This is a genomic window from Vibrio sp. PBL-C16 (assembly GCF_034321865.1).
GTDB classification, from domain to species: domain Bacteria; phylum Pseudomonadota; class Gammaproteobacteria; order Enterobacterales; family Vibrionaceae; genus Vibrio; species Vibrio alginolyticus.
Genome location: NZ_JAXLNY010000002.1, coordinates 576,498 through 807,183, shown reverse-complemented (window position 1 = coordinate 807,183; position 230,686 = coordinate 576,498). Strand labels below are relative to the sequence as shown.

Annotated in this window: 221 protein-coding genes, 1 pseudogene and 1 riboswitch (2 of these 223 only partly in view); of the genes and pseudogenes, 78 read left to right on the top strand and 144 right to left on the bottom strand. The window is 45.1% G+C overall.

Annotated features, from left to right (window positions below; all coding sequences use genetic code 11):
* From UQW94_RS12045 to UQW94_RS12025, 5 genes are all read left to right on the top strand, one after another.
* Positions 1–336, top strand: the 3' portion of a protein-coding gene (locus tag UQW94_RS12045) for a sigma-70 family RNA polymerase sigma factor (protein ID WP_033907378.1). Its footprint begins 240 nt before the window's first position; only the last 336 of its 576 coding nucleotides appear in the window; its start codon lies beyond the left edge, outside the window; its stop codon occupies positions 334–336.
* Positions 329–1,060 (top strand): DUF3379 domain-containing protein, encoded by a 732-nt coding sequence (locus UQW94_RS12040; RefSeq protein ID WP_025767180.1) that lies wholly within the window; start codon positions 329–331, stop codon positions 1,058–1,060. Before UQW94_RS12045 ends, UQW94_RS12040 begins: the two co-directional genes overlap by 8 nt.
* Before the next feature lie 297 nt (positions 1,061–1,357).
* Positions 1,358–2,635 carry an outer membrane protein transport protein gene (locus UQW94_RS12035; RefSeq protein ID WP_149192451.1) on the top strand — a complete coding sequence of 426 codons (1,278 nt, stop codon included), beginning with the start codon at positions 1,358–1,360 and terminating at the stop codon, positions 2,633–2,635.
* Positions 2,636–2,944: 309 nt separating this feature from the next.
* On the top strand, positions 2,945–4,261 hold the full coding sequence (locus tag UQW94_RS12030) for an outer membrane protein transport protein (RefSeq protein WP_005380525.1): 1,317 nt from the start codon (positions 2,945–2,947) through the stop codon (positions 4,259–4,261).
* A gap of 109 nt (positions 4,262–4,370) precedes the next feature.
* A protein-coding gene (locus UQW94_RS12025) for an IS3 family transposase (RefSeq protein WP_172563519.1) occupies positions 4,371–5,575 on the top strand; the annotation gives its coding sequence in 2 pieces (ribosomal slippage) (positions 4,371–4,722 and positions 4,722–5,575; 1,206 coding nt in all).
* Positions 5,576–5,629: 54 nt separating this feature from the next.
* Here UQW94_RS12025 and UQW94_RS12020 read toward each other — a convergent pair.
* From UQW94_RS12020 to UQW94_RS11870, 31 genes are all read right to left on the bottom strand, one after another.
* Complete coding sequence (locus UQW94_RS12020; protein WP_005380523.1) at positions 5,630–6,403, bottom strand: VacJ family lipoprotein; 774 nt, start codon at positions 6,401–6,403, stop codon at positions 5,630–5,632.
* A 216-nt stretch (positions 6,404–6,619) separates the two neighbouring features.
* Entirely contained in the window at positions 6,620–7,834 is a 1,215-nt protein-coding gene (gene ccmI / locus UQW94_RS12015; RefSeq protein ID WP_054575506.1) for a c-type cytochrome biogenesis protein CcmI, read from the bottom strand.
* Positions 7,834–8,319: a cytochrome c-type biogenesis protein gene (locus UQW94_RS12010; protein WP_005380519.1), complete on the bottom strand. Its 486-nt coding sequence runs from the start codon at positions 8,317–8,319 to the stop codon at positions 7,834–7,836. The genes ccmI and UQW94_RS12010 overlap by 1 nt, the downstream gene beginning before the upstream one ends.
* On the bottom strand, positions 8,316–8,870 hold the full coding sequence (locus UQW94_RS12005; protein WP_005380518.1) for a DsbE family thiol:disulfide interchange protein: 555 nt from the start codon (positions 8,868–8,870) through the stop codon (positions 8,316–8,318). Before UQW94_RS12005 ends, UQW94_RS12010 begins: the two co-directional genes overlap by 4 nt.
* Position 8,871: 1 nt before the next feature.
* Positions 8,872–10,848 carry a heme lyase CcmF/NrfE family subunit gene (locus tag UQW94_RS12000; RefSeq protein WP_053349548.1) on the bottom strand — a complete coding sequence of 659 codons (1,977 nt, stop codon included), beginning with the start codon at positions 10,846–10,848 and terminating at the stop codon, positions 8,872–8,874.
* Positions 10,845–11,330 carry a cytochrome c maturation protein CcmE gene (ccmE, locus tag UQW94_RS11995; protein ID WP_005380516.1) on the bottom strand — a complete coding sequence of 162 codons (486 nt, stop codon included), beginning with the start codon at positions 11,328–11,330 and terminating at the stop codon, positions 10,845–10,847. The genes UQW94_RS12000 and ccmE overlap by 4 nt, the downstream gene beginning before the upstream one ends.
* Positions 11,327–11,533, bottom strand: a complete 207-nt coding sequence (gene ccmD / locus UQW94_RS11990; protein ID WP_005380515.1) for a heme exporter protein CcmD — start codon at positions 11,531–11,533, stop codon at positions 11,327–11,329. The genes ccmE and ccmD overlap by 4 nt, the downstream gene beginning before the upstream one ends.
* 11 nt (positions 11,534–11,544) lie before the next feature.
* The gene (locus UQW94_RS11985) at positions 11,545–12,288 is read right to left on the bottom strand and encodes a heme ABC transporter permease (protein WP_005380513.1); all 744 of its coding nucleotides are present in this window, start codon (positions 12,286–12,288) and stop codon (positions 11,545–11,547) included.
* Between the two features lie 109 nt (positions 12,289–12,397).
* Positions 12,398–13,066: a heme exporter protein CcmB gene (gene ccmB / locus UQW94_RS11980; protein WP_005380512.1), complete on the bottom strand. Its 669-nt coding sequence runs from the start codon at positions 13,064–13,066 to the stop codon at positions 12,398–12,400.
* Between the two features lies 1 nt (position 13,067).
* On the bottom strand, positions 13,068–13,685 hold the full coding sequence (ccmA, locus tag UQW94_RS11975) for a cytochrome c biogenesis heme-transporting ATPase CcmA (protein WP_005380511.1): 618 nt from the start codon (positions 13,683–13,685) through the stop codon (positions 13,068–13,070).
* Between the two features lie 290 nt (positions 13,686–13,975).
* A complete protein-coding gene (locus tag UQW94_RS11970) occupies positions 13,976–14,470 on the bottom strand; it encodes a DUF2802 domain-containing protein (protein ID WP_025998721.1) in 495 nt (164 codons plus the stop codon).
* Between the two features lie 13 nt (positions 14,471–14,483).
* Positions 14,484–14,978 (bottom strand): chemotaxis protein CheW, encoded by a 495-nt coding sequence (locus UQW94_RS11965; RefSeq protein ID WP_005380507.1) that lies wholly within the window; start codon positions 14,976–14,978, stop codon positions 14,484–14,486.
* Between the two features lie 35 nt (positions 14,979–15,013).
* Positions 15,014–16,120, bottom strand: a complete 1,107-nt coding sequence (locus UQW94_RS11960; RefSeq protein WP_322142245.1) for a chemotaxis protein CheW — start codon at positions 16,118–16,120, stop codon at positions 15,014–15,016.
* Positions 16,110–16,889, bottom strand: a complete 780-nt coding sequence (locus tag UQW94_RS11955; protein ID WP_176311123.1) for a ParA family protein — start codon at positions 16,887–16,889, stop codon at positions 16,110–16,112. Before UQW94_RS11955 ends, UQW94_RS11960 begins: the two co-directional genes overlap by 11 nt.
* A gap of 8 nt (positions 16,890–16,897) precedes the next feature.
* A complete protein-coding gene (locus UQW94_RS11950) occupies positions 16,898–18,010 on the bottom strand; it encodes a protein-glutamate methylesterase/protein-glutamine glutaminase (protein ID WP_025767174.1) in 1,113 nt (370 codons plus the stop codon).
* Between the two features lie 29 nt (positions 18,011–18,039).
* A complete protein-coding gene (locus UQW94_RS11945) occupies positions 18,040–20,280 on the bottom strand; it encodes a chemotaxis protein CheA (RefSeq protein ID WP_017635948.1) in 2,241 nt (746 codons plus the stop codon).
* 9 nt (positions 20,281–20,289) lie between these two features.
* Positions 20,290–21,030, bottom strand: coding sequence for a protein phosphatase CheZ (locus UQW94_RS11940; RefSeq protein ID WP_005380502.1), 741 nt, complete (start codon positions 21,028–21,030; stop codon positions 20,290–20,292).
* 118 nt (positions 21,031–21,148) lie between these two features.
* Complete coding sequence (gene cheY / locus UQW94_RS11935) at positions 21,149–21,517, bottom strand: chemotaxis response regulator CheY (RefSeq protein WP_017635949.1); 369 nt, start codon at positions 21,515–21,517, stop codon at positions 21,149–21,151.
* 45 nt (positions 21,518–21,562) lie between these two features.
* Positions 21,563–22,297, bottom strand: coding sequence for an RNA polymerase sigma factor FliA (locus UQW94_RS11930; RefSeq protein ID WP_005380499.1), 735 nt, complete (start codon positions 22,295–22,297; stop codon positions 21,563–21,565).
* Positions 22,290–23,177: a MinD/ParA family protein gene (locus UQW94_RS11925; RefSeq protein WP_005380498.1), complete on the bottom strand. Its 888-nt coding sequence runs from the start codon at positions 23,175–23,177 to the stop codon at positions 22,290–22,292. The genes UQW94_RS11930 and UQW94_RS11925 overlap by 8 nt, the downstream gene beginning before the upstream one ends.
* A gap of 14 nt (positions 23,178–23,191) precedes the next feature.
* Entirely contained in the window at positions 23,192–24,709 is a 1,518-nt protein-coding gene (gene flhF / locus UQW94_RS11920) for a flagellar biosynthesis protein FlhF (RefSeq protein WP_017635950.1), read from the bottom strand.
* 28 nt (positions 24,710–24,737) lie between these two features.
* Positions 24,738–26,837, bottom strand: a complete 2,100-nt coding sequence (gene flhA, locus UQW94_RS11915; RefSeq protein WP_025998722.1) for a flagellar biosynthesis protein FlhA — start codon at positions 26,835–26,837, stop codon at positions 24,738–24,740.
* 210 nt (positions 26,838–27,047) lie between these two features.
* Positions 27,048–28,178 carry a flagellar biosynthesis protein FlhB gene (gene flhB, locus UQW94_RS11910; protein WP_005380490.1) on the bottom strand — a complete coding sequence of 377 codons (1,131 nt, stop codon included), beginning with the start codon at positions 28,176–28,178 and terminating at the stop codon, positions 27,048–27,050.
* A 3-nt stretch (positions 28,179–28,181) separates the two neighbouring features.
* Positions 28,182–28,964, bottom strand: coding sequence for a flagellar biosynthetic protein FliR (fliR, locus tag UQW94_RS11905; RefSeq protein ID WP_005384463.1), 783 nt, complete (start codon positions 28,962–28,964; stop codon positions 28,182–28,184).
* Positions 28,965–28,972: 8 nt separating this feature from the next.
* Complete coding sequence (gene fliQ / locus UQW94_RS11900) at positions 28,973–29,242, bottom strand: flagellar biosynthesis protein FliQ (RefSeq protein WP_005380488.1); 270 nt, start codon at positions 29,240–29,242, stop codon at positions 28,973–28,975.
* Positions 29,243–29,266: 24 nt separating this feature from the next.
* Positions 29,267–30,136 carry a flagellar type III secretion system pore protein FliP gene (gene fliP, locus UQW94_RS11895; protein ID WP_104979599.1) on the bottom strand — a complete coding sequence of 290 codons (870 nt, stop codon included), beginning with the start codon at positions 30,134–30,136 and terminating at the stop codon, positions 29,267–29,269.
* Positions 30,123–30,536 carry a flagellar biosynthetic protein FliO gene (gene fliO / locus UQW94_RS11890; protein ID WP_005380480.1) on the bottom strand — a complete coding sequence of 138 codons (414 nt, stop codon included), beginning with the start codon at positions 30,534–30,536 and terminating at the stop codon, positions 30,123–30,125. The genes fliP and fliO overlap by 14 nt, the downstream gene beginning before the upstream one ends.
* A 1-nt stretch (position 30,537) precedes the next feature.
* The gene (fliN, locus tag UQW94_RS11885; RefSeq protein WP_005380479.1) at positions 30,538–30,948 is read right to left on the bottom strand and encodes a flagellar motor switch protein FliN; all 411 of its coding nucleotides are present in this window, start codon (positions 30,946–30,948) and stop codon (positions 30,538–30,540) included.
* 58 nt (positions 30,949–31,006) lie between these two features.
* On the bottom strand, positions 31,007–32,053 hold the full coding sequence (gene fliM / locus UQW94_RS11880; protein WP_005380478.1) for a flagellar motor switch protein FliM: 1,047 nt from the start codon (positions 32,051–32,053) through the stop codon (positions 31,007–31,009).
* A gap of 7 nt (positions 32,054–32,060) precedes the next feature.
* Positions 32,061–32,564: a flagellar basal body-associated protein FliL gene (gene fliL, locus UQW94_RS11875; protein WP_005380477.1), complete on the bottom strand. Its 504-nt coding sequence runs from the start codon at positions 32,562–32,564 to the stop codon at positions 32,061–32,063.
* Between the two features lie 85 nt (positions 32,565–32,649).
* Positions 32,650–34,503, bottom strand: coding sequence for a flagellar hook-length control protein FliK (locus UQW94_RS11870; protein ID WP_322142244.1), 1,854 nt, complete (start codon positions 34,501–34,503; stop codon positions 32,650–32,652).
* Between the two features lie 280 nt (positions 34,504–34,783).
* On the opposite strand from UQW94_RS11870, the gene UQW94_RS11865 reads away from it, so the two are divergent.
* On the top strand, positions 34,784–35,098 hold the full coding sequence (locus UQW94_RS11865; RefSeq protein WP_033907108.1) for an NIPSNAP family protein: 315 nt from the start codon (positions 34,784–34,786) through the stop codon (positions 35,096–35,098).
* A 40-nt stretch (positions 35,099–35,138) separates the two neighbouring features.
* Here the strand turns inward: UQW94_RS11865 and fliJ are convergent, their stop codons facing one another.
* From fliJ to UQW94_RS11775, 18 genes are all read right to left on the bottom strand, one after another.
* Positions 35,139–35,582, bottom strand: coding sequence for a flagellar export protein FliJ (gene fliJ / locus UQW94_RS11860; RefSeq protein ID WP_005380474.1), 444 nt, complete (start codon positions 35,580–35,582; stop codon positions 35,139–35,141).
* Positions 35,583–35,588: 6 nt separating this feature from the next.
* A complete protein-coding gene (gene fliI / locus UQW94_RS11855) occupies positions 35,589–36,908 on the bottom strand; it encodes a flagellar protein export ATPase FliI (protein ID WP_033907107.1) in 1,320 nt (439 codons plus the stop codon).
* Positions 36,909–36,911: 3 nt separating this feature from the next.
* Positions 36,912–37,712 (bottom strand): flagellar assembly protein FliH, encoded by an 801-nt coding sequence (gene fliH, locus UQW94_RS11850; protein ID WP_005380472.1) that lies wholly within the window; start codon positions 37,710–37,712, stop codon positions 36,912–36,914.
* Between the two features lie 71 nt (positions 37,713–37,783).
* Positions 37,784–38,839 (bottom strand): flagellar motor switch protein FliG, encoded by a 1,056-nt coding sequence (gene fliG / locus UQW94_RS11845; RefSeq protein WP_005380470.1) that lies wholly within the window; start codon positions 38,837–38,839, stop codon positions 37,784–37,786.
* A complete protein-coding gene (gene fliF, locus UQW94_RS11840) occupies positions 38,832–40,574 on the bottom strand; it encodes a flagellar basal-body MS-ring/collar protein FliF (protein WP_005380462.1) in 1,743 nt (580 codons plus the stop codon). The genes fliG and fliF overlap by 8 nt, the downstream gene beginning before the upstream one ends.
* A 14-nt stretch (positions 40,575–40,588) precedes the next feature.
* On the bottom strand, positions 40,589–40,900 hold the full coding sequence (gene fliE / locus UQW94_RS11835; RefSeq protein WP_005384482.1) for a flagellar hook-basal body complex protein FliE: 312 nt from the start codon (positions 40,898–40,900) through the stop codon (positions 40,589–40,591).
* A 122-nt stretch (positions 40,901–41,022) separates the two neighbouring features.
* Complete coding sequence (locus UQW94_RS11830) at positions 41,023–42,432, bottom strand: sigma-54-dependent transcriptional regulator (protein WP_005380460.1); 1,410 nt, start codon at positions 42,430–42,432, stop codon at positions 41,023–41,025.
* Positions 42,433–42,468: 36 nt separating this feature from the next.
* Positions 42,469–43,500 carry a sensor histidine kinase gene (locus UQW94_RS11825; protein WP_005380459.1) on the bottom strand — a complete coding sequence of 344 codons (1,032 nt, stop codon included), beginning with the start codon at positions 43,498–43,500 and terminating at the stop codon, positions 42,469–42,471.
* Between the two features lie 200 nt (positions 43,501–43,700).
* Positions 43,701–45,167 carry a sigma-54 dependent transcriptional regulator gene (locus UQW94_RS11820; protein WP_005384490.1) on the bottom strand — a complete coding sequence of 489 codons (1,467 nt, stop codon included), beginning with the start codon at positions 45,165–45,167 and terminating at the stop codon, positions 43,701–43,703.
* A 287-nt stretch (positions 45,168–45,454) separates the two neighbouring features.
* Positions 45,455–45,865 carry a flagellar export chaperone FliS gene (gene fliS, locus UQW94_RS11815; protein ID WP_005380457.1) on the bottom strand — a complete coding sequence of 137 codons (411 nt, stop codon included), beginning with the start codon at positions 45,863–45,865 and terminating at the stop codon, positions 45,455–45,457.
* Positions 45,866–45,877: 12 nt separating this feature from the next.
* On the bottom strand, positions 45,878–46,183 hold the full coding sequence (locus UQW94_RS11810) for a flagellar protein FliT (RefSeq protein ID WP_258481782.1): 306 nt from the start codon (positions 46,181–46,183) through the stop codon (positions 45,878–45,880).
* 3 nt (positions 46,184–46,186) lie between these two features.
* Positions 46,187–48,181 (bottom strand): flagellar filament capping protein FliD, encoded by a 1,995-nt coding sequence (gene fliD, locus UQW94_RS11805; RefSeq protein WP_154205107.1) that lies wholly within the window; start codon positions 48,179–48,181, stop codon positions 46,187–46,189.
* Between the two features lie 21 nt (positions 48,182–48,202).
* On the bottom strand, positions 48,203–48,637 hold the full coding sequence (gene flaG / locus UQW94_RS11800) for a flagellar protein FlaG (RefSeq protein WP_213880839.1): 435 nt from the start codon (positions 48,635–48,637) through the stop codon (positions 48,203–48,205).
* 92 nt (positions 48,638–48,729) lie between these two features.
* Positions 48,730–49,860 (bottom strand): flagellin, encoded by a 1,131-nt coding sequence (locus UQW94_RS11795; protein ID WP_005380449.1) that lies wholly within the window; start codon positions 49,858–49,860, stop codon positions 48,730–48,732.
* A gap of 288 nt (positions 49,861–50,148) precedes the next feature.
* A complete protein-coding gene (locus tag UQW94_RS11790) occupies positions 50,149–51,282 on the bottom strand; it encodes a flagellin (RefSeq protein ID WP_005380447.1) in 1,134 nt (377 codons plus the stop codon).
* A 263-nt stretch (positions 51,283–51,545) separates the two neighbouring features.
* A complete protein-coding gene (locus tag UQW94_RS11785) occupies positions 51,546–52,685 on the bottom strand; it encodes a flagellin (RefSeq protein ID WP_042521439.1) in 1,140 nt (379 codons plus the stop codon).
* A 143-nt stretch (positions 52,686–52,828) separates the two neighbouring features.
* Positions 52,829–53,731, bottom strand: a complete 903-nt coding sequence (locus UQW94_RS11780; RefSeq protein WP_213964451.1) for a Dyp-type peroxidase — start codon at positions 53,729–53,731, stop codon at positions 52,829–52,831.
* Positions 53,732–53,777: 46 nt separating this feature from the next.
* On the bottom strand, positions 53,778–54,263 hold the full coding sequence (locus tag UQW94_RS11775) for a DUF2919 domain-containing protein (RefSeq protein ID WP_025768263.1): 486 nt from the start codon (positions 54,261–54,263) through the stop codon (positions 53,778–53,780).
* 144 nt (positions 54,264–54,407) lie between these two features.
* On the opposite strand from UQW94_RS11775, the gene UQW94_RS11770 reads away from it, so the two are divergent.
* Both UQW94_RS11770 and UQW94_RS11765 read left to right on the top strand, forming a co-directional pair.
* Positions 54,408–54,761 carry a DUF2956 domain-containing protein gene (locus tag UQW94_RS11770; RefSeq protein WP_005380437.1) on the top strand — a complete coding sequence of 118 codons (354 nt, stop codon included), beginning with the start codon at positions 54,408–54,410 and terminating at the stop codon, positions 54,759–54,761.
* Between the two features lie 3 nt (positions 54,762–54,764).
* Positions 54,765–55,097 carry a DUF4156 domain-containing protein gene (locus tag UQW94_RS11765; protein ID WP_025768262.1) on the top strand — a complete coding sequence of 111 codons (333 nt, stop codon included), beginning with the start codon at positions 54,765–54,767 and terminating at the stop codon, positions 55,095–55,097.
* Positions 55,098–55,131: 34 nt separating this feature from the next.
* On the opposite strand, the gene UQW94_RS11760 is transcribed toward UQW94_RS11765, so the two are convergent.
* The gene (locus tag UQW94_RS11760) at positions 55,132–55,419 is read right to left on the bottom strand and encodes a winged helix-turn-helix domain-containing protein (protein ID WP_005380433.1); all 288 of its coding nucleotides are present in this window, start codon (positions 55,417–55,419) and stop codon (positions 55,132–55,134) included.
* Between the two features lie 291 nt (positions 55,420–55,710).
* Between UQW94_RS11760 and UQW94_RS11755 the strand changes: the two genes are divergently transcribed.
* The 4 genes from UQW94_RS11755 to UQW94_RS11740 are packed head-to-tail and all read left to right on the top strand — an operon-like array spanning position 55,711 to position 58,129.
* On the top strand, positions 55,711–56,061 hold the full coding sequence (locus UQW94_RS11755; protein ID WP_005380431.1) for an ArsC family reductase: 351 nt from the start codon (positions 55,711–55,713) through the stop codon (positions 56,059–56,061).
* 18 nt (positions 56,062–56,079) lie between these two features.
* Positions 56,080–57,216, top strand: coding sequence for a succinyl-diaminopimelate desuccinylase (gene dapE, locus UQW94_RS11750; protein ID WP_005380429.1), 1,137 nt, complete (start codon positions 56,080–56,082; stop codon positions 57,214–57,216).
* A gap of 14 nt (positions 57,217–57,230) precedes the next feature.
* Complete coding sequence (locus tag UQW94_RS11745; protein WP_137282301.1) at positions 57,231–57,929, top strand: M15 family metallopeptidase; 699 nt, start codon at positions 57,231–57,233, stop codon at positions 57,927–57,929.
* Positions 57,926–58,129 (top strand): DUF2897 family protein, encoded by a 204-nt coding sequence (locus UQW94_RS11740; protein WP_005380425.1) that lies wholly within the window; start codon positions 57,926–57,928, stop codon positions 58,127–58,129. Before UQW94_RS11745 ends, UQW94_RS11740 begins: the two co-directional genes overlap by 4 nt.
* A gap of 106 nt (positions 58,130–58,235) precedes the next feature.
* Here the strand turns inward: UQW94_RS11740 and bamC are convergent, their stop codons facing one another.
* Both bamC and dapA read right to left on the bottom strand, forming a co-directional pair.
* Positions 58,236–59,255 carry an outer membrane protein assembly factor BamC gene (bamC, locus tag UQW94_RS11735; protein ID WP_005380424.1) on the bottom strand — a complete coding sequence of 340 codons (1,020 nt, stop codon included), beginning with the start codon at positions 59,253–59,255 and terminating at the stop codon, positions 58,236–58,238.
* 80 nt (positions 59,256–59,335) lie between these two features.
* Positions 59,336–60,214, bottom strand: coding sequence for a 4-hydroxy-tetrahydrodipicolinate synthase (dapA, locus tag UQW94_RS11730; protein ID WP_005380422.1), 879 nt, complete (start codon positions 60,212–60,214; stop codon positions 59,336–59,338).
* 475 nt (positions 60,215–60,689) lie between these two features.
* On the opposite strand from dapA, the gene UQW94_RS11725 reads away from it, so the two are divergent.
* Entirely contained in the window at positions 60,690–61,232 is a 543-nt protein-coding gene (locus tag UQW94_RS11725; protein ID WP_005380420.1) for a glycine cleavage system protein R, read from the top strand.
* 16 nt (positions 61,233–61,248) lie between these two features.
* Positions 61,249–61,719: a thioredoxin-dependent thiol peroxidase gene (gene bcp / locus UQW94_RS11720; RefSeq protein WP_238843873.1), complete on the top strand. Its 471-nt coding sequence runs from the start codon at positions 61,249–61,251 to the stop codon at positions 61,717–61,719.
* Positions 61,720–61,796: 77 nt separating this feature from the next.
* On the opposite strand, the gene UQW94_RS11715 is transcribed toward bcp, so the two are convergent.
* Positions 61,797–62,870: an AI-2E family transporter gene (locus tag UQW94_RS11715; protein ID WP_005389843.1), complete on the bottom strand. Its 1,074-nt coding sequence runs from the start codon at positions 62,868–62,870 to the stop codon at positions 61,797–61,799.
* Position 62,871: 1 nt separating this feature from the next.
* Positions 62,872–63,108: a sulfurtransferase TusA family protein gene (locus tag UQW94_RS11710; RefSeq protein ID WP_005380414.1), complete on the bottom strand. Its 237-nt coding sequence runs from the start codon at positions 63,106–63,108 to the stop codon at positions 62,872–62,874.
* 257 nt (positions 63,109–63,365) lie between these two features.
* Here UQW94_RS11710 and UQW94_RS11705 point away from each other — a divergent pair, with 257 nt between their 5' ends.
* Genes UQW94_RS11705 through UQW94_RS11690 form a run of 4 tightly spaced genes read left to right on the top strand, consistent with a single transcriptional unit; the run spans position 63,366 to position 66,217 of the window.
* On the top strand, positions 63,366–64,817 hold the full coding sequence (locus tag UQW94_RS11705) for a tetratricopeptide repeat protein (RefSeq protein ID WP_005394337.1): 1,452 nt from the start codon (positions 63,366–63,368) through the stop codon (positions 64,815–64,817).
* A 16-nt stretch (positions 64,818–64,833) separates the two neighbouring features.
* Positions 64,834–65,184 (top strand): arsenate reductase (glutaredoxin), encoded by a 351-nt coding sequence (gene arsC / locus UQW94_RS11700; RefSeq protein ID WP_005380410.1) that lies wholly within the window; start codon positions 64,834–64,836, stop codon positions 65,182–65,184.
* Positions 65,185–65,754 carry an NAD(P)H:quinone oxidoreductase gene (gene wrbA, locus UQW94_RS11695; RefSeq protein ID WP_025768258.1) on the top strand — a complete coding sequence of 190 codons (570 nt, stop codon included), beginning with the start codon at positions 65,185–65,187 and terminating at the stop codon, positions 65,752–65,754.
* Positions 65,755–65,776: 22 nt separating this feature from the next.
* Positions 65,777–66,217, top strand: coding sequence for a DUF2069 domain-containing protein (locus UQW94_RS11690; protein ID WP_005380407.1), 441 nt, complete (start codon positions 65,777–65,779; stop codon positions 66,215–66,217).
* 140 nt (positions 66,218–66,357) lie between these two features.
* Here UQW94_RS11690 and UQW94_RS11685 read toward each other — a convergent pair whose 3' ends face one another.
* Positions 66,358–67,566 (bottom strand): DUF2066 domain-containing protein, encoded by a 1,209-nt coding sequence (locus tag UQW94_RS11685; protein WP_154205103.1) that lies wholly within the window; start codon positions 67,564–67,566, stop codon positions 66,358–66,360.
* A 365-nt stretch (positions 67,567–67,931) separates the two neighbouring features.
* On the opposite strand from UQW94_RS11685, the gene UQW94_RS11680 reads away from it, so the two are divergent.
* Positions 67,932–69,185, top strand: coding sequence for a uracil-xanthine permease family protein (locus UQW94_RS11680; protein WP_005389855.1), 1,254 nt, complete (start codon positions 67,932–67,934; stop codon positions 69,183–69,185).
* Between the two features lie 116 nt (positions 69,186–69,301).
* Here the strand turns inward: UQW94_RS11680 and upp are convergent, their stop codons facing one another.
* The gene (gene upp / locus UQW94_RS11675) at positions 69,302–69,928 is read right to left on the bottom strand and encodes a uracil phosphoribosyltransferase (RefSeq protein WP_005380401.1); all 627 of its coding nucleotides are present in this window, start codon (positions 69,926–69,928) and stop codon (positions 69,302–69,304) included.
* A gap of 179 nt (positions 69,929–70,107) precedes the next feature.
* Between upp and purM the strand changes: the two genes are divergently transcribed.
* Together purM and purN are read left to right on the top strand one after the other, a co-directional pair.
* Positions 70,108–71,148 (top strand): phosphoribosylformylglycinamidine cyclo-ligase, encoded by a 1,041-nt coding sequence (gene purM / locus UQW94_RS11670; protein ID WP_005389861.1) that lies wholly within the window; start codon positions 70,108–70,110, stop codon positions 71,146–71,148.
* 151 nt (positions 71,149–71,299) lie between these two features.
* Entirely contained in the window at positions 71,300–71,956 is a 657-nt protein-coding gene (purN, locus tag UQW94_RS11665) for a phosphoribosylglycinamide formyltransferase (RefSeq protein ID WP_005394347.1), read from the top strand.
* A 389-nt stretch (positions 71,957–72,345) separates the two neighbouring features.
* Here purN and UQW94_RS11660 read toward each other — a convergent pair whose 3' ends face one another.
* Both UQW94_RS11660 and lpcA read right to left on the bottom strand, forming a co-directional pair.
* Positions 72,346–73,191: a class II glutamine amidotransferase gene (locus UQW94_RS11660; protein ID WP_005385395.1), complete on the bottom strand. Its 846-nt coding sequence runs from the start codon at positions 73,189–73,191 to the stop codon at positions 72,346–72,348.
* A 51-nt stretch (positions 73,192–73,242) separates the two neighbouring features.
* Positions 73,243–73,818, bottom strand: coding sequence for a D-sedoheptulose 7-phosphate isomerase (gene lpcA, locus UQW94_RS11655; protein ID WP_033905501.1), 576 nt, complete (start codon positions 73,816–73,818; stop codon positions 73,243–73,245).
* Between the two features lie 376 nt (positions 73,819–74,194).
* Here lpcA and fadE point away from each other — a divergent pair, with 376 nt between their 5' ends.
* Together fadE and UQW94_RS11645 are read left to right on the top strand one after the other, a co-directional pair.
* Complete coding sequence (gene fadE / locus UQW94_RS11650) at positions 74,195–76,639, top strand: acyl-CoA dehydrogenase FadE (protein ID WP_005385392.1); 2,445 nt, start codon at positions 74,195–74,197, stop codon at positions 76,637–76,639.
* 202 nt (positions 76,640–76,841) lie between these two features.
* Positions 76,842–78,617, top strand: coding sequence for a SulP family inorganic anion transporter (locus UQW94_RS11645; RefSeq protein WP_225474162.1), 1,776 nt, complete (start codon positions 76,842–76,844; stop codon positions 78,615–78,617).
* Positions 78,618–78,690: 73 nt separating this feature from the next.
* Here UQW94_RS11645 and UQW94_RS11640 read toward each other — a convergent pair whose 3' ends face one another.
* From UQW94_RS11640 to dnaQ, 5 genes are all read right to left on the bottom strand, one after another.
* Positions 78,691–79,101, bottom strand: coding sequence for a GNAT family N-acetyltransferase (locus tag UQW94_RS11640; protein ID WP_017633770.1), 411 nt, complete (start codon positions 79,099–79,101; stop codon positions 78,691–78,693).
* A gap of 84 nt (positions 79,102–79,185) precedes the next feature.
* A complete protein-coding gene (locus tag UQW94_RS11635; RefSeq protein WP_017633769.1) occupies positions 79,186–79,578 on the bottom strand; it encodes a DUF1353 domain-containing protein in 393 nt (130 codons plus the stop codon).
* Between the two features lie 51 nt (positions 79,579–79,629).
* Positions 79,630–80,187, bottom strand: coding sequence for a nucleotidyltransferase domain-containing protein (locus UQW94_RS11630; protein ID WP_053304069.1), 558 nt, complete (start codon positions 80,185–80,187; stop codon positions 79,630–79,632).
* Between the two features lie 203 nt (positions 80,188–80,390).
* A complete protein-coding gene (locus UQW94_RS11625) occupies positions 80,391–81,641 on the bottom strand; it encodes a TIGR03503 family protein (protein WP_176311132.1) in 1,251 nt (416 codons plus the stop codon).
* Between the two features lie 8 nt (positions 81,642–81,649).
* Positions 81,650–82,372, bottom strand: coding sequence for a DNA polymerase III subunit epsilon (gene dnaQ / locus UQW94_RS11620; protein WP_005380385.1), 723 nt, complete (start codon positions 82,370–82,372; stop codon positions 81,650–81,652).
* A gap of 59 nt (positions 82,373–82,431) precedes the next feature.
* Here dnaQ and rnhA point away from each other — a divergent pair, with 59 nt between their 5' ends.
* Complete coding sequence (gene rnhA, locus UQW94_RS11615) at positions 82,432–82,896, top strand: ribonuclease HI (protein ID WP_005380384.1); 465 nt, start codon at positions 82,432–82,434, stop codon at positions 82,894–82,896.
* Here rnhA and UQW94_RS11610 read toward each other — a convergent pair.
* Positions 82,893–83,639 (bottom strand): class I SAM-dependent methyltransferase, encoded by a 747-nt coding sequence (locus UQW94_RS11610; protein WP_017636046.1) that lies wholly within the window; start codon positions 83,637–83,639, stop codon positions 82,893–82,895. The genes rnhA and UQW94_RS11610 overlap by 4 nt on opposite strands.
* Before the next feature lie 37 nt (positions 83,640–83,676).
* Between UQW94_RS11610 and gloB the strand changes: the two genes are divergently transcribed.
* The 3 genes from gloB (at position 83,677) to UQW94_RS11595 (ending at position 86,956) form a co-directional block, all read left to right on the top strand.
* Positions 83,677–84,435 (top strand): hydroxyacylglutathione hydrolase, encoded by a 759-nt coding sequence (gloB, locus tag UQW94_RS11605; RefSeq protein ID WP_213960699.1) that lies wholly within the window; start codon positions 83,677–83,679, stop codon positions 84,433–84,435.
* Positions 84,436–84,689: 254 nt separating this feature from the next.
* The gene (locus tag UQW94_RS11600) at positions 84,690–86,273 is read left to right on the top strand and encodes a lytic transglycosylase (protein WP_017820746.1); all 1,584 of its coding nucleotides are present in this window, start codon (positions 84,690–84,692) and stop codon (positions 86,271–86,273) included.
* On the top strand, positions 86,270–86,956 hold the full coding sequence (locus tag UQW94_RS11595; RefSeq protein ID WP_005380375.1) for a YIP1 family protein: 687 nt from the start codon (positions 86,270–86,272) through the stop codon (positions 86,954–86,956). The genes UQW94_RS11600 and UQW94_RS11595 overlap by 4 nt, the downstream gene beginning before the upstream one ends.
* A 1-nt stretch (position 86,957) precedes the next feature.
* On the opposite strand, the gene UQW94_RS11590 is transcribed toward UQW94_RS11595, so the two are convergent.
* The 21 genes from UQW94_RS11590 to rpsB all read right to left on the bottom strand — a co-directional run bounded on the left by UQW94_RS11590 (position 86,958) and on the right by rpsB (position 109,797).
* Positions 86,958–87,803 carry an endonuclease/exonuclease/phosphatase family protein gene (locus UQW94_RS11590; protein ID WP_025768251.1) on the bottom strand — a complete coding sequence of 282 codons (846 nt, stop codon included), beginning with the start codon at positions 87,801–87,803 and terminating at the stop codon, positions 86,958–86,960.
* 140 nt (positions 87,804–87,943) lie between these two features.
* The gene (gene glnB, locus UQW94_RS11585) at positions 87,944–88,282 is read right to left on the bottom strand and encodes a nitrogen regulatory protein P-II (protein WP_005380372.1); all 339 of its coding nucleotides are present in this window, start codon (positions 88,280–88,282) and stop codon (positions 87,944–87,946) included.
* Positions 88,283–88,469: 187 nt separating this feature from the next.
* Entirely contained in the window at positions 88,470–88,784 is a 315-nt protein-coding gene (locus UQW94_RS11580) for a c-type cytochrome (RefSeq protein WP_017636043.1), read from the bottom strand.
* A 70-nt stretch (positions 88,785–88,854) separates the two neighbouring features.
* A complete protein-coding gene (gene tilS, locus UQW94_RS11575; protein ID WP_322142243.1) occupies positions 88,855–90,165 on the bottom strand; it encodes a tRNA lysidine(34) synthetase TilS in 1,311 nt (436 codons plus the stop codon).
* A 107-nt stretch (positions 90,166–90,272) separates the two neighbouring features.
* The gene (accA, locus tag UQW94_RS11570; RefSeq protein ID WP_005380365.1) at positions 90,273–91,232 is read right to left on the bottom strand and encodes an acetyl-CoA carboxylase carboxyl transferase subunit alpha; all 960 of its coding nucleotides are present in this window, start codon (positions 91,230–91,232) and stop codon (positions 90,273–90,275) included.
* A 46-nt stretch (positions 91,233–91,278) separates the two neighbouring features.
* Positions 91,279–94,758 carry a DNA polymerase III subunit alpha gene (dnaE, locus tag UQW94_RS11565; RefSeq protein ID WP_005385364.1) on the bottom strand — a complete coding sequence of 1,160 codons (3,480 nt, stop codon included), beginning with the start codon at positions 94,756–94,758 and terminating at the stop codon, positions 91,279–91,281.
* Between the two features lie 81 nt (positions 94,759–94,839).
* Complete coding sequence (gene rnhB, locus UQW94_RS11560) at positions 94,840–95,475, bottom strand: ribonuclease HII (RefSeq protein ID WP_005380361.1); 636 nt, start codon at positions 95,473–95,475, stop codon at positions 94,840–94,842.
* Between the two features lie 9 nt (positions 95,476–95,484).
* A complete protein-coding gene (lpxB, locus tag UQW94_RS11555; protein WP_213967820.1) occupies positions 95,485–96,624 on the bottom strand; it encodes a lipid-A-disaccharide synthase in 1,140 nt (379 codons plus the stop codon).
* Positions 96,625–96,743: 119 nt separating this feature from the next.
* Complete coding sequence (gene lpxA, locus UQW94_RS11550) at positions 96,744–97,532, bottom strand: acyl-ACP--UDP-N-acetylglucosamine O-acyltransferase (protein WP_005380357.1); 789 nt, start codon at positions 97,530–97,532, stop codon at positions 96,744–96,746.
* 1 nt (position 97,533) lies between these two features.
* Positions 97,534–97,986, bottom strand: a complete 453-nt coding sequence (gene fabZ, locus UQW94_RS11545) for a 3-hydroxyacyl-ACP dehydratase FabZ (RefSeq protein ID WP_005380349.1) — start codon at positions 97,984–97,986, stop codon at positions 97,534–97,536.
* A gap of 232 nt (positions 97,987–98,218) precedes the next feature.
* On the bottom strand, positions 98,219–99,250 hold the full coding sequence (lpxD, locus tag UQW94_RS11540; RefSeq protein WP_005380347.1) for a UDP-3-O-(3-hydroxymyristoyl)glucosamine N-acyltransferase: 1,032 nt from the start codon (positions 99,248–99,250) through the stop codon (positions 98,219–98,221).
* 6 nt (positions 99,251–99,256) lie between these two features.
* Complete coding sequence (locus UQW94_RS11535) at positions 99,257–99,766, bottom strand: OmpH family outer membrane protein (RefSeq protein ID WP_005391804.1); 510 nt, start codon at positions 99,764–99,766, stop codon at positions 99,257–99,259.
* A gap of 13 nt (positions 99,767–99,779) precedes the next feature.
* Complete coding sequence (bamA, locus tag UQW94_RS11530; RefSeq protein ID WP_005391802.1) at positions 99,780–102,194, bottom strand: outer membrane protein assembly factor BamA; 2,415 nt, start codon at positions 102,192–102,194, stop codon at positions 99,780–99,782.
* Between the two features lie 44 nt (positions 102,195–102,238).
* A complete protein-coding gene (gene rseP, locus UQW94_RS11525; RefSeq protein WP_005380334.1) occupies positions 102,239–103,597 on the bottom strand; it encodes a sigma E protease regulator RseP in 1,359 nt (452 codons plus the stop codon).
* On the bottom strand, positions 103,597–104,802 hold the full coding sequence (gene ispC / locus UQW94_RS11520) for a 1-deoxy-D-xylulose-5-phosphate reductoisomerase (protein WP_238843869.1): 1,206 nt from the start codon (positions 104,800–104,802) through the stop codon (positions 103,597–103,599). The genes rseP and ispC overlap by 1 nt, the downstream gene beginning before the upstream one ends.
* A 50-nt stretch (positions 104,803–104,852) precedes the next feature.
* Positions 104,853–105,695, bottom strand: coding sequence for a phosphatidate cytidylyltransferase (locus UQW94_RS11515; RefSeq protein WP_322142242.1), 843 nt, complete (start codon positions 105,693–105,695; stop codon positions 104,853–104,855).
* Positions 105,696–105,707: 12 nt separating this feature from the next.
* Entirely contained in the window at positions 105,708–106,463 is a 756-nt protein-coding gene (locus tag UQW94_RS11510; protein WP_005380331.1) for an isoprenyl transferase, read from the bottom strand.
* A gap of 96 nt (positions 106,464–106,559) precedes the next feature.
* On the bottom strand, positions 106,560–107,117 hold the full coding sequence (gene frr / locus UQW94_RS11505; protein ID WP_005380330.1) for a ribosome recycling factor: 558 nt from the start codon (positions 107,115–107,117) through the stop codon (positions 106,560–106,562).
* A 100-nt stretch (positions 107,118–107,217) separates the two neighbouring features.
* On the bottom strand, positions 107,218–107,943 hold the full coding sequence (gene pyrH / locus UQW94_RS11500; RefSeq protein WP_005380329.1) for a UMP kinase: 726 nt from the start codon (positions 107,941–107,943) through the stop codon (positions 107,218–107,220).
* Positions 107,944–108,090: 147 nt separating this feature from the next.
* On the bottom strand, positions 108,091–108,936 hold the full coding sequence (tsf, locus tag UQW94_RS11495; RefSeq protein ID WP_005380328.1) for a translation elongation factor Ts: 846 nt from the start codon (positions 108,934–108,936) through the stop codon (positions 108,091–108,093).
* Positions 108,937–109,068: 132 nt separating this feature from the next.
* Positions 109,069–109,797: a 30S ribosomal protein S2 gene (gene rpsB / locus UQW94_RS11490; protein ID WP_005380327.1), complete on the bottom strand. Its 729-nt coding sequence runs from the start codon at positions 109,795–109,797 to the stop codon at positions 109,069–109,071.
* Positions 109,798–110,181: 384 nt separating this feature from the next.
* Here rpsB and map point away from each other — a divergent pair, with 384 nt between their 5' ends.
* From map to UQW94_RS11475, 3 genes are all read left to right on the top strand, one after another.
* Positions 110,182–111,060 carry a type I methionyl aminopeptidase gene (gene map, locus UQW94_RS11485; protein ID WP_005380326.1) on the top strand — a complete coding sequence of 293 codons (879 nt, stop codon included), beginning with the start codon at positions 110,182–110,184 and terminating at the stop codon, positions 111,058–111,060.
* A 108-nt stretch (positions 111,061–111,168) separates the two neighbouring features.
* Complete coding sequence (glnD, locus tag UQW94_RS11480; RefSeq protein ID WP_238843868.1) at positions 111,169–113,793, top strand: bifunctional uridylyltransferase/uridylyl-removing protein GlnD; 2,625 nt, start codon at positions 111,169–111,171, stop codon at positions 113,791–113,793.
* A 142-nt stretch (positions 113,794–113,935) separates the two neighbouring features.
* Positions 113,936–114,319: a DUF3461 family protein gene (locus UQW94_RS11475; RefSeq protein WP_171344492.1), complete on the top strand. Its 384-nt coding sequence runs from the start codon at positions 113,936–113,938 to the stop codon at positions 114,317–114,319.
* Between the two features lie 91 nt (positions 114,320–114,410).
* On the opposite strand, the gene truC is transcribed toward UQW94_RS11475, so the two are convergent.
* On the bottom strand, positions 114,411–115,181 hold the full coding sequence (gene truC, locus UQW94_RS11470) for a tRNA pseudouridine(65) synthase TruC (RefSeq protein WP_171344493.1): 771 nt from the start codon (positions 115,179–115,181) through the stop codon (positions 114,411–114,413).
* A 4-nt stretch (positions 115,182–115,185) separates the two neighbouring features.
* Complete coding sequence (locus UQW94_RS11465) at positions 115,186–115,500, bottom strand: YqcC family protein (protein WP_042521408.1); 315 nt, start codon at positions 115,498–115,500, stop codon at positions 115,186–115,188.
* A 76-nt stretch (positions 115,501–115,576) separates the two neighbouring features.
* Here UQW94_RS11465 and UQW94_RS11460 point away from each other — a divergent pair, with 76 nt between their 5' ends.
* The gene (locus UQW94_RS11460) at positions 115,577–116,614 is read left to right on the top strand and encodes a DUF3549 family protein (protein WP_005380317.1); all 1,038 of its coding nucleotides are present in this window, start codon (positions 115,577–115,579) and stop codon (positions 116,612–116,614) included.
* A gap of 13 nt (positions 116,615–116,627) precedes the next feature.
* Positions 116,628–116,927 (top strand): DUF3301 domain-containing protein, encoded by a 300-nt coding sequence (locus UQW94_RS11455; protein WP_005380315.1) that lies wholly within the window; start codon positions 116,628–116,630, stop codon positions 116,925–116,927.
* On the opposite strand, the gene UQW94_RS11450 is transcribed toward UQW94_RS11455, so the two are convergent.
* The gene (locus UQW94_RS11450) at positions 116,887–117,372 is read right to left on the bottom strand and encodes a GNAT family N-acetyltransferase (protein ID WP_213868692.1); all 486 of its coding nucleotides are present in this window, start codon (positions 117,370–117,372) and stop codon (positions 116,887–116,889) included. The genes UQW94_RS11455 and UQW94_RS11450 overlap by 41 nt on opposite strands.
* A 932-nt stretch (positions 117,373–118,304) precedes the next feature.
* Here UQW94_RS11450 and UQW94_RS11445 point away from each other — a divergent pair.
* The 8 genes from UQW94_RS11445 (at position 118,305) to UQW94_RS11410 (ending at position 125,469) form a co-directional block, all read left to right on the top strand.
* Positions 118,305–118,598, top strand: coding sequence for a hypothetical protein (locus UQW94_RS11445; protein ID WP_033905520.1), 294 nt, complete (start codon positions 118,305–118,307; stop codon positions 118,596–118,598).
* Positions 118,595–119,044 carry a YaiI/YqxD family protein gene (locus tag UQW94_RS11440; RefSeq protein WP_005380310.1) on the top strand — a complete coding sequence of 150 codons (450 nt, stop codon included), beginning with the start codon at positions 118,595–118,597 and terminating at the stop codon, positions 119,042–119,044. The genes UQW94_RS11445 and UQW94_RS11440 overlap by 4 nt, the downstream gene beginning before the upstream one ends.
* A gap of 194 nt (positions 119,045–119,238) precedes the next feature.
* Complete coding sequence (locus tag UQW94_RS11435; protein ID WP_172797315.1) at positions 119,239–120,228, top strand: ketoacyl-ACP synthase III; 990 nt, start codon at positions 119,239–119,241, stop codon at positions 120,226–120,228.
* The gene (locus tag UQW94_RS11430) at positions 120,225–121,211 is read left to right on the top strand and encodes an NAD-dependent epimerase/dehydratase family protein (RefSeq protein ID WP_053349821.1); all 987 of its coding nucleotides are present in this window, start codon (positions 120,225–120,227) and stop codon (positions 121,209–121,211) included. The genes UQW94_RS11435 and UQW94_RS11430 overlap by 4 nt, the downstream gene beginning before the upstream one ends.
* The gene (locus tag UQW94_RS11425) at positions 121,180–122,043 is read left to right on the top strand and encodes an MBL fold metallo-hydrolase (RefSeq protein WP_064368720.1); all 864 of its coding nucleotides are present in this window, start codon (positions 121,180–121,182) and stop codon (positions 122,041–122,043) included. Before UQW94_RS11430 ends, UQW94_RS11425 begins: the two co-directional genes overlap by 32 nt.
* Complete coding sequence (locus tag UQW94_RS11420) at positions 122,031–123,299, top strand: F390 synthetase-related protein (protein ID WP_373921009.1); 1,269 nt, start codon at positions 122,031–122,033, stop codon at positions 123,297–123,299. Before UQW94_RS11425 ends, UQW94_RS11420 begins: the two co-directional genes overlap by 13 nt.
* Positions 123,287–124,399 carry an ATP-grasp domain-containing protein gene (locus tag UQW94_RS11415; protein WP_064368721.1) on the top strand — a complete coding sequence of 371 codons (1,113 nt, stop codon included), beginning with the start codon at positions 123,287–123,289 and terminating at the stop codon, positions 124,397–124,399. Before UQW94_RS11420 ends, UQW94_RS11415 begins: the two co-directional genes overlap by 13 nt.
* A complete protein-coding gene (locus UQW94_RS11410) occupies positions 124,396–125,469 on the top strand; it encodes a hypothetical protein (RefSeq protein ID WP_064368722.1) in 1,074 nt (357 codons plus the stop codon). The genes UQW94_RS11415 and UQW94_RS11410 overlap by 4 nt, the downstream gene beginning before the upstream one ends.
* A 106-nt stretch (positions 125,470–125,575) precedes the next feature.
* Here UQW94_RS11410 and UQW94_RS11405 read toward each other — a convergent pair whose 3' ends face one another.
* The 3 genes from UQW94_RS11405 to UQW94_RS11395 form a co-directional block, all read right to left on the bottom strand.
* A complete protein-coding gene (locus UQW94_RS11405) occupies positions 125,576–127,162 on the bottom strand; it encodes an AbgT family transporter (RefSeq protein ID WP_005380301.1) in 1,587 nt (528 codons plus the stop codon).
* 229 nt (positions 127,163–127,391) lie between these two features.
* On the bottom strand, positions 127,392–127,517 hold the full coding sequence (gene ykgO, locus UQW94_RS11400) for a type B 50S ribosomal protein L36 (protein WP_137282317.1): 126 nt from the start codon (positions 127,515–127,517) through the stop codon (positions 127,392–127,394).
* Between the two features lie 3 nt (positions 127,518–127,520).
* Complete coding sequence (locus UQW94_RS11395) at positions 127,521–127,781, bottom strand: type B 50S ribosomal protein L31 (RefSeq protein WP_005380295.1); 261 nt, start codon at positions 127,779–127,781, stop codon at positions 127,521–127,523.
* A 122-nt stretch (positions 127,782–127,903) separates the two neighbouring features.
* Here UQW94_RS11395 and tsaA point away from each other — a divergent pair, with 122 nt between their 5' ends.
* The 5 genes from tsaA to UQW94_RS11370 all read left to right on the top strand — a co-directional run bounded on the left by tsaA (position 127,904) and on the right by UQW94_RS11370 (position 131,783).
* The gene (gene tsaA / locus UQW94_RS11390) at positions 127,904–128,599 is read left to right on the top strand and encodes a tRNA (N6-threonylcarbamoyladenosine(37)-N6)-methyltransferase TrmO (protein WP_005380294.1); all 696 of its coding nucleotides are present in this window, start codon (positions 127,904–127,906) and stop codon (positions 128,597–128,599) included.
* Between the two features lie 111 nt (positions 128,600–128,710).
* Positions 128,711–130,426, top strand: coding sequence for a proline--tRNA ligase (locus UQW94_RS11385; RefSeq protein WP_005380292.1), 1,716 nt, complete (start codon positions 128,711–128,713; stop codon positions 130,424–130,426).
* A gap of 179 nt (positions 130,427–130,605) precedes the next feature.
* Entirely contained in the window at positions 130,606–131,274 is a 669-nt protein-coding gene (locus tag UQW94_RS11380; RefSeq protein ID WP_017820764.1) for a tellurite resistance TerB family protein, read from the top strand.
* Positions 131,275–131,385: 111 nt separating this feature from the next.
* Positions 131,386–131,592, top strand: a complete 207-nt coding sequence (locus UQW94_RS11375; protein WP_322142241.1) for a YaeP family protein — start codon at positions 131,386–131,388, stop codon at positions 131,590–131,592.
* Complete coding sequence (locus UQW94_RS11370; protein ID WP_005380289.1) at positions 131,592–131,783, top strand: DUF4250 domain-containing protein; 192 nt, start codon at positions 131,592–131,594, stop codon at positions 131,781–131,783. Before UQW94_RS11375 ends, UQW94_RS11370 begins: the two co-directional genes overlap by 1 nt.
* Positions 131,784–131,887: 104 nt before the next feature.
* Here the strand turns inward: UQW94_RS11370 and UQW94_RS11365 are convergent, their stop codons facing one another.
* Complete coding sequence (locus UQW94_RS11365) at positions 131,888–133,252, bottom strand: sodium-dependent transporter (RefSeq protein ID WP_005391763.1); 1,365 nt, start codon at positions 133,250–133,252, stop codon at positions 131,888–131,890.
* Positions 133,253–133,630: 378 nt separating this feature from the next.
* Between UQW94_RS11365 and UQW94_RS11360 the strand changes: the two genes are divergently transcribed.
* Complete coding sequence (locus UQW94_RS11360; protein WP_167415395.1) at positions 133,631–136,177, top strand: Ig-like domain-containing protein; 2,547 nt, start codon at positions 133,631–133,633, stop codon at positions 136,175–136,177.
* Between the two features lie 91 nt (positions 136,178–136,268).
* Here UQW94_RS11360 and UQW94_RS11355 read toward each other — a convergent pair whose 3' ends face one another.
* Both UQW94_RS11355 and UQW94_RS11350 read right to left on the bottom strand, forming a co-directional pair.
* Positions 136,269–137,012, bottom strand: a complete 744-nt coding sequence (locus tag UQW94_RS11355; RefSeq protein ID WP_167415396.1) for a YggN family protein — start codon at positions 137,010–137,012, stop codon at positions 136,269–136,271.
* Positions 137,013–137,073: 61 nt separating this feature from the next.
* The gene (locus UQW94_RS11350; RefSeq protein ID WP_167415397.1) at positions 137,074–137,553 is read right to left on the bottom strand and encodes a GreA/GreB family elongation factor; all 480 of its coding nucleotides are present in this window, start codon (positions 137,551–137,553) and stop codon (positions 137,074–137,076) included.
* A gap of 76 nt (positions 137,554–137,629) precedes the next feature.
* On the opposite strand from UQW94_RS11350, the gene UQW94_RS11345 reads away from it, so the two are divergent.
* The gene (locus UQW94_RS11345) at positions 137,630–139,555 is read left to right on the top strand and encodes a RecQ family ATP-dependent DNA helicase (RefSeq protein WP_258474750.1); all 1,926 of its coding nucleotides are present in this window, start codon (positions 137,630–137,632) and stop codon (positions 139,553–139,555) included.
* On the opposite strand, the gene dinB is transcribed toward UQW94_RS11345, so the two are convergent.
* Both dinB and UQW94_RS11335 read right to left on the bottom strand, forming a co-directional pair.
* Positions 139,552–140,616 (bottom strand): DNA polymerase IV, encoded by a 1,065-nt coding sequence (gene dinB / locus UQW94_RS11340; RefSeq protein ID WP_025768236.1) that lies wholly within the window; start codon positions 140,614–140,616, stop codon positions 139,552–139,554. The two genes, UQW94_RS11345 and dinB, sit on opposite strands and share 4 nt — an antisense overlap.
* 76 nt (positions 140,617–140,692) lie before the next feature.
* Complete coding sequence (locus tag UQW94_RS11335; protein WP_005380277.1) at positions 140,693–140,926, bottom strand: DUF2789 domain-containing protein; 234 nt, start codon at positions 140,924–140,926, stop codon at positions 140,693–140,695.
* 187 nt (positions 140,927–141,113) lie between these two features.
* Here UQW94_RS11335 and UQW94_RS11330 point away from each other — a divergent pair, with 187 nt between their 5' ends.
* On the top strand, positions 141,114–142,331 hold the full coding sequence (locus UQW94_RS11330; RefSeq protein ID WP_005380276.1) for a response regulator: 1,218 nt from the start codon (positions 141,114–141,116) through the stop codon (positions 142,329–142,331).
* A 158-nt stretch (positions 142,332–142,489) separates the two neighbouring features.
* Here UQW94_RS11330 and nqrM read toward each other — a convergent pair whose 3' ends face one another.
* The 9 genes from nqrM to bolA form a co-directional block, all read right to left on the bottom strand.
* Complete coding sequence (nqrM, locus tag UQW94_RS11325) at positions 142,490–142,723, bottom strand: (Na+)-NQR maturation NqrM (protein WP_005380273.1); 234 nt, start codon at positions 142,721–142,723, stop codon at positions 142,490–142,492.
* 22 nt (positions 142,724–142,745) lie between these two features.
* Positions 142,746–143,750 (bottom strand): FAD:protein FMN transferase, encoded by a 1,005-nt coding sequence (locus UQW94_RS11320; RefSeq protein WP_322142240.1) that lies wholly within the window; start codon positions 143,748–143,750, stop codon positions 142,746–142,748.
* A 157-nt stretch (positions 143,751–143,907) separates the two neighbouring features.
* On the bottom strand, positions 143,908–145,131 hold the full coding sequence (gene nqrF, locus UQW94_RS11315) for an NADH:ubiquinone reductase (Na(+)-transporting) subunit F (protein ID WP_005380271.1): 1,224 nt from the start codon (positions 145,129–145,131) through the stop codon (positions 143,908–143,910).
* A 33-nt stretch (positions 145,132–145,164) separates the two neighbouring features.
* Positions 145,165–145,761 (bottom strand): NADH:ubiquinone reductase (Na(+)-transporting) subunit E, encoded by a 597-nt coding sequence (nqrE, locus tag UQW94_RS11310; RefSeq protein ID WP_005380270.1) that lies wholly within the window; start codon positions 145,759–145,761, stop codon positions 145,165–145,167.
* Between the two features lie 7 nt (positions 145,762–145,768).
* Positions 145,769–146,401, bottom strand: coding sequence for an NADH:ubiquinone reductase (Na(+)-transporting) subunit D (locus tag UQW94_RS11305; protein ID WP_005380269.1), 633 nt, complete (start codon positions 146,399–146,401; stop codon positions 145,769–145,771).
* On the bottom strand, positions 146,401–147,171 hold the full coding sequence (locus UQW94_RS11300; protein ID WP_005380267.1) for a Na(+)-translocating NADH-quinone reductase subunit C: 771 nt from the start codon (positions 147,169–147,171) through the stop codon (positions 146,401–146,403). The genes UQW94_RS11305 and UQW94_RS11300 overlap by 1 nt, the downstream gene beginning before the upstream one ends.
* The gene (locus UQW94_RS11295; protein WP_005380265.1) at positions 147,161–148,405 is read right to left on the bottom strand and encodes an NADH:ubiquinone reductase (Na(+)-transporting) subunit B; all 1,245 of its coding nucleotides are present in this window, start codon (positions 148,403–148,405) and stop codon (positions 147,161–147,163) included. Before UQW94_RS11295 ends, UQW94_RS11300 begins: the two co-directional genes overlap by 11 nt.
* Before the next feature lie 5 nt (positions 148,406–148,410).
* Positions 148,411–149,751 carry a Na(+)-translocating NADH-quinone reductase subunit A gene (locus tag UQW94_RS11290; protein ID WP_042521444.1) on the bottom strand — a complete coding sequence of 447 codons (1,341 nt, stop codon included), beginning with the start codon at positions 149,749–149,751 and terminating at the stop codon, positions 148,411–148,413.
* Between the two features lie 473 nt (positions 149,752–150,224).
* Entirely contained in the window at positions 150,225–150,533 is a 309-nt protein-coding gene (gene bolA / locus UQW94_RS11285) for a transcriptional regulator BolA (protein ID WP_005380262.1), read from the bottom strand.
* Between the two features lie 243 nt (positions 150,534–150,776).
* Between bolA and UQW94_RS11280 the strand changes: the two genes are divergently transcribed.
* From UQW94_RS11280 to UQW94_RS11265, 4 genes are all read left to right on the top strand, one after another.
* Positions 150,777–151,931, top strand: coding sequence for a methyltransferase (locus UQW94_RS11280; RefSeq protein WP_054865671.1), 1,155 nt, complete (start codon positions 150,777–150,779; stop codon positions 151,929–151,931).
* A gap of 32 nt (positions 151,932–151,963) precedes the next feature.
* Positions 151,964–152,533 carry a YajG family lipoprotein gene (locus UQW94_RS11275; RefSeq protein WP_005380259.1) on the top strand — a complete coding sequence of 190 codons (570 nt, stop codon included), beginning with the start codon at positions 151,964–151,966 and terminating at the stop codon, positions 152,531–152,533.
* Positions 152,533–153,078, top strand: coding sequence for a peptidylprolyl isomerase (locus UQW94_RS11270; RefSeq protein WP_318133366.1), 546 nt, complete (start codon positions 152,533–152,535; stop codon positions 153,076–153,078). Before UQW94_RS11275 ends, UQW94_RS11270 begins: the two co-directional genes overlap by 1 nt.
* A 71-nt stretch (positions 153,079–153,149) precedes the next feature.
* Positions 153,150–154,502 carry an AmpG family muropeptide MFS transporter gene (locus tag UQW94_RS11265; RefSeq protein ID WP_005380257.1) on the top strand — a complete coding sequence of 451 codons (1,353 nt, stop codon included), beginning with the start codon at positions 153,150–153,152 and terminating at the stop codon, positions 154,500–154,502.
* 62 nt (positions 154,503–154,564) lie between these two features.
* On the opposite strand, the gene UQW94_RS11260 is transcribed toward UQW94_RS11265, so the two are convergent.
* Genes UQW94_RS11260 through UQW94_RS11245 form a run of 4 tightly spaced genes read right to left on the bottom strand, consistent with a single transcriptional unit; the run spans position 154,565 to position 157,801 of the window.
* A complete protein-coding gene (locus tag UQW94_RS11260; protein WP_318133368.1) occupies positions 154,565–155,224 on the bottom strand; it encodes a ChrR family anti-sigma-E factor in 660 nt (219 codons plus the stop codon).
* A complete protein-coding gene (locus UQW94_RS11255; protein WP_005380255.1) occupies positions 155,221–155,805 on the bottom strand; it encodes an RNA polymerase sigma factor in 585 nt (194 codons plus the stop codon). Before UQW94_RS11255 ends, UQW94_RS11260 begins: the two co-directional genes overlap by 4 nt.
* A gap of 44 nt (positions 155,806–155,849) precedes the next feature.
* The gene (locus UQW94_RS11250; protein ID WP_322142239.1) at positions 155,850–157,208 is read right to left on the bottom strand and encodes a DUF4397 domain-containing protein; all 1,359 of its coding nucleotides are present in this window, start codon (positions 157,206–157,208) and stop codon (positions 155,850–155,852) included.
* Complete coding sequence (locus UQW94_RS11245) at positions 157,205–157,801, bottom strand: LON peptidase substrate-binding domain-containing protein (protein WP_005380253.1); 597 nt, start codon at positions 157,799–157,801, stop codon at positions 157,205–157,207. Before UQW94_RS11245 ends, UQW94_RS11250 begins: the two co-directional genes overlap by 4 nt.
* Positions 157,802–158,124: 323 nt before the next feature.
* Between UQW94_RS11245 and UQW94_RS11240 the strand changes: the two genes are divergently transcribed.
* The 4 genes from UQW94_RS11240 (at position 158,125) to csdA (ending at position 161,728) form a co-directional block, all read left to right on the top strand.
* Positions 158,125–158,922 (top strand): outer membrane protein OmpK, encoded by a 798-nt coding sequence (locus tag UQW94_RS11240; RefSeq protein ID WP_005380251.1) that lies wholly within the window; start codon positions 158,125–158,127, stop codon positions 158,920–158,922.
* 108 nt (positions 158,923–159,030) lie between these two features.
* Positions 159,031–159,921, top strand: a complete 891-nt coding sequence (panE, locus tag UQW94_RS11235; RefSeq protein WP_206949382.1) for a 2-dehydropantoate 2-reductase — start codon at positions 159,031–159,033, stop codon at positions 159,919–159,921.
* Entirely contained in the window at positions 159,918–160,517 is a 600-nt protein-coding gene (locus tag UQW94_RS11230; RefSeq protein ID WP_213962822.1) for a DJ-1 family glyoxalase III, read from the top strand. The genes panE and UQW94_RS11230 overlap by 4 nt, the downstream gene beginning before the upstream one ends.
* The gene (gene csdA / locus UQW94_RS11225; protein WP_213962823.1) at positions 160,517–161,728 is read left to right on the top strand and encodes a cysteine desulfurase CsdA; all 1,212 of its coding nucleotides are present in this window, start codon (positions 160,517–160,519) and stop codon (positions 161,726–161,728) included. Before UQW94_RS11230 ends, csdA begins: the two co-directional genes overlap by 1 nt.
* Before the next feature lie 33 nt (positions 161,729–161,761).
* On the opposite strand, the gene UQW94_RS11220 is transcribed toward csdA, so the two are convergent.
* The 5 genes from UQW94_RS11220 to UQW94_RS11200 form a co-directional block, all read right to left on the bottom strand.
* Positions 161,762–162,682 (bottom strand): GGDEF domain-containing protein, encoded by a 921-nt coding sequence (locus tag UQW94_RS11220; RefSeq protein WP_213868643.1) that lies wholly within the window; start codon positions 162,680–162,682, stop codon positions 161,762–161,764.
* A 309-nt stretch (positions 162,683–162,991) separates the two neighbouring features.
* On the bottom strand, positions 162,992–163,420 hold the full coding sequence (gene csdE, locus UQW94_RS11215; RefSeq protein ID WP_017636016.1) for a cysteine desulfurase sulfur acceptor subunit CsdE: 429 nt from the start codon (positions 163,418–163,420) through the stop codon (positions 162,992–162,994).
* A gap of 19 nt (positions 163,421–163,439) precedes the next feature.
* Complete coding sequence (gene tcdA / locus UQW94_RS11210; RefSeq protein ID WP_005380241.1) at positions 163,440–164,249, bottom strand: tRNA cyclic N6-threonylcarbamoyladenosine(37) synthase TcdA; 810 nt, start codon at positions 164,247–164,249, stop codon at positions 163,440–163,442.
* A gap of 99 nt (positions 164,250–164,348) precedes the next feature.
* Positions 164,349–165,452 carry a murein transglycosylase A gene (mltA, locus tag UQW94_RS11205; RefSeq protein WP_318133371.1) on the bottom strand — a complete coding sequence of 368 codons (1,104 nt, stop codon included), beginning with the start codon at positions 165,450–165,452 and terminating at the stop codon, positions 164,349–164,351.
* 273 nt (positions 165,453–165,725) lie between these two features.
* Positions 165,726–166,181 (bottom strand): DUF2850 domain-containing protein, encoded by a 456-nt coding sequence (locus UQW94_RS11200; protein ID WP_054728413.1) that lies wholly within the window; start codon positions 166,179–166,181, stop codon positions 165,726–165,728.
* Between the two features lie 162 nt (positions 166,182–166,343).
* Between UQW94_RS11200 and argA the strand changes: the two genes are divergently transcribed.
* Both argA and UQW94_RS11190 read left to right on the top strand, forming a co-directional pair.
* The gene (gene argA / locus UQW94_RS11195; RefSeq protein ID WP_086047007.1) at positions 166,344–167,681 is read left to right on the top strand and encodes an amino-acid N-acetyltransferase; all 1,338 of its coding nucleotides are present in this window, start codon (positions 166,344–166,346) and stop codon (positions 167,679–167,681) included.
* Positions 167,682–168,097: 416 nt separating this feature from the next.
* A complete protein-coding gene (locus UQW94_RS11190) occupies positions 168,098–168,286 on the top strand; it encodes a hypothetical protein (RefSeq protein ID WP_005380230.1) in 189 nt (62 codons plus the stop codon).
* Positions 168,287–168,320: 34 nt separating this feature from the next.
* Here UQW94_RS11190 and recD read toward each other — a convergent pair whose 3' ends face one another.
* The 3 genes from recD to recC all read right to left on the bottom strand — a co-directional run bounded on the left by recD (position 168,321) and on the right by recC (position 177,960).
* Positions 168,321–170,468, bottom strand: a complete 2,148-nt coding sequence (gene recD / locus UQW94_RS11185; RefSeq protein ID WP_318133373.1) for an exodeoxyribonuclease V subunit alpha — start codon at positions 170,466–170,468, stop codon at positions 168,321–168,323.
* Positions 170,468–174,142, bottom strand: a complete 3,675-nt coding sequence (gene recB, locus UQW94_RS11180) for an exodeoxyribonuclease V subunit beta (RefSeq protein WP_258667094.1) — start codon at positions 174,140–174,142, stop codon at positions 170,468–170,470. The genes recD and recB overlap by 1 nt, the downstream gene beginning before the upstream one ends.
* Positions 174,143–174,468: 326 nt before the next feature.
* Entirely contained in the window at positions 174,469–177,960 is a 3,492-nt protein-coding gene (recC, locus tag UQW94_RS11175) for an exodeoxyribonuclease V subunit gamma (protein ID WP_258509685.1), read from the bottom strand.
* A 252-nt stretch (positions 177,961–178,212) separates the two neighbouring features.
* On the opposite strand from recC, the gene UQW94_RS11170 reads away from it, so the two are divergent.
* The gene (locus tag UQW94_RS11170; protein ID WP_322142238.1) at positions 178,213–180,036 is read left to right on the top strand and encodes a DUF3413 domain-containing protein; all 1,824 of its coding nucleotides are present in this window, start codon (positions 178,213–178,215) and stop codon (positions 180,034–180,036) included.
* A gap of 75 nt (positions 180,037–180,111) precedes the next feature.
* Here the strand turns inward: UQW94_RS11170 and UQW94_RS11165 are convergent, their stop codons facing one another.
* Positions 180,112–181,086 carry a TDT family transporter gene (locus tag UQW94_RS11165; protein WP_322142237.1) on the bottom strand — a complete coding sequence of 325 codons (975 nt, stop codon included), beginning with the start codon at positions 181,084–181,086 and terminating at the stop codon, positions 180,112–180,114.
* Between the two features lie 109 nt (positions 181,087–181,195).
* Here UQW94_RS11165 and UQW94_RS11160 point away from each other — a divergent pair, with 109 nt between their 5' ends.
* From UQW94_RS11160 to dapD, 5 genes are all read left to right on the top strand, one after another.
* The gene (locus tag UQW94_RS11160; RefSeq protein ID WP_322142236.1) at positions 181,196–182,122 is read left to right on the top strand and encodes a LysR substrate-binding domain-containing protein; all 927 of its coding nucleotides are present in this window, start codon (positions 181,196–181,198) and stop codon (positions 182,120–182,122) included.
* A 128-nt stretch (positions 182,123–182,250) separates the two neighbouring features.
* On the top strand, positions 182,251–182,550 hold the full coding sequence (locus tag UQW94_RS11155) for a YebG family protein (RefSeq protein WP_005386503.1): 300 nt from the start codon (positions 182,251–182,253) through the stop codon (positions 182,548–182,550).
* A 156-nt stretch (positions 182,551–182,706) separates the two neighbouring features.
* Positions 182,707–182,782, top strand: a riboswitch (Fluoride riboswitch).
* Between the two features lie 259 nt (positions 182,783–183,041).
* Positions 183,042–183,734, top strand: a complete 693-nt coding sequence (locus UQW94_RS11150) for an iron-sulfur cluster assembly scaffold protein (RefSeq protein ID WP_005386501.1) — start codon at positions 183,042–183,044, stop codon at positions 183,732–183,734.
* Positions 183,735–183,757: 23 nt separating this feature from the next.
* Positions 183,758–184,741, top strand: coding sequence for a GGGtGRT protein (locus tag UQW94_RS11145; RefSeq protein WP_005427312.1), 984 nt, complete (start codon positions 183,758–183,760; stop codon positions 184,739–184,741).
* Positions 184,742–185,065: 324 nt separating this feature from the next.
* A complete protein-coding gene (dapD, locus tag UQW94_RS11140; RefSeq protein ID WP_005391708.1) occupies positions 185,066–186,097 on the top strand; it encodes a 2,3,4,5-tetrahydropyridine-2,6-dicarboxylate N-succinyltransferase in 1,032 nt (343 codons plus the stop codon).
* A gap of 81 nt (positions 186,098–186,178) precedes the next feature.
* Here dapD and glpQ read toward each other — a convergent pair whose 3' ends face one another.
* A complete protein-coding gene (gene glpQ, locus UQW94_RS11135; protein WP_025768218.1) occupies positions 186,179–187,234 on the bottom strand; it encodes a glycerophosphodiester phosphodiesterase in 1,056 nt (351 codons plus the stop codon).
* 56 nt (positions 187,235–187,290) lie between these two features.
* Entirely contained in the window at positions 187,291–188,655 is a 1,365-nt protein-coding gene (glpT, locus tag UQW94_RS11130) for a glycerol-3-phosphate transporter (protein ID WP_005380199.1), read from the bottom strand.
* An 897-nt stretch (positions 188,656–189,552) separates the two neighbouring features.
* Between glpT and UQW94_RS11125 the strand changes: the two genes are divergently transcribed.
* From UQW94_RS11125 to UQW94_RS11105, 5 genes are all read left to right on the top strand, one after another.
* Positions 189,553–190,407, top strand: coding sequence for an MIP/aquaporin family protein (locus UQW94_RS11125; RefSeq protein WP_005380195.1), 855 nt, complete (start codon positions 189,553–189,555; stop codon positions 190,405–190,407).
* A gap of 59 nt (positions 190,408–190,466) precedes the next feature.
* Positions 190,467–191,984 (top strand): glycerol kinase GlpK, encoded by a 1,518-nt coding sequence (glpK, locus tag UQW94_RS11120; RefSeq protein ID WP_005380193.1) that lies wholly within the window; start codon positions 190,467–190,469, stop codon positions 191,982–191,984.
* 158 nt (positions 191,985–192,142) lie between these two features.
* Positions 192,143–192,934 carry a DeoR/GlpR family transcriptional regulator gene (locus UQW94_RS11115; protein ID WP_005380192.1) on the top strand — a complete coding sequence of 264 codons (792 nt, stop codon included), beginning with the start codon at positions 192,143–192,145 and terminating at the stop codon, positions 192,932–192,934.
* 176 nt (positions 192,935–193,110) lie between these two features.
* On the top strand, positions 193,111–194,670 hold the full coding sequence (gene glpD, locus UQW94_RS11110) for a glycerol-3-phosphate dehydrogenase (RefSeq protein ID WP_017636005.1): 1,560 nt from the start codon (positions 193,111–193,113) through the stop codon (positions 194,668–194,670).
* Positions 194,671–194,945: 275 nt separating this feature from the next.
* The gene (locus UQW94_RS11105; protein WP_005386489.1) at positions 194,946–195,899 is read left to right on the top strand and encodes a CorA family divalent cation transporter; all 954 of its coding nucleotides are present in this window, start codon (positions 194,946–194,948) and stop codon (positions 195,897–195,899) included.
* A 73-nt stretch (positions 195,900–195,972) separates the two neighbouring features.
* Here UQW94_RS11105 and UQW94_RS11100 read toward each other — a convergent pair whose 3' ends face one another.
* Positions 195,973–197,157: an NnrS family protein gene (locus tag UQW94_RS11100; RefSeq protein WP_005386487.1), complete on the bottom strand. Its 1,185-nt coding sequence runs from the start codon at positions 197,155–197,157 to the stop codon at positions 195,973–195,975.
* Between the two features lie 182 nt (positions 197,158–197,339).
* On the opposite strand from UQW94_RS11100, the gene UQW94_RS11095 reads away from it, so the two are divergent.
* Positions 197,340–197,891 (top strand): gamma-glutamylcyclotransferase family protein, encoded by a 552-nt coding sequence (locus UQW94_RS11095; RefSeq protein ID WP_005380184.1) that lies wholly within the window; start codon positions 197,340–197,342, stop codon positions 197,889–197,891.
* Between the two features lie 39 nt (positions 197,892–197,930).
* Here the strand turns inward: UQW94_RS11095 and UQW94_RS11090 are convergent, their stop codons facing one another.
* Positions 197,931–198,518, bottom strand: a complete 588-nt coding sequence (locus UQW94_RS11090) for an outer membrane beta-barrel protein (protein WP_005386477.1) — start codon at positions 198,516–198,518, stop codon at positions 197,931–197,933.
* A 427-nt stretch (positions 198,519–198,945) separates the two neighbouring features.
* On the opposite strand from UQW94_RS11090, the gene ebgR reads away from it, so the two are divergent.
* Positions 198,946–199,932 carry a transcriptional regulator EbgR gene (gene ebgR, locus UQW94_RS11085; RefSeq protein WP_005386475.1) on the top strand — a complete coding sequence of 329 codons (987 nt, stop codon included), beginning with the start codon at positions 198,946–198,948 and terminating at the stop codon, positions 199,930–199,932.
* 169 nt (positions 199,933–200,101) lie between these two features.
* Here ebgR and UQW94_RS11080 read toward each other — a convergent pair whose 3' ends face one another.
* A complete protein-coding gene (locus tag UQW94_RS11080) occupies positions 200,102–201,019 on the bottom strand; it encodes a LysR family transcriptional regulator (RefSeq protein ID WP_416153102.1) in 918 nt (305 codons plus the stop codon).
* A 117-nt stretch (positions 201,020–201,136) separates the two neighbouring features.
* Between UQW94_RS11080 and chrA the strand changes: the two genes are divergently transcribed.
* Together chrA and UQW94_RS11070 are read left to right on the top strand one after the other, a co-directional pair.
* Positions 201,137–202,276 (top strand): chromate efflux transporter, encoded by a 1,140-nt coding sequence (gene chrA / locus UQW94_RS11075; protein ID WP_005386469.1) that lies wholly within the window; start codon positions 201,137–201,139, stop codon positions 202,274–202,276.
* 113 nt (positions 202,277–202,389) lie between these two features.
* Positions 202,390–203,505: a phosphatase PAP2 family protein gene (locus UQW94_RS11070; RefSeq protein ID WP_154205074.1), complete on the top strand. Its 1,116-nt coding sequence runs from the start codon at positions 202,390–202,392 to the stop codon at positions 203,503–203,505.
* Between the two features lie 99 nt (positions 203,506–203,604).
* On the opposite strand, the gene UQW94_RS11065 is transcribed toward UQW94_RS11070, so the two are convergent.
* From UQW94_RS11065 to UQW94_RS11000, 14 genes are all read right to left on the bottom strand, one after another.
* Positions 203,605–204,618, bottom strand: coding sequence for a tetratricopeptide repeat protein (locus UQW94_RS11065; protein ID WP_005386465.1), 1,014 nt, complete (start codon positions 204,616–204,618; stop codon positions 203,605–203,607).
* Positions 204,619–204,638: 20 nt separating this feature from the next.
* Positions 204,639–205,580: a type II secretion system F family protein gene (locus UQW94_RS11060; protein ID WP_005386462.1), complete on the bottom strand. Its 942-nt coding sequence runs from the start codon at positions 205,578–205,580 to the stop codon at positions 204,639–204,641.
* A 2-nt stretch (positions 205,581–205,582) separates the two neighbouring features.
* On the bottom strand, positions 205,583–206,551 hold the full coding sequence (locus tag UQW94_RS11055) for a type II secretion system F family protein (RefSeq protein WP_046875024.1): 969 nt from the start codon (positions 206,549–206,551) through the stop codon (positions 205,583–205,585).
* 9 nt (positions 206,552–206,560) lie between these two features.
* A complete protein-coding gene (locus UQW94_RS11050) occupies positions 206,561–208,006 on the bottom strand; it encodes a CpaF family protein (RefSeq protein WP_046875025.1) in 1,446 nt (481 codons plus the stop codon).
* A 12-nt stretch (positions 208,007–208,018) separates the two neighbouring features.
* Entirely contained in the window at positions 208,019–209,227 is a 1,209-nt protein-coding gene (locus tag UQW94_RS11045) for an AAA family ATPase (protein ID WP_318072741.1), read from the bottom strand.
* A 4-nt stretch (positions 209,228–209,231) separates the two neighbouring features.
* Positions 209,232–209,765, bottom strand: coding sequence for a TadE/TadG family type IV pilus assembly protein (locus UQW94_RS11040; protein ID WP_005386454.1), 534 nt, complete (start codon positions 209,763–209,765; stop codon positions 209,232–209,234).
* On the bottom strand, positions 209,762–210,226 hold the full coding sequence (locus tag UQW94_RS11035) for a TadE/TadG family type IV pilus assembly protein (RefSeq protein ID WP_031781046.1): 465 nt from the start codon (positions 210,224–210,226) through the stop codon (positions 209,762–209,764). Before UQW94_RS11035 ends, UQW94_RS11040 begins: the two co-directional genes overlap by 4 nt.
* Position 210,227: 1 nt before the next feature.
* Positions 210,228–211,547, bottom strand: coding sequence for a pilus assembly protein TadG-related protein (locus tag UQW94_RS11030; protein ID WP_137282334.1), 1,320 nt, complete (start codon positions 211,545–211,547; stop codon positions 210,228–210,230).
* A gap of 25 nt (positions 211,548–211,572) precedes the next feature.
* Positions 211,573–211,797 carry a hypothetical protein gene (locus tag UQW94_RS11025; protein ID WP_031781045.1) on the bottom strand — a complete coding sequence of 75 codons (225 nt, stop codon included), beginning with the start codon at positions 211,795–211,797 and terminating at the stop codon, positions 211,573–211,575.
* Between the two features lie 13 nt (positions 211,798–211,810).
* Positions 211,811–213,274, bottom strand: a complete 1,464-nt coding sequence (locus tag UQW94_RS11020; RefSeq protein ID WP_005386449.1) for a type II and III secretion system protein family protein — start codon at positions 213,272–213,274, stop codon at positions 211,811–211,813.
* Positions 213,275–213,281: 7 nt separating this feature from the next.
* Positions 213,282–214,037, bottom strand: coding sequence for a Flp pilus assembly protein CpaB (gene cpaB / locus UQW94_RS11015; protein ID WP_005386448.1), 756 nt, complete (start codon positions 214,035–214,037; stop codon positions 213,282–213,284).
* 13 nt (positions 214,038–214,050) lie between these two features.
* Entirely contained in the window at positions 214,051–215,364 is a 1,314-nt protein-coding gene (locus UQW94_RS11010; RefSeq protein ID WP_165401630.1) for an AAA family ATPase, read from the bottom strand.
* A gap of 62 nt (positions 215,365–215,426) precedes the next feature.
* Positions 215,427–215,915 carry an A24 family peptidase gene (locus tag UQW94_RS11005; RefSeq protein WP_031781044.1) on the bottom strand — a complete coding sequence of 163 codons (489 nt, stop codon included), beginning with the start codon at positions 215,913–215,915 and terminating at the stop codon, positions 215,427–215,429.
* Positions 215,915–216,088: a Flp family type IVb pilin gene (locus UQW94_RS11000; protein ID WP_031781043.1), complete on the bottom strand. Its 174-nt coding sequence runs from the start codon at positions 216,086–216,088 to the stop codon at positions 215,915–215,917. Before UQW94_RS11000 ends, UQW94_RS11005 begins: the two co-directional genes overlap by 1 nt.
* A 336-nt stretch (positions 216,089–216,424) precedes the next feature.
* Between UQW94_RS11000 and UQW94_RS10995 the strand changes: the two genes are divergently transcribed.
* A complete protein-coding gene (locus UQW94_RS10995; protein WP_130545037.1) occupies positions 216,425–217,150 on the top strand; it encodes a helix-turn-helix domain-containing protein in 726 nt (241 codons plus the stop codon).
* A gap of 148 nt (positions 217,151–217,298) precedes the next feature.
* Positions 217,299–218,990 (top strand): AMP-binding protein, encoded by a 1,692-nt coding sequence (locus UQW94_RS10990; protein ID WP_031779037.1) that lies wholly within the window; start codon positions 217,299–217,301, stop codon positions 218,988–218,990.
* Positions 218,991–219,058: 68 nt separating this feature from the next.
* On the opposite strand, the gene UQW94_RS10985 is transcribed toward UQW94_RS10990, so the two are convergent.
* Complete coding sequence (locus UQW94_RS10985; protein WP_225496715.1) at positions 219,059–219,259, bottom strand: DUF1127 domain-containing protein; 201 nt, start codon at positions 219,257–219,259, stop codon at positions 219,059–219,061.
* Positions 219,260–219,365: 106 nt separating this feature from the next.
* Here UQW94_RS10985 and UQW94_RS10980 point away from each other — a divergent pair.
* Positions 219,366–220,314, top strand: a pseudogene (locus UQW94_RS10980) (LysR substrate-binding domain-containing protein).
* Between the two features lie 118 nt (positions 220,315–220,432).
* Here UQW94_RS10980 and fusA read toward each other — a convergent pair.
* Complete coding sequence (gene fusA / locus UQW94_RS10975; protein ID WP_005386444.1) at positions 220,433–222,523, bottom strand: elongation factor G; 2,091 nt, start codon at positions 222,521–222,523, stop codon at positions 220,433–220,435.
* 215 nt (positions 222,524–222,738) lie between these two features.
* Positions 222,739–224,118, bottom strand: coding sequence for a DNA repair protein RadA (gene radA / locus UQW94_RS10970; protein WP_322142235.1), 1,380 nt, complete (start codon positions 224,116–224,118; stop codon positions 222,739–222,741).
* Between the two features lie 136 nt (positions 224,119–224,254).
* Between radA and UQW94_RS10965 the strand changes: the two genes are divergently transcribed.
* On the top strand, positions 224,255–226,603 hold the full coding sequence (locus UQW94_RS10965; protein ID WP_322142234.1) for a PilZ domain-containing protein: 2,349 nt from the start codon (positions 224,255–224,257) through the stop codon (positions 226,601–226,603).
* Positions 226,604–226,666: 63 nt separating this feature from the next.
* Here the strand turns inward: UQW94_RS10965 and serB are convergent, their stop codons facing one another.
* A complete protein-coding gene (gene serB / locus UQW94_RS10960; RefSeq protein ID WP_005386439.1) occupies positions 226,667–227,647 on the bottom strand; it encodes a phosphoserine phosphatase in 981 nt (326 codons plus the stop codon).
* Positions 227,648–227,738: 91 nt separating this feature from the next.
* Between serB and UQW94_RS10955 the strand changes: the two genes are divergently transcribed.
* Positions 227,739–228,344: a YtjB family periplasmic protein gene (locus UQW94_RS10955; RefSeq protein ID WP_005391677.1), complete on the top strand. Its 606-nt coding sequence runs from the start codon at positions 227,739–227,741 to the stop codon at positions 228,342–228,344.
* Between the two features lie 95 nt (positions 228,345–228,439).
* On the opposite strand, the gene deoD is transcribed toward UQW94_RS10955, so the two are convergent.
* From deoD to deoA, 3 genes are all read right to left on the bottom strand, one after another.
* Complete coding sequence (gene deoD / locus UQW94_RS10950) at positions 228,440–229,159, bottom strand: purine-nucleoside phosphorylase (RefSeq protein ID WP_005380140.1); 720 nt, start codon at positions 229,157–229,159, stop codon at positions 228,440–228,442.
* A gap of 143 nt (positions 229,160–229,302) precedes the next feature.
* A complete protein-coding gene (locus UQW94_RS10945; RefSeq protein WP_005386434.1) occupies positions 229,303–230,523 on the bottom strand; it encodes a phosphopentomutase in 1,221 nt (406 codons plus the stop codon).
* A gap of 68 nt (positions 230,524–230,591) precedes the next feature.
* Positions 230,592–230,686, bottom strand: partial view of a thymidine phosphorylase gene (deoA, locus tag UQW94_RS10940; RefSeq protein ID WP_005380134.1) — the end only. It continues 1,234 nt past the right edge of the window; the window shows 95 of its 1,329 coding nt (coding positions 1,235–1,329); its start codon lies beyond the right edge, outside the window — the gene reads right to left on this strand; it ends in the stop codon at positions 230,592–230,594.

The window sequence follows — 230,686 nt, the reverse complement described above, 5'->3', positions numbered from 1 at the left end:
TCTTGGCTCATAACAATATTGAGACGAGAAAACGCGCGCCGCTTCGAACGTAAACAATTTGATTTAGTTGATATCGATGATTACGGCAATGATGCTAAAGTCAGCGATGAACCACATCATCAGCAAGAATGGCTGCAGGCACAGATCATGAAGCTCGATGTTGAATACCGTGAGCCTTTATTTCTCCAAGTTGTTGGTGGTTTCAGTGGAGAAGAAATTGGTGACATTCTTGATTTAAATAAAAACACAGTGATGACTCGACTATTTCGCGCTCGTAATCAACTTAAAGAGATGTTGGATTCTCAAGATACCAAGAGAGGACAAAAGAATGGATGATTTAGAATTTCGTCGTCGTATTTTGTCGGATCCAAAACAAAAGGATGAAGAGATTCTGCAAGCTTTAGCTGGTAGCGACGCCAACAATAAGTTTGTTGATGACGTTTTGGATCTCGATGTAAAAATTAAACAAGCCATGAATGTGGATGTACCCGAAGATCTCGCAGATAAGATTTTATTTAGCCAGACGTCGAGTGCACTTGATGAAGAGAAGGTCGTAAGACCAAACTTTGTCCGCAAAGCAATGGCACTTGCCGCTTCTATTGCGTTCACCGCAGGGTTATTAGTTGGCCAAGTAAACTGGGGAAATGTTTTGGTGTCTCCAGCACAAGCCAGTTTAGCGGATACCGCGATGAAACACGTTATTCATGAAGAACCGTTTGTTCGTCATCTTGATGAGGATGTACCGAGCTCGCAAATTAATGCGAAAATGTCGCCATTTCATTACCAGTTTAGTGAAAACTTTCCATATCACGTTTACTACCTAAACCACTGCGGTTTTGGTGAATCCAATGCGGTGCATATGGTGTTCCAAGGTCCAAAAGGTAAAGTAACGTTATTTATTACTGGTATTCCAAGCGAACAAAGTACCGACTTTAATAAGGATGGCATGACCGGAATCGTTCAGCCCGTCGGGAGTTCAAGCCTGATTTTAGTCGGGGAAGAAGGTGAAAATATTGATGCGCTCGCTACGACTCTTGCATCAATGATTAAGCCGATGTAACAACTTCGACGATTTCCAGCCTTCAAAAGGTTAAATGCCGCTAAATGATCTTATTTAGCGGCATTTTTGTATAAATAGCACGCAAAACATTCACCATCGCTATACCATTTAGAGCTTAAACTCTAAATTATGCATTTTAAGTGCAACTTCCCGTCTTTTAGACATCATTTCTGCAATTTTTATTCAATTTTATCCAATGGTCGGATTTGTCCAAACAATTATTGATACTACTATCTGCGCCACTGAGCAAAAGCTCAATTTATCGTCCAAAGAGACGAATCTAATAAGGAAAAACAAATGACTCAGAACACGCGTCTGTTTAAAAAGACTCTCCTAGCAGTAACGGTAGCTTTTGCCTCAGGTCAATCGATGGCAGCGGGTTTCCAAATCAACGCTCAATCAGCAACTGGCATCGGCCGTGCATTTGCTGGTGATGCAGTAATCGCAGATAATGCAGCAGTAATGGCTCGTAACCCAGCAGCAATGGCTCTGTTTGATAAAATGGAACTTTCGCTAGGTTTCGAAAGCATTACTTCAATGATTGAAGTGAAAGATGCGAAATATTGTGGTTCAACGTGCCAAGTAGCACCAACACTGTTCAAGCCTGTCGACTCAAACTATGACGACGCTGGCGATACTTCTATTGCACCGAACATTCATCTAATCGTTCCTGTAAATGACAAGTTTGCATGGGGCGTAAACGCATACTCTAATTTCGGTACTAAAACAGAATTCGACAATAGCTTTGCGGCAAAAGAATATGGCGGCTTAACTGATGTTAAGAGCGTAAACTTTGGCCTTGCAGGTTCTTACCGTCTCAATGAACAATGGAGCTTTGGTGCTGGTTTAGATTTAATCTACGGCCAAGGTACAATGAAGCGTGAACATGCTGCAATAGGCACACTCGTCGATGTAGACGAAGCTGATGGTTGGGCTGTAGGTTTCAATGTTGGTACTGTGTACGAGCTAGATGAAAACAATCGATTTGGTCTTGCATACCGTCATAGTCCAGAAATGGAAGCAAAAGACGATAAAGGTCAAAAAATCACACTACCTTTACCAGATATGGCCGAGTTCTCTGGCTTCCACAAAATTCAAGACACTAAGTTTGCTGTACACTACAGCATCCAATACATTGGCTGGGAAACTTTCGATCAAATTGAATTCTCTAACTTAAAAGGCTCTCCTCTTGGCTCATCGTACGATAAACAGTACCAGTGGCAAGATGGTTGGCACTACTCGATTGGTGGTACATATTACCTAAGTAATAACTGGACACTTCGTGCTGGTTACATGTACGACACGAGCGCCCAAGCTGACTTAACGTCTGTTTCCGTTCCTGACTCAGATCGCCAATGGTTCTCTACCGGCTTTACTTATCACATTGATAGTAAATCAAATGTCGACTTTGGCTTTACGTACCTAATGGGTAAAGATGTTGAGGTAAATGAATCAACACCTAACCCAATGTACAACCCAAGTGACGCTCAAAGCCCTCAAAATATCTCGAGCTTGTCAGCAACAACACGCGCTGATGCTATTCTATTCGGCTTACAATACAGCCGTAGCTTCTAAACGCTTCGCTGTTAGTTAGTAGAAAAATACTTTATATAAAAGGCTGGATTTCCAGCCTTTTTTCATATCTGCGATTTATTGCCCACTCAATTTGAGTGAACACGTGTATCTAAATCTCACAATTAGAACGCACAGCTGTTCGCTGAATTCCGTTTACAAGCCTTTCACAGTTAGATAATTAAACCACCCAATCAACACTTGAAAGCATAATATTCCAAATGACTGCTTATGCTGGATTTTCATTTCTAAAGTAAAAACTCTACCTTTAAACTTTCGTCCCACGTTATAAACAAATCAGCGAACATTCGAATGAAAACCAACAAGACTCTTCTATCAACAGCAGTGGCATTAAGCCTACTTGGCACAACGGGCATGGCTAACGCAGCAGGTTTCCAACTTGCTGAATATTCTGCAACAGGCCTAGGTCGAGCATATGCTGGTGAAGCAGCAATGGCTGACAACGCAAGTGCACAATGGCGTAACCCAGCAATGCTAACTTATTTGGAAGGCACTCAAGTGTCCGTTGGTGCAATCTATGTGAACCCAAATATTGATATTGAAGGTGATGTAAACTTCCACGGTAGCACTTCTTCTGCATCTTCAGATGACTTCGCACATGATGCAATCATTCCAAACTTCTACCTATCACACCAATATAATGAGAAATTCGCGATTGGTTTGGCATTTGGCACCAACTACGGCATGGAAACCGATTTAGGTAAAGGCTTTGGTGCCTCGCACTTCGGTAACGAAGCAAGCGTAACGACAATGGAAGCGAACTTAAACGCAGCTTACAAAGTCAATGAATCAATCAGCGTTGGTGGTGGTATCCGTTACATCATCGGCGAAGGCAGCTTTGGCGCAGCAGCTCCTAAGAATAACGTTGTAGGGTTAAACCCTGAAACTAATCAACCAATCAGTGTTCCTCAAGGTACCGCTCTAAAATACATGGAAGGTGACGATACCGCTTGGGGCTGGCAAGTTGGTACAGCATGGCAGATCAATGAAAATAACCGTATCGGCTTCGCGTACAAATCTGAAGTTGAACTAAAGCTTGAAGGCCATGCTGAAGGTCTTGGTTTTGGCTTCGGTACTTCTGAACGCGACAACGGCTACATGTATCTAAACCTGCCTGCAACGGCTGAGTTAGCAAGCTTCCACCAAGTAACAGACCAACTTGCGTTACACGCAAGCGTTAACTGGACGGATTGGAGCTCTTTCGAGAAATTGGAAGCACGTCTAAATACTGCTGGCACGCATATGGTTAAAGTAGAAAACTGGGAAGACAACTATCGCTTTGCTGTTGGTGCTACTTACCAGCTTGATCCTAAGCTAGCGCTACGCACTGGTATTGCATACGATACTTCAGCGGTAAGCGACAAAAACCGCACGATTACTATTCCAGAAACTGACCGTACTTGGCTAAGTATTGGCGCAACGTACGATTGGACGAAAGACTTCAGCCTAGACGCTGGCTTCACCTATATTTTTGCGAAAGACGCACCAATCGTTGAGTCTCGTGGTTACAAGTCAGACGACACTGCAGAACAAGTCGGCGGCCAATTTGTAGGCGAAACTACGGGTAATGTTTGGCTAATCGGTGTTCAAGCAAACTACCGTTTCTAACCAAGCTGCAAAATACAAAAAAGGCTTAGCATCAGCTAAGCCTTTTTTCATTTCTCTGTGCCGTCCTAAATAAGGTTGACACTTTCCACCCCCAAAATTGGAGAGTGTTATGAAATCAACAACTAAAAGAACTCAGCGCGATTACTCCCTCGCTTTTAAACTCACTGTAGTTGATGAGGTTGAAAAAGGAAGCCTCACTTACAAACAAGCCCAAGAGAAGTATGGCATCCAAGGTTGCTCTACGGTTTTGGTTTGGCTTCGTAAGCATGGTCGACTAGATTGGTCTAAAGGGACACCTAACTTTATGTCCAAAGGAGACTCTATGACCGAGTTCAATTCACCTCCTACACCAGAGCAACGTATTAAAGAGCTTGAAAAGCAGCTCGAAGATGCTCAACTCAAAGCCGACTTCTTTGAAGCTGTCGTGAACGTTATGGAACGTGACTATGGTGTTAGAGTGACAAAAAAGCACAAAGAAGCGTTGTCCAAGAGAAAACCATAGTAGGTTTGAGCGTTACGAAGTTTTGTCAGTTAGTACAAATCTCTCGCCAAGCTTATTATAAGCAATGCCAAACTCAATCTCGTTGTGAACATCATGAGCATACTGTCATTGGCTTTGTCCGTGAAGTCAGGCTGAAGCAGCCACGCATTGGCACGCGTAAACTGAAGTTCTTAGCAGCAACAAAGGGCATTCAAATAGGTCGCGATAAGCTCTTTGAACTTCTCAGAAAGCATCGGCTGTTAGTGAGAGCAAGACGAGCCTATCACCGAACGACTGACAGCCGTCATCGATTTTTCTGTCACCCAAACAAAGTGAAAGATGGGCTGACACCAACGAAGCCAGAACAACTGTGGGTTGCTGATATTACTTACTTGCCAACTCAAAATGGAGAGAGTTATCTCAGCTTGGTTACAGACGCTTATTCAAGGAAGATTGTTGGTTTTTATGTGGATGACAACATGAAAACTCAATCAGTTAAGCGGGCATTTATCTTAGCTCTCAGGCAACGGCAGAGTGAAGAAAAGCTAATACACCACTCAGATAGAGGCTCACAATACTGTTCGAAGGAATATCAAGATATCCATAAGAAACATAGAGTGACTTGCTCAATGACTGACGGGTATGACTGTTATCAGAATGCTTTAGCTGAGCGTGTAAATGGGATACTCAAAATGGAGCTCTTGCTGAAGAAACCGAAAGATCTGAAAGAAGCAAGGACGATGGTAGCAGAGTCCGTAGATATCTATAATCAAATGAGGCCTCATACGGCTTTAAAATACAAAACGCCCGATGAAGTACATCGAGCGTTTTAGTTAAAAAGTGTCAACCCATATCAGGACGGGTCACTCTATTGTGAAGAACAACGCTTAAAAGTCTTCTAGATATTCATCTAAATACTCTTCTTCTTCGATGTTAACTTCTTCTACCGTTTCAACTTCTGCTTTAAAGTTTTGACGCTGGATATAAACATCGCGAGTTAGAATATATGGATCCGGCGACGAGTCTAGCTGCGCTTCTTGCGGTACTAATAAAGCACGCTTCTCCATTCCTTCAAACGCCCACTTACCCAAACTCGCCCAGAAGTTGAGATAAGAGAGGGGTAAATACGTACTATCTACGGTATCTGTCACTTCACGTAAGGTATACGGACCATAACCTGGAACCATGAAGTAAGGACCATTTCCAACACCATAGTGGCCTACTGCATCACTGAACGCTTTCTCGTCGTACTTCGTAATACCCGCGGCACTTGCAATATCGAATAAACCGAAAATACCGAACGTCGAGTTAATCCAAAAACGGTTAAAGTGGTCCACGGCTTTCGTACCATTACCCATGATTAAGTTATTAACCATGCTTGCTGGCTCATCTAAGTTCGATAAGAAGTTAGCGATACCAGAACGAATAGGAACTGGCGTGTATTCTACATACGCAAGTGATACAGGACGAACCAAATACGGATCTAAATATTCGTAGTTGAGTTCCCACATGGTTCGGTTAAAGCCTTCCAACGGGTCATACACATCAGAAGTCGTTTGATTTGTTTCTTGTCCTGTTACTGCTTCATCAGGCGCACTTGAACAGCCAACCAGTCCAACGGCTAACAGCAACAAGAAGGTAGATTTACCCTTGTTATACATTTTATTTTCCATAACGACTATTAATGTACCTAAGTCACCCCGATTAACCATTGTACGTATGTTGAGCAGGATACATAGTAAAGATGACTCAGATATGGGAATAAATAAAGGCCAGCAATCGCTGGCCTTCGGTATTCTACTCGATCGTTTAGAGTCATACCACTAAAGGCAACTGACTCTACCTCGTTGTCATGTTTCAGAGACAGATGTTAACAATTAATACTGCTGATCAATGGTCACTTCTACTGGTGCGCCAAATTCAACGACGTCACTTTCTCCGTGCCAATCTTGATCACGCGTTGCTACGTTACCGTCAGAATCTACACGCACACGGACGATTAGCTTATCGAGTGTAGATAACTTTTGCCCTTGCATCATGGCATTGCCATCATCTAATACGACTGTGCGAGGGAAAGTACCTAGCGGATAACGAGCAGCAGCCACAGGCATTGGGGAGCCATCTGAACGATGTACTGACACAATCAGAACTGCGTTTGGATCCAACTGAGCATTTGGTGCCACATTAATTGTCACAGCTACACTCTTATCCGGTGAAACCGCTTCGCCCATTTGCTTACGAGCACTCTCAATACTGCGTGACAACATCTCGTAGCGGCTATCTTCTGGACCAATCATTTGCTGCATGATTCCCCAGTACTTGATGGCTGCCGGGAAGTCTTGACGCTCAAACGCATCGAACGCTAACAAAGAAAACACACGCAGATCGACATAGTCTTGCTGCATCAGCTTGCCGAGTAATGAGCGAGCCGTCGCTTGATCCATTTCCTCTTGAGACAGCATCAGAGCTTGTGCATAACCCAACATCACATCTGGGTCTTTTGGCTCTAGGCGGTACGATTTTTCCATAGCATCGATAGCTGTGGTGACATCACGATTTGCTAACGCAATACGACCTAGCAGTAACCAACCTGTCGAGTCTTCCGGCTGGTAATGTAAGCGAGTTCGAAGGGCAAGGGTCAAATCCGCCATTTCATCGTCACTCAGCGGCTCAGAAGAAGCCGACATCAGCTTTTTCGATAACTCAGGTAGATTTGCAGACACTTCTTGCCATTGAACAATATCGTCTGACGCGCCAAATTTATAATACAAACCATAGCTCAGCACCACCGTCAGAATTACCGATGGAACTAAAACCGCGATTGGAGAAACCTTGGTTTCTTTTTGCGCTTTATCACCAGGGATATCGTCAAGCAGTGATTGCTTTAGATCAGAAATCAGTTCGTCTTCACTTTCAACTAGACCTTCGTCAGTTTCTTCTGCAAGCTCAGATAGTCGGTCTTTATAAAATGCCTTGTTAAGCTCATCGCGTAACACATCATCATTGTTCGCTTTTTGTTTAAGCAGCGGCAAAGCCACCAGCGCACAAGCAATAAGCGTGAGAACAACGGTGGAAATCCAAAATAGTGTCATTACTTCTTATCTCCGTTGTTCTCTTCTTCAAGCAATGCTTTTAAACGAGCTTCTTTTTGCTCATCCCATTGCTCGTCACTGCTCGCTTTTGCCTTAACTTTAGATTTACGGCTACGCAGTACAATCAAACCAAAACCACCCAGTACTACAGCGAGTGGCCCTAGCCACAAAATCGCAGTCGCGACCGTAAATGGTGGGTTGTAAGTCACGAAGTTACCGTAACGGGCGATCATGTAATCAACAATCTCATCTTTGGACTTACCTTCTTTGGTCATTTCGTACACCTTATGGCGTAAGTCCTGAGCAAGTTCAGCGTTAGAATCCGAGATCGTGTTGTTCTGACATTTAGGGCAACGGAGCGTATGGCTTAACTCTTTGAACTGCTGTTCTTGTTCCAAATTATCAAACTCGTACACTTCAATGGCCGCATGAGCAGCAAGAGATAATGTCATCGCAGCAAAAACGGCAAGAATTAGCTTTCTCATTGCTTCGCCTCCTCAACCAATTTGTTGTAAAGCGGCTCCAGTGTTTCTGACCAATTACGTGGGTTTACATCCCCTACATGGCGATAGCGAATCACACCATTTGCATCAATAATGAATGTTTCTGGAGCACCATAAACACCAAGGTCAAGGCCAAGCATACCACTGCCATCAAATAGGCTGATCAAGTACGGGTTGCCGAGATCATTCAGCCAACCTATTGCTTTATTACGATCATCTTTGTAATTCATACCGATGATCTTAACGCCCTTACCCGCCAATTCGTTTAGGTATTTATGCTCTGCATAACACGTTGGGCACCACGTTGCCCAAACGTTCAAGAGCAACGGTTCACCTTTAAAAATTGATTGGTCGTACTGTTTTCCAGGCTCAGCCAGATCTTCTAAATGAAATTCAGGAACTGGCTTACCAACCAAAACCGACTCCAATTTAGTTGGATCATCGCCCTCTTGGTTACGCATTAATTGGGTTGCGAAAATGCCCGCTAGAATCATGAAAGCGACAAGCGGAATAAATAAGATTTTCTTATTCATGTTATGCCTCCTGCTCTTTTGACTTCGCGTTTTTCTTCGGCGATTTACGGAAGCGGTAGCGTTTATCAGAAATCGCTAGTGCGCCGCCTAATGCCATAATCAAAGAGCCAGCCCAAATCCAACGAACGAACGGTTTATAGTAAATACGAACAGCCCAAGATCGGTTGTCGTCTAAACGTTCACCCATTGCAATGTATAGGTCGCGGCTAATACCACGGTCAATGGCTGCTTCAGTCATCATAGACTTAGCCGTACGGTAGAAGCGCTTCTCTGCGTGAAGCGTATTCACGTATTTGCCATTGTGTGTGATCTCAAAGTCTGCGATGTAGCCATCGTAGTTTGGACCATCTTTATCACGCAAGCCTGAGAAGTAGAAATCATAACCTTGAATTTGGAAGTGTTCGCCAGGTGCTAAACGTACATCTCGCTCGATGCTGTAGTTCTGTACCATCGCAATACCGATAACAGATACCGCCAGACCAACATGACCCAACATCATTGCCCAGTGGCTACGTTGCAGCTTGCGAACACCTTCACTAAAGCTATGACGGTGCGTTGCTCGCTCGTACAATTCAAAGCCATGCATCGCAATAATCCAAATCGCCATCACCCAACCAATGTAAGCCATGGTTGAGAAGAAATCGGCAAACAGGTACACGCATAGCGCGGCCAAAGCGAAAGCAAGCACACCTGAAACGAGCATTGGTTTCACAAGTTTAGATAAACTGTCTCGCTTCCAGCGAATAAGAGGACCAATACCAAGCAGAAAAGCAAATGGCATCATTAACCACGCAAATAGCATGTCAAAGAATGGCGCACCGATAGAGACCGACCCCAAACCAAGCTGCTTGTGTACGAGCGGCAACAGTGTCCCCACTAACACCACAACAAGAGCGGCGATAAGTAATACGTTGTTGGCTAAGAGCGCATTTTCACGTGAGACTAAGTCGAAGTTACCTCGTACACGCACTGCTGCCCCTTTTACGGCAAACAGCAATAAAGAGCCACCGATAACGAAAACGAGGAAGCCTAGAATAAACATACCGCGCGACGGGTCAGACGCGAACGCGTGCACCGATACTAAAATACCGGAACGGACTAAGAAGGTGCCCAACAAACTCAACGAAAATGCAGAGATTGCCAATAGTACCGTCCACGCTTTAAATGTGCCGCGTTTTTCTGTCACGGCAAGAGAGTGCATTAATGCGGTACCCGCTAACCAAGGCATGAATGATGCGTTTTCTACTGGGTCCCAGAACCACCAGCCACCCCAGCCAAGTTCGTAGTAAGCCCACCAAGAACCCAGTGCGATACCAAGTGTTAAAAATACCCATGCAGCGGTTGTCCAAGGACGAGACCAACGAGCCCAAGCCGTATCAAGGCGTCCGGTCATTAGGGATGCGATCGCAAAAGAGAATGCAACCGAGAAACCAACATAGCCCATGTAAAGCATTGGCGGGTGAACAATCAAACCAGGGTCTTGAAGCAGAGGGTTCAAGTCACGTCCGTCAACCGGGAAGAACGGTAACGTACGTAGGAATGGGTTCGACGTTAGGATGATAAACAGTAGGAAACCCACTGAGATCATGCCCATAACAGCAAGTACACGTGCAACCGACTCTTGCGGCATACCACGACTAAACGTCGCTACAGCGACAGTCCAAGCAGCTTGGATTAACACCCATAGCAACAGTGAACCTTCGTGCGCACCCCATACTGCGGTTAAACGGTAGTACCAAGGAAGCTGACTATTCGAGTTGCTCGCTACATACTGTAACGTGAAGTCGTTGGTATAAAATCCCCAACATAAAATGGCGAAAGAGAACAACAGCATCAGGAACATAGACCAAGATAGCGGTCGCGCTGTGTTCATGAGCATGGTGTTATTATTCGATGCTCCCCACAATGGCAATACGCTCAACAGCACTGCCATTGCAAGCGAAAGAATGAGAGCAAAGTGACCGATTTCAGCAATCATTGGCCGCTTCCTTGTTTCTGTTCGGTGCTGTATTGAAGCGGTTCATGCGTTTTTTTCATCGCTTCTGCAATTTCTGGTGGCATGTATTCTTCATCGTGCTTCGCTAGGACCTCAAATGCCTCAACTGTCGTGGCATCTTTCAGTACACCTTGAGCAACAATACCCTGCCCTTCACGGAACAAGTCAGGAAGAATACCGTCATAGGTAATCGTCACTTTCGGACCGACATCGTGCAGGTCAAAACTCACTTTCAAAGAATTAGGATCTCGACGAACTGAGCCCACAACCACCATTCCACCGATACGCAGACGCTGGCCTACTTCTGGCTTGGTGCCATCTGGCTTACCATTAACCAATTCCGTTGGAGTATAGAAAAGGTCCATATTTTGATTAAGCGCATAAAGTATCAAACCAATGGTGGCACTAATACCGATAAAGATCGCTAGTACAATACCTAGCCTCTTTTTACGTCTCGGGTTCATAAGGTGTTCTCCATGTTCTTCGCTGCGTCGATACGAGCTTGACGGTCAATTTTTGCTTTCACTTCTTTCAATAATGCATCACCGCGGCGAAGGCTAGTGATCAGAAGAATCAGCATGGATAAGAAAGTAATACCAAACGCACTCCATACGTATGATGCGTAGCCACCCATGGCAAAAAAGTCGCTCAGAGATTCAAAATGCATAATCAGTTACCTCACTGAGTTTGTTCTGTTGCGAGTTTGCGCACCCAAGGGCGGTGACTTTCTTTACTGATGATTTCGTTACGAAAACGGACCATCGTCACGGCACCAAAGAAGAACGCAAAGCCAAAGATGTTCAGCAATAACGGCCAAAGCATGTCGGATGAAATAGAAGGTTGTTCAAATTTCGTGATCGTCGCACCTTGATGAAGCGTGTTCCACCATTCCACGGAAAAGTGAATGATAGGTAGGTTTACTACGCCTACGATCGCTAAGATACCAGCGGCTTTTGCGGCGGTTTTTTGATCGTCAAACGCATGGTAAAGCGCAATCACACCAAGGTAGAGAAATAGAAGAATCAATTCAGATGTAAGACGGGCATCCCATACCCACCAAGTGCCCCACATAGGCTTGCCCCAAACAGCACCTGTAAGTAGAGCAATAAAAGTAAATACTGCACCAATCGGAGCCATCGCAAGTGCCGCCATATCAGATAGGCGAACTTGCCATACTAGGCCAATAAATGCAGCAATCGCCATCGACATATAAACGCCCATAGACCAAATAGCTGATGGGACATGAATGTAGATAATTCGGAAACTGTCACCTTGTTGGTAATCTGAAGGCGCAAATGCAAGCCCCCAAACCGTACCAACCGATAAGCATACGAGGGCCAATACAGAAAACCAAGGCAGAAACTTACCACTCAAACGATAAGCTGCTTCTGGCTTGGCATAAGGATGTAGCCATTTCCACATGTTTTGTTCTCACTCTTACTTCAGGGACACTGTCTAAAGGGTTGAGACCGTAGCAGTGCTTTAATAATAATTCTTTGATCAAGCGCCGCTTCATTGGCACTTTATTGAGTTAGTTAACACTAACTCGCAATGCGGCACTAATGGCAAAAGGCGTTAATGTCATCGCCCCCATTAGCATCGCACCTAAAATCGCTAGTTGACCGTTATACGCCATACCGAGTGCGGCAGCATCAATTGCCGATGTTGCGAAAATCAAAATTGGGATGTAGAGCGGAAGAATAAGCAAACTCAAAAGAACGCCACCCTTTTGCAACCCAACAGTCAACGCCACACCAATGGCGCCAATAAAACTTAGTGTTGGTGTACCGATCATCAAGGTTAATACAACCGATAGCCAAGTATTGAAGTCGAGCGAAAGTAAAACCGCCAATAATGGGCTAATTAAAATCAGAGGTAACCCTGTTAACAACCAATGTGCTATGACCTTTGAAACCACGACAAGTTGCAATGGAATCGGCATTAGCATCATTTGTTCTAGTGCACCGTCTTGAAAATCATCACGAAATAGACGCTCTAATGATAATAAGGCGGACAGCAATGCGGCAACCCAAACGATGCCCGCTGCAATACGTGCTAACAAATTAGGTTCTGGTCCAATACTCAGAGGAAAGAGAGTAATGACAATAATAAAGAACCACAGCGGGTTCAGAATGTCTGCCTGACGGCGAAATGCGATTAGGAGCTCACGACGAATGATGGTGGTCATCGAGGAAATCATATCAGTCACCCAGCTTTATTTTTCTAAGTTTCGGGCTGTCCGCAAACATATCTTGATGCGTCGTCAACACAACAATACCGCCATTATCAGCATGACTTGCGAACAAAGATTCAAGCACCTTGACGCCTTGCTTATCAATGGCAGTCAACGGCTCATCTAAAATCCATAAAATTTGCTTACTGAGCCATAACCTTGCCAATGCGACTCGTCGTTGCTGACCTGCGGAAAGTTGTGCTACAGGCACATCTTCTCGACCAGCTAATCCTACTTGAGTCAAAGCGATAAAGATTTCTTCGTCTGAAGAGCGATTATTTTGAATAGATTGATAAAAACGTAAGTTTTCTAATGCGGTAAGCTCTCGTTTCACTCCTGTTTGATGTCCTAAGAAAAGCAGATCTTGATGGAAAACATCACGAGATTTTTCAACCTCTTCGCCTTTCCATTTAATGACACCTTCTTCTCTATCACCTAACCCTGTCACAATCCGTAGCAATGTAGTTTTACCAGTACCATTACGCCCTTCGATCTGGACCAATTCACCAGGCTTAATTTCAAACTGCAGGTTTTCAAACAGAACCCTTTCATCACGGATTGCTGTCAGGTTAGACACTTCTAACATAGAGCTTCAACTAAAAAATGAACGAGCCGCTATATTAGCACAGCTTAGTTATGACAAAACAGGATAAGAGGGCTAGGTTACATGTAAGTTCATGTATTTTTGTTAATTAATCATCACACTTTAATAAAATTAACTATAAGTAGTTATAAGCGCTCATTTTGAATTTGAGAGGCCAGAACTAAGAGCAAGATCGACTGAAGGTTATCTAGGGTTGTATTTAAGAAGAGCATTAGCGGCTAAAAACAAAAAAAGAGGCGTAATAACGCCTCTTTTTTATCGCTTGATAACCTTTAGCGTCGACGACGTCCACGCGCTGGATATTCTGCGTCATCTGATGGCTGACCACTTAATGGTGGAATCTTCTCTTTCCCTGCCAGTTTCTTCTGCAGTGAAAGCATCAACTCAGCTTCGGCTTTTGGTAGTTCGCACTCTTCAATCAGCTCGTTGATATCAGCGCCAAGCTGTACCATTTTAGAAGCGCGACTGTACAAGCGACCATCAGTATCAGCGTGTTCGAGTTCGCGAATTCTCTCGTTTAAGTGCTGAATAATGTCTTGTTGCTCCGTCACTTTTTGTCCAAGACCAACGACAACCGAGCGCACTTCGAGTAACTGCTTACTCAACTTTTGCACTTCTTTATCTGCGTGTCGAGATTGAGCTCGTTGTTGATCTAACTGCTTTTGTAACCCCGAGCGAATCCGCAGTTGCAAAACAACCAATACCAACACGATAAAAGCGACGCCACCCGCAAGGAATGGGGCAGATAAAAGAGTCTCTTCAGCCATCATCATTCAGCCATTAAAGGTGAGCCATCTCGTCCCACTCGTCATCTGTTAGCAGCTTGTTCAAATCCACAAGGATAAGAAGCTTGCCGTCACGGTTGCTCACACCCTGGATGAACTTCGCACTCTCGTCGGTACCAACTGAAGGCGTCGTATCAATTTCAGAAGAACGCAGATAAACGACTTCTGCCACGCTATCTACTAAGATACCGATCACTTGACGCTCAGACTCGATCACAATAATACGAGTGTTGTCGGTGACTTCGCCTTCCATCAGGCCAAAACGTGAACGTGTATCGATAACAGTAACTACATTACCGCGTAGGTTGATGATACCAAGTACATAATCTGGTGCACCTGGAACAGGGGCAATTTCAGTATAACGAAGTACTTCACGAACTTGCATTACGTTGATGCCGTACGTTTCTTCTTCTAGCTGGAACGTCACCCACTGAAGAACTTCGTCATTCGATGCATCTTTCTTCACTTCTACTTCAAAAGCTTGAGACATAGTTAATCCTCGTTAATGTCGTTCCCGACTTAAATCTAATTCAGTGATTTGACATCTAAACCGGCGTTTAGCATGTCAATGAGCGCCTGGACATGAATTAAGGCACACATTTTTTCTTTTACCATGCCCGCTAGCCAAGGGCGTTTACCCGCCTGCTCACGCCAGCGAACCTTGTCGATATTAAGCGTTTCAGTCCCCATTAATTGGTTACTGGCCAACCCCCACATGCTCTCACCAAGCATGACGACATATTGGTAGTTATCTTTATAGCTATCATCACGAAGCTTATCTGCCATCACCCATTTCGCGGTATCGATGACATCAAACTGCTGCTCGCGATTTGTTTGTAGCCCCAAATACCAGGCGGGTTTTCCTATCAAATGGTTAAGCTCGCTAATGCGATGAATACCACCTAACTCATCAAGAGGTACAGCAAACGTGACACCATTCACATCAAAGTAAAGAACTTGGAAGTCCTCACTTCGCTTCGTGCTTTCCCAGACCGTTGGTATATCGGAATCTGCTTGTGTTTCGAGTTCAGTATCGACGTTCGCTTCTATATTGATACTTTGTTCGATCACTGCGTGAGGTTCATCCACCTCTGGTTGCGCTTCCTCAAAAACTGGCTCATCAATCACCCAGTCCTGTATTTCCTCAACACCCTGAAGCTCAGGCACCTCACTAAAGGTTTGTACCTCAGGCTCAGCCGCTTTTATCTCTGCTGCAATATCAATCGTATTTTGTTCAAGAATACTATCAATATCCAACTCAGCCACTGGGTTGCTTGCTTCAAGCTGACTTAATAGCCTTTGAACATCTTCCAGGTTTGGAGCTTCCAACTCTGGCGGATATGTTTCTTGAAACTGGTACGTTTCTGGCTCCGAGTATTGTAGCTGTAATTCTGGCTCTGGCTCTGGCTCTGGCTCTGGCTCTGGCTCTGGCTCTGGCTCTGGCTCTGGCTCTGGCTCTGGCTCTGGCTCTGGCTCTGGCTCTGGCTCTGGCTCTGGCTCTGCAGATGATACCTCTTGAGCCAACAGGTCAAGGTCTTCCTCAAGAGTCGTTATTTCAGTTTCATCATCCAGTAATGCATTAAAGTAGTCATCAAGTGCTTGTTCACTGGACAGCACATCATTACTGCTCATCGAACGCCAACCTCTCCAGGTAAATCAGTAGCTGTTTATAGGCAAACACACCACGGCTACTAGATGCAAAATGCGAAGCTGGCAAGTGCTTTAAACTGGCATCGCGGAACTTGGTATCAATAGGCACCGCTGAGGTCCACACTTGATTTGGGTAATCTTTTTTCAGTTGCATCAATGTCTGCAATGACGCTTTCGTGCGCTTATCGTACATGGTTGGGACGATAGTCACTTTGAAACCGCCCGGGCGAGATTTTTGCATAATAGTTAGCGTACGCATCATGCGCTCTAGACCTTTCATCGCCAAAAACTCTGTTTGAACAGGAATCAAAATTCGGTCACTGGCTGCCAACGCGTTCACCATCATCACGCCAAGGATTGGCGGACAGTCAATCAACACATAGTCATAGTCTTGTGAGACAGTTTGCAGCGCCCGTTTTAAGATTAATCCCATACCACTGCGATTACCCATTACGCGATCAAGCGTGGCAAGGGACATATGCGCGGGAATGATATCCATTCCTTCCAGCTCTGTTTCTAAAATCAACGGCTTAACCGTCTCACGAGAAAACGTCTTCAACTGGAATAAATCAAATAGGCTCGAAGTTACTGCATCAGGATCATAACCGAGATAAGTAGTCAGTGAGGCGTGAGGATCAGTATCAACCATCAATACTCGATGGCCTTTCTGGCTCAATAAGCCCGCCAATGTCACTGTTGAGGTGGTTTTACCCACGCCTCCTTTCTGGTTAGCTACACTCCAAACAATCATGATGAATCCTAAGCTAGGCCAACTTCCACCAACATGCGTTCAGCAATGCGGTCAAGCGGTAAATCTTCTGAAGAAATGCCTGCTTTAGCAACCGCTTGGGGCATGCCATAAACAACACAACTTTCTTCATCTTGTGCCCAAATTGTTGAGCCTGCAGACTTCAACATGCGAGCGCCCTCACGACCGTCTGCACCCATGCCTGTCAACACTAAAGAGAGCACTTTGTCGCCATATACTTTTGCGGCAGAACCAAAAGTCACATCCACACATGGTTTGTAGTTCATGCGGTCGCCGCCATCAATAATGCGAAGACGAGCAGCGCCCGCTCGTCCATCCACCATCATTTGTTTCCCACCTGGTGCAAGGTATGCCACACCGGGCTGTAACACATCGCCATCTTGTGCTTCTTTCACTTGAATCTTACACAAGGTGTTCAAACGACTGGCAAACGCAGCAGTAAACGTTGCTGGCATGTGTTGAATCAATACAATCGGATGCGGATAGTTCATCGGCAAACGCGTCAGAATTTTTTGTAGAGCAACGGGGCCACCTGTTGATGTGCCAATTGCCGTCAGTTGATACTTCTTACCAGAAGCACGGTACTTTGTCGCAGCAGGTCGAGTTGGTGTTGGAGTCACAGGTGAAGCCGTTCTTGAACCTAATGATCGAGTAGTCGTGCTGGTACTCGCTGTTGGGCGAGCGATAGGTCGACGCATGAAAGCGCGCTTCGAGGCAATCTGAATCACACGCTGTTGAAGTAATGACACCGCTTCTTCACGGTTACGCGCAATGTCCTCAAACTTTTTCGGTAAGAAGTCCAATGCGCCCGCATCTAGCGCATCAAGCGTAGCTTTCGCCCCGTCGTGGGTCAGGGACGAAAACATTAGAATTGGCGTTGGAGCAGCGGCCATTATTTCACGTACAGCTGTAATGCCATCCATCACTGGCATTTCAATATCCATCGTGATGACGTCAGGTTTGAGAGATTTGGCTTTCTCAACCGCCTCTCTACCATTTACCGCAACGTCAATCACTTCTAGGCGCGATTCTGAGTTGATGATTTCGCTCACGCGACGTCGGAAAAAACTCGAATCATCAACGACTAGTACTTTAATCGCCATCTTATTCCTTTTAATAACGTCAGCTTTGCTTAAAGGCGTGAAGCCGCAGCGTATCGCTTAAGTAAATCAGGCACATCTAGAATTAATGCAATGTGGCCATCGCTAGTAATTGTCGCACCAGCCATACCTGGAGTGCCCTGTAATAGATTATCGAGTGGCTTAATAACCACTTCTTCTTGACCAATAAGCGTATCCACAACAAAACCAACGCGTTGGTTACCAATCTGTACAATCACCACGTGACCGTGACCAGTACGCTCTTGGACGTTTTGCGATTTGGATGCTAACCAGTTTTGTAAGTAAAATAGCGGGATAGATTTCTCACGTACAATGATCGTCAGCTGACCATCTACCACGTTTGTACGGCTAAGATCTAAGTGGAAAATTTCACTCACCGAAGCCAGTGGTAGAGCAAACGGATGACCGCCAACACCAACCATCAGAGTCGGTAAAATCGCTAACGTTAGTGGTACTTTGATCGTAATCTTAGTGCCCTTGCCTAGCTCAGAATCGATATCGATTGAACCGTTTAAGGTATTGATCGCCGTCTTAACCACGTCCATACCCACACCACGACCAGAGATGTCAGAAATTTTATCTTTACTTGAGAAACCAGGTGCGAAGATAAGGTTGAAGCACTCTTTATCTGTTAAACGTGCCGCCGCATCTTCATCCATCATGCCACGCTTCACCGCGATGCCACGCAGTTTGTTCGGGTCCATACCGCCACCATCATCTACGATGGATAGTTCAATATGGTCCCCTTCTTGCGATGCTGACAAAATCACTTTACCTGTGCGTGATTTGCCGGCCTTCGCGCGTGCGTCTGGCATTTCAATACCGTGATCAACCGAGTTACGTACCAAGTGAATCAACGGATCGGCCAATGCTTCTACAAGGTTCTTATCGAGATCGGTTTCTTCACCGCGCATTTCTAGCACGATGTCTTTATTTAGGTTACGAGCCAAGTCACGGACAACGCGCGGGAAACGGCCAAACACTTTCTTAATTGGCTGCATACGCGTTTTCATTACCGCGCCTTGTAGATCCGCAGTTACCACATCAAGGTTAGCGACCGCTTTGGACATCTCTTCGTTGTCGCTATTCAAACCAAGGCTTAATAGGCGGTTTCGAACCAATACGAGCTCACCCACCATGTTCATGATGGTATCAAGCGTCGAGGTATCAACACGAACGGTTGCTTCAGCCTGAGGTTTTTTAACCGCTGGTGCTTTAGCTTCTTCTTTTACGGCGACTGGTTTAGATTCTGGCTTTGGTGCTGGCGCTGTTTGAACGGGTGCTGGCTTAGCAACAGGCTCAGGTTTCGCAGGGCTTTGCTCTACGTTTGCTGAAGCAGGCTTCGTTGCCATATCCAATTCTTCTAGCGTTGGACCTTTACCTGAACCATGTAGCTCATCGAGTAACTTTTCGAACTCTTCGTCCGTCATTAAGTCACTGTCTTGATTTGATGAAGATGACACTGGAGCGGAAGGCTCTGCCGCTTTAGGTGGCTCTACTGGTACGGATGCAGATGCAGCAGCCTCTGCCGTAGAAGGGCTTTTTCCTACACCGTGCAGTTCATCGAGTAAACGTTCAAACTCATCATCAGTGATATCACCACTTTCAACTGATGGCGCACTCGATTGAGGCGGTTCAGATGGCGTTGTAGATGTCGCAGACATTGAGGCGCCTGGCGCTGAACCTTTACCATGAAGCTCATCAAGTAGCTTTTCGAATTCGTCTTGGGTAATTTCATCAACAGAGCCGACACTTGATGGTGCTGACGGCGCAGCAGGTTCTTCGATGATAGGCTCGGGAATAATAGGCTCTGGAGTAGCCACTGGTTCTTCAACTACGGTTGCCGCTACTTCATCTTCTGACTCAGGTTTGCATAGACGATGAAGTTCTTCAAGAAGCTCAGGGTCCGCAGCTTCTAACGGCTCACGATCTTGAACAGCCTGGAACTGGGTATTAACCGTATCCAAGGCTTTTAGCATCGTATCCATTAAGTTTTGCGTTACCGTGCGTTGACCGTTTCGTAAAACGTCGAACACGTTCTCCGCACCATGACAAGTATCGACTAGCTCTGCCAATGAAAGGAAGCCGGCACCGCCTTTTACGGTATGAAACCCGCGGAAAATAGCATTAAGTAAGTCTTTGTCTTCTGGGTTATTTTCCAATTCAACCAACTGCTCAGAAAGCAGCTCGAGAATTTCCCCAGCCTCAATGAGAAAGTCCTGAAGAATATCTTCGTCTAAATCGTAGCTCATACGTTACCTTTAAAATCCAAGACTGGACAACAAGTCATCGACTTCGTCCTGCGATGAAACCGCATCTTCTCTCAGTTCTGGATGAAGAATCGGGCCTTCGGCTTCGCTTGTTTGTGTATTCTTTTTATCTGCCGGTTCTGACAAAACTTGAATATGTTCTTCAAGTTTATTTCCAGAGAATACGGTTAGGATTTCCACTAAGCGGCCTTCAACTTCATTAACCAACGTAATTACGCGGCGAATGATTTGGCCAGTTAGGTCTTGGAAGTCTTGCGCCATGAGAATTTCGGTCAATTGGCCGCGCAATTCAGTGCTGTCACCTTCGACTTGCACTAATAGCCCGTCGATTCGGTGACACAGTGCTTTAAATTCGCTTAATTCTATGCGCCCGTGCATGAGTTCATTCCATTGAGGACGAACTTTTAGAAGGCAATCATGCAGGTTATCAGCGATAGGAAGGCAGCAGTCGACCGCATCCATTGTTTTGTTGGCTGCAAGCTCTGTCTTCTCGATCACATAATTGAGACGATCCCTAGCGTTAGGGATTTCGTCTTTCGCAATTTCGGTCATGCGCTGATCGAGACTGAACTGCTTGAGTGATTCGTGAAGGTCTCGAGTTAACGCTCCAATTTCTTGCAGCATTGGGTTATCGGCACCTTCGTAGATCGAGGCAACAAGCATATTGGCTTGGTCTTGTTCCCCGTTTTCTAGCATTTGAACGAGTGACTTCGCCTGCTCTAGTGAGATCATTCTGAATAGACCCTTTTACGTTTAGTTCTTCTTATCACTTTGAAAACGCTAAACGAGTCATTTAATAGGTATTTAATAATTGGTATGAATGACTCGAATAACAAAGAGAAAGAGAGAGTTATAAACGCTCGAAAATTTTATCTAATTTTTCTTTTAATGTTGCAGCAGTAAATGGCTTAACAATGTAGCCGTTTACACCTGCTTGAGCAGCTTCAATGATCTGCTCACGCTTCGCTTCAGCCGTGATCATTAGAACTGGCAGATGCTTAAGTTCTGCATCCGCGCGGATGTGTTTAAGCAAATCGATGCCTTGCATACCTGGCATGTTCCAGTCAGTTACAACAAAATCGAAGTCACCTTTTTTCAGCATTGGTAATGCGGTTAAACCATCGTCCGCTTCTTGAGTGTTATTGAAACCCAAGTCACGAAGCAGGTTTTTAACAATACGGCGCATTGTTGAGAAATCATCAACAATAAGGATCTTCATGTTTTTATTCAAAATTGCCTCCACTGAATCGTAAAATCAGTGTTTTTAGTCATTTTGTGTCCACGCACTGAGCTTGGTACGTAAACGTTGCATCGCTTGACTCAGTATTTGACTTACGCGAGATTCGCTTACGCCTAACACATCGCCAATTTCTTTCAAATTGAGTTCTTCATCATAATAAAGCGAAAGAACCAAAGCTTCACGCTCTGGAAGCTGTTTTATTGATTCAACCAGTGCTTTTCGAAATGATTCATCAACTACCCCTTTGAATGGGTTGCTGTCATCGGTTTCATCCGCCGGTGAAATCACATCATCAGAAACGCCTAAATCTTCAATACCGACTAATTTTGAGCAGTTGATATCGGTAAGAGCACTATGATATTGATCCAGTGTCATACCGAGATGCGTGGCTACTTCAGAATCAGTAGGATCTCGATTTAATTCGCCTTCCAGCTCCGCAATCGCTTGGTTAATCTCTCGATTATTTTTATGAACAGAACGCGGTACCCAATCGCCTTTACGCATGTCATCTAACATTGCGCCACGAATACGGATACCTGCATAAGTTTCAAAGCTCGCACCTTTAGAACCATCATAATTCTGCTGAGCTTCGATAAGACCGATCATGCCGGCCTGAATTAAATCCTCTACCTGAACACTCGGCGGTAAACGGCCTAGTAGGTGGTGAGCAATGCGCTTAACCAACACTGAATAACGTTCAATGAACGCCTGCTGGCTATTAAATTTGCCATGTTGGTCATAGGTTATCGCTTTATTCACCAAAAGGGTCCTCTGCGAATTCGGTACGATTTAGCAACCTTTCCACAAAAAATTCCAAGTGTCCACTTGGTGTTTTTGGTAGTGGCCACGTCAACGCTTTGTTTGCTAGTGAGCTGATAGCTAAAGCGGCAGGCGAGCGTGGGAACGCATCAACGACAATTTTTTGTCTTTTTACAGCCTGTCGTACTTTATCATCTAATGGAATACATGCTACGAGTTCAAGGCTAACATTCAAGAATCGCTCTGTGACTAGTGTCAACTTTGCAAACAATTCTCGCCCTTCACGGTAGCTTCTGACCATATTTGCTACAACTTTAAAGCGTTGAACTTGGTGTTCTTTACTCAACAGCTTGATTAATGCATAGGCATCTGTGATTGACGTCGGTTCATCACACACAACTACAACCACATCTTGAGCTGCTCGCGAAAAACTGATTACCATGTCAGAGATACCAGCAGCGGTATCAATCAGCAGGACATCCATTTCGTCTTCAAGACTACCAAATGCTCGGATGAGTCCGGCATGCTGAGCGTGAGAAAGCTCTGTCATGCTCTGTGTGCCAGAAGTTGCAGGAATTATCTTTATACCATAAGGCCCTTCGACAATCGCATCTTTTAGCTCACATTCACCCGCTAAGACATGTCCTAGATTACGTTTTGCACGAATTCCGAGCATCACGTCCACATTGGCCAGACCTAAATCAGCGTCGAGAACCATCACCTTCTTGCCTTGGCGAGCCATACAAATCGCCAGACCCAGTGTTACGTTTGATTTCCCCACACCACCTTTGCCGCCAGTAACAGCAATCACTTTGGTCAACGATGGTTGTGTTAAGCGACGGAGGCCGCTTGCTTGATCGTGTATCATATTCTCAGTCATAGTAGTCCGCCGCCTTAGAGTCCTTCACTGTCACTGTTCCAAAAGTGAGGTTCGTTCTCTGTCGACTTCTCTAACAGTTCATTTGCTTTCGCAAGCATATATTTTGGTTGCGCTATCACAATGTCTTCTGGTACGCGCTGACCATTAGCGATGTAAGCTACTGGCATTGCGTTTTGAATCACTACACTGATGAATTCGCCTAGGCTTAATGACTCATCAAGCTTCGTCATAATACAACCCGAAAGTGGTATACGTCGGAAGTGATCCAGCGTTTCTTGTAGAACACGACGTTGTGCGGTAGCCGGCAAAACAAGGTAGCTGTGGATCACTTCTCCGCTCTCTTGCATTAGAGTGTCGAGCTGCTCGGAAAGCCTCACATCTCGTTGCCCCATCCCTGCCGTATCGACCAAAATCAGTCTTCTGTTTCTTAGCTGATATATAACATCGGCTAACTCGTTAGAATCTTTAGCAACTCTTACGGGACAACCCATGATTCTTCCGTAAATTGAGAGTTGCTCATGTGCACCTATGCGATATGTATCTGTTGTCACAAGGGCCACATTGTCGGCACCGTATTCCATGGCTGCGCGTGCTGCGAGTTTCGCTACGGTTGTTGTTTTCCCAACCCCCGTCGGACCCAACAATGCGACTACGCCACCACGTTTTAAAATGTCCTGTTTAGGAATATTGATTTGATCCGCCACCAGCGACAATAACGCTTTCCATGCTCGCGCTGGCTTTGTATCTTCCGGGATATAACAGGCCATCTGGTCTGCTAACTCCGGAGAAACGCCCATTCGCTCTAAGCGCTTAATCAGCATAGCTCTTAGCGGCTCACGGCGTTCTACTTCTTGCCACATCAGGCCAGAAACTTGGTGCTCCAACAGACGACGAATTGACGTCATCTCTTCGCGCATGCTTTCTAGCTCATCGGCCGATTCGTCACGCTCATCACTTGGGCGACGTCGGTCATAGCGCGTCGGGTCCAGCTTGGGCGTCGGACGTTCAAATCGATTGTCCTGTGCGATTAGCTTCGCCAAAGGTGAATCTGGTTGATATGGCGCTGGCTTTTCTTGGTTGTAGCCGTCGCGATGCTTATTTTGGCGTTGCAGCAAAGCAGAGAGCGAATCTTCATTTTCCGCTACGTGGTCGTCAGCATCTGCTGCACCACCGCTATATTGCTTAAGCATATTAGCGAATCGCTGTGTCATTGAGCCTGTTTTTTCATTGTTACTGTTATTACTGTTCAGGCTAATTTTATCTTCATCTAAATGACGATCTTGGTAACGATCAGCAGAAGACGATGACATTTGACGATGTTCGTTATAGCGATTCGATTGAGAAGCACCGCGATTTTGCTGTGACGCTGCGCTTGCTTGAGGCGGATTAGATTCACTATCTATCGCCGCAACAATCGCTACTCCACCAGCCACTTTCTTGTTTGACATGATCACCGCTTCCGCGCCTAACTCCTCTTTCACTTGGAGCAGCGCCGTTCTCATGTCTTTGGCAAAAAATCGCTTTATTTTCAAACTATGAATCCATTAATGATGCGTGAGATCAGTTACCCACGGCTTGCACAATTCTGATCTGTTTTTCATCCGGGATTTCTTGGTAAGACAGTACCCGGAGATTAGGTATTGTGTTCTTCACAAATTTCGCCAACGTCGAGCGTAATACACCAGAAGTAAGCAGAACGGCAGGTTCGCCTTTCAGTTCTTGTTCCTGTGTCGCTTGGCTTAGTGAAGACTGCAATCGCTCAGCGAGTCCCGGTTCAATCCCCGCGGATTCGCCTCCTGATGCTTGCATAGTTTGATGCAATATTTGTTCCAGTTCAGGTATCAAAGTAATCACTGGTAACTCAGGCTCTATACCATTGATTTCTTGAACAATTAGACGTTTAAGACTAATTCGAACTGCTGCCGTCAATATGTCAGCTTCTTGACTCTTACTTGAGTACTCAGCCAAAGTTTGAACAATCGTGCGAATATCGCGGATTGGAATGGCCTCGTTTAACAAGTTTTGTAGGACTTTCACCACCACACCTAATGGTAATTGGTCAGGAACAAAGTTCTCGACTAACTTAGGCGCGCTGCGTCCCAACATTTCTAATAAATTCTCTACTTCTTCATGACCAATTAGCTGTGATGCGTTGTTGGTCAATAGCTGGCTTAGGTGCGTCGCTAATACCGTTGATGAATCAACAACCGTATAACCCAGAGCCTGCGCGTGCTCACGCTGATCTTCTCGGATCCATACGGCTTCCAGTCCAAAAGCAGGGTCAATGGTTGGCTCACCATCAATCATGCCATACACCTGACCTGGGTTAATCGCTAGCTCTTGATCCGGACGAATCTCTGCTTCGCCCACCGCAACCCCCATCAATGTAATTCGGTAACTGTTTGGGGTCAGCTCAAGATTGTCACGAATATGAACCGCAGGAATTAGGAACCCAAAATCTTGCGATAACTTTTTACGCACGCCTTTTACGCGCTCTAGCAGTTCCCCACCTTGGTCTCTGTCCACCAAAGGGATTAAGCGATAACCGACTTCCAAGCCAATAATATCGACTGGCTGGACGTCATCCCAAGACAGTTCGCGCTGTGAGGAAGGTTCTGTACCTTCGTCTGCTGTTGCTGGTAAAGCGGGCTCTTTCGCTTTCTGCTTCTGCCGTTTGTCGATGAAATATGCCGCTGCACCGGCCGCGACTGCCAGGCTCAAAAACGCAAAGTGTGGCATGCCCGGTACGATGCCCATCACACCAAGAATAGCCGCAGTAATCATCAGCGCTTTTGGGTTGTCGAACATCTGGAAGACCAGTTGTTCCCCCATGTCTTCATCGGTGTTTTGGCGCGTCACCATCATTGCCGCTGCAATCGACAGCAATAGCGATGGGATTTGTGCGACCAAACCATCACCGATTGTCAGTAAGGTATAGATTTCAATCGCTTCACCGAAACCCAATCCATACTGCGCCATACCGATCGACAAACCGCCGACGATGTTGATAAACAGAATCAAAATACCGGCAATCGCGTCACCTTTTACGAACTTCGAGGCACCATCCATCGAGCCATAGAAATCCGCTTCTTTGGTCACTTCAAAACGACGAACTCTTGCCTGCTCTTGGTCTATCAATCCGGCATTCAAGTCGGCATCAATCGCCATTTGCTTACCCGGCAACGCATCAAGCGTAAAGCGAGCACTTACCTCAGAGATACGACCCGCACCTTTGGTCACCACCATAAAGTTGATGATCATTAAGATGAGGAAAACCACTAGGCCGACCGCGTAGTTACCACCAATAACGACGTTACCGAACGCCTCAATTACGTTACCTGCCGCATTACCGCCTTCATGACCATGCAGTAAGACGACACGAGTCGAGGCAACGTTCAAAGCCAAGCGGAGCAACGTGGCGATCAGCAATACCGTTGGAAAAGCAGCGAAGTCCAAAGGGCGACGTGTGTAAACGGTCACTAACAACACCACCATCGACAGCGCGATGTTAAAGGTGAAGAACATATCCAGCAAAAATGCTGGAATCGGCAGTACCACCATCGCTAGGGTGGCCAAAACCATCACCGGAGCACCAATAGCTGGCATTTCACGTTGAGGGATTCGTGGCAATTTATCTGCAAACGGCAGGCTTAACTTCATACTGCGAGAGATCTCAATCGATTGAAGCGTCACGTAAGCTCTTACTATTAATACGCGACCGCTTTAGCCTAAAAGTTTAGGTAGGGTTGATAATTAAAGCGTTTTAAGCAATCTATGTACCATAATTAGCGCCAAAATAATGACTAAACACTCAAATAGAGCTTAGCTTTTGATCAAACGAACTTTTTTAAGGCTTTACCGCTTTTCGTATCAATGACGGTGCTCGGGCGGGATTGGCAAATCATAATCTTGAATTTTCGGGCGCTGTCCACCTCGTTTTCGGTATTGCTTCAATTGGAATACAAATGCCAAAACCTGAGCGACGGCAGTAAATAACCCATCGGGGATCTCTTGCTCGAGCTCTGTCGTGTGGTACAACGCACGAGCCAAAGGTGGTGCGGGCACAATCGTAATGTCATGTTCGCGGGCGACTTCTCGAATCTTCATCGCCATGTGGTCAGTACCTTTAGCGATCACGACTGGCGCACGGTCTGTCTTCTGTTTATAACGAAGCGCTACCGAGAAGTGCTCTGGGTTAGTAACAATAACATCAGCTTGAGGAACGTCCGCCATCATTCGACGTTGAGCCGCTTCCCTTTGCAACATACGAATACGGCCTTTCACTTCCGGCTTACCTTCAGTCTCTTTGTATTCGTCTTTGACTTCTTGCTTGGTCATTTTTAACTGATCGGCGTGCTGCCAAATTTGAAATGGAATATCGATGGCAACCACAATCAATAGCGAGCAACTGATCAGCAAAATAAAGTTCAGCAAAATATCTAAAGCATGGAAGATGTTTTGCGGATACACATCCATGCTCAATTGAATCAGATCGGCCTGTGATGCTTGGATCAAATAGATGGCGACACCAGTGACCAGAACCACTTTAAGGATTGATTTGATCAACTCTACCCAGCTTTGCATTCCAACCATTCGCTTTAAGCCGCTAAGCGGATTCATTTTCGACAGCTTGGGCATGGCCGCTTGGGCAGAAAAACTGATTCCTCCCACACCTGCTGCTCCAATCATGGCGGCGGTAAACAATGTCGCTAACACCAAAAATAGTGGGAACAACAAATCACTCATCGCGCCCAAAGCGATATCAAACAGTTTTGCAGTATCGAAAATCTCTTCTCGTTGAAGATCAAATAAACGGCTCATGATGGAAAACAATGAACGTGCTAACGCCTCGCCAAACCACATCAATGAAATGGCGCCAACGATCAGCACAGATGCTGATGCAAGCTCTTTAGATCGAGCGACCTGCCCCTTTTCTCTGGCTTGTTGTAACCGTCGGGGCGTGGCTTCTTCGGTGCGTTCCTGACCGTCTGATTCTGCCAAATCTTAGCACTCCAAGCGAATAAGCCGACAAATCTGCGCCTCACCCACTGTCCAGAACATTTCATAATGACTGTATAGACCAGCCAGTATGTACCAACAAAGTAATAGACCCACCATCAAAGCAAAAGCAAAACCAAGCGAGAAGATATTCAGCTGTGGTGCGGCACGGGTCATTACACCAAACGACAAGTTAATGGTCAGTAGCGCAATAATGCCAGATAGAGACATACTCAGTGCCGTTTGGAACATAATACCAAGCCAGCCTGCCATTTCACGGAAATCAACCGCGTTGAGCGAGCCGGAGCCAATCGGCAAAGTTTTAAAACTGAACACCACCAATTGCAGCATTTTTAAGTGTCCATCGGTGGCAAGGAAAAACATTGTCGTTAAGAACATGAATAACTGGCCAAGCAATGGCGTGTTCTGACCATTTGCGGGATCAACCATAGAAGCAAAGCCCAAACTTGATTGCATACCCAATATTTGACCAAGTAGGACAAAGGTTTGAATCATAAATTGAGTAACCATACCCATCGCTATGCCGATGATCATTTGCTCGGCAATGGTCATGAAGCCACGAAACGAGAGTAGCTCAATGTCTTGAGGTACAGCGGGGATGGCTGGCATGACAGCGAAAGTGATGGCTAAACCGAGGTAAAGGCGGATTCTTGGCGAAACAAATCGGGCCCCGGTTACTGTCATCACCATCAACATGGATGAGATACGAACATAGGGCCAGAAGTAGTTTGCGATCCAATCTAAGACAACGCTAGTGGGGTACTCCATAGGCGCCTCTAATAAAGCACCTGAGGTAAGCGTTCAATCAAGCCATAGAAATATTCCATCAACATTTGCGTCATCCAATGCCCAAACAGCATCAGGGCCAAAAGCGTGACAATCAAACGCGGTAAGAAGCTCAATGTTTGTTCGTTGATGGATGTCGCAGCTTGAAAAATCGCAACTACAAGGCCGATCAGCAAGCTTGGGATGATAATAGCGCAGACCATGATAAGCACCATCCAAAGTGCTTCACGGAAAAGCTCGACAAACATTTCTGGTGTCATGTCTTATCCTCTATCTGCGCTTATCTAAAGGGCAAAGCTGCCCGCAAGTGTCGAGAGTATCAAGTTCCAACCATCGACCAATACGAACAACATCAACTTGAACGGCAACGAAACAATCATTGGTGACAACATCATCATACCCATTGCCATCAGTACCGAAGCGACTACAAGGTCAATAATCAAAAACGGCAAGAAGAGCATAAAGCCAATTTGGAATGCAGTTTTTAGCTCTGAGGTGATAAAAGCCGGAATCAACACCGCCATCGACACATCTTCTGGATTCTCGACTTGCTCTCCTGACATGGTTACGAACGTCTCCAAATCTTTGATTCGGGTCTGCTTAAGCATAAATGCTTTCATTGGCGCTTGTGCAGCATCAAACGCTTCTCGCGCCGTAACTTGCTCGTTCAAATAAGGCTGAACAGCTTTGTCGTTGATTTCGTTCAGGACAGGAGACATAACAAAAAAGGTCAAAAACAGCGCAATACCAATAATGACCTGATTAGAAGGCGTTTGTTGCAAACCCATTGCCTGACGCAATATCGACATCACCACCACAATTCGAGTGAACGAGGTCATCAGAATCACCATGGCAGGCAAGAAGCCAAGCATGGTCATTAACGCTAAAATTTGTAGTGTAACCGAGTAGTCTTCACTGCCATCAGGGTTCGTGGTCATGGTGAATGCTGGAATACCACCGCCACTAGAAACGGACATAGCACGGCTAGCACCAGTATCACTTTGCATAGCCTGAACTGTAACACCACTTCCATCGGCTAAGTTATCTGGCAGCGCTGACTCCTCTGCTTCAGCAAAGGTAAATGAAGAAAACAGCACGCCGACAAAAAGTAACGACGTACTCAGGAGCAAACGAATTGGATTACCCTTTGTCATGTTTTTTGATCAGCTGGCTAAATTGAGTCGCAAAAGCATTGGTCGCCAACTCTTCCTCTTTCAGTGGCTTATCTAACTTGGCTAAAGTTTGGATCGATTGGCTAGTAATCCCAACCAAAAACTGTTCTTCACCCACTTGAACTACTGCGATTCTTTCTTTTGTACCCACTGGCAACTGACTCACTATACGCAAGCCCTTTTGTTGTCCCATCGCTGGCACTTGCATACGTTTCAGCAACCAAGCCAGCAAAAGAATCACGCCGATTACAAGCACAAGCGAGCCAAGTGTCGTCGCAAGATCCAGATTATTTGGTGCGGCAGCAAATGCATAAGGAGCACTTAGCATTAAGCTCAGTGCTCCAGTGATTTGCTTCAATCGCATTTTGATTGAACGACTCATCTTAACGCAGCTTCTTAATTCGTTCAGTTTGGCTGATCACATCCGTCAAACGGATACCAAACTTATCGTTGACGACCACGACTTCGCCGTGAGCAATCAAAGTACCGTTAACCAATACGTCGAGCGACTCACCGGCTAGACGATCCAACTCAACAACCGAACCTTGGTTAAGCTGCAACAGGTTCCGAATGCTAATTTGAGAACGACCGACTTCCATCGAAATCGTCACCGGGATATCCATAATAGTGTCGAGTTTACGACGCTCATCTTCGCTAATTGGGCTTGAAGTGTCTTTTAGCTCTTCCAGTGGCGCAGCCAATACTTCATCTACGTCTACAGAAGGGGCAGACGGGTCTTCGCCAAGAGCGGCTGCCCATTCGTCTGCTAGCTTTTGATCGTCACTTGGTTCCATTTTTCTATCCTGTGTTACGCCTAACTCATGCCATAGCATGTCTGTTTAATAAGGTATCTTAATGGTCTATATCGTCTTCACTCTCAAGCTCGGACATGATGTCTTTACCTAAGAAAGCTAAATCTGTTTTGACGACATGTGGGCGCTCAATTTCCTCAGAAATTTGCACCGCTAATTTGTCTTCCGATCGACCCATTTTTACGCGATAGGTCGGTAGGTCTTCCACAAACATCGTCGCATGTTCTGGCATTTCAATCGGGATGATATCGCCCGGTTGCAGCTCCATGAGATCACGCAAAGAAATGTCTTTTTCGAGCAAGTTCACGCGGAAGTTAACCGGACAATCCATGATCTCTTCACGTAGTGCTGAGCTCCAGCGAACGTCCGTTTCCATCTTGTCAGACTGAACACCTGCGTCCAATAGTTCACGGATAGGCTCAACCATGGAGTAAGGCATAACGACATGAAAATCGCCGCCACCGCCGTCAACTTCTATATGGAATGAACTCACGACAATCACTTCTGTCGGGCTGACAATGTTTGCCATGCTTGGGTTTACTTCAGAGTCGAGATATTCGAACTCTACCCCCATCACTGGCGACCACGCTTCTTTATAATCTTCAAATACAATTTTCAGTAACAACTGAATGATGCGGCGTTCCGTTGGGGTAAATTCGCGGCCTTCGATTTTGGCGTGAAATCGACCATCACCGCCAAAGAAGTTTTCTACCAGAATAAAGACTAAACGAGCCTCCATGGTGATCAACGCAGTGCCTTTTAACGGACGAAAACGCACCATGTTCAAACTGGTTGGCACGTACAATGTGTTCTGGTATTCACCAAACTTCATCATCTGCACGCCATTGATCGACACCTCTGCCGTTTTACGCAGCATATTAAACAGACTAATACGCATGTGCCGTGCGAAGCGCTCGTTGATAAGTTCGAGCGTCGGCATTCGACCACGTACGATTCTGTCTTGCGACGAGAAATCAAAATTGACGGCACCCTCAGTGTCGTTTTCTATCGGTTCATCGACGTCATCAACATCGTCAACCCCATGCAATAGCGCATCAATTTCGTCTTGGCTTAATAGATCGGTCACGTTTTACCTATTGAATAACAAAATCTGTAAACAGTACTTTTTCAATCACTGGCTTACCGACCGCAGCATTCAGCGCTGCTTTGATATCTTCGGAAGCACGATCGCGCAATTCCACTCGTCCTGTAGGAGAGCGCAATTGATCAACCGTCGCGGAAGCAAACGTTGATAGCATAGAGCTTTCAATCAGTGGCGAATGATACCGCGCCAACTCTTCATTTTCTGCACCGCGAACCATTAACTGCGCTTTAATTTGAACCAGCCTATCGCGGCTATCCCCAGTAACGTTAAATACAAATGCCTGAGGAAGATTCACATACGCGATGGGCGCAGCATCCGATGCCTTCACTTGAGCCTGTTGAGACGATTCAGCCTGAGCAGGTTCATCAGAGCCCATTAGAAAAAATGCCGCTGCCCCGCCACCAAGTAGTAATACTACAACAGCGATGATGATGATAAGTAACTTGCTTTTTCCTTTCGGCGCATCGGCCCCTTGTAACTGTTCTTCTGCCATTCTTGTCTCTTATTGTTCTTTTGAGTTACCAAGACGTTTTAGTGAGTTGCTTGGTAACCATATTCCATTGCCGTTAAACGGCCTTTTATGCGTAAAAACTAATTCCATCACGCTTTGAAGCGACATTCAAATCCAGATTGACATCAGATTCAAAACCCTCTTCGGACTGTCCAGAAAAACCGCCACTTTGCGCGCTTTGACCATGTTGTTCAGCAGTATATCTACCTTGCTGTTGTCCGCTGTTTTGTTGCTGGACGGAAGAATCAGCCAGCTGCATACCTTGTTGCGCTAGCATTTCTCTCAAACGAGGGAGCGTCTGTTCAATAATGTCACGAGCTTGCGGGTTGTTCACTGTAAAATGTACATTGGCAACGTCATTATTCATGGTCATACGAATTTGCATACGACCTAACTCTGGTGGATCAAGACGAATATCGAGATTTTTCAGATTCTTCGACATCATCATTTGCACTTTTTCCGCAACTTGCTCGTTGGCTAGCTCTTTAGTTAGTTGCAACGGAAGCTGAGCTTGTTGTGCAGCATCAATACGCGCTTGTTGCTGCACATTAATTCCTTGCTGGCCTGCCATAGCCTGAAGCTGTCCAGCGAAGCCATGTTGGAGGTCCGGCTTATCTTGTTTATCCGCAGTCGCCTTTAGCGCACCAGTCGCCAATGCTGCGTTCATTACTTTCTGGCTAATCTCTCCGTCTTTCACACCTTGAAGCGACGTCGGCACTTGCGCGGCTATCAACATATCGGGCGTTGGAGATAATGCGACTTTTTCTCCACTATGAGCAGTTTGTGGCTGGGGTACTTGAGCCGCTGTATGCTGGATTTGTTGAGACACTGCCATAGGTCCAGCCTGGCGAGTTAAATTATGTTGTACTTGTTGCTCTGCGAGAATCTGTTTAATGTCATTAGGGAGCGCAACAAATTGGGCAAGGTCTTGCTCAGGAATATCCGCCGTGATCCTTCCTTGTTTCAACCCTTCAATGATCTGAGCTTCTTGCTGAGTCAGTGGTTTTCCTTGCGCCAACTTAGTATCTATAACTTCAAGTTCATCCAAGGAGACTCGTGGAAGCGCGTCGATGTTGGAACCATCAACGTCTGTTAACAACGGCGACAGATCATTAGCTACTTCACCACTGACTGCGCTCTTAGCCGTCGGATGGCTGGCTTGTTTCGCTAGCTCTTGCCAAGCAGCAAACTCAGGCGAAAGTTTGTCGACATCGATAGGTTGACCATTCTTATCTAAAATTGGCTCTAAGTCTTGTCCTGGGATCATCTGTGCTTGTTCAAACGAATGAACTGATGGCGTTTCATTCAAAGCCAGCTCATCAAGGTGTGTCGAAACGGTTGCTTGCTCGTGGAACGAATGCACTAAATTCGCGCTCTGAGGCAAAACTTTGCCACTATCGATGGATGCATTACTCGCATTCAGGGTTTGATTCGCTTGTTCAATTCGACCAAGAAGCTGTTGTCCTTCGCCCATCGTGCTTTTTACGTCCACTGTATTTGATGGGTTGCTCGTATCGATTGATGTTGATTTCACTTTTTCAATAGCTTCAACATCATTCTCCAAAGGTGTGCTGTTACTCGCCTTTTGTAAACTTGCTTCTTCACTTAAGGTTGCATTCGGTTTGTTTGCTGATATTTCATCAAAACCATGGGTCTCGTCACTGACGGATTCTTGGCTTTCTTGCGCCAACAATTCGTCCGAGACGTTAGCAGAAGAAGTACTGCCTACATCCGCTCTTTCTTTTTCTTCAACCACTGTCGATTCTGTTGCTACTTTTTCGGGCTTTTGTTTACCAGCAAACGCATCGGTTAACGTTTCTAAAAATCCCTTGCTCTCAGTGCTCTCTGCGGACGCTTTAGCGGACACATCAGAAACTGGCGTCTTGGTAGTCGCAGATACATGGGACAAATTCACACTCATTTAGAAACTCTCGTTCTCGTGGCTCTGAGTATATCGCTGGCAGGCAGCAATACTGGCGGCAAACTAAGGTCAAAAAGACCCGACACTGACAGCTAAAATGCAAAAATCACACCACAATATTGGGCCAATTCTCGGCAAGCTAATAGATGGCATGTTTATGGAACAAACATCAACAATACTATCCGATAACCTGGTTCCTAACATGATGTACAGCTACTTGATTGACTTTGAAAAACGATAAGCGTAAACAGACACTTGGCTTAACAATTAAGGAATCACTTTGAAGATCACAGAATTACGCCAATATAGAATCAGAGCAGGCAAAACAGAACAGTGGCTAAGTTGGATGAAGGAAGAACTGTTGCCCTATCAACGCTCACAAGGCATGCGTGTACTGAATACTTACGTCCACACTGGTGATGATGGACATGACTATTTTGTTTGGCTTCGAGAGTTCGACAATGAACAAGCACGCCAGGCTCTCTACGAAAAAACATACAACGAGTGGTGGGTTCGCGAGATTCGACCGAAGGTATTTGAGCTAATTGAACAAGACTCAATCAAAGTTACCTTACTTGAAACGGTAGAGATGTAGTCAACTGCAACACCGTAATGCAACATCGAACCGATAACCTTTAGAAACGATGTGGTTTTCGACTGTAAAGTAAGGTGGAAAACTCGTCCATTTGCTTTTGTTCGCGCTTAGCTTCAGCAAGTTGTTTCTCTTTTTCGCGTTTGTCTATCATCCACTCATAGGATTTGCGTTCTTTACGCACGGTTAACCAATATTCTTTACAGTTTTCAACCTGCTCTTTGAAATGACTTTCTGCTTGCTTTTGCTTAGATAAAGTTTCATCTAGCTGGGTAAGGAATCGATTTAGGTGTCCATATTGACTTGCCGTTAGGCCCGCCTGACCACGGTCGACGAGTTGCTGGCAATAATCAAGCCGATACTTTTCAATTTGTTCAACCTGACGGTAATAATCTTCGAGTTCAGAACGCGCTTTGTTCAGTGCAAGCACAGCTTGGTCTTCACGATCCTTAGTTTGCTCAAGTAGAAACTCCATCGCATTATTCACGCGCTATCACCCACCCAAAATGTTTCTAAGCATATTGACGCACATATCGTATGGCACCGATTCTTTCATGCTCTGCTGCAAGTATTCGTCTAACTTCGGTTTCAAAGTAAATGCGCCATCAATAGCAGGATCGGTACCCGGTTTGTACGCTCCAATCGAGACCAAATCTTGATTCTTGCGACAAATAGACAAGACCTGTCGCACCGCTTTTGACATCAGAACGTGCTCTTCGGTCGTGATTTGCGGCATAACACGGCTCACCGACTTCTCGACATCAATCGCCGGATAATGGCCTGCATCCGCCATTTCACGAGAAAGTACAATATGGCCATCAAGAATGGCTCGCGATGCGTCCGCTATCGGATCTTGCAAATCATCCCCTTCGGTCAACACGGTAAAGAACGCCGTAATCGAGCCTTGTTCGGCACTTCCATTACCCGCTCGCTCAACCAGCGCTGGTAGCTTGGCAAATACAGAAGGCGGGTAGCCTTTCGTCGCTGGCGGCTCACCAACAGAAAGTGCGATTTCACGCTGTGCTTGTGCAAAACGAGTCAACGAGTCCATCAATAGCAGAACATCTAACCCTTGGTCCCGGAAGTATTCAGCAATCGTTAATGCCGTTTGGCACCCCTTTAAGCGCATTAGAGGTGAAGCATCGGCAGGCGCCGCGACCACCACTGAGCGGCGACGACCGTCCTCACCCAAGATCTCTTCGATGAACTCTTTAACTTCACGTCCACGCTCACCTATCAGGCCGACGACCACAACCTGTGCGGTGGTGCCTCGCGTCATCATGCCAAGCGTGACCGATTTACCCACACCAGAACCTGCAAACAGACCGATACGCTGACCTTTACCAACCGTCAACAAACCATTGATGGCTTTTAGGCCAACATCGAGCGGTTCAGAAATTGGCTTTCGAGCCAACGGGTTGATTGGTTCGGCATTAAAAGAGGCACGGTGATCGGTATACAAAGGGCCAAGTCCATCAAGTGGATTCCCAACCCCGTCTATCACGCGCCCAAGTAACTCCATGCCGACAGGCAAACCAGCGTCACTGGTTAAAGGGGTGACTCTCGCGCCAGGTAAAATGCCCGTAATTTGTTCGCTTGGCATTAAAAATAGGTTGTCACCTGAAAAGCCGACAACCTCGGCTTCCATCTGACCTGACATGGTTTCCACTAAGCATAAACTGCCAATTGGTGCGCGACAGCCGGTCGCTTCCAACGTTAACCCAACCACACGCACCAGTTTGCCAGAGGCGACAGGACGCGTCGTAATGCCTTCAACTTTGTAGCTTTTTAAGCGGTCAGAGAGTGCTTGCATGGATTACTCGCCCTCTTGATGACGGTTTGCGCCACAAAAGCTGTGCAATACGCTTTTGACGCGTTCTTCCATGCGATAATTAATGCTTGATTCACCGGCTTCAATCTGGACGTCACCTCGATTGAGCGATGGCTCAGCAACTAACGTCCAGTTGCGACAATCAAGGTCTTCTTCACCATAAGCTGAACGAATAATAGCGACATCTTCTGGATTCAGGTGCAAGGTAATAGGGTGGCCTGATATTGGTAGCGCCTCGACCGACTGCTTCACTGTATCTAAAATAATTTGAGGGTTGGTTTGTACTTCAACGTGCACCACTTCTTTGACTAAGCAGAGCACCATATCCACCAGCTGCTTTTCAACCTGAGCATTCATCAACTCCAAAGGTTGAGCAAACTGATTGGCCAAGTTCATAAAAGTTTCAACTTGCTGCTGAATGTATTCTTGCCCTGCAGTTACCCCTTCAGCTTTTCCGAGCTCGAGACCTTCAGCATGGCCGGCTTGCAACCCTTCTTCTTTACCTTTGTCGTAACCTTGCTTAAAGCCAGCTTCCTGACCTTGATGTAAGCCTTCTTGATAAGCACCTTGCTTAATCAGTTCAATTTGCTCTTCGGTTAGCGCAAGTGGCTGCTCTTCTTCAGGCTCATCAAAATTCGGCACCCATCCCGGGTCATAGTTGAACGCGGTTTGTTTTGCTTGTTTGGCTTTAGGCTCGCCATAATCAGGCAGCCCCCAACGTTGAGGTTCGATCATCGAATCATCTTCATCAGGACGGATAAATCCACGTTTTCTATCGCCAGCCATGGGTTACCTATTGTGTGTTCGATTAAGAAGTGAGGGTGCTCCGCAATAGGATAATTGCGAAGCAATAGAAATTATAAGAATTCGTCAGCACCGCCAGACAACATGAGCTCACCAGCATCCGCCATTCGACGGGCAATTGCTAAGATTTCTTTCTGAGCGGCTTCTACATCTGCCACTCGTACTGGCGGCATCGCTTCTATATCATCACGCATCATATCAGCAGCACGTTTAGACATGTTCTTGAAGACTTTCTCACGTAACGAGTCATCTGCACCTTTGAGTGCTTTTTGCAACACGTCTTGTGGTACGTCACGCAGCAACTTCTGAATACCTTGGTCGTCCACTTCGACTAAGTTTTCGAAGACAAACATTAGGTCTTGGATTTGCGTCGCCATGTCTTCGTCCTGATCGCGAATTTGTTCCATCAACAAACCTTCAACGTTGTTGTCTAGGTAGTTCATGATCTCCGCTGCTGCTTTCAGGCCGCCAATTTTGGCTGCTTGTGCACCCGCTTGACCCGCGAACTGTTTCTCCATGATTTCGTTCAGCTCTGCCAATGCTGATGGCTGAACTTCTTCAAGGTTGGCAATACGCATCATCAGATCCAAACGCACGCGCTCAGGGAACTGAGACAAAATCTCTGCAGATTGGTCTGCTTCTAAATAAGACAGTACGATAGTTTGAATCTGTGGGTGTTCATTGACAATAATGCTCGCCACTTGGCGTGGGTCCATCCATTTCAAAGAATCCAAACCTTTTGAGCCCGTACCAAGTAGGATCTGGTCAACTAAGTTGTTGGCTTTGTCTTCACCAAGAGCGGCAACCAGTGCATTACGCATAAAGTCTTCGCTGCCCATACCAATGTTGGTGTATTTCTGGATATCCTCCAAAAACGCACGATGAACAGCAGATACCTTGTCTTGGCTGAGATCCTTCGCGCGAGCCATCGCACTACCAACACGCTGAACCTGTTTTGGTTCTAGGTGACGGATAATGCCAGCTGCATCTTGTTCATTAAGGCTCAGTAGCAAAATTGCCGCTTTTTCTTCGCCAGTAATGGTTGAAACATCCAGCTCTACTGGCATTCCCGCGGCGTTGTCATCTTGAGGTACGATATCGTTAGCCATTGTCATTCATCCAGTTTTTCACTACTTGAGCAGCCAGTTCAGGTTCATTCGCAACCAGAGCGCGAACCGCTTTCAATACATCTTCATCTTTATGAAGGTTTGGCAAATCAATACTTGAGCCAAACTCGAACAGTTCGCTGCTTTCGATGTCACTACCAATCAAGCTAGTTTCACCATCCGCACCAATCGGCAAGCCGTCTGGTCCGTACATTTCGTCTTCATCATCGCTGGTAGGGTTAAGCAATTTCTTCATTGCTGGGCGAACCAGAACCAACACAACCACAATAATCACTAATGCACTTGCGAACCAACGAACCCAATCACTGAAGTTAGGGTGCTCCCAAATTGGTGGTTCTTCTAGCTGCTCAGCCTCTGGCTCAGCAAACTTTACACTCAATACATTCAGCAAATCGCCACGGCCTTGATCAAAGCCAACGGTACCAATTAATACTTGGCGAATGGCATTGATTTCAGATTCGGACATTGGGGTATAAGTCACTTCACCCGTATCAGGGTTAACTTGACGACGGTCTTTAATCGCAACAGAAACGGTCTGACGAGCCACCGTCCCGGTCTGCTTTCGCTCGTGGCTGATGGTGGTATCTAGCTCAAAGTTACGCGTGGACTCTTTACGAACTGACCCCTGCCCCATGACAGAACCATCTTTCATTTGAGCCACATCTTGCGGAATAGAGGCATCCGCTGGAGGCTGATTACTCAACGCACCCGGAATACCCGCTACCATGTTACCGTTATTGTAATCTTCGAGTGCGTACTCACTGCGGGTCGCAGGGGTATTTGGATCAAAGCGTTTGCGGGTTTGTTCAACCGCACTGAAGTCCATTTGGATATCAACCTGCGCCGTATAGTTGCCATAACCTAAAATGGGTAATAGTACGGAATCAATTTTTTCGCGCAGCGCTTGCTCTTGGCTGCGTTCTAATTCTTGTTCTTTGCGTCGCGCCGCAGAAGCAGGATCTTGGGAGCCTGAGCTGAGTAAGCGGCCATGCTGATCTGTGACGGTAATTCGAGAAGTTTTCATTCCCGGCACGGCACTCGCTACCATGTCGACAATAGAATCGACTTCTTGTTGCTTAAGGTTCGTGCCTGTCGACAATGTCAAAAATACCGACGCAGACGCTTCTTGGTTATGACGCACAAACACGCTGTGCTTTGGCAGTGCCAATAACACTCGTGCTTTGCGAACTTGCTTCATTTCTTCAATCGCTTGAGCCAATTGGCGCTCTCGACTGAGTTTGAGACGCTCTTGCTCGAGACGTTGTGAAACACCAAAACCCATGTCTTGCAGCAAAATATCATCGCCTGCTTCTGTAGCTTGGTTAACGCCGGAACGAACCATGCCAAGTTTGATCGAGTTGTACTCACTCGATTCAACAGAAACAGTATTGCCATCAAGCTTATAATTGATTTTCTGCTGGTCCAGATAATCCAGAACGGGGATCAATTCTTCGGTCTCGTACGCACCAAGTGGGCGCATCTCCGGTTCTTTGACCCAAAAGAACAGCATCACGATCAATGCAACACAGATGGATATCGACAGCACAAGCACAACCTGACGAAGTAAATCGAGGTCGCCCACTGCCATATCGAATTTTGACGCACTGCGCTCCTCTAGATCTGGATTTTGACTCTCCACATCCACATCGGAACTTGCTACCAGTGCACCATCTGAGCCGCCTTCAGTGACGGTTAAATCTGTAGACTTGTCTGCCACACTTATTACCTAAATTACACTGGCATGTTCATGAGGTCTTTATATGCCTCAACGAGTTTATTGCGAATTTGAACCGTCGCATCAAAAGCGACACTAGACTTGTTACGAGCGATCATAACGTCAGAAAGGGATACATCGGCATCACCACGATCAAAACGGGTTTGTAAATCACCAGATGCTTTTTGAAGTGTGTTCACGTTATTGATGGCTTTAGTTAGGAGATCGTTAAAATCTGCTCCAACTTTCGCCCCACTTGCAGTAGGAGCCGTATTGGTTGCTTCTACCATCATGGCGCGCATTTCTGCCTGAATACCATCAATTTTCATTAGCACCTCTAAGCCAAAAGATTGACTATTAACAAAACTGATTATTGACACAGCAATTAACGTGCCATAAGACATTAGTAATCAATTTACTTACACTTTTTGTCTTATGGCCGTTGTCTGTGTTAATTCGGGATATCTATACCAGCATCACGCATTTTGGCAAGCTTATAGCGCAAGGTTCGAGGGCTTATACCCAGTTTCTCCGCCATTTCTTTGCGTCGACCATTACACTCAACCAAAGTCTCCAAAATAATGGCGTATTCTTGATCGCGCAGCTCGCTGCCTAAGCCTTCTCCACCAGTTACTGGGCGGCTGACACTCTCAGCTTGAGCAACTGGCTTAACATTGGGCACGACCATATCTGCATTTTGCACCACGTGTTGCAAGCTATTGGCATCTTGCCAATCTACGCCCTCAAGCAAAATGTGCTCTGCATCGATGTCGCCATTTTCACTTAATATCAGCGCTCGTTGAACCACGTTATCCAATTCACGAACATTACCCGGCCAAGGGTATTGCAATAGTTTTTCTAACGCAACGGTCGAGAATTGAGGCACTGGCATGCCCATTTTGCTGCAATGACGCTCAGCAAGATGCTTGGCAAGCGGTGCAATATCGCCTTTACGTTCTTTAAGTGCAGGCCACGCAATTGGGAATACATTCAGGCGGTAATATAAGTCCTCTCTGAAGTTTCCTTCTGACACGTATTGCTTAAGATCACGGTTACTCGTCGCTAACACACGAACATCTAACTTGATGCTTTTGCGACTGCCAAGGCGCTCTACTTCTCGCTCTTGCAAAACACGCAACAACTTCGCTTGCAGGTTCAAATCCATTTCGCTGATTTCATCAAGCAAGATTGTGCCACCTTGCGCTTGTTCAAACTTTCCTGGGCATGCCTGAACAGCACCAGTAAATGCGCCCTTTTCATAGCCAAACAGTGTTGCTTCGAGCATATTGTCAGGAATCGCGGCACAGTTAATTGCGACAAAAGGACCATTTTTACGATTTGACGCGTTGTGAATATAACGCGACATCACTTCTTTACCTGAGCCACTCGGACCTAGCACCATAACATTCGCATCTGTACGCGCCACTTTATCGGCCAACGCGAGTAAGCTCAGACTTTTCTCATCAGCAACGATAGCGTCACCGTTGTCATCACTTTTTATCGGTGCATAACGACTGACCATATTTAGCAACACTTCTGGTGCAAATGGTTTCGCCATGTAGTCAATCGCGCCGTCTTTCATTGCCGACACGGCATCTTCAATATTGGCGTACGCCGTCATTAGCAATACTGGTAAGTTAGGCCAATTCTGCTTGATGCTTTTGAGCAGAGCTAAGCCACCCATACCCGCCATTTGCACATCAGAAACGACGATATCAACCGTATTCGATTTCAGCTTTAACAGTGCATCTTCAGCACAGTCCGCTTCCAACCACTCATACCCTGCCAGAGCCAGAGTATCGACTAGGGCTTCACGAAGACCTTCATCGTCTTCTACGATCAGCACTTTGCTTTGCGCCATTATGATTCTCCAGAAATTGTTATTACCAAAAGCCGCTTATTGCGCTTCTGTTTGCACTCGCTCTAGCGGAATGCACATGGTGAAGCAGGCTCCATCACCCTGCTCTGAAATAAGTTCCAATCGACCGTCATGGGCACGGCAAACCATTTGAACAACTGCCAACCCTAATCCAGTTCCTTGAGAACGTGTGGTAAAAAATGGCTCCATGATTTTGGCTTGCAGTTCTTCGGGCACTCCCGGTCCGCTGTCTTGCACAGAAATGCGTAACTCACCATTTACCGGGCGGAAAAAAATATCGACTTGCGATTCTTTACCAGACATTTGAATCGCATTCATGACCAGATTACTTAATGCGGATGCAATGGCGTTCGCATTGCCTAGTAGCTCAGTTTGTTCTTCTTCCACTTCTAGGCAGTAATCAATACTGTTGTTTTTTAGCGCGGTTTCGACCATCGGCTGATATTCCGCTACCAACTGGGCAATCGTGAATGGCTTAATGACTTTATTATCACCACCTTTAGCAAAAAGCAGCATATCATTAACCTGCTTTTCCAAATCGTGCAGTCGATCCATTAATTTGGTTTGGAAGCGATCTTTTGTCGCTGGAGGAAGATTTGGCGCTCCCAAATTGGATGCATATAACATAGCGCTCGACAGCGGCGTTCTTACTTGGTGAGCAAGCGACGCAACCATACGTCCTAACGACGATAAGCGCTGTAAATCACTGACACGAGCTTGAAGTAAACGGGTTTCGGTTAAATCGGTAATCAGGATCAATTGACCTGTTGTGGACGCCGAGATGGCGAGTCGAACTTTACGGCCATTCCGCAGGGAAACTTCATGGCCATCATCTTCACGTGGGTCAAACACCGCCTGGATAACGTTGAACCATTTTTCGTTAACCAGTGGAATCTCAAGAATTCGGTGCGCTTCTGGATTTGCTTCACGCACTACTCCGTACGTATCGAGCAAAATCACTCCAGCAGGCATCACATCGAGCACCTGTTTGTAGCGCTCAACCTGATTCTCTACGGAATCTAAATGGGATTGATTGGTGTTGTTATCCATTACTGCCTGTCGAAATATCGCCGCTAAAACTAAAATAGCTTGGTAAGCAATTAGCGTACCAAGCTATTTTTTTATATTTATCAGGACGTTAAGCCATCGACAATAAGTTGACACTCAGAGATAACGGTTTTGGATGCCAGAAAAGCGATGTTAACCAGCCCAAGTGATTATTCAGATATCGTCTTAAAACTTCACTTTACCTAGCGCTGTAAGTTGTACTTACGCATTTTTTCCACCAGCGTAGTACGTCGCATACCCAGCATGTCGGCCGCTCTTGCAACAACGCCACCCTGCGCTTCTAATGCTTGGCTGATCATATTAACTTCTAAATCAGCCAGCAGCTCTTTCAAATTAACCCCTTCCGGTGGCAGCGCTTGCGGGGCGTTCATGCTGTGATCAAGGTCGTCTTGATCTTCAAAGCTAAAATCTTCAGAGAAGATATCTTGGAATACATCACGCTCTTGCTCTTCCACCGAAACAAATGGATTGCTCTCTGGTTGGAACTCTGGGATGTCACTGTAGCGATATTTGGTTGGTAGATGGTTTACATCCACCAAGCTATTTGGATACAGAATAATCATTCGCTCAACAAGATTAGCCAACTCGCGTACGTTGCCCGGCCAGTTATGCTCCATCAGTGAGTTGATTGCACGAGGTGTAAAGCAGATAGGTTGTCCGCCTTCCGCCTCTAAACGTGTCATCAGTTCTTGCAGCAGCAATGGTATATCTTGTTTGCGCTCTTTCAGCGCTGGCATCTCAATTGGAAACACGTTCAGACGATAGAACAAGTCTTCTCGGAACGTGCCTTCTTCAATCATATTTTCTAGATTACGGTGTGTCGCCGCCACAACTCGAACATTTACCTTGATGGTACTATTGCCACCTACACGTTCAAAGCAGCGTTCTTGCAATACACGAAGCAACTTTACTTGCATCGACATTGGCATATCGCCAATCTCATCAAGAAAGATAGTGCCACCATCTGCGAGCTCAAATCGACCTTTACGGGCAGTTAACGCACCAGTAAACGCGCCTTTTTCGTGACCAAATAATTCGCTTTCTAGGAGCTCAGGCGGTATTGCACCACAGTTAATAGGTACAAATGCGCCATCGCGGTATGAAGAGTGATAGTGGATGTTACGCGCAACAACTTCTTTACCCGTACCGGACTCACCTAAGATCAACACGTTTGCTTCCGTGTTTGATACTTGCTCAATCAGGTGTCGAACTTCTTGAATACCTCTACTTTGACCAACTAAGCTGCGAAAAAGCGTGTTTTTGCGTGCACTAGCAACAACATTCACTCCTTTTCGCCCCAGAAAATCTTTGCAGTGGCGTAACGCTTCACTAAGCTGTGGGTAATTAAGCGGCAGCTCTAGTTCACCAACAAAATTTGGAAGATCATCAACAGGCAAAGGAAAACGGCCCATGACTAGAAGAGGGATGTGGTAAGCGCTGTTTAAATGAGAGATAACCGTACTCGCCGCTTGACCTGCTGGAATATTACCAACAATACAGCACGACCATACGCTAGACCAATCAACATCGCTGAGCTGATCAGAACTGACCGCTTCGCAATTTTCTCCAACAAATTCCAATATATTGCTTAAATTTAAACGACTTGATGCGTCATCATCAATTACAAGCAGCTTTGCCAAACCATGCATAAGTAAGAATGATTGCCTTTATTTTAGGTGCGTTGCGGCCAAACCTTGATTTGCGCAATTGGGTGCTAAAGAAGGCAGAACCACCACACTCAATTTACGATAGACAAAATAGGAAAATCAGCAACAAAAAAGCCATTAGGGCTACTAATGGCTTCTATTTTATTTGAATATAAAAATAAGGCAACCAAGCAATGGAGAGGTGTGAGCTTGATAGAAACTTTGCTACACAACTCGTTGCGCAATTGACAAATATATTCGTCTAGTATCTTAACGCATTGTTTTGACTATTAAATACCAACTTCAGCAGCGGTAAGATTATGAAACTCTGTTGGGATTTGGTCCCAAGCGGACTTGATCTCACGGATAATATCGATAACGTCGTCGATCAGCTGAGGCTCATTTTGATGGTTAGCAGCAGAAATTTGCGTGATCATAAACTCATACAGTGAATCTAAGTTTGAAGCAATATCACCACCGTCATCCATAGATAGACAGCTGCGTAGCGCGATAATGATGTCTAACGCTTTACCTAAGCGCTCACCTTTTGCTGGAATATTGCCTGCTTGCATGGCTGCTTTACCTTGAATAAGGCGCTCAATCGCACCAGCCATAAGCATTTGAATGACTTTGTGCGGAGAAGCCGCGCTAAGCTGGCTGTCGACTGATACCTTTTTGTATGCTTGCAAAGAACCGCGCATAGTAATCCTCTTTTAAATAAATTTTTTGTACTGCTGAAGTGAACGCTGGCCATAACGAAACTTATGGAGCTCTTTTCCGACCTTTGACGTTTCCGATAGCATCAGCTCGACAATTCTTTTGGTACGAGTTAGCAATGCTTGCCACTCTGCATCCTGCTTAACCAAAGGATTTTGATGAATAATTGGTAACAGGTTTTGCAATAACCGTTCCCTGATATCGACCAAGCGAAGAATTTCTTCAGCATTAAAATCAATTTTTTCTAATTCTTGCGTAATTAGTTGATCTATATCACTAATTTCCATGAGTTCTTTTTGCATTTATTAACCCAACGCACTCATCAAAGCGCCCAACTGGCCCTGCATTTTACCGGTCGCATCTTGCATCGCGGTAAACTTCGCATGAGTACGCTTCTCTAGGCTTTCCATGCGGCGATCTAATGCCGCTTGATCGTCACTCAAACGGTAATTTTGTTCTGTGAGACTTTTTTCTCGAGTACGAATACTGCCTGTAATACCTGTGATACCGTGAATCGCATCTTCTACTCGTTTAGCAAAACCTGTGTTGCCACCGAAGAACTTTTCTAACTCGTTGAAGTTATTGTTCAACTGGCGGTCTAGCATGTCATAGTTGATTTCTAGTGTGCCTTGACGTGTGGTCGTAATGCCAAATTCTGTTAAGGACTTTAGGTTTTCAGGTGCTTTATCGATTCGAGTAGAAAAAACCGATTTTAATCGTGAATCTGCACTGCGTACGGTGCTGTCACCTGACAACGGCCCTTTTTGACCAGTTACCGGATCCACACTCGCCAACGCTTGGGAGGTTTGATAAAACGAGTTATACGCTGCCACAAAGTTTTCGATATCGTTGCGTACACTTTGACGGTCGTACTCGACACCAATTTCAGCAGGCGGTTTATTCGGTTCTGATTTGCCTTTTAGTGTTAAATCAACACCTTCGATCGCATCTTCAATCACATTGTTGTGGCTAGATAGCTTTGCCACGCCATCAAGCAGAACTTCTGAATCTTGCCCTGCTTGTACTTCTGTCATCCCAAGGTATTCTTCAAAAGCAGATTGTGCCTTTGCGATTTTCGCTTCTGCTTCATCAATTTTTTCCAGACGCTCACGTTCTTGAGGATCAAGTTTAGCGCGATGAATTTGCTTAGCTTGCGCTTCGGACAGTTCACCACGTGCCACTTTTTCGTCTAACGCTTGCTTTTCACTCGCAATTTTTTGCTCGATTTCCGCTTTTTCTTGCTCGAGAAGCTGCTTAGCCTCTTTCGTCGTAACGTAAGAATCGGTTAGGGTGCCCGATGCGGCATTATTCCAGCCTGGTACATCTGGTGCCTTCTCTATTGCCTTTTCGTCGAGTTCGAGCTCTGGTTCTTCATAAGAGTCCAACAAAGTACCTGACGCAGTTTCTGTCCACCCTGGAATTCTGTCTTCAGGGCGTAAACTCGCGCGTCGGTTGGCTTCATCAATGGCTTCTTGACCAGCTTTGGCTGCTTCTGCACCCGCCGCAGAGATTGGCGCTTGCGATGCATCATCTTGTACATCGTCTGCCGCTTTTTGCTCTTCTGGAGGTAGAGGATTGCCGTTTGCATCCAGCTCTTCTGCTGGTTGTTCCGGAAATTTAAGAGGACCTAAGACATCTTCCGCCGCTGAACGAGCTTCTTCAAGCGCGTTGACGCGGTCTTCAAGTGTTTGGTATTCGAAATATTTAAGAGGGTTGCCTTTTTCTGCCTCCACACTGACTCTGATTTGATGATCCTTACCAGAGAGGTTAGAAGCAAGGATAAGGCGTGGACCTTCGACGTCGTTAATAAGAGATGCACGAACGCCAGGGTTATCTTTAGCGCCATTGATGCCACGTACGACATCGATGAGCTTAGATCGGGAACGAACATCGATATTAAAACGCTCATCACCAAGCGAAATCTGCAGCTTACCAGGGCCAAATTTTGCGTCTTCTGGCAATACGTCAGAAGCGACTTTATGGCTCTGAGCAAGCTGCAACACATCGATAGCATATTTGCCAGCGATAGCATCTGTGGTTGCCGTGGCAGATACGATATTGTCATCGGTCGTTTCGACAGTGCGAACGGCAAATGCTTTCTCCTGACGAAAGTTCGCCATGAGATTTTTCATCGTATCCAATGATTCTCTGAGTCGTCCGTAAGCACTGATACTGGCATTAATTGTCGTGCGTTCGTTGTCGATGCGTTGCTGCTTTGGTACGCGTTCGGCATCCACAATTTTGCTGACCATGGAATTAATATCCATGCCGCCAGACATCCCCAAAGGGCCTAAACTCATCAAATCACCTCTAAAAACGACTTACACTTTTTCAGTCAACAACCCGCTGTTGGCTGTGTGCTCAGCTAGGCGACGCAATACCACTAGCATTTCTTCATCAGGAATTTGACGAATCACGTCACCGGTATTGGCTTCATAAATCGTCACCACATCTCGTCCGGATTCTTCATCCACTCGAAATGCGACTCCTTTGTTTATGGACGTTACAAATTCATTCATTTGTGCGACCAATTTTTCACGTTCTTCTTTGTTCAGTTCTTGACGGCTTTCAGCCATCTCGATCGCAGCTTGAACAGAGAAGTCGTATTCGGTGTTTTTCGCTTTTTGCGGCGAAATCTCACCATTTGAATTTGCTGGGCTAGACGTGCCTATATCATTGCCATTTTTACTTGCAAACTTTGTGCCATTTGGCGTGCCGTAAGGCTGGATGTTCGATGCGTAGGAGGATATATCCATTACAATCTCCCTTCCACCTTATGGGCTAACGATAGAATCTATCGCTTTGGTGCCCCAGCACTAAGGTGTTGACCTCAGGCTGGGTTTACCACTTAGCCCAACAAGCTTAGCGCTGCAGATGGAGACTGCTTCGCTTGAGCCAGGATTGAAGTACTTGCTTGCTGAAGAATTTGCGACTTAGTCATCGCAGTGGTTTCCTTCGCGTAATCAGTATCTTTAATACGGCTTTTAGACGCGTTAACGTTCTCGTTAATGTTGTCTAGGTTGCTGATTGCGTGGTTGAAGCGGTTTTGGAAAGCACCGAGTGAAGCTCGTTGGCTGTCTACGGACTTAAGAGCACCGTCGATAACCGCTACTGCTTCTTGAGAGCCAGCTACTGTGGTTACATCGATGTCTTTCACTGTTACGTCTTTCGGGCCACCAAAGCCGATCTCGTCTGCTAGGTTGCCAGAAAACTCAACATCACCTTCAACTTTTTGAGAAGAAGCAAATACTTGTAGTTTGCCATCTTCGCCAACAGAGGCTTTTACATCATCGTTTTGACCGTTGATGTATGTCGCTAGCTGCTCAATATCATCGCCTTGCTTAGCGCTGATTGATAGCTCTTTCTCTTCACCCTGCTTGTTGGTGTAGCTCATTTTGAACTCTGTTTTCTCACCAACAGTCCAAGATGCGTCTTTACCCTCTTCTGCTGCGTAGCTCTTACCACCCATTGCTGAAGTGTCTGAGCGTAGGTTACCCATAGAAAGCATCACTGCTTCACCTGAGTCCGCACCGATTTGGAAAGATTGAGTACCGTAAGTACCGTTTAGAAGCTTGTTACCACCGAAAGAGGTAGTTTCAGCAATACGGTTTAGCTCGTCGTTTAGCGCTGTTACTTCTTCTTGGATCGCTACACGTTCTGCTTTTGAGTTAGAGCCGTTCGCCGATTGAAGCGAAAGATCACGCATACGTTGTAGGATGTTGGTAGATTCATTCATTGCACCTTCAGCAACCTGTGCAATAGAAATACCGTCGTTTGCGTTTTTCACTGCCATGTCTAGGCCACGGCTTTGTGCATTCAAACGGTTTGAAATCTGTAGACCTGCAGCATCGTCTTTCGCGCTATTGATTTTATAACCCGAAGACAAACGCTCCATTGATTTTTGTTGACCGTCAGCTGCCTGGTTTAGGTAACGCTGTGCAGTCATCGCAGAAACGTTAGTATTAACGTTAATCGCCATAATTGATCTCCTTAAGGCTTTAGTGAATGTACCGTCGTGTCTCTCACCTCACTTAGGTACATCTCATTTCTCTCAGTCCCTTTAACGGCGACCGATGAATATCCTTTAGAAGAAATTTTCAATTTTTTGCGATTATTTTCTTTGGCTTACTGAAATGTGATGAAGCTCTAATGTCGTGATTCGCAGAAATCCTGGGGCCCCAAAAGACAGAAAAAAACCCAGCCGAAGCTGGGTTTACTCGCTCATCTCTCACCACGAGCCAATGAGGTTCTCGTCTTAGGTTTGAAATTAACCTAGCAGACTTAGCGCTGAGTTTGGCGCTTGTTTCGCTTGCGCAAGGATTGAGCTTGACGCTTGCGATAGAATTTGTGACTTGGTCATTGCCGTCGTTTCTTTCGCGAAGTCAGTATCTTTGATACGGCTCTTCGACGCATTCACGTTCTCGTTAATGTTGTCCAAGTTGCTGATTGCGTGGTTGAAACGGTTCTGGAATGCACCTAGCTCTGCGCGGTGGCTGTCTACGTATTTCAGTGCTGCATCGATGATAGCAACAGATTCTTGTGCGCCACCAACTGAGGTTACGTCGATAGTATCTACCGTTACTTTTTTACCTTCGCCCAAACCTAGTTCACCAGATAGACCGCCTGAAAACTCGACCTCGCCCTCAACTTTGTTGTTGCCAGCGAAGATTTGCAGTTTACCGTCTTGGTCTACAGAGGCTTTCACTAGGTCAGTTTGGCCGTTAATGTAAGTCGCAAGCTCTTCGATATCGTCACCCGCTTTTGCGCTGATGTTGATTTCTTGCTCTTGGCCGTAGCTGTCCGTTAGGTTGATTTTTAGGTCGTTCTTACCTTCAGCAACGTTCCAGTCTTTACCTTTACCACTTTCAGCTTGGTAGCTCACACCGCCCATCATTTTGTTGTCTGAACGCATGTCTTTTAGCTCAAGCATCACTGCTTCACCGTTATCTGCACCGATTTGGAACGATTTCGCACCGTGTGTGCCGTTTAGTAGCTTGTTACCACCGAAAGAAGTGGTTTCTGCGATACGGTTTAGTTCGTCGTTTAGCGCGGTCACTTCTTCTTGAATCGCAACACGTTCTGCTTTCGAGTTTGAACCGTTTGCTGATTGTAGAGACAAATCACGCATACGTTGAAGAATGTTAGTGGTCTCATTCATTGCACCTTCAGCAGTTTGTGCAATCGAGATACCGTCGTTCGCGTTGCGAACCGCTACATCCAAACCACGGCTTTGTACGTTCAAACGGTTCGAGATTTGTAGACCCGCAGCGTCATCTTTCGCGCTGTTGATTTTAAAACCTGAAGACAAACGCTCCATAGAAGTTTGTTGAGCTGAGTTTGCGTTGTTTAGGTAACGCTGAGCGGTCATCGCTGATACGTTAGTATTTACATTCACTGCCATGGTGATTTCTCCAATTGATTTTCCGGTGTAGCGGTTTCCGACGTCTCGGAAAACCAAGTAGTTCTCTCAAAGTTACTTTTATTAACGGCGCATGCCCTGTTTTCTTTAGAGAAAATTTTGGATTTTTTTGAAAATAATTCGTTTGGAGGGGTAATCGTGACAAAGCGGATAAAAAAGCAAAAAAACTTTCATTTTTCGCTAAAGCTTCTTTTCGAATTGTCGATACAGGCAGGTTTTGCGTTAAATTCGAGCAAGGCCGTTCATCAGCCAAGCAAGGTCAATGCTAGGTTTGGCGCTTGTTTTGCTTGCGCCAGAATAGAAGTACTGACCTGTTGTAAAATCTGTTGCTTCACCATTTGCGTAGTTTCTTTGGCATAGTCAGTGTCTTGGATACGACTGTTGGAAGCGGCTAAGTTTTCGTGGATATTATCTAGATTATTGATCGCGTGATTAAAGCGGTTTTGATACGCGCCTAACTCCGCACGACTGCCATCTACCGTTTTCAAAGCATCATCTAAAATACCGACCGCCATCTGAGCGCCACCGACCGTGCTAATATCAATACTATCTACCGTTCTATTTACGGTGACATACTTGCCAAGTTCTAACTCATCAGCCAGGCCACCACTGAAGGTTGGTCCAGGGTATTTTATGGCGTCCTTGTGGGACATGAGTAACTGCAGTTGCCCCTCTTCATTAACAGACGCTTTCACTTTATCGGTTTGCCCATTAATGTAAGTCGCGAGTTCTTCTATATCATCGCCAGCTTTAGCTTCAATACGGATCTCCTGCTCTTCAAAATTGTTATCACGGTAGCTGATAACAATTTCATTATTTCCGTTTTGAACCGTCCAATCTGAACTGACTCTTTGATATGAGCTCATTGAAAAGCTACCTAAAGATTCCGGCTGCATGGTCCGCAGGCCAATTTGTACCGCTTCACCAGCCGTTGCACCGATTTGAAAAGACGATGTACCGAATGTGCCATTCAGCAATTTACGTCCGCCAAAGGAGGTCGTTTCTGCAATACGACTTAACTCATCATTTAAAGCAGAGACTTCTTCTTGCAGTGCATTGCGCTCCGCTTTGCTGTTTGAACCATTGGCTGACTGTAGCGACAAATCACGCATACGTTGCATGATATTGGTCACCTCATTCATCGCGCCTTCCGCAGTTTGCATGATGGAAATGCCGTCATTCGCGTTACGTACCGCGACATCCAAACCACGCATTTGTGATTGCAAGCGGTTGGAGATTTGCAGACCCGCAGCGTCATCCTTTGCGCTATTAATACGCTTCCCTGAAGACAAACGCTCCATGGATTGGTTCAGCATATCCGTTGCACTGGTCAAATGACGCTGTGCGACAAGTGCTGCTACATTGGTATTAACGGTGATCGCCACGAATAAAGAGTCCTAAAATTAAGGCTTTGAGTACTTATCGACCAAGTAACAGAAAAGTTTAGTGTTTTTTGAAAAGAGATTGGAATAGAAATAGAAAACAAAAGCCCTCCAATTGGAGGGCTTAAGAAATAAAGTCTGAGAACTTACTTGATGGCTAGCTCTGCGAGCATTTCTTGTGAAGGAGCGAAGAAGTACGCACCAGTTACCGCTTTTGTGAAACGAAGCATTTGGTCTGCTTTACCATCGGTCACGCCGTACATACTTTCTAGCATCACTTTAATGTTATGAAGTGTATTGCAGTAAGAAATAAACAGCAGGCCATGAGGCCCTGTTACCGTCCCGTATGGCAAGCTATGACGGACAATCTTGAGACCTTTTCCTTCTTCTTTAATATCAACGCGACCAACGTGTGATGCAGCAGGAACGTCTTCTAGCTCTATAGAGTCTGGTTTGGTACGACCAATCACTTTTTCTTGCGCTTTGACATTCAAGCGATTCCAAGCGGCAAGGTTATGTTCGAAGCGTTGAGCCATGACATAACTGCCTCCAGCAAATGGGCCCTCTTTTACTAGAGCCACATCAGCGCGAGCCTCCCCTTTCGGGTTTTCTGTCCCATCAATAAAGTCTGTCATATCACGAGCATCAAGGTAACGGTACCCATATGTTTCGTCCACAATGGTGACATCTTGTGCCGTCTCTTCTAGGAACTTACGCAACACGTAAAAATGCAAGTCGTGACGAGTCGAGTGACAGTGAATCAGTACATCTACGTCTGTTGCTGGAGCAACGATGTCACCTTCGCCAAGTTGAGTAAAATCAATAAGCTCTTCTGGCGCGTCTACATTAAGGTGTTCCCAAAACGATTTTGTGAATGCGATAGAAAGCGTCAGCGCTGCACCCGGCTGGGTAATGTTTAACTCTTCCACCAACTTTGGCAGTGCTTTCAGTTTTTCTAATACGTTTTCACGGTTTTGGTTCACTTTGAGTTGAGTGTACAGTGCAAATGGCCCGGCTTCTGGCACGATCGCCGTTTGAGCTTGTGACATTGAGGTTTCCTCTATTACTTTGCCCCAGAGTGGGAAGTTATTGTTTTTAATTCTTTGAATGCTGCTGTTCATCGTGCGCCAATTGTGGCACATGAAAACAGTCTTTTACCCATCTTCCATTTAGAAGATAGATCATAAACCAAGCTAATAAGGTAATGGTAAGGGCGTTTGCCCAATTAAACACTCCATGTTCTAGGTACACATGATACATGGTCTGAGCAAGTTGAATACCGCACAAGATCAAAGTGATCTCGCGACCATAGCGAGTAATTCTGTTTACCCATCCTCTGTCGGGATGACGAAGCCCCATTAACCACATAAGAAGCAAACTTGGAATGCCCATCGCCAAACCTAAATACAACGTACTTGAATCTGGGTAAACAATAGCGAGTAGCTTACTGCCACTATCACGACTTACACCAGCCATGGCAAACACCACCCATGAACGCACAAGAAACATCCATCCCACCCATAAAATGATCGGCGCCTTTAAAAATCCATGGGCGTCATATTGGTCAAACGAATAGCGCACAACATCTTCTTCTTTATGTGATAAAAACGTCACTTTAACCTATCGTTTCAGAGTTGCAAGCCAACAAAGATGAGAACTGAAGTTCATTTCAGCACCTTACACAGGTAAACTAAACAAAGATTTACAGCGACGTTGATGAGAAACATGAAAAAAAGAACTCCTGCCACCCCTGTGCCTTCTCAAGAAACTCAAGCCGAAGCGATGAGAATTGCCAAATCTACGCAGAAACCGGGGCAAACCAAAGAGCAAACCAAGCTCATCGCTCAAGGTATCGAAAAAGGCATCGCGCAATATAAGAAACAACAAAAAGAGCGCAACCGCCAAGCCGATAAAGCGAAGAAAAAACAGCAACGTGAAAAACAACGTCAGCATGAAGAGATTATCGAACAAGACAATATCACCGACGATGCGCCAAACCATTCATCAAGCAAACTGCCTTGGACACTACTTGTCCTGAGCTGGATTGGCTTTGCTGCTTACATAGTATTGGGGAAATAGCTAATGAAACGCCTGTTACTTGGACTTTTTGTCGTGCTTCTAACGGGTTGCACGATGCCTTCTCACCTTACTCATGCTCAAAGTCAAGATGTTCATATTCGCATTGACGCGCAATTCAACCCTGAGCGATGCGAATACAAAGGCGAAGTCACCGGAAGTGAAGGCCATTGGTATAACTACATTTTCATGACTAATGACGCGATGATGCAAGGCGCGATGAACGATTTAAAAAACAATGCAGCGGCTATCGATGCGGACACCGTTTTTATGGTTTCCCCACAAGATTTTATCACTTCATTTAGCGTGCTGGGTTCCGCCTACCGCTGCAATGGATGAGGCCTGAATATGAAAAAAGCCAGCAATTGCTGGCTTATGCACGAAATCCAAGACTGCTAGCGATATCTCTCTCCCGCTCTAGAACCCATTGGCTATCAAAAGGCCCCCAATCTGAAAGTTGATAATAGCCGTCATTATGACGTCGGCCATCTTGAACGAATATGAGTTCAATGCCGATCCCAGGTAACGCCTTGAGTACATCTTGAATAGTACGACGAGGCCACCCCGTTTTTTCGATCAACTTTGGCACATTCGGCCTTTCTAGGTTTTCCACCAACAAGGCCAAATATAGCCGCCTTGCAAAAACAGGACTCAATTCCATTGACACCTCCTAAAATTGTGCTGATTCATTATTTCGTTTTTGCTCAGCGAGGTGTTGCGTTTGATCAATAACTCGACTTTTCCATTTGATTTAGACGAATTTTTATTCGATTTATAGCGCATTCATCGTAAATAAGTTATGTGACATTAGTTATCTCAATCTATCTGAAAATATTTTCCACCGCATTTTGTCAGTTTGATTGCTTCTTGATAGGATGCTTTAACAGCCCAAATCACTTAAGTGCGTCTTAACCGCGCCAGTGAAAAATAGAACAAAGAAAAAGGAAACACTATGTCGATTACCATGTTTGGTATTCCCAACTGCGATACGATCAAAAAAGCCAAGAAATGGTTAGAAGCCGAGGATATTGCTTACGACTTCCATGACTACCGTAAGCAAGGCATTGATGCAGAAATGGTAAGTGAATTTTGTCGCGCTTTAGGTTGGGAACAGGTGCTCAATAAACGTGGCACAACCTACCGCCAATTAGCGCAAGAGCAGAAAGACACACTTAACGAGGAAAACGCCATCGCTCTTTTGGTAGAAAACCCTGCGATGATTAAACGCCCAATTTTAAAAGTGAATGATCAACTTCATATCGGTTTTAAAGCTGATCAATACGCTAGCATTTTCAACTCTTAAATAAAGGAATACTCAAGGATGACAGACAGTCCAGTATTGGCACTTGCTAAAGATCTGATCAGTAGACAGTCCGTAACGCCGGAAGACGCAGGTTGTCAGGATTTGATGATCGAGCGCTTAAAAGCACTCGGGTTTGAAATTGAAGTGATGGTATTTGAAGACACCACGAACTTCTGGGCTCGACGTGGTTCAGAAGCGCCGCTATTTGCGTTTGCTGGCCACACCGATGTGGTACCAGCTGGCAAATTGGAACACTGGAATACACATCCGTTTGAACCGACCATTATTGATGGTTACTTGCATGGCCGCGGCGCAGCTGACATGAAAGGGTCACTCGCTGCTATGGTCGTTGCTGTCGAACGCTTCATTGAAGAAAACCCAGACCACAAAGGCTCAATTGGCTTTTTGATTACGTCAGATGAAGAAGGGCCATTTATCAATGGTACCGTTCGCGTTGTAGAAACGTTGATGGAACGTGGTGAGAACATCGATATGTGTATTGTTGGTGAACCATCCAGCACCGACGTGGTTGGCGATGTAGTGAAAAATGGACGCCGTGGATCCATCACTGGTGATTTAACGGTAAAAGGAACACAAGGTCACGTGGCCTACCCTCACCTAGCCAGCAATCCAGTGCACGAGTCTCTACTCGCGATTCATGAACTCGCGACGACAGAATGGGACAAAGGGAATGATTACTTCCCACCGACCAGTTTCCAGATCCCGAATGTATCGGCTGGCACTGGTGCGTCTAATGTTATTCCTGGCGAGTTCCATGTTCAGTTCAACCTACGTTTTAGTACTGAGCTTAACAATGACGCAATTGTTCAGCGTGTTACCGAAACATTGGACAAGCATGAGCTGGACTACGACCTAAAATGGACATTCAACGGTGACCCATTCCTGACCGATACGGGCGCACTGCTAGACGCAGTTGTAGCTGCTGTGGCCGAAGTCAATGATACGAAGCCAGCGCTACTTACAACTGGCGGTACGTCTGATGGTCGTTTTATTGCTCGAATGGGAGGTCAAGTCGTAGAGTTAGGCCCTGTTAACGCTACGATTCATAAAGTGAACGAGTGTGTGAAAGTCGACGATCTTGAAAAGTTGACGGACATGTACGAAAACACGTTGAAACACCTATTGGCGAAGTAATCAGCGAGAACACAATGACACCAGAGCAACTCACCGGAATCACTGATTCCCATCTTCAATCCACTTTAGTGGATCAAAAAGCGTTCCTACTCCACCCTGAAGTGGCTGACGATCTGCTAAAGATGATTGAAGCGGCAACAGAAGCAGGTTTCAAAATGGAAATCGCCAGTGGTTTTCGTGACTTTAATCGCCAAAAAGCCATCTGGAACGGGAAGTTTTCTGGTGAGTTGCCAATTCTCGACATCAACTCCCGCCCTTTGAATAAAGCAGAGTTAAATGACGAAGAGAAATTGATGGCCATTTTGCGCTGGTCGGCATTGCCCGGAGGAAGTCGTCATCATTGGGGTTGTGATTTTGATGTCTATGCGCGCAATTTATTGCCTGCTGACACCAAACTCAAGTTGGAACCTTGGGAGTATCTTGAAGGCCACCAGCAGGCGTTCTACCAATGGTTAAAAGCCAACCTTGGTCGGTTCGGTTTCTTCTTCCCTTATCAGCATGATTTAGGTGGCGTTTCGATTGAGCCTTGGCACATTAGTCACCGCGCTGTCGGGCAGCAATGCCTCGAGCAGTTGACGCTTGATGTACTCAGAAGCCAGTTGATTAAACAAAATCAGACCGACAACATTGCAGGGATTGACGTCATACTGAATAATTTGGATAACGTCGTTGCCAAATTTATTCACAATATCACGCCGCCGGAGGCTCTATGATAGAAATACTAACCAATCCTTGGGTCATTATTATTGTAGTGTTGAGCGTGGTCATTGGTAATATTGCCGCACTCAAATATACCGCAAAAATGAAGTTTGGTCAGATGGATAAAAGCCGTAAGAACGATTTAGATAAGCTGAACACATTGGATAAACAGCGCTACGCTGAAGAAGATAAAAACAAAAACGAGCCTCGTTAGTTCCTCACCAGCTTCATCTCGACACATTTAATCTAAACATCAAAAAAGGGACCACTAGGTCCCTTTTCTATCATTAAGTAAACACGCCGCGTTAAGCTCGCTTTGTTTACTGCTTCACTGTTGCAGCCAATACAGGCGCTAGTGATTTCAAAAACTCTTCTTCTACTGGCTTGCCAGAGGAGTCGGTGATATTGATAGACGTACGGTTGCCTAAATCACCAAGTAAGAATGTGTACTTACCAGCGGCTAACTCCACTGGTTTAACGCCGATATCGTTCCAGAATTCATCATCCGGAGACGCATATTTCGCAGTGATTGTGCCCTGAGACTGGCTACGCTCTTCAATCTTAAAGCCCATCTTAGGTAGAATATTAGGCAGACGTTGCCAAAGCATGTTGTATTGCGCACGCGCGATAATCACAGGAAGTCCGCTGCGGTCTTTACCCATTGTGATTGGGATCTGTTTAACCAACTCTTGCGCTTTACGCTGTGCTTCTTCACGCACTTCTTGGTCGTAGCGAGCGGTGACCAAGTTCGTCATGAATACATTGTAGCGCTCACGGTTGGTCGCCGTTACTTCTTTCACTTGATTGCCTTCACGCCAGTCAATAAGGCTCACCTTAAAGCCGTGTCGACCATTTGCTTCAGCGCGTACGATTTCATATCGGCTGCCAATTTCTAGCTCTTCATCTGGCGAATCCCAAGTCACCCATCCTGTCTCGATGCGAGAGTCTGTTTGGCTTTCAACTGGAATCTCGTTAGCCGCGACCATGTTTTGCACCGTTTGCCAAACTTTATCTAGTTCATCTTTACGAAGTAGCCAAAGTGTCACTTCACCATCACTACTGCGGTCCAAACGTGCACCGGGAATAAGCTCTAGGACTTGTTGAGGTGGACGAATGTCGACATCTTTACCTACACCACCAGCGTAGTTACCCTGAGGGATCTCGTAGTTAGGGTAAAACTGAGGCTGTGCACCCTGTGGGACATTCCACTCACCCAAATTTGGGGAGTTCAAATACTCGAAGTCATCTTTTGCTTGACGACGTTGATTGGCACCACCTGAACAGGCAGTCAATACGAATACAGCTAATGAACTTAACACTAACTGGCTTGAAAGCTTCATCTATACTCCTAAAACACCGAGGGCGCCTTGGCCCCCAGTATGAACTTCAATCCTAGTAACTCAATCTTAATAGCTCAATCTTAATAAATATGGGCGTCTGTTAGCGCCTGCTCGACGATCGGCTGCGATTTTTCAGAAAGCGTAGTTAAAGGAAGACGCAAACCACCTTCTTCAATCAAACCAAGCTTTTGCGCTGCCCATTTTACTGGGATAGGGCTTGCTTCGATGAAAAGGTTTTTGTGTAGAGTCATCAAGCGTTGGTTAATCGCTTCTGCTTCTTCGTACTTACCTTCACTTGCCAAATGGAACATGTCTGCCATGTCTTTAGCCGCAATATTGTTCGTTACCGAGATAACACCATTGCCGCCAAGTTTCACAAAATCCAGCCCTGTCGCATCATCGCCACTTAGTAAGATAAAATCTTCGCCACAAAGTTCACGATGAATTGCAATTCGTTCCAAATCGCCCGTTGCATCTTTTAGAGCCACGATATTATCAAGCTTTGACAAGCGTGCCACTGTTTCTGGCTGCATATCAACAGCAGTACGGCCTGGTACGTTGTACAAAATTAGAGGCACATCACTCGCTTCGGCAATTGCCTTGTAATGTAGAAACAAACCCTCTTGAGTTGGTTTGTTGTAATACGGTGTCACACTCAGGAAGCCAGCAATACCAGAATCAGCCAGTAATTTGCTAAATGTTACTGCCTCATGGGTTGCATTTGCACCCGTGCCAGCAATCACAGGGATGCGACCGTCGGCAAACTCAACAGTTTTATTAACGACCTTTACATGCTCTTCAATGGTCAGTGTCGCTGACTCACCTGTTGTGCCTACTGCCACAATACCGTCTGTACCCGCTTCAACGTGGTACTCTACTAGCTTTTGCAGACCGTCAAAGTCTACTTCGCCATCTGCTTTGAATGGCGTAATCAGCGCTACGATACTTCCTGAAAACATGTTTATCTCCCTCATTTAACTCTTTCTGCATGGTACTGTAATGCGATTGAAAAACACAAGAGCGTAAACTCGCTTACAAAGTACAAATGAATGAATAATTACCAGTTGTTAGAGGTCTAGCAACTTAATTGCTCTATTTGGTTTGATTAACGGCAATATTGATAATCGTGTTGGGCTTTCGAGTGACTTTAGAATCTATCAGTGATTTGGAAAATACTGAAGAGCACAAGCAAGGAAAATATACTCTTTGGTCTTGTTAGCCAAGTCAGATCTAAGTGAATAAAACGGCCAGACAATAGGCAAGCACATCATGCAAACGTTTTGTTTATCCTGTAGCCTGCATTTACTGTTTATTTCCCACCGCTCCCCTCAACATCCTCCTGCTTTTTATAGACTAAAAAAGAACTGGCTCGATATTTATTCGCAATATCTGTGCTAACATCTCTCTATTGAAGAAAGGACAAGAAGCTCATTTATGAAGCAACATCTGGTACTTACAGCAGTTGGAACGGACCGTCCAGGCATTTGTAACCAAGTCGTACAGCTCGTTACTCAAGCTGGTTGTAACATAGTCGATAGCCGTATCGCTATCTTTGGCAGCGAATTTACGCTGATCATGCTCCTGACTGGGAACGCCAGCAGCGTGACTCGAGTTGAAACACAATTGCCCCTGCTTGGCCAAGAACATGACCTTATTACGATCATGAAACGCACAGCGGCGCACGAACTGCTCGATAACAGCTACACCATGGAAGTGTTTATTGAGTCTGAAGACCGCCCTGGGTTAACTGAAAAATTTACTAAGTTCTTCGCTGATCAGCAGATTGGTTTAGACTCTCTTAGCGCGCAAACCATCAGCAAGTCGAAAATTCAACTCGATTCTGACCAGTTTCACATTGCGATTACTGCATCTGTAAGCGCGGATTTTAATTTGATGCAGTTACAAGAAGACTTCGATGAACTTTGTAAGTCGCTCAACGTACAAGGTTCTCTGAATTTCATTAAAAACACACTATAAAGTAAAGGAAATCAAAATGAATACGCTGACAGCAGGCTCGCCAGCGCCAGCCTTCTCTTTGCTCGACCAAGACGGAAATACCGTTTCTCTTGAAGACTTTAAAGGCAAGAAAGTGCTTTTCTACTTTTACCCTAAGGCGATGACGCCGGGTTGTACTACACAAGCAAAAGGCCTTCGTGACATCAAAGCTGAACTCGATGCACATAACGTGGTGGTACTCGGCGTAAGCATCGACCCTGTAAAGCGCCTAGGCAAGTTCATCGAGCGCGATGATTTAAACTTCACTCTGCTTTCTGATGAAGACCATGCCGTTGCAGACCAGTTCGGCGTTTGGGGCGAAAAGAAATTCATGGGCAAAGTATACGACGGTCTTCACCGCATTAGCTTTCTGCTCAATGAAGAAGGCGTGATCGAACATGTGTTCAACAAGTTCAAAACCAAAGATCACCACGAAGTCGTATTAAACTACTTAAACGAAAACGCTTAAACGCTATTGTTTTTCTACAAACAAAAAGCCCAGCAAACTGCTGGGCTTTCTTTTAATCATCGTACCTTTGGTAACAACTACTCTTGTTCGACAGGTTCGTTTTCTTCCGTGCTTGGTAATGCATGCCATACGGCTTTGACTAATGTCGCTAAAGGAATGGCGAAGAACACCCCCCAAAAACCCCACAGCCCACCAAAGACTAATACAGCCACAATGATAGCAACTGGGTGTAAGTTTACTGCCTCGGAAAACAGAACAGGAACCAAGACATTACCATCAAGCGCCTGGATAATACCGTAAGCAAGCAACAACCAATAAAACGGAGGCGTTAAACCCCATTGGAACAAACCAACGATGGCAACAGGTACAGTAACAGCCGCCGCACCGATATAAGGAATCAAAACCGACAGACCAACGGCTACGGCAAGCAACGCCGAGTAACGAAGATCTAAAAGGGCAAAAGTCACGTAGCTCACACCGCCCACGATTAAAATCTCTAACACTTTACCGCGAATGTAATTTGATATCTGCTCGTTCATTTCATGCCAAACTTTATTCGCCAATTTACGGTTTTTCGGCAGAATACCGCTTGCGATTCGCAGCATTTCTTCTTTGTCTTTAAGCAAAAAGAAGATCAGAAGTGGCACTAAGATCAAATATACCGCTAGCGTTGCAATGCTAACTAATGAAGCAAGCGACCCTTTGACGACACTTTCACCCAGCCCCAATGCTTGGTTTTTGGCGTTCGTCACCACGGTTTCTACTATTTCTAAATTGGCTAGTTCAGGGTGGCGCTCTGGCAATGTGACAATAAACTTTTGTAGCCCGTTGTACATGTTCGGAATATCGTTAATTAGATTACCGACCTGAGTCCAAATCGTCGGAACCAAGCCAAACAACGCAATTAACATTAACCCGACAAAGACCAAGATCACGATAATAACCGACAAAGTGCGCGGCACGCCCATACGACACATTTTGACAACTGGCCATTCAAGTAGATAAGCCAAAACGATCGCGACAAGTAATGGTGCAATCAAGTGTCCAAAGAAGTAAATGGTGATAAAGCCAAACAGCAAGATCGCGACGAGACTTACTGCGTGAGGGTCAGAGAAACGTCGTTTATACCAACGACTAACCATTTCAAACATCTTATGCGGATTCCTTATTGAAGACAGTCAATGTGTAGTGCTCTGATGTAGATTGGCAATCAACCGAGTACCCTTGGGCACTAAGATAGTTCACAATGTCTCGTTTAGAGCTGTTGTCCACCACTTGAATGACAAGTTGATGATACTGCTTTGCTTCTCCTTGAAAGACCTCAGCAGCATGACGCTTTGCAAGTAACAGTGCCATAGGACAACGTTGCTCACGCAAATCAAGTAACATGGATTCCATTGTATTGCTCTGCACTTATGATAGGGTTGTATTGTAACGGCTTTTTGAGCTGGTGCTAGCACTTCTGACATGATTTAACCACATGCTGAAATAGCTCGGATGTAAAATAATTTACGAAACCAATTCATTTATTTCCGGTCTTACTGTTAGCTTATATCCTCACGGATAACCAAAACGTATGTGGCGCTGTTAATAGGCTCTCGACCTGTAACCACATGCTTATGTATTTTGGAGAACCTTTTAAACGTATGTTAAAACGCACTCGCTCGCTAGTTTGCTTATGTCTTGCTGCTGCCATCAGTTCGCCGACAACTTATGCCAATAGCATTGACTTGCCAGACATTGGCACAGCTGCTGGTGGCACGCTTTCAATAGACCAAGAGTTGATTTATGGCGACGCCTATATGCGTATGCTCAGAGCCAGTAAACCTATCGTTAATGACCCTGTCATCAATGAATATATTGACTCTCTTGGGCACAAATTAGTGGCCAATGCGAATGATGTAAAAACGCCGTTCCACTTCTTTATGATTCGCGACCGTAATATCAACGCGTTCGCGTTTTTTGGTGGCTATGTAGCGCTGCATTCTGGGTTGTTTCTTCATGCTCGTTCAGAAAGTGAGCTGGCCTCTGTTGTCGCTCACGAGATAGCGCACGTCACACAACGTCATCTTGCTCGGAGTATGGAAGAACAAGCACGCCGCTCTCCGGCCACATTAGCCGCACTTGCGGGGGCACTACTGCTTTCAATTGCCTCACCCGAAGCGGGGATGGCTGCAATTACAGCAGCAACCGCGGGCAACATGCAAAGTCAAATCAACTACACTCGTGCAAACGAAAAAGAAGCGGATCGCTTTGGTATTTCGACACTAGCAAAAGCCGGTTTTGATGTTCAAGCAATGCCAAGGTTTTTTGGCCGTCTTGCTGATGAGTATCGTTATGCGAGTAAACCGCCACCAATGCTCCTGACTCACCCTCTGCCTGAAGATCGAATTACCGATAGCCGTGCGCGAGCAAGAACCTATCCTCCAATGCGTGTTGTGCCTTCAATAGACTATCATCTAGCTCGCGCGCGCATTGTGGCTCGTTACGCTGGCATTGATGGACAAGCCGCCCTGAGCTGGTTTGAGAGAACCCAAAAGAAAGCCTCTGCGGACATTACACCTGCTTTTGATTATGGTCGAGCACTCGTGCATTTAGACAATAAACGCTTATCTCAAGCGGAACCAATTTTGAAAAAGTTACTGGAACAAGACCCAAGTAACCCGTTTTACTTGGACGCTATGACGGATTTATACATCGAGAAGAAGCAGCCAGAAAAAGCAACCGAGATGCTCCGCAAAGCGTTATCTCGTAACCCTCAAAATAAAGTATTGACCATTAACTACGCCAATGCGCTACTTGAGGACAATAAAAACGATCAAGCCACGCGAGTTCTTCAAAGATACACTCATGACTATCCTGAAGATACAAATGGCTGGCACCTAATATCGAAGAGCTACCACGCGCTGGGGCGTAGCGATGAAGAGTTGGCTGCTCGAGCAGAAATTTTGGCATTGCGAGCAAATTGGAATAAAGCGATTCAATATTATAGTGAAGCAAGTAAAATGGCCAAGTTGGGCAGCTTAGAGCAAGCACGATACGATGCCCGTATCGACCAACTCATGATCCAAAGAGATCGATTCATGGCATTACAATAACGAAATGGAGAAAACCATGTCAGTCGTGATTTATCACAACCCTCGTTGCTCAAAGAGCCGTCAAACACTTGAACTGCTTGAGCAAAATGGTGTTACACCGGAAGTCGTCAAATACCTAGACACACCACTTAACGTGGATGAACTAAAAGCGCTGTACGCCCAGCTTGGCTTTTCATCTGTACGTGAAATGATGCGCACTAAAGAAAGTGAATATAAAGAGCTTGGCTTAGGCGAAGACTCCGTCAGCGATGAGCAATTATTCGAAGCAATGGCGAAAAATCCAAAGTTGTTTGAGCGTCCGGTAGTCGTTGCTAACGGCAAAGCAAAAATTGGTCGCCCACCAGAGCAAGTGTTGGATATTTTATAAATGGATTGCCAGATCCTTATTTTGTATTTCAGCCGTCATGGCTCGACAAAACAACTGGCAAGACAAATAGCAAGAGGAGTCGAATCGACTCCTCAATGCCAAGCAGTTTTGCGTACAGTTGAAGAATTGTCACCTCACTCACACTCCCCTTCTGATCCAATTGTTACTCTAGAGGAACTGAAAACGTGCGACGGTCTAGCGTTTGGCAGTCCCGTCTGGTTTGGCAACATGGCTGCGCCTTTAAAGCACTTCTGGGATCAGACTACATCTTTATGGGTCAGTGGTGACTTAATCGATAAGCCTGCTTGTGTCTTTACCTCTTCGTCCTCGATGCATGGTGGTCAAGAAACAACGTTACAAAGCATGATGACCCCTTTATTGCATCACGGGATGATGGTTTTGGGCATTCCTTATTCCGAGCCAGAGTTACACACTACGCAGTCCGGAGGCACTCCGTATGGCGCCAGCAGTGTAGGCCATGAGGCAACCCTAAGCAGTGAAGAGATTCGCCTGGCACAACAATTAGGCAAAAGGCTGGCAACTGCAGCGTTAAAACTAAAAGTCTGTTAGTAAAATCAAGGATAGTTAATCGATGTCTGACTCTTTAGACCAAACACCACTCGGTACACAGGCTAAAACCTATCGTTACCTGGCTTTATTTGGCAACTTAGCCTTATTGGCCTGGGTCGCTATTTGGCAGCTTGCGTTATCCCCTCACCCTCACCTCAGCAGCACAACACTTGCTATTGCTTGGTGTATTCCGCTACTACTTCCGTTGCCTGGTATTTTAGCTGGTAAGCCTTACACTCATGCTTGGGCTAACTTTGTTCTTATGCTGTATTTCTTGCATGCTCTGACCATCCTTTATGTGGATGGCGGTGAACGCTGGCTTGCGGCAGTGGAACTGATACTGACTTCACTCGGTTTCGCTGGCAATATTTTGTTTGCTAGAGCGAGAGGCAAAGAGCTAGGTCTTAAGTTGAAACGCCTCTCTCAAGTAGAAAAAGAAGAAAAAGCGAAATTCAATAAATAACGCCAATCGCAGTCAATCACTGATCATTGGTTCGAATACGAATTTAGAAAACAAAAAGAGTCGCTATTGCGACTCTTTTTTATGCTTACCACATTGGTCTTTGATCCTTGCGTTTCACGCCTGGAACGCTACCAAGGCGATTACGATGCCGAGCGCCACTCGTAGATCAAGTCATACTGTTCTCGGACAGGCTCCACAATCATCGGCTGAGTTGGCTGTGTTTCGTCACTTGCTTCTGCCACAACATTTACTGGTACTTCAGGCTGCGCTTCTTTTGGCGTCGCGGCGTCTTTTGCTTCATTACTCTGAACCAATGGGTCTTCTTCTTGAGTTGAAGCTGGGGCATCAACTTCACCTAAAGGATCTTCAAAAACCATTAATTGAGAAATAGAAGAAGCTTCTTTCTCAAAAGCTTGTTGTGATGCCAAAAGGTGGATGTTGAGCGTTAACTCGTCCCCTTGAACACGCTTAATCTCTGTACCCGCAACTGAATTAAGTTGTTTTAGCGCATTCTCTAAACGGAAGAAGTCCGTGGCAGAGGTTACATTAAGGACTTTCACTGCTAGCGCCTTTGAAGACTTTCCTGAAACCACAACTGCACTCTTACTTGCATAGTAGTCTGCGATGCCATCCACCATTTCTGCAATAGCATTAGCACCTGATGCAGACCCGCTACGCGGAGAACGTTGCGCTTCTACAATTCTCGTTGGCGACTGGTCGTAGAGTGTCCAACGAATTTGTTCACCTTGAGCTCGTACAACCAAAACGGCGTCAGCTGGGTAGCGCTGGCTGGCTTGACCAATTGGCTCAATAAAGCCGCCCCAAAGATCAGAGACATTAACACCGGTTACATCATCAAAGTCCCCAACCGGGATAGTGATTGGTAGGCCTCTTAATTTCGCTGCGCTACGAAGTGCTGCAACATTTGAAGATTCAGAATGCTCCCACGCGATGTTACGATCGTAACCCTGTTCTTCAACCATCCAAACTAAAATATTGGCACGATTTGGCGACCAAGATGGCAATTGTGCTTGTGTTAAAAGAGAGCTGATTTGGTCGTTGTTAAACAACATTTTTAGGCTCGCTTTTCCATCAACCTGCCCATAGCTCAGTTGAGAAATGTAACGCGCACTTGAGCTAAGTGCCTTTTTAATCACTGGATTGCTTAAAGAGGATTGAGAACCGGTCGCTCGAACAATCACATCCTGCATACCTTGTTGACGAGCCAAAGACTCACCGTCGTTCTGCTCACTGTCGATAACCACTTCGGCACGATAGATATCCACCTGAGTTAATGCATATACTGGTAGGGACAACCAACCTATCAGTAAGAGAGCTAAATAGCGCATAGTTTTTATAATCCTCTGAACAAGAACCCGAATAATAAGCAACTATCAAATCTTGAGCAAGGTAAGTACTGAGTAAATTGTCTGTATTATGACCAGCTTTGTTAACTCGGGCCTCAACCAGCGCTTCAGTGCTATTTTTTATAATAAACTCATTGCTTATTAAGCTATCTCAACAAGTTAGGCTGTCCATTTTTCATCTTCACGCAAGACACGTAAAAGAGGACAATTTGCAAGCAAGCAACTCTCAAAAGTGCTATTTATGGGAAAAATTCAATCGAAAGTTTGATCTATGCAACATTGCAAACGATTGCATGATGATAGTATTCGCCGGATTTGTCTGCGTATCTTGAAAATAGGGAATTATTATGAAAAACGCGTTACAAGGCGCTCAAATGCTCTTTGTCGCTTTTGGTGCTTTGGTGCTTGTGCCGCTCCTAACTGGCCTTGATCCAAACGTAGCCCTCTTTGGTGCCGGTGTCGGTACTCTCCTCTTCCAATTAATGACTAAACGTTCTGTTCCCATCTTCCTTGCCTCTTCTTTTGCGTTTATTGCTCCTATTATGTTCGGTATCCAAACTTGGGGTATCGGTGCAACAATGGGCGGCTTGATGGCAGCGGGCTTAGTTTATGTGGCTCTAGGGGCGATGATCAAAGTGCGCGGTGTTGGATTTATCCATAAAATTCTCCCGCCCGTTGTCGTTGGCCCTGTGATCATGGTTATCGGCCTTGGCCTTGCCCCAACAGCAGTGAACATGGCGGTAGGTAAAACTGGTGATGGAGCGGCACAGCTAGTTAATGGTGATGCTGCGATCATTATCTCGGCGGTCTCACTGCTCACAACCATTGTACTCAGCGTTTTTGCAAAAGGCTTTTTGAAGCTCGTTCCTATTGTTGGTGGTATTCTTGCTGGTTACTCTGTTTCTCTATTCTACGGTGTGGTTGATTTCACTCCCGTAGAACAAGCGGCTTGGCTAGCCATGCCAAACTTCACCGCGCCAGAGTTCAATATCAACGCAATTTTGTTCATGATTCCTGTCGCTATCGCACCTGCGGTTGAGCACGTAGGTGACATGCTTGCTATCTCAAACGTTACAGGTAAAAACTACCTGAAAAAACCAGGCCTTCACCGCACAATCGCAGGTGACGGGGTGGCAACTATCGCAGCTTCGATGGTGGGTGCTCCACCAAACACCACTTACAGTGAAGTAACAGGAGCGGTAATGCTAACCAAAGCATTTAACCCTGTGATCATGACTTGGGCAGCAATCACCGCAATCGTACTTGCATTGGTAGGTAAGCTAGGTGCGGTTCTTCAAACGATTCCAGTTCCTGTTATGGGCGGCATCATGATTCTGCTGTTCGGCTCCATCGCAACGGTAGGCCTCAACACACTGATCAAGAATAACGTTGATTTACATAAGTCTCGTAACCTAGTGATTGTTGCCGTAACACTTGTGTTTGGCATTGGTGGTATGGCTTTCGGTATTGGTGAGTTCAGTCTACAAGGTGTGAGCCTATGCGGTATCGTGGCAATTATTCTTAACCTTGTGCTACCAAACGATTTAGGTGAAAACCACGTTGTGGATAACGCACAAATGGAAGAAGAAAGCGCGAAATAGTTCGTTTGCGCCGCTTTATTAGGTGGCGTGTCTTACTCTTCTCCTCTTGTAGATACAAAAAAGGCTTGGTTTTCACCAAGCCTTTTTCTGTTCAGTCATAGTAATACATCAAAGAATTACTTAGTACCGAAGATCTTATCACCTGCATCGCCTAGACCCGGAACGATGTAGCCTTTGTCATTAAGCTTCTCATCGATTGCCGCAGTGTATAGTTCAACATCTGGGTGTGCTTTTTCTAGCGCTTCAATACCTTCTGGTGCAGCAACAAGTACCAGCACTTTGATTTGGTTACAACCTTTCTCTTTTAGGAGATCGATAGTAGCAATCATAGAACCACCTGTTGCAAGCATTGGGTCAACAACAAGCGCAATACGCTCCTCGATGTTTGAAGCAAGCTTGTTGAAGTAAGGAACTGGCTCAAGCGTTTCTTCATCACGGTAAATACCCACAACACTGATACGTGCGCTTGGCATGTGCTCAAGAACTCCATCCATCATGCCTAGACCTGCACGTAGGATTGGCACTACGGTTACTTTTTTACCTTTAATCTGGTCTACTTCTACCGGACCGTTCCAACCATCAATGGTCACTTTTTCTGTTTCAAAGTCTGACGTTGCTTCGTAAGTAAGTAGGCTACCGACCTCAGTCGCTAACTCACGAAAACGTTTTGTGCTGATGTCACCTTCTCTCATTAGACCAATTTTATGTTTTACTAGAGGGTGCTTTACTTCAACAACTTTCATGTCCATCTCCGGCTATAGTTGGCAATATTTAAACAAACCTTCAGATTATACATGATTTTCACAGGGATATCAGGATAAATCACTAAAGAAAAAAACAGACGCAAACGTTTGCCATCTATGTTTAAGCACTGTTAGAATAGCGCCGTTTTCATATCCAACTTAATACCGAGGACTTCCCTGTGAGTGGTAACAACTCTTCTCTTAGCTATAAAGACGCTGGTGTAGATATTGATGCAGGCAACGCGCTTGTGGATCGTATTAAGGGTGCGGTAAAACGTACTCGTCGCCCTGAAGTTATGGGTGGTATCGGTGGTTTTGGCGCGCTATGCGAATTGCCAACTAAATACAAACAACCTGTACTGGTTTCCGGTACTGATGGCGTTGGCACAAAACTTCGCCTAGCACTGGATATGAACAAGCACGACACGATCGGCATCGACCTAGTGGCAATGTGTGTAAATGATCTTATCGTGCAAGGCGCAGAGCCACTGTTTTTCCTAGATTACTATGCAACAGGCAAACTAGACGTTGATACCGCAGCGGATGTTGTTTCAGGTATCGCAGAAGGGTGTGTTCAAGCAGGTTGTGCCCTAATTGGTGGCGAAACTGCGGAGATGCCGGGCATGTATGAAGGCGAAGACTACGACGTAGCTGGTTTCTGTGTTGGCGTAGTAGAAAAAGAAGACGTGATTGACGGCACGAAAGTCGCTGCTGGTGATGCACTTATCGCTGTTGGCTCAAGCGGCCCACACTCAAACGGTTACTCCCTTATCCGTAAGATCCTAGAAGTATCTGGTGCAGATAAGAGCGAAGAGCTAGCAGGCCGCACTATTGGTGAGCACCTACTAGAACCAACAAAAATTTACATCAAGTCAGCACTTAAGATGATTGAGAAACACGACATCCATGCGATTTCTCATATCACTGGTGGTGGTTTCTGGGAAAACATCCCACGCGTACTGCCTGAAGGCACGAAAGCAGTTATCGATGGTAACAGTTGGGAATGGCCAGTTATCTTCAAGTGGCTACAAGAGAAAGGCAACGTCGACACACACGAAATGTACCGCACATTCAACTGTGGTGTAGGTCTAATCGTCGCACTACCGAAAGACCAGGCAGATGCAGCAGTTGCTCTTCTTAAAGAAGAAGGCGAAAACGCGTGGGTGATTGGTCAAATCGCACAAGCAGACGCGAACGAAGAGCAAGTTGAAATCCAATAATTTGCAAATCGAGCTCAAAAGATAAGAAGAATGAGGACACTAGATGACTAGGTCCTCATTTTGCTATCTAGAACACTAAAAACCATTCTATTAGTAGGTAGTTTAGAAGCTACATAACTCCAACCTACAATACCAAGGCGCTCTCGACATCATGAAAAACCATACCCTAAAAAACATTGTGGTCCTCATCTCGGGTAACGGAAGTAACCTGCAAGCTATCTTGGAAGCTTGCGAAGACAGCATGCCAAACGCACGAGTGGCAGCCGTGTTCTCTAACAAAGCAGATGCTTTTGGTTTAGAACGTGCAAAAAAGTTTGATGTGGACGGTCACTTTGTCGACCCTAAAGCATTCAGCTCGCGTGAAAGCTTTGATGCAGAGCTAATGAGTCAAATAGATGAATACCAACCAGACGTGATTATTCTTGCTGGTTACATGCGCATTCTGAGCAGCGCATTTGTTTCTCATTACATGGGTAAGATGATCAATATCCACCCTTCTCTTCTACCAAAATATCCTGGGCTACACACACACCAGAGAGCAATTGATGCTGGCGATAAAGAACATGGTACGAGTGTGCACTTTGTAACGGAAGAGCTTGATGGTGGCCCTGTCATACTGCAAGCAAAAGTTCCTGTGTTCGAAGACGATGATGCTAGTGTACTTGCGGCACGTGTTCAGGCGCAGGAGCACCGAATCTACCCTATGGTGGCTAAGTGGCTGGTAGACGAGCGGTTGATCATGAAGGATGGTAAAGCCTATTTAGATGGCGCAGAGCTTGGCGTACATGGGTACGCCTCAGATGAGTAGCCCTGAATAATAAACTCCAAGCACAAAAGAGCAGCCTGAGGGCTGCTCTTGGTTGTTTTAATACTTATAAACTTGATTCAAGAAAACCATGGTGAGACTAGAAACCTAAAACCCAGCATTCTAAAAAATCCCATAACCACTTGAGTAACATAACACTCGGAAAGTAGATTCTGCATCTGGTTCGTTCTTCACCGTTCAGACTGACGAGGTGTTTTATGAGAAATTTCTATCAGTTACGTCTTTACAGCAAGCCTTAGCGAGACTAGGACTCTACTACCAGCACTCTAGAAAGTAAGAATGCTCATCCGTATCCGCCCTCGGTTTAAAACGCATAAAAATAAAGCTCGCGATTAAGCGAGCTTTATTTTTATATTCAGAGTAAGAGACCATCACTCTAACGGTTCGGTTGGCGCTTGATTGCCTGGCTTAGCCGCCGCAAACGGCACATTTACCAGTTCAGAGGCATTATTTTTGACTAGTTCACCTAGGTGAAACAAGCCGTATTCGCCAGGTTTCATACGCTGCCAAGCTTCGTTGCCCGTCAAAGGTTGAGTTGCGATCACAGAAACGATGTCGTGTGGCGTTGTTTCTTCTTGGAAGTTAATTTCCACATCTTCATCAAGCAACGCGGCTTTTCCAAACGGTGCGCGTCTTGTGATCCAATACAAATGATTGGTGCAATACGTCATTACATACTCACCATCACTCAGAAGCATGTTAAATACACCCTTCTCTTTTAGCTCATCACAACATTTAGCAACATATAAGAATACCGACTCCATATCCTTTGGTGGCTCAGGATATCGATCTTCCATTTGCTTCAACAACCAGCAAAATGCCAGTTCACTATCTGTCTCACCGACAGGTCTATGTCGACCTGTATGCAAGTCTTGGTAGCCAGAGAGCTGACCGTTATGCGCAAACGTCCAATACCTACCCCACAGCTCACGTGTAAAGGGATGAGTATTTTCTAAATTAACACCACCACGATTCGCCTGTCGGATATGACTAACGACCGCACGACTTTTGATGGGATAATTTTGTACCAACTCTGCTATTTTAGACTCACAACTTGGCTTGGGATCTTTGAAGGTTCGAAAGCCCTTCCCTTCGTAGAAGGTGATCCCCCATCCGTCACGGTGTGGGCCGGTTCGACCTCCACGCTGCATGAGCCCAGTAAAACTGAAACAAATATCCGTTGGAACATTAGCGCTCATACCGAGCAATTCACACATGGCTTAAAAAACTCCCTAACAACACAGCTCGAAACGGTGGCCGTAAAACGGTTATTCCATCTCTTTTTCAATCAACTGGATGATGATATGAATAATCTTAATATGAACTTCCTGAATGCGGTCTGCATAACCAAAGTGTGGCACGCGGATTTCAATATCTGCAAGGCCTGCCATTTTGCCGCCATCTTTGCCTGTTAGCGCAATCGTCTTCATGCCTTTAGCTTGCGCTGCCTCAATCGCTTTCAGGATGTTACCTGAGTTACCTGACGTCGACAGACCAAACAGTACGTCACCTTTTCGACCAACCGCTTCTACATAACGTGAAAACACGAAGTCATAACCAAAGTCATTACTCACACAAGAAAGGTGGCTTGGATCTGAAATAGCAATACCAGCATAGCCAGGACGATTTTCTCGGTAACGGCCTGTTAGCTCTTCGGCAAAGTGCATTGAATCACAGTGAGAACCACCGTTACCACATGACAATACTTTACCATCTTGCTTGAATGAGTCAGCAATCATTTTCGCCGCTGCTTCGATTTGCGCAATGTTATGGTCATCGCTTAAAAATTTGTTGAGCACTTCAGCAGCTTCGTTTAATTCACTTCTAATCAGATCATGGTACATAAGACGTTCTCTTTATTATTTCGGCTTCAGTCAGCTCTAGACTCACTGAGCAAATTGTTCTGATACCAATTTGGTATCGGACATTTCATAAACCTGAACTCGGGTTTGATTACTCTGAGTTTACCCACAAACGAGAATTAGTGTCGATAGTGAACCAACAGATTTAGATTAGTGATGGTAATAAACTTGTCAACTTGCTCATGAAACCATCACTCAAATCTCAACTTTAGAATTTTAACTCTACTTAGATCACTTTTTATCCAATCTTATGTTTTACATTTCCTTAATATTTTGATTACACTTAAACCAACTGGTTAGACCTCTTACCTAACATACAGACGTACAAAACTTATAAAGTCTGAAAAGGAAAATATATATGGACATCTTGCTCTCAATCATCACGATGGCGATCGTGCTAGGCATTACGCTCTACCACCGCATGTCTCTCGTGAAATCTATTAGCTTACTCACCGCGGCCATGCTGGCTCTTACAGTAGCAGGTACTGTCGGCGTTATTGGTTGGGCTATTTACGTTCTCGCCGCAGCTGTGCTCGCGGTTCCTGGCGTACGTCAGTCTTTAATTAGCCGTAAAGCGTTAGTGCTTTTCAAGAAAGTGCTGCCAGCTATGTCTCAAACCGAAAAAGAAGCGTTAGACGCAGGTACCGTCTGGTGGGAAGCCGAACTATTTAAAGGCAAACCAGAGTGGCAAAAGCTACACGCGATTCAAGCACCTAAGTTAAGTGCGGAAGAACAAGCCTTTTTAGACGGCCCCGTGAATGAAGTGTGCGCCATGGTGAGTGATTTCCAAGTGACCCATGAACTCGCGGACTTACCGCCAGAAGTTTGGCAATACCTGAAAGATCATAAGTTCTTCGCCATGATCATTAAGAAAAAGTACGGTGGTCTGGAATTCTCAGCATACGCGCAATCTTTGGTGCTACAAAAATTAACGGGTGTTTCTGGCGTTCTATCGTCTACCGTTGGTGTTCCTAACTCTTTAGGCCCTGGTGAACTACTGCAACACTACGGTACTGAAGATCAAAAAAATCATTACTTACCGCGTTTAGCTGAAGGTAAGGAAATCCCTTGTTTCGCCTTAACGAGCCCAGAAGCGGGTTCTGACGCAGGCTCTATTCCAGATTACGGTGTGGTCTGCAAAGGCGAATGGGAAGGAAAAGAAGTACTGGGTATGCGCCTGACTTGGAACAAGCGCTACATCACCCTAGCGCCAGTCGCAACCGTACTAGGCTTAGCATTTAAACTTCGCGACCCTGAAGGTTTACTTGGTGACAAAGAAGATCTTGGCATCACTTGTGCGCTTATTCCAACTGATGTCAAAGGTGTTGAGATTGGTAACCGACACTTCCCACTCAATGTGCCATTCCAAAATGGTCCAACGCGCGGTAAAGACATCTTTGTTCCTATCGATTTCATTATCGGTGGCGAAAAAATGGCGGGCCAAGGTTGGCGTATGCTGGTTGAGTGTCTGTCGGTTGGACGTGGTATCACACTACCTTCAAACTCAACAGGTGGCATCAAAACTGCGGCAATGGCAACCGGTGCTTACTCACGTATTCGCCGTCAGTTCAAACAGCCGATCGGTCATATGGAAGGAGTTGAAGAACCATTAGCACGCTTGGGTGGTAATGCTTACGTGATGGATGCAGCAAGCAACTTAACCGTTGCGGGTATCGACTTAGGTGAAAAGCCTTCAGTAATCTCAGCTATCGTGAAGTATCACTGTACGCACCGCGGCCAGCAAAGCATCATCGATGCAATGGACATCGTAGGCGGTAAAGGTATCTGTATGGGACCTTCTAACTTCCTAGCTCGTGGTTACCAAGGTGCGCCAATCGCGGTAACGGTTGAGGGTGCTAACATTCTAACACGCTCAATGATCATCTTTGGCCAAGGCGCAATCCGTTGCCATCCGTACGTTCTTGAAGAAATGAACGCGGCGTATTCTGAAGCAAGTAATGCTGTCGAGAAATTTGATAAAGCGCTTGCTGGTCACGTGAGCTTTACAATGAGTAACCTAGTGCGCAGTATCTGGTTTGGTTTGAGCGACGGTCTGGGCTCTTCATCACCAACCAAAGATGCAACCAAGCGTTACTACCAACAATTGAACCGTTACAGTGCAAACCTTGCTCTGCTATCGGATATCTCAATGGCAGTGCTAGGTGGCTCTTTGAAGCGTAAAGAGCGTCTATCAGCGCGTCTTGGTGACATTCTAAGCCAGCTATATTTGAGCTCTGCGACGTTGAAACGCTTTGAGCAAGATGGCCGCCCAGTCGAAGATTTACCATTAGTACACTGGGGTCTACAAGACAGTTTGAAACAAGCTGAAGTGGCAGTAGATGAATTCTTAGCAAACTTCCCGAACAAAGTAATTGGCCGTGCGCTACGCGTATTAATCATGCCATTTGGTCGCGTACGCAAAGCACCAAGCGATAAACTAGACAGTAAAGTGGCACGCATTCTACAAACGCCAAGTGCAACGCGCTCACGCATTGGTCGCGGTCAATACCTTGAACCAACCGAGCACAACGCAGCAGGTAAGATTGAGCTTGCACTATCAGTCATTCTTCAAGCCGAGCCTGTGTTTGACAAAGTATGTAAAGCGCAGGGTAAGCGTCGCCCATTCTTACGTTTGGATATGATTGCTCAGGAAGGGCTAGAGCAAGGCTTTATCACGCAAGAAGAAGCCGATCTACTCAGAGAAGCGGAACAGCATCGTCTAGATACAATCAACGTTGACGATTTTGAGCCGGAACTGCTTGCCGCAAAGCCGCTATACCCTCAGATGGATAGTGTCGCGTAACTCTAGAATCTGAGACCACAAACGGGAGTATCAGCTCCCGTTTTTTATTGCTTCCAGAATCGGATTCATAACACCTCACACTACAAAGCCCCCCTGCGCAATAAAATCCTCGCACTCCAATCTTTTCCCCGATTTCCAGTGATAACTAACTCACAGACGTTCCAACTAAGCGGTGTATACTTTAAGTAACTCACTCACATATATGGTAAATCCGTTGGCTAAAATATTACTCGCACAGTGGTTCCCAGGGCTTGTTCAGCTTAAGCATTATCAAAAAGAATGGTTTGTTAACGACTTTAGAGCCGCCTTTTCTGTTGTCGCGGTTGCACTGCCAGTTGCCATAGCTTATGCACAGTTAACTGGTGTATCCGCAATTGTCGGTCTGTATTCGTGCGTACTGCCAATGTTGGTTTACGCCATGATGGGCACATCTCGACAACTCATTGTCGGACCCGATGCAGCAACCTGTGCAGTGATCGCTGCTGTTGTGACACCACTTGCCGCAGGTGACCCCACAAAACATTGGCAGTTGGTTATGACCATGACAGCGATGACGGGGATTTGGTGTGTACTGGCAAGTCGTTTCAAGCTAGGAGTATTTGCAGATTTCCTTTCTCGCCCGATTCTTTTGGGTCTACTCAACGGTGTTGCTCTCACAATTATCGTTGGTCAGTTTGCGAAAGTAGTCGGTTTGAAATACGAGCAACGTTATTTACTGGAACGTTTATGGGAAGCTCCACAACGATTAACCGATCTTCATTGGCCTACTGTAACTCTGAGTATCGTGACAGTTGTCGTTTATTTGCTCACCAAACGCTACCGACCAACTTGGCCTGCTGCCATGCTGGCGATCCTCGTAACTACTGCGTCAGTTTGGTTTTTCCATTTACAAGAGATGGGCGTATCGGTTGTCGGACTCACTCAAGGTGGCTTCCCTCAGTTTCAAACACCGGAATTTGAGCTAGGTGAAGTTCGTGAACTAGTAGTCCCGGCGCTCAACCTTGCGATTGTCAGTTTTGTTAGCATGATGCTCACCGCCCGCAGTTTCGCGGCTAAAAACGGTTATGATATTGATGCAAATAAAGAGTTTCAGGCGTTGGGTTTTGCCAACATTGCCTCAGCGTTTTCACAAGGTTTCGCAATAAGCGGCGCTGACTCACGCACAGCCGTCAATGATGCAAATGGCGGTAAATCTCAATTAGTTTCGATTGTCGCCGCAATCACCATTGCCATTATTGCGGTATTTATTTACGAGCCTTTACAGTTCATCCCTATCGCTTCACTTGGTGTTGTATTGATCATTGCGTCCCTATCGCTGCTCGATCTTAAAGCAATTTGGAAATTAAAATCTCGTGACAAAGATGCATTTTATCTGGCCATCATTACTTTTATTTCTGTGTTGATCGTGGGTGTAATACCGGGGATCACTTTGGCGGTACTGTTAGGGCTGTTTCAATTTTTACGGATTGTCATGCGACCGAGTGATCAGCTACTTGGCTTGGATGAAAAAGGTACCATTCGGACAATCGACGACTCAGGAAAAGCTTCGCCTATTCCTGGAATGGTGATTTACCGCTTTAACTCACCGCTAACTTACTTCAATGCTCCTTACTTTAAACGTAGAGTGTTAGAGCAGGCAGAGCATCACAAAGACGCAAGTTGCGTTGTCATCGACGCCGTGTCGAGCTTTACTCACTTGGATCTCAGTGTGATGGCAACACTGGCAGATATTCACAATACTTTGAAAAAGAGAGGCGTACGCTTAATCCTAGCAGGAAGGAAACGATGTCTTCGTCAATGGTGTGAGCTTACTGGTATCAGCACCAGTGAAGGAGGCATCTTACTGCGAGCTGATATGTACCTTGCCATTAAACTTAGTGGCTGTTACATCAGTGCTGTGGGTGAGGGACAAATTCCTACTGTTCAAAAAGAGCCTGATTTAGAGCAGCCACCCAAACCAATTCCAGAAGTGGCTTAAATAGAAATTTAATATAGAAAACAGGAAATTAAACTCCTGTTTTCTAGTGCTTATCTTCACAGCTGAATACGTGTTATGCCTTTGGCTTAAACTTTTTTGTCATCCCTTGGCTTTTAGGAGCCACCAGCCTATAACCAAGCTTTTCGTAAAAGACCGGTTCATCAGCAATCATAGAAACGTAAGAGCCTTCAAGTGCAACAGAAGAAAGATAACCGTCGATGTATTCCATGACTTTTCTACCTAAACCGTTACCTTGATAATCAGAATCAACGGCAACGTCGACAATTTCGAAGTTACACGCCCCGTCACCAACAACCCGACCCATTGCAATGAGCTTTCCTTCATCCCGAACAGATACGCCATATAACGAATTGGGTAGACCAATTTCAGCAGCTTTCAACGATTTGGGTGATAGCCCGGCTTTGACACGCATATCACAGTATTCTTTCGGGCTTGGCACATGCTCTTCATATCTTATTGTCATTATGTACTACTCCTTTGTATCACCTTGGAGCTTACATAACTAAACTGTATAAATAAACAGTTAGACGTTGGAAAGATGTTCCCATTAAGCACACAAAGTATCAGGTCTAGAAAAGAAGCCACCGACAACTCTGACGCCATAATAGATATAAGTTGCTCTGAAGCTAGACATTCCTTTTTCTAAACATGTTTCTCTCAACAACGTATCCGCATGCTTTCGAGCACTTTGTGGCAACACCTCTTCCCTCATGAGTTGGTAAAGAGCATCATGCACTAAAGAAGCTTTCATAATGTTTTTTGTGTCTAACGCTGGCCCACTCGCTCCATCCCATGCATAGCCCTTTTTAATCGTTAACACGCCTTGTTTGGACAAACTAAGAAAAGGGCTGTCATACGCGTTACTCACTGAAATGTGAGTCTCAATCTTTTCTTCAGAATGGAGAGTGTATTTATACTTCTGACGCTTTTTGTATTTCATAACCTAACCGCCTAGCTAACTTCAGTGGGAGGAACGGAGATGACTCTCAAATTAGAGTTTCTCAGAGAGTTTTTTCAAATAGGACTTAGCAAGCTCATGGTTATCTCTGCTCAACCACTTAATACAATCAAAGAGTTCCCAGATCAGTCCTTGATCACCACTGGTATAAACTGGGAAATCTTCATGCTTTGGCGCAGGTTCATCAGTAACCATGCCCCCAATCACATCAGCTTTATCAAATAAAGTCTTAAATGGCTTAGAAAGTTTGAAGGGCTCACAGAGATCTAAACAATGAATCTCTGCACTGGTTAGGTCATTAAAAATGTATTTTTTGAAACACGCATTTTCGTTGTGCTCTCCCTCAAGGCGATAAAAAATGTCTTTATTAGCTTCAAACTGGGTAAAGCAAGGCTCTGAGGCTTTATGGAAGTTGTTTTGAGTAAATACAACAACATCAGCGTCCGAAATACGGTCACCTTGTCCTGATGACAATGAACCAAGCAATACCGCGGCAACAACGTCTTTTTCAGAACAAAAGGCATCATAAGCTGACTCAACCAAGGCCTTTTGTCGTGGTAAATGTTCTAGTCCTAACTCTCCAATTGTCATAATTCACTCCGTCGATACGCACTAAAATAAAGTCGAAACGTAAACAGTATCATGCGAGCTTTATTATGATTAATCAACGTTAAATCATGGTGTTACTTTAAAATAAAATGATTAATGACCATGAGAAATATCAAATTCTGTCTCAAACTTAAACTGAAAAAAACGGAGCCGATTGGCTCCGTTTCTCGCTTTATGTGTTACTACTATTTCTTTGGCACTTCTAACTGCATCTCTGGCATGGCATCGCGCTTCGCTTTAATTTTGCGCCAGACTATCCATGCAATGATCACAATCAGCAGCATTATCACATTACCCACCGCGATAATAATCATGCTGCGCTTACGCTCAGCCTCCCGCTCAGCGATAATTTGCTTTTCCATTTCAATACGACGCTGCTCGGCTAATTCAGCTTCTTTTGCAATTCGAGCAGCTTCTAGATCAACTTCATCAACAACACTGAAGGTTTGCTCTGGGATAGGAAACGCCAACGAGCGCTGGGTTGCAAAATCAGTGGCAAAGATCTCGCCGCGCCAGGCGTACTTACCAAGTTCAGAATCGTTATTGAGGTTCAACGTAACTCTCATTCCATCTTTAGAGACCTGTCCTTGGCTGTAACTAATGAAACCATCGGGAGCGTCCTTTTTCACTGTGACTGCTATAGAGCCTGGTGCAATCATACCTTGCTCGCCACTCACCACTAATTGGTGTGGCTTATCGGAATTACGAGCCTGAATAAAAGTACGAGAGATTGGGTTCGGATAAACCAAGATGACTTGTTCTTGCGCTCGTAAGAATACGCCATTGCCAGACGTGATGCGCGCGCGGTACTTACCAGGCTCAACGTCTATTGGGAGCTGAACCGTAAACACACCATCCCCTGCTTTTTCATCCAAGCCTCGGCCGTCATCAGAAAACTCACCCACAACCATCGGCACTGGACGTGCTTCTTTGATCAGCTCATCTTCATTTTCGACAAACTTGGTAAATGTCACGCGCAGATTCACGCGATCAAGGAAGTCGCGCAGTACAAGAGGTTTGCCGTCGGAGGTCAGGCGAGCTGTAAACTTAAGCGCTTCCCCATTATATAATCGGTTTGGGAACAGATCCGTACTGAGCTTTAGGTGAGAAATTAAGCGGATGTTATTTTTAGGCGTAACTTTCCCCACAGCCTGCCATGGACCTGGCATAGGGTTATCAACGGAAATAATATCGAGTGAGGCTTCTTGATACCAACGTACATTGTCGTAAGAGCCCCAAGCATAGTATTTTTTACCGTCAGGACGGACTAAAACAACTGGCTGAGAACTTTGCTCACGATAAACCAAAAACGTGATCTGCTCGATGGTTGGATCAACTCGAAAGCGATTGTCTAACAAAGACATTGTAGATTCACTCGCAGCACTCGAGAGACTACTCCATATCGCTAAAAACGCGACCAACAAAGCCCTCAACATAGCTTCTCCTATTGATGCCAAATACAGTCGTTCACCAACTCTAATCTTTTTTGGTGAGCTTCTAGTTCATCGGCACTTGCGCGCAAAACCTTTAGCGCTTTTCTTCCTTCAATACGACGAATGGTTTCTACTCCACCCTCTTGTTTATTCGCGTTAAATTCTAGACTCGTTTGACCACCCGTCATAAAGAGGTAAACGTCGGCTAGAATCTCCGCATCGAGCAAAGCTCCGTGGAGTGTACGGTGCGAGTTATCAATACCGTAACGTTCACATAAGATATCAAGGTTGTTTCGCTTACCAGGGAAGATTTTCTTCGCCATTGCAAGGGTGTCGGTCACCTTGCAGTAGTCGTCCGTTTTGCCGATGTTAGGATCGAGCATGCCAAACTCGTAATCCATAAAGCCGGTATCGAAGGGCGCGTTGTGGGCAACAAGTTCTGCGCCTTTAATAAACTCAAGAAACTCTTGGTGCACGCTCGCGTATTCCGGTTTATCAACCAAGAATTCATCCGTAATACCGTGAACTTCAACCGCTTCTGGTTGGATTTCACGATCGGGTTTTAAATAAACGTGGAAGTGACGACCAGTCAGCTTACGGTTGATGATCTCCACGGCACCGATTTCAATAATGCGGTGTCCCATGTAGTGAGGACCACCCTCGCGGTTCATACCTGTGGTTTCGGTATCGAGAACGACAATGCGGTTATATTCAGAATTGCTGCTGGTATTCATAAGGTTATGTATGTCAGACTATGCTTTATTAAATGTTTCGGCTAATAGTACCAAAAAATATGACCAAACACGTTGAGATTTTCACTGACGGTTCTTGTTTAGGTAACCCAGGACCAGGTGGTTACGGCATAGTATTGCGTTACAAAGACGTAGAAAAGACACTTTCCAAAGGCTATACGTTAACTACCAACAACCGCATGGAAATGTTGGCGGCTGTCGTCGCGCTGCAGACGCTAAAACAACCTTGCAAAGTCACTTTAACGACTGACAGCCAATATGTGCGCCAAGGTATTACTCAGTGGATCCATAACTGGAAGAAGCGTGGTTGGAAAACAGCGGATAAAAAACCCGTGAAGAATGCCGATTTATGGCAAGCTCTAGACAAAGAAACCGCACGCCATCAAGTTGAATGGCATTGGGTAAAAGGCCACGCGGGCCATCGTGAGAACGAAATGTGTGATGAGCTAGCCCGGACTGCTGCAGAAAACCCAACTGAGGAAGATACAGGTTACCAACCCTCTTAGCGAGATTCTTTCCTCATAGTGTTACCCTCTCGATTCATCACCCCAAGTGGTGTGAGCTTTTTCTTCAAGCGCCAATGCGGTTTGATAGGCTTGAGAGGGTATGTCCGTTTCCGCGCGACTATGTAATACAAACTCCCAGCGGGTGATGCCCAATCACCAAGACTATTTTCCAACCATGTCCACATCGTACGGTAACGTTTCATCGGAAACAGCGCATAACGATCACAATGAATCACTTGATAATTAAGTAACCCTAACCAATCTTTGATGCGGTTCGACGTAAACATTCGTCCACTCCAAGGCAAATTATGTTTACGCCATGGAAGCAAACTCGCTAATCCAGTCAAGCTTAATGGGTTGAATCCAGTAATAATTACATAGCCATCATCCATCATCACTCTATCGACTTCACGCAACAAACGGTGTGGATCGCTTGCATAGTCGAGCTGATGAGCGAGTATCACAACATCAAAGCTTTTTTCCAAAAAGGGTAATTCGTAACCATCCGCAATCACATTATGCAACGGGTTCTGGATATCTACGTTGACTTGGTGTTGAATGTTACAATTACAGCTGGTTAGCTCACAGCTCAACCCGCCCAGTTTGAGCATATGGTAGCCGAAGAGTTTCGGGCACCATTCATCAAGTCGGGTCTGGATTGACTCAAGCACCCACGGACCGTTGTTCATTGCTGACCAAGTCGACGGGTGTGGTATAGTTTTGTTGCTGAGTGCTGGTTTCATTAACCACCTGACTAAAATGGGTGACGGAGAACGAATCGTGTTAGAGATCAAAAGCATACCCGCATTTAATGATAATTACATCTGGCTGATACAAAATAGCGATAAGCGCTGCGCAGTCGTTGATCCGGGCGATGCGAAGCCAGTATTAGAATTTCTGCAGGCTAACGAATTAACTTTAGAAGCGATTTTAATTACGCACCACCACAACGATCACATTGGTGGCGTTCCAGACTTAGTGCGTGCATTTCCTAACGTCGCCGTTGTGGGCCCAAAATCAGAACCAATTCCAACCCTAACGACACCAATGGAAGAAGGCGACAAGCTAGAGTTGTTTGGTGAGATTTTCTTAGTACTTGGGTTACCCGGTCATACTTTGGGCCATATCGGTTACGTTGGGGACGGAAAACTGTTTTGCGGTGATGTGCTCTTTTCTGCTGGCTGCGGTCGTGTTTTTGAAGGTACGCCTGAGCAAATGTTTGAATCACTGAGCAAACTAACGTCTCTACCAGAAGAAACTCAAGTCTTCTGCGCGCATGAATACACCGCGAGTAACGTGGCGTTTGCTCTAGCGGTTGAACCTGACAATGAGCAACTTCGCCAATATCGCGACGATGTAAACCGACTGCGAGCACTCAACATTCCGACACTTCCAACAACAATACGCAAAGAAAAGTGGATTAATCCGTTCTTGCGAACCTCGAACCCTGACGTGGTTCAATCTGTTGCTAGTCGCATTAAAAATAGCGATCCATGCTCGGTTTTTACTGCTTTACGCGAGTGGAAGAACGAATTTTAACCATTTTCTGCTTGTAAGTTTGCAAGACCCCAGTATTATCAGGGACTGATTTTTCGAGAAGCGCCACTGGCGCTTCTCTTACGTTTGGGGTTGATATAAATCTATTTGAATTTCTCCCCATTGCATAATTAGAAGCTCTTTGCCTCTATAAATTAGTTAGTGTTTAAAAGATGTCTATTATCTTGCGACTGCCACGCACATTACGTTGCGCGACAGGCAGGTGAAGATAAACAGGCCCTAAATAGGCTGAATCCATGCGTTTGAAGTATACTTGGGCGTTGGCGTTGTTATTATCTGGCTGTCAATTGACTCAGTCAGATTCAACGTCTTCTACACCAGAAACCAATAAATCTGAGCAGACTGCAAAGCAAAATGCAGTAAAAGCTCAACCGGGCAATAAATCGTCACTAGCAAAAAAATCCGCTAACGACGCGCCTAAAGTTCTCTCCCCCCAAGAACAAGAAGATGTGTGGCAACGTATCGCCATGCAGCTGGACATGGATATCCCAAACCACAAGAAAGTGGACTACTACCGTACGTGGTATTTAAAGCACCCAAATCACCTTTACACGGTATCTAAGCGTGCTACCCCTTTTCTATACATGATCACAAAACGTATCGAAGAGCGCGGACTCCCAATGGAGCTTGCTTTACTTCCTGTAGTGGAAAGTTCATTCGATGCCTTTGCCTACTCACACGGTAGTGCAGCTGGGTTGTGGCAATTTGTCCCAGGCACCGGAAAAATGATGGGATTAGAGCAAAACTACTGGTATGACGGTCGCAGAGATGTGGCAGCAGCAACGGATGCAGCGCTGGACTACCTAGTACAACTAAACGAGCGTTTTGATGGTAACTGGGAACATGCAATCGCCGCTTATAACAGCGGTGGTGGCCGTGTTTCTAGCGCAATTCGTAAGAATAAAAAGCTCGGTAAACCTATCGATTTCTTCTCATTAGACTTACCAAAAGAGACCAGTAGTTACGTTCCTAAGCTGTTGGCCTTGGCTGACGTTATCGCAAACCAAGACAAGTACGGACTTAATATTCCTGCAATTCCAAACAAGCCTGTTCTAACGCTTGTTGATCCAGAAGAGCAGTTAGATCTGGCTATTGCCGCAGATTATGCCGGCATTAGCGTAAAAGAGTTGCAGAGTTACAACCCTGCATACAACCAGTGGTCGACAGCACCTGAGGGGCCGCACCAACTTTTGATTCCCGTAGAGAAAAAAGAGACTTTTCTCACCAAGGTGGAGAAAAATCGCGGTAAAGGGATGAAGGTCGCTCGCTACAAGGTGAAATCTGGTGACTCTTTAAGCGTGCTAGCTAATAAATACGGCACAACCACGAAAGTCATTCGACGTGCCAACGGCCTATCGAATAACAACATTCGTATTGGTCAATACCTATTGATTCCGACATCAACAAAAGACGATGCAAAATATGCATTAACGGCACAAAACCGATTAAACAAGACTCAATCTCGTGCTCGTGGTCAACTCAAGCTCACCCATGTCGTTCAGTCTGGAGAAAGTTTGTGGTCAATCGCACGTAACAATAAAGTGTCGTATAAATCGTTAGCTAAATGGAATGGTATGGGCCCTAAAGATCCATTGCGTGTGGGTCAAAAGCTAGTGATTTGGAAGGACTCAGACAAAGGTTCTGTGATCCGTACCGTTTTCTACAACGTTCGCTCTGGCGACACCATTAGCGGCATTGCAAGCAAGTTCAAAGTAAAAACGAACGACATCGTGAAATGGAACTCGCTACACAAGAAAAAATACTTACAACCAGGTCAAAAGCTTAAGTTGTACGTTGACGTAACGAAGGTAAGTGTATGAACCCATCAAGCAATCCACTTGTGATGCTGTTGGACATTTTTCGTTCTCCAACATCTTGTTTTCTTGCGCTTTATCAACGCGGTGGATGGGGATGGCAACCGTTCATCTTCCTGATGCTTAGTCCGTTTTTATTCTGGGGTGCTTACTTTTCGAATGTCGATTTCACGTGGCTCAGTGACCAACTTGCTGCGCAATTTCAGCAAATCGACCCGAAGCAGATTGAGCTATTAGAACCAAACACGCTAATGGCAAGCGCGATCATCAATGATGTATTCAACCGCTTTGCCACCTTACTATTGCTCGCGCTTTGGTTCTTTCTTGCAACAAAGGCAAGCAAACAACAATACGGTTACTGGAAATGGTTTGCCGCATCGTGTGCTATCTTATTCCCAGCAGTATTGGGCGATGTAGCAAGCTACGCGAGCTTGCTACTCAAGCATGGTCAGGTAATGACTTACGCTGCCGATTTAAATAGCCTCAATGGTCTATTAAAGCTGCCTCTTACTAACGAATGGTCTCATTTCGCTAGCTCGTTACCTTTGCTTCTGCCTTGGTACATTGTGCTCGGCTACGGCGTTGTACTGACGTGGACGGAGTTTGAACGTGGCCAAGCTTTGGTGATAGCAAGCCTGCCATGGGTATTCTTCTACGTTATTTGGGCACTTTATATTGTGGTAACCTAAGCTAGTTATTTAACGTAAATGACAATAACAATGGGTTATGATCGGAAGCGTCGCTCTGCGGCGCTTTTGCGTACTTAAGCGTCAGACCTCGGTAAAACACATGGTCCAGTGGTAACCCTGTTATAAATTGGACTCGATGATCCGGCAAGAACGTCACCTCTTGTAAGTCCGCAGCCTTTAAGGCCTGCCTCATCGCATTAACGCGAGATTCACTCCAGCTATTGAAGTCTCCAGCAAATAGAATTGGCCCCACATGATGCTTTAAAAGCATTTCAAGCGCCGTTAACTGCGATACATACTCTTTTGTACCTACGGTGAAGTTAATCGCATGTACATTCACCACTGCGAGTTTCTCGCCATTACTCAAGTGATACTGGCTATATAATGCAGACTTAGGTAAGCGAAGCCACGGCTCTTTAGAGGTGTAAGCGCAGGCTTTTTCTGGTTGCCCTTGAGCAATACTAATTACACCGGCACCGCTACCCAGCGCCTTAAAAGCACTCACTTGATTACTAACCCAGCGACCATCCACCAACCACTGTTTAAATGATGGTGTCATGCTGGCTTCTTGCAATAACAGTAACTGCTTATCAGCAGAAAACTCATCGAGTGCACGTTGCCAATTAGCCCGGTTCTGTTTGTAGATATTCCAGACAAGCACATTGATTTTGCCGTCATGATCGAGAGCTTTTGAATCGCTAAATTCGATGCACCTGATATCTTGTGTCAGCTCGGTACCTGTTTGAGTAATAATTTGCGGCTGATCTGGTACGGTGAAAATAACCTGGAAGCCAACCAATACCGCCATTACGAGAAAAGCTAACGCCAGAAAAAAACGCTTAAACATACGACAAACCTGAATGTAGGCACCCGAAATCTAGAACAACAAATCTCGGGTTAAATGATTTCACTAATAAGCAAACAACAAAAAAGGAGCCACTTGGCTCCCTTTTAGCATAATAAATACGAAACAGGTGACAAGAAACCTTAGATCGCGTCTTCGTCTTCTTCACCAGTACGAATACGAACCACACGCTCAATATCAGTGACGAATATTTTACCATCACCAATCTTACCAGTTTGCGCGGTTTCAATGATTGTCTCTACACATTTATCAGCCACATCTTCCGTTACAACGATTTCGAGCTTCACTTTAGGTAGAAAGTCCACCATGTACTCTGCACCACGGTAAAGCTCGGTGTGACCTTTTTGGCGACCAAAGCCTTTCACTTCAGAGACGGTCATCCCTGTAATGCCAACTTCAGCTAGCGCTTCTCGAACATCATCCAGTTTAAATGGCTTGATAATCGCTTCAATTTTTTTCATGTTCATCCCTTAAGCTTCAATCGATTGCGCTTATTATCGTTTAGCGTTTCGCAACATTCAATGTTTGTCTCTGATCCACCAGCGAAAATCCAGATTGAGCAAATTAACATAGCGAATATCGTGAGTTGATAAAACCCCAGTGAGGACTGCTCAATGCCCAATCGTCCAAGCTTTTTCAGACTCACGTTTACTTCAAACTTGCGTAGTAAGCCGCTAGGTTAGCGATATCTTCATCAGACAACAATGAAGCTTGAGCTTGCATCACAGCAGCAAGCCCACCTGTTCGCTCTTTATTTTTATAAGCTTTAATTGAACTGATAATATATTGCTCATTTTGCCCTTTCAGATTTGGGTAACCCGGAATGACAGCAATACCATCAGCGCCATGACACGCCGCGCATACTCCCGACTTTGCTTGACCTGCTGCAGCATCTCCCGCAGCTAGAGCTTGCCCACTGAACATGGTTAACGCCACCATTGCACCCATGATTGTTTTCTTCATTGCTTCACCTAATCAATTATTATTTAAGGATTTTTATATTTTATAATCGACATTGTGGCATGAATTTTCATTACCTGCGCCAAATAAGTTCACAATCTTGACCATTAAACGCCTGATCAACGAACAGATCTGCCACAGCAACGACTCGGTCTTGATACATCAAAATCGGAATTTGACGACGCAGCCAGCTTGGCACATTGTATTCTTGGAACAACTTCTTCAGTTTTCGACTGTGATTACGCGTGGTTGGATGCGCTGATAAGCCTTCCGGATTAAAGGTCACGCGAAGCAATTCTGGCTGACTCGGAAGCGCAATCGTTGCGTTGCTAGAACTCGTCGTTAAGGTCAGCTCCCCTAGCCGCTCTGGAAGCGATAAAACGGTATCGACTTGAATCGTACTTTGCCACTCAGTGACTTCAGCGATTTCCGTTACCCAATAGAGACGATTTCGAAAACGGCGCACTTCACCTTGTTTAAGTTGTAGTTTGGGGTTGGCATCTTGCTGAGCTAATGCGACTTCATTCCAGATAAGATTGAGTTGTACCTGAGTCGGCATACTAGTATTAAGCTTAGCCAGCCACATACGAATCAAGCGCGCACGCGCTAACTCACTGTGCTTAGCCAGTTCTTCAATACTCAAACTTAGATCCGTTTGTAAAGCGCGTTCAAACACCGCGCTCAATAGTTCATCCAATAGCGCTTCTTGTTGAGCACATAAACTTGCACTGCGCTGAACCGCTTGATGGATACTCGGCCAGCGACCAGACAATTCAGGAATAACACAATGACGAAGAAAGTTACGATCATAACGGGTATCTTGATTGCTTTCGTCTTCCACCCACTCCAAGCCTAATTTAGTAGCGGCTTCTTCGATGGTCTTCCGCTTGATAGTAAGCAATGGTCGAACTAGAGATCCGCAAGAAAACGGCATACTCTCCGCCATCGAAGATAACCCTTTAGGCCCGCTGCCGCGCTTAAGCGCAAGGAGAAAAGTCTCTATTTGATCGTCGGCATGTTGACCAGTCAACAGTATATCACCTTCTTGAATGTACTTAGTTAAGGCTTGGTAGCGAGCTTCACGAGCAAGAAGTTCAATACTTTCACCATTGCTGATGTCTAAGCTCACTCGTTCGATCGAGCACGATATCCCCACTTGTTGTGCCCAAAGTAAGCATTTATCGGCCCAATTATCGGCATTCGAGCTTAAACCATGGTGCACATACACAGCGTGACACTCTACAGAGTGCGCTTGTTGGTAGCGACTGAGTAATTCGAGTAAAAGACGTGAATCCACTCCTCCGCTAAACGCCAAGACAACCTTAGTGCCTAATTGATAGTAGCGGCCGAGAACTTGAGCAAAATGCGGGTAAAGCGATTCCATAAGCGATCCGATAGGTACAAAAAAAGGGCTGGACTCTCATCCAACCCTTTCTATTTTAACTGTTATCACTTGAGATATCAGCTAACGCTTAATAGCAATCACCGAAATTAACAGTAACCGTAGCTCATTAGACGCTGGTAACGACGCTCACGTAGCGTCTCTTCATCCAATTGTTCTAGATCTTCTAGCTGACGAAGTAGTGTCGCTTTCATATTCGCTGCCATTTGAACATGATCGCGATGAGCGCCGCCTAGTGGCTCTTCAATGATTTCGTCGATCAGTTCAAGCTCTTTAAGACGCGGAGCAGTTAGACCCATTGCCTCTGCCGCTTGTGGCGCTTTGTCTGAATCACGCCATAAGATTGAAGCACAACCCTCAGGAGAAATTACTGAGTACGTAGAGTACTGAAGCATGTTCACGTAGTCGCCTACACCGATTGCTAGTGCACCACCAGAACCGCCTTCACCAACAACGTTACAGATTACTGGCACTTTAAGACCAGACATCACTTTTAGGTTTTTCGCGATAGCTTCAGATTGACCACGCTCTTCTGCGCCCACACCTGGATACGCGCCAGCCGTGTCAATAAATGTGATGATCGGCATGTTGAAACGCTCTGCCATTTCCATCAAGCGTAGAGCCTTACGGTAGCCTTCTGGTTTCGGCATACCAAAGTTACGTTTCACCTTTTCTTTGGTCTCACGACCTTTTTGGTGACCAATGATCATCACAGGGCGGCCTTCAAGGCGAGCCATGCCACCCACAATCGCTTTGTCGTCTGCAAACGCGCGGTCACCCGCTAATTCATCAAACTCCTCAAAAGCGTGTTGGATGTAATCCAGCGTGTAAGGACGTAGTGGGTGACGAGCCAGTTGAGCTGTTTCCCATGCACCTAGGTCACTGAAGGTTTTTTTCTTCAGCTCTAAGCTTTTCTTCTCAAGCTGTTCGATTTCTTTATCCAGGTCAATCGCAGAATCACCACCGTGACGAGAGACATCACGTAGTGCTTCAATTTTCGCTTCTAGTTCTGCAATTGGCTTTTCAAATTCAAGAAAGTTTAGGCTCATCTATGAATCCTTGTTTACTCAGCGTCTAACATATTGCGCTGAATTTTTAGTTAAATTCGAGTTCTACCTGGCTTTTGCCAAGCAACTGTTTTAAATCGTCGAGTAATGTATCACTTGGCGTAACTCGCCACTCGGTGCCCAATGTTAACCGCGCTCTGGCGTCGGCACGCTGGTAGTATACATTGACGGGTACGGTTCCGGCTTTGTGCGGTTCTAAAATACGGCTGAACTGCTCAAAAAACTGATCGTTGATCTGATTTGCATCTATCGATACCGACAAACCACGAGCGTATTTCTCGCGCGCACTGCCGAGATCCATAACTTCACGCGCCGACATTTTAAGGCCACCGTTGAAGTCATCAAAGCTGACCTGTCCAGAAACGACCAAAATTCTGTCTTTTTCGAGAAGTTCAGCGTATCGATCCAGCGCATCTGAGAACAACATCACTTCCATGCGACCACTTCGGTCATCCAGTGTCATAATACCAATTCGTGTACCACGCTTGGTCGTCATTACACGAGCGGCAATAACCAGGCCGGCTACCGTGACAGATTGATCGCGGCGAGTGGGCGTTGCGTCTTTTAGTCGACAACTGGTGTATTTGTTTAGTTCCTTTACGTAGGCGTTAATTGGGTGCCCTGTCAAATATAGACCTAGGGTATCACGCTCGCCCTCTAACCACACTTTTTCTGGCCAAGGCGGAACCTGCGTATACTTATGCTCTACTTCTTCAGGTGCATCCGTTAGCACACCAAACATATCCGTTTGACCAAACGCTTCAGCTTGGTGATGTTGACTTGCTGCTTTTACCGCATCATTGAGTGACGCCATCATCGCCGCGCGGTGTGGGCCTAGTCGATCCAACGCGCCCGCGTAAATCAGCTTCTCTATCACTCGTTTATTGACGCGTTTTAGATCAACTCGTGCACAGAAATCAAACAGGTCTTTAAAGTGACCACCTTTATTTCTCGCCTCAAGAATCGCATCGATAGGGCCCTCACCAACCCCTTTTATCGCACCAATACCGTAAACAATTGCGCCATTTTCATCAACATTAAAGCGATATAGGCCAGAGTTGATGTCTGGTGGCAGCACGGTAAGCTTCATACGGAAACACTCATCGACCAAGCCAACGACTTTTTCCGTGTTATCCATATCGGCTGTCATTACCGCAGCCATAAATTCGGCAGGATAATGTGTTTTCAGCCAAAGAGTTTGATAAGAAACCAATGCATAAGCAGCAGAGTGCGATTTGTTAAAACCATAACCGGCGAACTTTTCTACCAAGTCGAAGATTTTCATCGCCAACTCGCCATCGATACCGTTCTTTATCGCACCTTCTTCAAAGATAGCACGTTGTTTTGCCATCTCTTCTGGCTTTTTCTTACCCATTGCACGACGAAGCATGTCCGCACCACCTAGCGTGTAACCTGCTAAGATCTGCGCAATCTGCATTACCTGCTCTTGGTACAGGATGATGCCGTAGGTTGGATCAAGCGTCTCTTTTAGCGACTCGTGTTGCCACTTTTCATCTGGATAAGAGATCGCTTCTCGACCATGTTTACGGTCGATAAAGTTATCTACCATGCCCGATTGCAAAGGACCCGGACGGAAGAGTGCTACCAATGCGATAATGTCTTCGAAACAGTCTGGCTGAAGTCGTTTGATCAGCTCTTTCATGCCTCGAGATTCAAGCTGGAATACTGCTGTCGTTTCAGAGTTTTGCAACAAACGGAAAGAGGCAGGGTCTTCTAACGGTATGGATTCAATTTGAACCGGTTCTTTCCCTTCTCGCTCTAGGCGTGGGTTAATCAGTCCTAACGCCCAGTCAATAATGGTTAAGGTACGTAAACCCAAGAAGTCAAACTTAACTAGGCCAGCGGTCTCAACATCGTTTTTATCAAATTGAGTAACCGGAAAGTGACCTTCAGCGTCTGCATAAATTGGCGCAAAATCGGTAATTGTTGTAGGTGAAATTACAACACCACCAGCGTGTTTACCGGCGTTTCGCGTACAGCCTTCCAAAATATGACACATGTCGATGAGTTCTTTAACTTCCTCATCGGCCTCATACAATTCAGGTAGTGCAGGTTCAGCTTTAAACGCTTTATCTAGCGTCATACCTGGATCGGGCGGGATCAGCTTTGAAATACGATCAACAAAACCAAATGGGTGGCCCAATACGCGACCAACGTCACGGATTACCGCTTTTGCCGCCATGGTACCAAACGTGATGATCTGAGATACCGCGTCGCGACCGTACATTTCCGCAACGTGGTCAATAACCTGGTCACGTTTATCCATACAGAAATCGACGTCGAAATCGGGCATCGAAACACGTTCTGGGTTCAAGAAACGTTCGAACAGCAAGTCATATTCTAGTGGATCCAGATCGGTGATTTTTAGTGCGTAAGCCACCAAAGAACCAGCACCGGAACCACGTCCAGGACCGACAGGAATTCCATTATCTTTTGACCACTGGATGAACTCCATTACGATCAAGAAGTAACCAGGAAATCCCATTTGGTTGATAACATCTAGCTCTATCTGAAGACGTTCATCATATTCAGGGCGGCGACGTTTTCTCTCTTCCTCATCTGGAAATAGGAACTCTAAACGCTCTTCCAACCCCTCTCGGGATTTCATGACTAGGAACTCAGTCTCTTTCATCCCTTCGGTTGGGAAAGCTGGTAGGAAGTACTCACCTAAGCGCACAGTCACGTTACAACGCTTCGCTATCTCGACACTGTTTTCTAACGCTTCAGGAATATCAGCAAACAGCTCACACATTTCTTCTTCTGTACGAAGATATTGCTGCGGACTGTAGTTTTTTGGCCTACGCGGATCTTCTAATGTGTAACCATCGTGAATCGCTACGCGTATTTCATGAGCATCAAATAGGTCTGGACTCAGGAATACAACTTCATTGGTCGCCACTACTGGCAAGTCCTGCTGCTCTGCCAATTCAACCGCAAAGTGAAGATAAGTTTCTTCATCTGGACGACCGGTACGAAGTAGCTCAAGATAAAAGCGATCTGGAAAATGCTGTTTATAGAAATCAACACACCCTTGCACTATTTGACGGTTGCCTTTCAAAAGGCCGCGACCAATTTCCCCGCTTTTACCGCCGGATAATACAATCAGGCCTTCAGACATTTCAGCCAACCAGGCTTTGTCAATCACTGGGTGGTGTTGAACATGTCCACGTAAGTACGCTTTTGATATCAATAACGTCAGGTTCTTATAACCTACATTATCCGCCGCAAGCAAAGTCACTTGTGTCAGCTCTTCACCAAACTCGTCCGACTGCATTTTAAAGTCAGCACCAATGATCGGTTTAACACCACTGCCATGTGCTGTACCGTAAAACTTCACCAAACCACATAGGTTGGTAAAGTCGGTCAACGCCATTGCGGGCATACCGAGCTCAGCAACTTTCTTTACGATTGGCGGAACTTTGTTGAGGCCATCCACCATCGAGAAGTCACTATGAACACGCAGGTGGATGAATTTGGGATCTGACATTAACAGGTACCGTGTAACTCTATTTTGTTGGGGATTCTAACCTAAAGAGGTTGGGTTTATAACACCAATTAGATCGTTTGATTATTCTATGCCTAACGCTTTTTTTACTGGCTTGAAACTCTTGCGGTGTTCACTGATCACTCCGTGTTGCTCAATCGCTTCAAAGTGCGCTTTAGTTGGGTAACCTTTGTGCTTCGCGAAGCCAAATTGTGGATGAAGTTTATCCAACTCTTCCATCTCTTGGTCACGCACGACTTTAGCAATAATTGAAGCCGCACTGATTTCGGCAACACGTAGATCGCCTTTTACTACAGCTTGAGCATCCATAGGCAGCTCCGGACAACGGTTACCATCAATCAACACCAAATCAGGTTGAACCTGTAACCCCGCCACTGCACGCTGCATCGCAACCATAGTCGCCTGCAAAATATTCAGTTGATCGATTTCTTCAGGAGAACAACGCCCGACCGCCCACGCCAATGCTTTTTCTTTGATTTCAGGAAGCAGCGCCATGCGTTTCTTTTCGGTCAATTTTTTCGAATCGTTCAACCCTTCAATAGGATTGTTAGGATCAAGGATAACCGCAGCGGTGACGACGTCTCCTACCAAAGGGCCACGTCCTACCTCGTCGACTCCGGCCACAAGCTGATAACCTTGCGGATATTCAAACGGAGGGAGTTCAACTTTGGTTTTGGTCGCTTTTGGTTTAACAGCCATGATAAATCTCTATTTCTCAATCAGTTTTAGAACTGCGTTTGCGGCTTGTTGGTCCGCATCTTTACGAATCCAATGATGCATTTCCGTAAATTTATCTAACATCGGTTTATTGTCGCTTTCCAATAAGCGAGAAACCTCAGTAAACAAATTGTCCGGTGTGCACTCATCTTGTAGATATTCTTTGACGAGCTCATCATCCGCCAAGATATTCGGCAATGACACATACTTCGTTTTCAATAGACGTTTAGCTAAGAAAGCAGTAAATGCATTCACACGATAACCCACCACCATTGGACGCTTGAGAAGCATACACTCCAACGCTACGGTACCGGAGGCCAACATCACAGCATCGGATGCGGTGATGACGTTGCGTGCGGTGTCATCAACTAACTTGAAGTCCAACTCTGGCGCGAGCGCTTTCCAGGCTTGTTCAAACTGCTCACGGCGTTTTTGATTAACAAGCGCGACAACAAACCCCAGTTCTGGAAATTTTTTATGGAGTAACTTGCAGGTTTCAATAAATGGCTCTGAGAGCATTTTTAACTCGCTACCACGACTGCCTGGCAGGACAGCAAGCCACTTTTTATCTTGTTCTAAACCAAGCAACTCACGTGCAGGCGCTTGTTCTGATTCTAGTGGGATGGCATCAGCCAAGGTATGACCAATGAACTCGCAAGGTACATTAAATTTGTCGTAGAACGCTTTCTCAAACGGAAGAAATGCTAGCACCAAGTTCGTTGCCGCTTCTATTTTAAAGATGCGCTTCTGACGCCAAGCCCAAACAGACGGACTCACGTAATGAACGGTTTTAATGCCCGCTTGCTTGAGGTCAAGCTCCAAGCGTAAGTTGAAGTCAGGAGCATCGATCCCTATGAAAACATCAGGCGGATTCTGAGTAAAATACTGAACGAGATCAGCTTTCACTTTAAGAAGTCTCGGTAAGCGGCCTAAAACCTCGACTAATCCCATCACCGCAAGCTCTTCCATATCAAACAGAGACTCGCAACCTTGGGCTATCATTTTCGGACCGCCAATGCCTACGAACTCTGCGTCTGGATATTGCTGCTTTACTGCTTTGATAAAGCCTTCACCTAGCGTATCGCCAGACAATTCTCCGGCAATGATGCCAATACGTAATGGTCTTTCCATATCTACTTCGCTATTTTTCCTGTGCGCTATGGATAACGGTTTGCCTTATCCATAAAACACAAAAAGATCGTAACCTCAAATTCGGTCACGATCTTTTTATTTATTGGTTCATTCGCCAATTAACGAATAATGCCACGTTCCGTCGTTTCCAGAATATCTGAGAAACGCTTCACTGCTGGCCACTCTTGAGCCATTTCAGCTAGAATAGGCTTCACTTCTTCTAGCGTCTTACCTGAACGGTAGATTTCTTTATACGCTTTTTGCAGCGCACGAATCTCTGGTTTCTCAAAGCCATTACGCTTCAAGCCAACAAGGTTCAAACCGAAAGGTGTTGCGTGGTTACCTTGCGCGAGTACGTAAGCTGGGACATCTTGCACCACTGCTGAGCAGCCGCCAATGTACGCGTAAGCGCCCACTGTACAAAACGGGTGAATCGCAGACAGCGCCATCACACCAGCATAATCATCAACAGTAACGTGACCACCAAGAATCGAGTTATTACCGATATGAGTGTGGTTACCAATAACAACATCATGCGCAACGTGTGCATTCACACACAATAAGTTGTCATCACCAATGATCGTGGTTGCTTTGTCTTGCACTGTGCCGCGGTGAACTTGGACCGCTTCACGAATGACGTTACGATCACCGATAACCACAGTTGTGTCTTCACCACCGTATTTTTTGTCTTGGTTTTCTTCACCAATGACAGCATGTGGGAAAATACGGTTATCTTTGCCAATAGTTGTGTGACCTTTGATCACAACGTGAGACATCACTTCTGTGCCTTCACCAATTTCAACCGTAGAGGTGATGTACGTAAAAGGACCTACTGTTACGTTAGCACCAATTTTGGCGCCCTCTTCTACCACCGCTGCCGGGTGGATTTTAGCGGTTTCATGAATCATATTAAAACTCTCGACGAGCACACTTCAGTTCTGCAGAACATACCACTTCGCCGTCAACTTTTGCTACACCGCTAAATGCAGCAATGCCGCGACGTTCTTTCAGAAATTCTACCTCAATAACCAATTGGTCGCCCGGAACCACTGGTTTACGGAATTTCGCGCCGTCTACGCTTGCAAAGTAGTACAGTTCATTTTCTGTTGGTGCACCAAATGATTTAAATGCAAGTAAGCCTGTTGCCTGAGCCATTGCTTCTAAAATCAAAACACCTGGGAATACTGGTAGTTGAGGAAAGTGACCTGTGAACTGAGGTTCGTTAACCGACACGTTTTTAATCGCGTGAAGGTACTTCTCTTCTTGGAAGTCTATCACTCGGTCGATCAATAAGAATGGGTAGCGATGAGGTAGTAGCTCTTGAATTTCAGAGATGTTCATCGTTTTCTTTTCAGTAGTCAAAGTCGTCTTCCTATATCAATTTTTTGCCGCCAAGATGGCAAACGTGGCAACAGGTCGTAAAGCCGAATCGCTTTGCAATATACTAGCAAAATACGCACCATCTTGGAGTTAAATCTACTTAGAGCGCGTCATTATAGAAGAAAAAGACCCGCATTTCGCGAGTCTTCTTACAGAATATGGAACTAGAGCTTGTTAGCCTTCGTGTTAAATACAGAGCGAAAGATAACTTGTTCTAAATTTCTTCTTTCTGTTCCAGCTGTTTTTCAACCGCTTTTAGGCGCTTATTCATCTCATCAATACGGTGAACTCGAGTTGCGGTCTTACGCCACTCTCTGTTCGTTTGTAGTGGGATACCTGATGAGTAAAGGCCTTTTTCTTCGATACTGCGCATTACCATGCCCATACCTGTAATCGCCACACCATCTGCGATAGTGATATGGCCATTCAGAACAGACGCGCCGCCAATCTGGCAGTACTTACCAATTTTTGTACTGCCCGCGACAATAGTACCACCAGGCATCACGGTACCATATCCGATCTGCACGTTGTGCGCGATTTGAAGTTGGTTATCCAGAATGACATTGTCTTCAATGATAGTATCTTCGAGTGCACCGCGGTCAATCGTAGTACAAGCACCAATCTCAACGCGGTTACCGATACGCACTGAACCAAGCTGAGGGATTTTGATCCACTCGCCTTTGTCATTCGCATAACCGAAGCCATCAGAGCCAATGACGGTACCCGATTGAACGAGACAGTCATCACCCAATGACACTTCATGATAGATAGTGACATTAGCCCAAAGCTTGGTGTTATTCCCTAGCTTGGCGTTCTTACCGATAAAACAACCAGCGCCAACGCTTACGTTATCGCCGAGTTCTACGCCCGTTTCAATCACAGCGTTAGCGCCGATTGTAACGTTCTCACCCATCTTAACGTCAGCGGCAATCACAGCACTTGGTGCAATATCGTCTGCCGGTTTTGGTGTGGTATCCATCGCTTGAACCACACGAGCAAATGCGACATAAGGGTCTGAAACCACTAGCGCATTTCCAACGCATTGATCTTTATGCTCAGCCTTTACCATAACAACGGTAGCTTGGCACTCAGAAAGGTGTTTTGCGTATTTTGGGTTAGACAAGAAGGTTACGTCACCTTCTTGTGCTTTATCCATTGGAGCAACACGGCTTACAACGAGAGACTCGTCACCAAACAGCTCACCCCCGGTAATTGTCGCCAATTCGGCTAATGTTAATGTCTTCATAACTTCTTATTTTAGAGCTTTAATTACGTCTTCAGAAATATTGTATTCTGGCTTGCCGTACTGCAAAGCAGAGATATCAATCACAAGATCGTAACCATTTTTGTCTGCGACTTTCTTAACTGCATCTTGAATCGTTTTGAAAAGCTTCGCTTTTTCTTCAGCTTCACGACGCGCACTTGCTTTTTCAAGTGCTTGTGCTTTCACTTTGTACTCGCTGTCTAGCTTCGCGATATCGATACGTAGCTTTTCAACTTCGTCTTGACCCAAAAGCTCGCCGTCACGTTGTAGCTTCTCAATCTTTGTTTTAGCTTGTGCTTGGATTGACTTCAGTTCATCAGCTTTGCTTTTGAAGTCTTTCTGCATTTTTTGTAGTACAACTTCACGTTGAGGAAGAGCTTGAAAAACTTGAGCTGTATTTACGTAAGCAATTTTCTGTGCAGCTTCTGCCGCATTTGCAAACATTGAAGAGCTCAGTACAAGAAGGCCAATCCCAGCCGCTTTGATCATTTTATTCAAAATATTTTCCTCTTTAGAAAGTTCTACCGATAGTGAATGTGAAGAACTCTTCATCATCGCCATCAAATTTCTTAATTGGTTTCGCTAGTGAGAATACTAGTGGCCCCATTGGAGACATCCACTGCAACGCCGCACCGTAAGAAGAGCGGTAGTTGGTTGGATCTGAGTAATCGTAGTAGTAACGGTCACCATATTCCGCACCTGAATCGCGGTAGTCAAACTCCGTATCCCAAACACTTGCCATATCAAAGAAGATACTGGTACGAATTTGGTTTTGTACTTCTTCTGATGCAAATGGTGTTGGGACAATCAACTCAACACTTGCTAGCGCTACGGCGTTACCACCAACAGAGTCATCTGTTGCTGTATCTGCGCCATTGTTTGAACCAGATGTATCACGGTAAACCGCTTTAGGACCAACAGAGTTTGAGCCAAAGCCACGAAGCGATGTAAAGCCACCTGCGTAGTAGTTTTCGTAGAATGGGAACAAGTTATCGTTACCATCCGTTTGACCGTAACCATTACCGTAACCTAAGCGGCCACGGAACAAGAGGGTAAACTCGTGCTTTTTAGTCAATGGCACATACTGGCGAACATCGTACTGCATTTTGAAGTATTGAACGTCAGAGCCAGGTACGGTCATTTTATAGAATGCACGCTGATGGTTACCTGCCGTAGGGAAATAGCCACGGTTTAAGTTATTACGTGTCCAAGAGATATTGAAGTCGAAGTCGTTTGTGTTCAACGCTCCACTAGAATCAATGTTGTCTGCTTGTGCTCGTAAGAACTGCTCTACCTGCAAGTAAGGCGATAAGTTACCGATCTTGTTGTGCGTATAACCGACACCGAATTCAAAACGGTTCAACTCATCGAATGGGAAGCCCCACGTTAAGCTCGCGCCATAGCTTTCGTTGGTATAGTCAACGATATTGGCTTCTTTCGCTTCAAATTCGTTATAGAAAACCTTACCACCCAAGCTTACACCGTCTAAGTTCCAGTACGGATCACGGTAATCAAGACTGATGTTTTTCTGGTAGTCATTCATCATCGCGTTGATACCAACACGGTTACCACTACCAATGAAGTTATCTTGTTGCAGGCCAACCTGGAAGCTCACACCCGATTCTGTGCCGTAGCCAACACCGAAGTTAACGCTACCAGAGTTTGCTTCTTTGACAGAGTAAACTAGGTCAACTTGATCATCACTACCAGGAACTCGAACCGTCTGTACTTCAACATTTTCAAAGTAGCCCAACCGATTTAGACGAGTTTTACCCGTTTCAATCGATTTCGAGTTCAACCAACTGCCTTCCATCTGACGCATTTCACGACGAAGGACTTCGTCTTTGGTTGAGTTATTACCCGTGAAGCGAATGTCACGAACATAAATTCGGTTACCCGGATCTACGTTAACGACCAAAGAAACTTCTTGATTCTCGTCGTCAAACTCAGGAATGGTATTCACTTGAGGATAAGCATAACCGGACTCACCAAGCACACGCTTAATCCCTTCTTCCATTGAAGTAACCAACGAGCCGTTGTATGTCTCATTGTCTTCAAATGGCACAAGTCTTTCGAACGTCGCTTCCTCACCAATCAAATCACCACGGAACTTCACGTCCTTAACGGTGTAAACCTCGCCCTCTTCTAGACCAAGAGTAATGTATACCCCTTTCTTGTCAGGAGAGATTGCAACTTGTGTCGAATCAACGTTAAATTTTAAGTAACCACGATCCAGGTAGAATGATTTGAGTGCTTCAATATCACCTGCAAGGACTTGCTTTTGATACTTTTCATCAGAAAGGAAATTCCACCACGGCACATCAACATTTAAGTTAAAGCGCGAAAGCAGCTCTTCATCACTGAACACTTCATTACCGATAAAGTTGATTTGCTGAATTTTTGCCGACACACCTTCAGTAAAGACAAACTTAAGGTCAGAACGATTACGTGGTAGTGGAGTAACCACCGCTTTTACTGTTGCGTTGTATTTACCTACGCTGTAGTAAAAGTCTTCTAAGCCTTTTTCAATGTTGCTTAGCGTGGTGCGGTCAAGCGCTTCACCTTCACGAACGCCAGACGCGTTCAGGTTTTCTTGTAGCTGCTCGTCCTTGATTGCTTTGTTACCTGAAAAAGAGATGCTTGCAATGGTAGGACGTTCTTTGACTTGAACCATCAGAACACCACCGTCACGCAACACTTTCACATCTTCAAAGTTACCAGATGCATACAGGGCGCGGATAATTTCTGCAACATCGCCTTGGCCAATGGTATCACCGACACGTACAGGCATTTTCAACAATGCAGCACCCAGTGCTACACGCTGCAATCCATCGATTTCAATATCTTGAACTACGAAGTTCTCTGCTCCATTTGCAGATACACTGGTCGCCAGTAAACTTGCAAATAGAATTCGCTTAATCGCCATACTTGTTCTAATTATTCCTTGCTACTGCTTTTGTCTCTGAACTATCACAGACGAGTAAAATCATTAAATAGCGCTAACGCCATGAGCGAGAAGATGATCGCACCACCAATTCTAAAGCCCATTTCCTGCACTTTCTCAGGAACAGGACGTCGAATGACTGCTTCAATTGCAAAAAACAACAAATGACCGCCATCCAACATTGGTAAAGGAACGAGATTAATAATACCTAGGTTAACACTAATTAGAGCGAGAAAACCTAAAAAGTAGACCAAACCATAATCTGCTGTCGCGCCTGCGCCTTTGGCTATTGATATTGGTCCACTCAGATTATTCAGACCAACGTCTCCAACAATCAGCTTCTTAAGCATGCTGATTGTCAAACCAATGACTTGGCCAGTTTTGTCTACTGCTTTACCTATTGACTCGAATACACCAAACTGAAGATCGAAGCGATAACTTTCTGGCCATTCTGCGACTTTAGGTGCAATACCTGCAAAACCAACGACTTCTTTGTTAGCTAGCTCACGGCTACCGGGCGTCAGCGTCAATGTTTGCTCATAACCCTGACGCAACACCGTCAATTCAAGGGGTGTATCAGGATTAGAACGAACCGCTTCAACCACTTGCTTCCATTCGGTTACGCGTTGTTGACCAATTGCGACAACCTCATCACCTGGAAGCACACCGGCTTTTTCCGCCGCTCCACCTTGCGAGACCTGCTCGATAACTCGATACACCTCCGGTGTATACGGAGCAAAACCTAACGACTGCATCGCTGACTGAGTTTCTGGGTCGAACTTCCACTCACGTAAATCGAGCGTTTTCGTTACTTCTGAACCAACTTCATTCGCTGACGTTAGTGTTACCGTCATCAAATCATCGCCAATATGAGAAATCAATCCCATATTTACTGATTCCCAATCCGGAGTTTTGATACCAGATATCGATTTAAGTTCCATTCCAGATTCAATTCCAGCTTCCGCAACAATCGAATTGGGCGTAACTTCACCAATTACAGGCTTAACAGCCGGGATACCAATTAGAAATACCAGCCAATAGGCAAAAATTGCGAAAAGAAAATTAAAGATGGGGCCAGCCGCAACAATAGAGGTTCGCTTCCATAACGGCTTCTTATCAAACGCTAGGTGCTTCTCATGTTCTGGCACCTCATCGACACGGCTATCAACCATTTTCACATAGCCACCGAGAGGGATCATTGAGATGCTGTACTCCGTTCCGTCTTTGCCTACTTTACTCCAAATAGACTTGCCGAAACCGATTGAAAACTTTTCAACTTTAACGCCGCAACGGCGAGCAACCCAAAAATGCCCAAATTCGTGCACGGCAACAAGAATGCCCAGTGCGACGATAAAAGAAATGAGATTCCACAATATACCAGTCATCAGCTACGCTCGCGTATGGTTTCTAGGGCAATAGTTCGTGCCATTCTATCTAGCTCGAGCAAGCTTTCCAAGCTATTCGCATTCTCAGCTTTGCAGCTTGCGTTGATTTTATTCAACACAGACTCATTGATGCGAGCAATATCGGTAAAACCTAGTCTGTTATTTAAAAATGCATCAACAGCGACTTCATTAACTGCATTCAATGCCGTTGTTGCGTGTTGACCTTCATAACAAGCATCAATTGCGAGTTTTAAACATGGGTAACGAGCAAAGTCAGGCTGCAAAAACGTCAGCTCACCAACTTTCGTGAAGTCTAGCGGCTTAACCCCAGCTTCTACTCTTGACGGGTATGACATGGTGAGCGCAATTGGCGTCGCCATATCCGCTTCTCCCATTTGTGCCAAGACCGAACCATCACGATACTGAACCATAGAATGAATCACAGATTGAGGATGAATAATCACCTTCAGTTGTTCGCGAGCAGCATTAAATAGCCACTTAGCTTCGATATACTCAAGGCCTTTATTCATCATCGTGGCAGAATCAACAGAAATTTTTGGCCCCATCGACCAGTTTGGATGAGCAATCGCCTGCGCGGGTGTCACCTGCTCCAGTTCTGCGATGTCAGTGTAACGGAAAGGGCCACCAGATCCAGTCAACAAAATATGAGAAATGCCATGTTCTTGTAAATTGCAACGACCCAGATTGGTTTGTACTTGCTGTGGTAAACATTGGAAAATGGCGTTGTGTTCACTGTCGACGGGAAGTAGCTCTGCGCCAAATTCTTCAACGGCATCAATAAATAGCTGGCCTGACATTACAAGTGCTTCTTTATTTGCCAACAAGACTCGCTTACCTGCTTTCACGGCAGCCATGGTAGGCAATAAGCCAGCGGCTCCTACAATAGCAGCCATTACACTGTCGACCTCGTCCAGCGAAGCAATATGGCATAGCGCATCAACACCACCTAGCACTTCGGTACCTGGCGAAACCGAGTGTAGCTCAGCTTGAAGTTGAGACGCCGCAGCTTTATCTGCCATGACCGCATACTTAGGTTGCCACTGACGACATAAACCGATCATCTTTTCAACGTTAGTGCTTGCCGCTAAGGCAACGACAGAAAACAGATCTGGGTTTTGTTCGACCACTTTAAGCGTGCTTGCACCAATTGATCCAGTAGCACCAAGAATCGTTAACTTTTGCATGTTGTAAGACCGTTAGAAAGCTCAGGAGCGACGACGCCGCTCCTGATAAATTAGAATACGTAGTAAAGAAGAGCAAAAACTGGGAATGCTGCGGTTAGGCTGTCGATACGATCTAGCACACCACCGTGCCCTGGGATAATGTTACTGCTGTCTTTAATGCCTGAGACACGTTTGAACATACTTTCAACCAGATCACCAAGCACTGAAACAACGACAGTAACCAGCGTAATCAGCACCATATGGACAGGGCTAGTGAACTGGATATCGAACCAATCAGCAAATGCCCACGCTACGATTAATGCCGTGATAATGCCACCAATTAACCCTTCAATGGTTTTATTGGGGCTTACATGAGGAGCCATCTTACGTTTGCCTAAGCTTTTGCCTGCAAAGTAGGCGCCGCTATCTGCAGCCCATACCAAGAAACAAACGTACAACACAAGCTTTGCGCCGTGGTATGGATTTACAGTGATGTCATACGCTCTGAGAATAATCACACTCCAAAGGAATGGGATTAATGTCAGAAAACCAAATACATGACGTAAAACAAAATTACTTTGCCAAGATTTCGTCGTTTTGGGGTAAGTAATCGCCATTAAGCTAGCAATAATCCACCAAACAAAACCAATACCCAAGACGACATAATGAGGTGTCGTTAAGTGATTGAGGCTATATGCATCAGGCGAGATGTATAGAAAACTAAGTCCGGTAATAATGATTGCCGGCACAAGGGCAGCAATGCGAGAGTTGCTTCCTGTAAACTGAGTCCACTCCCAAAAACCTAATAGCGTTATTGCAGTTAAAGCGGCAATAAAGCCCATTAGCGGTAATTTAAAAATGCCTAAAATAACCAGGGGAGCTAAAATTAGTGCTGTTATTATTCTCTGTTTCAAACTAACTAGTCCTTATTGAGCTGCCATCAATGCCTTTATTTGTTCACCTGTACAGCCAAAACGACGTTCTCGGTTGATAAACCAAGTCACAGCTTCTACCAAACTGTCTTCATCGAATTCTGGCCAGTACTCTGGTGTAAAGTACATTTCTGCATAAGCCATTTGCCACAACATAAAGTTGCTGATGCGGCACTCTCCACTGGTGCGAATTAAAAGATCCACTTCCGGTAGGTCTGCCATGGTCAAATGCTCAGTGATTAGCTGCTCATTGATATCCTCTACACGAATTTCACCGTTACGTGCTTTTAGCGCTAACGTTTTAGCAGCTTCTGTGATGTCCCATTTACCGCCATAGTTGGCTGCAATGTTGATCACCATACCCGTGTTATCTGCCGTTAGGTTTTCTGCTTCTACAATTTTCTTTTGTAGACGCTCACTAAATCGACTGGTATCACCGATCACGCGCAACCGTAAGTTATTTTTGTGTAGTTTTTTTACTTCACTAGACAGGACCGTGATAAACAGTTCCATCAAAAGACCCACTTCTTCCTCCGGACGACGCCAGTTTTCACTACTAAAAGCAAACAGCGTCATGGCTCTAATGCCTAGTTTTGAAGCAGCAGCCACGGTCTTACGAACGGCACTAACGCCTTTTTTATGACCAAATACGCGAGGTTTTCCTTTGGACTTAGCCCAACGGCCATTACCGTCCATAATGATGGCAATATGCTTAGGAAGGGAATCAGAGAAGGCTTGAGAATTTTGCATAGGGAGTTAATTGAGTTCCATCAGTTGGATAGACTAACATAAAAAAACGCTGAGCTGTGAGCACAGCGTTTTCCAACAGTGATGTGTGTGGGAGTATTAAACTTCCATCAACTCTTTTTCTTTTGCAGCAAGAACTTCATCGATCTTCTTAACTGCAACGTCAGTTAGCTTTTGAATTTCGTCTTGTGCTTTACGGTCTTCATCTTCAGAGATTTCTTTATCTTTTAGAAGCGCTTTAAGATCGTTGTTTGCGTCACGACGGATGTTACGAACAGCAACACGACCACCTTCAGCTTCACCACGAACGATCTTAACTAGGTCTTTACGACGCTCTTCCGTTAGCGGTGGAAGTGGAACGCGGATGATAGTGCCAGCTGACATAGGGTTTAGACCAAGGTCAGACGTCATGATCGCTTTTTCTACTTTCGGCGTCAGCTCTTTATCAAAAACCGTGATTGCAAGTGTACGCGCATCTTCAGCAATAACGTTTGCTACTTGGTTTAGAGGTGTTGCTGCACCGTAGTATTCTACAGAAATACCAGATAGTAGGCTTGGGTGTGCACGACCTGTACGAATTTTAGAAAGGTTGTTCTTAAGCGCTTCAACGCTTTTATCCATGCGCTCTTGCGCGTCTTTTTTGATTTCGTTAATCACAGTTTCACCTTAAAAATGTCATCTTTCCTGAAGAAAGCCTAAAACGGTTGAGCAAAGCAAGCACCACCCTAACGCTTTGGAGTGGCACCTTAAGCCAAGCTTATTCGTTGATGAGCGTGCCTTCTGCTTCGCCCATAACCACGCGACGTAGTGCGCCTGGCTTGTTCATATTAAATACGCGGATTGGCATTTTGTGGTCACGAGCTAGCGTAAACGCCGCCAAGTCCATAACTTTCAGCTCTTTATCCAGAACTTCTGCATAAGATAGCTTATCATACAGCTCTGCGTCTGGGTTTGCTACAGGGTCAGCAGTAAATACACCATCAACTTTCGTCGCTTTTAGTACAACATCCGCTTCAATTTCGATACCACGTAAACAAGCAGCAGAATCCGTTGTAAAGAACGGGTTACCAGTACCAGCAGAGAAGATGACAACTCGGCCTTGGCGAAGCTCACGGATCGCATCAGCCCAATTATAGTCGTCACATACGCCTTTTAGAGGGATTGCAGACATAACGCGCGCATTTACGTATGCACGGTGAAGAGCATCACGCATCGCTAGGCCATTCATTACTGTAGCAAGCATACCCATGTGGTCACCAACTACGCGGTTCATACCAGCTTCAGCTAGGCCTGCACCACGGAACAAGTTACCGCCACCGATAACTACACCAACCTGAACACCCAGTTCAACCAGTTCTTTAACTTCTTGTGCCATACGATCAAGGACCGCAGGATCAATACCAAAACCGTCTTCACCTTGAAGAGCTTCACCACTCAGTTTTAATAGAATACGTTGATACGCTGGTTTAGGGTTCGTAGTCATGGAGTTTACCTTCCAAAGAGAGTTGTTGATTAACAGTCATGAATAGACACAACTTCAGTTATGGCTATTCATCACGGCTAATCGTTCACTGCTCATAAAAAGACCGCAGCCTTGGCTACGGTCTAATCTTTATACAGTCTCTAAGGATTAACCTTTTTGAGCTGCTGCAACTTCTTCAGCGAAGCTCATTTCTTCTTTCTTCTCGATACCTTCACCTACTTCTAGGCGAACGAACGTAGAAACTGAAGCGCCTTTTTCTTTCAGCATTTCGCCTACAGTTTTCTTAGGCTCCATGATGAAAGCTTGACCTGTTAGAGAGATCTCGCCAGTGAATTTCTTCATGCGGCCAACAACCATCTTCTCAGCGATTTCAGCAGGCTTGCCTTCGTTCATTGCGATTTCAACTTGAACCGCTTTCTCTTTTTCTACTACGTCAGCTGGTACGTCTTCTGGGTTAACGAACTCTGGCTTAGAAGCAGCAACGTGCATTGCAACGTGCTTAAGAGTTTCTGCGTCGCCTTCACCAGCAACAACAACACCGATTTTCTCACCGTGACGGTAAGAAGCGATTGCAGTGCCTTGAACGTATTCTACGCGACGGATAGTGATGTTTTCACCGATTTTAGCTACTAGAGCTACACGTGCGTCTTCGAATTGTGCTTGTAGTTCTTCAACAGAAGCTTTTGAAGCTAGAGCTGCAGCTGCAACTTCTTCTGCGAATGCAGTGAAGTTACCGTCTTTAGCAACGAAGTCAGTTTGGCAGTTAACTTCAAGAAGAACAGCAACGCCGTTTTCTTCTTTGATGATGATTGCGCCTTCAGCTGCAACGTTACCAGCTTTCTTAGCTGCTTTCGCTGCGCCAGATTTACGCATGTTTTCAATTGCTAGTTCGATGTCAGCGTTTGCTTCTACAAGCGCTTTCTTACATTCCATCATGCCAGCGCCAGTACGCTCGCGAAGTTCTTTAACTAGAGCAGCAGTTACAGTTGCCATTCTGTCTTCCTCGTTTGATTCGAAATAAGGTAAAAAACAGGGGCCTAACATTGTCGGCCCCCATTGCTAACTATAACTTAGTTTATGCTACACAAAGGTTTCACATAGACCAAGTGTGACACAGAGCCGCTATTATTCAGCTTCTACGAAACCGTCTTTTTCAGCAACTGCAGCTACGTCTTTGTTACGACCTTCAGATACTGCTGAAGCAGCAGCGTTCAGGTATAGCTGTACAGCGCGGATCGCGTCGTCGTTACCTGGGATTACGTAGTCAACGCCGTCTGGGTTAGAGTTAGTATCTACCACAGCGTATACTGGAATACCTAGGTTGTTAGCTTCTTTAATTGCAATGTGTTCGTGATCAGCGTCGATTACGAATAGAGCGTCTGGTAGGCCGCCCATGTCTTTGATACCACCAAGAGATTTCTCTAGCTTCTCCATTTCGCGAGTACGCATTAGAGCTTCTTTCTTAGTTAGTTTGTCAAAAGTACCGTCTTGAGATTGAGTCTCTAGTTCTTTTAGACGCTTGATAGACTGACGAACTGTTTTGTAGTTTGTAAGCATACCGCCTAACCAGCGGTTGTTTACGTAAAACTGGTTGCTTGCGATTGCAGCTTCTTTAACAGCTTCAGATGCAGCGCGCTTAGTACCTACGAATAGAACCTTACCTTTCTTCTCGCCAACTTTAGCTAGTTCAGCTAGAGCGTCGTTGAACATTGGTACAGTTTTTTCTAGGTTGATGATATGAACTTTGTTACGAGCGCCAAAGATGAATGGCTTCATTTTTGGGTTCCAGTAACGAGTCTGGTGACCGAAGTGAACACCAGCTTTTAGCATATCGCGCATTGATACAGTTGCCATTTTAAAATCCTCTATGGGGTTAGGCCTCCACATTCCCCATAACTCCGACCAAGCTTCTGCTCAGCACCCCGGAATATGTGACGGAATGTGTGTGATTTAAAGATAAAAGGTTATTCGGATGAAGCTTGCTTCGCCGCTTAACTTTGCTAAACGAAGAGAACAGTCCTCTATTCCGGCGCGCTTTATACCATATTTTAGCTCACTGTGGCTAGTAAAAATTATTTCTTCACCGAGCCACTTTCTCCTATTTATAAGCAAAACTTTAAACATATGATCGAATTAAGAATGATGCATATTCCTATCTAACTTGGGTTAACGCCCCGATGTCTGATAGAATGCGGCCATTCGCACGTTTACGTGCTTAGGAATAAGTAGAGAAAGCCAATGTCAATCAAGATTAAAACTGCTGAAGAAATAGAACGCATGCGCATTGCGGGCAAGCTAGCCGCAGAGATTCTAGAAATGATCGAACCACACATCAAAGTTGGTGTGACGACAGAAGAGTTAAACAAAATCTGTCATGAGTACGCTCTAGAAAAAGGTGCATACTCTGCTCCGCTTGATTACCATGGTTTCCCTAAGTCGATCTGTACTTCAATCAACCATATCGTATGCCACGGTATTCCAGCGGAAAAAGACGAAATCGGTAGCAACGGCCAAATGAAGCCGGCGGTACTAAAAGATGGTGACATCTTGAACGTTGATATTACCGTAATCGTTCCAAATGATGAGAATGCCGATCTGAGCGTGCGTCCTCAGGGTTACCATGGTGACACTTCTAAGATGTTCCTAGTCGGTGATGTTTCGCCTGCAAACAAACGTCTGTGCATGGTAGCTCAAGAAGCACTGTATGTTGGTATGCGTACCGTTAAGCCAGGTTCAACGGTTGGTGACATCGGTACAGCTATCGAGAAGTACATCAAAGAGAATAACAAGAACAATCCTCGCAACAAGTTTTCTATTGTGAAAGACTTCTGTGGTCACGGTATTGGCGATGAGTTCCATGAAGAACCACAAGTGGTTCATTACAAGAACAAAGACCGCCGCGTACTAAAAGAAGGCATGTGCTTTACTATTGAGCCGATGATTAACGCTGGTAAATTTGGTTGCTCTGTTGATGCACAAGATGACTGGACTGTTTACACGGGCGACGGCAAGAACTCTGCGCAATGGGAACATACCATTGTTGTAACAAAAGAAGGTTGTGAAGTACTGACGCTTCGTAGCGACGATACGATTCCTCGCCTAATGAAAAACGCGTAAAGCTGACGACCACTCGTTGTTTACTATATCCCTGCTTCGGCGGGGATATTTTTTATCTGCCGGAAATTTGTTAGATTGTTATTAGATTAGCTTGCACGGATGGCAAATATGACACTTCAGTCCCCTCTTACCTTTTCCGATGAACAAATCAATATCGGTGAACTCAAACGAGAATTAGAGAAGTTTAGCTCTAATCAAAACCAAGAGTTTCTCAATCATCATCCGGTAACAAGCTTGGTTTTAGCCAGAGCTGAATATATGGATCTGCTTCTCAATCGTTTGTGGCAACATTTTGGTTTCAAGGATATTTACAACATTTCCCTAGTTGCCGTTGGTGGCTACGGACGAGGCGAGCTGCATCCGCTCTCCGATATCGATATTTTGATTCTGTCGAACAATAAACTGCCAACCGCGTTAGAAGCAAAAATCAGCGAATTCATTACGCTGTTGTGGGATTTAAAACTCGAGGTCGGACACGCTGTTCGCACCGTTACTGAATGTGCTGAAATTGGTAAAACCGATCTAACGGTCGCGACAAACCTGCAAGAAGCGCGACTGCTGTGTGGAAGCGAGGACACCTTTCAGGCACTGAAGAAAGTCGTGTTATCAGACTCCTTCTGGCCAAGTGAGACGTTTTACCGCGCTAAAATTCAAGAGCAGCGCGAACGCCATGCGCGTTACCACGACACGACCTACAACTTAGAACCGGACATTAAATCAACCCCTGGCGGGCTGCGCGATATTCATACATTAAGCTGGGTCGCTCGACGTCACTTTGGTGCGACTTCATTGTTAGAAATGAGCCGATACGGATTTTTAACTGACGCAGAATACCGAGAATTGGTTGAATGTCAGGACTTCCTTTGGCGAGTACGTTTCGCTCTGCACATGGAGCTTCGCCGCTATGACAACCGCTTGACCTTTGCCCATCAAGCACAAGTTGCGGAAAATCTAGGCTACGTCGGAGAAGGCAATCGAGGCGTAGAAATGATGATGAAAGAGTTCTACCGCACGCTTCGTCGTGTGGCAGAGCTCAATAAAATGCTACTCAAACTCTTTGACCAAGCGATCATTAATGGTGGGGCGACAGAAAGTGCCGAGATTCTCGATACGGACTTTCAACGTCGCGGTTCTTTAATTGAAGCGCGGAAACCCGCATTGTTCCAAGCTCGCCCAGAAACTATTCTGGATATGTTCTTACATATTGCTAACGACTCAACTATTGAAGGGGTGAGCCCACCAACGCTGCGTCAACTTCGCACCGCTCGCCGTCGGCTCAACAAGTTTTTGCACACCATTCCTGCTGCGCGTGAAAAGTTCATGGCGTTATGTCGTCACCCTAATGCTCTGCACAAAGCATTCAGCCTAATGCACCGATTAGGGGTTATGGCGGCCTATTTACCGCAATGGAGTCAGATTGTTGGTCAAATGCAGTTTGACTTATTCCATGCCTACACAGTTGATGAACACAGTATTCGCTTACTTAAACACATCAACACTTTTAGTGACCCAGAAAATCATGCGAAGCACCCTATTTGCTGTGACGTCTACCCACGGATGCAAAAGAAAGAACTGCTGATTATTGCCGCTATTTTTCACGATATCGGGAAAGGTCGTGGCGGCGATCACTCAATTATCGGTGAAGGAGAAGCGTACGACTTCTGCATTGAGCATGGTTTATCGAAGCCCGAAGCGAAACTTGTCGCTTGGTTGGTAAGACATCATCTATTAATGTCTGTCACCGCACAGCGCCGAGACATTTATGATCCCGATGTCATTACCGAATTTGCCAAAAAAGTCAGAGACGAAGAATCTCTCGATTATCTTGTATGCCTGACAGTTGCAGATATTTGTGCAACCAACCCAGAACTTTGGAATGCGTGGAAACGAACTTTACTTGCGGAGCTGTATTACTCCACGCAACGTGCTTTACGCAGAGGCCTAGAGAATCCTGTCGATGTGCGTGAGAGAATTCGCCACAATCAACAAATGGCCTCCGCAATGCTGCGCAAAGAGGGGTTTGCCGCGCGCGAAATTGAAGTATTGTGGCAACGCTTCAAAGCTGACTACTTCCTTCGTCATACCCATACGCAAATCGCGTGGCACTGCGAACACTTACTTCGCATGGAAGATCCGACTAAGCCTTTGGTATTAATCAGTAAAAAAGCCACTCGTGGCGGCACTGAGGTGTTTGTATATACGAAAGACCAGCCTGCTTTATTTGCGACGGTCGTAGCGGAGTTAGATAGGCGTAATTTTAATGTACACGACGCGCAAATCATGACCAGCAAAGATGGGCACGTGATTGATACCTTTATGGTACTCGATCAACATGGCGAAGCGATCGATGAGTCTCGTCACGCCGCGGTGATTAAACACCTCACCCATGTACTGGAGGCGGGCCGACCAACCAAGATTAAAACGCGCCGTACTCCGAACAAACTTCAGCACTTTAACGTGAAAACCAAAGTCGACTTCTTACCAACCAAAGGTAAAAAACACACTTTAATGGAGTTTGTCGCGCTAGACACACCGGGGCTGTTGGCCAAAGTAGGCCGTACGTTTGCTGATTTAAACATCAACCTTCACGGTGCTAAAATCACCACCATTGGTGAGCGAGCAGAAGACTTGTTTATTTTAACCAGTGATGCAGGGGGAAGGTTAAGTGAAGAACAGCAAGATGAGCTAAGAGAGAGATTGATCGAAAAGTTATCTGATGAGGTCGCAGCTTAGATCAAACCTGCCAATCTTTTCGGTTCAGGGCGAGAGCGATCTTGCCCACAAGTTAAGCATTTTGGCTAAATATCAGCTATCTAGCTCATACATAGGCTGCTACAGTTATATCAATATCAATTCGATGTAATAGAGGTAGCCTATGTATCCCCACCTCACTGGTTTGGGTATTCACGACCCTAAGCAGATTGAACGTTATTCCCTACGCCAAGAAGCACACAAAGACGTACTCAAGATCTATTTCCACAAGCAAAAAGGCGAACTATTCGCTAAAAGCGTTAAATTCAAATACCCACGCCAAATCAAAAATGTTCTTGTTGATAGTGGCAGTCACAAATATAAAGAAGTAACGGAAATCAACCGTAACCTCACATTAGTCATTGATGAGCTGAATAAAATCACTAAGCCAACGAAACAACCTGAGGTTGATGTAAAAGAGAAAATTCTTTCAGACCTTCGTCATTTAGAAAAAGTCGTTTCGAGCAAGATCGCAGAGATCGAAGCGGATCTCGCAAAACTAAAGTAAAACGTTAAGTCTTAAATATTAAAAAAGGGTTAGCATTGATGCTAACCCTTTTTATTTGTACCCAATCATTATCTAGATCTAACTGCGCCGATTATCGGTTGATCATCGATTCATCCCACTCAAATCGAGTAAACAATTGCTGCCAAGTTTCATCAAGATTAGCCGTCATAACAATCTCTTGATCGGTAAATGGATGGATGAACCGTAACTCTGAAGCATGCAGTAGCAGACGATGAGATTCAAACTCTGTGCGATACAGCTTGTTGTGCTTTCCATCCCCGTGCGTTGTATCACCCACGATCGGATGGCGTAGATGTGCCATATGACGACGAAGTTGGTGCTTACGCCCCGTTTTAGGTTTCATCTCAACTAAGCAATAACGCGTTGTAGGAAATTTACCCGTCGAATAGGGAACTTCCACTTTAGCCAACGGCTTATATTCCGTCACCGCTTCTTGCGCTTCTTTTTCTTGTGAAGCGAACTTATCAGCAATCTTGTCTAACTCGACTTTGAGCGCGTAATCCAAGACGCCCTCTTCCTCAATCCAACCGCGTACTATTGCGTGGTATGTCTTTTCCATTTTATGTTCAGCAAACATCGGCATGACTTGTGATGCGACTTCACTCGACAACGCAAACACGAGCACACCAGATGTTGGGCGATCCAGACGATGCAATGGGAACACATGCTGACCAATTTGGTCGCGCAAAGTTTGCATGACAAACTGAGTTTCGTGTTTATCTAACCAACTGCGATGCACTAACATGCCTGCAGGCTTGTTGACCGCTACAAAATATTCATCCTGATAAACGATCTCCAGCTCAACTGGTTCTGAAGATCGCGTTAGTTCTTGTTCTAGCATTCGTTTACTTACACAGTTCGTCAATGGTTCGGATTGTAACGAGCAGCTCGGCGAACTGCGGTTCCTGCTTCCACGCTTCTGAAAAATAGGGCTCGAGAGAAAACCCTCTTGGCAGTGGTTGGTTATTTTTCACTAGTGCGTGCATTCTGGCTATAAAAATCCACTGCAACCACTCATGAGGATGCAATGTATCAATCGCAAATGGCTCCGCACTTTGTAAGGCTTGCTCTGAAGGCATAGTGTATTGCCACAATTTATGCTCTCTAAGCTGCGTTTCAAGTTGGTGAAGTAAGTCGACCAATTGAGTATTTGTTACCATTAATTCTATCTCGAACCTTGAATTAGCCGAGAATGATACCATTTCTTGTGAAAAGAACGTTAGGACGTCGTATTTAATGGAAAACATTCAAACCCTCACTCAACTGTTGAACAACAGCCACTGTGATTATCAAATCTTCGATCTTGGTCGCCGTATCAAAACCATCGCTAAGAAAGAGTTTACCGATGTAGAAAAAGGTCAAGCACCTTACCCATTTCCAATGCAGCGTAAAGCACACCTTGCCATCGCTTATTGGAATGAACAAAAGCAACCTTGGATTTGGTTTCTAAAGTTTGAATTGGACGAGCGCGGTTTGTTAAAGCAAGCGGATATCGGCAATTTCATTAAATACGTCGTGGAGGCTATGGGAACACGCCTCAATGATGATATCACTGAAGAGCAACAACAAAAGCTGTCTAACAACCCATACACTTTCAAACCTTCCGAAGATAAAATGGCCGTGTTTCATAGCCAGGTCCGCGCAAACCTCAATCTTCCTACCAGCCAATATTACGAGCATACCCAGCATTACTTCTCTGGAGGTTTAGGCTGGGATAATTGGCAAACTGTAGGTCTGCAAGGTATCACAGACATAGCCGCTCGCCTGGACAAAGAGCAAAACGGGGTAATGATACGCAAAGCGTTGAACCACCTACCAAATGAGCCACTTTATGCCCTATTAGGTGCGCTTGAGCACGTAGAGCTTCAAGAGCGTTTAGCAGAACGTATCGCGGAAAAGGCACAGCAAGAAATCGCAAGTAGCGAACCTGATCTCTTCCTACTTTCAGCACTTATCCGAGCCCTTGCTGGTGCACCAACAGAAGTCGCCTCTCCAGTATTAGATGCGATATTGCATAGCCCTCGTTTAAGCCATCAGGAGGTATTGATTGGTGTGGCGGGTCGCGCTTGGCACTTACTCGCCAATGAAAAGGTAGCAGAACAGTTTTTGCTGCGTTTAGCTCAAACCGGTAATCAAGCCCTATTTAATCAGTTATTTGCCGATTTAGTGATGCTGCCAGAGTTAAGAATGGTGTTATTGCCTTTACTGCATTCAAACCCATCAGAGGAACTAGCAAATGCGCTAGTAAGCTTACAACAAACAACAAAAAGCTAAGAAAGGTTCAGGAATGATTGGTGATCTTTTAGCAATTTTAGGGCTCTGCTTTTTCTGTTACCTGTTTTGGCAACAGCGTCGCCAAGCCGAACTCGCAAAAGCGGCCATCACGCGTAAATGTGAGCAATTGGATCTCCAATTAATCAGCATCGCCTTTGGTGCCCATAAACTAAAAACGCCAGACGGAGTCTGGCGTTGGCATACGGTGTATCAATTTGAGTTTTCATCTCTTGGTGACGATTGCTACCAAGGAGAGTTAACCATGGTCGGTTTCAGGCCGCAGAACTTTCACCTACCACCGCATCGCTTGTAAATTCCATTTCAAAGTAAGGACCATATATATCCTTACTTTCTTTTGTTTCAACAAATCCCAGCTTTTTCAGTACTGCCATAGAAGCTTGATGATTGCTATTCACGTTAGCTTTCACCTTATTCAAGCCCAATTCACTGCACGCTTTGGGGAAAAATGCTTTTAGTGCTTCTGTTGCTAACCCTTTACCCCAATATGATTTATCAAAAATAAACCCTAATTCAGGTTCGGAATCGAGATTAGCAATGAACACGTGCCCCATATAGTCACGACTGGTGCTCTCTAGCACTGCCATACTATAAATGTTCTCATCATCCAGTATTTTCTCAAACATCTGTTTGGCAGACGCAACTGTATACGGACCATTCAATTCAGCACGGTTTTTCGCACAGCAATTCAGCATGACGAATTCTAGTTGCAACGACTCATTGTAGGGTAGAAGAAGCATTCTTCTGGTTACTATGGCCACATCTGTTCCTTGATTACAACAAACTTAATCTATCCGCAGATCACAAACTCGATGAGCTGAACATGCTCAATGATTGCGGGCATAACACCTTGTAGAGAAGCCGAAAGTTAAACCAACTGGTTGGAAAGGATATTGATCTGAGTTGTTTTTTATTAAGTGTTATTAGGAATTTATATATTTTGTGATATTGATATCCCCAAGTAACATCGAGATGCTTAATTCAATGAGAGCACTGGATATCGTTTTTATATAAGAAAGACCCCGACACATAAGTATCGGGGTCATGGTCTTACTCGCAGCAGTCCGGCTACTAAAAGTGCTCCATGCATCATCCATAATAGTGGCTGATTCCGTCAGCTTATTCCTTACGTCGCCGTCCTAGCGGTGTCCTTATCATCCTGACTGCTAACATTCCTCGTTAGCACACGTCACTTGTTCCTTGAGCGGTGTCCCTTGCATCTTCCTGATGCTGTCCATAACCTCAATCCTAGAGGAGTCCATTGTCTATCCTTAGTCATCAACATCCTATTGATGATCGTATCCTTACAATGTCCTACGCTCCATGCTTGATTAATCATCCTGACCAACCAAATCGTCTTCCTGACGATAACCAAATCCTTGGTGCTTTCCTGTTCCATGTCTGCTTCCTGCTGACAACTCTCAATTTACGCCTTTTCCAAAAATAGACAATCTATCCAAGATAAATATTTGGCTCTCACATTGGTTAACAAGTTGTTAAATCATTATTTATCAGAAACTTAAGCTCTTCAGCTTCTCTTTTTCCGCTTACGAAATCGTTTTCTCTCACAACCTATGTAAGAGATCTCTCACACTACACTCTCCAAAATGCCATTCGCCAAATCAGCGCACTCAACGTATGATGATAGATATATCGTTGTTAAGGATTAAAAATGTTAACTCAAGACGTTACTAAAGAATTAGAAGCGGCAATGGAACAGTTGCAACAACAAGGAAAAGAGCCAACCGTAGCGTTAGTGAAAGCACGATTGAAAACGCCAGTTCCAATGCCAGCGTTAATCACCGCAATAAAAAGTTGGAAGAGTGCTCAACGCGTACCCAAGGTTGAAATCGCAGCACAGCACCACACCGATAATGATCGTCTTGAAGCCCTAGAACACACCGTAAAAATGCTAGCCATTCGTATTGAAGAGTTAGAAGCGAAACTCAGTGAGAAATCATCATGAAGTTATGGGTAGATGCAGACGCGTGTCCAAAAGTTATTCGCGAAACCATTGTGCGTGCCGCCGAGCGTACGGGGATTGAATGTACGTTTGTCGCTAACCACGTTGTCCCTGTGCCGAAAAGAGACAACATCCACTCGCTGCAAGTCCCTGCGGGATTTGACATCGCAGACAACGAAATCGTCAAGCGTGTAGAAGCCAACGATTTGGTGATCACGTCAGATATTCCGCTTGCAGATGAGGTTATCTCTAAAGGCGCTCAAGCCCTCAGTTCTCGTGGCGAGCTCTATACAAAAGACACCATCAAAGCTCGCCTAAATATCCGCGACTTTATGGAAACCATGCGTTCAAGCGGAATTCAGACAGGTGGGCCCGCCGCGCTTTCTCAAACCGATCGACGCGAATTTGCAAACCATTTGGATCGTATTTTGGCGAAATTTAAGAAGTAACCCTCACTCTATTCATATTGAGCCAGCAAATAAAAGCCTGGCTCATTCCTGAAAATTCATTCTCAGCATTGCACCCAAAGCGTGCTCTTACTCCCATTTGTTTTGTTCTGTTTATTTTTCATCTCGCTCACCATAGCTTCAATATGCAACGTGGTTTATTTTGAACGACGTTTTTAATAAGTGTATAGAGAATAATGGGCTTTAACATCGTTTCCAGTGGAAGCTACCTGCCAACGAATCAATGGTCTGATCGAGAGATGGATCACTTCCTAAAATTAGCGCCAGGGACCTGCCGAAATAAATTCGACGTTGAATATCGTCATGTAGCCAATACAAAAGAGACCGCTATTTACATGGCGGTGCAGGCAATAGAGCAGTGTTTAGGAAACACACATACCTTAAGCTCCGTTGATCTCCTTATCTACGCTAGCGGCACACACCACCAGTCTCTACCCTACGACGCCTCAGCGGTTCTCGCCGCGTTAGACGCTCCAACATGGCTAGAAAGCTTTGATTTGAACAGCACCTGTTTATCCTTTCTCTCTGCGCTTGACCTTGCTCAGAGTCTATTCTTAGCAAAACGGTACCGTCGGATTCTTATTGTCACCAGCGAACTCGCCACTGGCATCACACTGAATCGAAATTTTACGCTCAAACCAGAAGTTGCAACCTTATTCGCGGACGGTGCCGCCGCATTTTTGCTCGAAGAACACGACGATGATGGATTGCTCACCAGTCACTTTGAAACGCATCATACCGGGTATTCATTTTGTCAAATTAAGGGCGGAGGTAGTCATATCAATCCGCATACCTCCGAGCATCAAGCCTATTTAAAAAGTTGCCAGTTTGAAATGGAGGGCAAAGCACTCTTTAAACATGTGCGTAAAGCCTTACCAGCGTTTCTAAAAAAAGGCTTTGACGCCTCTCCGGTAACACTCGGCGATATTGATTATTTTCTTCCTCATCAAGCCAGCGCGCATGGATTAAAAAAACTGCCTTCACTCACCGGGCTACCAACAGAGAAAACCGTTAATCACTTTTCGACTTTGGGAAACCAAGTCGCCGCCTCACTCCCAATTAACTTACACTGGCTGCGTAATCAGCCAGAAGCCGCAGGAAAACATGTGTTATTAGCTGGCACCGCCGCAGGGTTGTCACTAGGGATGGGAGTGCTAAAACTATGAAGATATTGGTCACTGGTGGCAGCGGGATGTTGGGTAGCGCAATTCTGAGAATGTTTCACCAGCAGCATGAACTGCACTTTACAGCACGAAATACAGTCATAGCTAAACAACTCGCCGAGCAATTCGATGTTATCCCACATATAGTCGATTTAAGAGACCACTCAGCAGTTCATGCGGTATGCCAAGGTATGGATGCAATCATCCATTGTGCCGCTCTCTCAAGCCCATGGGGAAAGTGGCAGGCGTTTTATCAAGCCAATGTAGATGCCACCAAAAACCTCGTCAATGCGGCTAATACCTATCAAATCTCGCGTTTTATCCATATTTCCTCCACCAGCGTCTACTTTGACCATCAAGACCGTTGGAATATTCGAGAAACCGACGCCATAGCTTCATACTGGTGTAATGATTACGCACACACAAAATACCTATCGGAAATTGAAGCCGTAAAAGGCCAAAGCAAAGCGATCATTTTAAGACCGCGTGGCATTTTTGGACCCAATGATCGCGCGATTATCCCAAGAGTGCTTAAGGCGATAAAAAACAACACTCTGCTTCTGCCATCGGGTAGAAATCCTGTGGTTGATCTGACCTATGTCGACAACGTTGCCCATGCAGCGATGCTCGCTTGCACTCAGGCAGGCCAACTTCAGCATGGTGATGTGTTCAACATTTCCAACAACGAACCAATGCCAATTGAGACTGTTCTGCAAGCTTTATGTGAGGGGTTAAACCTAAAAGTAACGTTACAATCATTACCATACGGTGTGGTATCACCATTATTAAAGCTCAGTGAGCAAATACGAAGGCACTTACCACATCAGCCAGAACCAAGGCTCACCTCATACAGCGCAGGATTATTTAACTATCATCAAACTCTGGATATCAGCAAGGCGAAACAAACACTGAATTACCAACCGCTTTTTTCAATTCAAGAAGGAATACAGCAGTATGCAAACTGGTCTAAAAATAAAAATCTTTGAGGCTGGACACTGCGTACACCCAGGCTTTGTTGTCAAACCAGGTTCTGGTATCAAGCCTAGAGCATTTCCGGCAGCCGTTGCGTTAATTCAGCACCCAACACAAGGCAACATCCTGTTTGACACGGGATATCACGAGCATTTTTTTAGCGCGACTCGCCCCTTCCCTGAACGTTTTTATGCTTGGACAACACCTTGTCGCTATAAAAAAGAACACGGAATTGTTGCGCAGTTAGCAAAAGAAAGTCTCAAACCTCATGATATTGAACACTTAGTACTCTCCCACTTCCATGCTGATCACATTGCTGCCGTGTCTGAGTTTTCCCACTCTCAATTGCATTGCCAACAAAAAGGGGTGGATGCAATTACTAAAAGTGGTCGAATTGGAGGCGTAAGAAAAGGATACCTAAAAGCTCTACTTCCTCCACAACTTGAATCTAAATTATTCATTCATAGTGACTTTTCTGTACCAATCAGCCAAATTCTTCCTCAGTGCCAAGGTGTTAATTTGCTCTGTAAAGACATGTTCGACGATGGATTCATTTATATGGTTAGCTTGCCAGGCCATGCTGCGGGTCAAGTGGGCCTATTAGTTAAGAGAGAACGAGATTGGATGTTCTTACTCGCCGATGCATGTTGGTTAATTGAGAGCTTGAGTGAAAATATCGATCAGCATTGGCTGGCTAACATGCTTTGCGATGACACAAAGGCCTATAAAAACACCCTCTCCGAGTTGAGAAGTTGCTACCAACAAACCCACCACTTTGTTCGCTTCGTGCCTTCACATTGTCAGGAAACTATCCAGCAGCTAATCAAAGAAGGGTGGATGAAGTGATAACGCTTATCTCAGAATTCTGGCGAACCCGCTACCGCCCTTTCGGTTCAAGGGAACAAGTCGAAGCTTGGCAGCAACGACATTTAACGCAACACCTAGATTGGGTATGCTGTAATTCACCGTATTACCGCTCACTTCAAGGTGCAGTACTTAGTGATTTCCCTATCATGAATAAGCAAACCATGATGGAGAACCTCTCGGAGTTGAATACGAAAGGCTTAGATGCTGAACAGCTAATGCAACAAGCACTCGAAGCAGAACAGTCACGCAACTTCGCCGCTTCAAAAGTTGGCGATGTTACTGTTGGGCTTTCTTCGGGCACATCAGGCATGCGCGGGTTGTTTCTTGCTGACAAACAGGAAACGCAACTGTGGGCTGGCAATATATTGGCTCGCCTGTTGCCCAACCTATGGCAAAAGCACCGAATTGCGCTAGCCTTGCGCGCCAACAGCCCACTGTATAAATCCGTCGCGAAAGGCCCTGTCACATTCTTTTATGCGGATTTAACTAAACCTTACCAAGAATGGATAAAAGAGTTGGATGAGTTCCAACCCACGCTTTTGGTTGGTAGTGCGCAAGCTCTTCAGCTCTGCGCCCAGTTCAGCGGTCAATTTGGTCAACCCGCAATTCAACCACAGCGGATCATTTCTGGTGCAGAAGTCCTAACTGAGAGTGACCGTCACTTTATCTCTCAACGGTTCGACAGCGAACTCCATGAAGTCTATCAATGTACCGAAGGTTTTCTTGCATGTACTGATCAGCATGGACAAATGCGCTGGAATCAAGATGTTGTTTACATCGAAAAACATTGGCTGAATACCGAACGTACTCATTACAGCCCAATTATCACCGATTTTCGTCGTAAAACTCAGCCCATTATTCGTTATCAGCTCGACGATATTATTGAGAATAAACAGGATAATGGCGTATTTGAACCTCTTGGCGCGATTGCCGGACGATGTGGTGATCGCCTCACGCTAAACGCAAACCACGTCCCAGTGACGGTGTTACCAGATCTCATCTACCGCGCTATAACACTATCCGCCCAAAGTCGCGTGGATTACCGAATCACCCAAACAGGGTCACAAGCCATTCAAATTGAAGCGGATGTTCACCACCATCGGGTTATACATCAAGCCTTGATAAAGTTGTTTGACCAATTGCGGCTTGATCCTGTCAGATTTAGTTACCGCCCTGCGCCTATTTGGACGCCAATGAATAAACAACGACGTGTGGTGAACATATGCGGGTCTTAATCACCGGAGCCCGAGCACCAGTTGCACTAGAGTGGGCAACCATGTGTATGCATCATGGACATGACGTAATTCTCACCGATTCGCTAAAAAAAACTCTAGGATCGTTTTTGCGAGGTATCGAGTCTTATATCCCCACCGCTTCGCCTCGATTTGCGTTTCCCACCTATCAACAGCAGATCCTAAAAATCATTACTCAGATGCGTATTGATATGGTGATACCCACTTGTGAAGAAGTGTATTACTTGGCTCATGTTGCCAAACAATGCCCAGAAGTAGATTTTTTTCTGCCCAATGTAGGACTACTCAATGCCCTGCACAACAAGTTGACCGTCTTTGAACAGCTTCAAGATTTGCCAGAAATTACACTTCCCAAAACTCGTTTGGTCGCTGATAAAAGTGAGGTTGAAATTAATAAGAGAACCGTTCTAAAGCCAGTTTACTCTCGGTTTGGCGGGCAAGTCATAAGAGATGTGACGACTCAGTCTATTTCTGCCGCCACGATATCGCCCCTTTTCCCTTGGGTTCAGCAACAAAAAATCCAAGGGACTCCGGTGTGTAACTATGCAATTTTTGAACATGGTGAACTTAAAGCACACCAAGCTTATGTACCGAAATACTGTGTAAACAGCTCGGCCGCCAGTGCTTTTCAGCCGATCTCATGCAAACGACTAGATAGATTTATCGCCGCTTTTGGTAAACGTCATACTTATCATGGGCAAGTGTCGTTTGACTTCATCAAATCACAAGATGAACTCTACGTGATTGAATGTAACCCAAGAGCCACCAGTGGTTTGCACCTACTCTCGTCTCGATGCAACCAACTGCTTCCTAATATGGAGTTTACCAGTCCTTCCAAGCAGCGATTGCATCATTTAGGTCCAATAACACTCATCGCTGCAGGCGGGTTATCCCTGTTCAAGGCTCGAACTTGGCAAGATTGGTGGTCTGGAGTGAATGTGATGCAACAGCATAACTTACCGGTCGGGAGCCAAATCCGGAGTATGTTTGAATTACTCCGGTTAGCTAGGCAGAACAAGACGAAGTGGAGCGACGCTTCTACCGTTGATATTGAGTGGAATGGAGAGGCATTGAACTCATGACACTTTCCTCTCAAGAATGGCATCAAACCTTTATCACTCTTATGCAGTCAAATCCTATTGATGAATGCACAGCAAGCTTTGGTTGCTACTATATCGATGATGTTGCCATTCCTTACTCCGTAACACCAAAAATACCAAACAACTGTTATGCAGTCTCCCCTATGACACTGCTTAGTGGCTACGCCGAAGAAGAGCTTCACAAAGTCAAAAATGTGGCTGTTCGATGGGTATGTAAGTTACTTATTAATATGACTAAACCAATCTTATCATTGGCTGGATTGGATCAAGTCCAAACGCTCAACAATCAGTGCTTGTCCACCAATATGTATAGCGAACAATGGGCAGCCTTAAATCTCGATGAACTGCGTCGCGTCGCACTCGATCAATACCCCACCTTTCCCTTGGTGCTTCGCTCCCTCAACCAGCGTCAGCATTTACACTTAATTCAGCGATTGAAGCAGCCAAAATGGCAAAGCTTGGTAACACGACAAGTGTATTTACTTGATGATTGGCAAGCGTTCAGCTTCAACCGAGATTTAACGAAAGACTTCAAACTGCTTAATGATAAAGATTGGCAGTTTAGGCCACTGACCACTGATGAAGAATTTCAGCGCGCCAAAGAGTTATATGACATGCTTTACCTTAATAAATACAGCATCAATAACATCCAGTTTTCAAGCCAATATTTAAAACAGGCGAGCCAGAACAAATTAGTACATTTAGTGGGACTGTTTTATCAAGAAGAGATGCTGGCTACGTTAGGCATTGTAGAAATTGATAATGATATGACTTGCCCAATTTTTGGCTACGATACCAATAAGCCACAACGCCTCGCATTGTATCGTCGAATATCGGCCTATACCATCCGCCATGCCATGATATACCAGCGTCGCTTTAATATGAGCTCAGGTGCTCCGGCTTTTAAACGCAACAGAAAAGCCCAGCCAGAAATTGAATTTAGCTATGTGTATATTGCGCACTTACCCTGGTACAAACGCATAATTTGGAAAAGCTTGTGCTGGCTCACTCAGCACTTTTATCGCCCTTTGTTGATACGTTTTCAGCTATAAACCGACATCTATAATCAGGTAAGCCTGCGTACACAGTCTCAATCGATAAAAAAGCCTGCGACGTTCGCAGGCTTTTTATAATGGAGCTGTGTGAGGTAACCGTTTTCTACGGTGTGTAGTATGTTGCTGCGCCAGGGCCTACTGGTAAACCAAATACGAATACCCATAGGTAGAACAGCACACTCCAACCTACAATGAAGCAGATTGAGTAAGGTAGCATGGTCGCGATCAGCGTACCGATACCTAAGTTCTTCATGTAACGAGTCGCTACGGCAAGAATCAAACCAAAGTAGCTCATCATTGGAGTAATGATGTTTGTCGTCGAGTCACCAATTCGGTAAGCAGCCTGAATCGTTTCCGGTGCATAACCAACAAGCATCAACATAGGAACAAAAATCGGAGCCGTTACTGCCCACTGTGCCGATGCCGAACCAATCATTAGGTTGATAAAGCCACACATCAGGATGAAGGCAAAGAACAACATTGGACCAGTTAAGCCAATTTCTTGCAGGAAGCTAGCGCCAGCAACCGCGAATACCTGACCGAAGTTAGTCCATTTAAAGAAAGCAACGAACTGAGCCGCAAAGAAAACTAATACAATGTACATGCCCATAGAAGACATAGATTTCGCCATTGCATCAATTACATCGCGATCCGTCTTCATCGTGCCAACAACTTTACCAAACACAAAGCCTGGAATAGCAAAGAACACAAAGATGAATGCCACGATACTTTTCAGGAATGGTGAACCTGCAATTGTACCTGCATCAGAACGTAGAATGCCGTCTTCTGGAACAACCGTCCAAGCAAGCAGCGCTGAAACAACCAGTACAGCAACACCTGCTAGTTTTAGGCCTTTCTTCTCAATATCTGTTAAGCCACCCATTTTGTCGTTCGACAAATCTTCTGAGGCTTCTTCTTCACTGTATTTGCCAAGCTTTGGCTCAACAATTTTTTCAGTAACAAACGCACCTGTGATTGCAATGAAGAATGTCGACACAAACATGAAGTACCAGTTAACTTCTGGACCAACAGTGTAAGTTGGGTCGATCATTTGCGCCGCCGTTTCAGTAATGCCTGACAACAGCGGGTCAACCGTACCAATAAGTAGGTTTGCTGAGTAACCACCAGATACACCAGCGAACGCCGCAGCAAGACCGGCAAGTGGGTGACGACCTAAAGAATGGAACAGCATTGCAGCCAGTGGAATAAGTACCACATAGCCAAGCTCTGATGCCGTATTTGAAATGATACCCGCGAAAACGACCGTCACTGTTACCATGCGTTGTGATGCACCCATGACTAAGCCACGCATTGCTGCAGATAGCAAGCCTGAGTATTCAGCAATAGCAACACCCAACATCGCAACCAATACCGTACCCAAAGGTGCAAAGCCGACAAAGTTTTTCACTAGATTGGTAACGATTAGTTCAAGGCCATCAGCGTTAAGCAAGCTAACGACATGAATCATGCCATCCGCGGCACGACCTTTTGCACCCTCAGGACGAGGATCAACTACGGAAACTTCGAAGTATCCTGCAATACCCGACATCACCAGAATGGCTAAACAGAAAATGGCAAATAGTGTGATCGGGTGGGGTAATAAGTTCCCCAAATATTCGACAGTATCCAAAAAGCGCGTAAACAGCGGCTTCTTAGGCGAGTTTTGTTTAATTGAATCAGATGAACTCATCTGTTCCCTCCTTGTTTTTATTCCTATGCAAATGTGACAAAAATGTCAAAAAGCGTGCGAAGGGTACTTGAGTAGAAGGTCAAATAAAAGCCCTAAATGTTACAAACTGTGACGAACGGAGGCATTTATAACCAACATTGAATAAAAATGTAGATATTTCATCCATGTAAGATAATTAACTCAACATTATCAATTAAACAAAACCATAAGTTAGATATATGCAGGTTGATTACTTTTGCACAGCTTTGAATCTCGGGTTCGTTTTACAAATGACATAAAGATGCCCTCTCCGTTTTACAATCTGGCAATCCGGATGACGACTTTTTGCACTTTTTAATGATTTTACTACCTTCATGATTTATTCCTTTTCGCTCTTAAATTGACCAAAACGACGGTTGAAGTTCGCAATGCGACCTTCGGTTTGTACAACGCGCTGTTTACCGGTGTAGTACGGGTGAGAAGCTGACGACACATCTAACGTAAAGTAAGGGTAAGTTTTGCCATCTTTCCATTCGATGGTTCTCTCCGTTTTCAACGTAGAACCAACGACAAAGTACTTATCTACACTGGTGTCGTGGAACACCACAGGACGATATTCAGGGTGGATTCCTGGTTTCATAATACTTTTCCTTTCAATTAAATTGTTATGTTATAACATTTTAATTAATAATCATTATCAACAAGAAAAGCAAGAGAAATTTGTGATACTTTCATCTCAATGAATTCTTAAAGATGTCCACCATGTATTCCATCGAACCCATCGGCGTCATTGAGACACCGTACAAAGAAAAGTTTGCAGTTCCGCGCCAACCACGCTTAGTACCAGAGGCTAAAGCACGCGTAAAACTGTTAGGTGCAGCAAATAGCCCTGAAGCAGTGCGTGGGCTAGAACAGTTCTCTCACGTTTGGTTGTTGTTTCTATTTGATCAGAACCTGGAAGCTGGTTGGAAACCAACTGTACGTCCGCCACGATTAGGCGGCAATGAACGAATTGGTGTCTTTGCCTCGCGCTCGACTTTCCGTCCAAACGGAATCGGAATGTCAGCCGTTGAAGTGAAAGGAGTCACTAAGCAAGGCGATCAAATCTATCTTGATTTAGGCAGTGTAGATCTCGTGGATGGGACACCGATTGTGGATATTAAGCCTTATATCCCCTATTCGGATTCTATTTCGGAAGCACAAGGCGGATACGCAGACCAAGAGCCAGAAAAGTCACAAGTCACCTTTTCTGCTCAAGCATTAGCAACGATAGAAAATCGATCCGATACTGACTATGTAAGATCAGTCATTGAACAAGTTCTGGCACAAGATCCTCGCCCTGCATATAAGAAAAACAAACCGGACGACAAAGAATATGCGGTAAATTTGTTCGACTTGAACGTAAAGTTCACAGCAACAAGCAACTTAATAACGGTTACCGCTATTGAAAGCTTTTGACAAACGCAATTGGCTGATATTATAGACGGCTAACAAATTTCCCTTTCGGGAACTCCCATACTCCTGCTTATTCAAGCTTGAGTATCTAACTTAAATAAACGGATAAATTTAATGCGTACCAGTAATTATCTTCTTTCTACTCTGAAGGAGACTCCAAACGACGCAGAAGTAGTGAGCCACCAGCTCATGCTACGTGCAGGTATGATCCGTAAGCTGGCTTCAGGTTTATACACCTGGCTACCTACTGGTCTACGTGTACTGCGTAAAGTCGAAAACATCGTTCGTCAAGAAATCGACAATGCAGGCGCAGTCGAAACTTTGATGCCCGTTGTTCAGCCGTTTGAACTATGGGAAGAGACAGGCCGCAGCGAAAAGATGGGCCCTGAGCTACTTCGCTTTACTGACCGTCATGTTCGTCCGTTTGTACTTAGCCCAACCGCTGAAGAAGTGATCACTAGCCTTGTTCGCAATGAAGTGAGCTCTTACAAACAGCTTCCGCTAAACCTGTACCAAATCCAAACCAAATTCCGTGACGAACGACGTCCACGCTTCGGTGTAATGCGTTCACGTGAATTCTCAATGATGGATGCGTACAGCTTTGACATTGATAAAGACGGCCTACAAAAGTCATACGACGCAATGCACGATGCTTACTGTAAAGCATTCGATCGCATGGGTCTGGATTACCGTCCTGTACTTGCAGATAGCGGTGCTATCGGTGGTAGCGGCTCTCAAGAGTTCCACGTACTGGCTGAAAGCGGCGAGGATATCATCGCATTTTCTAGCGAGTCAGATTACGCGGCAAACATTGAAAAAGCAGAAGCACTAGCTCCAGCCTCTGAGGCTGCGGCACCAACACAAGAAATGACGTTGGTTGATACGCCAAACGCGAAAACAATCGCTGAATTGGTTGAGCAGTTCGAACTACCAATTGAAAAAACAGTGAAAACACTGTTTGTGAAAGCATCTGACGAAGTTGATGCGCCAATCATCGCGCTTATTATTCGTGGTGATCATGAACTGAACGAAGTGAAAGCAGAAAACCTTCCTCAGGTTGCAGCTCCACTGGAAATGGCATCTGAAGAAGAAATTCGTGCGCTTATCGGTGCAGGCCCAGGTTCACTTGGCCCTGTTGGCCTTAAACTGCCGTTCATTGTTGACCGCAGCGTTGCGGTAATGAGCGACTTCGGTGCGGGCGCGAACATCGATGGCAAACACTACTTCGGTATTAACTGGGGTCGTGATGTAGAGCTTGGTCAAGTTGAAGACCTACGTAACGTTGTGGAAGGTGACCCAAGCCCATGTGGCAAGGGCATTATCCAGCTTAAGCGTGGTATCGAAGTTGGCCATATCTTCCAACTAGGTAACGCTTACTCCGCAGCGATGAACTGTGGTGTACTGGGTCCTGATGGTAAGAACGTCATCCTAGAAATGGGTTGTTACGGTATCGGTATCACTCGCGTAGTAGCGGCTGCTATTGAACAAAACCACGACAAATACGGCATCATCTGGCCAGATGCAATCGCACCATTCCAGGTAGCGATCGTTCCAATGAACATGCACAAGTCAGAAGAAGTGAAAGAAGCCGCTGAGAAATTGTACGCTGAGCTAACGGCAATGGGCATCGAAGTGCTATTTGACGACCGTAAAGAACGCCCAGGCGTAATGTTCTCTGACATGGAGCTTATTGGTGTACCGCATACAATTATTATCGGTGACCGCTCAATGAAAGAAGGCAACTTCGAATACAAGAACCGTGCTACTGGTGAGAAAACAGCAGTCGCAATGACTGACATTGTTGAGCACGTAAAAGCTCAACTAAAGTAAGCACTCGACGAGTTCGCATTTGAAGTAGTTTCAAATAGTTAAAAAGGGTTGGCTTCGGTCAGCCCTTTTTTATTACAGCTCAACATCCTCCCTCCACCTTTTTCGAACTATTCACTTTGTTAATCTTTGGTTCAGCTTCTTGCTATTAAACTGATTTCATCATCTAAAGGAGGTCAGTTATGGATTTAAAAAGTCTTCTAAACCAAGCACTCAAATCAGACTTACTTAAGCAAGGTGCAGATGCATTGGGCAAACAAACCAACAACATCAAATCCTCATCAAATTCAAGTAGCCTAAAAACGCTAGGAGCAGGTGCTGTAGGCGGAGGCCTCATAGGTATGCTGATGGGCTCAAAGAAAAGTAAAAAAATGACTAAAAAAGTAGGGTCAAGCGCATTAAAAGTCGGTGGCGCAGCTGCGCTTGGAGCCTTGGCCTACAAAGTGTATAACGACTGGCAAGCCAAGCAATCCGGTCAAGGTGTTCAAGAAACCTTTGACCCCGATGACAGTAAACACAGTGTCTTAATTTTAAAAGCAATGATTGGAGCTGCAAAAGCTGATGGTCACGTTGATGAAGAGGAAATGGCGCGCATTGAACAAGCTCTCGCGGATATGGGCGCAGATGAGCACGTTCGTCACCTCGTTCAGCAAGAGTTAAACAAACCGCTTGATCCTGCTGAAATTGCTAATCAGGCGACCTCTCCTCAACAAGCGTCAGAAATTTACCTAGCGTCTTTGATCGTCGCTGATGAACAAAACTTTATGGAAAAAGCGTATCTGCAAGAACTAGCAAAACAACTTCAACTTTCACCAGAAGTCACTCAGCAGTTAGAAGCACAAATGCAGTGATTAAATCTCGCTCAAGCAAACCTTTAACTTGAGCCAAAACAACTCTGTACTTTGAGTTTCAAATCCGCTGTGTGTATATTGAGATAAGTTATCATTTAGTGGAAAGAAAACATGCAAGTATACGGCTGTTGTGAACTGGTTCGTGAGCTTTATGCTCAGATTGGTAGTGGCAATCAAGCTTATATTCCCCAAGCAATTTCATGTGCAGTTAAAGCACTGAACGATGTTGCAGCGGATGAATCGCTACCAAAAGAAGTGCGTGAAAAAGCGGCATTTGCTGCGGCAAACCTACTGATTTCAGATTTTGAGGATAAGTAATGAATCTAGCGAACTTTGAATCCATGGATCCTGTCATGCTGATGAGCATTGTGAATATGAAGCTACGCGACGACTTCGGTGGTGACTTAGATAAACTGGTGGCTTTCTTCGATATCGAACGCACAGCACTGGAGACAAAACTGGCTTCTGCTGGTTTTGACTTTCTTCCAGAAGCAGGACAATTCCGTTAATCAACACCATTCTTGGCGGATAACCGAAACGAGAATAACCAATATCAAAAAGGGCTTGATGAGTTACCATCAAGCCCTTTTCTTTTATTCGATAGGCGTCTCGGTTAGCCAAATGAAGCCCAGATGACTGTCGCCACAAGAATTGGACATACAAACTTCACATACGCAGGCCATAACTTACCAAACCAACCTTGCGTAAACTCCGGGCAACCTTGCTCAAGTTCTTTGATTTTTGAGTTGCGATTCCATACCCAACCACCAAATAAGCAGAATAAGAGCGCAGCGGTTGGTTGTAGATATTGAGTAGCAACCGTCGCGACCATACCAAACAGAGCGCCAAAGTTATAAACAATCACCACACTGAACAAGGCAATGAGACCACCTAAAACCCAGCTCGTTGCGCTGCGCTTAGTATTGAAGCGCTCACTCACTAAAGCCACTGGACACTCTAACATTGAAATGGAGGACGTTAGCGCCGCAATCGTCAGTAATAAGAAGAACACAATAGAGAACAATTGACCAAGCAAACCTAAACTATCAAACATTAGTGGCAATACCGTAAACACTAACGTATCTGAGCTTAATAGAGAGCCATCTTCTGCATAGATTTGAACGCCCTTTTGCATTGCCACAAACATCGCTGGCATCACCACTAATCCTGCAATGAAAGCAACGGCAGTATCTACCATGGTCACGTTCATCGCCATCTTTGGTAGGTTTTCTTTCTTACTCAAGTAAGATCCGTAAATCAACATTGAGCAGCCACCGATCGTAAGCGAGAAGAAGCCCTGTCCCATTGCAGCAAGAATCAACTTGCGGTCCCATACCTTTTCAAAATCCGGCACTAGGTAATGTTTCAGACCTTCCATCGCACCGTTTTGCGTCATGATGTAAGCAAATAGCAGAGCAAACAGAACAAACAATGCTGGCATCAAACGTGTGGACCACTTCTCAATACCTTGTTTTACGCCACCTTGTACGATGAGAATCGTCAGTACATAAAAAGTAATGGTTCCGAACAAGTTACGTTCAACACTAAAGCCCTTTAGCCATTGAGTTGCAGCTTCTAACCCCATTAGATCTGTGATTGCACCCAGTAAAAAGCAGATCAACCAACCACCAACAATTGAATAAAACGCTAAGACAGCGCTTGGTACGCTTAAACCAATCCAACCCACAATGCCGCCGAGCTTTTTACCGGCAGGGTTATCTGTGATTGCACGCATACTGTCTACAGGGTTGGCTTGACCATGGCGACCAATCGCCATTTCAACCACCAGCATCGGAAATGCGACGATAAGAATCATCACCAAATAAACTAACAGGAAAGCACCGCCACCATTACTGGCTGCTTGAGTTGGGAAGCCCCAAATATTGCCAAGGCCAACTGCGGCACCTGCGGCAGCTAAGATGAACCCGAGACGAGAGCCAAAATGCTCGCGAGGCTGAGAAGAGGTTTGCTGTGTCATACTACTCACACAAAAATATCATTGAACTAGCTAACTAGTACACTATAGCAATATTCACTATTCAACAAGAGCACCTCGGTTAAATCCTCGACAGTTGAAACAATTTGTAGTCATTCAGCTTGTAAATTTTAACGTACATCTCATATTCATCGCTCAAAAGCCTCGCGACTGTTGTTCGTTTTACGTGGCTGAATTTTACCAATCCTTCTGCCGTGAAGTGAGCCGAAAAATAATGAGCTCTGGTGTAAGGGACGAACTGTTCCTCGTGATACTGTGTCGAAAAGCAGAATATTGTGCTTCGCTTTTTCCCCCTAATGTCTATTTATCAGCTAGTTATTACTCTGTTCTCATTTATACCCATGATTCAAGGAGAGGAAAATGAAGGTCACCCTACTTCACGGAGCGATGGTTGTAGCACTCAGCGCCAGCTACCAAGCTCAAGCCTATAACTGTCAAAGTCTACCCGACTGGGACAGCACTGCGACTTATACATCGGGCGCTTTAGTAAAAACGCAAGGAGCCGCTTATGAGGCTGCATATTGGACGCAAGGCAATGACCCCGTGACCAACTCAGGATCTTGGGAAGCATGGAAAGCGTTAGGGCAATGCGATGGTGGAAGCAACAACTTATCACCAACGGTGTCGTTCTCCTCTCCAATAAACAACGCACAAATTCCCGAAGGCAGTGCGATCACTTTGTTAGCCAACGCAGCTGACGAAGATGGCCAAATCACACAAATTGAGTTTGTTGCAGGCAACCAAACCGTTGCTGTGGTAACTCAAGCACCATTCGAAGCTTCTTGGACAGCTATTGAAGGGATCTCGCAATTGACCGCAATTGCGACAGATAATGAGGGAGCTGTTAGCACCACGACGATTTCTATCCAAGTTCAACCACAAGTCGAATTACCGCCACCAAGCATTTCATTGACAAGCCCAGTAGGCACAGAAGTGCTTAATGTAGGCGATAACCTAACCGTAGCCGCTCAAGCTGACGATATTGATGGAGTGGTCACACAAGTTGAGTTCTTCGTAAACAATCAATTTGTCGCCATTGATACTAGCGCACCTTACGAATATCAATGGACCGCTAGTCCAGGTACATACTCGTTCAAAGCACAAGCGACTGATGATACAAACCTCGCAACGATGAGCCAAGAAGTTGCGCTGGTTATTAGTAATTCAGAAACCGGAACGGGCGGATGTGCAGATGCAGTACCTTATGTGGCAGGCACAAGTTATCAAACTGGCGACCTGGTTTCTCACTTCAACCAAAAATATCGTTGTGATGTTGCTGGTTGGTGCTCCTCGGATGCGACATGGGCTTACGAGCCTGGTGAAGGGCTATACTGGCAAGATGCTTGGAGTGGCCTAGGTGCTTGTTCGACACCACCGCAAGTTACCATTACGGCACCAACGGATGGACAAGTCGTGCTCGCTGGCAGCAATAACGAAATCACGGCAAACGCAAGCGATGCTGATGGCACAGTCACGCAAGTTGAGTTTTTTGCGAACAACACCAGCTTAGGGGTCACCACTCAAGCGCCATATTCCGTTACTTGGAACGCCACACTTATTGGCGCTAACCAGCTTAAAGCCGTCGCAACCGATAATGATAACAACACGTCAGAGTCCCTGGTTGGTGTGGAAGTCAGCGATAAAGATTTGGTCGTCTCTCTGACTTCACCAAGCAGCGGTCAGACCACCGGATTAGGCAAAAGCCTCGCATTAAGCGCCGATGCAACGTCTTTAACTTCAGGCATTAAACACGTTGATTTCATGATCAACGGCTCTATTGTTGCAACCGATACCACGGCACCTTACACAGCCAACTGGACACCAACTGCACTTGGTAACTTTACAGTTAGCGCCCAAGCTGTGGATTTGTCAGGAAGCAATGCATTGTCTGACGCCGCAGCAATAACGGTGGTTGAGCAAGTAGATAAACGCCATAAACTCATCGGTTACTGGCACAATTTTGTAAATGGAGCGGGCTGTCCAATTCGTCTAGCGGATATGGCAGATGCTTGGGATGTGATTGATATTGCCTTTGCTGAAAATGATCGCAACAGTGATGGCACCGTGCACTTTAATCTATATTCAGGCGATATTTACAGCGATTGTCCAGCACTCGATCCAACACAATTCAAGCAGGACATGGCAGCGCTTCAAGCTAAAGGTAAGAAGTTTGTTCTCTCTCTTGGCGGCGCAGAAGGCACGATTACGCTGAATACCGACCAAGATGAAGCCAACTTTGTCTCTAGCCTAACAGGTCTTATCGCTGAGTGGGGCTTTGATGGTCTAGATGTGGATTTAGAGAGTGGTTCTAACTTAGTTCATGGCTCGCAAATTCAAGCTCGCCTTGGTCGTGCTTTGCTTCAAATAGAGCAAAACATGGGTGGAGATATGTACCTAACCATGGCGCCTGAGCACCCTTATGTTCAAGGTGGTTATGTGGCTTACAGCGGTATTTGGGGGGCGTACATCCCTGTGATTAACGAGACACGCAGCACGCTCGACTTGCTTCACGTCCAGTTATATAACAACGGCGGTTTGCCAAACCCATACCTGCCAGGCAGTGCACCAGAAGGCTCTGTGGATATGATGGTAGCGCAATCTAAAATGCTTATCGAAGGTTTTGAGTTGGCCGATGGCACTCAATTTGCACCATTGCGCGATGATCAAGTCGCAATCGGTTTACCTTCAGGTCCTAGCTCGGCAAATTCAGGGCAGGCTCCAACACAGAATATTATCAACGCACTAGATTGTTTAACCAAAGGCACTTCATGTGGCACCGTTAAACCAGCGTACTATTACCCGAATTATGCAGGAGTAATGACATGGTCTATCAACTGGGATCAACATGATGGTTTTAACTTCTCAAAACCTGTCGGCGATAAACTCACCGAGATGAATGCGCAATAAGTTATCAAAGAATAAGCGAGTAAAACGCAAAGAGAGCACAATCGTGCTCTCTTTCTTTATCTCATTGAGTTTTTTACTTTTTAATGAGTAATTAAATCGTAAATACTCGGTAATCTTTTAGCTCAGGGATTTTCTTCAACAGATCGTCTTCTTGCCCTGCCATGTCATCCAGCGAATCGCACAAGTCTTCTGCTTGTTGTTCTACCTCTTTCGAATGCTCAGCTAAACGCTCTTCTACTTTCGCGCTGAGTTCAGCCATACTCTCCGATAATGCAGTGAGGTTTATTCCCCCCTCTTCCTTCATTTTTTTCGATAAAGCATCCAACGAACTCGCTAAAAACTCTTTATTGAAGATCTCTTGTGCTTTTGCAAAGTCTTTAGTCCACCCTTGTGTCATAGACTCAAAACTCTCCGCCGGCAGGATGAAATCACCATCTTTGTAGTAACGTGATTCAACATCAGCGAAAAAGTCCTTTACTGCGACTTTTACATTATCAAACGCACCAGGTGCATCGAGGCTTTCCGCAACATCATCAATAATATCATTCGCAAGCGCTAAACCATCACTCGCCAATTGCTTTGCTTGTGGAATATACGCGTTCATTTTTTCGCGATAGTCTTCAATTGCCGCTTTCTGTTCAGAATTGAGTTCAATTAGCTCACCTTTGATGAAGAGGTTGTTATCCTCATCCACGACAGCTTTATCACCTGTCGTTTGGCGAATTTCCAAGCTTTGCCCATCCATACGGACTTCATTATTGATGTCCACACGACACTGCGCTGCATAACCAGTAGCACTGACCATCAGCAATGAGAGTGTAAAAAGCTTTTTCATGTCATTCTCTTTTATTTAACATTACTCGTGTTAAACATAACACTGAGTGATACATGAGATGTCAGCAAATCGTCACGACTTCGTAACAATTTGTTTTATCTCCTATTTTTACGTCAACCTCATCACCTTCTTCTTTTCCGAACAACGCTCGACCCAGAGGAGATTTAGCTGTTAAGACAAAGACTTCCTGAGCCTGATATTGAACAGTCAAACCACCAGAGCAAGGGCCTACAAAGAAGTGCTTTTCGATCAAATTCTCATCTGCGAGAACAACGTAAGCACCAACACCAACAGGCGCATTCTTAAAGTCGCGAGTCACTAAAGAACGATATTGACGCAATTCCTCTTCACTATCTTGGATTCGCATGGCTTGTCCATGAGCAAGATACGCGGCTTCAAGTGCCAATGTATCGTACTTGTGCTCGGGAACAGTTTCTTCATCTGTCGCGGCATCGATAGCTCGCTGAGCCGATGCATGGGCAACTTGAAGTTTTTCTTCCAGATGTTGGATGATAATTTGGACTAAGTCAGCTTTGTTCATACTTTTAGGACGCGCGTTTGGCACTCAGGGTGTGTTAATGTACCTAAGTTTACCATCAAAGAAAGGTTTCCCTATTATGCAAAGTGACTCGCTGCATCAAACACTTCAATCTGTATTTGGTTTTGACTCATTACGCCAAGGTCAGCAACCCGTTATTGAAGCCGTTATGAATGGTTACTCTGCTGCGGCAATCTTTCCTACAGGCTCGGGGAAGTCACTCTGTTATCAACTACCTGCAACCATATTACCCAACCTTACGTTGGTGATCTCTCCGTTGTTGGCGTTAATGAAGGATCAACTGAGCTTTTTACAAAGTAAAGGAATCGCTGCCGCTTCTATCGATAGCAGTCAAAGTAGAGAAGAAGCACAAAAGGTCATGGCTGGCGTGAAGAATGGACAAATCAAAATCTTGATGATTTCTGTTGAGCGGCTAAAAAACGAGCGTTTTCGTGAATTCATTCGCCAAGTACCGATTTCTTTGATGGTCATTGATGAAGCGCACTGTATTTCCGAATGGGGGCATAACTTTCGTCCAGATTATCTCAAACTACCGCAATATCAACGTGAACTGAACATCCCACAGTCTTTACTTCTCACCGCAACGGCAACGCCTGCAGTTATTGAAGACATGCAAAAAAAGTTCGATATTTCCAGTGAACATATTACCGTTACAGGCTTCTACCGCTCTAATCTGGATATCTCGGTGATCCCGTGTGAGGAAACAAAGAAACAAGAACAGCTCAGTGAGATCATCGCCTCTTCACCTAAGCTTCCGACCATCGTATACGTGACGCAGCAGCAAACAGCAGAACGAGTAGCAAAGTCATTAATCCATATTGGCATTAACGCTCACGCATACCACGCTGGCATGAAAAGCGACGTTCGTGAACAAATCCAACAGCAGTTCATGGATGGCCAAATTGACTGTATTGTTGCAACGATTGCATTTGGTATGGGGGTCGATAAATCTGATATTCGACGCGTCATTCACTTCGACTTACCCAAATCAATCGAGAACTACGCACAAGAGATTGGACGTGCAGGCAGGGACGGGCAACGCTCGGAGTGCATTCTGCTAGGCAATACGTCCGGCCTAACGGTGTTGGAGAATTTTGTCTATGGTGACACACCAGAATTTACGTCAATTAACTATGTAGTCGAGCAAGCGAAAGAACATGCTCCACAATGGGAGGTAGTGCCACTGCGTTTGTCGCGTGAAAGTAATATCCGCCAATTGCCACTCAAAACCTTGTTGGTTTATTTGGAGCTACATAACGTCATTGAAGCAAAGTACAGTTACTTTGCGGAATATCGGTTTAAGTTTTTGCACGATCAGCAATTTATTGTGAATCAATTTCAAGGCGAGCGACGTCAATTTGTGGAGGCTATTTTTTCCTGCTCACAAAAAGCCAAAGTGTGGTGCCAAGTTGATCTAGAAGCGCTATGGATGAACTATCAATCGGAACGCAGCCGAGTTGTCGCAGCGCTCGACTATTTTCACCAGAACGGCTGGATAGAACTAGAGAGCAAACAACTGACGGACGTGTACTCAGTTATGCCAACCAAACAGAGCTCGGATGTTTTAATCCAACAACTGTATGAACTGTTCCAATCCAAAGAAAGCAAAGATATCGAAAGAATCCACACCATGCTGCACTTGTTCCAGTCCGAGCACTGTTTGAGCTCACAATTGGCGAACTACTTTGCGGATCACGATGCACCAAAGCAATGTGGTCACTGCTCCGTGTGTCGTGGTCACGTCGCCACATTCACAGCACCAGAACCTGAAGATATTGAACAATCTCAAGTATCGATATGGGCGCGGGAGTTTATTCAGCTTTCCCCATCGGCCATCAGTAATGATGCCGTTGCTCGCTTCTTGTGCGGAATCAGCACTCCTTTGATTAGCCAGCTAAAAGCCTCAAAGCTAGCAGGTTATGGTGCAATGGCAAATGTAAGTTTTGAGCAGGTATTAACGCAGGTAGAAACGGTAAGGGCCTAAAAAAAGCTCAATTGACGCGCTTGGTCTTCGGGCTTGAGCATCACGTTCAAGCCTAAAAGGCGAATTTCCCGTCCATTTTGGCGTTTAAGAATATCTCTTAGCAAGATCTTGAAGTCCTCAAGCTCTAATTGCGGATGGATGTGCTCAATTGTTGTCAGTTGAAAGTCGGCAAATTTGACTTTAATACCTTGTTTAATAATCGACTTATCTGGGCTTGCACGCTCTAAACGTTTCTCGAGTTCAGGATAAAGTTTCTCCTCAATCACTTGCCAACATTCATCATAGGTTGCGATGTTCTGGCTGAATGTCCTTTCCACACCGACGGACTTTCTCTCGCGCTCAACAACGACTTCTCGATTATCAATTCCATGGCTTCGCTGCCATAAGGAGGCACCCTGACGACCAAACTGCCTCAACAACTCTCGATAGTCACTGTTTTTAATGTCCTCACATCGATAAAAACCGGCTTGGTGGAGCTTCTCAAGACTCACCTTCCCCACACCAGGAATGTTCTCTAGCGGAAGACTATCGATAACCTCTTGGACTTTCTCTGGCGGAATCACAAACTGACCGTTGGGCTTGTTCATGTCTGACGCGACCTTGGCAAGAAACTTTATCGGAGCAATGCCCGCCGATGCCGTCAACCCAAGTTCACTCCAGATATCGCGGCGAATTGACTCTGCGATCAACGTAGCGGAGCCACGGCAAGCTGTCGAGTCCGTGACATCGAGGTATGCTTCATCCAATGAGAGAGGTTCAATGATAGGCGTATAACGCTCAAAAATAGCACGAATCTGCTGAGAGACTTGCTTATATACATGCATTCTACCGGGCACAACCAACAAATGAGGACAGAGTTGCAGCGCGCGCGCCGTTGACATTGCACTGCGAACACCATATTTACGCGCATCATAATTACAGGTGCTAATCACTCCACGCTGCTTTTCATGTCCGCCAACAGCGAGTGCAATGCCACGGTAACTGGGGTTATCTCTCATCTCTACGGCAGCATAAAAACAATCCATATCGACATGAATAATTTTTCTAATTCGATCTGACATAGCCATCAAAGCACTGTTCAAAAAAACAGTATAAATCAAATCTACCTGAAGAGAAATGGGCGTGTTTAAGCGAACGTCAATCTCGAAGCATTACGTCCAATTGATCGACTAATTCGGCCCAATCTGCATCTTCTTCGATGGCTTGTTTTAGAAAGTTCGCCTGTGACATCGTCCAAAAGCTAGCTTCATGTAAAGGCGCAGAATCTCTTTTGTGTCGATGTTGATTAATAAAATCTTTCATTTCTTGAGGAGAGCTACCGAGGCCCAGTTGTTGAAATAGCTCAGCCATACCATGTTGATGCATTTCCATACTACTTTCTCCCTACGTTAGCTAAACATAATTATATAACTAAGACAGGAATAATGATGTGATGTTAACGGATGCGTGTCAAACATTTGAGTAGTTGTTCTACTTTTGGTTGACATGTGTTTTTTGATGGCGATAAGTTTAATTTTAGTTATCATTGATTTTAAACAATTAATTTTGGGGACTGCGCTTGAGTAATAAGATTCTGGTTGTTGAAGATAGTCGTGCATTTAAAAACTTTCTTTGCCAAACAATAAGCCAAGCTGGTTATGAGGTCATCGCAGCGGAAAGCTACGCGGAGGCAAAGAACTTGTTATCTTCAGCACAGGACCTCTTCTGTGCGGTTTTAGACTATTGTTTACCGGATGCTCAAGATGGCGAGATTATTGACCTCGTTTTGGAACATGGTCATCGTGTCATTGTTTTAACGGCTCGATTTCAAGAAGACACTCGCGAAAAGATGCTTGCAAAAGGTGTCCTCGACTATATTTTGAAAGACAGCATGGCGTCCGTTTCCTATCTATTACCACTCCTCAAGCGACTAACCAACAATCAACAACACAAATGTTTAGTCGTTGATGATTCACACACCGTAAGAAGACACATTGCCCAACTTTTGGAGCATCAATACATTCAAACGTTGGAAGCTGACAATGGGCAAAAAGCCCTAGAGCTTGTCGAGCAAAATCCAGATATCACTCTCGTTTTAACCGACCATGACATGCCCGTTAAAGATGGCATTACGATGGTGCGAGAATTACGTCGGAAGTGGGATAAAAATCAATTAGCCATTCTCGGCTTGTCGGGTAGTAACTCTAAGACAATGACGGCTAGGTTTCTAAAAGCAGGGGCCAATGACTTTTTATACAAGCCATTTAATCAAGAAGAATTTTTTTGCCGTATTCACCAACTGTTAGATATCAAAGACGCAACATCTGAACTGTTTAAAATGGCAAATCAAGATGCGCTAACGGGCTTATGGAACCGCCGCTTTCTGTTTGAGCAACCCCATGTAGAAAACGCTCAAAGAAACATCGCGATGCTTGATATCGATTTCTTTAAGCAAGTAAATGATACACACGGACATGAGGGCGGCGATGCAGTGTTAGTCATGATAGCGAATATTCTAAAAATCTATTTTCCAAATGATATTGTCGCTAGGCTTGGTGGCGAGGAGTTTTGTATTCAAGCCAGTGGCGACTATGACGGCTTTCTAACACGCTTAGAACAAATGAGACAGCGCATAGAAAAAACGCCAATAACTTATTTGGACAAAAACATTCTTGTGACCGCGAGTATTGGTGTAAGCAACATCGAGGGGGAGCTGGAACAACAAATAAAAGTGGCGGATGAGCGACTTTACATGGCCAAAGAGAACGGACGTAACCAAATCATTTCTTCGTCCTAATGACTATCAGTGTGGTCTTGCTCTGTAACATGAGAGAAAGAAACAACAAAACACGGTATTGGGCTCTTTCTCGGACATCTGAGCTTTGGTTAGCTGCCTAAAAATAAAGCTCAGCAGAACGCTGAGCTTTATCACTTTCTTAGTACGATTAACCAATACTAAGCAATTCTATCTTTTTCCCACGCCGCCAATTTCTCAGCACGCGCAGCCTCGCGCGCTTCACGTTTTTTACGCGCATCGCAGGGTTCTGGACAATTACACACTTTTTCGATGCCAACTGCCCCTAAGCCACCACAGCTACCTTTCACGACTTTCTTTTGGAAAATGTATCCGACAGCCATTGCAGTGATTACCGCGACAAACACAGCAAAGGTAATTAGAAATGTATTCATAAAAACATGCTCACTTCTGTTGTTATTTCTTCATGAATGGCTTGTATGCTTCCGAAGCCAACTCTTTAAAACCATCTTCCGTTTTCACAATCATGAAAACAGGAATATTATTTTCGTTCGCAATTGCCATGCCTTTGTCTTCACCTAGCACCATAAGACCAGTTGCAAGACCATCAGCAGTCATCGACGATCTATCTAATACCGTTACAGACACCACTTTATGATGAATTGGTTTGCCTGTTCGTGGATTAATAATATGAGAGTATCTCACACCATTACTCTCAAAGTAATTACGATAGTCACCACTTGTTGCAATTGCCATGTCGCCTGGTTCAATAATTTCTTGAATTGAACGTTCATCAACGGTCGGTTTTTCAATTGCGATACGCCAAGGCACACCTTCACGATTGACACCTTTGAGACGCATTTCACCGCCAACTTCGACCATAAAGTTCTGTACCCCTTCAGATTGAAGGTAGTCAGCAACCACGTCAACCCCCCAACCTTTCGCAATCGTCGATAGGTCGACGTACAAGTTAGGAAGGTCTTTGGACAGTGTATTACCACCAACAGATAGGTGGTGAATACCGGTATTTGCTTTGCGAGCAGCGAGTTCTTCATCGGTTGGAACTACATCTGGACGAGCTTCTGGACCAAACCCCCACAGGTTAACTAGAGGGCCGACCGTCACATCCAATGCACCTAAAGTAAGACCGTTAAGGCGAATTGCTTCTTTCACTACCGTTGCAGTTTGTGTCGAAACTGTAAATGGCTCGCTCGTTTGATGCTGATTAAAACGACTTAACTCTGAGTCGTCACGATAGGTCGACATTTGGTCATTAACCTCTTCCAATAAGCGATCAATTTCTGTCTGCATCGCTTTTGGCGTTGGAATACCATCTTGCTCGATATACTTGATGTTGTAAGAAGTCCCCATGGTAGGGCCACTTAAATGAATTTGATCGGCAGGCTGCTCACAGCCAGCCAAAATCAATAGAGAAGCAAATGCAACAAGCCACTTTTTCACTTGTTAACTCCCAATGTTGTTGAATTGATATGGGAAATAGGATCAATCCTTTCAATCCGATTACCTATATCAACTGTTGAGTATCAGTTTTATGTCTATAAAAAATAATGGCTAGCTCTCTTGGAGAGCTAGCCATAGATTCAATCACTTGGAGGAATTAACCACCGAAGTCATCTAGTAGGATGTTTTCATCCTCTACACCTAGATCTTTTAGCATGCCGATTACAGCAGCGTTCATCATAGGTGGACCACACATGTAGTATTCACAGTCTTCTGGCGCTTCGTGATCACGTAGGTAGTTCTCGTAAAGAACGTTGTGAATAAAGCCAGTGTAACCATCCCAGTTATCTTCTGGAAGTGGATCAGACAGTGCACAGTGCCATACGAAGTTGTCATTCTCAGCTTGTAGCATATCGAAGTCTTCTACGTAGAACATTTCACGCTTAGAACGTGCGCCGTACCAGAAAGACATCTTACGCTTAGAGTGCAGACGCTTAAGTTGGTCGAAGATGTGTGAGCGCATTGGAGCCATACCAGCACCACCACCAACGAATACCATTTCTGCATCTGTATCTTTCGCAAAGAACTCACCAAATGGACCAGAAATAGTACACTTGTCGCCTTCTTTTAGAGACCAGATGTACGAAGACATGATGCCTGGTGGTACGTCTGGGTTGTTCGGCGGCGGAGTTGCGATACGAACGTTAAGCATGATGATACCGTGCTCTTCTGGGTAGTTAGCCATAGAGTATGCACGAATGGTCTCTTCATTAACTTTAGACTCGTAACGGAAAAGGTTGAACTTCTCCCAGTCTTCACGGTATTCCTCAGGAATATCGTAGTCTGCGTATTTCACGTGGTGAGCAGGAGCTTCAATCTGGATGTAACCACCAGCACGGAAAGGTACTGATTCGCCATCTGGAATTTGCAGCTTAAGCTCTTTGATGAATGTCGCTTTGTTATCGTTAGAGATAACAGTACATTCCCACTTCTTAACGCCGAAGATTTCTTCAGGAAGCTCGATATCCATGTCAGTTTTCATTGCTACCTGACACGCTAGACGCTCACCTTCACGCGCTTCACCTTTAGTAATATGGTCAAGCTCGGTTGGTAGGATGTCGCCACCACCTGATTTAACTTTTACGCGACACTGACCACATGAGCCACCGCCACCACAAGCAGAAGATACGAATACGCCAGCACCTGCTAGAGCACTCAGTAGCTTACCACCTGGTTGTGTAACGATCGCCAGAGAAGGGTCATCGTTCACAGAAATTGTAATGTCACCTGTTGGTACAAGCTTAGACTTAGCGAAAAGAATCACTAGTACTAGTGCTAGTACGATCAGAGTAAACATCACTACACCAAGAATAATGTCCATTGACTATTCCTTAATTGTTGCGGTTTACCCGACTTACAGTTGAACACCAGAGAAAGACATAAAGCCTAACGCCATAAGACCTACAGTGATAAATGTGATACCAAGACCACGTAGACCTGGAGGTACGTCAGAGTACTTCATCTTCTCACGGATACCTGCAAGAGCAACGATTGCTAGCATCCAGCCCACACCAGAGCCGAAACCGTAAACGATCGATTCAGCAAAGTTGTAGTCACGTTGTACCATGAAAGATACACCACCGAAGATTGCACAGTTTACTGTGATCAGCGGTAGGAAGATGCCTAGCGCGTTGTACAAAGGTGGGAAGAAACGGTCTAGGACCATCTCTAGAATCTGTACAAGTGCTGCAATTACACCGATAAAGGTGATGAAGTTTAGGAAGCTAAGGTCCACGCCCTCAACTAACGCGTTCTCTCTTAGAACTAGGTTGTATACCAGGTTGTTCACAGGAACAGCGATAGTCAGAACTACCACAACTGCAACACCTAGGCCGAAAGAGGTCTTAACCTTCTTAGATACGGCAAGGAAAGTACACATACCTAGGAAGAAAGACAGAGCCATGTTTTCGATGAAAATCGATTTAACTAACAGACTAATGTAATGTTCCATGACGTCCTTACTCCTTCGCTTCTACTTGTTCTGGTTTCAGAATACGGATTACCCAGATAAGGAAGCCGATTAGGAAGAATGCTGATGGTGCTAGTAGCATTAGGCCGTTAGGCTGGTACCAACCACCGTTGCTCACTAGAGGTAGAACTTCTAGACCAAATAGTTTGCCTGAGCCAAATAGCTCACGGAAGAAACCTACAGTGATAAGAACGAAGCCGTAACCTAGACCGTTACCAATACCGTCAATAAGAGATGGTACTGGCGCAGACTTCATTGCGAATGCTTCAGCACGACCCATTACGATACAGTTAGTGATAATCAGACCAACGAATACAGATAGCTGTTTAGAGATATCGTATAGGTAAGCTTTTAGCACTTGGTCTACCACGATTACTAACGATGCGATGATTGCCATCTGAACGATGATACGCACACTGTTAGGAATGTGGTTACGGATCAATGAAACAGAGAAGTTAGACAACGCAGTTACAAATGTTACCGCTAGTGTCATTACAAAAGCTGTTTCTAGTTTAGTTGTTACTGCAAGAGCAGAACATACACCAAGAACTTGTAGCGCGATTGGGTTGTTATCCAATACTGGCGCTAGAATGCTCTTTTTAACGTTTTGTGCACTAGACATTAGTTAAGTTCTCCGTCACGAACTTTTGCTAGGAAAGGACCAAAGCCCATATCACCTAACCAGAAGTCAAATGTGTGTTGAACACCATTACTAGTGAGCGTCGCTCCTGATAGGCCATCAACACCGTGCTCAGAACCTTGCGGTGCGCCGCCTTTCACGACCTTAATCGCTGGCTGGTGATCTTCATTGTACAATTTCTTGCCAATGAATTGATCGCGCCATGAAGGGTTCTCTACTTCACCACCAAGTCCAGGAGTTTCGCCTTGCTCGTAGTAAGTAATAGCAGACACAGTGTTACCATCAGTTTCAACGGCTACAAAGGCATACATCATCGACCATAGTCCTTTACCGTGCATAGGCAGGATAACTTTTTGGACTTCATCTTGATCTTTTACAAGGTACACCACTGCTGTATTCGCGCGACGACGGATATCAGCTACGTCTTCTTCTGGTGTCAATGCGATTGAACGTTCTGCATCTTTTGATGCTTCACGTTGATCGTACGTAGATGCATTACCCTCAGTAAAGTTACCTGTTTCAAGGTCTACTAGACGAGGTTCGATGTACTCAGCAAATAGCTCTGGTACTTTCTTACCGTTTGCGTCAATGCCTGCAACTTCAACGATCTTTGATTGCTTATCTAGGACAGCGTTAGCTTTTTGCTTATCACGCAGACCTACTGCTGCTGTTGATACGATGATTGAACAAACAAGGCTCAACCCGATAACAACACCCAGCGTCTTTTTAATGCTGTCGTTATTACTTGCCATAGCGTGCTAGTCTCCGCTTGATGTTCTTCTCAATCACTACATGGTCGAACAGAGGTGCGAATAGGTTCGCGAATAGAATCGCCAGCATCATACCTTCTGGGTACGCTGGGTTAACTACACGGATCATCACACACATTGCACCAATCAGGATGCCGTACCACCATTTACCTTTGCTAGTAAATGACGCTGATACTGGGTCCGTTGCCATGAAGAACATACCGAATGCAAAACCACCTAGAACTAGGTGCCAGTGCCATGGCATATTAAACATTGGATTAGTGTCAGAACCGATCACGTTAAACAGAGTCGATACTGCGATCATACCGATCATTACACCCGCAATGATGCGCCATGAAGCGATTCGCATGTAAACGATCATCGCTGCACCGATCATTAGAGCTAGAGTCGATACTTCACCAATTGAACCAGGGATGTTACCGATGAACGCGTCCATCCAAGTGATAGGAGCGCCAGTTACTGTGTTAACTAGAGCACCGTTACCACCTTGAGCCCATTGGCTAAGAGCAGTAGCACCAGAGAAGCCGTCAGCTGCAGTCCATACTACGTCACCCGAAATTTGCGCTGGGTAAGCGAAGAATAGAAATGCACGACCTGCAAGTGCAGGGTTAAGGAAGTTACGACCTGTACCACCGAAGATCTCTTTTGCTACAACAACACCAAATGTGATACCCAGCGCCGCTTGCCATAGAGGTAGCGTTGGTGGAACGATAAGTGCGAATAAGATAGAAGTTACAAAGAAACCTTCGTTAACTTCGTGCTTACGCACCATACAGAACAACACTTCCCAGAAACCACCAACAATAAATACTGTTGCGTAGATTGGCAGGAAGTAAGTCGCACCTAGTAGCATCTTACTGCCAACACCCGCTTCCGCACCGATAGTGCCGCCAAGCATTTCTGTTAGCCAGTAGTGCCAGTTACCTGCGATAACTGTCGCTAGTTGGTCACCAGCGTACATGTGGTTAAGTGCTGCAATAGCTTGGCCACCTGCGTTGTACATACCCCAGAACATTGCTGGGAATACCGCAAACCAAACCATGATCATGATACGTTTTAGGTCAACGCTATCACGAACGTGCGAGCTTTTATTTGTTACGATACCTGGCGTGTAAAAAACTGTTGCTACAGCTTCGTACAGGGCAAACCATTTTTCGTGTTTGCCACCAGGCTCAAAATGATGCTCGATGTCTTCAAGAAACTTTTTAAGAGCCATGAAAATTACCCTTCCTTCTCGATAGTATCTAGGCATTCACGAAGTAACGTACCGTACTCGTACTTACCTGGACATACAAAGGTACACAATGCTAGATCTTCTTCATCCAGTTCAAGCGCACCCAGTGCTTGAGCACTGTCTGTGTCGCCGGCACATAGATCACGAAGCAGCAAAGTAGGCTCCATATCTAGAGGCATTACGCGTTCGTAGTTGCCAATTGGAACCATTGAACGATCACTACCATTGGTCGTCGTTGTCATATTGAACAACTGACCTTTGAATACGTGACCAAGGAAAGAGCGAGTTACCGAGAACTTATTCTTACCAGGCATTGCCCAGCCAAATAGTTCTTTTTCACGGCCTTCACGTAATACAGAAACCTGTTGATGGTAACGGCCAAGGTATGCGTGTGGACCAGTTGCATGTGTACCTGTTAGTACTGAACCAGAGATCACACGAACTTCGCCAGGCATCAGCTCGTTATCTGTTAGGTCATCTAAGCTTGCACCCATTACGGTACGAACTAGACGAGGGTTATTCACAACTGGGCCAGCTAGAGACACAACACGATCTGTGCATAGCTCACCAGTTAGGAACAGCTTACCGAACGCGATAACGTCTTGGTAGTTGATGCTCCATGCCACATTCTCTGCATTTACTGGGTATAGGAAATGCATGTGGGTGCCAGCAAGACCTGCTGGGTGAGGGCCATCGAAGACGTGTTCTTCTACGTTAGACTGTGAAGAGCGTGGCAAGCTAGTGCCAGATTTACATACGTAAACCTTGTCTTCTGTCAGGGCTGAAAGAATGTCTAGACCAGCAATGAATGCTTCTTGTTGCTCATTAATGATCAACTCAGGCTTAGCTGCTAGTGGATTAGTATCCATTGCAGTTACGAAAATAGCCTTAGTAGAAGACTCGATTGCAGGAACCTTGCTAAACGGACGAGTACGTAAAGCGGTCCATAAGCCAGAGTCAACCAACTGAGTCTTGATCACTTCACGATCTAGACCTGAAAGTTGAGCGGCTTCGAACTTATCAAATGTCACCTGCTCTTCACCTGCCACTTCAATCACTACAGATTGAAGGACACGTTTAGCGCCACGGTTAACTTCGATCACTTTACCGGCTGCTGGTGCAGTAAATTTCACGCCTGGGTTCTTTTTATCTTCAAAAAGAACTTGCGCTTTTTTCACTTCATCACCAACGCGGACATGCATGGTAGGTCGCATGCCAACGTACTCTTCGCCAAGCAAGGCGACTTTTTTGATGGTCTTACCATCATTAATCACCTGGGATGGAGTTCCTGCGATAGGAAGATCCAAGCCCTTCTTTATTGTAATCATACGCACTTGCACTACTTTTATCGGGAAAAAGATTCTTTTGATTGCGTAACTTTTAGACACGACATCAGTGTCCGGTTTTGATGTTGTTTTAAACATCAAAATCGCAACATCCTATTAAAAATCTCGTCACAAGGAATACGCGAGATTTATCAGGTGCCGTAGTCTAGCATTTTTTAGGAACTTGATGCCATGATCAATCATTAGAATAGAGGGGTTATTTCGGTAGAATCAGGTCTAAAAGGTCAAAGAATAGTCATAACTTTGACCCATCGCACAAATGCCATATTCCATACATATCTTATGGAAAAGTGATATTCATCGCCTGAAATATTCTGCAATTTCCATTCATTTGTTGAAACACTGTTAACACATTTTTTAACCAGAATTTGTGCCACGTTAACGTCCCTAAAGAATGTAAAACGAAAAAAGATGGCCTTAAGCCACCTTTCTCTGCACCTTTATATCTTGCGTTTTTAGTGACCACCACCCATACACATCGGGCTATCAGGGGCGCCATCTTGTTCACGCTTCCACTCTTCATCAGTGTATGTATGAATAGCTAATGCATGAATGTGGTTATCCAGTTCATCTGCCAAAATTTGATGAACTTGACGATGGCGCCCAATCAAACGCTGTCCCGCGAACGAATCACTCACAACAATCACTTTGAAATGACTCTCTGAGCCTGGTGGCACATTATGCATGTAGCTCTCATTAATGACTTTGAGATAGCTGGGTTGCAGCTCACTGTGTAGTTTCTTCTCTATGATTTCTTGGATCATATTCGTTCCTCATTGATGCGAATTCCATAAGTATATACCTAAGTAAAGCAGACATGCATCACTCAAACATCACTCTCATTATTGACGCACTTTGTAGACATATTGTCTCAAGGCCCTCGACTCCATGAACATGCCTAGAGAGCGGCCATCACTGAACTCGTAAAATTTGACAGCTTTTTGTATCTCGACACGTCATCATTTGCGACAATAACACTTAATTTCTAAATCAACTTACATTTAGCTATGAAAACCGAACTGAACCTTCACGAGCGAAGCTTAACACTTCATCGTTTCCCAAAACGTAGTAACGAAACGCTACAAGCGTGGGATGCCGGTGATGAGTATCTTATTAATCATGTTGAAGAGCTTGCTTTGCCAGACAATCAAAACATCCTCGTGATTAATGACAGCTTTGGTGCCCTCTCCTGCTGGTTTTCGGAAAAGCACCATGTAACGCTAATGAGTGATTCATTCATCTCACATAAAGGTGCACAGCAAAATCTCGAGCAAAACCAGTGCAATAAAGTAGCGTTTGCCACCACGATGGACCTCGTTCCTGCCAATATTGATCTCGTCTTGCTGCAACTGCCCAAAAGTAACCGCCATCTAGTGTGGATACTAAGCCAATTAAGAAAGGCGCTACCGGCTTCCTGCCCCGTCTTTGCAGTCAATAAAGCGAAAGACATTCACACTTCGACGCTAAAACTGTTTGAAAAATACTTAGGCGAAACAAAAACATCTTTGGCCTGGAAAAAGCACAGATTGGTGTTTTCTCAAGCAACAGTTGAGCCTCCGATTGAAGTAATGCCTTTCACGACTTGGCGCGTTGATGGCGAAGATATCGAACTCAAGAACATGCCAAATGTCTATTCAGGAGAAAGTTTAGATTTAGGTGCACGCTTTATGCTGCAGCACCTGCCTCAAGACCCTTCGATAGACAATGTCATCGACCTCGGCTGCGGCAATGGTGTTCTGTCTGTTAAATTTGGTCAGTTGAATCCAAATGCTCGGCTAACATGTGTTGATGAAAGTTTTATGGCGCTTGAGTCGGCAAAACAGAACCTACGCGACAACCTTGGTGAAAATAGAGACATACAGTGCATAGCGAACAATTGCTTGGACGGTTTTAAACACAGCAGCAGCTCTATGGTTATGTGTAATCCACCGTTTCATCAACAACAGGCAATCACCGATCATATTGCTTGGCAAATGTTCTGCGATGCTAAACAAGTATTAAGTGAAAATGGCCGTTTACTGGTTATCGGAAATCGTCACCTCGGGTACGACGCAAAACTCAAACGTCTGTTTGGCGATAAAAATGTGAAACTTATCGCTTCCAACAATAAGTTTGTGATTTTACAGGCTACAAAAAATCCTGCTAAATTAAGCGCAAAATAAGCTTTAGCAAAATAGTTAAAAGGAATAATAAAATGAGAAAATTGGTACTTGCGGCTTCGGTTGCGTTGCTTGCTGCGTGTTCAGCCCCTCAACAACCTCAGCTGAACCTGATGCCAGAAAGCACATTGAGCACCAATCCAATTGTTCAAGGCAAGACTTACAGTTTGACCAGCAAAGATGTACGTGCAGCGCAGTACGTGGCGTTGGTGGATAACGGCCGTTCGAACATTCTTCCTCTTCATGCTAAACAGAATTTACGTATTGCGTTAGAAGAAGCATTAGAGAAGCAATTCTCATCTCAAGGTTTCCATGCGGATCTAAACAGCAACAACGCGATTGAATTGAGCGTTCAAGAAGCGTTGGTCAACGTGAAGCATTCGGTGATGGAAAATGAGATGGATGCTAAAGTTGTGCTGGAAATCACAGCAGAGACACCTGAGGGCAAGCTAGTCAAAACTTATACAGGTACAGCAAAGCGATCTGGCACATTGAGTGCTTCTGATGCCGATATTGAAGAGACATTGAATGATGTGGTGACATTGACGCTTAAAGAGATTGCCAATGACCCTGAGCTTCGTCAATACATGCAGGAGCGTTTCTAATGTTACGCAAAGCGATTCTGTCTTTAGCACTACTCAGCTGCAGCGTTTGGGCTGGACCAAAAATAGCGTTTGAAACGACACTTGGTTCATTTACGGTTGAGTTAAACGAAGAGAAAGCACCTATCACTGTCGCTAATTTTCTAAAATATGTAGAAGATGGGAGCTACGAGGGTACTATTTTTCATCGTATTATCCCAGGCTTCATGGCACAAGGTGGCGGCTTTAACCAAGATATGCAGATGGTGAAAACATACGCGCCAATCAAAAACGAAGGAAATAATGGTCTAAACAATGACCGTGCTACCATCGCCATGGCACGAACCAATGCACCAAACTCTGCAACTCGTCAGTTTTTCGTCAACTTAGTCGACAATGACTTTCTCAACTATGGCGCTCGACCACCAGGTTATGCTGTATTTGGTGAGGTTACTGAGGGGTTCGACGTTATCCAGAAAATGGCTCAGCAGCCGACCACGACGGTAGGCCGAATGCGTGATGTACCAGAGACGCAAATCGTCATCACCAAAGCTACACTACTTAAATAGCCAAAACGATAAGCCCTTTGAATAATCGAAGGGCTTTCTCTTTCAACGGCTTCATTTTATTGGATTGATTTATGTCTTCATTACCTTCCATCACTTGGTTGGAAACGGTAAAAAGTTACCTCGATAAACGACTCATGTGGGTTTTCATGCTGGGCTGCTCTAGCGGCTTTCCGTGGGTTCTTATCGGTTCAAACATGTCAGGTTGGCTAAAAGATGCCGGCTTGACCCTCTCCGCAATTGGCTATTTTGGTAGCGTTTTTGCGGTCTATGCGATCAACTTTCTGTGGGCACCTCTGGTTGACCGCGTGAAGCTGCCAGTCCTCTTTAGACTGCTGGGGCAAAGACGTAGCTGGATTTTCTTTTGTCAAAGTATCGTACTCGTCGCTACCCTATTTATTGCCGGTGTTAATCCAGCGGAAAACTTGGTGTTTGCGTCACTACTCGCCTTGTGTATTGCAACGGCTTCAGCGACACAAGACATCGCAATTGATGCTTTTCGTATTGATACTTTCCCAAAGTCAGAAGAGTCTAAACTACCTCAAGCTTCTGCAATGGCGGTCATTGGCTGGTGGACAGGTTATTCACTACCGGGTTATTTAGCGTTTGTTAATGCTGACAGTGTCGGTTGGAATGGTGTGTATTACGGGATGGCGGTGATAGTCGGCATTCTAATGGTCTTTACGATTTTAGTCGGTGAACCTAAGACTCAACGCGAACAACTTCAGTCTGCCGCTGAACAACGCCACAAAGAAGTGGTTGGTTCGAAAGTCGTAGCTTGGTTTACCGTGACTGTTGTGGAACCTTTCCTTGATTTCTTTAATCGCAATGGTGTCCGTGTCGCGATTACTCTGTTGCTGTTCGTTTTCCTATTTAAAATTGGCGAAGCGTTTTTGGGCAGGATGTCGATCGCGTTCTACAAAGATATTGGTTTTAGCAATGAACAAATTGGCTATTACTCCAAACTGATTGGTTGGGGAGCCACCATCTTCTTTACTTTTGTCGGAAGCATGTTCAACGTTAGGTTTGGTATTGTACGTGGATTAATGATCGGCGGTATTGCTATGTCTGCCAGCAACTTGATGTTTGCTTGGATTGCTTCGGTAGGCCCAAACGAGCACTTGTACTTAGCCACGATTATTGTCGATAACTTTACGACTGCTTTCTCAACTGTCGCTTTTGTTTCATTTTTGACGATTCTAACCGGACAAGCATTTTCGGCAACTCAGTATGCGTTGCTTGCCTCTCTAGGAAACTTCGGACGGACGACTCTTGCTTCTTTCAGTGGCGAGCTAGTGGATTATCTTAATGATTGGAGCACATTCTTCGTGCTTACCGCTGTCATGGTCGTGCCAAGCTTGATTATGTTGTACTCGCTACGACATTACTTTGATGCTCTATTGGAAAAAGCACGTCACAAGCATTAACGAAACATATAAAAACCACCGAATTCGGTGGTTTTTGTTTTGCGAGATATAAGATAAGAGGTCTATGGGTATAACCCTTTACCAAACATATTAAATATACGTGCCACGCCTTGAGTAAAGATCATCGGCTCAGTCAATACGGTTAAACACAAGCAGTCTTCTCCGGCCTTAGTGTAAGGGCTGTGCTTCACTGATGCGTCTCTAATCATCAAATCGCCCTCTTCATATTGGCCATCCTCGTCACTAAATCCACCATGTAGGATCAATGTAGCCTCCAGGCCTTTGTGCGTATGTTGAGGGATTTGCACATCTTCCCCGATGTACATTAAGCTGACACGAGCGTCTTCCCCTAGATCAATCTGAGCACTGAAAACCTTGCCTCCGTAACTTCTCCATGACCCTACGAGGTCAGAGAAACGCGCTAAGGTTTTAGGAAGAGCGAAGCTTTTTCCTGCCACATTAACAGCAGCAGAGTCGCGGATCACGATGTTATCAGTCGCTGGCTCCGCGTTGATGATGTCATTGAACATATCGTCAAATTCAGAAACATACTCAGAAGGTATGTCACTTACGATGTTCGCTTGACTTGCTTCGACTTGGTTCACATAAGCTCGGCACTTGGTGCATGTTTCTAAATGGGTTGCGACCACAAGACCAGAAACTGCATCAATGCTTCCCGAAGCGTATGCTTCTAACAAGCTGTTATCTGGGTGTTTGTTCATAGTTGCTCCGTATGCATTGAATGCCTTAGCTTTTCTACTGCAAGCCTCAGCCTGGATTTTACGGTACCGAGGGGTATATCAAATAATTCCGCGACCTGTTGATGAGGTAACTCTTCAAGATATACCGCTTGTAAAACATCTCTCTGGTTTTTCGGTAATATATCTAAAAACTTAACCACCTGTTCTTTCAACATATCTTGTTCTGGTGAATAGTGATCAACAAGATCAGGTGGATAATACTCTGACGGCCAAATGTCATCAGAATGAATGTGTAATTCCTTACCTTTCTGTTTTCTGAGCAGATCAAAACAAAGGTTTCGGATTATGGTATATATCCAAGTCGATAACGCGCTCTTTTCACCATCATAGAGGTGCGCTTTCTGCCAAACTGTCGCCATGGTCTCTTGCACCATCTCCATAGCAACTTGCTCATTACCAACATGTTTGTAAGCGAATTGCTTCAGCTTGGGTGCGTAAAAACGGAATACAAAAGCGAACGCGTCTTTGTCTCGAGCCTTCACTTTATCCATGTAATCGTTCCAATCACTGCGCCCCAGTTTTTTCGGGCTATCACTCATCATAATCGGCCTTAATTTGTGGGAGGAGTCTCCTCCTCCCATTCATCCTAATCGGTCACGTCATCGACCAACAAGTTGAAACCACCGTTGTTCCCATCATCAATGGCAACGACTTGGTACACAACACCGTTCATTACATTGACTGGTGCTGAGTCAACCGCAACAATACTTGGGTTACCAGCCACTGTTACCGTTACATAATATGTACCTTCAGCGACATATAATCCTTGTACACTATTTTTATACGCAAAATTAGCAATAGTTGGATCACTTCCATCTATTCCTGCACTCGTAGTGAGGTAAATATCCACCATTTCCGCTATAGGATTAGCCGCCGCGTGTGTCACATTCAATGTCGCGCTAGTCGCCACAGCGCGTCTCATATCTTCAACAACCAGAGCTTCGATATCAATCGCTGGGCTAACAACACCGACTGCATAAACACTGTAATCCATTCCACCTGCAACCATTAACCCGTCAACATCTATGATCGGATTGGTTGTTGTGCCATCCACGTAAACGTCAATATCGTAAGCGCCAGCAGCAAGATCCAAATAACCACGAATCTCTTTGAACGCTAAGTCGGCAAGAGGAGCGAAGGCCGCCCCGTTAACGTTAACATCGACGACTGGCGCTCCATCGACAAGGTGTCCGACTCTTACTTCAGCTTGGCTGCCCATATCTTCAATTATAGAAGAGCCCGAACCGTCCAACACCAAGAGTTTGACAGGTGACGTGCTATTCGAATCTCCTGTGCCGATAGCGGCAATCGTCAAGTTGGAATTAGCCGCAAGAGGTACTGTGCCGGAGTCAAAAGCAACGCTGTCTCCTACGGCAAATCGAACTTGATACTCACCAGCTGGGATGTTCAATACGTCGGTAGAAGCTTTGTAAGCAAGGTTAGTTATTGGAGTCGCGCTAGCAAGAGCAACACCTGGCTCAGTGACATAAAGATCAACAGCAGGAACGCCTGAAGCTGCATGAACAACTTGAACATCTAGACTATTGGCATCAGCCATTGAATCGGCGCTGCGAGTCACAACTAAAGGCTCAACTGGGTTTGGCGAACCATCGGCATCGCCAACAACGAAGACGTTATAATTGAGGTCGGAATCAAGATCTAGTTCTGTTTTAGGTATTACGGTCGCGGTTTCATTACCTGGGAGCTGAACATCGACCTGAATCGAATTCATCCCCTCTCGCAATTTAACGTAGCCAGATCCCACACCATAATCAACATTCGTTAATGATGGTTTATCGTTGATCCACACATTTGCAAGCGGCGCATCAGAAGACGCGTGCACTGCTTGTAAATTGGAATACTCAATAGTGTCACTGTCGGAGCCACACGCCGCCAGTCCTAATGCCGCCACCATAGTTAGCGCAGCTCTGCCAAATCCTTTCATATCCTTGCCTCTTTGTTAGTCGGGGCTTCTATGGCTTCTGTCAGAAATTGCAACGCAGGAATGCAGTTCTCTGCGCCAACGAGCTGTTCGAACAGATTGCAGTCTAAAGGAAGTAATTCAAGCCAGCGCTGGGTCACCCAAGCTGAGTCATCGTAAAAACGATGCTGGTAGAGGTTTCCAAGTTGAGGAAACTCTTCATAAACATGGGATAACTGCTGGCTTAAATAGAAGAAATCTGGTGAGTTGTCTGGATGTTGCCAATTGTCTAACCATTCGACCTCTGCATGGCGTAAGCCGTCCGCATCTGCACGAACTCGTTTGACAACAAAGCGTTTCTCACCAGCGACTGTAATACCAAGAAGACCATCACTGAGTGTTTCAAAATCAACGATCCTGACCAAAGTTCCGATAGATGAAACGTTACCCACGTCTTTAGGGTCACCTTCACTTCCTACTAGGCAAACTCCAAAACCCACATTTTGTAGGCTGCATTCCTTTACCATTCGCTTATATCGTGGCTCAAAAATGCGCAGATTCATTTTACCTTCAGGGAGTACAACTGAAGTGAGTGGGAATAACATGACTTCTTTCATTCAAACGTCCTCTTTGATTCACGGATACATACGAATCCCTTATCACTCCGATCACTAACGATTTATGTTGGTTAATCGACTGGCTTAAAAAGTCATAAAATCGCTCACGCAAACGATCCAAGTCACACATTTATTGCAATAAAATGCAACAAACAAAAAGTTCCGTAAATAAAGATAATTTCGTGATGCAACTCACCAAAAACGTTTCATTTTGCACCCTTTATCACTTTCATTTGGGATTTTTATCGCTATTATTCCCGCCAATTGGAAAGCGCAGCACAGATTGCGTGTTCTGAATCATTACAAACATAGAGAGTCCCCTTATGCGTAAATCACTTTTAGCTCTTAGCCTTCTAGCGGCTACTTCAGCTCCAGTTATGGCGGCAGATTACTCTGACGGCGATATTCACAAAAACGATTACAAGTGGATGCAATTTAACCTAATGGGTGCATTTGACGAACTTCCAGGTGAGTCTTCACACGACTACCTAGAAATGGAATTCGGCGGCCGCTCTGGTATCTTCGACCTTTACGGCTACGTTGATGTATTTAACCTAACTTCTGATCCAGGTAGCGACAAAGCTGGCGCAGAGAAGATCTTTATGAAATTCGCTCCACGTATGTCTCTAGATGCGGTAACTGGTAAAGACCTATCTTTCGGTCCAGTTCAAGAGCTATACGTTGCAACTCTAATCGAGTGGGGTGGTAACTCTGGTGTTAACTCTCAAAAAATCGGTCTAGGTTCTGACGTAATGGTTCCTTGGTTTGGTAAAGTTGGTGTTAACCTATACGGCACTTACGACGGCAACAAAAAGGATTGGAACGGTTTCCAAATCTCGACTAACTGGTTCAAACCATTCTACTTCTTCGAGAACGGTTCATTCATTTCTTACCAAGGCTACATCGATTACCAATTCGGTATGGATGATGCTGCTGGTAACAAGTTTGGTTCAACCGCGTCAAACGGTGGTGCAATGTTCAACGGTATCTACTGGCACTCAGACCGCTTCGCAGTGGGTTACGGTCTAAAAGGTTACAAAGACGTGTACGGTATCAAAGATACTGATGGGTTCAAGTCAACTGGCTTTGGCCACTACCTTGCTGTAACTTACAAGTTCTAATTGAACCACTAAGTTTGCTCAAAAATGGCGCCTTTCGGCGCCATTTTTATTTGCTTTCCTTTTTTCCCTCATTATCCTTGCAGCAAACCTTTTTAATGAGAGCGTTTGGTGAATATCCTTATCCTCGGTCCAGGTGCGGTGGGCTCACTCTGGGCAACAAAATTTAAGCTTGCCGGGCACAATGTTTCATTGTGGGGAAGAAGTTCTGAAAGCCAACAATCACTTCAGTTGGATGACACACCCGCAAACGTATTCAGTAATCAAGATATTTCCTCCGTAAATCAAGCGGACCTCATTTTGATCACGGTAAAAGCTTGGCAAGTGGAAGACGCCATTCAGCCTTTACTGCCTCATATCAATACAGACACGATTATCATGCTGATGCACAATGGTATGGGTACTGCCTCTGCCGTGGAGAAGGTTGTGCCAAACAATCCGATAGTGCTCGCAACAACGACGCACGGCGCATACAAACCAGATAACCAACACGTATTGCATACCGGTCACGGAACAACGCAAGCGGGTGGTTATAATGACAAAGGAATGCAGTGCACTTTTCTGCAAGATGTTATGCATAATGCCCTTCCAGAGGTCATTTGGAATCCACACATCCAATCTGCGTTATGGACTAAGTTAGCGATCAACTGCGCGATTAACCCACTGACTGCGATTCTCCAGTGTAAGAATGGTGAACTTGCGAAGCCCGAGTTTAAGATACAACTCGAAAGCATCACTCAAGAACTGGTTGAAGTAATGAGTAAAGAAGGTATTGCTATCGAGTTTCGCTCTCTTTTCGATACGGTAATGCAAGTGGTGAACGCCACAGCTGAGAACTATTCTTCAATGAGACAAGACGTATTCCATCAGCGTCGAACGGAAATTGATTTTATAACCGGATACTTGTTAAAGGCTGCCGAGAAACATCGCATCAATACGCCTGAGAATTTAAAACTTTACCAACGCATCAAACAAATAGAACAAAGCTGGACAGAACAATGAGTAAGAAAATCTTAGTGCCAATCGCTCCAGGCACCGAAGAAATGGAAGCCGTCACCGTTATCGACATGATGGTTCGCGCGGGTTATGACGTTACGGTAGCGAGTGCTGCTTTTGATGGCTCATTGACGATGAAAGCTTCTCGCGGAGTCACATTAACGGCAGATTGTAAGCTGGTCGATATCGCTGATGATGAGTTTGATGCCATAGCGCTTTCTGGTGGTGTTGGTGGTGCAGAAATTTTCCGTGATAGTACGGTGATGATAGAAATCCTTAAGCAGCACATCTACGAGGGAAAATTGGTCGCAGCTATCTGCGCAGCACCAGCGTTGGTATTGCAACACCATGATCTTTTCCCACAATCACTGATGACCTGTCACCCGAGCTTTCAGTCGCATATCCCGGTAGAGAAGTGGCGCAGTAAACGTGTGACCTTTGATATCAACCACAACCTGATCACTAGTCAAGGTCCGGGTACAGCTTTAGAGTTCGCGATGGAAGTAATCATTCAACTCTCAGGTAAAAAACACGCATGGTCAGTTGCTGAACCAATGATCCCTCTGCCTACTCTGCACTACCACAAGCTTGGTGAAGAATAATGTTTGACGTAAATGCTGTACGCGAGCAATTTCCTGCTCTAAACCAATCCGTCAACGATACGCCCTTAGTGTATCTAGATAGCGCAGCGACAACGCAAAAACCGCAATGTGTGATTAATGTCATCAGTCATTACTACAGTGCGCAAAATGCCAATGTTCACCGTGGCAGCCATAGTTTAACGGCTAATGCCACCAGCCAATTTGAAGCGGCACGAGAACGAGTGGCAAGCTTTATTGGTGCAAACAGCTCTAAAGAGATCATTTGGACACGGGGCGCAACCGAAGCACTGAACTTAATTGCTCAAACCTACGCCCGTAGCACGTTACAACCAGGTGATGAGATCTTGATTAGCGAGATGGAGCACCACGCCAACATCGTGCCCTGGCAAATCGTGGCAGAGCAAACGGGTGCTAAAGTCATTAAAGTTCCGATGACATCAGATTGCCAGTTCGACATCAGTGCATTTGAGGCGCTTCTGTCTGACCGCTGTAAAATTGTTGCTTGCGCACAAATAACCAACGTAACAGGCACACGCCAACCTATCGAAAAAATCACTGAACTGGCGCACAACGTTGGCGCGGTTGTTGTAGTTGATGGCGCGCAAGGCATCGTACATGAGCAACTTGATTTATCGACATCAGATATCGATTTCTACGTTTTCTCAGGTCACAAACTTTATGCACCAGCAGGCATTGGGGTTTTATACGGCAAGCTTAAACTTTTGGAAGCCATGCCACCATGGCACGGCGGCGGTAAAATGGTTGAACGTGTTTCTTTCGAGAAAACGACGTTTTCTGCACTTCCTGGTAAATTTGAAGCGGGCACACCAAACGTTGCGGGCGCGATTGCTCTAGCGAAAGCCATTGAGTGGTACCAAGGTTTTAACCATCACGAAGTAGAGGATCATCTCCATGTGCTTCAGGATAAGGCCTACCAAGCACTAAGCGCTTTGGATGACATCCATATTCTAGGCTATCAACCGAATGCCTCTGTACTGACGTTCGTCATGGACGGCGTTCATCACCAAGACATGGCGACGCTGCTCGATCAACAAGGCATTGCGGTACGAGCAGGACACCACTGCGCTCACCCATTGATGGATGCGCTAAACGTTAAAGGCACGGTACGCGTTTCTTTTGGTATTTATAACACGGCTGAAGATGTGGATAGACTCATCGCCGCCGTAGAAAAAGCCGTCGACATGCTATAACGCCAACGGTTTGATTTGGAGTAACCAACAAGGTTACTCCATCTGCCTATCCAGAGTCGCCACGCAATTTCTGCCATTTCTTTTCGCAGCATAAAGCGCTTTATCTGCATGCGCATACAAACGTTTGGTGGTTTCATTTCTGCCTATTTCCACCACGCCTACACTCACCGTGACCGGAATTTCAATCTTTTCAAATTCGAACTGACAATTTTGAATGTGGGAACGTACTTCCTCTCCTACCTCTTTCGCCGCCGACATAGAAGTTTCAGGCAAAATAATCGCAAACTCCTCCCCTCCGACTCTTGCAAAAATTTCGTCTTTGACGAGTAAGTGAGAAACCAAATCAGCTAAGGTCTCTAAGACATAATCCCCCGCATCATGACCACGTTTATCATTGATGACTTTAAAAAAGTCCAAATCAAACAATAACAACGCGGAGTGATAGTTCGGCTCTTGAGCTTTAATGACCTCTTCTGTGAGCTTTTCGAAAAAGACACGTCGATTGTAGATGTTGGTAAGAGCATCAATTTGGCTTTGATGGCGAAGAAGGGTTTCAACTCGGTGGCGATTGGAGATGTTGCGTGTAAGAATAAGGACAACGCGACGACCTCGGTATTTTATAGCGAGTGGGCAGATCTTGCCTTCGTAGTATAGGTCGCCTCTTGGCCCACTGTTAGCATCTATTCCCTGAATGCTGTCGGCGCACATCTTGTACTCGATCGTCACAATACTGTCTTGTTTCAGTGATCGACTGATCTGCTCGATAAACCAGTCAGCTTTATCTTTCTCGAGTACGCTGTGCAGCGTCTCACCTATCAAATTACTTCCATCGTGATAGGCTTTTTTATCTGTTCCTCCAAAAACATCAATATAGATACCATCTTCACTCAGAATAAAAGTGGGGTCTGGCATTCCGGATAACACGTCTTGCGCATGTTCCAAGGTGAATTGCATATAGGGAGGTTCCTAGCATTTGTATCTAAGTAACCCAATCGCTTCCAAGTGTGTTTCCACATTGGGGAATAGGAGCGAATGGGGCATATGTCTATTATCTAATATAGACAAATTTTAAATACAATTGAGTTTATAAAAACCAAGTGGGCAATATAATGAACCAGGATCAATAGAATGGTTAATTAACGCTAAAATAGTCGACCATTTGCATACTTTTTATCCATATGCAAAAAATATCTCAACTCAGATACAAAAAACGCCAAACAGCCAGGCTATTCAGCGTTTTTTAAGAATTGGGAAAATGACTCGTTACACGGCGGTTTGCTTAATCTGCTCTACAATAGCTTTCAAGCCATTACCACGTGACGGGCTTAAATGGGAGACAAGCCCCAGCTGATCAAAATAAGCATCAATATCAAATGCTTGAATTTGATCGGCCGTTTTTCCGTCATAAGCCGCCATCACCAAGGCAATCAATCCACGGACGATACGCGCATCGGAGTCCGCACAAAAATGCCAAACGCCATCTTGCTCTTGGCTCACTAACCACACCAAGCTTTCACAACCCGAAACGGTAACTTGTTCTGATTTCAGCTCTTCTGGCATTTGTGGCAGCTTTTTACCCCACTGAATAACCTGACGGTAGCGATCTTCCCAGCCTTGAAATTGTTGCATAGTCGCTACAATATCTTCGCTGGTGATATCTGTACCAAATGGAGAAACGGGAAAATCTGTCATGATGCGCTCTTCTTCTAGTTTACTTCTTATATTTTGAAATCAACTTCTCAACGATTCGCGATACCGCGACAAAGCCAAACGTTGCAGTTACAACAGTCGCCGCACCAAAACCGCTAGCACAATCCATACGTTTTGGGCCTTCCGCTGTCGACTTCACACCACACACTGAACCGTCTGCTTGAGGGTACTTCAGCTGCTCGGTTGAAAACACGCAATCAATACCAAACTTACGAGCCGGATTCTTAGGGAAGTTATGATGACGACGCAGGGTGTCTTTGATTTTCTTCGCTAGAGGATCTTGGATCGTTTTCGTTAAATCAGCGACCATAATCTGCGTTGGGTCAACCTGACCACCAGCACCACCCGTGGTGATCACTTTGATCTTGTTGCTGCGGCAATACGCCAACAAAGACGCCTTCGCTTTTACGCTGTCAATCGCATCTAGCACGTAATCAAACTCTTTGCTTAAGTACTCATGTTGATTGTCTGGCGTGATGAAATCATCAATCAGATTGACTTTACACTCTGGGTTGATCAATTTGACACGCTCGGCCATCACTTCAATCTTGCTTTGGCCAACGGTGCCCGTCATCGCATGAATTTGGCGGTTAATGTTCGTGACACAAACATCATCCATATCAATCAGAGTCAACTCACCGATCCCAGTACGGGCCAGCGCTTCGACCGCCCATGAACCCACGCCACCAATACCAATAACACAAACGTGTGCAGCGCGAAGAATGTCCACTTCACTGTTGCCATAAAGACGACGAGTGCCGCCAAAGCGTTGATTGTAGCTGTCAGATGCTGGGGTATCGAGTTCACGCATATTGAAGTCCAGATGATCGATAGAAAAACAAAGAGTGCGATTTATACGCACTCTTTGATGAAATGTCTAGATAAGAGGCGGTTCCTCTTTCTTGGGTCGCTATTGTAGCTTTTCTGGCGGCAAAGCCCAAGGCGCTTGAGTTGGTGAGTTTTCCAGCCCAAGTTTCCAAACTCGACCAAAATGCTTGTAGTGCCCTGCTTCCGTTCCTGCTCTCGCACCAATGCCATGATACAGATCCAAATGGTTCTGTTTTACCGCACCACCAGTGTCTAAAACGATCAGCATTCGCAGTTGATGCGCACCGCTCCACGTACCATCCGCATTCAGCAATGGTACTTCCGCCAAGATTGGTGTGCCCATTGGTAAGATAGAACGGTCACCCGCGACCGCGGCCATTGGCAACAAAGGAATACCAGCCGACCCCGTTACTGGCGCTTCCGCTTTTGGCGCAAAGAAGACGTAAGAAGGGTTTTGCTCCAACAACTCGCGTACTGTTGCGTCGTCGTTGTCCATTACCCATTCTTTAATCGCTTTGAGAGACATTTTTTCACGCGGCACTTCACCACGTTCAATCAAAATGCGGCCAATACTAACGTAAGCTTTATTATTTTTCCCTGCGTACGCGAAGTACTCCAACGTATCATCATCTTCAAAATGCACATAGCCACTGCCCTGCACTTCCATCATAAACGGGTCAATACGATTAGGCGCATAACCTAGCACTAAACCTTGGCCATCTAATGCCCCGTTGTAGATCTCCGCGCGAGTCGGACAATCTGATGAGCAGTTTGGCTTGCCATAAACTGGGTACTTAAAAATGTCGTTTGGTGTATGACGCAGCTCCATCACGGGAGAAAAGTATCCGGTAAACAGTACATTACCTTTTTGATCACCACCGCCTAATTGCGCAGCTTGAATGCCAAACGCACTCAACGCGCTGGTGTCTCCGCTTTGTTGCGCCCACTCACTTAATCGTTGATATAGCGGTTGGTAAATCTTCGCCATGGATGGTGACTTTATCACCACTTGCTCTGCTTGCTTGTTAAATTCAGTAAAATCGCGTGGTTTGTTAGACTCAACTACGTCCACTTTATTGAGGAGCTGAGGAAACTCACCATCAAGATATTGCTGAGCACGATCATTTTGTTGAGCACAGCCAAAGAGTAGGCTCAAAGAGATAATAGGAAGGAGTTTTTTTAACACGTGTCTTTTCCGTAAAAGAGAATAGCAAAAGGATGGCAAACAAATGAATACGACGCAATTGAAAAGCAACGACAAAATGTTTCAACGCTAAGCCAATCCGTTTACTCGTTGTAAATTCATTCAGTTAATGCAACATGATAACAGCGGAAGAATTACGGAATTGTCCGGATTATGTTTGAAAGTAAAATTTACTGATTGAGAGATGAAGTTGTGATCATCCATGTGACTCACAGACGAAAAAGCTGTCAGCTTAAGAGACAATAATAAAAACGACTATCTTACCGCAATCCTTGCACGCCCCTCTAAACGGAATACAGGTAGATAATGTGCATTAGCATCCAGCTTCATTTCTGCATGCTGCTTACCCACAAAATTGAAGTGCCGCTCATTTGAACCCACTCGATACGAAAACGAATCCCCATCGAATTCAAAACTGGTCGCCACTGTAGAACCATTTACGGTAACACCGCGCTCACTCAACACAAATTCTTCACGAGCATAAGGCGCAACATCTTGCTCAACCCAGCGACCATAAATTGTCGATTTGGGAATGGGCGGATTAATGGTTCGAGTAATCAAATCACTATACAGCATGCACACGACAACGGTTCCAACTATCGCTATAAGCATGAGAGAACGCTCTAGCCACTTACGAAACATTGATTTAGATGACGTTTTTGACAGATTGGAAGCAGTGATCGCAGCATTCTTATTAACAGCAGAAGACATGAGGTTCACGTATTGAGGAAAGACGCCACCATTGTAACCTTCCCTCTTAACGGGACCAAGAACCTACCTCAATATGTTTGTGCTTTATTCCAAAATTTCACCTTGCCACCAAGTGAATAAAAAGGCATTATTTTAACATAATTAAACAAAGGAATGGCTGTAGTGAAAATTCGTAGTACTGCTCTCGTAAAAGGATTCCGTCAATCAACACCTTATGTCAATGCTCACCGCGGAAAAACCATGGTGATCATGCTGGGCGGAGAAGCCGTCGCACACAAAAATTTTGGCAATATTATTAATGATATCGCACTCATGCACAGCCTCGGAATCAAAGTCGTGGTGGTGTATGGTGCACGTCCTCAAATTAATCAGCAGCTAGAAAAACAAGACCTCACTACGCCTTACCACAAAAATATCCGCATTACGGATGAATCGGCTTTATCTGTTGTTATGCAAGCTGCCGGACAACTTCAACTTGCGATTACTGCGCGCCTATCAATGAGCCTCAACAACACTCCGATGGCAGGTACCCAGCTCAATGTCGTTAGCGGAAACTACATCATTGCCCAACCACTCGGCGTTGATGATGGTGTGGACTATTGTCATAGTGGACGCATTCGCCGCATTGACACCGATGCTATCAACCGCACTCTTGATCAAGGTTCAATTGTTCTGCTAGGTCCCATTGCGAGCTCTGTGACTGGCGAGTGTTTTAACTTACTTTCTGAAGAAGTCGCGACACAACTGGCGATAAAGCTGGGTGCGGATAAGCTGATTGGTTTTTGCTCCGAACAAGGTGTCATTGATGACAACGGCAATGCTGTCGCCGAGTTACTACCAATTGAGGCGGAGCATGTCATCAAAACGCTTTCTGAAAATACGTCTCCTGACCTAGATTACAACACTGGAACACTGCGCTTTCTTAAAGGATCTATTGCCGCTTGTCGTGCCGGAGTGCCTCGTAGCCACTTGATCAGCTATAAAGTGGATGGAGCCCTAATTCAGGAGTTGTTCTCTTTCGACGGTATCGGAACCCAAGTCGTTATGGCGAGCGCTGAACAAGTGAGGCAAGCTAATATTGACGATATTGGCGGTATCTTAGACCTCATTCGCCCGTTAGAAGAACAAGGTGTACTGGTTAGGCGCTCTCGAGAACAGCTAGAGCAAGAGATTGGAAAATTTACCATCATCGAAAAAGACGGCTTGATTATTGGCTGTGCTGCCCTTTATCCATACCCAGAAGAGCGCAAAGCTGAGATGGCTTGCGTAGCGATTCACCCTGACTATCGTGATGGGAACCGAGGTTTGTTACTGCTCAACTACATGAAACATCGTTCTAAATCCGAAACCATTGATCAGATCTTTGTCCTCACGACACACAGTCTGCATTGGTTCAGAGAGCAAGGTTTTTACGAAGTCAGTGTCGACTATTTGCCCGGAGCCAAACAAGGGCTATATAACTTCCAGCGTAAGTCAAAAATCTTAGCGCTAGATTTGTAGCTTAACCTTAAATCACGAAGCAAAATTTAACGCTCCGCTATACCAAAACCTCAAGGTGCGGGATTCAGCTCATTAACGCTCAATCCTGCACATCGAGCTTGTTTAGGAACGAGTTTGTTTAGGAGTAAGGCCACACATAAACCCTACTCCGGACTAGCGAGTCATCATATAAACACCAACTTAGAAATACGCAAACCATTGCTTGATTTTCGTTCCAATTTTATCTTTTAAATATACATTTGGTTGGCTATACTCTGCTCGCTAGTGATTGGTTTTTAACCAATACGAATGGATCTAGGTGATGTAATGTAGCCTTCACCCTAAAATACTGGGCAATTGAAAAACTAGTTAGCTCCGTATTGCACACCAAGGACAGTTGTTAATCTGACTTTAAATAAGCCGAGACGAGCACTGTTATGAGAACAATCATTTGTAATTCGCTTCAAAGCTTCTGGGATATGGCTGACAATCAGTTTTTAGAAGGCCTAGACGTCCACTGTGTTTTCCCCGTAAATGACGCTATCCGAGATTTTATTCTTGCTTATCAACAGCAATACAAAATACGCAGCGTGTCTTTTACCAATGCGTTTGCAAAACATGCATAAAAGAAGACCGAGCCATAAGCTCGGTCTTCTTGTTTTAGTTGGTAAGCCGCTTTACTAACCCACTCGCGCGAGTGGTTTTCACCTTAATGCCTCGCTTCAGAACATTGAGTTCGGCGTAAAGAGCTAAACGCTTTTTCGCGCGGGTAATGCCTGTGTAAATCAACTCACGGGTTAATATCGGGCTAAAGTCTGGTGGCAAAATCATCAGGGTGTAATCAAATTCACTGCCTTGCGATTTATGGATGGTCATGGCGTAAGCCGTTTCATGTTCAGGTACTCGGCTCGGTAAGACCGATTTCACACTGCCGTCAGGTAACTCAAAAAAGACTTTCAAACGCGGTTCTTCTTCACTGTCATCTCGCATGCAAATACCAATATCACCGTTATACAAACCTAAACCGTGATCATTACGCGTAACCATGACGGGTCTGCCGTGATACCAAATTTCATCCTGAACTTGAATGAACTTGCGCGCCGCGAGCGATTTCTCGATGCGTTGGTTTAGCCCAGCCACACCAAAATCACCTTCACGGATCGCGCACAGCAGTCGGCATTGGTTGAAGGTATCTAACACCGCTTTGGCTTTGTGCGTTAGCGACTCTAGCTCTCCGGTTTTAGGATCTGTTTCCTGTTGTCCAATGCGTTTGAGGTAACGACCGTATTCCTGCACCAACGTCTGCATCATTTGGTTGTAATGTTGACTACTTAGCGCGAAATGTTCGATGTCAGAAAAGTCACGCGCCCAGACGTTATCTACGCTCGCAGCAGAACCGGAGTTAACCGCTTTTGCCAACTGACCAATGCCTGAGCGAGCATCAAATCGGTAGCTCTTTTGCAGCATACATAAACTATCAGCAATGCTAGATGCACTGTTACCTGTATGGGCTAAAGTATCGAAACCCGTCAGTTTTGCGATGGCTGACGCCTGCTCTTTGCCATAACCCAATGCATGGAACGAACAGATATCACCCAACACAGCCCCTGCTTCAACTGAAGCAAGTTGGTCTTTATCACCTAGCAAAATCAGCCGCGCATGTTTCGGTAAGGCATCGACCACTTTATACATCATTGGTAAATCAACCATCGACGCTTCGTCGATAACTAAAATATCCAAATGCAGTGGATTTTGCTTGTTGTGACGAAATTCTGCGCTATTAGGAATCGCGCCAAGCAATCGATGCAAGGTGCTTGATTCAGTCGGTATTTTGGCTTTTAGCTCCGGAGAAACTGGCAGCTCTTGCACTGCTTTACCAATGGACTCGGTTAATCGCGCCGCCGCTTTCCCCGTCGGGGCCACCAGCTTGATGGTTAGATTTTTCTCGTGCTTTGCCTGTTCAATCAAAGCAGCAAGCAATTTGGTTACTGTCGTCGTTTTACCCGTACCAGGACCACCAGAAATCACAGCAAATCGACGAGTTAACGCAACCGCCGCCGCGACTTTTTGCCAGTTCACACAAGCAGAAAGTGGCACCAGCTCATCCAGTTGCTGCAAATCCTGAACCTTGCGCGCATTGCTAAGCACGGAATCAATGGCGTGCCAATCCAACGATTCGCTTGCGACCACATCAAGGTGGTCACACACCAATTGTTGACGCAACACTTGGTTGCTGCTTCCCGCTTCTACTGCTTTGCCTAACGCGTTAAACAGAAAATGGTATTGGCGTGCAAATAAATGGTTGAGCAACTCGGATAATCGCGCAAACTCTTGTGGTTGCAAGTTAACTGCGGCGCCCAAGTGATTAAGCTTTTCCGCCAGAGTCACTTCATAATGCCAATAGCGGTGCAGATACAGACGCTCGCCATCGAACATCAACGGCAAGGCTTCTCCTTGCGCGCCGACCAAGCTGGAATTTTGTAATAGTTCTATCCAGTCTATGACTTGTAGCTGTGTGTTGAGCGCCAATGCCGACTCACCAAACAGCCCTAGCTTACTGGCTAAATCCGTAGATTGCCCTTGTGCATCGAACAGAGACAGGCAGATATGTCCTTTGCCAAGCTCACTACTGACAACACCAGCGATAAACGCCAGTGCTTGGCTATCCGACTGTTCATCATGCGTTTGAGAATCAATAAAACAGGCGAATTGGTAGTCGAGCTGACGAATAGCGCCTTTGTGCGCCAAGCGTTCCAGCACTACCAATAGACTATCTTGGCCAGAATGAAGATTGTGATTTGTCGTCATTAAAGTAGCTCCATCTGCCCGGCTTGAGTTGAGCGCGTTTCAAGTACTTGACCATCAATCAAACGATCCATCTCTTGTAAGAAGTCTAAGGTTGGTTTCGCGGCAAAAATGCCGTGGTCACTCTGCCCATCCATGCCGCGCAAGAACAAGTAATACACGCCACCGAAGTGATGATCATATTGATAATTCGCCAATCGGCTGCTTAGGAAACGATGCAGTGCTAACGCATAAATCTGATACTGCAAATCGTAGCGGTGATCCGCCATCGCCGATTTCAGAGCCTCACCATGGTAGCTCGTCACATCGTCGCCAAGATGATTCGATTTCCAGTCAAGCACGTAGTATTTACCTTGATGTTCAAACACCAAGTCGATAAAACCTTTGAGCATACCTTGCACGGTTTGGAAACCTAAATCCCCCGCTTTCGCCGACAACGGATCGTGACGTTGAATGACTCGGTTTAACGCCGGTGCAGACAAAACTTCAATCGGCAGCAAAAATTCCATCTCCACCAAACGTTGCGACGGTGCTTTTTGATTCAGCAGCAAAGACTTACCATCCAACGGCGTTGCGAGTACGGTATCAATCAATTGCTGTAAAATGGGTAACCACTCTTCATCGAGCTGTTCGCTTTCCATCAAACCAAGGATGATTTGTGTATTCTCTTCCGTCGTGGCTGGCTGAGTAAATTCAATTTCCTCAAACAGGCTGTGCAGGAACGTACCCGGACGCGCACCACGAGGGAAGGTAAAAATAGAACGCTCTGGCTCCACCAAATCCGCTTCGTCTTGTTCTTCAGATGAGTCGATATCAAAACCCGTAATCTCAATCGTGGCATCATGCTCGGCGTGATGAGAGCCTTGCTTGACCAAGCCAGAATAACTGGTGATGCGCCAGTTTCTATCGATAGGGTTTTGCAGCTCTTTCGCGCTAAGATCGTGTATTTCTTCTTGTGGCGCTACGTACTTCTCTTCGAGTTGCTGCGGCGGATCGGCCACAACGACACAATCAAGCTCGTCTTGTTGCTTTGTTAAACCTTGGTACAAATCGTTAATGCCACCTTCTTGACCATTTTGAATCAAATAGCCAATCGCACTGCGGTGTACGCCGGTTGGCTCTTTGGTCGAACGGCCATTGCGCAAAGGCGAGGCTCCAATAAAACACGCATACACAGCACGCGTTAACGCCACGTATATCAAGCGTAAGTCTTCCGCCAAACGCTCTTTATCCGCTTGCTTCATGGACGCATCGTTGCCAGTGATATCCAGTACCGTGCGGTCATTGGCTGCATCGTAATATTTGGCTTCGCTGGCTTCTCGATAGCTGAACACAAACGGCAGAAATACGAGGTCATACTCCAAGCCTTTTGATTTATGAATAGTTACGATCTGCACTAAGTTACGTTCCGATTCTAAACGTTGGATTTGGTCATCACTGCCGCCCAAACCATTTTCCGCATCACTGATGGACTGAGCGAGCCAACGCAGCAGACCGTGGTCGCTATCCAGTTCATTACTGGCTTGTTGAAGCAGTTCACCGATGTGCATTAAATCGGTAAGTGCTCGCTCACCATTTTCACCCTGTGAACTCGCACCTTCTTCTAGTAATCGCTCGGCAATATGGCGTTTGCTGATCACCGCGCGCAACATCGGCAGCACACCACGTTGAATCCAAAGTTTGCGATATTCTTTGAATTCGTTTACGGCGTTTTCCCACACCACTTCATCGTTATTAAGTGCATCCAAACTTGCTGCGTCGAGGGCAAACAGCTCAGAAGCAAGACTTGCACGCAGCGCACGGTCATTTTCTGGAGTCAGCACCGCTTGCAGCAAACGCTGTAGATCCTGCGCCACTGAACTGGTAAACACACTGTCTCGGTTAGACAGGTACACGCTGGCAATGCCTTGATCAGCCAACGCTTGTTTGATCATTCGACCTTCACTACCTGTTCGAACCAACACTGCGATATCGCCCGCTTGAACCGCTTTCTGTTTTTCGCCATTCACCAGACACGCTTTCCCCTGTTGAGCCTGCGTCAAAATGGTTTGGATTTGGCTTGCGGTCGCCTCCGCCATTCGAGTCAAATACTCGCCTTTGGGTAGCGGTTTATCGTCCGCTTCTTGCAACCAATAGGTCAGCGCGGGTTGCTTTTGGCCACCCATAGTCCAAATGCGTTTTTCGGCATTGGGACTGTATTTTACGGGTAAGAACGGGATGTCCGAATCATAGATAAATGGACTATCAGGCAAGGCAAATACTTGGTTTACCGCCTGCACCATATCTGCGCTAGAACGCCAGTTGGTTCCTAACGTGTAGTGGGCACTTACTTGGTTACGCGCTTTGATATAGGTGAAAATGTCTGCGCCACGAAAGCCATAAATCGCCTGCTTGGGGTCACCGATCATAAACAAACCACATTCCGGGTTGTTCAGATAAATACGGCTGAAAATACTGTATTGAAGCGGGTCGGTATCTTGGAACTCGTCAATCATTGCGACAGGATACAAAGTACGAATACGCGCCGCTAAAAGCTCGCTTTCGTCCGTATCGATAGAAGCAGAAAGTTGTGTCAGCAAATCATCGAAAGAGAGCCACTGTTTTTGATTTTTCGCGTTGGCCAGCATCACACGACAATGCTCAATCGCATGAGCAAGCAGTGGCGCTTTTAAGCTGATTGGGTTAGCAAGAAATGTTTCAATGGCTTCAAATACCGCGTGCTGCGGCGCACTGCCTTTCGGTGTTTTTTCCAACAAGACGTTTTGCGCGAATTTCTCCAGCTTGTCTGGATAATCGTAACCTGTGGTTTCCGTTGCTGCCCAAGCGTTTACCGCCTCCAACCACGTCGGCAGAGACTTTTTGGTGTAGCTGCGTTTGTTAATATCTGAATCTGAAATCAGCGTCAAGAAGTCATCTTGGCTTTCTCGCCACTGTGCTTTTAATTCATCAATTTTTTTCAAATTTTCAGTATGAAGATCAGCCAAACTGCCTTTCATTGCTGGAACAGAAAGGCTTAACGGCGCGCCAGTTAAGTAATTGCTGATGTCAGACAACAACGCAGATGGAGAGCCCCATAGCTGGCGGATTTCTCCCGCCAAAGTAAATGGCAATGGGTAGAAATTTCGGCGCCAGTAATCGGCTACAACTTGCGCTTTTAGGTGACTTTCATCGGTCACAAACTCGTTATTAAATCGGCTGCCAGATTCAAACGCATTTTGCGTTAGCATACGTTGGCAAAAACCGTGAATGGTGTAGACCGCCGCCTCGTCCATCTGACGCTCTGCCTGCAATAAAATTTCTGCGGCTTGCTTGTGATCGTCAAACTCATTAAGCAAAGGTTGGATCACCGGATCGGAACTCTGTCCACGCGCAAACGCGATTCGCGCATCATGGATTCTTGCCCTGATACGATCGCGTAATTCCGCAGTTGCCGCTTCGGTAAAGGTTACGACCAGAATTTGGTCGACCGTAAGCGGTACGCGATGTCGAGTTTCCGCGCTGCCGTGACCAAGCAAAAGGCGCAGATATAAACCTGCAATAGTGAAGGTTTTACCTGTACCTGCTGATGCCTCGATTAACCTCGCACCGTGCAGAGGAAACGTCATCGGTTCTAGTGGCGTTGGTTGAGGTTGCTCTGTGCGGTCTAACGTATGTAGAGGACACTCTGCACCTGACATTTGATCCATAACGCTGAATCTCTCCGGATTATTTACTAGGACGTATCACCTAATAAATGTGATCTATAGTTAAAAATTCTATTAATATGTTTAACAAGTTGGATAATTTAGAGCTTTGTGAGATCTTTCTCACGGTTATCCATAAGACGTACCGTTAGTATGCGCCCCACGAGATAAGCCAAACCTTTTGGCGGCACAACTCAAATGAATTAAACAAAAGTATCATGGTCCCTCTGACCTTGTGGCCGTACAGCGAACGCCCTACAAAAAATAATGATTTTCTGGCGGCCACCCTACTCTTCCTTCTCTTTATCCAACTGTCTTTATTACGCTTTTACGTCATCAGCGTCTTGAACCGCTAAGCGCGCACCTTGCAAAACTAATGCTGTCAGCAAACGAACTTCTGAGGCCAACTCATCATTCCAAGCAGGCCAAATTCGAGAGATGTACGCATTATTGCCTTCGCCCGGGCTCATGAAGCCATCATTGAATGCGTCAGCCATTTTCTTCAAAGATTTCTCTTCGTCATCTACCCACTGACCGCGACTAAAGCCCGCTTCAACACAAGCCAACGCCGTTTTCGGGAAATAAGGCAAAGGCTTAGTCATGCCTTCGAAGAATAAGCGAACTAATTCAGTCAGTAGCTGTTTGGCATACTGAGCATCGGCAATTTCTGGGTAGATCAAATGCAGCGCGCCTTCTTTACGATCGTAACCAATGATGTGGGTTTTCTTAGCATGACCCGACGCCGACATGGCAAGGTGATCGATCCACGCTGCAAGGTAATCCTGCGATCGAATCTTACCGCTTCGATAGCGAATCAAACCGGATTGGTAGCATTGAGTTAGCCAACCTGTTAGGCGAACGTTTTTCTCTTCGCCTTCATTTCGCTCAAACAAGGAATCAAACGTCAGGTCGATTTCCAAATCGTCTTGAGGCGCACCAGATAAAAACGCCAGTTTATCCACCAGCTCTTCCGCCTGAACTCGGTTGGTTTCAAATTCGATATCACCAAACGCCCCCACCGGCAGTTTGCCTTGCGCGCGCTGTTGACTCATAAAGTGTTTAAGCACCTCTGTTTTTTTCTCTGGCTGCATCAATGTCGTTTCAAGCAAGATTTCTAACAGCTCATCACGCATTTGATAGCTTTCCAAACCACCTAAAACAAAGGGTTCGTCGTCTTCCATCACCGGTAGCGGCGGTTCAAAGATTACTTTTAAACGACGATTGAAAAAATACTGCACTGGTAAACGCCAGAAACGTTGCAACTCGACTAAGTCGAGCTCAAGCGGGAACGTCGCTCCCAACAGATAGTCGTCTAATGCCCGATTAAAATCACGACGGACATAGCCTTGCGATTGACTGCTTTGAGTCAATGCCGCTGGAATCCACTCTTTCGCGTAGCTGGCGTGCATGCCTTGGAACGCACTTGGGCTAAACGGCACCATGGCGTGGGTATTCACCAACGCATTTAATAAGTTGTCGCCAGACTCATCAACAGGCAACGCTTCATCACCACTTAAACAATAGTTTTGGTGGCAGTATTCCATCAGCTCAGAAACCAGAACCGAAGGCACTCGCTCGGTATTGTCTTGGATTGAACGGCCAACATAACTGATGTAGAGCGTTTGTTGTGCAGACAACATCGCTTCGAGGAATAGGTAACGGTCATCATCTCGGCGCGAACGGTCGCCCGGTTTGGTTCTTCCTGTCATCAAGTCAAAGCCTTCTGGCGGCATGGAGCGTGGGTACACGCCGTCATTCATCCCCAGTAGACAAACGGTTCTAAACGGAATAGAGCGCATCGGCATCAGGGTACAAAAGTTCACTTGACCAGCAAGGAAGCGCTGGCTGACTCGTGTGCCAGATAATTTGTTTTGAAGGTATTGGCTGATGATCGACGGCGATAACGCATCATCAAATGCGGCATCAGCTAATTGCTCTTTGAGTTGGCTGAGCGTATCGCGAATGGACTTGAGCGCCATTTCGCCTTCTAACTCAACTGAGAAGAAGTCATCCAGCAGTGAAACCAAAGTCTCTCGCCAACCATCGATAGTTTGAACATGAGAAAGTTTGCTTCGATAAGTGCTAATTTGTTGGATAAAGTGTGCCAACTTGCCCGCCAGCTCTGCGCCCATGCCTTGCACTTCGTTGTACGGAGACAAACTGCCTTGCTCGGTTTCAAACAAACCTGCGGATTCTGGCATCGCGTAGCCAAGCAACATGCGTTGAATACCAAATTGCCATGTGTTTTGACGGGTTTCCGGCAGTTCAAATTCGCGTCCGGTATTGGCATCCAATCCCCAGCGAATTCCCGATTCCTCAACCCATTGTTTGGCTTGTAAAAAATCATCTTCGCTGAGTTCAAAACGCTTTAATATCGCCGGAGTTTCCAGAAGTTCGAGTAGTTCTGATGCCAAACAGCGCGTATTGGGTAAGTTCACCAACTGCATAAATGCGGCCAGAATTGGGCTCTCTTGATCGGCGGTTCGGTCAGAAATCGAATAGGGAATAAAACGCTCACCCGGCGCGTTACCAAAGACCGCCTGAATCGCAGGGCTGTAAGCGTTGATGTCCGCGACCATCACGATAATATCGCGCGGTTTTAACGTTGGGTCAGCATCGAACATCGCCAACAGTTGATCATGCAGCACTTCCACTTCGCGCATCGGGCTGTGACAAGCGTGTAGGCTCAGTGATTTATCACCCAAGCTAACCACTTGTTTGTGATGACTGTTTTCAATCTGTTGGTCATCTTGATGTTCTTCAAGATTGAGAATATCCGCTTGCAATTGATGGAGCAGACTGTCGCGCTCAACATCAACAAAGGCTTCGATTTCATGAGATTCCAGCTGAGACAACAGATACATATTGTCGCGCCCGAGTTTACCCATGGACGCCAACAGACTGTTTCCGACCACATCGGTGTGCAGCTCATCGATCACATTATCTTCCAATGAACCTTTCAGTTGCTCAGTTTCACCTTGCACTTCCGAGTGATCGTCCTGCCACACAACGTGCTGACGATGTTTCGCCGCCAAACGAGCCAGATATTTGCGATCTCGAACTTCACCCCAATAATAACGACAAGGGTTAGTGAACATCAGATGCACGTCGATGTGTTCACCAATTGCTTTTAGCGCATCCATATAGCGAGGCGGCAACGAAGAAATGCCAAAAACAAACAAACGCTTGGGCAAATGGTCAAAATTGCAGTTAAAACTCTCTAACGTGTCGATAAAGTGCTCATAAAGGTTGGCACGGTGATAAGGAGACTGCCCTAATGACACAGTGTGATCATACAACGCTTGCCATAAGATCGGCTGCCACGGATGCTCATCTTCCAGCTCTGGCACACTCTGCCCAGCTTCCCAACTTGCGATCCATTCCGGACGATACACCAAGTAACCATCGAAAATATCGGCAATTTTCTCAGCCAGCTGATACAGCTTAGAGTGGTCAATGTCATCTTTGAGGTACTGCGCTAACGGCGAAAACACCTCTTGGTTGAGAAGCCCCGGCAGCAGATGCATCAACTTCCACGTCATCGCTTCTTTGTTAAACGCACTGCGTTTTGGCACGTCTGGCAACACCTGCGTAAACATTTCCCAAATGAAAGTAGCAGGGAGCGGAAAATCAATGTTCGCGGCAACACCAAACTCTTTGGCCAATTCCATTTTTAGCCACTGGGACATGCCCGGACTTTGAACCAGAATTTGTTCTTTTTCGAACGGGTTTTCCAGCGGACTGATTCGAATCAGTTCGACAAGGAGTGATTTAAGAACGTCAACTTGGTTGGAGTGATAAACAGTAAACAAATTGGGAATACCGAGCGCCGATTGAAACTGTTAGCTAGCTTAGCACAGCCCCATTTAAACCCGCAGTGATCTCGCGTTCGGAAAAAACAAAAGGTTATATATTACTCAAATAGAGTATGAATCTTCTGAATTTTCACATGTCAATCAAGTCTGACACTTCCATACAAAATGTGACATTCGTCGCAACTATTCCATAATAAAAAACACTGTTTTATACTCCCTCTACCCATAATTTATAAACAAACAAAAAGTATGTTTCGCAAACTGTCTTCCAACAGCGCTTGGCTGATTGCTTTTTTTGCTTGCTTTGCAGTGTACCTGTCGATCGCTTGTTATCCTTTTGTGTTGTCTAACAATCAGAATGAACCGCTAACCTTGTTGCAAGGTTACTATTTGGTTTCGACTCAATATGGCTGGCTGGGCTTGATCGCTCTTCCATTTATGTTGTTGAGTTTATTGCTCTCTTTTCTACCGACTCGAGCATTCAAAGGTATCGTGATCGCTATCGCGATCTGTCTATTGATCATGTTTAAAGTCGATATCCTCGTTTTTCAGCAATACAAACTTCACATCAACGCCCTATTAATCCGTATGTTTTTCGAAGGTGGCGGTGATGTCTTCGATATTTCTTGGATGAGTTGGCTAATCTTCATCAGTGAAATTGCCATTCTGGTGATCGGGCTCGCCTGTACCGTTTGGGTAAGTAATAAACTGGCACAAAGCCGAGCTAAGTTCGTTTTGATCAGCGTCTGGTTTGCTGTATTGCTTAGCACGCAGATGATTCATGCGTACAAAAACGCACTTTACGACGATGAAGTCAGTCAGTTTTCGAATAACTGGCCACTTTACTACCCGCTGACGGCTCGTAAATTTATTTACAAACACGACCTAGTGGATGAGAACATTGCATCGAAGAACCGCGTAGAGTTAACCAACATTGAACGTAGCTCACTCAACTACCCGCTTGCGCCGATTCAAGTGCAAAGCAAAGAGAAACAGCCCAATGTTTTGTTTATCTTGGTTGACGCGTGGCGCTACAGTGATGCGACGCCGGAAGTCATGCCAAATGTCAGCAAGTTCGCCGAAAAAACGGTGAATTTCACACAACATATGAGCGGCGGCAACTCAACTCAAGCGGGTATTTTCAGCCTGTTTTACAGCTTGCCAGCAACCTACTGGGAAAGCTTTTACGCAAGCCAACGCTCTCCTGTTTTTATGGATACGCTGCAAGCAGAAGGCTACCGCATGGGCATTTTTGGCTCAGCACCGCTCACCAGCCCGCCACTTTCTCGCACGGTATTCAAAAAAGTGTCGGACTTGACCTTGAAACAAACTGGGGAAACAGCTGTCGAGCGCGATCAGCAGATAACAGACAAGTTCATCGAGTTCCAAAAGCAGGACAGCGACAAGCCGTACTTTGGTTTTCTGTTCTACGATGCCGCCCACGGCACGGTGTTTCCTGAACCTGAATTTGCGAAATTCAAACCATACTGGGAACGCGTTGACCACATTTTGCTCAACAACGATTTTGACGCTTCGCTTTACCACAATCGATACAAGAACTCGTTGTACTACATCGATAGCTTGATTGGTGATGTGCTGAAAAACGTCGACTTAGACAACACCATTGTGGTGATTTCATCTGATCATGGTGAAGAGTTTAACGACCATAAGATGAACTATTGGGGCCACACGGGTAACTACAGTGACGTTCAAGTACATGTTCCTCTTTACGTGTACATGCCAAATCGTCAACCAGAGCAAATTGATTACCGCACGACCCATTTTGACGTCGTGCCAACCATGATGAATACGCTGTTTGACGTTCAAGGCACAACAAGTTCATACAGTGTTGGTCATAACTTGTTTGATAACTCTGCCCCTCGCGATTGGTATATTGCTGGCAGCTACTACAACTATGCATTGGTCGGCAAAGAACTGATGCTTGTGGTCAATCCTGGCGGGCACTCTCAGCAACTGAATCGCCAGTTAAAAGTCGAGAAAGAACAGAAAGTTCCTGTCGATATCATTCGTCATTCTCTGGATGAGATGTCGCGATTTTACAAAAAAGGCTAGCGTCCAACATCGACGCCGATTGAAATAAAAAAGCCTCTTGGTTGTAAGACCAAGAGGCTTTTTCCTATCTGCTATTTAAGCGTGATGAGCGTGTATCAAGCGTGGCTGAATCAACAAGTTGTTGATGTATTGTAAGGCCACATAAGAGACAACAAATGTTGCCACAATCAACTCAAGACCAGCTAAGCCTCGCACTTGTTGAACATAGTGCGTAGCCAATCCTTGCAACTCCATCCAATTCGCCATTTTAAACAGCGCCGTCGCACCGATCACCATCGGGAAGGTAAACGCTGCATAGCCAGGGCTGAATGGCAGTCTAAGCAATTTAAAGAATGCGAGGTAAATGATGGCTGTCATCAATACCGCGATACCAAATAGCATAGCGATGATCACTGGTGATGGTGTCGCAGTGATCGTTAAGTACCCTGCCAATGATAGACTTGCTGGCGCTGCCATGATTGCCATTGTTGGTTTCGCTGCATCCGGAATTTCATGGGTGAACATGAAACGGTAAATCATCATCGGCAACATGATCGCGTACGCCACCATACCAAACATCAATGCACCTTGTGCCACTGGTGCTAGCATCGGGTTGCCAGAGAAAGACACATCCGCAACGATGATACCCACAGGCGGTACAAACCAACTAGGAACCATGTGGTGCAATTCAAAATCTTTGGCGCGATGGTAAACAAAGCTCACCAAGAACACGATGTGCAAAACCACCGCAATCAGCCAAAGCGCATCGCCAGCTAATGGGTAAAAATGGCCGAGAGAGTTCGATACCACCATAGTGCCCATCGCAAATGTCGGAACCACGCTGCCCACAACCGGATGAGCAAGATCTTGTCTCAATAGATGATTATGTAGCAAAAACTTGGTTGCCAATATAGCCAATAATACGCTCGCGATACCTGCACTAATCCACTGTCCGTAGCCATGTAATTCGGCGAAGTTCTCCCAACTCCAGCCCAAGCTTGCAATACCAAGGGCCAAACCCGCCATTGGAGTTGGCGCTCCCATTACTTTTGCTTTTGTTCTTTGAATCATGATGACCTCAACCAGACTCACTCTTGATGGGACGTATAATACGCTTGCACTTCGTTCCGATATATCTAATTATTTAAAACAAACGTTCAGAATTACTTAACGGTGGGGTATGGCAAGTCACATTTCTCTTAAACAACTGAAAGTGTTTACGACGATCACGCAGCACAAAACGCTCACAGCAGCTTCTGATAGTCTCTTTTTATCGAAAGCCGCAGTGAGCATGGCACTCTCAGAATTAGAAAAACAGATCGGCCATCACTTATTTGATCGTGTTAATAACCGACTGATTTTGAACCAAGAAGGTCAAAAACTGCTACCACTGGCGGACGAATTACTCAACCGAGCCAAGGACATCGAGAGCATTTTCGATGGTGACCAAGCGCTATCGGGCCAACTTCGCATTGGTGCCAGCGACACCATTGGTAACCAAGTCGCGCCCTATTTGCTTAGCGAATTTCGTCAGCAAACGAACCATCGTTCTCAAAGCCTGTTCATTTCTAACTCCGCACAAATCTGCGACATGCTGACCGATTACGAGTTAGACATAGCCCTCATTGAAGGCAAAACACTTCACCCTGAATTGCAGTCTACCCAGTTTAGCGAAGATGAAATGTGCGTGATTTGCGCGCCCGATTACCTAGCCGCGCACGAAGGGCCAGTAAACTTAACCGAGCTAGAAAACAGTGAATGGATATTGCGAGAGGCAGGATCTGGTTCACGCGAATTTTTTATGCGCGTTGTCGCACCGCGCTTGGAACATTGGCATGAAGCTTTTCAGCTCAATACCACCGAAGCGTTGATCAACTCAGTATCTGCTGGGCTGGGCTTAGGCTGCTTGTCACGCTTGTCTGCAGAACCTGCTATTCGCGACGGCCGCGTAAAACTGCTCGACATGCCTTTAGATATGAAACGTCGCTTCTGGTTACTAGTTCATAAAGAGAAATATCAAAGCCCATTGCTCAAAACGTTTATCGAATTTTGCCAAGATTGGGAGCGACCAACAAACCTTCCTTTGACGGACAAACCCGCAAAGTGAAACCAAGATAGTTTAAATGCTAGTCAGTTAGTTGTACGTGTCTCTCATTCTGAGGCTTGTCGCTAGACTTGATTGGTCAAAAACTGTATAAAAAGCCAGTATCAATACACCAAATTAGGGGACCAACCATGGCTGTAATCGTCAAGTACGTGGTAGAACGCAATGGAGAAGAGAAAATGACTTTTACCTCTAAAGCGGAAGCTGACGCATACGACAAAATGCTGGATATGGCAGACGAGTTATTCTCACTGCTGGGTAAAAGTGAACTTCTAGAAGACGAAGGTAAGCAAGAAGATCTTGCAATGTACCTTGCGCAAAACAAAGAAGAAGTGCTTTACGCTCTGGGTGCAAAACGTAAACCTGCACCAAAAAAAGCAAAGAAGCTTGAAGCTGTTGAAGAAGATAGCGAGCAAGAAGACGCTGCATAAGCCTCTAATTTGTTTAGAAAAAACGTCGCATTATGCGGCGTTTTTTTATTCCTTCCGTTTATCTCCATATATCTCTGAGAATATAAAGAACCGATTTAATATCCCAAATTGCTCTAAATTTCATGTTGCAGATTAGTGTGACTTAGATCTAGTCTAAATGGGTTCGGTGATGGGGTTCCACCGGAATCGAAAGATTCGAACCGCTGTTAAAGCTAATGACTCCTACAGAAACGAAAACAGGTCAGCCCTGTTGGAAGTGCTTTCGCTTATGTTGTGAAAGCGAGAGTTCTGTAGTGAGCAATTCAACTCTTCTCCAACCCCGCTCCTGTTTTCTCAAAAATTAAAAAGATATCCAAAATAGTTGTTAACTCAACAAGGCGACAAACGCATGAACCTCCTGAACATAGTTTTCTATTTGATGGAGCGAATAAGAGCAGTCAACGCCGTTGAGTCTGACAAATAGGCTGGATATCGTACACTGGGAAAACACTATGCAATACTCACACGAAATCCAATCAATGTGCCCGATTCAACGCGGCGATCTTCATGCATCTGCACCGATCCCTGTTGAAGGCGCAATGATCAATCCAAAAGACGTTATCGCGATTTCTGGTCTTAGCCACGGCGTTGGTGCTTGTGCTCCTCAACAAGGTGCAGCAAAACTGACTCTTAACGTCAAAAACGGCATCATCGAAGAAGCTTTGATCGAAACGATCGGCTGTTCAGGCATGACTCAATCAGCCGCGATGGCCGCAGAAATCCTAACTGGCAAAACCATTCTTGAAGCACTGAATACCGACTTGGTATGTGATGCTATTAACGTCGCGATGCGCGAAATCTTCCTTCAATTTGTTTACGGTCGTACTCAATCTGCTTTCTCTGAAGGCGGCTTGGAAATTGGTGCGGCACTGGAAGACCTTGGTCAAACTCAACGTAGCCAAGTGGGTACTAGTTACTCAACTAAAGCAAAAGGCGTGCGTTACATGGAGTTGGCTGAAGGCTACGTAACAAAACTCGCGCTAGACGAAAACAAAGAAGTGATTGGTTACCAATATCTCAACCTCGGCAAGATGATGAAAGCCATCAACGAAGGCGTATCTGCTGCAGAAGCCGCAGACAAAGCAACGGGCACTTACGGTCGTTTTGACGAAGCCGTAACGACCATTAACCCACGCCAACAATAATTGCCACCAAGAGGAAAGAGATTATGAACACTCCAATTACTGAATCTGTACGTCGCACATTAGACGAAATGCAACTTTCTTCTCTGGAAGAGGCTTACCAATACTGTATGGATCGTGGTATCGACCCTAAAGCACTAGTGATGGACACTCAACCTATCGCGTTTGAAAGCGCTGCCGATGCCTACACACTGGGCACTGCTTTGGCGATTTTCCGCGGGGCAAAAACAGCTGAAGAAGCTGCAAACATTATCGGTGAAGGCCTTCAAGCCTGCACTAAACCCGGCAGCGTGGCAGAGCAACGCCAAGTGGGTATCGGTCACGGTGCATTGGCGGCTCGTCTATTGAATGAAGAAAGTGGCTGTTTCGCTTTCCTTGCCGGTCACGAGTCATTCGCAGCGGCAGAAGGCGCAATCAAAATCGCATTGAACGTCAACAAATCACGCAAAAATCCATTAAAAGTGATCCTGAATGGTTTAGGTAAAGACGCCGCTTACCTAATCTCACGCATCAATGGTTTCACTTACGTACGCACTCAATACAACTACCAAACTGGTGAGTTAGTGGAAGTAGAACGTCGCCGTTTCTCCCAAGGTCCACGTGGTGAGATCCTTTGCTACGGTGCAGACGATGTACGTGAAGGCGTGGCTATCATGCATAAAGAACAAGTGGATGTGAGCATCACTGGTAACTCAACCAACCCGACTCGCTTCCAACACCCAGTAGCAGGCATCTACAAAGCAGAACGTAACCGTGAAGGCATGCCTTACTTCTCTGTGGCATCAGGCGGTGGTACTGGTCGTACTCTACACCCAGATAACGTGGCGGCAGGTCCTGCCTCTTACGGTATGACCGATACCATGGGTCGCATGCACGCCGATGCACAATTCGCAGGTAGCTCTTCAGTACCAGCACACGTAGCGATGATGGGCTTTATCGGTATGGGCAACAATCCAATGGTAGGGGCAACGGTTGCACTTGCTGTGGAGGTCGGTGAGCTAAGCCTCTAAGTCGATTTATCGCTTTACTATCCAAAGCCAGTAAATCCAACAAACCCAGTGTAGGGGGAGTGACTTCGGTCCTCCCCTTATTTTTTGCTATGCCCCCTTCTCCAACTTCACTTTGTCTTTACCCCAAACCGGTCTGAGAAGGCTTTTGCGACACATTTCTCATCAGACAAACATATCTCTAAAAAGACAAAAGGTATCCATCTACGGACTTTCTCCATTTCCCCTCTTTAAACTCCCGAACACTCTCTTTATGATGACTGACAACTTAATTATTTCTTGTCAGTGAACAGACGAGACACAAGACTCAACACATGGAGATCAACTATGGCTTTCTTCTCTCTAGCCTTTGGTACGGCAACTAAAAACCGCGACGGCAAAATCATCGAAGCGTTTTTCCCAAACCCAGTTCTTAACCCAAGCGAAGCGCTTGTTAACGCACTAGCAGCAGTAGCAGGTTACGAGCAAGGCAACCAAGCTATCGAGATCTCTGCAGCCCAAAGCGCAGAACTAGCAGCAGCATTTGAAGCAAACGGCGATGCAGCAAACGCATCTTTCGCAGCAAAAGCAGCAGAATCAGCACAACCACTTGTACTGGTTATTCTTGCAACTGACGAGCAGCCACAAAGCGTTGCTGAAGGTTTCCTAAAACTTCAACTTATCTCTAACCGCCTAGTTCAACCACACGGTACGGTACTAGACGGCATCTTCGGTCTACTACACAACATCGCATGGACTAACGAAGGTCCAATCGACCTACCTGAACTAGCAGAGCGTCAAATCGAAGCTCGCCTAGCGGGTCGTGCACTAAGCGTAGATTGCGTAGATAAGTTCCCTAAAATGGTGGACTACGTGGTACCAACTGGCGTTCGTATCGCTGACACTTCTCGTGTACGTCTTGGCGCACACGTTGGCGAAGGCACAACGGTAATGCACGAAGGCTTCATCAACTTCAACGCAGGTACAACTGGCGTGAGCATGGTTGAAGGTCGTATCTCTGCTGGCGTAGTGGTTGGTAATGGCTCTGACATCGGCGGTGGCGCATCTATCATGGGTACTCTATCTGGCGGCGGTAAAGTTGTTGTTTCTATCGGTGAAAACTCGCTACTAGGCGCAAACGCAGGTCTTGGCTTCCCAATGGGTGACCGTTGTACTATCGAATCAGGTCTATACGTAACTGCTGGTTCTAAAGTGCGCATGCTAGATTCTGCAGGCCAAGAGGTAGAAGTAGTGAAAGCACGCGACCTTGCTGGTGTTTCTGACCTACTGTTCCGTCGTAACTCTGTAACAGGTCAAATCGAATGTCTTGCTAACAAGAGCGCGGTTGAACTGAACAGCGAACTGCATAAAAACAACTAATTCATTCGTGAATTAACCCTACGAAAAATCCCCCAGCAGGAAACTGTTGGGGGATTTTTTAGCTTACAGCAAAATGCGTGATTACTGATTTAAAAAGCTGACCGCTTTATCTGGGAAATCAGTAAACAAACCATCCACTTTTACTTGGTTGTAGTACACATCCATCATGCCTTCAAAGCTGTCAGTGTACGCTGGAATGCGTCCTGGATCGGCGCGGAACGTGTATGGATGCACTTGCAAGCCAGCGTCTTTTGCAGCCTTCATCAACGGCTTGATGATGATATTGTCTTTGGTTGACTTATCATCCACCAGCATCGGCTTCCAAGGTCCAATTCCTTCCGCGTAACTCGCTACTTTCTTCATTCCGTCGGCTTCGAACATCCAGTCATAACTGTATGGTGTTGCCTTGTCGCCTTTGTACACCATAGTTTCGTTCCAGTCCGTGTAAGCCATAAGCTGAACGAGCTTTAAGTCCATGTCCATTGCAGGCATGAGTTCACTGTTGATGCGTTGAAGTTCATTCGCATCAAAACACTGAAGGTAGACTTTGTCGTCTTGAGAGCCGTAACCGTACTGCTTCAAGACTTTAAGTACTGCTTTAGAAATGTCCTTACCTTCATGACGATGGAACCAAGGCGCTTTAATTTCTGGGTAAATACCGATGTCATAACCCAGCGTTTTGTTTAAGCCTTGGATCAGCTCAATCTCTTCAGCAAACGTCGGCACGGTGAAATCAGATTTCCACATAGGGAATCGGGTTGGATAGCCCGCTACTTTGTTGCCTTTGTCATCGATATTAAAGCCTTCAGTTACTCGCAAGGATTTGATTTCCGCCAGAGTGAAATCAATCGCGTAATAACGACCATCTTTACGTGCACGATCAGGAAAACGCTCCGCAACATCCGTTACGCGATCGAGATAATGGTCATGCAACACGACCAACTGGTCATCTTTCGTCATTACCACATCTTGCTCTATGTAGTCAGGTTTCATTGCGTAAGCAAGTGCTTTGGCTTCTAGCGTGTGCTCAGGCAAGTAGCCCGATGCGCCACGGTGCGCAATGACAAGCGGCTTCGCAATCGCACCAGCAGAGAGGCTAAGTGCTAAAAAAGTAAGACATACTGACTTTGTTTTCATTGTTATTTCCTTGATAAAGCGAAGAGGCAGTATTCCACTGCCTCTTTAAACAAATATTACGCTAGCGCTTCCTTCTCGCGCTCTTTTTGCTCGTGGTGCGCACGCTCACCTAAGAAGGCGTACATCAAACACACGATAGAAGTAATACAAGAACCCACTAAGATGATAAAGCCACCATCCCAGCCAAAGTGGTCTACGGTGTAGCCCAAAATCGCGTTTGCGGCAACTGCCCCACCCAGGTATCCAAACAAACCAGTAAGACCAGCGGCAGTACCTGCGGCTTTCTTCGGAGCGAGTTCAAGTGCGTACAAACCGATCAGCATAACCGGACCATAGATTAGGAAACCAATTGCAATAAGCGCCATCATATCTACTGTTGGGTTGCCCGCAGGGTTAAACCAATAAACCATCACTGCAACTGTCACTAGCACCATAAATAAGATACCAGCAGGTGCACGACGACCTTTGAACAATTTGTCAGAGATCCAGCCACACAATAGTGTTCCGGGAATGCCAGCCCATTCGTATAAGAAATAAGCCCATGACGATTTATCTACCGAGAAATCCTTCGCTTCTTTTAGGTAAACAGGTGCCCAGTCCAGTACGCCGTAACGAATTAGGTAAACAAATGCGTTTGCAATTGCAATCGACCAAAGAAGTTTGTTGTTGAAGACGTATTTGAAGAAGATTTCCTTCGCTGTCATTTCTTGTTCATGGGACTTGTCATAGTCATCTGGGTAATCGTCTTTGTATTCTTCAATAGGAGGCAGACCACAAGACTGAGGGGTATCGCGAACCGTCATCCAAACAAACACAGCAACCAACGTGGCGAAAAATGCAGGAACATAAAATGCAGTGCGCCAATCATCGTTAAATGCCCATAGGCCAAGAATAAATAGTGGACCAATCAAACCGCCACCCACGTTGTGCGCCACGTTCCAAACCGAAACGATCTCACCACGCTCTTTACGTGACCACCAGTGCACCATGGTTCGGCCACAAGCAGGCCACCCCATCCCTTGGAACCAACCGTTCAAGAAAAGCAAAATGAACATCGCAGTGACGCTACCAGTCGCCCATGGCATAAAGCCAAAGCAAAACATCACTAATGCAGACATCAATAGGCCGCCACTAAGGAAATAGCGAGGGTTGGAGCGGTCTGAAACGCTGCCCATTAGAAACTTAGAGAGACCATATGCAATGGAAACAGCTGCCAAGGCGACACCTAAGTCTCCGCGGCTAAAGCCTTGCTCGATAAGATAAGGCATCGCCAAACTGAAGTTTTTACGAACTAGATAGTAACCGGCGTAGCCAACAAAGATACCGATAAAGAGTTGCCAACGGAGGCGAGAGTAGGTGCTATCGATGCTGCCAGGGGACAGACGATCAATGTGCGCCTTAGGTTTGAATATTCCAAACATAGGAACCTCATTATTTTGTATGCGATGGTAAAAACACAAAAGGAGCGAACGAAACAAAATAAATCTTCGTTCGAAAGTTCATGAATTGTATGGAGTTAGGATTTTATTTCTGTGACAAATGTTGCACATGGATTAAATATAAGTAAATACAGTAAATTATATGAGCATTAATTAGATCATCGTTCAACTTTACTCAAGATTCGTTAATATGAAACTGATATTCAAACCTCTCACTTGAGCATTCTAATTCGAAACCTTTGAAACAAAGGCTCGAATTAGAACATAAACTAACCGTAAAAAGGGCGATTTACGCCTGCCCTACTCGCTCCGAACCAACTAATAACTAAAAAGCTGAAAAACGATCACGTTTAGCATCAAACGAAATAAAAAAAACAATTTTTATTTGAATACAAGCCGAAGCAATGATTCACAAACACAAGACATTAACAGCGTTTATTCTCTTCTCAACTCATCCTATTGGTATCAATGGGATGACGATTTTTTCTAAAAGTCCAAACATGACAGCGTATTTTTTTATATCACTGCTAGCCCTTGATACATTTGACATTCTCCTACTCCTTTAGGGTTAACTGCTACACAAGTTCTGTGTAATAAATCTCCAAGCACGTAGCAGCTTCACAAAACTCCTCTTACCAGTTGTGCATTCTTTTTCACATCGGTAATTTGAGCGCTCTCAACACTGACCTCGTGACAAATAAATTATTTTCGTTGTGTTCTTTTCCGGTTAAAAGATGCGCCATTTAACAAAAACGAAGACTTTGATTAACAAATTTATGCTCAAACGCTCATTTTTAACGCTCGTTTGTTTTCGCAAACGTTTATATATGCACAATAGTATCGTGCTAGACAGGCAAAAATGATCAAAGGACTTTTAACATGACAACGAACAAACACCCCTCTCTGCTCGGAGAATGTTTGGCCGAGTTTATCGGTACAGGACTACTTATTTTCTTCGGCGTAGGCTGTGTTGCAGCCTTAGTTCTAACAGGCGCATCATTTGGACAATGGGAAATCAGTATTGTATGGGGCTTCGGTGTCGCCATCGCTATTTACTGTACGGCTGGCGTCTCTGGTGCACACATCAACCCTGCCGTTACCATCGCACTTGCTATGTTCCATGGTTTTGATAAGGCGAAAGTGGTGCCATACATTATCGCTCAAATGCTTGGGGCATTCTGTTCTGCTGCATTGGTATACAGCTTATACAGCAACCTTTTCACCGACTACGAAATCGCTCATAACTTCGTTCGCAGCAGCCAAGATGCACTAGCAACTGCTGGTATCTTCTCGACTTATCCGCATGCCTCTCTCTCTTTCTTTGGTGCTTTTGCTGTGGAATTCGTTATCACTGCTGTACTGATGTTTGCGATTCTGGCTCTGGGCGATGAAAATAACGGCGCGGCACGTGGCGCAATGAACCCTCTATTGATCGGTATTTTGATTGCCGTCATCGGTGGTTCACTTGGCCCACTAACAGGCTTTGCTATGAACCCTGCTCGTGACTTTGGACCGAAGCTGTTCGCTTACTTCGCAGGTTGGGATTACGCTCTGACAGGTGCTAAAGACATTCCTTACTTTATCGTGCCTTTACTTGCTCCGATTGCAGGTGCGTGTTTTGGTGGTTGGTTGTATCCAAAAGCGATTGCAGCTTACCTTCCACAACAAGGCCACGGTTGTACGATTCCAAACCAATGTGAGACGGAAGAAGAAACAGAAGAAGCTAGAGCTTAAAACTGACGTAACTCGAACATTTACTAAAATATAAATAACGAAACAAAAGGATTCTTACCATGACTGAGCAAAAATACATTGTTGCCCTAGACCAAGGTACAACAAGCTCTCGCGCTGTGATTCTTGATCATGATGCGAACATCGTAAGCGTCGCGCAACGCGAATTTACTCAGATTTATCCAGAAGCTGGTTGGGTTGAACATGATCCAATGGAGATCTGGGCAACACAAAGCTCTACCTTAGTAGAAGCTCTAGCTAAGTCTGGCATCCGTAGCGACCAATTAGCGGCTATCGGTATTACTAACCAGCGTGAAACGACCATCGTCTGGAACAAAGAAACCGGTAAACCCGTTTACAATGCGATCGTATGGCAATGTCGCCGTACTGCTGATATCTGTGAAGATTTAAAAGCACGCGGTCTCGAAAACTATGTACGTGACAACACTGGTTTGGTGCTTGACCCTTACTTCTCCGGTACCAAAGTTAAATGGATTCTGGACAATGTTGAAGGCGCACGAGAAGACGCAGAAGCAGGTAAGCTGTTGTTTGGTACTGTCGATACTTGGTTAGTTTGGAAGATGACTCAAGGTCGCGTTCACGTAACCGACTACACTAACGCATCGCGTACCATGCTGTTTAACATCAACGATCTATGTTGGGATCAAAAAATGTTAGATGAGCTTGGCATCCCAGCATCTATGATGCCAGAAGTGAAGCGCTCATCGGAAATTTACGGTAAAACCAACATCGGTGGTAAAGGCGGTACTCGTATTCCTATTTCTGGAATCGCAGGTGACCAACAAGCGGCACTTTACGGCCAAATGTGTGTGGAAGCTGGCCAAGCGAAAAACACTTACGGTACGGGTTGTTTCTTGCTAATGAATACGGGCCAAGAAAAAGTCACTTCGACACATGGTCTTCTAACAACTTTGGCTTGTGGTCCTGCAGGCGAACCAGCTTATGCACTTGAAGGTGCCGTATTCATGGGTGGAGCTTCTATCCAATGGCTACGCGATGAATTGAAAATCCTAAACGGTGCAGAAGACTCTGAATACTTCGCGACAAAAGTGGATACATCAAACGGCGTTTATGTCGTGCCTGCATTTACTGGTTTAGGCGCTCCATACTGGGATGCCTACGCACGTGGCACGATTGTCGGCCTTACTCGCGGTGTGAATTCAAACCATATCATCCGTGCAACATTGGAAGGCATCGCTTATCAAACTCGTGACGTACTGGATGCGATGCAAGCTGACTCAGGCATTAAGCTTGCGAACCTTCGAGTCGATGGTGGTGCAGTAGCGAACAACTTCCTAATGCAATTCCAATCCGATGTATTGAACACAGAAGTACACCGCCCTCAAGTAACTGAGGTTACCGCTCTTGGTGCAGCCTACCTTGCCGGCCTTGCCGTTGGTTACTGGGATAGCATTGATGAGTTGCAGAATAAAGCGGTACTTGATCGCACCTTTGAGCCACACGATGATGAAGAAAAACGCAATCGTCGTTACAAGGGTTGGAAACGTGCAGTGAAATGTGCACAAACCTGGTCTGAACTTCACGACGAAGAAGATTAATCTCATCTCCATAAGAAAAAAGAGCGCCATTTGTGCGCTCTTTTTGCGCTTTATCCCCGATTCCTGAACTCGCTTACTTCTCACAACGAGCAAATTCGAGCACAATAGAGCTTCGAATTTGAAGCATTGGCCGTTACCAATGCACAAGGGAGTGGTAAGTGAAGCAAATACCTCGACACCAGCAGATTGTTGAGCTGGTGAAAAAACAAGGCTATGTCAGCACGGATGAGTTGGTAGAAAGATTCAATGTCAGCCCACAAACCATCCGACGCGATCTCAATGAACTCGCCGATGACAACAAAATTCGTCGTTATCACGGTGGAGCCACTATTCCTCTCAGTTCTGAAAACACATCTTACAACACGCGTAAAGCGCTCAACTTCAATGAAAAAGATGTCATTGCAGACGAGGTAGTCAAACACATTCCAGATGGTGCCACACTATTCATCGATATCGGCACCACACCAGAAGCAGTTGCGCGAGCGCTCAATAAAAACCATAAACAGTTGCGTGTTGTCACCAACAACATCAATGTTGCGACCATTCTTTTCCCTAACCCTGAAATCAAAGTCATCTTAGCGGGTGGAGAAGTCCGCAGCAGAGACGGCGGTATTGTTGGCGAGGCTACCCTCGATTTCGTTAAACAGTTCCGTCTCGACTTTGGCATTCTCGGCATTAGCGGTATCGACTTCGATGGCTCGCTATTAGACTTTGATTACCACGAAGTCCGGGTCAAACAAGCGATCATTGACAATAGCCGTAGTGTATTTCTTGCCGTAGACCACACCAAGTTCGGGCGCAATGCTATGGTAAAACTAGGCAATATTGCACAGCTCAACATGATCTTTACCAATAAGCAGCCACCAGAAGAAATCTTGTCAATTTTGAAGGAAGCTTCTATCCCACTTGAAGTGGTTGAAGCTAACGAATCAAACTCCGAAAACGAGTAACGTCAATCGTATAACTCCCCCTCAAATGACCTCTGTCTTAATTAGACAGAGGTTTTTTTGTGTCTAAATCACACAAAACGCTCACAAACGAAAATAATAGATGATCACAAACGAAAGCTGAGCTAGGATTACATTATGTTCTAAAATGCTCGTTCGCTCACCAAGGGGTCAAATTTATGAGTATACAAAATAATGCTTCCACTACTAGCTCATCCACTACCTTAGACTTGATCGTAATCGGTGGCGGCATTAACGGAGCTGGTATTGCAGCAGACGCAGCTGGCCGAGGTTTGAGTGTTGGCTTATACGAAGCAAATGACTTCGCATCTGCGACTTCTTCAGCAAGTTCTAAACTGATACACGGCGGTTTACGCTACCTTGAACACTACGAGTTTCGTTTAGTTTCGGAAGCGCTCGCAGAGCGTGAGGTTATTCTTCGTAAAGCACCACACGTCGCACTACCAATGCGTTTCCGTTTACCGCATCGCCCATTCCTACGCCCAGCTTGGATGATTCGTTGTGGCCTTTTCCTTTACGATAATTTGGGTAAACGTACGACGCTGCAAGGCAGTAAAACTGTCAACCTTGCGAAATCTGGCTTGCTAAAACCAGAGATGAAAACGGGTTTCGAATACTCTGACTGTTGGGTTGATGATGCGCGTTTAGTATTACTGAACGTTCTTGCGGCTCGCGAAAACCATGCTGAAGTGCGTAACTACTGCCGCGTGGAAAAAGCACACCGTGAAGGTGGTATCTGGCACGTTACTATTCACGATGTGATGACAGACCAACGTTTCGAACGTAAAGCGAAAGCGTTAGTCAATGCAGCGGGGCCTTGGGTAAAACAGTTCTTTGATGATGGATTAGAGCAAGCCTCTCCTCGTAACATTCGTTTAATCAAAGGCTCGCACATCGTTGTTCCTCGTATCCACAACGAACCGCAAGCCTACATCCTTCAAAACAAAGACAATCGCATCGTATTTATGATTCCTTACTTAGATAAGTTCTCAATCATTGGTACAACAGATGTGGAATACAAAGGTGACCCACGTGAAGTGTCGATCTCAGATGACGAAGTCGATTACCTCATTGATATCGTAAACCAACACTTTGTCCACCAGTTGACTCGCGAAGATGTAGTTTGGACATACAGTGGTGTTCGTCCTTTATGTGACGATGAATCTGACTCTCCGCAAGCAATCACACGAGACTACACGCTAGAGCTCGATGCGGAATACGACCATGCACCTCTGCTTTCTGTTTTTGGTGGTAAGTTAACGACCTACCGTAAGTTAGGTGAAGCAGCGATGAAGAAACTTGCTCCGTTCCTACCTGAAATGGGTAAAGACTGGACGGCCAACCAAACCCTTCCTGGTGGTAACTTCAGCTGTAGTCGTGAACAATTAGCTAAACAAATTCACGCTAAATACACTTGGGCGCCAGAAGCATTGATTCTTCGTTATGTCACACAGTTTGGTACCCAAACCTGGAACTTAATGGAAGGCACAACAAGTGAAGCTGACTTAGGACAAACGTTCTCGGCACAAGCAGGTGGTGTTTACCAACGTGAGATCGATTACTTAATGAACCATGAAATGGCAATGACCGATGAAGACATTTTATGGCGCCGTACTAAGCTTGGTCTTTACATGAACGAGGAAGAAAAACAGGCCTTAACGGACTATTTAAAGAAAAAGCTACAACAGAAAGTGGTTAATCTTTCTCAAGTTGGCTAACAGCTCCCCTCCCTCCCCCATAATAAAGCCTGCTTAGTTGCAGGCTTTTTGTTTTGTTGTTTAAGCACAACACCTTGGTGCGCTCCACTCGATTGCAAATAAGAACAACTATTCATAGACATTTGGCGTTAAATACAATCATACTCATTTGAAAAATAATGCATCAATGACTTCAGAGTACCGTACTCAGAGTATTGCCTCTGTATGGCAATGCAATTCTCGCGAAAGAAGTATCTTGAGGTTATTTTGGTATCGGCTCAGACAAGGAAAAGAAAATGGGTTTTATGATTGAACATTGGGACTTCTCAACCCCAGAAGCAACTCAACAATCCACCACGGCAGAGCAAATTCAAGCTAAGCATTGGTACCATTGCGAACGGCTGCATCCTGATATTCGTGGTTGGCTGGAGCAGAACCACGTACCTCGAGCTACGGTTGATCATCTATTAGCCGACGAAAGCCGACCATCTTTCCATCCTTTGGATGACGAGAACTTCATGTTGATTTTACGAGGCGTCAATATGAACGGCAATGCATCACCAGAAGATATGCTTAGTATTAGAATTCTCTACTTTCAAGGCGCACTCATTTCAACTCGTAAAATTCCATCACGCGCGATCATGGAGATTCGCCAAGCATTAGCGGAACACAAAGGCCCAAAAAGTCTTGCCAGTTTACTTCATCAGATCATTGAAGGATTAAACAGTAAAATAGACATTTACCTTGATACGATTGAAGAAACACTAAACCAGTTCGATGTGAATGATGAGTCGACGTACAAACATATGGCGACTCAAAAAGCACTGATTTCTATCAAGCGTTTTATTCGCCCTCAGCAGTACGCTATCCGTGATCTTGTGGAGTCAGAATCAGAATTGATTGCTTTGAGACCTCATCAATATCGCTTCGCACACAATAATATTACGCGCATAAATGAAACACTTGAGTTTTATCTTGGAGAAGTGGCGCTTTTCCAAGAAGAGATCAAACATCATCGTGATGAGAAAACCAATAAAAACAGTTATCTGTTTACTTTGGTAGCAACGATTTTTCTACCAACCAGCTTCTTAACAGGTTTACTCGGCATCAATGTTGGTGGAATGCCAGGTGTGGAATCCACCATGGCATTCACCTGGTTCTGTATCGCCTTAATTGTCATTTTTGGTCTAGAGTGGTGGCTATTTAAACGCTTGGGGCTCACGAATAAAGCGGACGACGAAGACGAGTAAACACTAAACCTATAAAGAACAAAAACCAAAAGAGGAGCACGCGGCTCCTCTTTTCTCTACTCACATTAGAATCTTATCCGGGGTGACCATCCACACGAGGGGTCACAAGCATCACACCAAAGCGCCACACAAATAGCCCAAACGCAACAATCCATAATCCGCCGCTGATATCAATCCACAGCATCATGTTCGCTGGGTCAAAGATCACGGCGAAACTGCGAACCAAAGCTGCCGCGGTAATCGCTGCAAACGCAAGGCTAATGTTTGGTCCTTTGTAGATCATGCGACCAGTATGTCCCATCGTCACCCGTGTAATCATCGCTAAAATCAAACCGCCTAACGCACCTATCGCAAACAGGTGAATGAGGTTATGGCTGGCAAATGCATCTCCCCAGACGCCTCGCAAAATTAAGCTTAGTGGTAAACACAAATACGCAGCATGCAGCGACCACACTAAAGGCTCGCTCAGGGTTAACCAAGGTTTCCAGCGAACAAAACGCACCAACTGAGCAACACCTGCAAACAACATCAAAGGACTACCTAGTTCTGCAAACGTCACAGGGAAAAAGCTCAGCACAAATAGCATTACCAATGGCAAGTTCGCGAACCACTCTAACCAAGCCAATGGTTGCGCTTTTTCGAAATTAAATCGACGCGCAGTAAAAAATGGAATCACACGTCCGCCCATCACTGACAACAGCAAGGTAAACCACCACAGCATTGCTTGCCACACCGCTGAAGAGCTAAAGGGCGGCATACCTTTTATCGTTGCGTAGCTTGCAAAGTTCGCAAAGATGGCCAAAAGAAACAGTGGAACGAAAAACAAATTACGCCAACCTTTGGCTCGATACACACGAATGCCCACCTCATAGGCGACAAACAGTAAAAATACCGCTTCGATACTGCTGGTTAACCATAACGGTGCTGGTGTCCAAAGCAATATGCGGGGCACTAACCACAAGCCAAATAAAGCCAGAAGCATGTAATGCTTGGTACCATTAATGCCAGTCCAGTTTTGTACCGCGGTCAGTACAAAGCCAACTACAATGGCCATTGAAAAACCGAACAACATTTCATGTACGTGCCACCACAATGCAGGCACGGCCAATGCGCTTGGCGGCCCACTTTGGAACATCCACACCCATAACGCAATCGCAACAATGGCGTAAATCGACCCAAACAGAAAAAACGGCCGAAAGCCTAATCGCAGCCATGCGGGGATTTTTTCTTCTACTTTTTTATCGGTGATATTCAGCATTATCTTGCCCTCAAGCGTCTCTCGATGCTGGTTAACTCAACTACATATTGATGCTACCATAAACATGCATAGAAAATACATGTTTATAATTAAGATTATACTTAAGAGGTAAAGTTGTGCTTCAGATGCGGGTTAGGTATAAACATGAGAGGCACAACTATCAGTTAAGGGATGCAACGACAATGTACATATTTGGCTATGGCAGTTTGATTAATTCTGCGTCGCGTAAGTTAACCGGACAAACGGGAGAAGCCATTCCCGTCATAGCACATGGGTTGGTTCGCTACTGGGGGAAGATTGACGACAGCTACAGCCTCTCTCCATTAGTGGTGAACCAAGGCGATGGACAGGTTAATGGCGTTTTACTCGAAGTAAATGAAGAAGCGCTCGCAGAATTCGACCGCCGTGAGCGAGGTTATCATCGTATTCAACTTCAGCCAGATCAAATCGAAACAGATGCGAGTTTTAACCAAGAACATGACATTTGGGTTTACGTAAAAGACGAGCCACTACCACCATGCGCAAAGAGCCCAATCATGCAAAGTTATGTTGATACCGTGCTGGCAGGTTGCTTAGAAGTATCTCATGCGTTTGCAGAGCATTTTGTGCGTCACACCATTGGTTGGCAACACGCAAAAGAAAATGACCGCCACCAACCTAAATATGGCAACCTTGCAGGCGTGCAAGAGCATCATTACGAGTTGATTGATAATCTAATAAAAAAAGGAGCCTAACGGCTCCTTTTTAGTATCTATATTTTTGCTTACACGATCTTAAAACTTGTAATCAACACCAACGTACAGGCTGTCAAAATCAAAATCTTCGCTGCCACCGTTTTCGGCATCAATACTTACCGAAGAAGCACGGTAGCCACCAGATACAACCAAACCTGAAGAAAACTCATAACCAGCCTCAACACCGTAGTTAAAGCCTACATCACGACCATCATCGGTAACAGTGCTAGATGATTTCACTTCATAAGAAACACTCATTACACCAAGGCCAGCAATCGCACCAACATAGAAGCCTGTACCTGCAAATTGGTATTTAGGCTTCGCATTGAAATTGAACGCAGAAGCATCAACACTAAATTTAACCGGCCACCCCATGTAAGAAAATGTTTCTTCAAAGTCGCCAAAGTATATGTACTCACCTTCAAAAGCTAGTTTGAAGTTTTCTGAATATTGAAACTCTTTACCTACAGCCAGGCTAAGACCTGTCGCAGAAAAATCTTTTGACAAGCTTTTAACTTTAAGATCTGAATTAACCAAATCAGCACCAACATACCAGTCACCTTTTGCTTGAACTGATGCTGAAGCAACCACTGCACCTAAAGCCAATAATGGCAATACTTTTTTCATTATAATTTCCTAATTTTTCATACTGTTAGACAGCTTTTAAAAGCGCGGAGATTATAAATAGAGTCGAATACTTTCCTATTGATTTGTTTATAAAATGAGACACAAAACATAAACATGAACAATAAAACGTTTGCTTGGTTAAACTCTAAACAGCTCGAGTCCTATTAAGTACTAGAGTTACCACAAGTAGCAAGTTTCCAAACCAGTCGCGTTTTTCAGTATTTTTACAGCAGTATAATCCTTACGTTTACAGCTTTATTTATTACTCAATAGAGTCTATTTCATGAAAACAAGTTGGCTTGATATGCTGATTTAAAGTGTTTAGGACTGTCTTACTAAAGGTTTGTGCATCTCTAAGTAGCTGTTTAAAATAGTCAGATTATTGAGCTCACACTTGGGCAGTGAGCAGTGCCGACGGGAAATTTACATGGCAAAGCTAAAAGATATCGCCATTGAAGCGGGCGTCTCACTTGCAACCGTATCGCGGGTTTTGAACAACGACCCAACGTTGAGCGTTAAAGAAGAAACCAAATACCGCATTTTGGAAATTGCAGAAAAACTGGAGTACCGCACCAGTAGCTCGAAGAAAGGCATCAAAGAAGTTAAGCAAAAACATCACTTTTTAGCCTTATATAACTACAAACAAGAAACAGAGGTGAATGACCCTTACTACTTATCAATTCGTCATGGGATTGAAACGCAATGCGACAAATTAGGTATTACGCTAACCAATTGCTATAACAGTGAAATTGATGTTGAAACGAAAAAGATAACAGGTGTCCTTTTAGTCGGAAATGTCGACCAAAATGTAGTAGATAAATTACCTAAACGTCTAGCCGATAGCATCTGCTACATAAACTTTTCAGATCCAACCTGCCCTTATGATTGCGTTGATGTCGACCTTATTCGAATCAGTAGGCAAGTAGTTGATTTCTTTGTGCAACGAGGCTACCGCCGCATCGGTTATATTGGCGGTCAAGACAAGCACGACGCAGCTGACACTCGTGAAAATGTGTTTTTGGACTATGGCTATCTAAAAGGCGTGGTTGCAGAACAAGATATACACTATTGTGCCTGCTCTAGTTTGTCCGGTTATAACTTAGCGAAAGAGATGCTAGCCAAAGGTGACTTCCCGAAAGCAGTATTCATTGATTCAGACTCCATCGCGATTGGCATAGTACGTGCAATCCATGAATTTGGCTTAAAGATACCAGAGGATATTACGTTGATTAGTATGAATGATATTCCTACTGCTCGCTTTACCTTTCCGCCGTTGTCTACAATTCGTATTCACTCTGAGTTGATGGGAACTCAGGGAGTGAACTTACTGGTGGAAAAATACCGAGATGGACGCTTACGACCTCTTCATGTATACGTGCAAACAGAGCTTAAACTACGTGGTACAACTCAATGATACCTTTTCCATTAATCTCTTTTATGAATTAAATCTGGAACATCCCCCCCAACCAAAGACATTCATTTTGCTCAATCAGTACTGTTTCGGTATAACGCCGATAACTCAGCGGGTAGTAAGAAGTTCAACAACAAATCACTCTAAGCACCATGAGTGCCCCAAATGTTTATCATTTAGAGGTGATGGTCGAAGAAACCAACTCGCGTAGCCAAATGCCTTTGTCTTCATTGTTTCGGCTGGAATGCCACAGCATAGCAATATCAAAATCCGCAACGGCGATCGGCGGCTTAACGGTAACGAGATCGTCCGAAAAGCCCTCCGCCAATGCCATTTTTTCTGGCACGATGGCAATGAGATCGCGTTTTTTCAATAGATGCCGAATAGTGAGAAAGTTGCGCGACGCCACGGTGACTTTGCGGCTCAAGCCATGTTCTGCAAGCTTTTGGTCTACTTGTGTCTTTAAGCTCCCATCGGGACTTACCAGAGCTTGCTCTATGTTCGCGAACGCTTCCAGAGACAGCTGTGTTACCCCTTTCAATGCCTGTTTATCACACATACACACGTGTTTTTCCGTGTACAAGTACAAGCTCTCAAAGTTGTCATCCAACACTGGCATGCTGCCAATAATGACATCGATCTTTTCGTGCTCAGTTAATGCCACGTAGTTGCTACGATTGACGTTAATAAAACTGATCTGGGCCTCTGGTGCGCGCTGGCGTATTTCGTCATAAAGCCGAGGAGCAAAAATAAACTCGGCATAATCCGTTAATCCAATGCGACATACACCCGCATAATTTTTAGGTTGGAAGGCAGACTTAGTGAGCAAGTCTTTGGCGATAGAATCCAACAAGTGATGCACAGTTGGCGCGATGTGGTGAGCGTGCTCGGTGGGCTCCATCTTGTGCCCTTTTCGCTCAAAAAGCGGGTCGTCAAACAACAACCTTAAACGAGACAAACTATGACTCATCGCCGACTGACTAACGTAACTTTTCTCTGCCGCGACGCTAACGCTTCGATAGCGATACAAGTAGGAAAACGTCACCAATAAGTTCAAGTCAATGTTGCGCCACTGAATGTCCTCTTTCACTCCAACATCCTCATCCCATTTCATTTCATTCATAGATGAAATTAAAATCATCAATTTGAGTCATTTTAGAGCATTCGATAAATTAGCAACAATGCTTTTTAGATAAACAGGCTCGACATGTTCACCATATTCAAAACTTTTTTCTGGCTGGGTTGGTTCAGCTTCGGCGGCCCTGCGGCTCATATTGGTTATTTTCGCCAAACATTTGTTGAGAAACTGAAATGGCTTGATGACAGCGAGTACGCGCAAATTGTCGCGCTCAGTCAGTTTTTGCCGGGACCGGGCTCAAGCCAAGTTGGCTTTGCATTGGGTTATAAACGTGGCGGTTTAGGTGGCGCATGCGCAGCATTTGTCGGATTCACGCTTCCTTCAGTGGTCATCATGTTGGCGCTGGCGATGGTGAGCAGCCAAATCACCGACACCGCAGTGTTCCAAAACATCGTTCACGGCCTAAAACTGCTCGCAGTCGTCGTCGTGGCGGATGCGACTTGGGGCATGTACAAAAACTTCTGCCAAAGTAAACTGACCGCGGGTTTGTGCGTTGCGACTGCGATTGCGTTGCTGGTGGCACCAAGCATCATGACGCAAATGTTCGTGTTGATCGCAGCAGGTTTTGTCGGTACGCGATATCTGAAGAAAGACTCCGCGCCATCAGCAGAGCCGTTTAAACCATCTATCGTGCCATTGGCTCTATTTGCGGTGCTTTTACTCGGCTTACCATTAGTGGCTCATGCGTTACCTTTGCTTGGGCTGTTTAGTGATTTTTTCCAAGCTGGTAGCTTAGTGTTTGGTGGCGGTCATGTGGTTCTGCCGCTTCTGCAAAACATTGTTGGCGACCAGCTCAGCCAAGATGCATTTTTAACAGGCTACGCCGCTGCACAAGCTGTACCAGGGCCAATGTTCACCTTTGCGACTTTTATCGGTTATGAGCTTTCGGATACGCCAATTTTAGGCGCTCTGATCGCAACGCTTGGCGTATTCCTCCCAGGTTTTCTTTTACTGCTTGGCGTTCTTAAAAACTGGCAAGCACTGGCAGGCAAACCGCTGGTCTCCGGCGCCATCAACGGTGTAAATGCCTCGGTAGTAGGGTTACTACTCGCGGCACTTTACCAGCCAGTATTTAGCAGCGCAGTTGTTGCTCCCATCGACATGGCGTTAGTGATTGCGGGTTTCTATCTACACAAAAAGCTCAACCTTTCGGTTCTGTGGATGATCGTGTTTTTTGTGGCGGCAGGCCTTGTCACGGGCATGATGTAGCCTGCTGATACGCCAACTATTGAATCCAGATAAACCACGGGTACTCAAATACGAGTGCCCGTTTTCTCAACTAAGCTTAATGATATTGGAAGGATAGAGATGACGGATCATCAATGGAACAAGACAACAATTACGAGCTCAACCTTAGCTGGCAGCAAAAAGCGTCGGCTTTACTCACATCAGTAAAGAATGAGTTATTGAACGATAGGATTTTCTACACCTATTGCTTTATCTCGACTGCTGTCATTTATCTTTGTTCTTTGTATCTCGATTTCCCTATCGATTACTCTTTTACCACTTACCTTGAAACACTCATACAAGCTTTGTATGTCACAGGTTTAAGCTGGTGTATCTACTATTATTTCTATCTCATACTGCGCAAAGAAAAACAGCCAGCAAAGCGCTTCATACGAAAACTGAAGCATCTTATTTTTCCGCTGTACCGACCTGTATCAGTGTTTGTTTCGATGATGGCACTCAACCTGATTTTCTCTAACCACACGTTTTTGAAATCGCTGATTCCAATCATCAATCCATTCAAGTGGGATCTGACCTTTGCGAATATTGATTCGTTGCTACACTTCGGGTTTGCTCCGTGGGAGTTGACCCATGCATTATTCTCCAATGCTTGGGCCTCATTAGGGCTAAATGTAGCCTACAACGCATGGTTTTTTTGTATGTGGGGCATACTCATCTTTTTCCTTATCTACAAAAAATACCCGTTGGTAAGGCAACAGTTTTTACTCACGTTCGCATTGTCTTGGATGATTCTTGGTGTCTTCTTCGCCACGTTGCTTTCTTCAGCAGGCCCATGTTATGTGGAGCTTATCACTGGAGATGAACAGTTTGTTCCTCTGATGAAAACGCTCGAAGTCCAAAGCCAATATCTTACCAATGTAGACGCTGGGCAATTGTGGGCATTGCCTACACAGCAATATCTTTGGGATGAGTACATCGCGAATGCCAATGGTATTGGCTCTGGCATTTCGGCAATGCCGAGTTTGCACGTTTCCATTGCTGTTTTGATGGCGCTATCAATTTATAGACTCAACAAAACCATCGGCTACTTTGCTTACGCTTTCGCAGTCATCATTCAAATCGGTTCGGTACATTTAGCCTGGCATTATGCGATTGATGGCTACCTCGCAACACTCTTGACGGTGATGTTATGGAAGATAGTTGGTTGGGCTTTACGGCGCTATGCTTCTTACCCTGAAAGAAGCGAATGACGGCTAATTGAACAAACACCTTTGCAACGGACTACTCCCCATAAATGAAAAAGCCACTCTATCTTGCAGAGTGGCTTTCTTTTAAAAGGGTCTTCAAATTTATTGGAGAAGCGCGGTAGAGGTATCCCCTCGCTCTCTCACCATTGCCAATGCTCGTTCTAGGTTTTTATTTGCCAGTTCATAGTAGGCAGGGTTCTTATCAATAGCCTGTTGTAAATAAGGAATCGCCTCTCCTGGTTTGCCTTGAAGGATCAAGAAATAGCCAACATTGTTGAGCGCTTCGGGTTCTGTCATGTGTCGACTAAAAATACTCAGAGCTTGTCGTGGCTGATCTTTAGCTAAAGCAATGAGACCTAAATTATTGATTCCTCTCTCATCTCCTGGCTTGATACTTAGTGCGGCTTGAGTAAAGTGCGCCGCTTTTGAGTAAGCTTTTTCCATGTAGTAGGAGTAGCCAAGGCTGACCAAAGCGTTTACGTTTCTTGAGTCAATATCCAACGCTTTTCGAATTAACGCCTGCGCAATATCGTGGTCGCCACGAATGTCGTAAAGCACACCTAGACCGGAGTAAGCAGAGACTGGTGATTTATCATCATAGCGATATGTTGCAACGCTCTCTGCAGTAATGTTGTCTTTAGTGATGGTAGGATCGCCATCCATGCGAATTTGGTCAGCATTCAAAGCGCGTATGTAGTAGCTTTTCCCGACGTCCTTTTCTCCACGCTTCGTGTATAAAGTACCAAGCTCAGTCAGGGAGCCAATATGATCGGGGTTCTCAGCCAAAGATGCTCGAAATGATTTATCGGCGAGTTCTGAATTCTCCCTAGCTAAATGGATGCGCCCCACGGTGTACAAGGTTTTATCTTTATGGACTGCATTCGGGAAAGAGAGTGAGCGAATATATTCATACAAGGCTAAGTCGACATTTTTGTTGCTTAATGCAATATCCCCTCGTGAGATTGCCTCTTCCTCTGTTTTGGGAGGTTCATCATTAGTGAGAGACTCAACGGGCTTACCTGAGTACAGCGTTGAATCGAAATCTGATGACTGTTCAGTTGTTGAACATGCGGTAAGCACCAACAACGAGATGATGACGTATTTCTTAATCCACATAACGATCCCTATTTTGCTTTTTAATTAGAAAATGCCTCAGCCAATGAAATTAACGCAGGTCCGATAGCCACTATAAAAAAGCAAGGCCAAATAAATAGCACCATTGGAAACATCATTTTGACTGGGATTTTTGCAGCAATTTCTTCTGCTGCTTGTTGACGCTTATCCCTGTAGTCTTCGGTATATTCACGCAAGGAGTTGACTAAACTCCCCCCTATTCGAGAGGCATGGCTAAGCATACTTACCAGCCCCATTAATTCTTCTAACCCTGTTCTTAATACTAGCTCCCTCAGCGCTTCTGGCATTGGTTTACCCGCTTTAATTTTGTTGCACACCGTATCGATTTCATCGGCAAGCTCTGGGTGAGAGATAACCAGTTCATCAGCAACCCGACGCAACGCTGCATTAAAGCCAAGCCCTGATTCGGTACAAACCACCAGCAAATCAAGCATGTCGGGCACACCTGCACGAATCGCTTGCTGACGCTTGTTCACCATTCGACGCAAAATAAAATCAGGAAATAAAAGCCCAATAAATACGGATAACGCCATATACGTGTACAGGTATTTAGATTCCGGAACCGAGAAATACACCAGTGCCGCCACCATCACACCTAAGATCGTCGTGACCGATTTAATGGCATAAAACATCGATAATGCATTGCTTTCATGAAACCCAGCATGCATCAGCTTATTGCGTGTCGTTTGGCGCTCTTTTTCACTGGTTGGGGAAGTTAAAGGCGCTAACGACTCCAAGGTGTCTGACATTTTTTTGTTGTGATGAGAGACTTCTTTCTTATCACCAGACAATTCGGCTAACTTTCGTTTAATTGGCGAGTTAACCCCGATAATTATCGAGCCTAACGTCATCACAACCAACACTGTAGTGATGAGGATCAACCCCATAAGCAGTGTTTCTTGGCCGACAGCAAAATCGTTTAACCATCCTTGAATACTTTCCATGGCTACACCTCAATATTGACGATTTTACGAATCCAAAGCGTGCCGATAAACAACGCTACCATCCCACCAATGACCATTTTGATCCCCATTGGATGCGTGTGGAGTAACTCAATATACTCAGGTCGAACAAGGGAAATGATGACGTACAAACCAAAAGGCGCTAATACTAATACCCATGCCGACATTCGAGATTCCGCCGAAATGGTTTTTATTTTTCGAGCGAGTTTGAAACGAGCACGTAGGATATGGGAGAGCTTCTCAATGTTTTCGACTAAGTTACCACCCGTTTCCTTTTGCAGTAACACAGCACTGGAGAAAGCAAGCATAGATACGGTAGGAGTTCTCTCCGACATTTGCATAATCGCCAAGCGGAGGTCATAACCATAGTTGAGTAAGTTAAAGGTATTCATGAACTCAGGACCAAGCGGTGCACTAACCTCTCTGCCTACTTCTCCAAACCCCTGCGTAATTGGCTGCCCTGCCTGCAAAACTCGCTTGATGATATCGAGAGCCTCTGGCAGTTGCTCTTCAAATTTCATTAAACGATCAGCAATCCTTTTCTGTATGTAGAAGTAAACAGACACCCAGCAAGCAAACGCAACGCCAGCACAGAGGTACCAAACTTGCCCGAACAAGAACAGAAATAGACCAACCGCAGTCCCTCCGAGGAATGTGAGGAAAATAAACCGACTGAACCCCATGTGTATCCCAGCCAGTTCCAACTTCTTCTTAAAGTTATCGAACAGGCTAAACCTCACAAGCCATCGCTCTAATGGCGATAGATTCTTGAGCGAGTTTTCCCTTAATAAAGAAATACTCTCTTGATCAATATGTTTATGGCTTTCGTGTATCCGCTTGATTAATTGCTTATGCTTAACCTTTTTACCCGCAGAAGGCAGAATTAACGCTTGGCTAATAAAGAATACGGACAAAAACAGCAGTACAAGAAAAAGGGGGAATTGACTATCCATAGCAATCTCCTAACGGGCTTTTTCATTGAATATTTCAAATGGTACGTCTAAGCCTCGTTTTACTAATTGGTCATGGCAGCTTGGTACAATCCCTGTAGCCATGTAATCACCTAACACATTGCCTTCTTGATCGACCCCTCTTCTTTGGAAGGTGAAGATCTCCGACATGGTAATAACGTCACCTTCCATGCCATTGATTTCTTGTACGCTAACCATGCGACGTTTACCGTCTTCCTGGCGATCCATTTGCACAACAATATTGATGGCAGACGCGATCTGCGCTCTCAAGTTTTTTGTCGACACATTCCACCCTGCCATCGAGAACATATTCTCAATCCGGCTCAACGCATCTCTTGGTGTATTCGCGTGGATAGTAGCCAAAGACCCATCATGACCCGTGTTCATTGCGGATAGCATATCCACCGCTTCTGAGCCACGAACCTCACCAACAACTATCCGATCGGGACGCATACGTAGTGAGTTTTTTACTAAATCACGCTGAGAAATTTCACCCTTACCCTCGATATTGGAAGGACGTGTTTCCAAACGGATAATATGTGGCTGTTGGAGTTGTAACTCTGCCGAGTCCTCAATGGTTACAATGCGTTGGTCGCTAGGAATAAAGCTCGACAAAATATTTAGCGTGGTTGTTTTACCAGAACCTGTACCACCAGAAATCAGGATATTCATTTCCCCCACAACCGCCGCATTAAGAAACTTCGCCATTTCAGGAGACAACGATCCAAGTTCTAATAGGTTATCCATATTCAAACGTTCAACCGCAAAACGTCGAATAGAAACTGAAGGCCCATCAATAGCAAGAGGAGGTATAATCGCATTAAAACGTGAGCCATCTTTTAGTCGAGCATCCACCATGGGTGAAGCCTCATCGATCCTTCGACCCACTTGGCTTACAATACGGTCGATAATGTTGCGCAAATGGCGTTCGTCTAAAAAGGTGTGCGGTGTTTTCTCCAACTTACCAAAACGTTCGACGAAAATATTTTTCGGGCCATTTACTAAGATATCTGAGATTGTTTGATCTTCAAGAAGTGGCTCAAGAGGCCCTAGGCCGAACACTTCATCTTCAATTTGATGTATTACGCGGTTTCGCGCTTCTGAACTCAATGGGTGTGTTTGATCTTCCGCGATGAGCTGAACAACCGCTTCGCGCAACTCCTCTTTCGCGCGATCTTCTTGCAAGTGCGATAGAAGCCCGAGATCCAAGGTATCCAGTAGTTTCTTGTGGTAGTAGTGTTTTATCGAGAGATCTTGTTCTAATTGCTTTTTCTGCTCCTCGATCGCTTTCATCTTGGCTTCTACCGGCGACAAAGACTTTTGCTCATCTGACGTGTCTTCATCAGATTTTGCCAACTCGACATTCACAACTTTGGATTCTTTTGTTTCATCTACGGAATTGAAAGAACTCCCGACGCCTTTCCGTTTGAAAAACATAACTCCCCCTTACTAAGAAAATAGTTTTTTTATCCAACTTTGATTCTCTTTGGTCGGACTTTCTAATAAGTGCGATATTTCAGCCAAAGACGCTTTCAGCGCACTATTTTTCTTAGATTGAACAATTGGGTTGCCCAAATTAGCGCTCTCGATAGCAATAGCAAAGTTATTAGGTACTAAGTGTATTGCATGTCCACTAACCGCATTTTCAATGTCTTTCAACGATATTGTCGATTTCTTTTCAAAACGATTAACAATTAGTTCAACCTGATGACTACTTAAACCATAGTCTAATTCTAAAGAACGTATATAACTAACAGCATGCTTCACCGAGGTAACATTCTGTTGCAGAATCAAAAAAACATGTGTTGCCGGAGAAACAATTTGTTGATAAACGTGCTCAACGCCATGAGATAAATCCACAATAATATGTGAGTAAAACTGCCTCAAAATAGGTAATAATTTACTAACTTGAACCGCATGCTTGTAATTACCTTTAGGATCATTTTGGTTAAAACACAAATAATTCAAACCTGAAGGATGCTGGTAGACTAGTCCTTCTAGTGATAATTCATCTAAATCATTAACAGAATCAATCACATCATTAATATTGTATTTAGGCTTACAGTTTAAATAATCAGCGGCATCACTAAACTGCATATCCAAGTCAACGAGCAACACTTTACTCTTAGCATAGCTTGATAATTCTATTGCTGTATTAATAGCCAAAGTGGTTGCTCCAGAGCCGCCTTTTGTATTAATAAACAATGTTAGATCGCCCATTTTCTTATTGGCAATCTTTTCATCCGCGGTAGATTTTAATAAAGGATATAGCTCGCCAAAATCAACCGAACGAGACAAATAATCTGTTGCCCCAAGCCTTAATGCCATTTTAAGGGATGCAGTATCGTTCTCGTCGCCAAATACAATCAAAGCGGTATGATTATGCTGTAAACTGCTGTCACTAGAATAAACATGAGCCACTTTCTGAGCCCAGCTTTCACCGGTTTCAATATAAATGAGATCAGGAACTTGCTTATTTTTCACAAAGTCCAAGTTAAAGGTATCTAGCTCTATCCAATCAATATTTATATTTACACACCTTGATAGTTCATCAGCAATGTGAATTTTAAAATTTGATGTAGAGTAAACTATCCAAATAATCAAGTTAGTTTTTAAACTTTTATGTGTTTCATTATCCATTTTGACTGGTTTCAACATAAAGCTACTCCGCGGAACAATCCGAATAAACAGCAGGGTTATCAGCTTCCGGCTTTAATACACCTAAGCTTTCTGCCGGCAATACAGTTTCAAAAGCAGGCGTTTTTCCTACTGCACTAATAAGCGCAGCTAACACAAAAAACTTAAATTCATAATCAACTGCTCTTGCTTGAACATATTTTATTTTTGAAAACTGAGCATCTAACACTGTAGATGCTGCAGGTGGAGTACTCAAAAAGTCCGACACATCAACAGTTGCACCTGTATCGTCTAAATATTCGATTTGTAAATTATTAGCGGTAAAACCTGAAGGATATAGACTCTCCAAAGCTTGATGATTAGGTATTTCATCACGTTCAGAAATAAAACAAACCGTGGCAAGTCGTGCCGCTCGCCTGGTAATTTCGTTGACCATTTGCACTGAATAAAAGTAGATTGCAAACTCAATAATCATGAACAGTACTAACATTACCGCAAGTGCAATTAACGAAAACTCAACTTGGGTCAGTCCTTTCTGTTTCCTTATCCATTGTTTCATGGGCTAGTCCTCATTGACGCAGAAGAGCCAATACTGAAAGCCAAAGAGGTTCCGGTAAAAGGTAAGGTTGAGAAAATAGGCTCATAATTATAAGTAGCCGATATGGTGACAACCTTATTGGTGTCCGTTGGTTGAGTCACAATAATGTCAGCAGCTTCAATATAGTCGATTACCGGCGTACCAACGCCACTCGGCGTGCCATAGATCACCACATTTTTAATATCAGATTCTTCAGCTATACCTTCAAAATCTAACGTGCCATAAGTATCAACCACGGCATACCGTGCGCCATTTTGCAACGCTTTGTTGACCTCTGTGTATTGAATAAAAGCTCGGCTCACGTCGATAACTAATACGGTCAGCATCAGTAGCACTGGCAATGCAAGAATAAACTCTATAATTGCCAGTCCTTTCTGGTTAGCCATCTTTTTCATCTGATGCTTTCTATTGGAGTACATCATATTAAGACCCTCCACTTGACGGGTCTTTGTATAGAACGATTTTGTATGGCCCAACTCCATCTTCATCCGGATCTACCCCAGACGACGCATTTTTTACCGTACAATCCTCTAGAAACTGACCGAATATTTCCGATTCATTCCCCTTGTTTTGCACTTCCTGAGTAACAAAAAAGCATCCTAGGCCCAGTACTTCTAAATCCATCTTGCCGCCTTTTTTTGGAGCTTCATCACAACGAACGATCGGCACTCGTAATACCCTTCGATCGGTTTTCCCATCCGCTCGGTAATATTGCGACTTGCACGCGCCAGGCCCCCCCGTACAAGCGGCTAACCCTTCGACATAATCGGCATAATAAAACGCATCGTTATCAACGGCCGGATCTTCCGCATCCTGATATTGTTGTTGGTAATTGTCGTATGTTACGTTGGACTCTTCGATGTACTTATCTGAAGTAATGCCTTCATCTGGCTTACCCCCATCAAATCTCGTATTTAGACCTTGAGCTACTGGTCCCGTACCTTTACCAGTCTCTGTTGTGACTAAATCACCGACTGTTATGCACTCCTCAGTATCCCCTGCCAGCATTTCTCTTACTGTATTTTTACCGGAACCAAAGTCTAAAAGGTGGTAGTTACCCGAACCAATGCCACCATCCGTGTGCCCTGATGGTTTCAATACATGAATAGTGTCAGCATCTCGATCTTGTGCGCCATTGTAGTTTGGGTTTGAAGAAGGAATGTATCCCCACGCCAGATCAGCTGAGCCTACATCGCCACACATAGCAATAGGCGACACGTTACATGTAGTAATGCTTGGCGCACTTGGTCCTGCAACAGCACTTGCTGACACCCCTTTGTCGAGCCCAAACATGCCACTTAAATACTGTGTCAAAAGAACATTACTAACGGCAACACGAACATAGATGTCGCTGTCACTGCCCAAAGAGAACTCTCCAGCTTCAACAAATGAGCCTTTAGCGTTCGAATTTGAGAAAGTTACATCTATGTTTTCCCCCGTGTAAACTAATTCTTGGTTACCATCAGACGCAGCAGAATGAGTCAGAGCATCATTCGCCGCTTGCGTCGCTAAACTAAGCCGCTCAGCCAAATCTGCCGCGTCGGTCCTTTCATCGACGACAACCGCAGCCGCTAATGCAGCGGAGTCGACCGCGTTTTGTAGTCTTGTTTTATTGAGTACTTGGTGATTCAAATCAATACCAAAGGCTGCAACACCAAGTAAAAATAATAAAACTAAACTAATTAATACCAAGGTAATCCCTTTCTGAGCTCTCCTTGGCGCTATATGCATATTCCTTCGCATAGCCCCTCCTAAGTGAACGTATCACTTAATCATCTTTGGCTACCCCATTGTTGTTATATACCTCTAAGCTAACTTGTGTGCGCTCACCACTACCTTCCGGTAAGTAGCCCAAATTCTCATACCAGGCTTCTGGATTCAGAGTTTGTTCAGCGCGCAGCTGGCTAACCGAGATACCAAGCTCGGGGTCATTCGCACAGCCAAACAAGCCGAATGATGTGAAACAAATGGTCATTATCATTATGCTTTTCATCTTGTTCTCCCACTTATAGACTGTGCCCAAACTTGCCCTCAGAGCCACCTTCTGACGAACCGTATTGAATAAAATTGTTGTTAGTATCTTCTTCACTAATGTCGTTTAGCTGGTACCTATCGAAATCCAACTCAGCACCTTTACCAAGCAAATAGAACTCCACATCGTTTGGAGCAACAAAACCATCTGTTGGTAGCGTAATTCGACGTCGATCAATTGGGGTTGCTAATCGAGGAGTAACCAGAATGACTAGTTCTGTTTCCCCAGAGGTAAATTCTTCACTCTTAAACAAGCGGCCTAACACAGGTAGATCACTCGCACCAGGTATACCATTCGCAACGTTACGCGCGTTTTCACTCAATAGCCCCGCAATACCAATGGTTTGACCATCTGCTAGCTCAATCGTTGTACCAGCACTTCGTTTTGTGATTGGTGGAATAAAGAAAGTGGCATTCACTTCGTTTGGATTAAACGTCAACACACCAGAATTGGAAATTTCACTCACATTGACGTTCAGTTTGAGATTGATTCTCTTATCACTCAAAATAAACGGAACAAAGTCGAGTTGAACACCATACTCTTTGTAGTCGATAGTAATGCCATCTTCATTTGGTACTGGAATTGGGAATTCACCACCAGCGACAAACTCGGCTTGCGTACCACTTAATGCGGTAAGGCTAGGCTCGGCCAGCACTTTCGCTACGCCATTTTGCTTCGCCACATCAAGCGCAAAGGTAAACAAGGTATTACTGTCGATAAACGATCCGAGAAAACCGAAATCTTCGACTGTTGGGACGTTCAAAATCGGTCCAATGCCATCAATACCGCCACCAGCAGTCGTACCACCCCAAGTAAAGTCCCCACTTCTTTGGAAAAAGTGGAAGTTTGAGTCGAAGCGTCTTACAAGTGTGCGCTGTACTTCGGCAACGGTAACTTCTAGCGTCACCTGCTGAGCACCACCAATAGAAAGTAGATTGATGACCATACTTTCATCATCTTTAGAGCTATCATCTTCTTCATCTGCCGCTTCACCCAAAGCAAAGGTTTCAGCAATTTTGACCGCAGTGTCCATGTTTTGCTGACTGCTGACCAAGCCTCTAAGTACCACTTTTTCTTGCGCACTGTGCACTTCGATATTTTCATCCGGCAAGAACTGATAAAGCTTCGACTTAAGCGTATTTAGATCATGCGTGACTTCCACGTTAAACTGCTCAATTAACCGGCCTCTGCGATCCCACACCGACACATTCGTGGTACCTAACTTCTTACCAATAAGAAACAGCTCGTTCGATCTGAGCACTAAAATATCCAAGACTTCTGGATCCCCTAACGTCACTTTCTTTGCTTGGCCTGATATCATCAATTGAGTTGATTGGTGATGTGCAACGGTTACGACTTTTCCTGACTGCGCCGTAGCTGCGTTAACAGACAAGCTGACGAAAAGTAACTGGCTAACAAGTAATATTATTGTTTTCATAATTCACCTAATTGCTGACTCGGACACTGGATGCCTGAGATCCCTTAATAATGGTCACACTAGGTCGTGGCGTGTATTTTCTTGCTACAACAGGTTTATCCACTTCATGAGGGTTGCGCAGAGCAAGCTGTATATCGCCTTTGCTGTTCGCCGATAAGAGCTTTTCTGCCTCTTTCGGTGTTACTTCTAAAGTCACAGCGCGTACAATCACGGGTTTGTTATCATTCGTTTTGGCTGTTTGGTCCACCGCAAGAACATTGATATTTTTAAGCACTGTTTTTGTTGTGGCGTTTTTACCTTGTCCATAACTCACTGTATTCAGGACATCGACCTTGTTGCCTGGTAACAAAAAACCTGCCACACCGATAACGTCATTTACGCGAATAGTGATTGCTCGCTTGTTTTCTGGAATTAATGCAGCAAGTGTTGCGCCTTCACCAGGTAGGGCAAGGCGATGAGGGTTAACAAGTTCACCCGCGTAAATAGTATTGGCAACGATTCTTCCCAATGCCTGTTCTTTTACTTTCAATGTTTCATCATCTATCCAGTCCACTTCCATGAGCTTAGTAGACAAATGTTTCTCAGAGAGAATAGTTCCTGGTTCTAGCTCCATGGCGGCAACTAAAACGGGATGCCTTTCGACCTCTTCTAACTCGACTGTTGGTTGGTTTCTGCCATCCATCCATTGTTTAGCTATCAACACGGCAGCAAGGCCGAAAACAATGGAGAGTAGCAATAGCATGATGACTTGAGTCCGACTCATAATTTAGATCTCCCTATTCATCCACTGTGAAATACAGTCCCCAGGCACGAGTTAAAATGTCTGATGAGACGACTTTTCGTTTTCCTTCAAAAACGAGAACGTCTCTGCTAATGCCCAAAAGATCTTTAGGTAAGCATGGATAATTAGGCATTTTATTTTCACGGTGCAATTGATTTAATGTGTCAAAGAATTCAGGCGACAACGCGAGTTGCAAGTCTTTGGACAGCGATAACCAAAGCGCTTTATAGTCATCATCACCAAGTGGCTTAAACTCAATTTTGTACCCCAGACGGCGTAAAAAAGCAGGGTCAGCAATTTTGCTTGGTGCAAAATTGGATGAGAATGCCAAAGTAAGCATAAATGGCACCGTTACTTGTTGACCATTTGGCAGCGCCAGATGGTCAAATAAGTATTCCATTGGAACGATCCATCTATTTAGCAAGGCATCAACAGGCATTGACTGACGACCGAGATCATCAATCACTAAGATTCCGTTGTTAGCCATCATTTGAAGTGGCGCAATCCATACACGATTATGCTCGCTGTGGTTTACCTCAAGCATCTCCAATGTCAGCTCACCGCCCACTTGAATGTTTGGTCTTTCACAAAGAACCCAGCGTTTGTCGTAATGGGTTTCCAACTTAACGAAAACCTGAGAATGGGAGTTGTCTAAACGACGGTGATGATGCTCTGAGAACACTTTGATGATGTTGCCATCGGCATATACGGCGTAAGGAATAAACACCGAAGTGTTCATTGCATTGAGCACTCTTGATGCAACGTAACTTTTACCAGTACCCGCGTGGCCGTAAAGCAACAAAGCTCGTCCAGAGTTGATAGCAGGTCCGAGAACAGGAACTAAGTGATCCGAGCCAAAAACATCAGATAATGCACGCTCTACATCGATACGGGTAACAGGGTTTTTGCGTAGATCTTGTCCTTCAACAACGGTCCAATACTCTTCCAAAGAAACTGGAACAGGACCGATATATGGATCTTTTCTATATGCAATGTCTGCTTCCGCAAGTCCTAATTCCGTTAGACTATAACGAATGTTCGAGTACGAATGGTTTAGCTTCTCAGATGTAGGCTGATATACCTCAACCCAGCTTCGTTTCCTCAACTGCGCCAAAGCAAGTTCAACAATATTTGAAACCACACATAACCGCTGTGTTAACTCGATCAAATCACATTTCGGATAAGCTGACAGGTGTTTCAACACTAAGTTTTCAACGACTGAAGCCGGTATGCCAAGACCTTCTACCGATGAAGGTACTTTTGGTGGATTTATTTGTGGCACGAGTTTTTCCCAATACACAGAGCCCATCACACTTCCCCTCCTTGAAGTTGCTTAGCCAACTGATGCTGCATGCCATTTATTATTTTTATTTAGTGGGTATAGGAAAAATAAGCTAATCCAATTACGATTATCGGCGCGAATGGAATGACTAACGGCTTACTGGACCTAAAACCTGGTGTTACTTTTTCTAAGCAATACCCTTTAATCTGATGTGATAGAGCAACACTAGTCGATGACACATGTAGCATTAGATAAAAAATGCCGACAATGCCTCCAGCGAGTATTATCCCGGTAGACGCTTCCCCAAGGTTACTCAATCCCAACCATGCCCCTATGACGGCGAGTAACTTAACGTCTCCTCCAGCCATTACTTTGAAAAGATACAGCGCGAAACACACCGCAAACGCAACCAACCCACCATATAAATGATCCAAACCAGTTGTGGCTGGGTTGTAAATTACGTTTGCAGTTACTGCAACCAAAAGCATAAGCACCGCTTTATTCGGTATTCTGTGTTTCTGTGCGTCTGAAACTCCAATCGCAATAAGTAATGACCAAATAATTAACTCGCTAACCATTACGAAGAGCTAATACGACCAGCTACTGAAGTGAACTTGTTAGACAAGGTTGTCCAGAAGCCTGAAGTCAAGAATGCAGTAACAATTAGTGCCGCACCTAGGATGTACTCCAAAAGTGTTAGCCCCTCTTCGTCTTCCATGAAGTCCTTGATTAGATTGCGAAAGTTATCCATAAGATTATCCCCTTTATTTAACCAAATCTCGCTTGTCCATGACGCAGGTATCATATACACCCGAATCATGCTTAAACATTAGTCATCAAGAATTAGGGGGGTTAGGACTTTTTTGCCAAAGGTTAGTACTTTCTTGCCTGTCTGCGCTTCAGAGGCGAAATGTATCATAAATAAGACACATTACTGTAAGCTATGTGACACATTTCACACTTGCAGTATGACTATATAAGCCTAAGCTTAATAAACGAAAGGGTGAGGTCTGAAGCTCAAGGAATGAGGCTCGACTGACCTCAATGCATACTAACATTGGTGTAGTACGTACTGAGCAGGATTCATATGGATAAACAGACCAAAGCTTACTGGATAGGAGAGACCCTTTGCTCGCTGCCGGAACAATTTCGTTGTGAGTTTGATGGGTGCTTTGACATTATGGACTGCAGTAAAGATATCTCAGTCCTCAGCGATAAAGAACATAGCTATTTCTTTTACTACATAACCTGTGATCATCAAGAGCACTTGAAAGGTGTTATAACGCTCTGTAAAAACCTCGACAAAAAACTAATCGTCGTATCTCCAAAAGATACGGCTCCTCACTTGCCGCCCAAGCATATTTGTGCGGAATATTATAAGTTGAACGAGCTCACTCTTCCTATCTGGCTTTCACAAATAAAATTGAAATACTTTTTGCATAGTAAAGTAGACGAAGAACAAATCTCGGTAGATAAACTTTTCTCTCGAAGCGGCAAGTCAAACTTTTCAGACGTAGTCCATTACATCGCCAATAACGTTCATAAGGACCTAAGAGAAGAGGAAGCAGCCGCTCTTTGTCATTACTCGCCGAACTACTTTTCCAAAGTTTTCCACCGTAAAGTGGGTATGTGCTTTCGTGATTATGTCACGGCGAAACGCATTTCATTAGCTAAGAAAATGCTAATTGAAAATGAATCGATGAAAATTGCTTACATTGCTTATCAGTGCGGGTATCGAGACGTTTCTTACTTTTCTCGAATTTTTAAGAAAAAAACAGGTCTGTCTCCAGCAAATTATCGACAGCAGTTTTAGGCTTTATTTGTAGCAACTGTCAGAACAACTAACGCTATCTTCCCCACATATTTCATCAAAATGCATTCCCGTGTCGCGATTTAACATGCTAAAGTTAACAATGCGTTAACAATTATAAATACAATGAGAAGACATGGAGTCACTTAAAATGAATCAGCCGAATCTAAATAGCGCTGCTGGTTGCGCTCTCCCACCACCAAATGAAATGATCCTCAAATGGGCTCAAGAGCGTCCAAATGAGGTCTACCTAAAACAAATTATTAACCGACAGTTTGTTGAGTACACATTCTCTGATGTTGCAGATCAAGCCTTAAAACTTGTCAGCGCACTACGCTCGCTTGGTGTAAAGCCTGGCGACAAAGTCGCGTTAGTATCTAAAAACTGTGCAGAATGGTTTATTTGCGATCTTGCTATGATGCTTGGTGACTATGTCAGTGTGCCAATCTTTCCTACCGCCGGTGCAGACACCATCGAATACTGTGTGACTCATAGTGAAAGTAAAGCGATCATTGGCGGAAAACTCGATGATCCCAAAGCAACTCAGCAAGTCATTGATGCTATGCCTGAACTCATTAGCATCGCTCTACCTTATGACACGGCACCTAAGTGTAAGCACGAATACCAAGCGCTCATTGCTGATGCAGTGCCAAGTGAAGAGCGTCCGCAGCATTACGATGACAAGCTAATGTCGTTGGTGTATACCTCAGGCACATCAGGGTTACCGAAAGGCGCGATGCTAACTTACGGCGCATTCAGTTGGTCTGTTCAGCAACTGATCAATCATATTGGTATCCAAGAAAACGACCGACTGTTCTCTTATTTACCGCTCGCTCATATTACAGAGCGTGTTTATATCTTCGGTTCATCGATTATGGGTGGCGTGCCAACAGCATTTCCAGAGTCACTGGACACTTTTATCGAAGATGTGAAGATGCACCGACCAACTCTGTTTATCTCCGTCCCACGGTTATGGACGCTATTCCAGCAACGTATTCAAGACAAACTTCCACAGAAGAAGCTCAATATTCTGTTGAAAATCCCATTCGTCAATTCTTTGATCAAGAAAAAGCTAGCAGATGGTCTAGGTTTAGATCAGGCTCGAGTATTAGGCTGTGGCTCTGCACCTGTCTCGCCAGCGCTGTTGGAATGGTACCACTCAGTGGGCCTTGATATCACAGAGGCTTGGGGGATGACGGAATCATTTGCCTACAGCACGCTCAACTACCCATTTAGAGCTGACAAAATCGGTAGTGTCGGTAATGCAGGGCCAGGCATTGAGTTAAAAATCGCAGCTGATGATGAAATCATGGTGCGTGGCAAAGGGCTATTTTCTGGCTACTACAAAAATGACATTGCCACCCAAGAGTCTTTTGATTCAGAGGGCTGGCTACACACAGGCGATATCGGCGCTATCGACTCAGATGGTTATCTAACGATTCAAGGCCGTAAAAAAGATAACTTCAAAACAGCCAAAGGTAAATTTGTCTCTCCGGTTCCTATCGAGAAAAAGCTTTTCGAGTACAGTCGTGTAGAGATGATGTGTCTCATCGGTTTAGGGCTACCCGCTCCGATTCTTTTGGTTGTGCCACATGACTTCCCTAACTTTGATCGAGAGCGATACGCACGTACCACACGTAAAGTTATTGCCAGGATGAATCAAGAACTCGCCTCTCATGAGCAAATCAAAGGCGTGTTAATGATTAAAGAACCTTGGAGTATAGAAAATGGCGTACTGACGCCAACACTTAAAATTAAACGTCATGTGCTCGAACAAAAGTATCATGAGATAGGCCACAATTGGCCAAAAGATGAATTGGTCGTGTGGGAAGAAGACTTGTAATTTTGCTTGCACTCCTCAACGCCATTGGGGAGTGCAGCTTAACTTTGAGCTTGAATCAAACTCATAAACTACTCTCTCCAGAATGGCTTACTCACTTCACAATTAATCTCCCTTTCACCTAATCCAATATCGTCCCAAAGGTGCTTTGGTAACTCTCTCAAGTGACGACGTGTCTTATAGTTCCTTCTCCAAGCCGCCAGTTTAGAATAAATTAACTGTAACCCGCTCTGATGGGCAGTAGGTATAGTACGCTCACAAGTGTGTGTCATGTTTTCCATTTCAAAGATTCCTATACAATGTTGACCACTTAATAATCAGCGACTACGCTGATATCCTCAAACGATAGAATCTGCCATAGAGTTAAGGAAAACTAATGTGAAAGATCGAATGCCTCCCTTACAGGGCTTGTATTACTTTTTCGTTGCAGCAAAGGAAGGAAGCTTTAAAACGGCAGCAAAAGAACTGTTTGTTACGCCAGCGGCCATTAGTCAGCAAATTCGTCATTTAGAAGAGTTCTTAGGCACGGACCTATTTGTTCGTCAGCACAGAAAAATCGTGCTCACACCAGAGGGAGAGCTACTGTTTAGTCAGGCAGAAAGAGGGTTTGCTCATTTGCAGCAAGGGGTTAGATTAGTCAATCAGAGATCCAAACCCGAACCACCTTTCGATATCAACACTCCCCTCTTTCGCTCATCATTGGTTAGTCCCGAAAATTACGGCTTTTCGCCAGCGTCACCCTGATATCGCCTTGCTATTAGAACCAACCAATGATTTGGTGTCTTTTCAAGATAGTCAGATAGATTTATGTGTTCGTTACGGTTTAGGAAAATATCCCAATTTAGAATCACAATGGCTGATGGACGAAGCTTTTTATCCTGCTTGTCATCCGGTGTACCAGAAAGAGCACGGGATCTATAACATCGAGGATTTAAGCAAAGCTGAGCTGATTGAAGATGTTTGGCCTGATCTTGATTGGAATATGTGGTTAGCAACCTTGGGTCACTGCGCAGCAAAGCCTACCTTAAAATACAGTGGATCACATCTCGTGCTTGAGGCTGCACTATCACTTCAAGGCGTGGCATTAGTAAAACACAGTTTAGCTCATCAATATTTTCGTTCTGGCAAATTGGTCCGAATTGGAGATATCGCTATCAAGCCCAACTTTGCGTATTACTTGTGTGCGCCAAAAGGCTACTTAAAAAGACCTAAAGCTCAATTGTTTGCGCAATGGTTGAAGGAAGAAATAGAAATATTTGAAAAGTCAGTGGTACCAGACTTTAGGACCATTGACCTAAAAGGCAACAGTACTAGAACGGCATCATAACAATCGTCAAAACAAACGCTAAATAGGAATAAAACAAACACGCTCTGCGTATAAGACTGCTAAATACAAAAAGCCCCGCACTAAGCGGGGCTTTCAAGTTATAGAGTTAACTTAAGAATTACTTCTTAGCGTTACGCTCTTTAACGTCAGCAATTACTTGCTCTGCAACGTTTGTTGGACATGGTGCGTAGTGTGAGAACTCCATAGAGAACTGACCACGACCAGAAGTCATAGTACGTAGAGTACCGATGTAACCAAACATTTCTGATAGAGGTACATCACCCTTGATACGTACGCCAGTAGACGCTGCTTGTTGGTCTTTGATCATACCACGACGACGGTTAAGGTCACCGATTACGTCACCAACGTGATCTTCTGGAGTGAACACGTCAACTTTCATGATTGGCTCAAGAAGTTGCGCGCCAGCTTTAGGCATAGACTGACGGAATGCACCTTTCGCTGCGATTTCGTAAGCGATAGCTGAAGAGTCAACTGCGTGGAAACCACCGTCGAATAGTTCAACTTCAACGTCTAGAGTAGGGAAGCCAGCTAGAACACCGTGCTCCATCATTGACGCAAAGCCTTTCTCAACTGCAGGCCAGAATTCTTTAGGTACGTTACCACCAACAACTGTTGATTTGAACGTGAAGCCAGAGTTTGGCTCACCTGGTTTGATGCGGTAATCGATCTTACCGAACTGACCAGAACCACCAGACTGTTTCTTGTGCGTGTAGCTATCTTCGATTGCTTGAGTGATAGTTTCACGGTAAGCAACCTGTGGAGCACCAACTTCTAGCTCAACGCCGTAAGTACGCTTAAGGATATCTACCTTGATGTCTAGGTGAAGTTCACCCATACCTTTCAGGATAGTTTCGCCTGAATCTTCATCAGTCTCAACTTGGAATGATGGATCTTCTGCAACCATTTTACCGATCGCGATACCCATCTTCTCAGAACCGCCTTTATCTTTAGGCTTAACTGCGATAGAGATTACTGGATCTGGGAAGATCATTGGCTCAAGAGTACATTCGTGCTTAGGATCACATAGAGTGTGACCAGTTTGAACGTTCTTCATACCAACTACAGCGATGATGTCACCAGCTTGTGCTGAATCGATCTCGTTACGCTCGTCCGCGTGCATCTCAACCATACGGCCGATACGCTCTGTTTTACCAGTTGCAGAGTTAAGGATTGTGTCACCTTTCTTCATCTTACCAGAGTAGATGCGGATAAAGGTTAGAGCACCGAAGCGGTCATCCATGATCTTAAATGCAAGAGCACGTAGTGGCTCGTCTGCAGATACAGTCGCAACTTCACCAGTTGGCTCACCAGTCTCTGAATCAGTTAGAGGCTGTGGATCAACTTCTGTTGGAGATGGTAGGTAATCAATTACCGCGTCAAGAATAAGTTGGATACCTTTGTTCTTGTACGCTGAACCACAGTAAGTTGGGAAGAATGCTAGATCACGAGTACCTTTACGGATACAACGTTTGATGTCTTCTAGAGATGGCTCTTCGCCTTCTTCTAGGTAAGCCATCATTAGATCTTCGTCTTGCTCTAGAGCAGTTTCGATTAGCATTTCACGGTATTCAGCAGCTTTTTCTACCATGTCTGCTGGAATATCTTGAACTTCGTAGTTCTCTGGTTGGCCAGACTCATCCCATACGTAAGCTTGTTGGCTTAGTACGTCTACAACACCTACGAAATCTTCTTCGATACCGATAGGTAGAGTCATAACTAGAGGTGTAGCACCTAGTACGTTCTGTACTTGATCTACAACTTTGTAGAAATCTGCGCCCATACGGTCTAGTTTGTTAACGAAGATCAGACGTGATACGTGTGATTCGTCAGCGTAACGCCAGTTAGTTTCTGACTGAGGCTCAACACCACCAGAACCACAGAATACACCGATACCACCGTCAAGTACTTTTAGAGAACGGTAAACTTCGATAGTGAAGTCAACGTGTCCAGGAGTATCGATGATGTTTAGACGGTGATCGTTCCAGAAACAAGTTGTTGCTGCAGACTGGATTGTGATACCACGCTCAGCTTCCTGCTCCATGAAGTCAGTAGTAGTTGAACCGTCGTGAGTGTCACCGATCTTATGGATCTTACCAGTTAGCTTTAGGATACGCTCTGTAGAGGTAGTTTTACCCGCGTCTACGTGAGCAAAAATACCAATGTTTCTGTATTTTGATAAATCAGTCATTGTCTTACTCTGTTAATAAGGTATAAAGTGCGCGCAGAGTATATCACATTCTGTCAATACTGATACCCTTGCGTGCGGATGGAAGAAAAAAAATTTTAACGTGAAATTTCCGTCCCCAAAGCATAGTCAAACACAGCAATTTATGTACTTTATTCGCATTTTATTGAGGACGGATAGAACAGTTTGTGATTGCACAAATACCATTCTTATGAGCATTACAGCTCGTCAAAAGCCTCTATAGCTTCCGACAATTTCTTAACGCCGTGAATTTGCATGCCAGGGATGCCACCTTTCGGCATGTTGGCTGCTGGCACGATGGCTTTCTTGAAACCATGTTTGAACGCTTCATTCAAACGCTCTTGCCCACTTGGCACTGGACGGATTTCGCCCGCAAGCCCTACCTCACCAAAAATCACCACATCTTTAGGGAGTGGACGGTCACGAAAACTCGATAAAAGCGCCATAACTAAAGCAAGATCAGCGCTCGTCTCCGTCACCTTAACACCGCCAACCACATTAACAAAGACATCTTGGTCTGCCATTTGTAAGCCACCATGCTTATGCAACACAGCGAGCAAAAGTGATATGCGGTTCTGCTCCAAGCCGACCGCAACACGACGAGGGTTGGCTAACTGCGAGTAATCCACCAGCGCTTGAATCTCTACTAGTAGAGGGCGCGTGCCTTCCCAAACCACCATGACTGAAGAGCCTGATGTTTCTTCTTCACCACGAGAAAGGAAGATCGCTGATGGGTTACTCACTTCCTTCAATCCTTGGCCTGTCATTGCAAAGACACCAAGCTCATTCACAGCACCAAAACGGTTTTTATGACTACGCAAAGTGCGGAATCGGCTATCCGTTCCACCATCGAGTAGTACCGAACAGTCGATAATGTGTTCAAGAACTTTGGGGCCCGCAAGGGTACCATCTTTTGTTACGTGACCAACAATAAATACCGCAACATTATTCTGTTTTGCGTATCGTGTCAGAGCCGTCGCAGATTCACGTACCTGAGCAACACTGCCAGGCGACGATTGAACATCAGAAACGTGCATCACCTGAATCGAGTCTATTACCATTATACGAGGCTGCTCTTTTTCGGCGATTTGGCAAATTTTGTCGACGTTCGTTTCCGATAGCATTTTTAAATGATCTTTCGGCAAGCCCAATCGGGAAGCACGCATTGCCACCTGCTGTAACGACTCTTCACCGGTTACGTAAAGCGTTGGCATTTGCGCAGATAAACTACACATGGTTTGCAACAGAAGGGTTGATTTACCTGCGCCAGGGTTACCGCCAATCAAAATTGCGGCACCTGGCACAACACCACCACCCAACACGCGGTCAAGCTCTTTAAACCCACTGGTGAAGCGAGGTACTTCTTGCAGATCAATTTCGGATAGCGTTTGAACCGTAGCTTCTGTTGCGGAACCAGCGTAGCCGCTTAAGCGTTCATTGCGAGCAACGGTTGGCGATGCAGCGATACGTACTTCTGTTATCGTATTCCATGCACCACATGCGTTACACTGCCCCTGCCAACGGGGAAAGTCCGCGCCACAATCATTACAAACATACGCTCGTTTTGCTTTCGCCATGATGCCTCAATTTTTTCTACAAATGTGACTAAGCACAGCCAAGTCAGACCTGAACTGAAATGAACTATTGATATACTTAAGTATTACTTCGCTTAGCCGATACAATTTAAAGTAACGACATACTCTAACAGAAATAATGCAGCAATCTGAAATTCTCTCGCTCGCAGAACGACTCATTCCCGTTTACGGTACGAATGACTTTGACTTTGTCCTTGGCCAACTGACCGAGGAAGAGCCGCCTTCGGCCAAAATTTTGGTTAAAATGGAACTTAACCGCTTAATGGCTCCATGCAAAAAAAGCATTGATTTGCGAGGTCGCGTTCAAGGCGAATGTCGCGAGTATATTTTGGATGGTATTCCACATTGGTTGGATGATGTTGCTTTCAACGCTTACCATAAAAACATCAAAAAGTTTGGCTGCTACACGGAAGGAATGTGGGAAGCATTGGTCAACACGCGAAATAACTTTCGCGTAATGAGCAAGCGCCTTACTCAGCAAAAAACGCAATCGTTAACGGATCCTAAAAGCCAGTTCTTAGCAGAACCCGTTCACCTAGGCTACGATTTAAAGCGCCAAGAAAAACGCTTGAAAGTCCAATCTCAAGTTGAAATTTGCCGTTCTAAAGGACAGCTTCTTCATGGATTAAGCATTGATTTATCTAGCTCTGGCGCAAAGTTCAAAGTCCCGAGCGCATTTAAATATAACCTTGGGGAAATTATTCAGGTCACGTTTACTGAATTTGCCAGCAAATCTAACGTTGCAGGTATAGAGAAACCGCTTGCATACCGCATACTCGCGGTTGATGACTGTTACGAAAATGACTCAGTTCGATACCTCAGAACCATACGCTTAACTGATACCAATGTCGTCACCAGAGTGATAGATGAAGCGCTCAACAGTGCTGTTAAAAGGGCTCGTCACGACAATCAAGACAAGATTATTCGAGCTCGAACTCGCGGTTATGAGCACATCGCACTAAAGCACACCAGCAGCTTGCCTCTATTCTTTGATGGTAGTGACCTAAAATTAGCAATGTTAACGCCAAACAATCAAAAGCTTTGGCAATACTGGCACGATGAGAGAAACCAGCAAATGTTTGGTTCCTTATTCAACGAGCAACGCATCGCGTCACTCATTAAGCCTGGTGTTAAAGGAACAACCAATGTCCTTTATTCATTTACTCACGAGCACGAGAATCGAACCTATTTCTATTCGATGTTTCGCCCAGAAGCAACTCGCGAACAGCGCCAGCTATTTTGGCATTTAGGTGGCAAACGAGAGAGTTGGCGCGCCTTTAGAATTTCAATCTTTGAACTATCAGAGCAAGAACAGGAAGACCTAGCAGCATTCTCTCCAGAGTTGGCAGAAACGTCTCAATCACTGACTCATATTGGTATTTTGCAAGAAATTGCTGACGAAAAGTCAGGGCAGGATTACCTGCTAACTGAAAAGCCGCGCTTACCCGCTAATACATTAAACGCGTTTCGCCATCCGAGAAGAGTTATCGGCAATCCAAAGGGCATTTATTTTGATGCAAAGTCTCGTCGAAAAGAGCCTCGTTATCGTTTTAAAACACCTTTAGAGTTGTACTCAGGACAGACTAAAACAGGCGGCAGTACTGTTGACCTTTCCAAACGAGGACTCGGAATTAGGCTAAGTGAGCCCACGATGTTACGTTCTGGGCAAGAGGTGAGAATCAACTTTCGAGAATTACAACTCTACGATAAAAAATTGCCGTTAATGTCGGTGCCATACCGAGTAATTCGTGTAAGCCCAGACGGTTGTAGCGTGCAGCTAGTTATTGATGAAAGCAGCCAAACCATGAAGGTAATCGCTTTTTTCAACAGCATTATCGAGCACAATCAAGACAAGCTAATCCCGCAAAAAGAGACGCTACCAAGTAATGCTCTACTTGAAAGGCTGCATTGCATGTTGCTCTCGCGTACGCTGAGCACGCCCATTTTTATCAGTAAGAGTACGTCATCTTCAATAAAAACCCCCGTTATCGGGGTGAACTTGCCGCTACCTAAACACATTGAGCTTTTTGCCCGTCTTGGGCATGACCAACTGTTGTCACTTGAACCTATCTTTAAAGGCCGGACAAGCACATTAATCGCAGAGCCAATAAAACGTGTAGAAGGTGCTCAAGCCAGACATCAGGATATCTACATAAGCGCCGCAAAAGTAGGCAATAAAATTACAGGCATTGAGTCAAAGCTTCATCAAGAGTTCAACAGCGTAAAAGAGCGGATTCAATTTATAAAGAAAGCGCGAATGATGGGTGACTTTTACGTGATTCGCCTTTCTACTGCGCCAATTTTCGATCCGATGACATCATTACTGCAACAAGATTTAAGTGACTTAACCCAATTTGGTGTACATCAAGCAAGCAAGTTAGAAAAAGAGTTGACGGCGCTCGTTGGTTACAGTGAATTTGAAGACATTACTGAAGAGGTAGTAATTAGATTGGAGTTAACCGAGTAAATTCAAAGTCATACCAAATTGAAAAAAAACACCGCCTTTCTGGCGGTGTTTTTGAATGGATGGTTAAGGTTTAGCTTTCCAGCTGACCTTTTGCTGCTTCACCAATGCGCCAGATAAAATACAGAGCACACCGCCCAACCCTGCAAAGCGAATCGCTGATTGCGCTTGAGCTTCCACTTTTGGTTTTGCGTGATACGCAATCCCTAATCCTGCCACCGACATCATCACAAGATCATTAGCGCCATCACCGACAGCAACCGTGTTGTGCTGCTCAATTTCATATTCATCCGCCAGTTCCACTAGAATGTCAGACTTCATCTGCGCCGTTACCACATCACCAAGTACGTTACCCGTGAGTTTGCCGTCAATAATTTCTAATTGATTGGAGCGAGCAAAATCTAAGTCGACTTTATCTTTGATGTAATCAGAGAAGTAAGTAAAACCACCGGAAGCAATCGCTGTTTTCCAGCCCAAGGCTTTCAACGTCGCAATTAGCGCTTCAAAGTCCGGCATGAATGGTAACTGGGAACGAACTTGTTCAAGAATTGATTCATCGGCACCTTTGAGCTTACCAACTCGCTGACGTAAACTTTGCTCAAAATCCAGCTCACCTTGCATGGCACGTTCAGTGACTTCAGCGACCTCATCCCCTACTCCTGCCAGTTTCGCGATTTCATCAATACACTCTATCTGGATCGCCGTTGAATCCATATCAAATACAATCAACCCTTGGGTTGATAGATCGGGCACTTCATTAAGCGAGGCGTAATCTAGGTTGAGACTTTGTAAGATCGTTTCATGTTGAGGAGTTAATTCTCCGGCCATCAGGGCTACTTCATATTGGCCAACTTTCCACGTTTCTAGTATCGGGTTGTAAAAGCCGGTGAAGAAATCAATGTCTTCGAAGTGACTTGGCGAAAGGTACTCAGCAAATACGATCCAGTTTGCTTTTGCTTTATCTAATTGGGAGGCAAATCGAGTCTCGGGTAATCGTTTTAAAAGTGTCGTATGTTTTCTGATAGGCAAGCTTTTTGACGCGTCCATGTATATAATCCCTTATGACTTTGCTAAAACGTTACCTCAACAAACTAAAAAGGCAAGTCTTTGTTTTATTTTAAATGGATGAGTAAAGAGCATGAGTGAATCTTTGTTCTCAGTAAGGAATGCCCTAAGAATTCTGGCACTAATCCTACTGTGTGTGATGTTGTTTATCACAATAAAAAACAGTGTTGTGATCAGTAAGGGTAATGAGAAAATTCAAGCACAACAGCTTGAAACACTCACCAAAGTTTTGATTTCACAGGCGTCTCTTTCTGCCAGTGAGATGATTTTAACTAAAGATCAAGAACGATTACTTCAGCTAACAAACCAACTAGCACAAGACCGTTTAGTGTTTGATGCAACAATCTACGATGCACAGGGTGTACGTTTAGCGTCTAGTGAAGAGGCATTATCGGTACGCGAAGTTCTTGGCCTAGATACGCCTTTGGCAACAGCTTCCATTGGTCGCCAGCAGTTGGTTGAACCAGTTTTTGCAGATGGTGCGCTTATCGGTTTTGTTCGCGTGACCTTTGAGACGGGCCGGGTGACGGCTATTTCTGACCACCACTATCGCAAGAGCGATCGTTATATGTACATGATGGTCTTAATGAGCTTTGTCTGTGGTATGTTGTTCATCTTGATTTTACGTCGACAACCGATACGTCGTAAAAAAGCGCCAAACCTGCTGCTAACCAAGTAACTAGGTAGCGCTAACAACTCATATAAAAACAGCCCGCAATGTGCGGGCTGTTTTTTTAGCTCTTGAGAGCGAAAAATAGAATGACTCTTCGTCGCTTACTCTTCGTCACCAAGCAATACTGAATCTAGTGCGATTAGCATCATGTCGTTGAATGTCGTTTGACGCTCGTCAGATGTAGTCTGTTCGCCAGTCTTGATATGATCAGAAACCGTACAGATTGTCAGAGCTTTTGCACCGTATTCTGCCGCAACACCGTAAATACCAGCAGCTTCCATTTCAACACCAACAATGCCGTACTTGTCCATTACATCGAACATTTCTGGATCTGGCGTGTAGAAAAGCTCTGCTGAGAATAGGTTACCAACTTTAACGTCAATACCGCGAGCTTTTGCAGCGTCTTCTGCCGCACGAACCATGTTGTAGTCTGCGATTGCCGCGAAGTCATGACCTTTAAAGCGGATACGGTTCACTTTAGAGTCAGTACATGCACCCATGCCGATCACAACATCACGCACTTTGATGTCTTCATTCACTGCGCCACAGCTGCCAACACGGATGATTTTCTTCACGCCGAAGTCTTTGATTAGTTCAGTTGCGTAAATCGAGCATGATGGGATACCCATACCGTGGCCCATTACCGAGATCTTACGGCCTTTGTATGTGCCTGTGTAACCAAACATATTACGAACGTCACACACTTGAACGACATCTTCAAGGAAAGTCTCTGCGATGTATTTGGCACGTAGTGGATCGCCAGGCATCAGTACGACGTCTGCAAATGCACCCATTTCAGCATTGATATGTGGAGTTGCCATTTTCTTTTCCTTAACCTTTCTCTAGCGCTCCGCGCTTAAGGCGATATAAGCCAGAGTATTATCATTTCCGACAAGCAGCATTTACATACTGCAAACATAAAACTAGGAGCAATCAAGCTCCTAGTTTTCAAAAACCTAACTAATTATAGGAAGTTCTTACCGTAATCCATTGGAGAAGTACCGAAGTAACTTGCCAATGTTTGACCGATATCTGCGAATGTTTCGCGGCGGCCAAGAGAACCAGCTGGTACTTTTTGACCATAAACCAATACTGGGATGTGCTCACGAGTATGGTCAGTGCCTGGCCATGTTGGGTCACAGCCGTGGTCTGCCGTTAGGATAAGCACATCGTCTTCTTCCATAATCTCTAGCACTTCGTTGATACGACCATCGAAGTACTCAAGTGCCGCTGCGTAACCCGCTACGTCACGACGGTGACCGTAAGCTGAGTCGAAGTCTACAAAGTTAGTGAATACGATCGTGTTGTCGCCCGCTTCTTTGATTTGCTCTAGCGTTGCTTCGAACAATGCAGGGATACCTGTCGCTTTCACTTTCTTAGTGATACCGCAGTTTGCGTAGATATCAGCAATCTTACCAATAGAAACCACGTTGCCTTGCTTCTCTTCAACAAGTTTCTGTAGAACCGTTGCTGATGGTGGCTCAACAGAAAGGTCACGACGGTTACCGGTACGCTCAAATTGACCTTTACCAGCACCAACAAATGGACGCGCGATAACACGACCAATGTTGTAATCTTCTAGCTCTTCACGTGCGATTTGGCAAAGCTCTAGTAGACGGTCTAGACCGAAAGTCTCTTCGTGACATGCGATTTGGAATACAGAGTCAGCAGAAGTGTAGAAGATTGGTTTGCCAGTCTTCATGTGCTCTTCACCAAGATCGTCAAGAACTTGAGTACCAGATGCGTGGCAGTTACCCAGGAAACCGTCAAGACCTGCACGCTCAAGAATGCGGTCAGTCAATTCTTTCGGGAAGCTGTTTGCTTTGTCAGTGAAGTAACCCCAGTCAAACAGAACAGGAACACCTGCGATTTCCCAGTGACCAGACGGCGTGTCTTTACCTGAAGAAAGCTCTGCTGCATGACCGTATGCACCAATAATTTCAGCGTCTGCGTCTAGTCCAGGTGCGAAGCGACCTGTCGATTCTTTATGCGCCATTGCCAAACCAAGTTTCGATAGATTTGGAAGGCGAAGTGCACCTTGGCGATTGTCGTTATCTGCTAAGCCTTTTTCACATTGGTCAGCGATGTGACCTAGTGTGTCTGAACCTACATCACCAAATTCTTTAGCATCGGCAGTTGCACCGATACCGAATGAGTCTAGTACTAAAATAAATGCTCTTTTCATTGCTCGTTCCTTAGGCCCACTCGGCTTTTTATTATGGTTGAGTAGGCCTTGTGTAATTACTTGTTCTATTAGATATCTTCTGCACGAATTTGGCGGTAAACCTCTGGAGTTGGTGTGTATTCACCACCTACTTTGATTGCACTGCGCAGTGCTTTTGCCGCTT

Coding starts and splice junctions, on each gene's coding strand:
- UQW94_RS11170 (WP_322142238.1), top strand. CDS start 178,213: ATGTTTCGCAAACTGTCTTCCAACAGCGCTTGGCTGATTGCTTTTTTT.
- cpaB (WP_005386448.1), bottom strand. CDS start 214,037: ATGAGTCGGACTCAAGTCATCATGCTATTGCTACTCTCCATTGTTTTC.
- UQW94_RS11710 (WP_005380414.1), bottom strand. CDS start 63,108: ATGTTACTTGATTTGCGTGAGCAACGTTGTCCTATGGCACTGTTACTT.
- UQW94_RS11445 (WP_033905520.1), top strand. CDS start 118,305: ATGTTAACTCAAGACGTTACTAAAGAATTAGAAGCGGCAATGGAACAG.
- UQW94_RS11105 (WP_005386489.1), top strand. CDS start 194,946: ATGGGTTTTATGATTGAACATTGGGACTTCTCAACCCCAGAAGCAACT.
- UQW94_RS10990 (WP_031779037.1), top strand. CDS start 217,299: ATGAATCAGCCGAATCTAAATAGCGCTGCTGGTTGCGCTCTCCCACCA.
- radA (WP_322142235.1), bottom strand. CDS start 224,118: ATGGCGAAAGCAAAACGAGCGTATGTTTGTAATGATTGTGGCGCGGAC.
- UQW94_RS11715 (WP_005389843.1), bottom strand. CDS start 62,870: ATGTTTGAAATGGTTAGTCGTTGGTATAAACGACGTTTCTCTGACCCT.
- UQW94_RS11660 (WP_005385395.1), bottom strand. CDS start 73,191: ATGTGTGAATTGCTCGGTATGAGCGCTAATGTTCCAACGGATATTTGT.
- UQW94_RS11280 (WP_054865671.1), top strand. CDS start 150,777: ATGAAAACCGAACTGAACCTTCACGAGCGAAGCTTAACACTTCATCGT.
- UQW94_RS11640 (WP_017633770.1), bottom strand. CDS start 79,101: ATGACAATAAGATATGAAGAGCATGTGCCAAGCCCGAAAGAATACTGT.
- ispC (WP_238843869.1), bottom strand. CDS start 104,802: ATGCAAAAGTTAACGATTCTTGGTGCTACTGGATCAATTGGTGCAAGC.
- fliD (WP_154205107.1), bottom strand. CDS start 48,181: ATGAGTTTAGGCCCTTTGGGGATGTCTGGCGGCATGGATATTAATTCC.
- glpQ (WP_025768218.1), bottom strand. CDS start 187,234: ATGAAAACAAAGTCAGTATGTCTTACTTTTTTAGCACTTAGCCTCTCT.
- fliE (WP_005384482.1), bottom strand. CDS start 40,900: ATGAAAATTGATGGTATTCAGGCAGAAATGCGCGCCATGATGGTAGAA.
- UQW94_RS11475 (WP_171344492.1), top strand. CDS start 113,936: ATGTATCCCCACCTCACTGGTTTGGGTATTCACGACCCTAAGCAGATT.
- UQW94_RS11950 (WP_025767174.1), bottom strand. CDS start 18,010: ATGGCGATTAAAGTACTAGTCGTTGATGATTCGAGTTTTTTCCGACGT.
- dapD (WP_005391708.1), top strand. CDS start 185,066: ATGGCTTTCTTCTCTCTAGCCTTTGGTACGGCAACTAAAAACCGCGAC.
- UQW94_RS11055 (WP_046875024.1), bottom strand. CDS start 206,551: ATGGATAGTCAATTCCCCCTTTTTCTTGTACTGCTGTTTTTGTCCGTA.
- UQW94_RS11250 (WP_322142239.1), bottom strand. CDS start 157,208: ATGAAAGGATTTGGCAGAGCTGCGCTAACTATGGTGGCGGCATTAGGA.
- UQW94_RS11265 (WP_005380257.1), top strand. CDS start 153,150: ATGTCTTCATTACCTTCCATCACTTGGTTGGAAACGGTAAAAAGTTAC.
- UQW94_RS11435 (WP_172797315.1), top strand. CDS start 119,239: ATGGGCTTTAACATCGTTTCCAGTGGAAGCTACCTGCCAACGAATCAA.
- fadE (WP_005385392.1), top strand. CDS start 74,195: ATGGACATCTTGCTCTCAATCATCACGATGGCGATCGTGCTAGGCATT.
- fliL (WP_005380477.1), bottom strand. CDS start 32,564: ATGGCAGAAGAACAGTTACAAGGGGCCGATGCGCCGAAAGGAAAAAGC.
- purN (WP_005394347.1), top strand. CDS start 71,300: ATGAAAAACCATACCCTAAAAAACATTGTGGTCCTCATCTCGGGTAAC.
- UQW94_RS11705 (WP_005394337.1), top strand. CDS start 63,366: ATGTTAAAACGCACTCGCTCGCTAGTTTGCTTATGTCTTGCTGCTGCC.
- fliH (WP_005380472.1), bottom strand. CDS start 37,712: ATGGCTGGCGATAGAAAACGTGGATTTATCCGTCCTGATGAAGATGAT.
- ccmA (WP_005380511.1), bottom strand. CDS start 13,685: ATGTTAGAAGTGTCTAACCTGACAGCAATCCGTGATGAAAGGGTTCTG.
- UQW94_RS11925 (WP_005380498.1), bottom strand. CDS start 23,177: ATGACTGAGAATATGATACACGATCAAGCAAGCGGCCTCCGTCGCTTA.
- UQW94_RS11275 (WP_005380259.1), top strand. CDS start 151,964: ATGAGAAAATTGGTACTTGCGGCTTCGGTTGCGTTGCTTGCTGCGTGT.
- wrbA (WP_025768258.1), top strand. CDS start 65,185: ATGGATTGCCAGATCCTTATTTTGTATTTCAGCCGTCATGGCTCGACA.
- UQW94_RS11095 (WP_005380184.1), top strand. CDS start 197,340: ATGTACATATTTGGCTATGGCAGTTTGATTAATTCTGCGTCGCGTAAG.
- UQW94_RS11425 (WP_064368720.1), top strand. CDS start 121,180: ATGCAAACTGGTCTAAAAATAAAAATCTTTGAGGCTGGACACTGCGTA.
- UQW94_RS11755 (WP_005380431.1), top strand. CDS start 55,711: ATGTCGATTACCATGTTTGGTATTCCCAACTGCGATACGATCAAAAAA.
- UQW94_RS10945 (WP_005386434.1), bottom strand. CDS start 230,523: ATGAAAAGAGCATTTATTTTAGTACTAGACTCATTCGGTATCGGTGCA.
- nqrF (WP_005380271.1), bottom strand. CDS start 145,131: ATGGACATTATTCTTGGTGTAGTGATGTTTACTCTGATCGTACTAGCA.
- UQW94_RS11200 (WP_054728413.1), bottom strand. CDS start 166,181: ATGTCTTCTGCTGTTAATAAGAATGCTGCGATCACTGCTTCCAATCTG.
- nqrM (WP_005380273.1), bottom strand. CDS start 142,723: ATGAATACATTTCTAATTACCTTTGCTGTGTTTGTCGCGGTAATCACT.
- serB (WP_005386439.1), bottom strand. CDS start 227,647: ATGGACGCGTCAAAAAGCTTGCCTATCAGAAAACATACGACACTTTTA.
- UQW94_RS11595 (WP_005380375.1), top strand. CDS start 86,270: ATGAACCCATCAAGCAATCCACTTGTGATGCTGTTGGACATTTTTCGT.
- UQW94_RS11430 (WP_053349821.1), top strand. CDS start 120,225: ATGAAGATATTGGTCACTGGTGGCAGCGGGATGTTGGGTAGCGCAATT.
- rnhA (WP_005380384.1), top strand. CDS start 82,432: ATGACCAAACACGTTGAGATTTTCACTGACGGTTCTTGTTTAGGTAAC.
- dapA (WP_005380422.1), bottom strand. CDS start 60,214: ATGTTTTCAGGAAGTATCGTAGCGCTGATTACGCCATTCAAAGCAGAT.
- UQW94_RS10965 (WP_322142234.1), top strand. CDS start 224,255: ATGCAGCAATCTGAAATTCTCTCGCTCGCAGAACGACTCATTCCCGTT.
- accA (WP_005380365.1), bottom strand. CDS start 91,232: ATGAGCCTAAACTTTCTTGAATTTGAAAAGCCAATTGCAGAACTAGAA.
- ebgR (WP_005386475.1), top strand. CDS start 198,946: ATGGCAAAGCTAAAAGATATCGCCATTGAAGCGGGCGTCTCACTTGCA.
- csdA (WP_213962823.1), top strand. CDS start 160,517: ATGTTTGACGTAAATGCTGTACGCGAGCAATTTCCTGCTCTAAACCAA.
- UQW94_RS11060 (WP_005386462.1), bottom strand. CDS start 205,580: ATGGAAAGTATTCAAGGATGGTTAAACGATTTTGCTGTCGGCCAAGAA.
- fliN (WP_005380479.1), bottom strand. CDS start 30,948: ATGGAACCAAGTGACGATCAAAAGCTAGCAGACGAATGGGCAGCCGCT.
- truC (WP_171344493.1), bottom strand. CDS start 115,181: ATGCTAGAACAAGAACTAACGCGATCTTCAGAACCAGTTGAGCTGGAG.
- UQW94_RS11385 (WP_005380292.1), top strand. CDS start 128,711: ATGCGTACCAGTAATTATCTTCTTTCTACTCTGAAGGAGACTCCAAAC.
- UQW94_RS11365 (WP_005391763.1), bottom strand. CDS start 133,252: ATGACACAGCAAACCTCTTCTCAGCCTCGCGAGCATTTTGGCTCTCGT.
- ccmD (WP_005380515.1), bottom strand. CDS start 11,533: ATGCATTTTGAATCTCTGAGCGACTTTTTTGCCATGGGTGGCTACGCA.
- ykgO (WP_137282317.1), bottom strand. CDS start 127,517: ATGAAGGTAGTAAAATCATTAAAAAGTGCAAAAAGTCGTCATCCGGAT.
- dinB (WP_025768236.1), bottom strand. CDS start 140,616: ATGTCAGATCGAATTAGAAAAATTATTCATGTCGATATGGATTGTTTT.
- UQW94_RS11335 (WP_005380277.1), bottom strand. CDS start 140,926: ATGGAAATGCATCAACATGGTATGGCTGAGCTATTTCAACAACTGGGC.
- UQW94_RS11465 (WP_042521408.1), bottom strand. CDS start 115,500: ATGGTAACAAATACTCAATTGGTCGACTTACTTCACCAACTTGAAACG.
- rseP (WP_005380334.1), bottom strand. CDS start 103,597: ATGACTGGTATATTGTGGAATCTCATTTCTTTTATCGTCGCACTGGGC.
- bolA (WP_005380262.1), bottom strand. CDS start 150,533: ATGATCCAAGAAATCATAGAGAAGAAACTACACAGTGAGCTGCAACCC.
- UQW94_RS11965 (WP_005380507.1), bottom strand. CDS start 14,978: ATGTCTCAAGCTTTTGAAGTAGAAGTGAAGAAAGATGCATCGAATGAC.
- rnhB (WP_005380361.1), bottom strand. CDS start 95,475: ATGGCTGTTAAACCAAAAGCGACCAAAACCAAAGTTGAACTCCCTCCG.
- UQW94_RS11245 (WP_005380253.1), bottom strand. CDS start 157,801: ATGAAAGAAGTCATGTTATTCCCACTCACTTCAGTTGTACTCCCTGAA.
- UQW94_RS11165 (WP_322142237.1), bottom strand. CDS start 181,086: ATGATTCAAAGAACAAAAGCAAAAGTAATGGGAGCGCCAACTCCAATG.
- UQW94_RS12020 (WP_005380523.1), bottom strand. CDS start 6,403: ATGTATAACAAGGGTAAATCTACCTTCTTGTTGCTGTTAGCCGTTGGA.
- UQW94_RS11070 (WP_154205074.1), top strand. CDS start 202,390: ATGGAACAAGACAACAATTACGAGCTCAACCTTAGCTGGCAGCAAAAA.
- lpxD (WP_005380347.1), bottom strand. CDS start 99,250: ATGAAGACATTAACATTAGCCGAATTGGCGACAATTACCGGGGGTGAG.
- lpcA (WP_033905501.1), bottom strand. CDS start 73,818: ATGTACCATGATCTGATTAGAAGTGAATTAAACGAAGCTGCTGAAGTG.
- UQW94_RS11370 (WP_005380289.1), top strand. CDS start 131,592: ATGAATCTAGCGAACTTTGAATCCATGGATCCTGTCATGCTGATGAGC.
- UQW94_RS11300 (WP_005380267.1), bottom strand. CDS start 147,171: ATGGCAAGTAATAACGACAGCATTAAAAAGACGCTGGGTGTTGTTATC.
- UQW94_RS11685 (WP_154205103.1), bottom strand. CDS start 67,566: ATGCGCTATTTAGCTCTCTTACTGATAGGTTGGTTGTCCCTACCAGTA.
- UQW94_RS11255 (WP_005380255.1), bottom strand. CDS start 155,805: ATGATGAGTGATAGCCCGAAAAAACTGGGGCGCAGTGATTGGAACGAT.
- UQW94_RS11090 (WP_005386477.1), bottom strand. CDS start 198,518: ATGAAAAAAGTATTGCCATTATTGGCTTTAGGTGCAGTGGTTGCTTCA.
- glpK (WP_005380193.1), top strand. CDS start 190,467: ATGACTGAGCAAAAATACATTGTTGCCCTAGACCAAGGTACAACAAGC.
- UQW94_RS11825 (WP_005380459.1), bottom strand. CDS start 43,500: ATGGATAACAACACCAATCAATCCCATTTAGATTCCGTAGAGAATCAG.
- UQW94_RS11375 (WP_322142241.1), top strand. CDS start 131,386: ATGCAAGTATACGGCTGTTGTGAACTGGTTCGTGAGCTTTATGCTCAG.
- fliG (WP_005380470.1), bottom strand. CDS start 38,839: ATGGCTAACGATATCGTACCTCAAGATGACAACGCCGCGGGAATGCCA.
- UQW94_RS11040 (WP_005386454.1), bottom strand. CDS start 209,765: ATGAAACAATGGATAAGGAAACAGAAAGGACTGACCCAAGTTGAGTTT.
- flhA (WP_025998722.1), bottom strand. CDS start 26,837: ATGAAGTTAAGCCTGCCGTTTGCAGATAAATTGCCACGAATCCCTCAA.
- UQW94_RS11770 (WP_005380437.1), top strand. CDS start 54,408: ATGAAAAAAAGAACTCCTGCCACCCCTGTGCCTTCTCAAGAAACTCAA.
- bamA (WP_005391802.1), bottom strand. CDS start 102,194: ATGGCGATTAAGCGAATTCTATTTGCAAGTTTACTGGCGACCAGTGTA.
- UQW94_RS12000 (WP_053349548.1), bottom strand. CDS start 10,848: ATGATTGCTGAAATCGGTCACTTTGCTCTCATTCTTTCGCTTGCAATG.
- UQW94_RS11305 (WP_005380269.1), bottom strand. CDS start 146,401: ATGTCTAGTGCACAAAACGTTAAAAAGAGCATTCTAGCGCCAGTATTG.
- fliP (WP_104979599.1), bottom strand. CDS start 30,136: ATGACAAAGGGTAATCCAATTCGTTTGCTCCTGAGTACGTCGTTACTT.
- UQW94_RS11760 (WP_005380433.1), bottom strand. CDS start 55,419: ATGGAATTGAGTCCTGTTTTTGCAAGGCGGCTATATTTGGCCTTGTTG.
- UQW94_RS11820 (WP_005384490.1), bottom strand. CDS start 45,167: ATGCATGGTTTGGCAAAGCTGCTTGTAATTGATGATGACGCATCAAGT.
- ccmB (WP_005380512.1), bottom strand. CDS start 13,066: ATGATTTCCTCGATGACCACCATCATTCGTCGTGAGCTCCTAATCGCA.
- cheY (WP_017635949.1), bottom strand. CDS start 21,517: ATGAAGATCCTTATTGTTGATGATTTCTCAACAATGCGCCGTATTGTT.
- UQW94_RS11955 (WP_176311123.1), bottom strand. CDS start 16,889: ATGATTGTTTGGAGTGTAGCTAACCAGAAAGGAGGCGTGGGTAAAACC.
- UQW94_RS11045 (WP_318072741.1), bottom strand. CDS start 209,227: ATGTTGAAACCAGTCAAAATGGATAATGAAACACATAAAAGTTTAAAA.
- UQW94_RS11050 (WP_046875025.1), bottom strand. CDS start 208,006: ATGTTTTTCAAACGGAAAGGCGTCGGGAGTTCTTTCAATTCCGTAGAT.
- UQW94_RS11360 (WP_167415395.1), top strand. CDS start 133,631: ATGAAGGTCACCCTACTTCACGGAGCGATGGTTGTAGCACTCAGCGCC.
- map (WP_005380326.1), top strand. CDS start 110,182: ATGTCAATCAAGATTAAAACTGCTGAAGAAATAGAACGCATGCGCATT.
- pyrH (WP_005380329.1), bottom strand. CDS start 107,943: ATGACTACGAACCCTAAACCAGCGTATCAACGTATTCTATTAAAACTG.
- UQW94_RS12035 (WP_149192451.1), top strand. CDS start 1,358: ATGACTCAGAACACGCGTCTGTTTAAAAAGACTCTCCTAGCAGTAACG.
- UQW94_RS11690 (WP_005380407.1), top strand. CDS start 65,777: ATGTCTGACTCTTTAGACCAAACACCACTCGGTACACAGGCTAAAACC.
- UQW94_RS11350 (WP_167415397.1), bottom strand. CDS start 137,553: ATGAACAAAGCTGACTTAGTCCAAATTATCATCCAACATCTGGAAGAA.
- glnD (WP_238843868.1), top strand. CDS start 111,169: ATGACACTTCAGTCCCCTCTTACCTTTTCCGATGAACAAATCAATATC.
- UQW94_RS11020 (WP_005386449.1), bottom strand. CDS start 213,274: ATGAAAACAATAATATTACTTGTTAGCCAGTTACTTTTCGTCAGCTTG.
- UQW94_RS11960 (WP_322142245.1), bottom strand. CDS start 16,120: ATGAGCAGTAATGATGTGCTGTCCAGTGAACAAGCACTTGATGACTAC.
- UQW94_RS11745 (WP_137282301.1), top strand. CDS start 57,231: ATGACACCAGAGCAACTCACCGGAATCACTGATTCCCATCTTCAATCC.
- UQW94_RS11260 (WP_318133368.1), bottom strand. CDS start 155,224: ATGAACAAACACCCAGATAACAGCTTGTTAGAAGCATACGCTTCGGGA.
- rpsB (WP_005380327.1), bottom strand. CDS start 109,797: ATGGCAACTGTATCAATGCGCGATATGCTAAAAGCTGGTGTTCACTTC.
- tcdA (WP_005380241.1), bottom strand. CDS start 164,249: ATGCGTGAACTCGATACCCCAGCATCTGACAGCTACAATCAACGCTTT.
- UQW94_RS12030 (WP_005380525.1), top strand. CDS start 2,945: ATGAAAACCAACAAGACTCTTCTATCAACAGCAGTGGCATTAAGCCTA.
- UQW94_RS11035 (WP_031781046.1), bottom strand. CDS start 210,226: ATGATGTACTCCAATAGAAAGCATCAGATGAAAAAGATGGCTAACCAG.
- recD (WP_318133373.1), bottom strand. CDS start 170,468: ATGACGACAAATCACAATCTTCATTCTGGCCAAGATAGTCTATTGGTA.
- UQW94_RS11945 (WP_017635948.1), bottom strand. CDS start 20,280: ATGAGCTACGATTTAGACGAAGATATTCTTCAGGACTTTCTCATTGAG.
- fliQ (WP_005380488.1), bottom strand. CDS start 29,242: ATGACACCAGAAATGTTTGTCGAGCTTTTCCGTGAAGCACTTTGGATG.
- UQW94_RS12010 (WP_005380519.1), bottom strand. CDS start 8,319: ATGAGAAAGCTAATTCTTGCCGTTTTTGCTGCGATGACATTATCTCTT.
- UQW94_RS11940 (WP_005380502.1), bottom strand. CDS start 21,030: ATGATCTCACTAGAGCAGGCGAAGTCACTCGTTCAAATGCTAGAAAAC.
- tilS (WP_322142243.1), bottom strand. CDS start 90,165: ATGGAATCGCTTTACCCGCATTTTGCTCAAGTTCTCGGCCGCTACTAT.
- UQW94_RS11010 (WP_165401630.1), bottom strand. CDS start 215,364: ATGGGCTCTGTGTATTGGGAAAAACTCGTGCCACAAATAAATCCACCA.
- UQW94_RS11155 (WP_005386503.1), top strand. CDS start 182,251: ATGGCTGTAATCGTCAAGTACGTGGTAGAACGCAATGGAGAAGAGAAA.
- UQW94_RS11145 (WP_005427312.1), top strand. CDS start 183,758: ATGAACACTCCAATTACTGAATCTGTACGTCGCACATTAGACGAAATG.
- UQW94_RS11355 (WP_167415396.1), bottom strand. CDS start 137,012: ATGAAAAAGCTTTTTACACTCTCATTGCTGATGGTCAGTGCTACTGGT.
- UQW94_RS11000 (WP_031781043.1), bottom strand. CDS start 216,088: ATGGATAACTTTCGCAATCTAATCAAGGACTTCATGGAAGACGAAGAG.
- ccmI (WP_054575506.1), bottom strand. CDS start 7,834: ATGACACTATTTTGGATTTCCACCGTTGTTCTCACGCTTATTGCTTGT.
- fliR (WP_005384463.1), bottom strand. CDS start 28,964: ATGGAGTACCCCACTAGCGTTGTCTTAGATTGGATCGCAAACTACTTC.
- UQW94_RS11125 (WP_005380195.1), top strand. CDS start 189,553: ATGACAACGAACAAACACCCCTCTCTGCTCGGAGAATGTTTGGCCGAG.
- UQW94_RS11450 (WP_213868692.1), bottom strand. CDS start 117,372: ATGCTTCTTCTACCCTACAATGAGTCGTTGCAACTAGAATTCGTCATG.
- fusA (WP_005386444.1), bottom strand. CDS start 222,523: ATGACTGATTTATCAAAATACAGAAACATTGGTATTTTTGCTCACGTA.
- UQW94_RS11795 (WP_005380449.1), bottom strand. CDS start 49,860: ATGGCGATTAACGTTAATACTAACGTTTCTGCGATGACTGCACAGCGT.
- dapE (WP_005380429.1), top strand. CDS start 56,080: ATGACAGACAGTCCAGTATTGGCACTTGCTAAAGATCTGATCAGTAGA.
- UQW94_RS11415 (WP_064368721.1), top strand. CDS start 123,287: ATGCGGGTCTTAATCACCGGAGCCCGAGCACCAGTTGCACTAGAGTGG.
- UQW94_RS11455 (WP_005380315.1), top strand. CDS start 116,628: ATGATTGGTGATCTTTTAGCAATTTTAGGGCTCTGCTTTTTCTGTTAC.
- UQW94_RS12040 (WP_025767180.1), top strand. CDS start 329: ATGGATGATTTAGAATTTCGTCGTCGTATTTTGTCGGATCCAAAACAA.
- ccmE (WP_005380516.1), bottom strand. CDS start 11,330: ATGAACCCGAGACGTAAAAAGAGGCTAGGTATTGTACTAGCGATCTTT.
- UQW94_RS11460 (WP_005380317.1), top strand. CDS start 115,577: ATGGAAAACATTCAAACCCTCACTCAACTGTTGAACAACAGCCACTGT.
- bcp (WP_238843873.1), top strand. CDS start 61,249: ATGAATACGCTGACAGCAGGCTCGCCAGCGCCAGCCTTCTCTTTGCTC.
- UQW94_RS11380 (WP_017820764.1), top strand. CDS start 130,606: ATGGATTTAAAAAGTCTTCTAAACCAAGCACTCAAATCAGACTTACTT.
- UQW94_RS11725 (WP_005380420.1), top strand. CDS start 60,690: ATGAAGCAACATCTGGTACTTACAGCAGTTGGAACGGACCGTCCAGGC.
- upp (WP_005380401.1), bottom strand. CDS start 69,928: ATGAAAGTTGTTGAAGTAAAGCACCCTCTAGTAAAACATAAAATTGGT.
- UQW94_RS11065 (WP_005386465.1), bottom strand. CDS start 204,618: ATGTGGATTAAGAAATACGTCATCATCTCGTTGTTGGTGCTTACCGCA.
- UQW94_RS11510 (WP_005380331.1), bottom strand. CDS start 106,463: ATGCAAAATTCTCAAGCCTTCTCTGATTCCCTTCCTAAGCATATTGCC.
- UQW94_RS11810 (WP_258481782.1), bottom strand. CDS start 46,183: ATGCAAAAAGAACTCATGGAAATTAGTGATATAGATCAACTAATTACG.
- lpxB (WP_213967820.1), bottom strand. CDS start 96,624: ATGGAAAGACCATTACGTATTGGCATCATTGCCGGAGAATTGTCTGGC.
- UQW94_RS11395 (WP_005380295.1), bottom strand. CDS start 127,781: ATGAAACCAGGAATCCACCCTGAATATCGTCCTGTGGTGTTCCACGAC.
- UQW94_RS11765 (WP_025768262.1), top strand. CDS start 54,765: ATGAAACGCCTGTTACTTGGACTTTTTGTCGTGCTTCTAACGGGTTGC.
- UQW94_RS11160 (WP_322142236.1), top strand. CDS start 181,196: ATGGCAAGTCACATTTCTCTTAAACAACTGAAAGTGTTTACGACGATC.
- fliS (WP_005380457.1), bottom strand. CDS start 45,865: ATGCGCGGTTCTTTGCAAGCATACAAAAAGGTATCAGTCGACAGCCAG.
- UQW94_RS11410 (WP_064368722.1), top strand. CDS start 124,396: ATGACACTTTCCTCTCAAGAATGGCATCAAACCTTTATCACTCTTATG.
- chrA (WP_005386469.1), top strand. CDS start 201,137: ATGTTCACCATATTCAAAACTTTTTTCTGGCTGGGTTGGTTCAGCTTC.
- UQW94_RS11230 (WP_213962822.1), top strand. CDS start 159,918: ATGAGTAAGAAAATCTTAGTGCCAATCGCTCCAGGCACCGAAGAAATG.
- UQW94_RS10995 (WP_130545037.1), top strand. CDS start 216,425: ATGGATAAACAGACCAAAGCTTACTGGATAGGAGAGACCCTTTGCTCG.
- UQW94_RS11610 (WP_017636046.1), bottom strand. CDS start 83,639: ATGAAACCAGCACTCAGCAACAAAACTATACCACACCCGTCGACTTGG.
- bamC (WP_005380424.1), bottom strand. CDS start 59,255: ATGAAGCTTTCAAGCCAGTTAGTGTTAAGTTCATTAGCTGTATTCGTA.
- UQW94_RS11220 (WP_213868643.1), bottom strand. CDS start 162,682: ATGCAATTCACCTTGGAACATGCGCAAGACGTGTTATCCGGAATGCCA.
- tsaA (WP_005380294.1), top strand. CDS start 127,904: ATGTATTCCATCGAACCCATCGGCGTCATTGAGACACCGTACAAAGAA.
- lpxA (WP_005380357.1), bottom strand. CDS start 97,532: ATGATTCATGAAACCGCTAAAATCCACCCGGCAGCGGTGGTAGAAGAG.
- UQW94_RS10955 (WP_005391677.1), top strand. CDS start 227,739: ATGAGTGAATCTTTGTTCTCAGTAAGGAATGCCCTAAGAATTCTGGCA.
- UQW94_RS11600 (WP_017820746.1), top strand. CDS start 84,690: ATGCGTTTGAAGTATACTTGGGCGTTGGCGTTGTTATTATCTGGCTGT.
- UQW94_RS11740 (WP_005380425.1), top strand. CDS start 57,926: ATGATAGAAATACTAACCAATCCTTGGGTCATTATTATTGTAGTGTTG.
- UQW94_RS11150 (WP_005386501.1), top strand. CDS start 183,042: ATGCAATACTCACACGAAATCCAATCAATGTGCCCGATTCAACGCGGC.
- UQW94_RS11870 (WP_322142244.1), bottom strand. CDS start 34,503: ATGAGTGTGAATTTGTCCCATGTATCTGCGACTACCAAGACGCCAGTT.
- fliO (WP_005380480.1), bottom strand. CDS start 30,536: ATGAGTCGTTCAATCAAAATGCGATTGAAGCAAATCACTGGAGCACTG.
- UQW94_RS11190 (WP_005380230.1), top strand. CDS start 168,098: ATGAGAACAATCATTTGTAATTCGCTTCAAAGCTTCTGGGATATGGCT.
- UQW94_RS11290 (WP_042521444.1), bottom strand. CDS start 149,751: ATGATTACAATAAAGAAGGGCTTGGATCTTCCTATCGCAGGAACTCCA.
- csdE (WP_017636016.1), bottom strand. CDS start 163,420: ATGACAGATTTTCCCGTTTCTCCATTTGGTACAGATATCACCAGCGAA.
- UQW94_RS11625 (WP_176311132.1), bottom strand. CDS start 81,641: ATGTTGAGGGCTTTGTTGGTCGCGTTTTTAGCGATATGGAGTAGTCTC.
- UQW94_RS11295 (WP_005380265.1), bottom strand. CDS start 148,405: ATGGCTCTTAAAAAGTTTCTTGAAGACATCGAGCATCATTTTGAGCCT.
- UQW94_RS11005 (WP_031781044.1), bottom strand. CDS start 215,915: ATGGTTAGCGAGTTAATTATTTGGTCATTACTTATTGCGATTGGAGTT.
- deoD (WP_005380140.1), bottom strand. CDS start 229,159: ATGGCAACTCCACATATCAATGCTGAAATGGGTGCATTTGCAGACGTC.
- flaG (WP_213880839.1), bottom strand. CDS start 48,637: ATGGATATATCCTCCTACGCATCGAACATCCAGCCTTACGGCACGCCA.
- UQW94_RS11100 (WP_005386487.1), bottom strand. CDS start 197,157: ATGCTGAATATCACCGATAAAAAAGTAGAAGAAAAAATCCCCGCATGG.
- UQW94_RS11590 (WP_025768251.1), bottom strand. CDS start 87,803: ATGTTTAAGCGTTTTTTTCTGGCGTTAGCTTTTCTCGTAATGGCGGTA.
- glnB (WP_005380372.1), bottom strand. CDS start 88,282: ATGAAAAAAATTGAAGCGATTATCAAGCCATTTAAACTGGATGATGTT.
- UQW94_RS11025 (WP_031781045.1), bottom strand. CDS start 211,797: ATGAAAAGCATAATGATAATGACCATTTGTTTCACATCATTCGGCTTG.
- UQW94_RS11580 (WP_017636043.1), bottom strand. CDS start 88,784: ATGAAGAAAACAATCATGGGTGCAATGGTGGCGTTAACCATGTTCAGT.
- arsC (WP_005380410.1), top strand. CDS start 64,834: ATGTCAGTCGTGATTTATCACAACCCTCGTTGCTCAAAGAGCCGTCAA.
- UQW94_RS11270 (WP_318133366.1), top strand. CDS start 152,533: ATGTTACGCAAAGCGATTCTGTCTTTAGCACTACTCAGCTGCAGCGTT.
- UQW94_RS11780 (WP_213964451.1), bottom strand. CDS start 53,731: ATGTCACAAGCTCAAACGGCGATCGTGCCAGAAGCCGGGCCATTTGCA.
- UQW94_RS12005 (WP_005380518.1), bottom strand. CDS start 8,870: ATGAATAAGAAAATCTTATTTATTCCGCTTGTCGCTTTCATGATTCTA.
- UQW94_RS11240 (WP_005380251.1), top strand. CDS start 158,125: ATGCGTAAATCACTTTTAGCTCTTAGCCTTCTAGCGGCTACTTCAGCT.
- UQW94_RS11635 (WP_017633769.1), bottom strand. CDS start 79,578: ATGAAATACAAAAAGCGTCAGAAGTATAAATACACTCTCCATTCTGAA.
- UQW94_RS11630 (WP_053304069.1), bottom strand. CDS start 80,187: ATGACAATTGGAGAGTTAGGACTAGAACATTTACCACGACAAAAGGCC.
- UQW94_RS11970 (WP_025998721.1), bottom strand. CDS start 14,470: ATGGCTGAAGAGACTCTTTTATCTGCCCCATTCCTTGCGGGTGGCGTC.
- UQW94_RS11790 (WP_005380447.1), bottom strand. CDS start 51,282: ATGGCAGTGAATGTAAATACTAACGTATCAGCGATGACCGCTCAGCGT.
- fliI (WP_033907107.1), bottom strand. CDS start 36,908: ATGCAAGCACTCTCTGACCGCTTAAAAAGCTACAAAGTTGAAGGCATT.
- glpT (WP_005380199.1), bottom strand. CDS start 188,655: ATGTTTGGAATATTCAAACCTAAGGCGCACATTGATCGTCTGTCCCCT.
- UQW94_RS11345 (WP_258474750.1), top strand. CDS start 137,630: ATGCAAAGTGACTCGCTGCATCAAACACTTCAATCTGTATTTGGTTTT.
- UQW94_RS11405 (WP_005380301.1), bottom strand. CDS start 127,162: ATGAGTTCATCTGATTCAATTAAACAAAACTCGCCTAAGAAGCCGCTG.
- UQW94_RS11985 (WP_005380513.1), bottom strand. CDS start 12,288: ATGTGGAAATGGCTACATCCTTATGCCAAGCCAGAAGCAGCTTATCGT.
- UQW94_RS11680 (WP_005389855.1), top strand. CDS start 67,932: ATGAAAAACGCGTTACAAGGCGCTCAAATGCTCTTTGTCGCTTTTGGT.
- glpD (WP_017636005.1), top strand. CDS start 193,111: ATGAGTATACAAAATAATGCTTCCACTACTAGCTCATCCACTACCTTA.
- nqrE (WP_005380270.1), bottom strand. CDS start 145,761: ATGGAACATTACATTAGTCTGTTAGTTAAATCGATTTTCATCGAAAAC.
- dnaQ (WP_005380385.1), bottom strand. CDS start 82,372: ATGAATACCAGCAGCAATTCTGAATATAACCGCATTGTCGTTCTCGAT.
- UQW94_RS11440 (WP_005380310.1), top strand. CDS start 118,595: ATGAAGTTATGGGTAGATGCAGACGCGTGTCCAAAAGTTATTCGCGAA.
- recB (WP_258667094.1), bottom strand. CDS start 174,142: ATGTCAGGTGCAGAGTGTCCTCTACATACGTTAGACCGCACAGAGCAA.
- UQW94_RS11645 (WP_225474162.1), top strand. CDS start 76,842: ATGGTAAATCCGTTGGCTAAAATATTACTCGCACAGTGGTTCCCAGGG.
- dnaE (WP_005385364.1), bottom strand. CDS start 94,758: ATGTCAGATCCCAAATTCATCCACCTGCGTGTTCATAGTGACTTCTCG.
- tsf (WP_005380328.1), bottom strand. CDS start 108,936: ATGGCAACTGTAACTGCTGCTCTAGTTAAAGAACTTCGCGAGCGTACT.
- UQW94_RS11830 (WP_005380460.1), bottom strand. CDS start 42,432: ATGGCGCAAAGCAAAGTGCTGATCGTAGAAGACGATGAAGGTCTTCGT.
- UQW94_RS10985 (WP_225496715.1), bottom strand. CDS start 219,259: ATGACACACACTTGTGAGCGTACTATACCTACTGCCCATCAGAGCGGG.
- UQW94_RS11030 (WP_137282334.1), bottom strand. CDS start 211,547: ATGCGAAGGAATATGCATATAGCGCCAAGGAGAGCTCAGAAAGGGATT.